We start from the raw sequence: 230,686 nt of genomic DNA on the forward strand, positions 1-230,686 counted from the left end.
CCGTCTGATCCCGTAATTCCAAAAAGCTTTGGTTTCATAATCATTGCCAGGTTGATGATCAATAAAATAACACTTCCAATATATCCTAACGAATATCCTTTAGCGCTAATACTATCTTGTTGCTCTTCAAAAGCGATGTCCGGTAAGTAAGAATTGTAAAAAACCAAACTTCCCCAAAAACCAATTAATCCTAAAAAATAAAAAGCCAATCCGATATAAATATTATCAAGGTCAAACCAATATAATCCGATACAAGATGTAGCTCCCAGATAGCAGAAAAACTTCATGAAAGATTTTTTATTTCCTACATAATCAGCAACTCCTGATAATAATGGGGACATAAAAGAAACAAACAAAAATGCCATCGCTGTAATAAAACTGATCAAAGCCGAGTTTTTCAAATGCATGCCAAAAACATCAATATAATGATCGCGCTTCGCAAATAAGGCTTCGTAAAAAATAGGAAATACTGCAGATGCAATTGTAAGGGTATAAACTGAATTTGCCCAATCATAAAAGGCCCAGGCGTTTAGCAGTTTTTTATCTCCTTTTTGTAAGTTTTTCATAGACATGGTTTTGTTAACAGGCTACGAATTTATCCAATTTTTATTATAATCAGGTAGAATTTTGATAAATCGTACATTAATAAATTATAAACAATTTTTACAAAAAAAAAGCTACTCTTAAAAGAATAGCTTTAATAACTTGTATTGAATAATGTAATATTTTTTATTTTATAACTCCTACTTTTAGTGCTGTTGCTTTTGCTTCCGGAATTAGCGATCTTATATTTGCAATTCTTGTTGCGTCAGAGGGGTGTGTACTCATGAATTCAGGTGTACCTCCAGCCCCAGATTTAGCAGACATTCTAGTCCAGAATACAATTGCATCATCCGGATTATATCCTGCAATTGCCATTAAGGTTAATCCTATTTTATCAGCTTCAGTTTCATTACTTCTGCTAAACGGAAGCATCACTCCTACTTCAGAACCAACACCGTAAGCTTGAGCAAATATTTGTCTGGTTACCTCAGATTTTGTGCTTGTTGCAGCATCTAATGCGGCGCTGCCAATTTGTTGCAATTGTGCGGCACTCATTCTTTGTGCTCCGTGGTTGGCTAATGCGTGCGAAACTTCGTGACCCATAACTGTGGCTAAACCTGCATCATTTTGAGTAATAGGTAAAATTCCTGAATACACAACAATTTTTCCACCAGGCATACACCAGGCATTCACTTCTTTACTGTCAACTAATTTATACTCCCATCGATAATCTTTTAAGTATTGCGACTGTCCTAAAAATGTCAGGTATTTTTCTGCAGCAGCTTTAATTCTCATTCCAACTGCTTCTACTCTTTTTGCATCTGCAGTACCTGTTATAACTTTATTTTCTGTTATAAAAGTATTATACTGTTGAAAAGAGGACGGAAACAATTCACTGTTTGAAACGAAATTTAGGTTTTTCTTTCCTGTAACAGGATTTGTAGCGCAACCAACTATCAAAACAGCTGTAAAAATTCCCAATATTAATTGTTTTTTCATGATCGATATATTTTTAAAACACACAAAAATACAATTATTATTACTTTATGATTTACATAATTAATCAGGAAAATACCAAAATTTACTTACTCTCCAATAATATGAAGTTCATTGAACTCTTTATCAACCAGTAAGAAATGATTCTCTTCAAAAGCGATGGCGTCAAATGCAACCTTTTCATTGTCGATTTCAATTTCTGTTACTTTAAATGGCAATCCAATTAAATTGATTTTATATTTTGAGTAAGGTGTATCGTATTTTCCTTCTTTATGAAGTTGAATTATAAGTTCTTTTTCTTTACCAATAGTTCGAAAAGACAAGAAGCTGTATCTACCTTTTTTATAGTCGTAACCATCTTGGGCATCTTCATAAACTACTGATTTTTCTTTACCGTTTTTAAAGTATAAATCAAGTGTTAATTCATCAAATTCAAATTCGCCAACATATTGCTGAACAGGATATTTTGGTATTATTGCACCTGCTTTTACAAATAGTGGAATTTCGTCAAATTTTGTATCTACCCATACTTCTCTTCCTCCTGTAGAAAACTCATTTGTCCAATAGTTATACCATTCACCTCTTGGGATATACATACGTCTACCTACAGCATTAGGTTCAAGAATTGGGCATACTAATATTTGATTTCCAAAAATGAATTCATCGTTACGATAATGCGTTTGCGTATCGTCCTGATCATAATATACCAATGGTTTCAACATTGGAATTCCTTCTTCAATATATTGCCAGAACATGGTATACAAATAAGGCAATAATTGATAGCGAAGACTAACGAACTTTCTGGTAATATTAATCACTTCTTCATCAAAAGCCCAAGGTTCCTGATTGCCATGGTCCCCGGATGAATGTGTTCTGCAAAAAGGATGAAATACTCCTAACTGAATCCATCGTGCGTATAATTCTCCGGTTGGCTGCTCAGCAAAACCTCCAATATCTGAACCTGTAAATCCCATTCCGGAAATACACATTCTTTGTACCTGAATATTAGCAAGCCACAAATGTTCCCAGGTTGCGACATTATCTCCTGTCCACGACGAAGTATAACGTTGTGCTCCTGAATATGCAGATCTCGTTATTACAAAAGGACGTTTAGGATATGCAAAGCGCTTCACGCCATGATAGGTCGCTCTTGCCATTTGTGTACCATAAATATTATGTGCTTTTCTATGGCTACAAGGATTTCCGTCGTAATCGTGGCGAACATCCATTGGAAATGTTTTATTTGGCACCTCCATAACTGCAGGCTCATTCATATCGTTCCAAACTCCTTTTACACCAATATCTGAAATTAATTCTTTAAATAATCCCGCCCACCATTCTCTAACTACGGGATTTGTATAATCTGGAAAATTACATTCTCCCGGCCATACTTTTCCTTTCATATAAGGTCCATCGGCTCTTTTACAGAAATAATCTTTTTCTAAAGCTTCCTGATAAACCCAGTAATCCTTATCTATTTTGATTCCCGGATCGATAATTACGACAGTTTTAAAACCATCTTCCGCTAATTCAGCCACCATTCGTTTTGGATCAGGAAAATAATCTTTATTCCATGTAAAACATCGAAACCCTTCCATATAATCAATATCCAGATAAATGGCATCGCAAGGAATTTTTAATTCTCTAAATTTTGACGTAATTTCTTTTACTTTACTTTCAGGATAATAACTCCATTTGCATTGATGATATCCCAAAACCCAAAGTGGCGGTAATTCAGGCTTACCCGTTAAGTCTGTGTATGTCGTAACAACATCTTGCATTTGAGGACCGTAAACAAAATAATAATTCATTTCGCCACCTTCTGCCCAAAAGCTGGTAACATTTCTTCTTTCCTGACAAAAATCAAAAAAAGTTCTAAAGGTATTGTCGAAGAAAATACCGTAAGATTGTTTGTTTTGCAGTCCTATATAAAAAGGAACTACTTTATATAAAGGATCTTGTTCTTTTTGATAAGCATATTGATCTGTGGCAAAATTTTCAAGTCTTTTGCCTTTTAAATTCATTTGCGTGGCTTTATCTCCTAATCCGTAAAAACATTCTCCGTCTTTAGAAGATTTACTCATTTTTACGATATTTCCACCGTATTCATAACTCTCTTCCCAATGAAAGCCAAGTTCGTCCTCCAGGATTAAAAGATCATTTAAATCATAAATAGACAAACGAAGATCGATTTTCTGAATTTTACATTTTACTTTACTTGTTCTGATCTGGAAATAAGTTTCTTCTTCTGTAAGTTCTAAAAAATTATAACCATGTAACTGCGATTTATCAATTGCATATGAAAAATCGTTACTGAAATAGCCTTTTGTAGTAAAACGAAAACGGATCAAACTGTCCCTTAGAATTGTAACTTTTAATATTACTTTATTGTGTGTATTAAAAAATATAGAATCTCCTTCATGTTCAAACGAAACAATTTTTGAGGGATATAAATCGCCTTTATATTCTAATGATGTATTTGTAATCATATCGCTAAATGAATTAATTATTCTGACTCTGTCTCTCTTTCAAACATACAAAAAAACCTCTTAAACGGCTATCAATAAAAGGTTTATTCACGAAAACGTTTTTTCTGAATGAGTCTCTAATTATTACTTAAAAAATAAACAATTCGATAATTTTAAATCGTAAAACTAACAAATTGGTACTTTAAAAAAACTCCTTATCTTTTTACGAATAAGAATAAACGGTAACACTTAATGGAGGTAAAATTAATTCGACAGAATAATCCCTGCCATCATAAGCTATAGCTTCAGTTTTTAAGGTTTTGGCATTTCCAACACCGCTGCCGCCGTAAATGACAGCATCACTGTTAAAAATCTCTTTTAACTTGCCTTTTTTAGGTATTCCTATTCTGTAATTTTCCCTAATTACCTGGGTAAAATTGCAAACCACAATTATGTTTTCTTCCGGATTATTTCCTTTTCGGATATAAGACAAAACAGCATTTTGATGATCCGAATAATTAATCCATTCAAAACCTTCTCCCGAAAATTGTTTTTCATACAGCGCAGGACGAGATTTATACAATTGATTGAGATCTGTAATCAGCTTTTTTATTCCGGAATGGTAATCGTATTGCAGTAAATGCCAGTCTAAACTTTTTTCAAAGTTCCATTCATCGCTTTGCCCAAATTCAGAACCCATAAATAATAATTTAGTTCCTGGATGAGTAAACATATAACCGTATAATAATCTCAAATTAGCAAATTTTTGCCATTCGTCGCCGGGCATTTTATTCGCTATTGATTTTTTTCCATAAACAACTTCGTCATGAGAAAACGGAAGCATAAAATTTTCAGTAAAGGCGTACGTCATCGAAAATGTCAAATCATTCTGATGGTATTTTCTATAAACAGTTTCTTTCTGAAAATACTTTAATGTATCGTGCATCCATCCCATCATCCATTTCATTCCAAAGCCCAAACCACCTGTAAAAGTTGGTCTTGAAACCATAGGAAACGAAGTGCTTTCTTCAGCAATAGTTTGAACTCCATCGAAGTTAGCGTAGATAACTTCATTAAATTCTTTAAGAAAACTAATGGTATCCAGATTTTCTCTACCACCGTAAATATTGGGTTCCCATTCTCCTTCATTTCTTGAATAATCAAGATATAACATCGAAGCTACGGCATCGACGCGTAAACCATCAACATGATAATGTTGGAGCCAGAAAACAGCATTACTTATTAAAAATGCGCGAACTTCATTACGTCCATAATTAAAAACCAAACTTTTCCAATCAGGATGATATCCTTTTTTGCGATCAGGATGTTCGTATAGATGCGATCCGTCAAAGAACCCTAAGCCGTGTGCGTCATCTGGAAAATGTGACGGAACCCAGTCTAAAATCACTCCAATTCCTGCCTGATGCAGTTTATCAACCAGAACCATAAAATCCTGTGGCTTCCCAAAACGAGACGTGGGGGCAAAATATCCAGTCAATTGATATCCCCACGACGGATCATAAGGATACTCCATTATTGGCATAAATTCGACGTGTGTAAAACCTGTTTCTTTTACGTAGTTTACCAAATCATCAGCAAGTTCAAGATAAGTCAAAAAACGGTTATTGTCACCACGTTTCCACGATCCCAAATGTACTTCATAAACAGAATAAGGTTTATCTAAACCATTTATTTCCGGACGCGATTGCATCCATTTTTCATCTTTCCATTTATAATCCAGATCCCATACAACAGAAGCCGTATGAGGTGGTTTTTCACAATACAAAGAAAAAGGATCAGCTTTCTCAGTGACAATTCCATTAATGCTAGATTCAATTTTATACTTATACACCGCACCTTTTACAACATCAGGAATAAAACCTTCCCAAATTCCGGAAGAATCCCAACGTACCTGCAGCAAATGCTCGCCTTGGGTCCAATAATTAAAATCCCCCACAACAGAAACAGATTGAGCTGTTGGAGCCCAAACCGCAAAATAAACGCCTTTTATTCCGTTAACTTCAACTAAATGCGCTCCTAATTTTTCGTATAATTTGAAGTGTTTTCCCGCTTTGAATAAATCAATATCAAAATCAGTAAACAAAGAATGCGTGACAACTTTACTCATATTTGGTTTTTATGGCAATAATTAATTTTAATAGTTTTATTCGATTCTAAAATTATCCGAGAGTACAACCCCTTTTTTAATTACTACGATACCATCTTTTATACTGTACAATTCATTAGTAAAATTGTCTAAATGTTTTCCGCCGTTAATATGAACATTGTTTCCTATTCGCACATTTTTGTCGATCAGGGCGTTCTTTATAAAACAATTTTCACCTATACCTACATGAATCTTATTAATAGTACTTTCATTATTCATCTCATCTAGGTCCTGATAAAAATCGTTCCCCATTACGTAACAATTTTCCAATACAGTACCTACCCCAATTCTGGATCGAATACCAATCACAGAACTTTTTATCTCCTTAGCGTTAATTATACAGCCTTCAGAGATTAATGACTGATTTATGATAGAATTTCTAAATTTAGATGGAGGTAATAATCTTGGTCTGGTAAAAATCTTATTCTCGTTGTCAAACAAATTAAATTCAGGAATATCCGCAGTTAAACCAATATTAGCCTCAAAAAATGATTCAATATTCCCAATATCTGTCCAATATCCTTCATATTGATAGCTCAAAATTTTATGTTTACCTACAGCTTGCGGAATGATTTCCTTACCAAAATCTTTTGTATCCGGATTCGCCATTAATTCTTCAAGCAATGGCTTGTTAAAAATATAGATTCCCATCGAAGCCAGGTATTTTTTGCCTTTTTCTTCCATATGCTCGCTTACCTCAGATTCCCATTGCGGTAATAATGACGCATCTGGTTTTTCGATAAAAGCTTCGACACAATTCTCATGATTTGTTTTTAGAATTCCAAACTCCGGAGCGTCTTTAGCATTTACCGGTAAAGTTGCAATAGAAATTTCTGCATTTGCCGCAATATGCGCTTCCAGCATTTCGTTAAAATCCATTTGATATAATTGGTCACCTGAAAGAATCAAAGCGTGATCGAAATCGTGTTTTAAAAAATGTGACATACATTGTCGAACAGCATCTGCAGTTCCTTGAAACCACGTTGGATTATCCGGGGTTTGTTCTGCTGCTAAAATGTCAACAAATGACTGACTGAAAATACTAAAATTGAATGTGTTTTTAATATGTGCATTTAAAGATGCCGAGTTAAATTGTGTCAAAACAAATATTTTGAAAATATCAGAATTGATACAATTTGAAATAGGAATATCGACCAATCGGTATTTCCCTCCAATTGGAACTGCCGGTTTTGATCTGGTTTCTGTTAATGGATACAAACGTGATCCTTGTCCTCCTCCTAAAATAATGGCAACTACATTTTTCTTTTTAAACTTCATTTTTCTCAATTATTAAGGTGTATATCTCGATATATTCTTGGCAAACTCGCTCCCAGGAATGGTCAATTTCCATTCCCATTTTTCTTATTTTATAAAAACTTATTTTATCATTGTATAATTTCACAGCACGATTGACCGAATAACAAATATCTCCAACCGAAGCCTGATCATGACATATTCCGTTTCCGTTATCGCCAAAATCAATTACTGTATCTCGCAAACCTCCTGTTCTTCTCACAATTGGAATCGTTCCATAACGCAAAGCATACATTTGGTTTAAACCACAAGGTTCTACTCTTGAAGGCATTAAAATATAATCTGAACCTGCATAAATCAAATGCGCTAATTCTTCATTATAACCTATAAAAACATTATAATTGCCATTATAATCATTTCGCAACTGCAGTAATTGTTCTTCTATTGCTGAATTTCCCGATCCTAAAATCAGAATATTAATATTTTCGAAATTTTCAGATAAGGCCAATGCTGATGCCTGAGGCAATAAATCGCCTCCCTTTTCTTCAAATAAACGGCCAATAAAACTAAACAGTGGTTTTGTAGCATCTAATTCAAATTGCTCGCATAGTTTTTCCTTGTTTTTTTGTTTTCCTGTTTCAGAAGTTTCAATCGCATAGTTTTCAGCAATCATTTGATCTTTAGACGGATTCCATACTTCAAAATCGATTCCGTTTAAAATTCCTTTTGATTTTTCCCTAACCGACCTAAACAATGTTTCTAATCCATTTGCAGAAATATTTATTTCATTCAGATAGCTGGGAGAAACAGTGGTAACAGCATGTGCGCATTTAATTCCGACTGCCAATGAGTTAATGGAATTGTTCCACTCTAAGAATCCAACATGAGTTAAATCAAATTCTGGTAAATAACGTAATTTATCAAAACCGAACCAACCTTGGTATAAAGCATTATGAATCGTAATAACTGTTCTCACAGTCCTTAAACTTTCATATTTATAACCATATTTAACCAGGAATGGAATTAATCCTGTATGATGGTCATGACAATTAATAATATTAGGTACCGTATTTCTCGTCAAAATCCAATCTAAAGCAGCTATTTGAAATGATAAAAATCGTTCTATATCGTCGTCATAGCCGTAAATATTATCACGATTAAACAATTCACTAATTTCTATCAGATACAATTCATAACCTAACTTATCCGTTGTCTCCTTTAATACTCTAAACGGAAAATCAAAATCTCCCAGAGATATGCTTCCCTGATGAACACAATCAAAATCATTTTCATTTTTGAACTTTGTGTTATAACACGGAACAACAACCCGAACCTGATGACCTGCATTCTTTTGATATTTTGGTAATGCCCCAACAACATCCGCCAAACCACCTACTTTTGCCATAGGATAGCACTCGGCGCTAATATGAAATATTTCCATGTAGAATTTATAATCGTATTAATAAAACTAATTTCTAAATTATTTTTTTTAGTAAGCATTCATTTATATCTTACTTTTATGTTTCCTAAATTTAGGAAAAAATAAGCATAATTAAGGCTTCAGACAAAAATTATTAATATGGCAAAAAAGGTTACTAATCCTACTCAATCCTTAAAAATTCCACAGGTTATTATACTTTCCGGTAAATTACTCGCTTTTATCTCACCAAAGCTGGCTACAAAATTTGCGGCAAAGCTTTTTACAACTCCCATAAAACATAAAACTCCCAAACGAGAGTTTGAGATGGATGACAAAAGTATCAAGAATAGAATTTTCGTTCCGGCAATTAACAAAAGTATCGTTACATATAAGTATGGAAAAAGTGACCAGAAAATTTTGTTAGTTCACGGTTGGTCCGGTCGCGGTACACAGTTATTCAAAATAGCCGATGAACTTGTTCAAAAAGGTTACTCCACTATAAGTTTTGATGCGCCCGCTCATGGAAAATCTGAGGGAACAACAACAATAATGTCTGAATTTATTGATTCTATTCTGGAAATAGAAAAGCAATATGGTCCCTTTGAAATTGCAATTGGGCATTCACTTGGCGGAATGTCTGTTCTAAACGCAATTAAAGATGGTTTAAAAGTAAAAAAAGCTATCGTTATTGGAAGCGGAGATATTGTGCAGGATATTTTAGATGAATTTATTTTGAAGCTTGGATTAAAACAAAAATTTAGCGAGCGTCTTCGTTTTCTCTTTGAAGATAAATACCAAGTAAAAATGGATGATTTTTCAGCTTATCGGGCGGGACAAAAAATTCAGATTCCTGTTCTGGTAATTCACGATAAAGATGATCCGGAAGTTCCTGTAGAAGCAGGAATTCACATTCACAAACATCTGAAAAATGGAAGTTTATTCTTAACTGAAGGCTTAGGACACAGAAAAATCCTTGGCAATCAAAATGTTATAAAAAAAATTCTTGATTTCATCAAAAGTACCTAATTTTGTGATAGTTATACTTTTATTGTTTAATCTAAAAACTGCATTACGATGAATTTATTTGGAGAAACATCAGATTGGGAAACTAAGTTAAAACCTATTTTAAAAAAATATAAAGGAAAAAAACATCCCTTAGAATATAAAAATACTTACCAGCTATTAGTTATGGTAGTTTTATCTGCTCAGGATTCTGACGCAAATATTAATACTATTGCGCCTGATTTATTTGCTAAATTTCCAACACTAAAAAGTTTATCTGAAGCTGATTCAGAAACTTTTATTCCATATATAAGCAAGATTCGAAATTATCCGACAAAAGCACAATGGCTTCTCGAAATTGCCAAAACTATAAAAAATGATCAGGATATTCCCTTGACAATGCAAGGATTGACTGCGTTAAAGGGTATTGGTCGAAAATCTGCAAATGTTATCTTAAGAGAAACTCACAAACCTGCCGAAGGTATTATAGCAGATTTGCACGTAATTCGCGTAGCTCCCCGAATTGGAATAATAAAAGAAAGCAAAGACGGAAATAAGGTCGAAAAAGATCTAATGCAGGTATTGCCAAAATCAATTTGGTCAGAGATTGGAATGGCAATTTCATTCTTAGGAAGAGAGACTTGCCGACCAAAACCAAAATGCGAAGAATGTTTGCTTACAGATGTATGTCATTACTATTTGACAGAAGTAATTTAAACCTAGTTTTTTAGTCTGTTGGATAATATTTAATGATATAAATTATTGAAGTAATAATTATCTTTATGGCGTTTCCCTCCGGGTCGGGCTGTTCGCTAAATCTTTTGCCTAAGATATTTTGTTTTTTTAGAAGTATGGTTTTTCGCAAAAGGATACCGCTGCCATCCCTAACGCGATCTATGGTTAACTACAAAATTTATTTTTAAAAGAAATTCCAAATTTTAAAAATCCAAATTTCAAAGTTTTTTTACGTTTAGCCTTTGCGAGCTTTGCATTCACAAAGAATTTAAACTACTTTGCGTCCTTTGCGGTTAAACCATACCTGATTTTCAGAAAAAATCCAAAACATTACCCATGCATCTTTGCGAACTTTGTATTTACAAAGAATTTAAAACTACTTTGCGCGCTTTGCGGTTAAACCAAACTTGATTTTCAGAAAAATCCAAAACATTACCCATCCAGCTTCGCGAACTTTGTATTTACAAAGAATTTAAAACTACTTTGCGCACTTTGCGGTTAAACCACACTTGATTTCCAGAAAAAATCTAAAACAAAACAACTTTCCACAATTGCATTTGGTCACAAAATATCATCGGATCCAGCTTTGCGAACTTAACAATTACAAACTTTCCTTGCGCACTTTGCGGTTAAACTACAAAGCATTATAAAACATTACCCCAGTATTTTGTAAAACAAAAAACCCTGTTTCGCTAGAAACAGGGTTTTCAAAAGAAAGGCGACGACATACTCTCCCACATAACTGCAGTACCATCTGCGCAGGCGGGCTTAACTACTCTGTTCGGGATGGGAAGAGGTGAGCCCCGCCGCAATAACCACCTTAAGAAGTTATAATTGCTTTGGGCAATTTGTTCTTCAATTTTTAATTTTTAATTCAAAATCTATAATTGAAGTAATATCTTAACATACTGAGATAAAGAAAAAAGTATTGATTTAGAAAGTTTCTTCTCCCACCTTACGGTGGGAGAAAAGGGTGTACATAAGCTTACGGATTATTAGTACTACTCGACTATGACATTACTGCCTTTACATCTATAGCCTATCAACGTGGTCATCTCCCACGATCCTTAAAAGAAATCTCATCTTGTGGTGGGTTTCGCGCTTATATGCTTTCAGCGCTTATCCCTTCCAAACGTAGCTACTCTGCGATGCTCCTGGCGGAACAACAGATACACTAGAGGTTTGTCCAATTCGGTCCTCTCGTACTAGAATCAGATCCACTCAAATTTCTAACGCCCACAGTAGATAGAGACCGAACTGTCTCACGACGTTCTGAACCCAGCTCGCGTGCCACTTTAATGGGCGAACAGCCCAACCCTTGGGACCTTCTCCAGCCCCAGGATGTGACGAGCCGACATCGAGGTGCCAAACCCCCCCGTCGATATGAGCTCTTGGGGGAGATCAGCCTGTTATCCCCGGCGTACCTTTTATCCTTTGAGCGATGGCCCTTCCATGCGGAACCACCGGATCACTATGCTCTACTTTCGTACCTGATCGACCTGTATGTCTCTCAGTCAAGCTCCCTTATGCCATTGCACTCTACGCACGGTTACCAAGCGTACTGAGGGAACCTTTAGAAGCCTCCGTTACTCTTTTGGAGGCGACCACCCCAGTCAAACTACCCACCAAGCAATGTCCCCCGCAAAACGGGGTTAGGCCTCAGATAAACAAAGGGTTGTATTTCAACAATGACTCCACAACGCCTGGCGACGCCACTTCACAGTCTCCAACCTATCCTACACATCATTTATCCAAGGTCAATACTAAGCTATAGTAAAGGTGCACAGGGTCTTTTCGTCCCACTGCGGGTAAACGGCATCTTCACCGTTACTACAATTTCACCGAGCTCATGGCTGAGACAGTGTCCAGATCGTTACACCATTCGTGCAGGTCGGAACTTACCCGACAAGGAATTTCGCTACCTTAGGACCGTTATAGTTACGGCCGCCGTTTACTGGGGCTTCAATTCAATGCTTCTCCGAAGATAACATCTCCTCTTAACCTTCCAGCACCGGGCAGGTGTCAGGCCCTATACTTCATCTTACGATTTTGCAGAGCCCTGTGTTTTTGATAAACAGTCGCCTGGACCTCTTCACTGCGGCCCTGATTACTCAGGGCGACCCTTCTCCCGAAGTTACGGGTCTATTTTGCCTAATTCCTTAGCCATGAATCTCTCGAGCACCTTAGGATTCTCTCCTCAACTACCTGTGTCGGTTTACGGTACTGGTACTAATTACCTGAAGTTTAGAGGTTTTTCTTGGAAGCCCTTAGGCGCACTATCTCTTTGTCCGAAGACTCCGAGTACTATCGTATTTCCCCAAAACCCGTGGATTTGCCTGCGGGTCTTATAGGTAGGTACTTCAACGAACTATTCCGTCAGTTCGCGGCGCTTTCATCACTCCGTCACCCCATCACAGTAATTAGTAGTACGGGAATATTAACCCGTTAGCCATCGACTGTCCCTTTCGGGTTCGCCTTAGGACCAGACTAACCCACAGCTGATTAGCATAGCTGTGGAAACCTTAGTTTTTCGGTGTGCGGGTTTCTCGCCCGCATTATCGTTACTTATGCCTACATTTTCTTTTCTAACCAGTCCAGCATACCTTACGATACACCTTCAACCCTGTTAGAATGCTCCCCTACCACTTACAATTGCTTGTAAATCCATAGCTTCGGTAATATACTTATGCCCGATTATTATCCATGCTCGTCCGCTCGACTAGTGAGCTGTTACGCACTCTTTAAATGAATGGCTGCTTCCAAGCCAACATCCTAGCTGTCTGGGCAGACAAACCTCGTTCTTTCAACTTAGTATATATTTGGGGACCTTAGCTGATGGTCTGGGTTCTTTCCCTCTCGGACTTGGACCTTAGCACCCAAGCCCTCACTGTTAGTGAACATTATATAGCATTCGGAGTTTGTCAGGAATTGGTAGGCGGTGAAGCCCCCGCATCCAATCAGTAGCTCTACCTCTATATAACTTTATAACTAACGCTGCACCTAAATGCATTTCGGGGAGTACGAGCTATTTCCGAGTTTGATTGGCCTTTCACCCCTACCCACAGGTCATCCGAAGACTTTTCAACGTCAACCGGTTCGGTCCTCCACTGTGTGTTACCACAGCTTCAACCTGCCCATGGGTAGATCACACGGTTTCGCGTCTAACACTACTGACTAAAGCGCCCTATTCAGACTCGCTTTCGCTACGGATCCGTGGCTTAACCACTTAACCTTGCCAGCAACGTTAACTCGTAGGCTCATTATGCAAAAGGCACGCCGTCACCCCACGAAAGGGCTCCGACCGCTTGTAAGCGTATGGTTTCAGGATCTATTTCACTCCGTTATTCACGGTTCTTTTCACCTTTCCCTCACGGTACTGGTTCACTATCGGTCTCTCAGGAGTATTTAGCCTTAGCGGATGGTCCCGCCAAATTCAGACAGGGTTTCACGTGCCCCGCCCTACTCAGGATACCACTATCTATTATACTCGTTACCCATACGGGACTATCACCCTCTATGGTGTCACTTTCCAGTAACTTCCGGTTCCTTGTACATAAAATATCGTGGTCCTACAACCCCAATCTTGCCGTAACAACATTGGTTTGGGCTAATCCGCGTTCGCTCGCCACTACTTACGGAATCACTTTTGTTTTCTTCTCCTCCGCCTACTTAGATGTTTCAGTTCAGCGGGTTTGCCCACCTATCGGTGTACTATGTCTTCAACATAGTGGGTTGCCCCATTCAGGTATCTACGGATCAATCGGTGTGTGCCCGTCCCCGTAGCTTTTCGCAGCTTATCACGCCTTTCATCGCCTCTGAGAGCCAAGGCATCCCCCATACGCCCTTATTTTGCTTATTGTACCAATCATAAATTAATATGACCGTTTTTTTTTGTCTTTTACAATAAAATTGTAAAAAACGCTTTCTACTTTTTATTATTTTCTTATCTCAATATGTCAATGAACTTTTTCTTTTTCAGAATAAAGAACATAGAGAATAGATAATAGACCAAGTCTATATTCTTTTTTCTATATTCTATCTTCTTAAAGATAGTGGAGAATAACGGAGTCGAACCGTTGACCTCCTGCGTGCAAGGCAGGCGCTCTAGCCAGCTGAGCTAATCCCCCTTTTTAATTAAAAATTAAAAATCGTGAATTAAAAATTATGAACTATGTGATCCTTAATCTTTCAACTTCTAAAATTTCCTTCTTTTTAAGAGTAAAATAGTTGTCTCGGACAGACTCGAACTGTCGACCCCTACATTATCAGTGTAGTACTCTAACCAGCTGAGCTACGAGACACTCTTATTCTTAAAATTTATTATTTGAACTAACAGCAAGAGTAAAATAGTCTTAAAATCAAAACCTATAAAGCTTCTTCTTTTTTCCTCAGCGTGTTGATAAATCAACTAACACTTGAGGCTCTAGAAAGGAGGTGTTCCAGCCGCACCTTCCGGTACGGCTACCTTGTTACGACTTAGCCCTAGTTACCAGTTTTACCCTAGGCAGCTCCTTGCGGTCACCGACTTCAGGCACCCCCAGCTTCCATGGCTTGACGGGCGGTGTGTACAAGGCCCGGGAACGTATTCACCGGATCATGGCTGATATCCGATTACTAGCGATTCCAGCTTCACGGAGTCGAGTTGCAGACTCCGATCCGAACTGTGACCGGTTTTATAGATTCGCTCCTGGTCGCCCAGTGGCTGCTCTCTGTACCGGCCATTGTAGCACGTGTGTAGCCCAAGGCGTAAGGGCCGTGATGATTTGACGTCATCCCCACCTTCCTCACAGTTTGCACTGGCAGTCTTGTTAGAGTTCCCGACATGACTCGCTGGCAACTAACAACAGGGGTTGCGCTCGTTATAGGACTTAACCTGACACCTCACGGCACGAGCTGACGACAACCATGCAGCACCTTGTAAATTGTCTTGCGAAAGATCTGTTTCCAAACCGGTCAATCTACATTTAAGCCTTGGTAAGGTTCCTCGCGTATCATCGAATTAAACCACATGCTCCACCGCTTGTGCGGGCCCCCGTCAATTCCTTTGAGTTTCATTCTTGCGAACGTACTCCCCAGGTGGGATACTTATCACTTTCGCTTAGCCACTGAGATTGCTCCCAACAGCTAGTATCCATCGTTTACGGCGTGGACTACCAGGGTATCTAATCCTGTTCGCTACCCACGCTTTCGTCCATCAGCGTCAATCCATTAGTAGTAACCTGCCTTCGCAATTGGTATTCCATGTAATCTCTAAGCATTTCACCGCTACACTACATATTCTAGTTACTTCCTAATAATTCAAGTCTAACAGTATCAATGGCCGTTCCACCGTTGAGCGATGGGCTTTCACCACTGACTTATTAAACCGCCTACGGACCCTTTAAACCCAATGATTCCGGATAACGCTTGGATCCTCCGTATTACCGCGGCTGCTGGCACGGAGTTAGCCGATCCTTATTCTTACGATACCGTCAAGCTACTTCACGAAGTAGTGTTTCTTCTCGTATAAAAGCAGTTTACAATCCATAGGACCGTCATCCTGCACGCGGCATGGCTGGATCAGGCTTGCGCCCATTGTCCAATATTCCTCACTGCTGCCTCCCGTAGGAGTCTGGTCCGTGTCTCAGTACCAGTGTGGGGGATCTCCCTCTCAGGACCCCTACCCATCGTAGCCTTGGTAAGCCGTTACCTTACCAACTAGCTAATGGGACGCATGCTCATCTTTTACCGTTGTGACTTTAATTATAAAATGATGCCATTTCATAATACTATGAGGTATTAATCCAAATTTCTCTGGGCTATCCCTCTGTAAAAGGTAGATTGCATACGCGTTACGCACCCGTGCGCCGGTCTCTAGTTCCGAAGAACTATACCCCTCGACTTGCATGTGTTAAGCCTGCCGCTAGCGTTCATCCTGAGCCAGGATCAAACTCTTCATCGTATATTGTTGATCTAATCACTTAGATCGTATTGTTATTCGAATCAGTCTCTATCGGTTCTTTTTCAATCTCTCGATTATCTTACTCTTTATTCTTTTGTTTTAACATCTCTGTTAAAACGGCTGTCAATTCAATATGTCTACGAACGTGTCTTCTTAATTTTGTGTTTCGCTTGTTTCTCAAAGCGGGTGCAAAAGTAGAAAATTTATTTTCAACTGGCAAGTAAATTTTGAAGTTTTTTTTTGGAAATTTTCATTTCCTTTTCTTCTCATTTCCTAACCAATCTATCAATGAACTTCCGTTGTTTTGCGGGGTGCAAAAGTACATAATATTTCTGCATAAACAATACTTTTGAGCTTACTTTTTTTGAATATTTTTCCCTAAATAAACCTAACAAACTGACAATGTAAAAACTAAGCTTTAGCCTTTTTTTCTTTTTGAATGAATTTTCCTTGCATCAAAGCTTTTTACATTATTCTTATTCTAAGAATTGTGTTTTCAGCAACTTTACATGACTATTTAAACTCAAACATCACCTATATATAATAGGTGTCAAATAATCTCTACCTAATATGATATGCTATAAATCTTATACATCGTCTATTAAATAACTTTTACTAATTAGACATTCACGTTCATAAAAAGCTGTTAACTGATTTATTCACGTAAGATCAGAAACATATCCACTTACCTGGTTCTCATTTTAACTTCAAATGAATTGATCAAAATAGTACGTATAAGAATAACTATAGTAAAAAGATTGAAAATGATAACTTCTAAATATATTGTTATGAATAAATACTAAGCAATACGATTCTGGAAAATATTCAATTTTACTAATTATCAAAAAAAAACACAAATCGGATAGGAGCCTAGGGATTAATTCCCTAGGCGACCTTCCACACCACCCGGCATACGGATCCGTACCAAGGCGGTTCTTAATTTACGATACATTTTAAGATAGATACCTAACCTAAAGTACTTCCGTGAGGTTGTTTTCAGTTATCCCAATAAAGGTCTGCACTCCCTGGTAGCTGTCGGATTCCGTCCTATCCTTTCCAAGGTAGTTATCAAATTACTTGATATTTTCTGCATTCGTGCCTTCATAGGTAACATTCATTTACTACTCACTTAATTAAGTTCAGTCCTTCGGTACTCATTTACAGTACCTACTATGACCTCTGCTGACTTCTTATAGCAATTGTTATCCATAAGTGCTTTTCTTAAAAAAAAAAACTCCCCCTATGTCTATAAGACCTCCCCAGGTAAGAACGACAACTTTCCTCTCATATACCTGCTATATTTACCATGATGTTTCCGTACAGTTTTGGACTTCAGTTTGTGTTGCAACCTTATCCAACATCTTTGGCCTTTTATATAGTTTCTGTTCGTCAGGTCAAGAGTTTGCCTACTGCTTCCTTCAGATTCCACCTCGCGATGGACACCCTTGCATTCAGCTAACACTTCCCACTGTAAAGGCGTGTTCGGGACTTACACCCTAGAGTTATCGCCCATGCTGGGCACACAACAAATAAGACCGCTAAAAAGCGGTCTTAACTATAAAGAAATTAGAAAAAATATTGAACTAATTATTGAAATGCTTTTTTAATATTTATAACGCCATAATTATAAATTGGCTTCGTCTATTCATTTGATGCTGCTCTTCACTACAATCTACTCCATCTGAACATCCGTTGATAAGCTCAGTTTCTCCATAGCCTTTTCCTGTTAGTCTGTTTGGTGCAATACCATTTTTAACCAGCCATTGTATTGTAGATTGAGCTCTTCTTTCTGATAACTGCTCATTATATGCATGTGTTTGACGACTGTCTGTATGCGAACGAATGTCCAATTTCATTGTGGGATATTGTTTTAATACGTCAAGTATTTTTTCTAAATCTAAAGCTGCTTCAGCGCGAATGTTAGATTTGTCCAGATCAAAATAAATCATACTAATACCAAAACACTTCCCTAAATCATCCCCTATTGTAACCTGACAACCAGATTTATCTAAAGCAATCGGCAAATAAGTTTTACCATTTTCAGATGCAATAGTAATACTAGTTTCTCTTGTGGTATAATCACTTTTTTCTGCTCTTACATTATAAAACTTCCCACATTCAACAGGAAAAATATAGAATCCTTTCTGGTCTGTAATAGTAGAACCTTTTAATATCATTTGATCGTCATAAAGAGAAACCTTCGCTCCTGGTAAAATAGCTCCTGTTACTGCATCTGTAATAACTCCGCTTAATTCCTGAATGCATTTTAGTTTTCTTTTTTCTAAAAATTTATAAATATCATCTGAACCCTGGCCTCCTTTTTTATTTGAGGAAAAAAAACCTCTTCTTGATTTAGTATCTATTATATAAGCAAAATCATCGTTTGGCGAATTAATATCAGCTCCTACATTTTGAATGTTACTTACTCCATTCTTAGTTATTTCGCCAACAAATACATCTAACCCGCCAAGTCCGGGATGTCCGTCTGAGGCAAAATAAATTTCGTTTTCATCTGTTATAAACGGAAATGTTTCTTTTCCTTCGGTATTAATTGTTGATCCTAAATTTTCTGGAGATCCATATCCTCCATTGCCGTTGATTGATACTTTATAAATATCCGATTGGCCAATTGTCCCTGGCATATCTGATGCAAAATACAATGTTTTCTCATCAGGACTAAGGGCAGGATGTGCCGTGCTATAACTGTCACTATCAAAAGGGAGTTCTGTTATATTACTCCATTGGTTATTTTCAAGAGTGGCTTTGTATATTTTTATTAATGTAGTTTTATTTTCATCTTTTCCTTTTTTACCTTCAATATAATTATTTCGTGTAAAATAAACTGTCTTTCCGTCTTTTGTGAATACAGGAGTCGATTCGTGAAATTTAGAATTGATTTTTGATTCGAATTTTTTAACGGTACCGGGATTCAAATTTTCATCCATATCTGCCTGATACAAATTAGTAAAATGCTCTCCGGTCCATTTGTGTTTTCTCTGATTAAAATTTCCTGTATCTCTGGCCGAAGCAAAGACTATTTTGTTTAAATAAAAAGCAGGTCCGTAATCAGAATATTTGCTGTTTATACCCGCATTTTCAATATTGTAACGTCCCGAATTGGCTTTAATTAAATCCAGATAATTTTTATTACTTTCATATAGTTTTCCCCTAGTATCTATTTTTACTTTTTGATTGAATAAATCAAGCATCTGATTCGCTTTGGCTGTCTCCCCGGTTGATTTTAATGATTGTGCGTATCGATAATAATACTCTGGTTCAACTTCGGTATTCATCGCAAATAATTCGCCGTACCATTTAGCCGCTTTGTCAAATTCAGAATTGAAATAAAACGAATTGGCCAATTTTTTAAACATATCTGCAGATTTGTATCCTTTTTCGGCTACACGCTCATAGGTTTTAATCGCATCGATATAGGCGTAATCATCGTATTTTTTATCACCTGAAGCAATCTTTTTTTGTTGTGAATAACTGTTAATTGAAAAAGCACTTATTATTGTTATGTAGAGGAGTATAATTTTTTTCATAATAAATATTTTAGAAGAAACGAGGAGTTGTTATTTTTCCGTTATTTTTAAAGAATTCATATCGGAGAAATATCTCATGTGATCCTGAATTGTAATTATTTAAATGTGTTGTTTCACGATCATACGCATATCCCAGATATAGTCCGTCACTTATTTGAAATCCAACCAAGGCGCTCAATGAAGCACTCCATCTGTAAGCAGCACCAATTACGAATTTATCGTTGAACATAAAATTTGCCGAAACATCTACTTGTAATGGAGCTCCTTCTACCATTTTTGCCAGTAGGGCCGGTTTGAATTTTACATACTGATATTTATCTAAGTCGAATACATAACCTGCTATTAAATAGTAATTGATTTTATCTTTATAAATGGCTACATCATTATCATTATAACGATTTGTTTCAATGAAGTTTGGTACTGATAAACCTAGATAAGCTTTGTTAGAATGCCAATAAACCCCTGCTCCTACATTTGGAGAAAACTTACTATTTAAGTCCTGAAATTGTGGATCACCCTGATCGGCCGGATTTAACTTACTGATATCTAAATTGAATAAATTGGCTGTACCTTTTATACCAAACGAAAGTTTAAAATCTGCTGATGTCTGTATGGTATAAGAAAGATCTGCTGATAAAGTATTTTCATTCGTGGGCCCAATTTTATCATTGATTAACGAAACACCTACTCCAAGATTACTATTATTGATTGGCGAGTTGACTGAAAAACTACTTGTTTCCGGAGCGCCATCGAGCCCAACCCATTGTGTACGATATAAACCAAAAACACTTAACGCACCGCGAGATCCCGCATAAGCCGGATTAATATTTATTGTATTGTACATGTATTGCGAAAACTGAGCGTCTTGTTGTGCGGTACATAGAAACCCTGTTAACATAATAATTATTGTCAAAAAATTTATTCTCATGTTTTTATTTTTAATAATTTACCATTATCCAGTAGTAACATTATTAGGAATGCTTTTGTGAAATTTTGGTTTTTTATAATTATTTATTGAAATTTCCAGTCTTTCAAAACAAATTAATCTCTGCTTAAATACAGATATCCTGCTTTTTTTATCGTTTGTGATTTAGTGCCTGAATATTTGATGTTTAAAATATAGAAATATGTTCCTGTTGGTAAAAGCCGATCTCCTGATATGGTTACTCTGCCTTCAGAAAAACCTTTGAAAACATTTCCGTTAGAGTCATAATTATTGGTTTCAAAAACTTTTACTCCCCAACGATTATAAATTTCTACTGTATTATCTGTAGAACATTCTGATAAGCCATCAATTTTGAAATAGTCATTTTTGTTGTCTCCATTTGGTGATACTGCATTATGAACTATCAAAGTACTGCATGCCAAAATGATACCTCCATCAACTCTGGCAGTTGTAAACACATTATAACCTGAAACATTGATAGGCGTAGTAACTGTTTTTTTATCACTATCTACAATTCCGCCCTCATCGATCCACAGTTTTTTTGATGCATCCCAGCGAACAATGTGTATTTCGCTTTGCGGAGAAACTAAAATATCTGCTGGTGTAGTTGATGTTTCATCCCAACTCAAAGTCAGCATAACATCAGAATTTCCTGCTGTTTTATCTAAAGTCCAATATTCCTGATTGTTTATAATCTGTATTCCCTCTGCCTTATCATTGTGTGGATAAAGCACATTTGAGTTTTCATAAAAATATTTAGCGGTAAAACTGCTTAAGATTTCCTGCGGTGCCGAAATACCTGCAAATCGATATTTATTCTTATCTCCTATTGGATAAATAAATGCATCCTTTCCGTTTTTTTGTACTTTACCGTCTACAAAACTGTTATCACTGACATTTGTAGCTTCGGCTCCTTTTTCAAAAACTAATAATCCTCCATAATTGTCATCATCGACTATTCCTTTTTGAAAATCTGCTTTTCCGAAAATATTAACTTCATTGGATAAATAAAATGCTGGCTGTACATTACTATTTTTAAACTCGGCATTATACCATTCAATAGGAGCGCTACCTGAAATTTCCTGAGATCCTGACAGGCCTCTCATTCTGGTAATCCCTTTGGTTGAACCTGTAGAAAAAGTAACAAGACCATCATTATTATAATGACTGTAAACAAAAAAATCTCCGTCATTAAATAAATTACCACTGCTCTTATTATCGACGGCTCCAACGGAAGACATAATTGTACCTTCCGTTATATATAAATCGCCGGTATTGATCGTCTGCGCTGTTAACCCTAGGCTAAGCAACGATAAAAGAGTTAAAAAAATATTTTGTTTTTTTGATTTCATAGTCTACTATTATTAGGTAAAACTTATAAATTACATTGAGCTCAAATGGCCAGTAATTAATATAACTATTCAAACATCTTATAAAAATTAACAACTAAACCGGACTGATTTGTTCTTGTTGCAGCATTTGTTGTTGCTCCGGCACCATGTCTCAATAATACTTTTACTGTTTGTTGACTAGCTAATTGAAACACAAAAGAATATCGGTATCCTTGTACACTATTTGCACCATAAGTAGAAACACTTGATACTGTTTTTAAATCCGTTAACATTGTTAAACTCGATACAGTAGAACTTCCGGTAACAATAGCCGCCTCTAATACAAACAAATGCGATTGATTAACTAAAAAGTCACTATTTGGAGCATCAGGAGCTAAACAATCAAAAGACAGATCTACTTTATAAGTTCCAGCCGGTAATGTAATATCAGTACCTGTTGGGTTTGCGCTTCCAAGAGTATTGATATACTGTGTTTCATTGGCAGTACTAAAACTGACGAAGTTATTCGTTGTTCCTGCCGGTATCAATTCTTTAGACAAATCTCCTGAACCGCTCGTGTAGGTCCCTGAAATTTTTAAATTTAAAATTTGATCCATCTCGCTATTTACAATCATCCTGTTCCATTTTTCTCCATCCCAATAATAATATCCCCGGGCAAAAGTTCCTCCCAGATTAAAAATTAAGGAACCTTTCTGTGGAGCAGCAACTGCAATAGCATTATCTGTTAAACTCGTTAATGTATATTGTGGAGTCACTATACCTCGATCTGTGGCCGTAACATCCAAAGCCGCTGACGCATCTGGCGTTCTTGTATTAATTCCTGTTTGAGCAAATGCACCAAAACTAAATAAGCCAAATACTAAAATTATAACTGTTCTGATCATGGTAATGATTTTTCGATATTTATAAATGCATTATCTATACTTATAGTTCCTGTATATGTTCCGCCATTTCTTCTTGCCAATTGAAATTGAAAAGAGTCCGATGTGGTCAATTCAAAAGAAAAAACAAATGTTACTGCATGCTTTTTAGTTCCTGATGTATTTGAAATTTCATTTAATTGAATTTCCGGACCAAGCATTTTACTTCCGTTCCATAATCTGCCTGAATAAAAGTGAGCTTGTGTTTTAATAGTGGTACCAATACCGTTTGTTGTGGTTTCGTTTGTAGAGATATTAAAACTAACATTTGCTACATATTTACCTGGTTGTAATGTTATTGTACTGTTTTCATCATCTGAAATACCAATTCCTGAATTATTAAAAAATTTTGTAAATCCAGTAACATTAGAATAGGCTGTAGATATTGTTTTTACTTCTGAAGGTGTTTTAGTAAAAATAGCATTTACTACAGAATTTTCTCTGGTTGCCATCAGGTTCCAAACACCATTATCGAATATATAATAACCCGGTAATTGTGTTGTTCCAATATTATATACAATTAACCCGGCAGCAGGAGATGTTATTGGATTGACTTTATCAGTCAAAGTACTTAAAACAACTCTTGGTGGTAAAAATGCTCTCTTAGCTGTATTGTTTGATAGGTCTAAAACCGCTGAAGCATGACCTGTCTGGGCATTAACAACTGCTGCTCCTTGTGCAAAATTCAGCTCAGGAATTGCAAATATGATCAATACTATTAATATTTTTATAGTTGCTTTCATTATTTCAGTTTTGTTAATTTATAATAAGAACCACTAGGAATAATGTAAACCAAATCATTGTGTGATGATCCCGACCTTCTGCCCAGTGCTACTGTTAGACTAGAAACTGGATTAGTCACATTATCTGGTAGTGTGAAAGTAGTATTGAAGGTTACTCTATGATTTTGATTGGCCTGAGACAATACTGCTCTTTCTACTCTTGCACTATTTGTTACAGTACCAGTAGCGTCTATACTAGTCTTAATATCTGTATAATAACCCATATTATAATAGTTCGACCCGGTTAAAACTGATCCTCTTCCTGAATCTGGCACAGGTGCTGTAATTAAAAAAGAAATTTCAATCATATAAACACCAGATCCTAAATTGACTGTAAGCCCGTTTGTTGAGTTGTTTACAACATCAAGATTGGGCATATAACCTGAGCTTTGAATAACTAAAGTGTTACCATTACTATTGTTAATTAATGTGCTCGCTCCTGGATTCAAATTATCTAATGCTGCAAAATTTGAACCTGCCATACCAATCACTGCTGTTTTTGGTGTTTCCTTAAAAAACAAATGAGAGTTCCAGTTTCCTGCACCTGAGTTAGCTAAAGCATCCCAATGAAATAATGTTTTTTTTGTTACTGTATTTGTATTATAAATTAATAAACCATCTTTTGGAGCAACTGCTACCGGAGTTTTTACTGTTATATCAGCTATACTTAAACGAGGGATTAACAAACCTTTATTACTGGAAGATATTTCCATGTTTGCAGAAGCATCCGGATTTCTTGTATTTACTCCAGTTTGAGCATTTGATTTAAATGCAGCAATAAGAAATACTAAAGAAATGGTAATTATTTTTTTCATGATAATCATTTTGTAAATGAGAATTATAGGAGGAATACCTCCCATAATTCATTTTTATTTATTTCTCAAGCAACAACTTTTCTAACATTTCTAAACGATCAGTGATCAGTTTTGAAGCTTTTTTAAGATCTTCTATTTCTGCTTGCTGTTGATCTATCTTGTCTTTTTGCTCAATAGTATGCAAGTATAATTCTTCTATTTTCTCTAAACTTTGTATGGATAGTTTTGTCATATCAAACGTATAACCGTTCTCTGCTTTCCTTAATTCGTCTATTGAAGCAACCCCTGGTAAATGGTGGTTTACTTTAATGAATTCTTTTACATAACTTAATGATCTGAATTCATATTCAGGATTGATTACTGACTGGCCTATAAAGTACTTTTCGAAAACATAATCGGCATAAACACTATTAGCTGTCCAGATCTTGCCTGTCGTAGAAATATCGCCTGCTACATGGAATTTAGGAGTAATAGTTGCTGTTCCTACTGTAAAAGAAGGAATTACGCTTACACCAATGGCTACTGATCCTGTTTGATAAATATTTTGAGCATTAGTTGACGCTTTTATTACGCCTCCTTGTACTTGCCAAGGTTCTAAAGTTGTAATATCTAAACCTGCTGTTGATTCTACACCATTAACTGTTGAAAAAAGATTATTACCACTTAGACGTAAAGTATTACTATTAATAATATTAGCTGTTGGGCTTAAACTATTAACGGTACTGGTAAGTATGTTACCGACTGAACTTAATGAATGTACAATGGTTTGAGGTGTAGAGGCTCCCGTATCGCCTTTTGGACCTTGTAATCCTACGGCACCAGTATCACCTTTTGCTCCTTGCGAACCTGTAGTTCCTGTTAATCCAATTGGTCCCTGAACTCCGTCTTTTCCAATTGGCCCTTGTGGACCTACCGATCCGGTATCTCCTTTTGCTCCTTGCGAACCTGTATTTCCTGTTAAACCAATTGGTCCCTGAACTCCGTCTTTTCCAATTGGACCTTGTGGACCTACCGATCCGGTATCTCCTTTTGCTCCCTGCGCACCTGTATTTCCTGTTAATCCCTGAAGTCCATCTTTTCCAATTGGCCCTTGTGGACCTGCAGCACCAGTATCACCTTTTGCTCCTTGCGAACCTGTATTTCCTGTTAAACCAATTGGTCCCTGAACTCCGTCCTTTCCAATTGGCCCTTGTGGACCTACCGATCCAGTATCTCCTTTTGCTCCTTGCGAACCTGTATTTCCTGTTAAACCAATTGGTCCCTGAACTCCATCTTTTCCAATTAGACCTTGTGGACCTGCAGCACCGGTATCACCTTTTGCTCCTTGCGAACCTGTATTTCCTGTTAAACCAATTGGTCCCTGAACTCCGTCCTTTCCAATTGTCCCTTGTGGACCTACCGATCCAGTATCTCCTTTTGCTCCTTGCGAACCTGTATTTCCTGTTAAACCAATTGGTCCCTGAACTCCATCTTTTCCATCATCTCCTTTTGGTCCTTTAATATTTCCTGTTGTTACCCAAGTATCACCTTGTTTTACATAAACATCTCCTGTACTATTATCTACATAAGTGTCTCCGTCTTTTCCTGGGGTTGTAGTGCCGGGTGCGCCGATACCTCCGGTAATTGATTTTCCATCAGCACCATCTTTTCCATCATCTCCTTTTGGTCCTTTGATATTTCCTGTTGTTACCCAGGTATCTCCTTGTTTTACATAAACATATCCTGTACTATTATCTACATAAGTGTCTCCGTCTTTTCCTGGGGTTGTTGCGCCGGGTGCTCCTGTACCTCCGGTAATTGATTTTCCATCTTTTCCATCATCTCCTTTTGGTCCTTTAATATTTCCTGTAGTAACCCAAGTATCACCTTGTTTCACATAAACATCTCCTGTACTATTATCTACATAAGTATCTCCATCTTTTCCTGGGGTTGTTGCTCCGGGTGCGCCGGTACCGCCGGTAATTGATTTTCCATCTTTTCCATCATCTCCTTTTGGTCCTTTGATATTTCCTGTAGTTACCCAGGTATCTCCCTGTTTCACATAAACATCTCCTGTACTATTATCTACATAAGTATCTCCATCTTTTCCTGGGGTTGTTGCTCCGGGTGCGCCGGTACCTCCGGTAATTGATTTTCCATCAGCACCATTTTTTCCATCATCTCCTTTTGGTCCTTTTATATTTCCTGTAGTTACCCAGGTATCACCTTGTTTTACATAAACATCTCCTGTACTATTATCTACATAAGTATCTCCATCTTTTCCTGGGGTTGTTGCGCCTGGTGCTCCAGTACCGCCGGTAATTGATTTTCCATCAGCACCATCTTTTCCATCATCTCCTTTTGGTCCTTTAATATTTCCTGTAGTTACCCAGGTATCTCCCTGTTTCACATAAACATCTCCTGTACTATTGTCTACATAAGTATCTCCATCTTTTCCTGGAGTTGTTGCGCCGGGTGCTCCGGTACCGCCGGTAATTGATTTTCCATCAATTCCATCATCTCCTTTTGGTCCTTTGATATTTCCTGTAGTTACCCAGGTATCTCCCTGTTTCACATAAACATCTCCTGTACTATTATCTACATAAGTATCTCCATCTTTTCCTGGGGTTGTTGCTCCGGGTGCGCCGGTACCGCCGGTAATTGATTTTCCATCAGCACCATCTTTTCCATCATCTCCTTTTGCTCCTTTGATATTTCCTGTAGTTACCCAGGTATCACCTTGTTTTACATAAACATCTCCTGTACTATTATCTACATAAGTATCTCCATCTTTTCCTGGGGTTGTTGCGCCTGGTGCTCCGGTACCGCCGGTAATTGATTTTCCATCAGCACCATCTTTTCCATCATCTCCTTTTGGTCCTTTGATATTTCCTGTAGTTACCCAGGTATCTCCCTGTTTCACATAAACATCTCCTGTACTATTATCTACATAAGTATCTCCATCTTTTCCTGGGGTTGTTGCGCCTGGTGCTCCGGTACCGCCGGTAATTGATTTTCCATCAGCACCATCTTTTCCATCATCTCCTTTTGGTCCTTTGATATTTCCTGTAGTTACCCAGGTATCACCTTGTTTTACATAAACATCTCCTGTACTATTGTCTACATAAGTATCTCCATCTTTTCCTGGAGTTGTTGCGCCGGGTGCTCCGGTACCTCCGGTAATTGATTTTCCATCAGCACCATCTTTTCCATCATCTCCTTTTGCTCCTTTGATATTTCCTGTAGTTACCCAGGTATCTCCCTGTTTCACATAAACATCTCCTGTACTATTATCTACATAAGTGTCTCCGTCTTTTCCTGGGGTAGTTCCGCCGGGTGCTCCGGCACCTCCGGTAATTGATTTTCCATCAACTCCATCTTTTCCATCATCTCCTTTTGCTCCTTTGATATTTCCTGTTGTTACCCAGGTATCGCCTTGTTTTACATAAACATCTCCTGTACTATTATCTACATAAGTGTCTCCGTCTTTTCCTGGGGTAGTTGCGCCGGGTGCTCCGGTACCTCCGGTAATTGATTTTCCGTCAATTCCCGGAATGCCTTGAAGTCCTCGCAAACCTGCAGCCAGATTAATTATTACTGATGTGCCACTCTCATTTGTATAAGTAACAGTTCCATTATTATTATCTACTAACGTTGTTATAGTTTCCGTTCCAGCAGTCCCTATACGGTACCACTTATCGACATACCAGTAATAATATCCTGGTGTAATATCTTTAATTGTTTGTGTATTAAAAACTAGAAGACTATTTACATTTCCCTCAACAATAGTTACTTTATCTATTGTACTTGTTAATGCAACTCTTGGTATAAGTATACCTTTATTCGAAGCCACAACATCAAGCTGGCTTGATGCATTAGGCAATTGAGTTCCAATACCTACCTGTGCATGACCCAAAAAACCAAATCCCGTTAAAAGGAATAATAAGTAATAATTTTTCATAAAAAAAGTTTTAAAAAAATAATAATTTTAATAAGAATTAAATCCAATGGAAAAACTTAGAAAAAGATCAATCCTCATTTTTTCAGAACACGGTTAGTTAAGTTTTTTTAGATTTGGGATCTGTAAAAAAAATATTTTTGCTGCTACAATTAATCAGTCAGCAAATCTAACATCCTTAAAATCATAAATATGTAGAATAAAAAACCATGTTATGTAGAACTTTTTCTACAAAACAAGTCAGCTGAAAAACATTTGTTTTAATAGTTGAAAAAAGTGCGATAATGAAAATAGCTTCAAAAAAAAGAAATGGTATTGTGCTTTACAATCTTTTAATTTTTAGAAATAAGATTGTAAAAGCATAACATTATTAAGTAAGTCTTTAGAAAATTTAAGGAAATCAATTTGAGCAAAAACAAATAGAAGTGTATAATCAAGAATTTAAAACGTCTTGTACCTATCCATTTTTTCAAATTATTACATTTAATAAATAAAACAAATAAATTTTTGCCTCGTGTTTTGCTCCATATTCCATTGAAGTTTTAGAAGATTTGTTGTTTTGTAAAAAATGAAGATTAAAATACCTGCAATAACAGTCACGATGTGTAAACGATCAATAATAAAAGCTTTTAATTATCAGAAGCAAATGGTATTTGAACATCGAGTATTCTTTCATTAAAATAAAAACCCAGTTGGTTCAATATTTCTGATCTGATTTTTGAAGTATCCAATAAAAATAAATTTTCTAAATCCATCAAAAAATCTAATACTCTTTTATTGAAAGAACAGACTACCAGAGGAATTTCACTTCTGTATATCTTAAAAAAATCAAATAAATCTTCTTCTGCATAGATTACTAACACTATCACTGAATAAGTATCTAATTCTTCTTTAAGATCTCTAAAATTTTTACATACATCAAAAACCAATACATCCTGAAATTTAGATTTTAAGTATTTCGAAAAGCATTTTTGATTTCCATATATAAGTACTTTCTTTTTCATCATCTCTGTAGTATAATTTACAATGAACTTCATTTTTAAAATTTAATCAGGTTAAAAAAAAGGATTAAGCACACCTTTATACTTAGAAAACAAAATCTTTGGATGTATTAAAAAAGGGAAAACTTTATAGCACTTATTACTTTAACTAAATTCAACTTAATGATAATCCCAATACTAATCATTTCACTTTCTATTGTATTATTCTGCCAAGACTTTTAAATTCTTAAACAATATTTTATTGGTCAGGCGGCTTAATTTAACTGTTTTGTGTAAAGTTTAAAATCACAAACAAAAGCCGCCTGCAACAACAAAAGAAAATTCTAAAAATTAGAAATTCAGAAATAATAATAACATGTAGAGTACAAAAATTATTCGCTATTTGTAAAACATAAAGCTCTTTCTGATTCTGAAAACAAAAGTACTGCCATTAAAATCAAAGCTTTATAGAATAATGCTCAGCCTCATGTAGAATTTTTTCTACAATGAGCATTTTATCTCTTTCTAACTGTGTTCTAAAAAAAAAAGAAATTCCCTAAATGATGGAAACAATCTAAAAAATGAATCAGAAAAATCCGGAAATAAAATTAGTTGGACATTACATAACCAATATTTATCTCATCAAAACTTTTTCGTTTTTACACGACCAATTATTAGTTATACAAGTGATAGATTTTTTTTAATTCTTTCAAGAAAATTAGTTTGTTTACAGTGGTATCAATTACCCATAAATACAAAAAACTTTCTTTTTATAATAGAAATTTAATTTATTGCAAAAAGCAATGGTTTTAAGAACAAACAAACAACTAATTAAAAATCAACTACATAAATTAAAAATCACATAAAAAATCTCTTTTATTAGCCTCTTAAAAGACAACTTTAAAACAATAATTACAGCGTAAATTGCCCTAATTTTTTACTGCTCATTTTTTTTATCAAAAATTGCCTTCTAGTTTTGCGCAAAAATTTAAACAATAATAAAAATGAAAAATTTAATACTTACTTTCGCTTTTGCCAGTGCAATAACAACGTTAAGTGCTCAAAACAAAACTGAAAAAAGTTCAAAAACTGATTTTAACAAATTTTCTATTGAATTTGCGGGAGGAGTTAACAAACCACAAAGACCAATGTCTTCCGGTTATTTTACATCAACACCAAGTCCTTATGTTCTTGATTTGGGAGTTAGGTACATGTTTAACAATAAGTTTGGTTTAAAAGCTGACTTTGGTTACAATAGCTTTACCGGAAAAAATAATTCTATAGATTTTGATACTAAATATTACAGAGCAGACATTCAGGCTGTGGCTAACTTAGCAAGGATTATGAATTTTGAAACCTGGACCAATACTATCGGTTTATTAGGTCATGCCGGTTTTGGTTTAGCGCAACTGGAAGATCAAAATTCGTCAATAAAAGACAGAATGGGTAATTTTATGGCTGGTGTAACGGGACAAATTAAATTATCTAACAGTATCGTTTTGACGGGAGATTTCACAACTATTCTGAATACTAATCAAAATCAGGCTTTCGATGCTGCCAGCGCAGCTAATACAAGAGGTTTCTCAGGAATTCTTTTTAATGGAACGGTAGGTTTAACTGTTTACTTAGGTAAGAACGAAAAACATGCTGACTGGGTTATTGATAACGGAGGAGAAATCGATGACTTGAAAAAAAGAATTACTGATATTGAAACTTCAATGTTAGATACTGATAAAGATGGTGTTCCTGATTATTTAGATGAAGAACCAAATACTATTTCGGGTGTTATGGTGAACACAAAAGGAAAATCAATTGACTTAAATAACAATAACGTTCCTGATGAATTAGAAAATTATTTATTAAAAACTTACGGAAGTACTACTGATAAATCACCTGTTTTAAGTAACAATGAATTGATTAAAAACCTAATTAATGGTGGTTACGTGTGTACTTATTTTGATTTTAGTAAATCTACTCCAACAAATGTTTCGACAGAAGGGATCGACTTTATCTTAAATTATCTAAGAAACAATCCTTCGGCGTCAGTTGATATTATTGGTCACGCTGATGAAATAGGTAAATCTGCATACAACGATAAATTATCAACTGCAAGAGCGAATAGTGTGAAAAATGTGTTGGTAAAAGCAAACATTAATCCTTCAAGGTTAAATGTTATTGCAGCTGGCGAAGACACTTCTGTAGACAAAGACTCAGACGCTGCTAGAAAACTAGTTAGAAAAGTAAGTTTTAGAGTTAAATAATACATACTCTTATAATTCAACGAGTGTATTAAAGCATGAATTAGTTTTTAGTTAGAATACAAATTAAGCCCTGTGAACCTTTTGGTTTTACAGGGTTTTGTCATTATAAGATCAGGACATGACAGTCAAGTAATTAACTTCTTTAACTTTAAGAACGTGGTTTGGGTAAGTTTCTGTCGTACATAATAATACTTCCTGCCACTGCAACGTTTAAGCTTTTCTCTGATTTGAATTTTATTAAATTATGGCATTTATCCATTACTTTTCTGGACAAACCATGGTCTTCTGCTCCTAATAAATAGACACAACGTCGCGGATGTTCAAAGGTTTCTAAATCTGAAGCTTGCTCATCTAATTCAACACCAACTAATCGCGCTCCTTTTGGTAAGTTATCAAAAAAAGCTTCGAAAGTATCATAATGAAAATATGGTATTGCTTTTACTGCATCATGAGTGTCGCAGGCTTGTTTGGCATATCGATTGCCAATAGTAAATATAAAAGTAGCTCCTAAATTCTGAGCTGTTCGCCACAAAACTCCTAAATTTTCAGGCGTCTTACCATTTTGGATTCCTATGCCGAAATATTCATTTATAAAATTATCATTCATAAAGGCAAAAGTACAAACTGTAAGTACATAAGTCAATTTTTTATTGGGATGAAGACTTATTATTGGTGTGTTTTTTTTAGGCATCACGGTACTGATTCCATGTTATTTCCACAGTTTGTTGCAGAATATCTAATGTGCGGATATAAATTAAAGCTCATTAATAATGAAAAATAAAAAATATCTGTTTAGTGAAATGAAATTTTTGTTGAAGAAATCTATTTTATCGTATTTTAGCCTGACCTCGATATCGTTTTTATACATCACAAATTAAAAAACAATTAAAAACGTGAGAGTTAAGTTTATAAAAAATAACAAAGAGCATTACAGTAATTAAATATACAACGAATTATGGAAGCCTATTTCTGGAATATCTTTATGATTTTAATGGGAACGATAGCGATTATCTTTTCTTTTTTGACACATAGAATTCAGTCAAGACTTAAAAGAAACGGACTGCTTGAAGAAGCTAAAATGATTTACTTTTCTACTGAAAAGTCGACTGGTGATTCACCTTCTTTGACAATTCCCGTTTTTACTTTTTCTCATAAAGATCAAAATGGCATTAAAACTTATACTGTAAAAGGTAAAAGCAATTCTTTATGCAAAATTGGAGAAGTGACACCAATATATTACAATCCTGAAAATCCTGAAAAAGAATATTTTTTACCCAAAAAAGACTTTCTGGTAAAGTATCTCATGTTTTTTATAGGAATGTTCTTTGTGTGCTTAGGGGTTCTGTATTTGATGAAAAATTTAAATTATCCTACTGAAAACTATTTTCTTTACCTTATTATTGGTTTATTTTCAGGAACCTTCTTATTATTTAGTATCGGAAAAATAGCTGATGCAATAAATCGAAAGTAAAATTTACTTTCCGTGATCAATAATTCCCTCTATTTTATTAAATTAAAGATTTACTTCACACACTTCTGCCCTATTAAAATATTATATAAAGACTAACAAATGACAATACAAGATCTAACTGGAAGTTATTCTATCACCGGAAGTAATCAGGATGAGAATCCGGAAACAACTTACAAAGGTATTTTGAATTTATCTCTGGATGAAAACAATCGAATTATTGCGCAATGGATTATTAATAATACTCAGCAACAAAAGGGACACGGTTTTTTTAAAGACAATATTTTGGTAATCAATTTTAGCTATAAGGGAGATGATACTAAAACTTATAAAGGAGTTGCCGTTTACCGCTGTATTACTAAAGATGTCCTGGAAGGTTTTTGGTCTGAGAAACATGGAGATCCGCTCTATCTTGGAGCTGAGCATTGTTTAAGAATAACAAGCACTGAAAGACTTAACTAGCTTATATTGTAAAACCGTACAAAAAGGCCAACCAATAATTAAGTAATTTTTTGGCACAAAAAAACACCTGCCATTGGCAGGTGTTCTTTTGTGCTTTTTCTTAGTAGATTAAGCTACTACAACGTTTACTGCATTTGGTCCTTTTTTACCTTCTGCGATGTCATAACGTACTTCGTCATTCTCACGAATATTTTCTGATAAACCTGAAACATGAACGAAAATTTCACTTCCACCATTCTTTGGTGTTATAAATCCAAAACCTTTTTCTTCATTGAAGAATTTTACTGTACCTTCTTGCATCTTAATAATTATTTATTGGTGGTAAATATAGTAAAATTAACAGTACAACTCTGAAAAATAAGTACTTATATCGAAAATTTATATAAGAACTTCTAAATCAGACAACTTTCCCTGTTTCTAATTTGTATTTGACCTTATAGATATCCGTAATTTTAACCTGCTCATATTATGCTTCATATTCTTTAGTTGTATTGAATATCAATATATTTCGTGTCAATAAAATCTCCGATAATAAAAAACACTGCAATATTACCCTTGTTATTTTTATTACATTTAATATATTTGTATTTATCTTAATTAAGTCTAAATAAGCGATGTTAAAATTTTCTATCCTACTATTGGTGTTCTTCTCAATAAGTTCACTTTCTGCACAACAAATTACCAAAACAAATACGAATAAAGAAAAAAACAAAAACACTAAAATTCAGGACAGTATCTTGCCTGATAAATCATCAGCAGATAATGAATTGCAGGAAATTGTGGTCTCTGCATCAAGGCAGGCAGAAAGCTTAAATGAAGTTCCTTCTTCTGTCACTATAGTATCAAAAAAACAACTACAGCAACAATTAAGTATTAGCTCTAACCTTAGTGATATCTTAGGTGCATCAGTTCCTGGTTTGGGTTTTAGCACGAACAGAACTCAAAATTTGGGTCAGACTTTACGCGGTCGCCGTGTATTAGTTATGATTGATGGTATCCCGCAATCTACGCCTTTGAGAGATGGGGCTAAAGACATGCGCTCTCTTGATCCTACTGTCTTAGATCGTGTAGAGGTTATCAAGGGTGCAACTGCTATTTACGGAAATGGTGCCGATGGTGGTCTTATCAATTACATCACTAAACGAGCAAATCAGGACAAGGCAATTAGCGGATCAACAGAAGCCGGGACAGCATTTTCTCTCATTAAACCTAAAGGAACGGCTGGTTTTTTTGTATCTCAATTATTGAGCGGTAAAATAAACAAGATCGATTATGTTGTGAGTGGACGTTATGAAGAGACGGGACTTTATCGTGATGCAAAAGGCCGTGTACTTTCTCCGGAATACGGAATGAATGATCTTCGAAACTGGAATGCTTTTGCTAAAATTGGCTATGACATAAATCAAAATAATCGGTTAGAATTAATGTATAATTATTTCGAAAGCACGCAACATACGGATTACATTGCTAAGGCTGGAGTTTATGGCAATTTTGATTCGCCAACTATCGGTATAAGAGGACAGCGCCCAGGAGAGCCGGAAGGAACTCCTTATAATCATAACGCAAGTTTAAGTTATATAGGAAAGAATTTCATTGGAAATACGGATGTGAATGCTACGCTGTATTTTCAAGATTATCTTACTTTAATTAATTATAGTGACTTTTTTGAAAATAATGGGCAGCCTGCTACACAAAGCAAAAAGCTGGGTTTTCGTTTGAATTTTAGTACTCCTTACGAATTCAGTCCTTTGTTATCCGGCGATCTGATTTACGGATTGGATATTCTTTCTGATATAACAGATACGCATCTTACTGATGGAAGATCAGTAATTCCTGAAATGAAAATGAACAATTTGGCACCGTATTTTCAGCTTAAAAATATGTTTGGTCCAAATTTAGTTTTAAAAACGGGTTTAAGGCTTGAAAATGTCAACATCGATGTGCCTGATTATACCACTATTGGTATTCGCAATTATGTAAACGGAACTTATGTGGGTGGCGGAATTGCTGTTAATGGCGGAGCATTAGATTTTAATGCACTAATGTTTAATGCCGGATTACGTTATACAAAATGGAATTTATTTAAACCTTTTGTCAGTTTTTCACAGAGTTTCAGTGTTGCTGATTTAGGTTTGGTTCTGCGTGCTGCAAAAGAAAACACAGTAAGTAATACTTCGATAAAAGCGGTTACGGCAAATAATTATGAATTTGGTTTTTCAGGATCTTTCGATAAACTTTCTTATGAAGGTGCCGTTTATTACAGCACTTCAAAATTAGGCGCTTCTTATGTATATGTTGATGGTAATCCACAAATTTCAAGATCTCCCGAAAAAATTTATGGCTTTGAAGTGTCGGCAAAATATCGTCTTCATCCAAAAATTGATATTGGAGCTAATTATTCTTTTACAGAAGGAAAACGTGAAGTTGCTGATAAAAAAGTATACTTAGGAGGTGATCGTATCAATCCGCCTAAAATAGTAGCTTATACCGTTTTTAGACCTCTTGAGGCTTGGTCAATATTTTTGCAAATGATCAATACTTCTGGTAGAGATCGATTTGAATCTATCAATGGTGCTTATACTTATGGTACAGGACCTATCAAATCTTTCACGGCTTTCAACCTTTCTTCCAGCTATACATTTAGAGAAAAAAGTACTGTTCGTTTTGGTATAGAGAATTTATTTAACAAGGATTATTATAGCGTTATTTCTCAATGGCAATCTAATAATATGAATTATGTAAAAGAAAATGGGACCCGTTTAACAATCAGCTTTGTGCAGGCATTTTAGCCTTTTCGAATTAAGTTAAGCTTTTTTTAAGGACAATTATAGCTAAAAGATTTCGCGCGAAGTCGTAGAGTCGCAAAGAAAATGAATGTAAACGTGGCGGCTTTGCACCTTTTTCCAGATCATTCGGCAAAGTCCCGAAGCTTCGGGATAGAAAGCGTACTAGAGGCTCGGCAAAGATTGGTTATTTTCTATGTGCAATAGCTAGCGCGATTTCTCCCCTTCTGAAAATGAAAAACTTATATGTTTTTTTGAGCCATTCCTGGAGATTTATTCGTCATAGCATTCGTTTTTATACACTTCATAACATTCTCCGAGGAACCACATATGATTAACCCGGCAGCTTGAATTGATCAAAACAAACCTACACTTATAGAAATAAAAAAAGCTAAATCTTTCGATTTAGCTTTTTTGTTTTATAAAGATAAGTATCCTTTTAGGAGTCTGATTTATTTTACATCAAACCATAGTTTTGTCGTAAGCAAGTCTTTTCCTTGTTCAGATACTGCGGCACGGTAACTAGTTCCGTTCAACGATTGTTCTGTACCCGGGTAAAAGAAACGAGAAGGAATCTGTCCATTCAAGACAGTAGACGGACCGGCAGTCAATACAGGATAATCAAGTCTTCTCCACTCTACAAAAGCATCCAGACCTTGTCCAAAAAATGCGATCCATTTTTGTGTACCTATAGATTTGGCATAATTGGTTGCATCATACTTCACAGATGTCTGATTAAGATATTTCGTAATAGCTGTCGCATCTGTAATCCCAAATTGATTGAATGATGCCGTAATTGCACTTTTGTAAAGCTGCTCAGCATCTCCGGCAATAAAACCACGAGCTACTGCTTCAGAAAGATTGAATAACGTTTCTGAATAAGAAACAATTACAGCTGGAGATGTGGAAGTCAAAAAGTATGTTCCCGGTTTTGATGTTTTAGCAAAACCCTGACTGTTGGCATCACTGTTTGATAATCCATTAGCACCACCTAAATATTTACCTACCGTTGCATCCGTTGGTAATTGAGCATAAACTGGCAAACGCGGATCAGCTAACTCGTTTAGCTTATCAACCAAAGTTTTTGAAATACGGAAATCATCACGAGTTTCAAACCAGGCCGAAGCTGGATTTTGCTGAGGCGAACTGATGTAAGTAAACTTAAAGGTATCGCTGTTGCTGCTCAATACTCCTGCAGCATCAGTTGTTGCATCAATTGCAGCTTGTTTTGCTAAAGCAGGTTCTTTATCAGAAATTCTCAAAGCAATACGCAAACGAAGCGAGTTTACAAGTTTTTTCCATTTTGAGATGTCGCCTTTATAAGCTAAATCACCTGTAACGGTACCATTTGTTGCACTCAACAAAGACTGAGCTTGTTTTAAATCTTCCAATAATCCGATATATACTTCTTTTTGAGTATTATATGCCGGCGTTACTTTTAGACCTGCTTCTTTATAAGGAATGCTTCCGTAAGCATCTGTTAATAATAAGAAAGTCCATGAACGAAGAGTTAATGCAATCCCTTTATAATTTGAATTTGCCTGCTGATCTGAAAATTTCAAAATCGTGTTCAAATCCGTGATTAAAGTTGCATATCCTGTATTCCATAAAGTAGTGAATGAAGTATTAGATACATCATATCTGTCCGGTTCAGTATATTGAATTTTAGCCCAGTGCTGAACAAATAACAAAGATGAATTAAAGTTATTATCTGATCCCCAATAGATATCAGCTCCTTGTTTTAATGATCCTGTTAACAAATAAGGTGCTAAAGGCGTTTCGGTAGCATTTGGATTTTTATTAATTTCATCCAGACTGTCGCTGCAAGAGACCAGTGATACTGCAAACAGCGTTATATAAGCTAGTTTTTTTAGCATGATTTCGTGTTTTTAAAATTTAAGATTAACATTAAGGCTAAAACTTCTGGTACTTGGCAATGCCAAACTTTCCAATCCTTGCCCGTTTCCTGTATTAAAAGCTGATTCAGGATCTATATTTGGTACGTCTTTGTAGATAAAAAACAAGTTACGACCTACAGCAGTGATACTAGCTGCCTGAAAACCTAGTCTCTTAGCAAATGTTTTATTGAAATTATACGCTAGTTTTACTTCTCTTAGTTTTACAAAAGTTGAACTGTAGATATAAGCTTCACTAATATTGTATGACGCTTTGTAATATTCCTGTGCGCTAATTACCTGATTGTTTGGCGTTCCGTCAGCGTGTACACCATTAAAGATCATACCATCATCATATACTACAGCTCCGTTTGGAGCAGTACCACCATTCAATAAAGTTTTCGTAGTACCTGTTATATAATAATTTAATCCTCCATTTGCAGCATCACGACCTGGCATCGTTTGATCTAATACACCAGTATAAGTACCTGTTCTGTTCGTTCCTGAAAAAAGTTCTCCACCTACACGGGCATCCACAAGAAATGAAAGTTCAAGATTCTTGTATGTCAATGTATTTGTAATACCACCTAAAAAGTCCGGAGTATAATGTCCTAATACTTTCTTTGTTGGATCAGCTTGCGGTAAACCGTTTGCCCCTACTACTATATTTCCATTTGTGTCGCGCAAATAAGCTGTACCATAAAGTGCACCGTAAGCTTGTCCTACAGATGCCAATACATCAACACCACCTGAGGAAGCAATTGTGTAATTTTGAATCTGTTTTTCATAGTCAAGAACATCTACTTTACTAATATTTCTTGAATAATTTACACCCACATTCCATTTAAAATCACGCGTTTGAATAGGGCTTCCGTCCAATTGAATTTCTATACCATGGTTGTTTATTTTACCGGCATTGATTAATTGTGAATTATAACCACTCGCATTAGTTGTTTTTATCTCCAGAATCTGGTCGAAACTATTTGTGTTATAATAAGCAACATCAAGATGCAATCTGTTTTTCCAGAAAGAAGATTCAAGACCTACCTCAGTAGAACGTGTTGTCTCTGGTTTCAGGTTCTCATTAAGTTTCTTTTTAGAAGAAGTTTGAATTGGATTTCCGTCAAATGCAGTTTGAAAATCGTAAACTGTAGCCAATTGATACGGATCTGCATCGTTACCTACTTCAGACCAGCCACCACGCAGTTTTAAGAAGTCAAGTGTATTGCTTTTTAAATTCAATGCATCAGACAATACTAAACTACCACTAACAGAAGGATAAAAATAAGAACGGTTGTTACTTGGCAATGTCGATGACCAGTCATTACGTCCGGTTACATTCAAAAACGCATAGTTTTTATAACCTACCTGGGCAGAAGCATATACACTATATACTTTTAATTCTGAGAAATAATTTGATGAAGTCAACGGATCACGTGAATTGGTTAATGTGTACAAATCAGGTACAGCAAGACGTGGCGCCTTTTGATAATTGTTGGCATCACTGTGGTTACGTTCGTTGAATCCGGCAAGGGCATCTATAGTAAAATCGTCATTTACTTTTTTCGTATACGTAAAAATACCCTCTGTATTTCTTTCGTCTACTGTGTAAGCATCTTCAGCATAAGATCCAAAAGGAGTTCCGTTTGTACCATATTTAATCTCGTATTTTCTACGATCGTTATAATAGTCAACTCCGGTACGGAATTTAAAAAGAAGTCCGTCTGCAAGTTTTGCTTCTAAATGGATATCTCCTATAAAACGATTACGTTGTTGGCTTGTAGTATTGTAATAAGCATTCCAATACGGATTGCTATAATAGCTATTGTTCCAGTTAACATCTCTATTGTCTCTAAGTGCATCTGTATCTACCTGACGTCCGAACCAAAGAAACTGTAACATTACACCTGCAGCACGGTTACCTGTTGGTCCACCCGGTAAAGTTGGAGCAGTTGTAACAATATAGTTCGCTGTTACCCCTACCTTTATACTTTTGGATATTTGGTAATTCGTGTTAACCGTAAAGTTTGTTTTGTTTATTTCACTATTAGGTACTGTTCCTAATTGTTTTTGATTGTTTACTCCTAAACGGAAATCTGATTTTTCATCTGATTTTGCTATCGAAATACTGTTGTCATAAGTAAGACCAGTATTAAAAAAGTTTTTCACATTATCAGGATGCGCCACAAAAGGAACTGCTACCCCGTTAGAATTGAACTGAGGAATAAGGCGTCCGTCCATTTTAGGTCCCCAGCTTTCATCAACACCATCATTAATTCCTCCACCTTTACCATCTACGTAACTAAACTTTCCGTTTGATCCCTGTCCAAAAGAATTTTGAAATCTTGGTAAAGTAGCAACTTGAGAAACGGTAATACCTGAACTAAAGCTTATGCCTAATCCTTGTTGACCTCTTCCTGATTTTGTAGTAATAAGAACAACACCATGCGCTGCACGCGAACCGTAAAGAGCAGCCGCATTAGGTCCTTTTAATACTGTTAATGTTTCGATATCCTGAGGATTCAAATCGGCAATTGCATTTCTAAAATCACGAGAAGCAGCAGCTCCACCAACAGAGCTCAATTGTGAGTTGTCTACCGGAACTCCATCTACCACAAATAACGGCTGGTTGTTTCCGGATATAGAAGTTTCTCCACGAATAATGATACGTGAAGATCCCATATCTCCTTGCGAATTAGTAATACGTACTCCGGCTAATTTACCGCTAAGACCATTTAAAAAATTCGTTTCTTTTGTTTCTGACAACTCTTTTCCTTTAAGCGCCTGAGTAGTATATCCTAAAGATTTCTTTTCTTTTGTAATACCAAGTGCAGTAACTACAACTTCAGACAAAGCATTTTGTTCCTCAGTAAGAGAAACGGTAACGGGATTTGAATTGGCTACAATTTCAGCTTTTTTATATCCCAGGTAACTTACTATTAATGTATAAGGAAGTTTTTGCCCGGTTTGAAAGTAAAACTTCCCGTCAAAATCTGTTACAGCCCCGTGTGTAGTCCCTTTAATGTTTATCGAAGCACCAATAATTGGTTCTTTTGTAACAGCGTCGATTACTGTTCCTTCAAGTCTGGACTGAATTAATGGCTTGGTCTCCTGAGCTTTAACTCCTATGGAAATCAATAAAATACATAACCATATATGTCTGTTTAATTTTCTTTTCATTACTTTCGTTTTGGTTTAATAAATAAGGCGACCCGAAAAAAGATTTACTCCACTTTCGTTTTCCTTATAGAGATGAACAATTTCTTTAAGCTTCACCATTTCTGCTGCAACAGAAATGGTATTTTTTTTATCAGCTATGCATTCGTTTTTTCATTTTTAATTTATTTTAGATTACTATTCGTTACATTGACCAATAGAAAATTTAACCCTAAAAACCAGAGTTCCTTTTTATTAAAAATTTGTATAAATTAGGGATTTAAGAATTTTGACTGTAGGCAACCTATCGCGAATGACTAAATGGTTCCTTGCTCAAAAACAACATTTTTTATTTGATAATCTTTAATCTTTGGTATTTAACTTATTTTTAAATTCTACTAATTTGGTAGAACAAAGGTAAATTAAAAATCTTAGTGCCAAAATTTTAATTGTTTTTTTTATAAAAAAAATGTTAACGAAATCGATTCATTAATTTTAATTAATTAATAATAAGAAAGTTAACTTTTTGTCTTTTTTGATTTGTTGTGTAAGAATTTTTCTAAAACCATATTAATTACTTCACAAAATCTCTTATAATACTGTAACAGACATCAAATATATTTAAAGATCTATTTTCTAAAATATTGTTAAAATCAGGAAAATTTGTGGGCGTTTTATAGAAATTATTCGAGTTTAAAAGTCTAAAAAATTACCTTAAAAGATATATAATCAATATTTTATATCGATTATCTGTTTATACATTTGTTTGGGTTAAATGGTTTTAAGATTCCCATTTAAAAAGATATTCTTCAATTTAAATAGTGAAATATTATGTTTGGTTTTACTTTTCCTTTTATAACTTCGTATCGCACAAAATTTTCTAAGCATCAAGCTTTAAAAAGGAAAGTTTTAATAAAAATGACACACTAATAATACAATATTATGGGAATTATTCACTTGGAAACATTTATACTGGCCGTTATCATATTTGCACTTACACCGGGAGTAGACACAATCTATATTCTGAACAGAACTATATCTCAGGGATGGAAAGCTGGCATTTATTCTTCTTTAGGAATATTGTCTGGTGTATTATTTCATATTACGCTCGCTGTTTTAGGACTGTCTATCATTTTGGCAGAATCAGCACTTGCATTCTCTATTGTAAAATATTTGGGTGCAGCCTATTTAATTTATCTTGGAATCATGAGTTTATTATCTAAAAAAGGAGGCGTTACAAAACTAGAAGCAGATAAAAAGGACTCGATGCTCAAAATTTATGTTTCTGGCGTCGTTACCAATGTTTTTAATCCTAAAGTTGCCTTATTCTTCTTAGCTTTTTTTCCACAATTCATAGATCCAAATTATAAGGGGATTATTAACCCTTTTCTTTCATTGGGCATTATTTACATACTTATTGATCTTGTGTGGTGTGTTCTTATTACATTTAGCGCCTCTTTCTTTACAAAAAAGGTGTTACAAAATCCAAAAATAAGTCTTTGGATGAGTCGCGTTTCCGGATTGGTATATATCGCACTTGGAATTAAAATAGCCCTTAGCAAACGTATTGTGCAATAGTTTCAGCAGGTATATTCAAAGATTATTTCGCGTTATCTTTACTTTAAAATAAGAATTGAATATAATAAAGCTGTATAATTGCAGTTTATAGCATGGATAAAAAGCGATAATGATTCCTATTTTCTAAAATGAAAAAATTTCAAATTAAAAAAACGCTACGCGACAGCTGGATTGTTTCGCATAATGAATTTCCCAAATTTACCTGCGTTTTCGAAGACAAAAAATTTAATATCAGCAGGACAATAAATGGGCTGGAAGATCCTATGGGTAAACCAAAAGAAGTTCAGCTGCTTCAAAAAATGGAAAAATGGCTTCTCCAATACCATAAAGACAAAATGAATGATTGGGGTTTCTATAAATGACTTGCTGCAGAGGGATTTATAGGGATTAACGCTAAATAAAAATAGCCTAATTATTTTTTACCGCAAAGCTCCCAAAGATTTTTGTCTAAGAAGGGTTATAAAAGTATAAAAAAGTTCGCAATCCCGAAGCTTCAGCTAATATCATTAAGTTAAAGAAAAATATATAATTCTTTTGCCGAATGGATTTCGCGCAAAGCCGCCAAGTTTACATCCATTTTCTTTGCGACTTTGCCGAATTTTTTCAACCATAATTGTTTTAAAAAAGCTCAAACTAAAAAAAGACTTTACGTTCTCTGCGGTAATTTTTTTACTCTCCACAGATTTTTTTACAGTAACTTTCTTCTGATCTTGCTTAAAAATTCATGCGAAATACCCAGATAAGCTGCAATTTGATGCTGAGGAATTCTTTGTTCAAGTGTTGGATATTTATTTTTAAATTCTACATAACGTTTATCGGCAGTTTTATTGAGCATACTAATCATACGCAATTGAATTGACTCGAGGGCTTTTTGATTCATGAGTCGAAAAAGTCTTTCGGTTTTTGGTATTTCCTGATATAATCTTTCTTTTTGCTCTTTACTAATCATGATAACCTTTGAATCTTCTAAAGCCTGAATATTTAGTTTTGAAGGTGTTCCTGACACAAAACTGCCAATATCCAAAACCCACCAATCTTCGACCGCAAAATATAAGATATGCTCTTTTATATTGTCTTCCTGATAAAAAATCTTAAAACAACCCTCTAATATATATCCTTCAAAATTACAAATTTCTCCTTCAGAAAGTATCATTTGGTTCTTTTGTATTTCTTCAATATGATAAAACGAGCTAAGTTTTGCAAACTCACTTTCAGAAAAAGCTACATGCTTCTTTATATTTTCGTAAAATAGATTATGCTCTGTCATTTGATAACTGAACTAAATTTACTTCTATAGTTTCTCATTTTATATATCGTATAATATAGTAAACAATCGTTTTCTTCTCAGTAATCTAATTTAGAAAAAAATACGGGTTATTACGCCGGACTCTATTATAAAAAATGATACTTTTTAATAAATTATTCTAAAATCTCCTCTTCAAAGCATTTGGTGAACTAGTTCAACGTCGATATTTTTTGCTTCACAATACCTTTGAAAAAAAAATGAGAGATGACAAATAATAAAAAATGATAAAAATTACAACCACGTTTTGATGCCAATATAATAACTCAATTTCGAACACGAATTACACCAATTTGCACCAATTTCAATGTGTCTATTTAGTTTGCGAAATTAATTACACTAACAAATTAATACAATTAATAACCTAATAATGAAAGACGAAGCAAATTCATACTTGTCTTATACTTGTTCACAAGTCGGAAGAATTTAATCTTATAAATACCATAGATACGCACCCTTAATCAAATTTTAAAACTTAAAAACAAATAACAAAATGAAATAACAGCTGCAATACTATTGCTAATCGCTACTACAATAGCCTGCAATAAAAAAAACGATTTACCTCAACAAAATAATACGCAAAACACAAAAGAAATGGAAAACACAAAAACAGAAAAAACGGCATTAATTATCATTGATATCCAAAATGATTATTTCCCTGGTGGAACTATGGAACTTGTAGATGCTGAAAAAGCGGCACTTAAAGCAAAAGAGTTATTATCATATTTCAGAGCAAACAAAATGCCTGTAATACACATACAGCACATCGCGCTACAAGAAGGCGCTACCTTTTTTCTACCGGACACAAAGGGTGCCGAAATTAATAAAATAGTTTCCCCGCTTGCCGATGAAAAGGTAATTACAAAAAACTATCCTAATAGTTTTAGAGATACTAAATTATTAGAGTATCTGCAGGAAAATAAAATTACCAATTTAGTTTTTGCAGGTATGATGACAGATGTTTGTATCGATGCTACAGTGAGAGCCTCTATGGATAATGGTTTTAAGAACATCTTAATTAGTGATGCCGTTGCTACGAGAGATCGTGAATTAAATGGCGAAACAGTTTCTGCAAAACAAATAAACACTGCTTACTTAGCCGGATTAAATGCTCTTGACGGCTTATATGCTAAAGTTGAATCAAGTAATGAGTTTCTTTTGGCAAAAAAATAAAAAGAGAATCTCTAAAACAAAACCTCTAAAATCAAATGACTTTAGAGGTTTTGCTGTTTTGTTTAAACTGAAACCAAACATATCCCAGGGCTAAGAAAACCATTGCTGCACTGCCATACATCAGCATTGGAATTTTTGCAATCACATCCTGATACACCCATCCGGCAAAAAGTGCCCCAAGGCCTATCCCTGCTTCCAGGGCAATATACATTGTGGCCATGGCTTTGCCACGGTGTTCAGCAAAACTCATATCGACAGTCCAGGCATTTAAAGCCGGAGAGACAATTCCGGTAGAAACGCCATAGAGTGCGGCTCCTGCCAAAAATCCGGTAATTGATGTCGAAAATCCAACAATTACCAGTGATATAATCAATAAGAAAAGTCCAATACCTATCAAATTAAGACGACCGTACTTATCAGAAGCTTTTCCGGCGCCAAAACGAATCATAACTGAAGTGATCGTGAAGACCATAAAAAATAAGCCTTTGTTGGCAATCCCTAAATGCTGGCTCCAGTCAGGAATTAACGTTAGGATCACACCATAAGCCATATAAGAAAGAAAAGTCACGATAGCTGCCGGAAGTACTTCGAGGGCAATAATATCTTTTCTTGAAATTTTTAAAATACGAAGGCTAAAACGCTGCTTGTGTTTCAGGGTTTCTTTCATGTTCATTAAAATAACAATAGAAAGAAGTGCAAAAACAGAAGAGGCATAAAAAAGCATGTTCATAGAAGAATACAATTTAATCGAACTCCCAATAGCGGGTCCAAGAGCCATACCTATCGAAAAACACAATCCGTGTAAACCTAAAGCTTCGCCCCAGCGCTCTCTTGGAACAATATCTGCAACATAAGCTGCAGTTGCCGTAGGTTTGAATCCGGTAGAAAATCCGTGAATTAACCTTAGAAATAAAAACCCGGAAACTGTTCCTAAAACGGGATATAAAATACCGCAGACAAAACAAACAATAGAACCAACTGCCATAACAGGTACTCTACCCAATGTATCAGTCAGCCTGCCGCTAAAAGGTCTTGAGATTCCTGCTGTTAATGTAAAAAGTGCAATGATTAATCCTTTGTATTCTGCTCCGCCCATATTGCTCAGGTATTCCGGAAGTTCAGGAATCAGCATATTAAAACTGGCAGAAAAAAGTAAGGAACTTAAACAGACTAATCCAAATTGCAGATTATAAATAGGATTGATGGCTTTTACAGGGGAATTCATGAGGATTTTTTAGAAGTGCAAAAATACTGAAAACTCCAGTTTAAAACTAATAACCTGCCTAAATTAGCCAGTCGTTTTTTTGCCAAAATAATTGTGTTGGCTAAATGCAGTAAAAGCAGCCAATTAATACATCAGCTGCCTTTACTTTATCTCAATAATTTAATGATTTACAATAGCGTCATTAAGTTCCTCTTCTCGTGAATGACTATTTTGTGTCTTTGTGAAAAGTTTAAAATCTGATATTTCATATTCAGGACATGCTCCTTCTTTTGATGTTATATAGGCGCCTAAGCTTACTGCCTGTTTCATTATATCGTCTATTGAGGCTGCTTTTTCAAGTCTTTTAGATAAGAAACCTGCTAAAAAGGCATCTCCGCTTCCTACGGTATCGGCCACTACGATATCTACAGCCGGATACAGGTAAAAATTACCATCGCTGGCATAAAGTGCGCCTTTACTTCCTTTTGATACTATAACTTCGGGCAATTTGAAAGTATCTTGCAAATAGCTGACAATATCTTCTTCTGAATCGTATTTCTTTCCTAAAAATTCTCTTAGCAGCAATAATTCCGCTTTATTGAATTTGGCAAGGTGAGATTTATGCAAAAGGTCTTTAATGACACTTAAATCATAATGTGGCTTCCTTAGGTTTATGTCAAAAACATTAAACGTACTGTTTTCAAGCAAGGTAAAAAGTGTGTTTTTAGATTGCGGACTTCTTGTTGCAAGTGAGCCAAAAACAAGAGCATCTTCATTTCTAATCAGCTCTATATCCTGAGGTGTTGCTTCAATAAAATCCCAGGCTACATTGGTCACAATATCATAATGTGCTTCCTTGTGCTCATCAAATGTGGCAACGACAGTACTGGTTGAATAATTCTTGTTCAGTTGTATGCTCTTAACCGGCATGTTCCAACTGTCTATTTTTTTTATAATTTCCCTCCCCGGATCATCATCTCCTACACTACTGATCATTCGGGAATCAATCCCCATTTTAAAAAGATTGTAAGCAACGTTAAAAGGTGCTCCTCCGGCACTTTTCTCTTTCCCCGGAAAAAGGTCCCATAACACTTCGCCAAAACAGGCTACTTTGATTTTATTTGAATTTGTCATTTTTGTATTCTTTATACTTTAGAATAACACATTGCAATGCATTATTATATCGCGTCCCGCCGGAACTTAAAATTAAGTACATGCGACGGTTTTAATTGTTTATATAATATCTTTTTCTCTGGGCTGTGATCCAACTAAAGCGTATAACAATATCAGTAATTCGCACACCAGGGTAAGACACCATGTCCAGCGCCATGAACCAAAAAGGTCTGCCATTGCACCTTGAAGCAGGGTAAAAACTGCCCCACCAAATACTGCTGAGATAAAAACTCCCGAAGCCTTCGAGGTATATTGTTTTAAACCTTTTATAGAAAGCGAATAAATACAGCTCCACATAGATGAATGCAGTAAACCTATCGCAACCAAAAACCAGATATTTTGAAAAACCATGGCAATTACAGCAAAAATCGCCGCTATAATGGTGGTAGTAATTAATTGCTGACGTGCTGAAACCTTGCTAAGAAAACTGGATATCACGCGCCCAACCAGAAAACCACCCCAATAAAGCGTAGAAAGCAAAGCGTGTATTCCAAGATCCATCCCGCCAATAATAATGTCTGTCTTTCCGAAAAAAGAAACGGGATTTCCGAGTTCTTCCAATTCGAATGCATACAAATTAATATTGGCACCAATAGCTACTTCTGTACCTACATAAAAGAAAATGGCCAATACTCCCAATGCAAAATGCCTAAAAGACCAAATACTCTTTTCGAGTTTTTCTCCTACTTTGGCACGGGTATGTGCGATATCAGGAATATCAAGTTTTCGTACCAAAAGTGCGACTGCAGCAATACAGAGTATCAGCAGTAAAAGCGGTGTGATTAGCTGTTTGATTTCGATATTATCAATAGAAATTCCCCTGAACATTACCAGCGTCACAAAAAAGGGCGCTGAAGTAGTTCCTATAGAATTAATACCTGTTGTAATACTCAAACGCTGAACGGGCTGTGTACCGGGTAAATCATAAGAAGCCACATACGGATTTACTACAACTTGTATTATCGCAGCAGAGGTTCCCATTAGGTAAGAACCCAATAAGAAAATAATATATCCGTACGGAATAATTGCTCCGCCTGCCGCAAAATGAAAATCAGGGAACTTATACCCTATCTCTACGGCAAACAAATACATTACCAATCCGGATATGATAAAGAAAATACCGCGAATTATGGTTTTCTTGTATCCAAACCTGTTGACCCACTTACTTCCTAATGTACCATTTATAAGATATCCCAGAAAAAAGAAAAAAGAAATCAAGGTGGTCAGCGTATTTTTATAAGCTCCAGCCTCAGATAAAAATGTAAATTTAAGAGGTGCCTGAAGCTGCTCGTTTACAGTGGTAAGAAATCCCACAATAAAGTAAATAAAAGTAACTACCACATACGGCAATATTCGATTTTGAGATTTTAGTTTCATATTTGTTGTATTAACAGAATGACCGTTACGCTACTATTGTTGTTAACACGGCCACTATTCCGTCTTGTTTTATAGCGGTAACAAAATGAATATAAGCTGTTGTGAATTGCTCTGAACTGCTAAGATCACAACTTTTAAAAGGGGCTAACTTTAGAAAACCCAGAGGATCATTGCTTTCTATAAGTTCACTGTCGACTGTATCCAGCCAAGGTTCCGCTATATCATATTGTAATCCGTTACTATCTGTTTTGTATTTTAAATAATGCCTGTAAGAAGCGATAAGAAAAGCCATTCTTGAGAGATCCTTATCGTCTTTTATCATCTTGCCAAGATTAGGCATAATGTAAACGGGAAATTTCGAAATACCATCATAACACAATCTGCTCAGCTGATCGCTTACTGCATGATTGGCAAAACGCTCCAGAAGTGTCTTTTTATATCGTTCGAGATCTATCCCTTTTGGTGCAGGAACATAAGGTGTAATATCGATATTCATAAAATCTTTTAGCAGATTAACAAAAAGCGGATCGTGCATCGCAACATCAACTTTACGGTAACCGGCTAAAAATGCAGGATAAGACAAAAGTGTGTGGGATGCATTTAAAAGACTTAGCTTCATGTTTTCGAAAACAGCAACATCTTTTACAAACTCAACTCCTACTCTTTCCCATGCTGGTCTTCCTGCAATAAAATTATCCTCAATAACCCACTGAATAAAGTCTTCGCAATACACAGGGGCTTTATCATCGATCCCGCTATTCTTGTTCAGGCGTATTATATCGTCCGGTGTTGTAGCGGGCGTAATTCGATCTACCATACTATTAGGAAACGTAACATGTTCTGCTACCCAAATAGCCAGTTCGGCATCTTGTGCTTCTATAAATGCTGTAAATGCTTTTCTTGCCGTATCTCCGTTATGTTGCAGGTTGTCGCACGAAAGAATAGTGATACCGCCATTTCCCATTTGCTTGCGGGCACGTAAACCTTCGGCTATAAACCCGAAAACTGTAGCAGGTGATTTTGGATTCTGAATATCATGTTTGATTTTTTCATCCTCAAGCCTGAAATTCCCTGTTTCCTTATCCAAATTATATCCGCCTTCAGTAATTGTCAGTGAGATAATCTTTATGTTACTTTCGGCAATCTTATCAATTACAGCTTTTGGATTTTCATAACCTGCAATAATTTCCTGAATTGCACCAATTTTATAAACTTCGTCTTGCCCATTTCGGCCACATACAGTTACAGTATAGTCAAAATCCTGTGACTTTAAGTTTTCTACATTTTTCTTATCAGCAATCAATAAGCTCACACCGCATATTCCCCATTCGCTTTGGTCCTTATGGGCCAATAATTCATTTGTATAAAATGCCTCATGTGCTCTGTGAAAGTTGCCAACCCCAATATGTACTATACCCTGACTAATATCTTTGGCATTATATTGATACTCTATAGTTTTCATTTTTTAAATTTATTTGGTAATAATTTGTCGATATTTTTATCAAACTTATAACATTCACTTACTATTTACATCGTTTTCGTAAAAAAACCATTATGGGAACGTTCCCAATATCTTGGGAACGTTCCCAGAGTATCAAATTGTATTCTTTGACCTCTCCTGTTATTAAAATTAACCCATAGACATGCAGGCTTTTCACCTAATAATAAAGCGTTTAACTTCTTAAAATTACAAAAAAATATTGCTGCAAAATAAATAGGTTTCTTTCTCAATGTATAATCTATGTTTTTATGTGTTAGATTATTATTATTTTTGAATAAATTAAGCATGATGAAACGAACTACCATAAAAGATCTTGCACAGTATCTGTCCTTATCCACTTCTACCATTTCGAGAGCGTTGCTTAATGATAAAAACATACATGCCGATACAAAAAACAGGGTAATAGAAGCTGCACAAAAATTGGGTTATAAACCCAATGTAACGGCTTTGAACTTAAAATACGGTAAAACAAAAAGTATAGGATTTGTTGTTCCGGAAATGACAACACCTTTTTCATCAAAAGTGCTGCAAGGTGTTCACAATATTCTTTATCCTTTGGGATATAAAGTTATAATTCTACAATCAGATGAAGATCCTTTGCGCGAAAGGGAGAATCTGCTTTTGCTCGAAAGTTTCAATGTTGACGGAATTATAATCAATCTCTGCCATGAAACACACAATCAGGAAATCTATCAGGAAATAATACAAAGAGGAACTCCGCTTGTATTCTTCGACAGGATACCTCAAAATACACTCGATGTCTCAAAAGTTCTGGTCGATGATCACATTAAAGCTTCTTTGATGATCGAACATCTAATCAGTTGTGGCCGAACCAAAATAGTGCATCTAATGGGACCTTCGACTGTTCGTAATTCTGTAGAACGCGCCGGAGGTTACCAGCGTATTTTAACCAAACACAATCTTTATGATGCTCAATTGATGGTCAAAACAAATGGAGTGGGATTTGACGATGGAAGAATTGCTGCTAAAAAATTACTGGACAACAAAGTACAATTTGACAGTATCTTTGCTTTTACTGATACACTGGCTATTGGTGCGATGAACTATTTACAGGAACAAGGTATAAAGGTTCCCGAAGAAATTGCCATTGCAAGTTTTTCAGGAACAGAATTCTCTGTCAATGTGTTCCCGCAATTAACGAGTGTAGAACAGCCTTTGACAAAAATGGGAGAAAGTGCAGCGACACTTTTAATCGAAAAGATAAAAGATGATTCATCACCAAGCCGAACGATAATTCTGGATGCTAAACTGGTATACCGAGCCTCTACATTAGGGAAAGCTTTATAAAAAAAATTAGCACGGCATTATCAGGAAATTACATAAAGACAATTGGGTTCAGCCTGATTAAAGTAAAAAAAAATAAAGGAGTGGGAAAAATGGAAAATGAAAAGACAAACTGGATTATTTGTCCGGAGTGTCAGGGACAAGGCAAAAAAAGTCAGCGGCTCAGTAAGAAAGTGAGACTCCAATACCAGACTGCGTTAGATCAATTCGAAAAAGCAAATAATGAAGGAATAACACCGGTACGTCCTAAAGCCCACCTCAACTCCTGCCTGAACTGTTCCGGATCCGGATTGATTACTTCCATAAACCCTGTTTTGCCAGATAAAGAAAATTATCCGCATGTCGCTATTATTGGTGCGGGCATAGGCGGAGTCGCTCTGGCGGTTGCTTGTTTGCACCGCAGGATTCCTTTTACTCTTTATGAACGCGACAACAATTTCGATTCGCGTTCTCAGGGCTACGGGCTGACTTTGCAACAAGCCAGTAAAGCAATCGAGGGATTGGGTATTTTCTCCTTAGACGATGGCGTTGTTTCAACACGGCATTTGGTTCACACTACAGAAGGAAAAGTAATTGGGGAATGGGGCGTGAGAAAATGGGTGTCATCTGATGCAAAAACATTTCAAAAACGCTCCAATATACATATTGCACGACAATCTTTGCGACTGGAGCTGCTGGAGCAGCTTGGCGGACAGGAAAAAGTAAATTGGGATCACCAATTAATGGATTTTAAAAAATGCGAAGATGAAAGTTTTACGCTGAGCTTTCAGGTAAACGGAGCAATAAAAAATTGCAAGGCAGACCTTGTGGTTGGTGCTGATGGTATTCGCAGTTCAGTTCGGAAAATGCTGATTGGCGAAGATATTACACCTTTACGTTATCTGGGTTGTATTGTGATATTGGGGATTTGCCCTCTAAAATCTCTTGAAGGTCTTAATAGTTCCTTATTAGACTCGGCTACTGTTTTTCAAACTGCCAATGGCAATGAACGAATTTACATCATGCCTTATAAATCAGATTCGGTTATGTGGCAGCTTAGTTTCCCAATGCCGGAAGAAGAGGCAAAAGCATTAAGTGCTCAGGGACTTAAAGCTCTTAAAGAAGAAGCGTGTCGCAGAACGCAGTGGCACAGTCCTGTTCCTGAAATTTTAGAAGCAACACCAGAAGCGCAGATTTCCGGTTATCCGGTCTATGATCGGGAATTACTCGAATCTGAATTGTTGAATAAAGGCGGACAAATAACGCTGATCGGAGATGCAGCTCACCCAATGAGCCCGTTTAAGGGACAAGGTGCGAACCAGGCGCTGTTAGATGCGCTCACGCTCGCCCGAATGATATTTAAAGGATGTAAATCTTTATCTCACTGGAAAAAAGTGGGTCTAAGAGAAAGTGTCCTGAATGAGTTTGAAAAAGAAATGCTGGAACGCAGTGCTGTCAAGGTAAAAGATTCTGCAGACGCCGCGGAGTTCCTGCATTCTGAAATTGTACTTCATGAAGGAGACGAACCAAGAGGACGCCGTTTAAAGAAAAAAGACAGATAACAAACATGTTTAAATAAATAAGAGCCATTCTTTCGATGGCTCTTATTGTATCTGATATTTTCAAATAATTTTATTCTATTCTTCTTACTGATAATTTATCCAAACAGAAATAAGCTGCGGTATTTATTCCGTACACTAAATCGAAGTCTGTTGAAGACATTTGAAAAACAAGGTATTTTACTTCTCCTAAACTCTGAAGACCACTTGTGCTTACATTCGCCCAGCCTGTAGGCATAACTAACGAAGATCCTGTATGATTTGCTAATGTATGACTAATAGGGTTCGTAATAGTTCCGTCTTCGGTTACTCCGTAAATCAACAATTTGAAAGAATCACCCGAGGTAAACGCTCTTGCGAATCCATCTCCGTACAAACAACCGTAATAAGGCCATGGATGCATGTTGATTTTTAATCCTTCGACTTTGTATAATCCAGAGTTTCCTATTTTAATCCAGTTAGAAAAACCGCTTTCGCTAAAAGTAGTTCCTTGTGGATTTTTAGGATCTAAATAACTTGACCAATACGCAACAATATAAGGATCTCCAGGTGTCCCGGGTGTTCCCGGAGCTACTGAAGAAGAAGTTCCAAAACCACTTCCCGCCATAGTTCCCCATTGATGAGCCACCCAGCCATCAGATCCGCCAGGTGCAGCACCAGAACCGTAATCTTTAACATCATTTACATTTGATACCGTAAAACCATCCCAGTAATTATAACCGGCAGAAGTTGCTGTATGCGAAAATGTAAAAATGTCAACATTAAGATTGGTACCTGAAACATAGGTGTTTTCCCAGTATTTACCTCCTGCTGTAGTCGTTCCGCTTGCTAATAATGCACTCGTTAGATTAAGCGTTGACAGGGTTCCAATTGCAGGATCTGTTACCGTTTTTTTTGTTTTGCTACTTGTGCTTTTTGCTGTTGCACTGGCGCTTTCGTTACTTAAAGGAGCGTCGTCATTATTACAGGATGAAAGACCTAAGAAAAGACCGACTGTCAAAAAATAAAGTACTTTTTTCATAATTTATAAAATTTAGGGTTATTATTCGTCTTTAATTACTTTAGAAAAAGTATTCCTGCTTACTTGCTTTTAGAAAAATTCAAATCTTCGGCTTGTACAAAGTGGCTGGTTACCAAATCTGTACCACCTGCCTCTGCAAATGTTGACACGAATACTTTGACAAAATCAATTCCCGGCAAATGAACTTTCTTTCCGTTATTGTCTACAGCCCAACTAATATCTATTGACGGATCTTTGATACCTCCGTAACCCCACTCAAAAGTTCCTACATTATAGACTGTTCCCTCTCCATCACTTACATCTTTTATGGGCAGATATATTTTTGTTCCTTTTACTGTATAAGATTCTCCCATCCATTGTGGATAATAATTATATCGTCTCCATTTTTTTGTTTTTGTAATAAAACCGGAAGCATTTTTATTATCTGTCCATTTAAGATATTCTTTATCAAATTGCCAGTCTTTTGTGCCTGTTACAGCTGCTTTAGCCGGATTAGGTTTGTTGTATGTAATTTCATAATTTTTAACAGTCGTCGATTTATTATGTTCGCTGCCCGCAATTTCATACCATTCGTTTTCGTCTGCAATACCATTTTTATTTGCATCGTAGGCAACATATATACTTACAGGCGAAAATTTTAAACTACCGCTGTTCTGGGTCATTAAAACCGTAAAGTCGCGTTTGCCATACGTATTTATTACAGTATGATCAAATTTTGTAACGATCGATCCTCCAAAAGTTCCTAATGCAATATCATTTCCTTCTATAAGATCTGACTGAATTTGTTCCATAACATCAGCTTTGGCAGTAAATGGAGTATTATCACTATTATAGCTGGGTGCAAGTAAATAATCGATAAGCAATAATGCTTTTGAAGTATAGGTTTTACCTGTTTCTGAAACAGCAACTTTTGTAGACGCTTGTTTTGTCATTTTGCCTAACGTTACGGTTAAATCTACTGCATAACTGGCAGCTTTGGGCGCTATGAACTGTAATGTCTTTGTGTCTGCAATAACAGAATCTTTTACAGCTCCATTGGTACCGGTTACTTTTACTGTCCATTTGTATTTTGCAAGAGCGGGATCGCCATTTTCAATAAGCACTTCCGGATCAACGCTAACTGTATTGTACCTGCTTACTGTAAATTCTGAAACTAATTTTAATGAAATTGAAGCTTCTTTTACAGGTTGTATTTGAGGATCTTGTTCTTTTGAATCGTCATTGCTACAGCAATAAAAAGTGCCAATAGCGACAAGAAACAAACTATGTTTTAAATACTTTTTCATATTCTGATTATTTTACTTTTTTTAAATTGTATTTTTTTAATAGTTGAAGATCGGCTGCACCTGCAAATCGGGTAGCCATTGAAGACTGTTGATGGCAAAGTCCCATTGGTTCGCTCACACAGTTCACTACTTTTATAAAATTGATTCCCGGTAGATTGGCTTTATTTCCGTTTTTATCTACTGCCCAGTCGATATCAATATCAGGGTTTACAGCATTTGCATATCCCCATTGCGGAGGAGTAAAATTCCATAAGGTAGTTTGTCCGGGACGTGCCGTAATAAAATCTACATTCAGTCTTGTACCTTGATAAGTAACTGCAGTCTGAGAAGACCACAAAGGATAATATTCTTTTTTAGTCTTAGATCTTGGCATATAATAAGACTCTGCCGAGTTGTTTTCGCAAAAGATGTGCTCACGATCTGTAAACATATCATTAGGTCCTCCTACAACTACAGGCGCTCCTGCTGCTTTTTTATGATAAGTAATTTTAAAATTCTTTATAGTATTTGCTTTCGCATGCTGACTTCCTATGATTTCATACCATTCGTCTTCGTCCGGTTTTCCGTTTCCGTTTTTATCATAAGCAACATAGATCAATCCCGGTGCCGGCGGATTAGCCTTATCGCTCAAATCTCCTCCATATATTTTAAAATCACTTTGTCCCGGAACATTCACAACAGTATGATCAAAACCCACAATAATAGAACCTCCAAAACCTCCTAAGTCAAGTTCATATCCTACACTGGTTTCATTGATTCTGCCCAATGCAGTTCGTGCCATGTCTTCTTTTTTAAATCCGTCTTTATATAAATCGTTGGCAAACATTCCCGGTGCCGGATCAAAATCAAAGATACTTGTGATGTACGGACTGAAATTTTTGGCTTCATTCGTTACATTCACTATTGTTTTTTTACTTCCCTTTTTGTCTCCTGAAGTAACATTTAAAGTAAGTTCGTAACTACCTGCGTAAATGGCTGCAAAACGTAGGTCTTTTGTATTTCCTACGATAGAATCAGTCGTTTGGTTCACAGGATTTTTTGTCAAAATCCATTCATAAACAGGACTGGTTATTTCGGCAGAAGACGTTATGTTTAAAATGCTAAATGTTGGAGCTTCATATTTTTCCTGAAGTGTAATTGCGATCAATTTTTGTTCAGGGTTATCATCATTACTGCTGCATCCTGTAAAGACGGCTGCAAAGGCAATTAATAATAAATGGGTAAAGTTTTTTTTCATAGTTTTTGATATAATAATTTTAATTTAATACGTTATTCAATTGATTATCGGGTTGGGATATTTTCTCCTAAAAGATGCAAATCTGTTGCTCCCATAACCTCCGTCGAAGTTTCACCCAGCCATCCTGCCTGCTGATTAAGACCATTGTAGACTTTGACAAAATCGATTCCGGGAAGCTTAATTTTATTTCCGCTTTTGTCAATTGCCCAATCAATATCAATCGCAGAATCATCGTCATTATTAGGTGCATTATCTGCGTATCCGTATAAAAAGGCATACTGTACAAAATAACTTCCCGTTCCGCTTTCATCGACTGCATTATCCGGTAATCTTGTTCCTTTAAAAGTGATACTTGGCTGGTCTTTTAGCCATTTTGGCCAGTATTCAAGAGAATGATTATAGGCATTGTTTTGTACCAGATAACCGTCTTTGCCCTGATTGTCTTTCCAATAGATATATTCCGTATCTGTAAAATTTACTGTTCCTGTGCCGCCACCGGGAACGGGTTTTTTATTAGGATCAGGTCTGTAATACGTTATCTCATAATTATGAATCGTTTTTTCCATTTTATGTCCGGCACCTTCAATTTCATACCATTCATCATCCGGAAGTCCGTTTTTATTTTTATCATAAGACACCATTATTACTCCTGCTTCACTGCTACCGCCACGCATAGTGCTGTTAGGGTTAGGATTGGCTTCTGCCCAAAATGCATTACCCAATACCCTGAAATCACGTTTGCCTTTGATATTTACAATAGTGTGGTCAAAACCAAAAACAACATAACCTCCAAAAGCGCCAAGAGAAATCAAGTCCCCGTTTTTCTTGGCGAGGTAAGTATTGGTTCTCGTCAAAATTCTTTCTGTTGTATCGCCATCATTGGCTGCCGGCAAATCGTTTATGAATTGTCCCGGGGCAGGTTTGAATTCAAAAACTTTAGCTATAAAAGTTTTAAACTCTTTTGTTTCTTTACTAACCGTTATCACAATTTTCTGGTTCTGAATGGCGCCCTTATCGTTTATAGTCACTGTCAGGTTATAAGTGCCAACTTCTGTTGCTGCAAACAGGGCTTCTTTTGTCGTTGTATTGACCAACGAATAATTCTGTGTTGGAGCATTCGTGACCGTCCAGCTGTAGGTTGCATCTGCGCTCACAACAATATTGGGACTTATGGCAAGTATGGTAAATCTTGGTACATTATAAGGGATATCCTGACCGGCTATGGGAGGAATATTTTCATCGTTCGTTCCGCCATTATCTGAACAATTGGTCAGCAAAAGTGCTGCAGCCAAAAGAAGTACTGATCTGAAATAGGACAAGGATTTTTTATACATATCTATTATTTTTTGATTCTGATTAAAAGTGATATTTATTAAAGTTTTTATTTAATTAACTATACTTATTGATTTGTTTATATATAAAATACAAGAGCTAAAATGACTAATGAAAATTTGGTGTGAGGTCATGCAGAATCCTTTGATTTTGAAATTTAACAAAAGAGGTAAATAAGAATTTTTCTAAATTTGGGTTTGAAACATAATAGGTATTATGCTTCTTGAGAATTTGTAATATTTTTTTGGAAAGGTTTTTTTTGGGAACTAAATACAGATGAAGTTTAGACTTTAATATCTCGGGATTTAAAAAACAAAAACGAGTTTCAGGCTCCTTGAAATAAACCAGGGAAGCAGAAATTATAAAATGAAATAAAAGTTTTTTTCCGGTATTGTACATCACTCATTTAATTAAATAAACTCCGGAATGTATGAATGAAAAGCAATAAGAGAGAATCCCGTTATACAATAACAGGTCAATTCTTGTTGTTCAACTTTATTCCACGAAAGTTTTACACTATGTGATTGTGGCAGGTCTCCTGACTTGTTCCATCTTTAAACAGCCTTCTCATCCGCAAAGCGGGACAATGGCATTAGTAACGTTTAAAGACTTATATAGAACTTACAGTAGCGGGTCTGTTCAGGATTTGCACCTGATTCCCTTTTAACTGTTTTTTCTTAAGAAAAAACAGACCAAAATCTGAGGGTAAATATATAATTATCTTTATAAAAATCCACTACTTTTTATCATTAAATTAAATTTATCACAATTTATATAAAAAATGTAATGGTTAAACTTCTAAATATTTGAATAAAATATCATTTCCTTAAGAAAAAGCTTTTTTGATTTTTTAATGAATGCTTTTAAAGATTTTAATATAAACCAATGTGGTCTGTATCAATAAATCAGCAACTTTATTTTAATGAAGAATGTGTATCTTTACTATAAAAAAGCTTACAATACTTTTTTTAGCATACTGGGCGATGTAGTAATACAGGCAGTAAAAATTACAAATTTTGTTCTTAATCACATTCTTGGCAACTGTAAAATATTACTTTAATAAAACTGGTTGAGCTATTGGGCTTTTATGCAACTAGCAAATGTGCACTGAATTTATATAACTTAAAAAAACTATTACATATGTCATTTGATTATATACCGATAGAAAGGGTTGAAAAGCTTACAAAAAAAGAGTTTATAGAAAATTATTACAAACCTCAGAAACCTGTTGTAATTACCAATCAAATAGAAGACTGGCCTGCGTTTAGCAAATGGCATTTTAATTTTATAAGGGAAGTTGCCGGTGAGAAAATGGTTCCTTTATATGACAGCCGTAAAACCGATTATACCAAAAAAGTGAATGAGCCGGATTTTACAATGACTATGTCTGAGTATATCGATATTCTTGAAAAGGGTCCAACAGATCTTCGGATATTCTTGTACAATCTTATGAAAGAGGTTCCTGTAATGAAGGCTGATATGCATTGGCCGCGTCTGGGAATCCGCCTGCTTAAAAACCTGCCTCTTGTTTTCTTTGGCGGTCAGGATGCGAAGGTTTTCATGCATTATGATATTGATTTTCCCAATATTTTTCATGTTCATTTTGAAGGTAAAAAACAATGTGTCCTGGTTGATCCCAAAGAAACAAAATATATGTACCGCCTACCCTATTCGTGGTTGTGTAATGAGGATATTGATTTTGATAATCCTGATTATGAACGATTTCCGGCACTTAGAAAAGTAAGGCCTTATATTACGGAGCTGAACCACGGAGAAATGCTTTATATGCCGGAAGGCTGGTGGCATTATATGAAATACCTTTCACCGGGATTCTCGCTTAGCCTGCGTTCTCTTGCCGGACGCCCATCTAACTTATGGAAGGGTTTTGCTAACGTTGCAATCATTCGTTATTATGATAACTGGATGCGCAAAAGAAAGGGTCAGGAATGGCTGGATTATAAGGATGCAGAATCTATACGCAGGACTAATGCTACTTTAGAAGCTGCCAAATAATACAATAAATGAGTTAAAACATAAAAAAAGCTCCAAAATCAATTGACTTTGGGGCTTTTTTAATTCTATGAGACTTAAAATCAATTGGCTAAAAAATCACGTCAAATCAATTTAATTCCTAAACTTCTGTAAGCATCAAGTTTACTGTCATCGCTTGATAAATCTGTAATAAGTGCGTTTATATCTTTAAGATCACAAACCTTAAAGGATTCTGTATTATTTATTTTTTCGATATTTCCTAAAACAATTATTTGTTTAGCATTGGCTAGCATAATGCGTTTTATTTCTGCTTCATCATTAAAAGTTGACGTTATCCCAAATTTACTCTGTATGGCACATGCACCCATAAAATAAACATCAGCGATATAATTTCTGATCTCCTCACGGCTTTTTGCTCCTAAATTCGTTTCTGTATGTCTGTTGTAAACACCTCCTAAAACAATAATTTCAATGTTTTTAAATTTTGAAAGAATTGGTACTAAGGCCACATTATTAGTTACAATCCTTAAACTTGAATTAAGCGGAAGATGAGCTGCAATTGCGCATACAGTCGTACCGCCATCCATAAAAACTGTTTGTCCGTTTTTAATAAATTGCCGGGCTTTTAACGCAATTGTCTTTTTACCATCTGAAAGATAAGACGCGCGATCCTGAAAATTCAAAGGATTCTTTGATATCGGGATTGCGCCTCCCCTGACTTTAGATAATAATCCGTTATTGTGAAGAAGTTCGATATCCCGTCTAATTGTATCTTCAGAAACTTCAAGATCAACTGCCAGCATATCATAGGTTACTTTGTCTTTTTGTTTTAATAATCTAAGTATATGGTCAAAACGTTCTTCTTTTATCATCAAATTTTATTATTAATCCTTTGGGTATAATTAGTTATAAAACATACTGTTTCCCTTTCGAAAAGTCATTTCATTTAATAAATAATGCAGAAATCAATCCTGCAGAAAACTGTATTTTATGCATTACCCAATACAAAATATTAAATATTATAGCTTAAAGAATTTTTAAAAAGTTTGATAATTCTTTAATTTCTTCGAAAACAATTGCGCCTGTCTCTCTCATTTCGTTTTCATTGAATCCATTAGAAAGTCCATACACATTAAAACCTTCCTCTACCGCATTTTTCAGTCCAACAATGCTGTCGGCAATCACAAAGCATTCCTCTGGTTGATATCCTATAGTTGTTGCAACATTCGAATATAACGCAGTGTCTGGATTTTGCTTCTCTATTTCAGAAGTGGTCAATATTTTCTCTGGCGTAAAAAGATTAAGTAGATTAGTCAACTTTAGATTGAATTCAATTTCTTCCTGGGGAACATTGGACAATACGAAAAATGGCATTTCAGGTATTTCCAGTATTCTTCTTACTCCTTCTTTAACATCAAGTCCACTCCTTAATTCTTCATAGATTTTTTTTCTTACTTCTTCTTCAAAATCATTTGCAACATTGATCACTATAAGATCTTTAAGTTGTTTTATATTCTCTTCGATTCCTTTTTCGCTAAAAAGACTCAAGGCATCATCAAGCTCTATGTTTAATCCGTACTCCTCGGCTTTATCTAACAGGATCGAAATTATTATTGTTTCTGCATTGAGTAAAATTGTATCACTATTAAATATAATACATGCAATTACGGGAGCGGCCTTTTCTTGTTTCATTCCTTTTGTTAATCTGTAAAATATTTTATTCCTGTTTTCTTACCTTATAAACTGTTGCTACTACTACCAACAAAATCCCACAGCTGCCTAAGGCTATTGGCAAAGAGAATGCTTGTGCAAGCAATCCAAGTAAAGCAGGTCCTGCCAATTGTCCCGCATATCCCATTGTGGTAACTGCCGGAATAGCAATTGATGCTGATATGTTCTTTAGTCGTCCGGCTTCGCTTAAAAAAACAGGAACAATATTAGCAGCGCCTAATCCTAAAAGAATAAACCCAATCAATGCTGTTATGGTCCACGGAGTCAATACTGCCAGAAACAATCCTGAAGCAGCGATAAGACTTCCTGCTACAACAACTTTTTTACTATTAAAACGTGACACTATTTTATCGCCAACAAGTCGCATTGTAGCCATAGCAATTGAAAACATGGCATATCCTATTCCGGTAAACGCTTCATTGACACCTCGGTTTTCGTGCAGGAATAATGCGCTCCAATCTAACATTGCTCCTTCAGAAAGAAATACTATAAAACACATAATTCCGAGGAAAATCACGCTTCTCTTAAGCCAGGAGAAAGATTTTTGTCCAACTTCCTTATCTGGAGAAAAACTCTCTAGTGCAGCTTTTTCTGTGCCTGCATCAAATAGAAAACGGTATTGGGAGGTTACAATTAAAATAAGCAATATTGCTATACTTACTGCTGCTGTTATAGGTTCTAAGCCAAATTTCATTAAAAAGCCCAAGCCCAGAGAACCAAAAAGTCCGCCTACGCTAAAAAGACCGTGAAGGGATGACATTATAGGTTTACCAAATAAATTCTGAACCTGAACACCGTGAGAATTCATGGCGACATCTACCGTTCCTACTGCTGCGCCAAAGACAAATAATGCAATACCCATTGCTACTGCAGTGTTCAAAATTAAAAGCAACGGCAACGTGAACGCCATCAATAATGTAGCGCAAAGAATAACAATCCTGTTACCATATTTATGTCCCAGATAACCGCTAACAGGCATCATGGTGATTGCGCCACAACCCAACATTAATAGTAACAAACCCAAATTGGCGTCATCAAGGTTCAATCGTTGTTTTGCATAAGGAACCATTGGCGCCCAACTTGCTATTCCTAATCCGCATATTAAAAACATTGTTTTTGTTGCAGTTTTAGCCTTAACCACTTTATTAATCATATTTCATCATTTAAATATTATTTGCAAATTAATGCAAATTTGCATTAATTTGCAAATAATATTATAGAATTAAAATTTAGAAGTCAAAATAATGAGATCTTCTTATCGAAAATTCTCTCAAAAAATGAACTATTAAAAATAATTAAAATGAAAAAAAGACTAATTGTAGATATCGATGGTGTCATTGCTGACATTTACGGACAGTTTAGAAAATTTGAATTGGAGGATTTTGGTACTAATCAGGATTACTCTGAAATTACCGGAAAACTGGAAGAAGAGGCTTTTGTGAATGGGGAAATCTATATGGCGACCAAGGGATTTTTTAGAAATGCTTCTGTTATTCCAGGCAGCGTCGAGGCATTAAAAAAATTAAATAAGACTCATGATTTGTATATTGTTTCTGCTGCTACAAAATTCCCTAATAGTATGGCAGAAAAACAGGAATGGCTTCTGGAAAACTTTCCGTTTATAACATGGCAGCAGATTGTATTTTGCGGAACAAAAGAGATTGTGAAAGGTGATATAATGATTGATGATCATTTTAAAAATCTGGATAAATTCTATGGTCAGACAATATTGTTTAGCCAGCCTCACAATCTTAACCGTGTCGAAAATGGTCATAACAGGGTTGCAAACTGGGACGAAATTAGCCAATTGCTTTTATAGATTTTGGAATTCAGCCCGATCTAAAAAAATTGCAAATCAGGCTGAAATAGAAAACTCCTCAATAATTAAAATGAGGAGTTTTTTATATCTAATAAAGTATTGAAATTTATCTATTACGATTCACTTACTAAAAGCTATACTTTAAACAATATTAATTTGATCAGCATATCAATTATTGCTGTTGCGTATACTTAGATTATTCTAAAATAGCTTTTGGCTCTAAGTATTCTTCTAAACCAAAAATGCCGTATTCCCTGCCAATTCCTGATTGTTTAAATCCGCCAAAAGGAGCTTTTGAATCGTGCGAAATACCATTGATACAAATTCTGCCTGCATCAATTTGAGAAGCTACGTGATAAGCTCTCTCTTTACTGGCAGAACTTACATAAGCAGCTAATCCGTAACTGGTGTCATTTGCTATTGCAATAGCATCTTCTTCGTCTTTGTACGGGATAATTGATAATACCGGACCAAAAATTTCTTCCTGAGCAATACGCATATCATTTTTTACATTAGTAAAAATGGTTGCTTTTACATAGTTTCCGTCTTCTAATCCTTCTGGTTTTCCTTCGCCGCCAACTAATAATGTTGCTCCTTCCTGCTGACCAATCCTGATATAGTCCTGCACACGTTCGTATTGTTTTTTATTTACCATTGGTCCCACAACAGTATCGACATCTTTAGGATTACCCACTTTTATATTTTGAATCACAGCTTTTGCTATTGCATTTACTTCTTCTAGTTTGCTTTCAGGAACGAGTAAACGGGTCGCCGCTGCACAAGCCTGACCGCTATTTAAGTATGCCGCAAAAATTGCAGTTGGAATCTCTTCCTGTAAATTAGCATCGTCTAAGATAACATTAGGAGATTTTCCTCCCAGTTCGAGGGTAACTCTTTTCATTGAATCAACGGCGCCTTTTGCAATTATTTTCCCTACTGCTGTTGAACCTGTAAAAGCAATTTTCGAAACATTTATATTACCGGTAAGTTCTGCACCAACTACATCACCCAGACCATTTACAAAATTTATAACGCCTTTTGGTAAACCAGCCTCATGAAAACATTCAGCAATAATTTGTGTTTGCTGTGTACTCATTTCACTTGGTTTTACAACAACTGTACAACCTGCGGCAATAGCAGTAGAAAGTTTGGTAACAATGAATCCGTTACTCATATTCCAGGGGATAATAATCCCTACAACTCCTACCGGCTGTAAATAAACTTTTGAATTCCCTACAGTTTGTTCGAAATCGAAATTCTTCAATACATCAATCATCGCGCTAAAATCACTTACCATATTTTGCGAAACCATCGAGCAAAACTGAAATGTTCCACCATATTCTTCTACCATTACATTCGTCAGGTCTTTTTCACGTCTGCTTACGATAGCACGCAACTTTTCAAGATAGCTAATACGCTCTTCTTTGGTGGTTTTCGAGAATGTTTTATAAGCATCTTTTGCTGCAGCAATAGCATTTTGGGTATCGACCTCATCTCCTAAAACTGCCTCACCTGTTTTTTGATTTGTAACAGGGCTAATAAGGTCAAATCTTTGTGTACCATGTGGTGTTACAAATTCTCCGTTGATATAAACTTTATCAATTGTCGTCATAATAAGTCTTTTTTTGTTACTGTAAAGGTCAGTAATCATACTGCGAAAAGACTTTCTCTAAAGCTCAAAGATAATTTGCTATAGGGCTCATTTGTACTGATTTTGTATAAAAAAACCACCTGAAAGCTCAGGTGGTTACTTTTTATGATAATTCAATTTCTTATCTGTTTTCGATCCAGTCTACCATCAATTTACGTTCAGCAAAAAACCATTGATTATTTTGTTTCACAAATTTGTCATGGTATTTAATATAAGCGATCATTAATTTCTGAACTCCATCTTTGATCGTCTGATGATGCGCGATGCAATACGCAAGGCCAGTTGCGGAATCTCCATCTAATTGTATACTTTTTTGCCCGTTAAAGTGCATTGTGGCATTATAAGAATTTAGATTATCAAACACAGGAAAAAGGTCATTTCGCTTGCTGATAACCATTGTTGGTTCAGGAGCCTTTGCATCCATAAATACCACAAAATTAGTATCTTCTGTAAATAACGCCATTTGCCCTTTTGCATCACGGGTATCAGCGCAAAATGCATATTTGTCTATTAATTCGCTAATGGCCAATCGATCTGCAGTTTGCTGTAATTGTTCTTCGGTATTCATTGTTTTTTAATTTTATGTTATTAAATACTGGCAGGTGTCACGCCAAACTTCTGCTTGAAAGCGGTGTAAAAATGAGAGAGGTTTTCGAAACCTAATTCTAAATAAATCTCAATAGGCTTTTGCTTTTTTTCCTGAATAAGCTGATAGGCTACTGTCAATCGTTTTTCCTGTAACCATTTGCGTGGCGAGGTTTTGAAAATTTGACTAAAATCTCTTTTAAAAGAGGCCAGACTTCTTCCTGTAAGTTTAGCAAATTGCTCAACTGATACATTATAATGATAGTTTTGAAGCATAAATTTTTCGAGATCAATTTTATAAGGTTCTGAAAAATCAAATAAAAAGGACTTCAAAGAGGGATTTAGATGTAACAATAATGCCAGGGCTTCATTTGTTTTGATCATGGCTAATTTTTTGCTTACATCTTCTGACTGTTCTATATAAGCCAATAAGGATTGAAAATAGCCTTTCATCAACGCATCCGGTTTCAGTAACATCACTTTGTCTCCCCTATATGGTTTACTTTCATAAATGCCATTGTTTATTGCGTATTCACGCAGGACATCATCTGTAATAATTATAGAAATGCTTTTATAAACCTCATCTCCAACAGGAAACTTCATCGATTTTGCCAATTGATTTTTCTGCACCAACAGCATTTGGTTCTTTTTTAGAACCAATTTTTCACTTTGATACTGAACACGTGTTTCTCCGGAAAACTGAAATGCCAATACATGATGCGGTACAAATTGATCATAACCACGTTCGTCCTTAAACAAACACGAATACACAAAGCTGTCTTCTAAAACTTTGGTTTTGGGTTGTACTTCTTCGTTCATTGTTGCTGAGATAAGAGGTATTGATTATATACTGTATTTCTTGCATCAGTATTGCTGTCGATAAACATCAGCAAGGTCATCAATGCTATAGTGGTAATACCAATGGCCCGCCATAAAGGCGTATTGAGAAACACAATCAACAATGCTGCTGCAATAATAATCAGCGGAAGTACCTTGAAAACCATTGCAAGTTCACTTTGCGATTTTGCAGTACGTGCTGTTTCTGTAGTAATAAAGGCTTTTGCATCTGTTCTATAAGCAGTTTCGAATTGTGCAATTCTGGGTTTATTGGTAAAATACAAACCTGCCGAAATTACGAGGATCAAAACGCCTGATACTAATATAGGCCACACAAATGCTTTTGCCATAGGCGTTTTACCAAGCTGCCAAAATCCAAAGGCTATTATAAAAAACAATAAACCAAATAGCAAAGTTATTTTAGAAGAAAAAACCTCCGCTTTAGCCCAATCTGTACTTACTTTTAAAATATCCATCTTGTTATAATTTTATATTACAAATTTACAGCGTTTTATTGAATGAAGTATTTTCTATATGGTTCAATTATTATTTGGTATATGGCTCATTTTTATTTTATTATGGCAGAGATGTTTTTCATCTTATGGAAGATTATACACTCCTGAACATGATTATAAATAATATTTATAACTGCAAAAAATTATTAATTTGATTAATAACAAGACCTGTCCTAAATTTGTCCTGTCAAATCAGAACAAATGATTTGTAGTAACAAAAAATAACTATTAAAATTTAAGATCATGAAATTTACAAGAAGAGCAAACGCAAACTGGAAAGGTACAGGAATGGAAGGAAAAGGAACTATTACTACACAAAGTACAACCTTGAATGAGGCACAATTATCTTTTAAAACCCGTTTTGAAGAAGGTGTAGGTACTAATCCTGAAGAATTAATTGCAGCAGCCCATTCCGGTTGTTTTACCATGCAATTAAGCTTTTTACTTACTGAAGCCGGTTTTACTCCGGAAGATTTGAATACTGAAGCCAAAGTTACTTTTGAAGATGGCACCATTACATTGATTCAATTAATCCTGAATGGGAAAGTTCCCGGAATTTCTGAAGATGATTTCCAGAAGGCAGCGCAAAAAGCAAAAGAGATTTGCCCTATTTCAAAATTATTGAATACTGAAATTACTTTGTCAGCGACACTAATTGCATAATGCAAAACAGCTTTTTATAATTGATATATCACAAAGCCTGACGTCTCTTCGTCAGGCTTTCTTATTATTACATGAATTTACTTACTGATTTTACAAAATAAGGAGAATCGTTCCATCGTATTTTGCGATAAACAAAGTCTTTTTGAAGTGATTCCGGAAGACAATTCCAGATCGCTTCATTCATTTTTTCAAGCAGTAGTTTTTTCGAAAAAGAATCAGAAACTACTAAGCTGATTTCTCGTACCGGCTTAGGTTCTTTAAAGGGTTTAAAAAGTTTCATATCCTTTTCGTTAAGAACAGAAAGTTCCGGTATAATTGCGAATCCTAATTGCGCACGAACTAAATTCTTTAAAGTTTCGATAGAACTGATATCATAAGTAAACTGCTCTTTTATTTTTGCGGGTGTTTTGATACCGCAGATATCAAGCAATTGTGCATTGTAACAAAACTCACTATGAAGCAGTAATAATTCTGTTTTATCTCCCGGCTGAATCTCATAAAATTCGTCATTTGCCATTGGGTGAAGCTCATTTAAATAGGCTACAAAAGGTTCTTTGAAGATTGGATGTTCTATTAAATTTGAATTTCCTGTTGGTGTAGCCATAATTACCACATCCAGCGCGCCTGATTCAAGATCCTTCATTAACTGTCCTGTATTGGCTTCTTTTATAATAAAATGTACTTTGGGAGTAGCTTCTTTCATTGCCTTAATAAACAATGGAATGAGATATGGAGACAAGGTTGAAATTATTCCTAATCGGATTTCGCCTTCTAACACGTTTTTTTCGTTTACTACAAAATCGCGAATCTCATCTGCTTCTTTCAGGATCTTTCTTGCCCTGTTTATAATTTCCTTTCCCAGTGTTGTAGGTGTCAGTGGAACTTTATTGTGATCAAAGATTTTAATGCCTATTTCTTCCTCAAGATTTTTTAACTGAATTGTAAGTCCGGGTTGTGAAACCATACACGCCTCTGCTGCTCTTGCAAAATGACGTTCATCATCTAATGCTACAATATACTTTAATTGCTGTATGGTCATGATTATAAATTTATTTTATAAAGATAAAAAATAATACAATTTTTGATATAACAAAATCAGAATAAAAATTACTACTGTTTTATATTGTCTCATCATAAAAAAACTCCAAAATCATAAAATTTTGGAGTTTTAAAATTAAAGAAGTGTTTCTGATATTAAATAGTTAAAGGCTCAGCCTTAAAACCTTTGCTTTTGATGATGGCAATTATTTCGTCCTCTGTAGCTCCTTCTGATGCAACGGTAAGGATTTTATCATTATTGTTGGTGTCTACACTCCAATCGCCGATACCTTCGGCACTATCTAAATCAGATTTTACTTTGGCTACACATCCACCGCAATTAAGGGTTGTTTTGAATTGAAGATCTTTCTTTTCCATATTATTTAATGCTTATTATTGTTATTTTTATAAAGCAAATTTCCGCCATTTATGCTTCAATTTCTTTGCACTATTCCTTATTTGATTTGTGACATTTACTGATTTATATTTTATCTGATTGTTCCTCAATAATAGCCAACTTATCGCGTCTTATTTGTTTATAGTAGGAAGAAGTAAATCCGGTATATTTCTTTAATTGATTCGATAAATGTGCGGGACTGCTATAGCCTAAAGTATGTGTGATTTGAGACATTGACTGATTAGTATAAACCAGAAGTTCTTTTATTTTTTCAATTTTTCTTAAAATGATATATTTTTCAAGTGTTTCTCCTTCTATAGAAGAAAACAAAGCACTGAGCGCATCGTAACTCTTATTCAGTTTATTGCTTATTAATAAAGAGAACCTAACTGGTATTCCGGAATCTAATTGCATCGTAATCCCGGTTTCTACGAGCTCTTTGATCTTTTCTACAGTTTCCTGGGTTTTACTAAAAAGCAATTCAAATCCATACTTTTCCAACATGGATTTAATTGTGCTCAAATGCATGGTAAGATCTTCTGTATCTTTTAGTACGATGCGCCCTAATTCAATATCAATGATTTCGAACCTTAATTTTAAAAATTCCTGTTCAAGTACATAAATGCATCTGTTACACACCATCCCTTTAATTAATAATATCATAAAATTGCTTTTGAAATCTTAGCTGTAAGACTCTTTGAAAATGAAAGAAAATAAAAAACGGCGGCCAAAAAATATGAAACCGCCGTTTGGCAAACGCATCAAGGAGTTTTCTACAACTAAAATTATTTCTTTAATCTATTGGGTTTAACATATAAAACTTCTGTTAGACCCAATAGATTGCTTTATTTGATGACAGGAGGATTATAGTCTGATAAACTTGTTACTCTTACGGTGTCTATTCCTTGTAAAGACCAGGTTATAGGCATCATTGTCATGTAATTGCACTTAGGGCATTTGTCTCCTTTTGAGCCTATCATTTCTTTGTGTGACGGGCAACCTGTTATAAATTTTCCGTTTTTATCAAGTGCCTGACCCAATTCATTTTCGTACTTGTTTGTTTTTTCTACCGTGTCTTTTTTTTCTGCATCTTCAGCATTATTGTGGAGATTATCGGTATTATCAGTATCGTTTATTTTCTTAGTATCACTTCCGCACGACGAAGCAAATACTGTTATTGAAGCCAATATTATTATCACAAATTTATTTAGTTTCATCTTGATCACTATTTATTGTTCTTTGAGAATCTGAGTTTATTTTTTCCATTTCAAACGCAGGCTGTTGCTTACCACACTAACACTGCTCAAAGCCATTGCGGCTCCAGCTATCATTGGGTTGAGCAAGAATCCGTTTATTGGATATAATATACCCGCCGCAAGCGGAATACCGATAAGATTGTATATAAATGCCCAGAATAAGTTTTGTTTGATAGTGGCGACGGTTTGCTTCGACAAGCGGATGGCCTGAGGAATCTTGGTAAGATCTGATGAAATAATAGTCATCTTCGCTACATCCATTGCAATGTCGCTTCCTTTACCCATGGCGATACTTACATCAGCGGTTGCCAAAGCAGTACTGTCATTAATACCATCGCCTACCATGGCAACAACTTTGCCTTGTTTTTGTAATTCTTTTACAAAATCTGCTTTGTGCTGTGGCATTACTTCTGCTTTGTAATGTTTGATTCCTGTTTGTCCGGCAATGGCTTTTGCAGTAGCTTCATTATCTCCGGTAAGCATATACAATTCAATGCCCATTTCCTGCATTTGTCTAATGGCTTCTACAGATGTTTCTTTTATCTTATCAGAAATAGCAATAACAGAAAGTGCCTGCTTACTATTGGCAAACCAAATTACGGTTTTTGATTCTCTGCCCCATTCTTCTGCTTGTTTCAATAATGAATCGGCAATAACAATGTTATTCTCTGTCAATAATTTCCTGTTCCCTACAAAATAAGTTTCAGCCTGATAATCTGCTTTTGCGCCTTTACCTGTAATACTATCAAAATTGGATAAAACCACACTTTGTGCGCTTTTCAAATTTTTTACTACGGCTTCCGCCAAAGGATGTTCTGATTGCTTTTCGATGCTGATTAAGATGTCTTTTGTCGCGTCTTGATTATCTAACCATTTTATACCGGTAACTTCTGGTCTTCCTTCTGTAATCGTTCCGGTTTTATCCAGGACGATAGCAGTAACTTTTCTTGCCAGTTCCAGGCTTTCGGCATCTTTGATTAAGATTCCATTTTCAGCACCTTTACCCACTCCTACCATAATTGCTGTAGGCGTAGCAAGTCCTAAAGCACACGGACAAGCAATAACCAATACGGTAACCGCTGCCAGCAATGCTTGTGCAACTGCATTTTCTCCTCCCAGAAAGAACCAAAGAAGGAATGTAATAATAGTAATACCAATAACAATTGGTACAAAAATACCCGCAATTTTATCTACCAATTTTTGCACGGGGGCTTTGCTTCCCTGAGCATCCTGCACCATTTTTATAATTTGGGCAAGCATGGTTTCCTTTCCTATCCTGACAGCTTTGAACCTGAAACTTCCTTTTTGATTTATAGTTCCGGCATAGACCTTTTCCTTTTCTGTTTTTAGTACAGGCACAGGTTCACCGCTCAGCATGCTTTCATCTACATAGGAATGACCGGAAGTAACCATGCCGTCAACTGCAATTTTCTCACCGGGTTTTACAAGAATAATCGCATCAACACTTACGTCTTCAATAGCTACTTGTTTTTCTGTTCCGTCAGGTTGAATGACTATTACGGTTTTTGGCTGTAATCCCATTAACTTTTTAATAGCTGATGAGGTATTGCCTTTTGCTTTTTCTTCTAATAATTTACCAAGAAGTATAAATGCGATAACTACAGCTGCTGCTTCAAAATAAACATGGGCGTGTAATCCGCGTTGGTGCCAGAAATCCATGAAAAGCATATTGAAAACACTGAACAAATAAGCAATTCCCGTACTTAAAGCTACCAGAGTATCCATATTGGCAGAACGGTGTTTCGTCTGTTTCCATGCATTGATAAAGAAATCTTTACCGAGCCAAAGCACTACCGGTGTCGAAAAGAACCACATGATTTCGTTACCATAAGGCATATCCATAAAGAACATACCAATAGTTACTACCGGCAACGACAAAATAACGGCCCAAATGGTTTTGGCTTTTAATTTTTTAAATTTTTCTTCATGAATCGCTTCAAGAGATTCCTGCTGTTTTGTTTCGTCAACAATAAGCAAGTCGTAACCAACAGCCTGAACTGCTTTTTGTAGTTTAACAGCATCTGTTAGATTAGGAAGATATTCTACCGTTAGATTTCCGGTTGCAAAGTTTACCGAAGCTCCCACTACTCCTAACTCATACGTTACGATGCTTTCTGCACTTCCCGCACATGAAGCACAAGTCATGCCCAGAACCGGAAAGGTATTTCTGACTGTTGGCACACCATAACCCAGATCCTTAATTGCCTTTACGGCATTAGCAACGGTCTCATTTCCTTTGACAGTAATGGCCGCTCTGCGGTTGTTTATTTCTACTTTGTGGGTTTCAACACCTGCAACCTGTGCTAATCCTTTTTCTACGATTAATGCACAGTGCTCGCTCTCTACGTCTTCAAGAGGGATATAAATTGTTTCCTTTATTGTATTTGTCGCCATAATTCGCTTGTTGTATTTTACATGCAAAGTTGGCAACTATACACATGAATTCTATTGCGCAATTATGGATTTGATTTGTAACATTTACTTAAACCTTATCCAGTGGTTTTCTTTTTTCTTCTCGAATTTGTTTGAAATGACTTGGCGTTAATCCCGTTACTTTTTTGAACTGATTGCTGAGGTAAGCAACACTTGAATAATTAAGGCGCAGCGCAATCTCGCTTAACGATAACTCATCATAAACCAAAAGTTCTTTTACTTTTTCGACCTTTTGGGCGATAAAATATTTTTCTATCGTGGTGCCTTCCACATCAGAAAAAAGATTAGAAAGATAATTGTAATCGTGGTTGAGTTTTTCACTCAGCAGGTCAGATAAATTGCTTTTTGTATCATTATCCTGATGGTGTACAAGATCGATGATGCTATTTTTTATTTTCTCGATGATTCTGCTTTTTTTATCATCTATCACTTCAAAACCTAAGGGAATCAATGCTGCTTCGAGTGCATTACGCTTATCAGGATTGAGCTCTTTTGCCAGGGTGACTTCGCCTAACGTGATATTTGTAAAGTCTAAATCAAGTTTTTCAAGCTCATTCTCAACTACCATTATACAACGGTTGCAGACCATATTTTTAATAAATAGTATGCTCATATCTTTATTCAATCCCATTTTTATATTTTATATAATAGGCAAACTTACTATTAAAATTCTATTAACGATTATTTTTTAAAATGACTCTCTTTGATCTGTATTCTTAAACGCATTATAAACAATCGTTGTTTTTATTGGCGTTTTAAAACAAGATTTAATTGTTATGATCTTTAAATAAGACACTTATTAAATTTAAATTACTCCTGAATATTTCCCTACATTTGTTAGAATACAGCTGTCTTTTAATCTTATATATTAATAAATAAAAAGTAATAATGATTATTGAATATTTAGATAAACATAACCATATTATCACGATAAAAAGCATTGGTGAAATGCCGAAAGACTTGAGTTCTATATCCAGTTTACAGCTTATTGATTATTCGAAAGATGATGTTATAGAAATTGAAAAGCTTTTTGATATCGATACTTCGATATTGAGCAACAGTGACGATATTGAAATAAGTTCTCACTATGCGGAAAATGAAAACCAGCTGGCTTTTAATTTTTCATTTCCTTACTATTCTGATCAGAATAAGATCGAAGAGATGATTGTGTCTTTTATATTAAAAGAAAATATAATGTTTTCGTTTATGGCAGTAAATTTTGAGCAATTTATCTCCGAAACTAAAAAACATGAATATTTTGAAAACATGAAAAATTTCCCGCTCACTTTAGATTCATTTCTTCGAATGCTGATTGGGATCGTTCCGGATTATTTTGCAGATTTAACTGAAGTAATTTCAAAAAACATTAAAAACACGTATTACAATTCCCAGAAGCGAAAAGCTTTTTCAGAAAAAGAACTGGATGAATTAACGGCCCTGAAATTCGATAATTATCTTATTAGGGAATCGCTGAATGAATTTAGAAGAATTTTACTGCTATTGAAAAAGAGCAACAAATTAAGTCCCGAAATAAAGGAAGCAATTATTTTTGAACTTGAGGATCTAACAGTAATCAACGAATATGTAGTGAACAATTTTGAACGACTCGAAGATCTTAAAGATTATGTAAGCAATAAAATAGACCTGGAACAAAACCGAATCTTCAAAACATTAACGATTATCACCACTTGTATTTCCTTGCCTATGCTTATTGCCGGAATTTATGGTATGAATTTTAAATACATGCCTGAACTCGAATGGAAATACGGCTATGTGTATGCTGCAATACTATTACTGCTTTGTTTTGTTGTCCCGTTATTGTGGTTCAAACGAAAAAAATGGCTGTAATTGATTTGCTTTTTTTTTAATTTAATCCCAATCACCCCGGCTACTTAAAGTCAATTTTGTTGATTAATTCATCGTTTTTAAAATAATAGGCTTCATAAGATTTTGAACGGATTCCGTAAACAGCTTCAATGATTATTTCGTCAGCGTTTTCTTTTTTATCCATTACTAACTTTTGCTGCTCTGTTGTTAGATCTGTAATTGGGATCATTTGTTCAAATTCAAATCCTTCATCATAACTAAATTCAAGGGCGTATCTGGCGTTTTCCCATCTCATTTTAGTCTCTAATCCTTTGGTTTTTTCATTAATGGTAAAACCAATATTTTGAGTTGTCAGCAACTCTGAACCTGATTGTGTCAACATCATAAGACCTGAAATAACCATAGCAAAGTAACCTATTTTCTTAAACACAAGTTCGCTGATCCTTGGCAATAAAAACTTCATAGACCAGGTCGACAATACGGCGGCAACAGCGACTACAATACCAACATAAATAACCTTTAGGGAAATTAGCCCAAAAAGCGTGTAGAGAACAATTTTTACTAAATGCAGGATTATTTCATTGGCAGCTCGTGTGGCTATAATGCCTTCTTTTGTTAACCAGTAACGCAAATAAAACTTATTAAAAAGTAATCCCACGGCGCCTGTAAGTCCGGATAAAAAACCTGCCGTAAAACCAATTGCTCCCAATGCCAGATTACTTGGTTTATCTACTGTATTGATCTGTTTTGATTTTTTGAACAAAAACGGAATGTTTCCTACTAAGAATAATCCCATTGCGATTTCTAAGTAAACGGGATTTACAAATTTCAGTAACCATGCTCCTAACCAAACTGCGGGTAATGCTGCCGGCACAAAATATTTTACGATATGCCAGCAAATATGTTTCCTGAAAACGATTAACCGTGAGGCAGAACTCGTAAAAGTTCCTATAGATAATGCTGCGGGAACCTGGCTTATTGGCAAAAGCCTGCCTAAAACCGGAATTAATAATAATCCTGCTCCGCCACCACAAATAGCACTTATTGAAAAGGCAAGAAAACTGCAAATAAAAATTATTAAAAGTGTTGTAATCATTGCCGTTTTCTAATTATTGTTATAGTTGATGGTGCTTATTATGAACCAATTGAAAGTAAGTGCAAAAATAATTCTATTTAATTTTTTGAGCGTAACCAATTAAATTAAGATATCCTTAAAATACGCTCTGATCGCTTGAAAAATAGAACTCCTAAAATCTTATTTTTTAGTAAACTATTATAAAAAAGACACAAAAAAACCTATTCCGTTATGAAATAGGTCTGCATTTTTGATTGAAACTAAGCGATGATTAAAACCCAACAAGGTAATAAGGTTATACATCTGACACTTGTTGTTTTAATGCCAGATGTATTTACAAATCAACCTCCAATTAAATTCTTATTTTACTGTATAAATAATATGGTTTGCTTCACAAAGTCTGAAATAGCCTAGTGCAAAATTATTAGTATCAGTTGTATTGATTATATTTCCTCTGATATTAGCCGGTACCGAACCAAAAGGATTCGAACTTGAAGCCTGTAAAATTAAATTCATGTAATTAAAAAAGTTTTTAGAAATACCACGATGTGTGATATCAAGAACTTTTCCCGGTTTTAGATCCGTATCTGCATATTTTTCAACTATTTCATTCCCATTAACAAATTCATCACTTGATGGTGAATAATCCGGATAAGCAAGAAAATCAGTTTTATAATCCGTTAGATAATAATTGATCTGATCAGCCGGGTCTTTATAATAAAATGATACTACAATAAGATCAGGACCAGTTATATCTGCCATAAACTCCTGATCTACTCTTTCTATTGGCGGCACAGCAACTAATTTTTCTGTAGCCGTTAAAGTCTGTCCGTCTACTTGTACAAATAATTTATATTCCATATCAATTGCAGGCACAAAATTAGTACACTTATATAAGCCAGGTTCAGATTCATTAAACGTAAAAATAACTCCATCACTATTTTCAACTCTTACCTGTGCTCCTGAAACTTTTGGTGTCGTTGGACTGTAATAAGGTGCCATTCTGCTTATTTTTATGGTCTGTTCACTTCCGCTGGTTCCTTTCTCCCAAATTATTTCGGCGTCGATCACTATTTTGGGATCTCCTGTTTCCAGATCAAGTTCAACCACTTTGTCACAGGACAAAAAAAGTAAAACAAAAAGAAGGCTAAATAAAGTAAATGCTTTACTTTTTAAATTGTATTTTTTTAATCTTAGCATGCTATTAAAATTTAAAATTATATGTAACACCAGGTATTAATCCGTAAATAGATAACTGTCTGGACTCATTCGTTCCTGTATTATCATTTTGTGAAAAAGTCATCGATGCAGCATTTTGCCTGTTGTAAAGATTGTAGATACTAAATACCCAATAGCTTTGCCATCCTTTCTTTTTATCCGGTTTAGGAGTGTAGGTCGCACCAATATCCAAGTGATGATAGGCAGGAAGTCTGTTGGCATTTCTCAATGTATAGTTGGCTACATTTATACCGCCAAATTCATAATAACCGTTTGGATATGTTACCGGCTGACCTGATTGTAAACTAAAATTAGCATTAAACGACCATTTACGATTGAATTCGTAATTTGCAGTAACATTCAAATTATGCAGTTTATCGTATCCGGACAAATACCAATCTCCGTTGGCGATACCCGGTTCGCTTGGTGTTCTTCCGGGTGTTCTTTGTTCTGCCCTGGACAAAGTATAAGCAACCCATCCTGTAAAACGCCCTGTGTTTTTTCTGAACAATAACTCCATACCATATGATCTTGCTTCCCCGTTCAGGATATCTTGTTCGATATTATTGTTCCCTAATAGATTTGCACCATCGATGTAATCGATACGGTTTTTAATTTTTTTATAAAACAATTCTCCTTCAAATGAATATTCACGTTCTTTCAAATTTTTAAAATATCCTACTGCATATTGGTCCAGCATTTGCGGTTTTGTAAAAGGTCCGCTTGGTGTCCAGATCGTCATAGGCAACGGTGCACGGGTATTCGACAACATATGAATGTATTGCGCCATTCTGTTATAACTCGCCTTTACCGAAGTTTCATCATTAAAAGCATATGATAATGCCAATCGCGGTTCAAGATTATCAAACTTGCTGATGGTTTTTCCTTTTCCGTAATAAGTACTTCCAGTTGGCGTTCCTTCTTCATAAATATGATATAACGGATTGTAAACTACTGCTTGTCCATTTTCATAGGTACTTATATTTTCATCACCTAAACGTAAAAATGTACTATAACGAAGACCATAACGAAGGTTCAGTTTTTCTGTCACCTGATTTTCAACATCAAGATAAGCAGACGTTTCTAAAGCATATTTTTTATCTAACTGATTGTAATTAAACTGTGAACCAATACCTTGAGGCTGTATAGTTCCAGGATTAAAATCATAATACAAACCATCAATACCATAGTTCAGTTTAAAATTGTCTGATATGGTGTGATTCCAATTGTATTTAAGCCCGTAGTTGGTAATTTTACTATCCCATTCAAATTTTTGAAATGGTATTTCCAGATTAAACTTATAATCACTGTAAAAAACAGAAAGATTCGTATTTAAATTGTCTGAAAATTTATGTTTCCAGCTAAACGTTCCCATAGTATTACCATAAGTAGTGTTGAAAAAATTGTTGATATTAAATAAATCATTTCCCGTATAACCGGAAAAAGCTATTGTATTATTGGCTCCCAAACGATAATTAAACTTAGCATTAATATCATAAAACATGAGCGAACTCTTGATATCAGTAAGTTTTAAAAATAAATGCGCGTAAGAAGCACGTCCTGCAATAATAAATGACCCAACATCTTTCTTTATAGGACCCTGTACCAAAAGTCGGCTTGATATAAGACCGATACCTCCGTTTACTTTATATTCATTAAGATCTCCAGTTTGCTGACTTACGTCAAGAACTGAAGAAACGCGTCCTCCAAATTTAGACGGAATCCCTCCTTTGTATAAATCTAATCCGCTAACAATATCTGCATTAAAAATAGAAAATAAACCAAACATATGAGAATCCCCGTATACCGGAGCACCATCTAAAAGAATCAAATTCTGGTCAGCAGCACCCCCACGTACATTAAAACCTGACGAAGCTTCTCCGGCACTTGTAACCCCAGGCAAAGTTAGTAATGATTTTAAGGGATCCGGTTCCCCCATAGCAGTCGGCAGTCTTTTAATCTCAGCCATCGAAAGCTTGTTTACACTCATTTGAGTATTCTTTACGTCAACGGCCTTGCTTGTCGTGATAATCACCTGCTCTAATTGCTGACTGTCAGAATCCATTATAAATTTCATTCTTGCATCATCAGTTATTTCAACCTTTCTTTCCTTATTGGTTAGCCCTATATAACTAACCGCAACAGTATAAGTTCCGTTATCAAGCTCTATAGAAAACATTCCGTTTTTGTCCGTTATCACACCGGTTTCTACTTCTTTGACATAGACATTTGCTCCAATAATAGGTTCATTACCATCATCAAGAACCTGTCCTGTCAGCTTGTTTTTTTTTTTAGCTGTAGTTGATTTAGACGTTTTTTTCTTCACAAAAATATTATTCCCTACTATCGAAAATTGAATAGATGCACTTGTATTCAAGTCGTTTACAAGATCTTCTATTTTGATATTTTTATAGCTGTGCTTTTTTGTAAAGTATTTTTGTTCTGTATTAATCTGATCTGTAAAAGCAAATTTAAAGTCGGTTTGATTCTCAATTTCCTTAAAAAATTCTTTTAATGTAACCGTTTGATCTACCGTAACGGTAATGTTCTGGGAGAACACAGACAAACTGAATAAAAAAAAGCATGCTGAAATTATATGCTTCATGAAATTTTGTATTTTTGAATATTATTAAATGGGATAGTTTTATACTACCCTGACTATAAGGAAGGATGTTTAGTTTCGCGGCTAGTGCATCCTTTTCTTTTCTATTGAAAAGTAATCTGTTTTAAATCTTCATTTATTTCAAAGTTTAGGTTATACATTTCTGATATTAATTCGACAATTGTTTTTAAATCTTCTTTTTTATTTATTCTTACTGTAATTCGCTGGTTGTAATATTCTTGTGGTATAATTACTTTATAACCGTAATGCGCCTCAATATAAGCACTCACAACCATCAGTTTTTCATTCTCAAAATCCGTAAACCTGTTAAATTCTACGACCGATACAATTGAGTTTGCATAAGTAAACTTATCACCCGGTTTCAGTATCCATTTTTTATCCTGATCTTTTACACTCATCTGCACACTTCCTTCAAAAAGTTGCACTACTACACCTTTTCCATCTTGCCCTAATACAGTAAAAGAAGTTCCTAAAACCGTAGTTGTAGTTTCATTGCAAAAAACCTGAAAAGGATGCTTTTTATCTTTTTTTACTTTAAAATAAGCCTCACCCTCCATGTCAATTTTTCTATTGATCTCAAAATTATTGGCATAAGCAATTTTAGAATTTGGGCTTAATTCTACTTTCGAACTATCCGGCAAGAAAATAGTTTTTACTTTTGAAGTCCGGTTTTCAATTACATTCGAAGCAAATTGAATTGCCTTTTCTGCAGGATTACTATTAAAGTAAATTCTGGTACCAACAAAAATTAAAACTGCTGCTGCCGCTGCATAATAAAACCAAGCCTTAGATTTCTTCTTTTCTGAAGCAAATGCCTTTGCCTGAAACTGTTCCCAGGAAATCTCTTTTTCATTATCAGAATGTGAAACAGGAGTTTCGTCCCACACTTTTTTCAATTCTTCTTCTATTTTTTTTTCATCCATGTCTTTGAAGCTTTATATTTTTTGACAGTAAAATCCCTGTTTATTAAAAACACCATAAACCATTTCTTTTATATCCCTGTTGGTTTCGATTCTTAGAATAAGATCGTGATTCTCTTTGTCAAAATTCATTATGCAATCAGAAATAATAAACTGCAGAAGCACGACAATAAATTTTGCGTCTTCCTTTGTTTTTACATCCGTTTTATAAGATTCAATATACATTTTATGTTTCCGTTTATAGATATAACAAACGAGAACACAAAAGTTCCTAATGCTCTTCGATTTTTTTTCGAATAAATTTACTGGCAAGATAAATATGATTGGCAATTGTCTTTTCAGAAAGATCTGTCATTGCTGCAATCTCCTTATAGCTAAGGTTTTCCAGTTTGTGTAAAGTAAATATTTTTTGTTGCTGCTCCGGAAGAAGATTAATAAAATTATACAGTTTTTCTCTTCTTTCTTCAAAAATTATTGTTTCTGTATCTTCGGGTTCCATTTTTTCGAACTCCGGATCAAGCTGAATTATCTTATTTTCTCTATTAACGTGATTGAGAATGATATTCTTGCAGATCGTAAACAATTGTTTGTCGAATAAAACCTCTTCATTAAGCAATTCTCTTTTATTGTATAATCGTAAGAAAGTTTCCTGAACAAAATCCTGTGGGGTCAGAACGGTAAAATCAAAACGTCTGGCAATACTTATCAGTTTATCATAGTAATTAAGGTAAGCTTCTTTGAAGGAAGCCTCATTACCTTTTTTTAAACTTAATATAAACTTCTTGTTGTCCATAAACGCAAATACGATGATTAGTCTTAACTTAAATTACCTAATAATATTGTACTTTAAATTGGTCGCTAAGACTTATACTTTGTTACTTTTTTAGTAAAATTTAATCTACAAAGAACAGAAAATTTATTCTAAAATTTTCTGACAAAAAAAATATAGTATCAAAAAACGTAAACTTAACTTTTCATTAAGAAAACCTGGTCGTTTTTGATTGTTCAAAATATATCAGATTATAAACCTCAAATAAAAAACAAAAGCCGGAAGAATAAACTCCCGGCTTTTTACAAAAACTAACGATAACCACTTATATGAAATGCCGTAATAATGCTTTATTTAAAATTTCCTTCTCGATAAATCATCGCAATCTTGTCATTTCGAAGAATGAGAAATCGCAATCGTAACTTCATTCCTAAAAACACCAATCTTTGCTGAATTTTCAGTACGATTTCTCTCCCTAAGTTTCGGAATCGAAATAACAATCTTTATTCATAACCCGGATTCTGATACGCTGCTTTCTCTGAAGGCGTCATGACCATTCCGTCGAGTTGAGCCTGCGGAATAGGGCGCAAATAATGATGTTTGTCTATTGTTCTCGTTACAGTTACAGGAGTGTGATCGCCGTAATTACTTCCGCAAATTTGATAAGAGCCTGCTAATTCTTCCCATTTTTGGGTACGCACTAAATCAAACCAACGGTATCCTTCAGCATAATATTCTCGTGAACGCTCTGCCAAAATATAATTAAGATCAATAATTGCTGGAGTAGCCGCTGTTAGAGCAGTACTGTTGTCTGCTACTTTTGCAGTATTTCCGTTATTATCCCATCTCCATTTTCCGGCACGTGCACGAATCACATTAATCAATTCTCTGGCGCTTTTTCCTCCTTTTGGTGATGCTCCTTTTACAGCTGCTTCAGCTGCAATAAAATACAACTCAGAGAACTTGGCGATATTAAAAGGGCGTGTACTTGCTGCATTAGGCTGTCCTAATCCCGTTCCGTTATCCGTGCGATAAACGCCTAATTTCCATAGACCCGGATACACAATTCTGCTAATTCCACTTGGGTTAATAACAAAATCTGATCTTCCTGCCAACAATCCTGCGCCAATGTTTCCTGTAGCCGTCGCATATACAACACCCGGATTATCCGTGTTCAGGAAAGTTAGAATTGCACCACCCGGACTAACCGGTAAACCATTTGCATTGATAAGTGTTGCAGCAGTATTTCCTGCTTTATTCCAGTTACCACGATATACCGTCGTAAAAGTACCATCGTAGCGTGAGTCATTTGTTTTGTCAGCAAAAGTGTTTGTTATTACACCAATTGTTGGACACATACGTACCCAGGGACGCCCTAATGGTTGTGAGGCTTCACGCTGAATAGAACTGACACCTGCACTTCTGATATTCGTGTAATTCCAGGTCATCATCCATCCTGAAAAATTCTCGGGTGCGGCACCATTAGAATACGTAAGACTGCTCGCGTTATAAAATTCACTTGTTTCTGTATGATCTGCATATAACAGTATTTCGCTATTACGATCATTTACGCCTACATTAACATCATAATATGTATTTTGTAAATTAAAAGGTCCGGGATTGTCAATACCTTCTGTTGCTATATCATATGCTTTTTGAAAATACCACTGCGCATCATGTCCATCAGGATCTGTTCTGTCAGCAGCAGGATAAGTTGGGATATTATTAGGATTTTGAAGCCACCATGCATAAGTTAAATATGCTTTAGACAAATACAATCTTGCAACTGTTTTAGTCACTCCCCCCTTTACTCTACCCAGTGCTGGCAAATCATTTATTGCCGTTAATAAATCAGGAAATATCCCTTTGGTATATACCTCAGGAACCGTATTACGAGTTGAAGTCCTCACAGGGTTTGTATTGAATTTTAACTCTCCTGCACCCAAATCTAAAGGCACACCGCCAAAAGTCTGCACTAAAAGAAAATAATCAAAAGCGCGAAAAAACCTTGCTTCCGCAATCAGACCCTCAGAGATCGTTCCTACTGCCGCCGCATTTTCTATAATACCACTTGCCGTATTAATATTAGGAAATGTAGAAGTCCATAATCCATCTGTACGACTGCTTGTTGACGTGACAGAACCTACTCCGGACAAATCCATATCCTTAAAGTTATTGTCAGCACTTTGTCCGTAGGTAGCTTCGTCTGTACCTGTTACCAATGTATTGTAATAATAAGCAGGTCCGTAAATATAACGCAAGTGAGCATACATGGAAGTTAATCCTCCGTAAACCCCTTTTTCTGTCTTAAAAAATCCGGGCTCGTAAATGCTTCTTGGCTGTTCATCTAAAATTTCGTTGCACGACCCTAAAAACAACATCATAATCGTTGTTGCTATAAAAGTTCTTATTTGTATACGTTTCATTTTTTTCTTTTTTAAAATGTTAAATTAAAACCAATCAAGAAGTTACGTGTTGCCGGAGTATTCGTTCCTAAAGTCAGTAAACGTTTTTTATACTCAGTGGTTACCGCAGCGTTCTCATCACCGTATGAGTTTGTTTCAGGATCCATTCCTGACTCTTTGTGGTAAGGCGAAAACATAACAAATGGATTTTGTATGGTACAGTAAATACGGAATTTTTGCAATCCTGCATCTTCAATAAATTTCTGTTTGAAATTATAACCCAACGAAATGGTACGAATTTTTAAATACGACGCATCAAAATATCCTAAAGTAGAACCGTATTTCGGATTATCACCGCTTGCAATACCACCCGGTTTTGGATATTTGGCATCTGTATTTTCCGGTGTCCAGTAATCTACATCAACATTTCCTCTGCGCCCACTCAACATATTAAGATAACCAGACGAAGAATAAAGTGTACTGATTAAAATACCTCCGCTCTGGAAAGCTCCAACTGCTGTTAAATCGAATCCTTTGTACGCTACACGAGTATTAAAACCGCCCTGAAAATCAGGATCAACTTTCATTACCTGTCTGTCCTCTGGTCCTATTTGTCTTGTTGGACTTCCATCTGCATTAAAATCTCCCGTATATTTTACTTTAATCATTCCCGCATTTCCTCCCGGTTCGTATTTTGTTAAGTTAGCATCTCCTTGCTGCCAAAGTCCAATTTTTTCATAATCATAAATTACATTGATTGGCTTGCCCACAAACCACCAGTTGCTTTCGTCCCTGTCTTGTCCTGAAGCCAATGCTACTAATTTGTTTTTATTAGAATAGAAATTAACTCCCGCTTCCCAAGTCCAGCCACCGGCATTGTCTAATATGACACCGTTTAATGAAAATTCGATACCTTTATTCTGAGACTGTCCTATATTTCCTGTATAACTTGTTACCCCGGATGTACTTGGAAGATTAACAGCCAGCAAAATATCTTTTGTATCTGTTACATAATACTCTACAGTCGCTGACAAACGATTTTTTAAGATAGAAAAATCCAGTCCGTAGTTCCATGTCGAAGAATATTCCCAACCTAAATTCGGGTTAGGCAATTCAGACACATAATATCCAACAGCGTAATCAGTACCAAAATTGTATGGTCTAGTGCTCAAACGTCCAAGTGTTGCATAAGGATTAATCGATTGGTTTGACGTTTCTCCATAACCCACACGAAGTTTTAAGGCGTCCAGAAATCCAACATCCTTTAAGAACGATTCGTTTTTAACATTCCATCCCACCGATACTGCCGGATAAGTATTCCATTTATGCCCGTCTGCCAACCTCGAAGAAGCATCAGAACGTACCGTAGCCGTTATCATATAGCGGTTGTCATACGAATACATCGCGCGCGCCATCCAGGACATCAAGCCACTTTTGTAATAATTTTGATCGTTGGGGTTAATTGTGATTTCACCTGCTGCATGTCCTAAGTTATAAAATTGAAAAGCATCTGAAGGAATATCTCTTGCCGATACAGACGAACTGTTGAAAGAAGTTTGTTCTGCAGAATACAATCCAACCACATTTATTTTGTGTTTTTCTGAGAAAGTACGATCATATGTCAATAGATTTTCAAGCACCCAGTTAGTAGTTAGTGAATGTCCTATATTAGCAGTTGAAGGCGTAGTTGGCGTTGCACTAAAAACACCTTCGCCCGTGTAACTTCCCGAATCCGTCATGCGGAAATTAAGACCTACATTGGCACGGTATTTTAAACCTTCTACTCCGGGAATCTTCACCTCGCCATAGATATTATTATAAGAACCGAACGCTCTGGTCTGGTTGATCCATTTATCTCCCAGATTCTCTACACTTTCTCTGGTATAAACCCATTGCTGGTCCAACGGCATCTCAATTACTCTTTTTAAAGAGCCATCCGGATTGTAAGGATTCGCTATTGGCGAACTGTTCAGTACACCATACATTGACAAATTACTTCCGTTGGTAATCGAATAATTATTATTTGTAGTAATACCAAAGCGAAAAGACCTGCCTATTTCCTGATCTACAGAAGCACGCAGCGAAATACGCTCGTAATCCTGACCCGGAATAACTGCTTCGTCTTTATAATGTCCGATACCAAAATTATAAGAACCGTTTTCTGTTCCGCCGGACACTCCAAAATCATTACTTGTAACCATACCCGTTCCGTAAAATAAATCCTGCCAGTCTGTATTTGTAGTATTAGATTCGTCTAAACCATTGGTATAAATTCCTGCGGCTGTACGAAGCTTTACAAATTTCTCGCCGTCCATCATTGGGTAGCGGGCAAATACACTTTTCAAACCGTAATAATTATCAAAAGTAAATCTTGCCTTTTGTCCTTTTTTACCTTTATTGGTGGTTACTAATATAACCCCATTTGCCCCACGAGATCCGTAAATAGCTGTTGCCGAAGCATCCTTAAGGATGTCAACGCTTTTAATATCCGTTGGATTAATATCACCAATTGATCCCGCAAAAGGAATACCGTCAAGAACTACCAGCGGATCATTGCTCGCATTAAGTGAGCGCGTACCACGAATTCTGATTTGCATTGAAGCACCCGGTTTTGATGAGGTTTGTGTCATTTCGACCCCCGCAATTCTCCCTTGCAAAGCCTGCGTAATATTGGCTCCCGGAACTTCCCTCAAATCATCTCCGGTTATAGAAGCAACAGAACCCGTTACAGCTTCTTTGCGCTGTGCACCGTACCCTATCACAACCACTTCCTGAAGATTGCTTAAGTTTTCTTCGAGCACCACATTGATATTATTTTTGCCCTGAACAGCAATTTCTTTATTCGTTAAACCTAAAAAACTAAAAATTAAAACAGCATTATTAGGCACATTTGCAATAGAATAATTCCCGTCAAAACCTGTAATGACACCCGTTTTAGTGCCTTTAATACTCACATTAGCTCCCGGTATAGGACCGTTGCTGTCAGAAACGATTCCAGTTACTGTGGTTTGTGCCGAGGTGTTTTGCGAAAACAAAAACATCAGGCATAAAAACCCAAAACAATTTAAGAGTTTTGTTTTTTTAATAATAAAAAAGTTAATCATAGAAATTAATTTAGTTGGTTAATACTTTGGTTAGTAAGTTTCATTAAACAATAAGAACATCTTTTTTCGATAGTCAGTTCCTACTAAAATTCTAACGAACGAAACAAAAGTAAATAAATTTAAATAATACGCAATCGGTTGTGTTGTTTATTTTTACATATTACAAAAAAATCGACCCATAATAATACACTATACTTATTTTTAAAGTTAAAAAAATAAGTATTATTCTAAAAATTAAACAAATAAGATAATTATTTTTTTGATTTAACAGGCAATTTAGAAAAACAGTAAAAAAAACATAAAAGAAAGCATTTCATAATTATTTTAAATTTACAGCTCTTAAAAAATTAAAAATGAGAAGAAAAACGTGCTAAAAATACAATACGAGTTTGAAAAACATTATATATAACAAATTTATTCCCCATTTATAAAGAATAAAACAATAGTCAGGAGAACGCTTAAAAAAAACAATCGGTTGTCCAAAACAAGACGTTTTACAGGGCTTATTCGCTTTTTAGCTTTGTATCTTAATGTAGTTAAAACACAATTCTAACTTTGGAAATAGTTATTGCAAACAGGCTTGTTGTACGGGATTTAAGGACCTGTTAGTATTGAAGTTATTACTATAGGATTTAATCTGTTCTGATAAATTGAAAAGAATTAGGCATTGCACATTTCTGAAACAATAAGGCACAAAAAAAACAGAACAATTATACTTAACCGTTCTGTTTTCTAATTTTGCAATGCTTAATATCGCTATTTAAGTTGGTCTAAAAGATACAAGTATGGAGGAAAAGAATGATGTATCATTAAATCTTTACTGTCATTAGGGAATTTTTTATAATAATTCTCGTCATTGTCATTTGGATAAAGTACAATAGTAGTACCTGTTCGAACATAATTATTGCTATTATAAAATTTAGGAGGAACAAATTCCGGTAGAATTTTTTGTACTCTTTTTGCCATTTCCTGCCCTAATAATTTTTGATATGTCTTAACCGTTTTAAGTGATGGATTAGTGAGTTTGCCGTATACCATATTTAAGAACATTCTTTTAAAAAAAGATTGTTTTTTTATTGTTTCTTCCAGCATTGCCACTGGACTTACAACGGGTAAATCGTCCGGCATTTCGACTGAAAAAGGAGTTTGAGGAACCCAATCTACAGCACTCACAACATTGTATGCCCAGCCATTTTGGGTCTTGTTTTCGTAATCATAGGCAAAATATAAATTTCCGGGTTTAGGAGCTGCACTACAATAGGTTTTAAAACGAATATCAGCCGGTAAAACTCCTTTGCTTTGCAAATTATAAAAATGAGCCGTCAGCAAATAACTTATGCCTCCACCCTGACTATGTCCCATAATTATGAAATTCTTAATTCCTGCTTTGTAACAGGAATCAATTTTTGGAACCATTTCTTTAGAAATAAAAGCGGTACTTAAAAGATATCCAGTATGAACGGCCGCATTTTTATTGTCTGACAATTCATATTTAAAAGTATCGGTATTAGATATTTTCAATTCTCCTTTTGCCGGAGTCATTGCCGCATAAAGATTCGCAAGCCAGCTTTCGCTTTTTTCAGTAGTTCCTCTGGTGCATAACACAGCTGTATTACCATCTTTGAGCCATAATTCCCATAGATTGTCTAAGCCAATTGGTTTGCTTCTGTATATTAGTTTTGAGTGTTCAGGTTGAGGGATTGTCTTAGCTTTTTCCGGAGATTCCGTCGATTGAGCAGCGATATAAATCAACTCCCTATATTCTTCTTTATCAAACCCGGGTTTTAAATCCTGCGCATTACTATAGGCCATAGAAAATAAAAAACATACGATTACTAATAATAATTTAAAAAATTTCATAACTACTAAGTTGTTAATTGATTATTACTGGCTACTTAAAATATAACTTTAAACGATATTTATACTAGATATCCCCTGGATTAGTACTGGTTATAGGTAAATTAATCCTACAATAAATATAATCATTATTATAGTACAACCGCGTAATTTCTGAAATGGTACATTTTCCTAATGGCATAATCGCTATAATTCGACAAAAAATATATTGAATCAAAATAAAGGATAACTGACTTTATTCTACTAAAAAAACAGTTTTCTATATTCCTTCGTAAATCCGCAGATTCCGTTTCTCTCTTTCTAATTCGGAAGCATAACCGGAACTTTGATGGTGTTAACATTATAAAAAAAGTGGCGTAAGTGTTTTTTAAATACTATTTTTATAAAATGAAATTAAAAACCCCAACTCTTTTCCTTGGTTATTTCAAGCAGCTTTTGCTGGTTGTGGGTTTGATCTACGCTTTTTCTCATTGCCATGTCAAAAAATCTGTCCTGCATCTTGCGGGAATCGAATCTGTAGAAATTTCTCAAAAAAGTCTTACCTCCTTGCCTGTTCAGGGATCTTGTAGCGTTCATATAATTCAGAAAAGCACTGTTTACAAAAAATCCTTTTCGATACCTCAGTCACCAGTAATTCCGGGATTGCAAGTATTTCGTTTTCAAATACAGGAAAACTTACTTTCCTATTCATTACAAATTCATCCTGGATTCGAATTCGAAAAGAGTTCTATTCATTATCCTGCTCTTTTTATAGTCTTTAAAAATCTAAAAATTGCCCCGCCGGTTGCTTCATGCCTTGCTTAAAACAATTATTATTTTTTAAAATTTTATAAAATGCAACATCAAAAAACTTTTAATGCCGCTTCTATAGCTGCTTTAGCCTTGCGTCTGGTTGTGGGCTGGACTTATTTTTCTGCCTTTTGGAGGCGACTTGTTCTCGAAAATAAATTAATTCAGGACGAAGCTGGTTATATTGGAGAAAAATTCAATCATTTTTTACCTAATGCTCTTGGAATAAAACCAGTCATAGAATATTTAGTCACACATCCTGATGCTTTATGGATCAATATGGTAGCTTTTACTATTATTGAAGGGATTGTTGGTCTGGCAATGATTCTGGGGCTTTTTACCCGACTTATGAGTATTGGAATTTTCTTATTGGCATTTGGTATTTTACTGGCTTCGGGCTGGATCGGAACTACCTGTCTGGACGAATGGCAAATTGGGATTTTAGGACTGGCTTCAGGATTTACTTTGTTCTTAACGGGCAGCAGTTACCTTTCTCTGGATGCTTATTTTATGCAAAAGAATCTTCGTTTTACACAAACAAAATGGTTTAAAATATTGGGTTCGGGAGAATTGAATTTATTGCCTTATAAACGAATTCTTCTGGCGGTAGTTGTTTTTATTATAGGGCTTACTTTATTTACCAACCAATATTTTCATGGTGGTGTTTTTGGCACTCTTCATAATAAATCAGTAAAACCTAAACTTGAAATCAGCAACTTAAAAATAGATAGAAATGAAATAAGCTTTGAGGTTTTTCGTGTAGAAGGCGTTGATGTGTATGGCTCGTTCCTGATTGGAATTTCTCTACAGGATGCTGCCGATAACTATCTTTTGCAATTGAACGGAAGTGATTTAGCCAAACTATCTCCTAAAACGATAAACAATCACTATGTAGCAAAAATAAAACCTGGAGCACATAGTTTAATTATTCCGCTTGGAGCAAAAGCAACAATTCGGATTCCGATATTTGGTCAGCCCAACCTTCAAAACGGGCATTATACACTAACACTAACAGATATAAGTGGTCTTGTCTGGACCGCGCATTTATAATTAAACAAAAAACGGGAACGCTTCTGCTTCCCGTTTTTTTATTTTAAGACAGTAATTCTATAAGCATCAAAGAAAATTATGTAATTCAGGAAACTGCTCAGTTTATGATCTTTGTAGTAAATAATTATTCACAAACATATTTTTTTACTAAGAAATCAAGGTAATTTTAACAATATGTATATACTATTTGAGATATAATAGCTAAATTGCTTAGTATGAGAACAAATTCAGATGTAGTAATTATAGGCGGTGGTCTTGCCGGTTTAGCAAGTGCTCTACATCTATCTCAGAAAGGATTGTCAGTGACATTAATAGAAAAATCATCTTATCCTCGCCATAAAGTATGTGGTGAATATGTCTCTAACGAAATTCTGCCTTATCTTAAATGGCTTGATATCGAGATCTCTAAATTACACCCTGCAAACATCAGCAAATTTGAGTTTAGTACCTCAAAGGGAAAAGTCGCCTCGGCAAATCTTCCGTTAGGCGGTTTTGGCATTAGCAGATATCAACTGGATAATTTTTTATATCAAAAAGCAATCTCAAACGGCTGTGTCATTATTAAAGAAATGGTAAATGACGTTTCTTTCGATAATGATTTGTTTACCATTACAACTCCTGACCAAGTTTTATCATCAAAAATAGTATTAGGTGCTTTTGGGAAACGCTCTAATATAGATCAGGTATTATCCCGTGATTTTTTTATAAAAAAATCGCCGTGGTTAGCCGTTAAAGCACATTACTACAGCGAATTCCCTAATGATGTGGTGGCGCTGCATAATTTTAAAGGTGGTTATTGCGGTGTTTCTAAGGTAGAAAATAACATTATAAACATTTGTTATCTCGCCGATTATGCCACTTTTAAACAATACAAAAATATTGAAGAATATCAGCTTAATGTACTTTATAAAAACAAACATCTTAAGGCTATTTTAGAAAACAGTACGCTTCTTTTTGATAAACCATTAACGATAAGTCAAATTTCTTTTGATAAAAAACAAGCTGTAGAAAACCACATATTGATGATTGGCGATACCGCTGGACTTATTCACCCTTTATGTGGTAACGGAATGGCAATGGCGATTCATAGTGCAAAAATAGCTTCAGAACAGGTGCTTGATTATTACTCCGGTAAGATACAATCGAGAGAAGCATTAGAAAATGGTTATAGAGAACAATGGAAAAAACATTTTGGCAAACGTTTATTTATGGGGAGAATCCTGGCAAAAGTATTAAGAAACAAAACGATCACAAATGCCCTGGTTGCCATTACGGTAGCTTTGCCTGCACTATTACCCACGATCATTAAACAAACACACGGCAAATCAATAGTAATCAATTAAATGGCTGTAGATACAAAATATAGAACACAGGAAACGGAGATCATGGATGATTTTTTTCTTCAGGGAAAAGAATTACGTGATGCATTGGATAAAATCGCCAGCATTAATCGATTATTAGGCGGTAATAAACTTACGCTTCACGGAATAAAACGATTACTAAAAATTGCCAATACAAGACAGCCAATAGTAATTGCTGACATTGGTTGCGGCAATGGCGATATGTTGCGCATGCTGGCGAAATACGGACAGAAAAATAATCTAAATTTTAAGCTTATTGGTATAGATGCAAATGCTTATACGGTGAATTATGCTAAAACATTGTCGACTGAATTTCCTAATATCGAATATCAATGTTTCGATATTTTTAATGATGATTTTCGTACTCTGAAATATGATATTGTTTTATGTACTCTAACCCTGCACCATTTTACTAATGAGCAAATAATAGATATAATTACTACCTTTAATAGCAATGCTCAAGTTGGCGTAATCATTAATGACCTGCATCGCAGTAAATTAGCATACCGCCTTTTTGAAAAAGTATGTGCTGTTTTTAATTTAAACAGGATGTCTCGTGAAGATGGACTTGTGTCTATTTTGAGAGGATTCAAGAAAAAAGAACTGGAAGACTTCTCTAAAAAACTGAATTTAAAAAACTATACCATAAACTGGAAATGGGCTTTTCGTTACCAATGGATAATTGCTAAAAAATGAGTGTAAAAATTATTACTGTTGCAAAGCAACTACCCAAATATTCGCGTACCACGGCAGATATACTTCCGTTACTGGATGGATGGCTGCACGGTCAGGACGAACGTTTTATAAAAAAAGTGAAGAAAATTTTTGAAGGTGCTGCCGTAGAAAAACGCTACTCTATCATGGATCCGGCGGAAGTTTTTACAGCAACATCCTTTGAAGACAAAAACGATATTTACAGCCGGGAAGTTATTATTCTGGGCGAGCAGGTATTGGAAAAAGCACTTGCTAAGGCAAACTGGGATCCGCAGACAATCGACTATATTATTACGGTAAGCTGTACCGGAATTATGATTCCGTCTTTAGATGCTTATTTAATCAACAAAATGAAATTAAGACAGGATATTGTCCGGCTTCCTGTAACCGAAATGGGTTGTGCGGCGGGAATATCAGGAATTATATATGCTAAAAATTTCCTTAAGGCAAATCCGGGTAAACGTGCTGCAGTTATCGCGGTCGAATCGCCAACGGCAACTTTTCAGCTCAATGATTTTTCGATGCCTAATATTGTAAGTGCCGCCATTTTTGGTGACGGAGCTGCCTGCTGTCTTTTGTCATCTCATGAAGAAGATAACGGTCCTGAAATAATAGCCGAGGAAATGTATCATTTTTATGATGCAGAACATATGATGGGATTTAAACTTACCAACACAGGTTTACAAATGGTATTAGACATTGAAGTTCCGGATACTATTGCATCACATTTTGAAGATATTATTCATCCTTTCCTGCAAAAAAACAATTTAGGGATTAGCGATATTGACCATATGATTTTTCATCCCGGCGGAAAAAAAATAGTTACAACTGTTGAGTCACTTTTCTCAGGATTAGGTAAAAACATAGAAGCAACTAAAGAAGTACTTAAACAGTATGGCAATATGTCTAGTGCAACGGTGTTGTATGTTTTGGAACGTATTATGAATGAAAAACCAAAGTCGGGAGAAAGAGGATTGATGCTTAGTTTTGGACCTGGATTTTCGGCACAACGCGTTTTATTACAATGGTAATATTAACTAATTGATTTTGGAATTTGATTATTGTTATATAAAATTAGACGTGAATTTTTCTGATTCGCCAGACGAAGATGCACATCAAAACGGATTTAAAAAAAAATTGAAATTTCGTTTGCTTCAAATTAGGAAAAGAAATCTGTTTTTATCCGCGTCTTTACGAAGTAAATCCGTTTTATTTGCGTTCAATTAAACATCAACTTATTAAACGAAACAAACTATGACTTTAAAAAATATTTTAGCAAAGCTGCCTTACAGTAAACCTTTTCTTTTTGTAGATGAGCTATTGCAAGTCGATGAAAACGGAATAACCGGAACGTATACTTTTAATGAAGATCTTGATTTTTATAAAGGTCATTTTAAAGATAATCCTGTAACTCCGGGCGTAATTTTAACTGAGACTATGGCTCAGATTGGTATGGTTTGCCTGGGAATCTATTTACTGGGAGAAAAATTTAGTAAGGATACAGTAATTGCTTTTACATCTGCAGATATGCAATTTTTAAAACCGGTTTATCCTAACGAAAAAGTAACGGTTACGTCTCAAAAATCTTTTTTTAGATTTGGTAAATTAAAGTGTGATGTAATTATGACAAACGAAGCCGGACAAGAAGTCTGCAAAGGCATTTTGGCGGGTATGATTACCACAAAACTATGAACAAAAGAGTTGTAATAACAGGTCTGGGTGTAGCAGCTCCAAACGGGGTTGGAATTCCTGCGTTTACACATTCCTTAAAAAATGGTATTTCGGGAATTCGGCACGATGCACAATTGCAGGAATTGCAATTCTCTTGTCAGATCGCAGGTCAGCCACAAATTTCAGAGGAATTAAAATCAGCGTATTTTACAGAACTTGAATTGCGGGGGTTTAACAGTACGGGTATTTTATACGGCGTAATTGCCGGAATAGAAGCTTGGAAAAATGCCGGATTATCAACTGAAGTTAATGAAGATCCTGATTGGGACAGCGGAACAATTTTTGGATCCGGAACATCAGGAATTGATAAGTTTCGCGAAAGTATTTATAAAATAGACGAATTACAAGTTCGAAGACTTGGCAGTACCGTAGTGGCACAAACGATGAACAGTGGCATTAGCGCTTATCTTGGCGGTAAATTAGGACTTGGCAATCAGGTCACAACCAATTCCTCTGCTTGTGCAACAGGAACAGAAGCTATTATGATGGCCTATGACCGCATACAATCCGGACAGGCAAAACGAATACTGGCAGGAAGTACTGGCGATAGCGGTCCGTATATTTGGGCTGGATTTGATGCTTTGCGTGTGTGCAGTTCTAAATATAATGAAGATCCGGAAAGCGGTTCCCGTCCCATGAGTGCTTCGGCAGCAGGATTTGTACCCGGTAGTGGCGCAGGAGCATTAGTAATAGAAGATTTAGATACTGCCATAGAAAGAGGCGCAACCATTTATGCCGAAATACTGGGAGGTAATGTAAACTCCGGAGGACAGCGCGGCACCGGAAGCATGACTGCTCCTAACAGCAAAGCTGTACAAGAATGCATTATGAGCGCATTGAGAAATGCAGGTATTGCAGCAAATGATATTGATGCCATAAACGGTCATCTTACAGCAACGACAAAAGACAGTCTGGAAATAGAAAACTGGACGAAAGCATTAAATCGAAAAGGGGATAATTTTCCGTACATTAATTCCTTAAAAAGTATGACCGGGCATTGTCTTAGTGCCGCCGGAAGCATAGAAAGCGTAGCTACCGTTTTGCAGCTTCATGAAGGTTTTTTATTTGGTAACCTGAATTGCGAAGATCTGAATCCGGAAATTACAACACTAATTGATTCTTCGAAAGTTCCGTTAAAAACAATAAACACGAATCTAAATATAATTGCTAAAGCCAGCTTTGGTTTTGGTGATGTAAATGCCTGTATTATCTTTAAAAAATTTAAAAACTAATTATGAATAAAGACGAACTTATTGCGAAACTAAAAGTTATTATCAAGCCCTATACTACCAATACAGAGGCTTTTGATAATCTAACAGAAAATACTGATTTCATAAACGATCTTAGTATAAATTCAGCCAATCTGGTTGATATTGTACTGGATATCGAAGAAGCATTTGATATTGTTATTGATAATACTGATATGGAACGAATGCTGGATGTAAAAACTGCAGTAGAAATTATCGAAACAAAGCTTGCCGAAAAATGATAGGCAATGATGTTATAGATATCGTGCAATCCCGCAAGGAAAGCAATTGGCAACGCAAAGGTCTTGCGCAAAAACTCTTTACCATTGACGAACAGTTGCTTATAACACATGATCCGGAACCGGAGATGATGTTATGGATACTTTGGAGCATGAAAGAAGCTGCCTATAAAATCTATAACAGACAAACAAAAATTAGGGAATATATCCCTAAAAAATTAGCCTGTACAATTGGCTCAAAAGAGCCTAATTATTGTACAGGAAAAGTTATTTGTGAGCAAAATATCTATTACACAAAAACTATTATTACTCCCGATGTTTTGCATACTATTGCGGTTACTTGTCCGGACAATTTGAACAATGTAATTGAGATCGTGAGAAAAGATATTGTAAAAGACAGTAACGGAATACCTTATCTGTCCCATTCTACATCGAATATACTTCAGGATGTTTCTATCAGTCATCACGGGCGTTATGAAAAAGTGGTTACGCTTAGTTATAAATAATAAGCAGGAAAGAGCCTTTCAATAAAGTAATTTTGAGCTTCTCACGAAAACAGTATAGGCAAATTTTACTGATCTTTGTACTGTAAACAAGTAGTGATGAAAGAAACATTTTTACATACCGACCAACTTCCCGGAATCGTCTATTCTTATTATGAAACACAAAAGGTTATTGGCGAACAGTTTATTATCGAACATGGATTATCGTATATTATTTCCGGAAATCTAAAAGTTACAGACGCGGGACAAACAAGATTTTTTGGTGCAGGTGATTTACTTTTTTACAGAAAAAATTTTCTTTCAAAGTTCACCAAGATTCCCAACGAAAAAGAACCGTTCAAATCAATTGCAATTATTTTTGACAGGGATACTTTGCAGAAATTCAGTCAGCAATATCATGTTGTCTATGATAAACCTTATCTCTTAAAAGAGGCAGTTTTGCAACTGAAAGAGAATGCTTTACTTAAAAATTTCTACGATACGCTACTTACCTATTTCGATTCGAAAATTCCGGAGCACTTAATTGCATTAAAAAAACAAGAAGCTTTACTCCTGTTGCTCGAAATAAATCCTGATTTAAAAAATATCCTTTTCGATTTTAATCAGCCCGGAAAAATAGATCTGGAAGCTTTTATGCAACAAAACTTTAAGTTTAATATTGACTTAAAAAAACTGGCTTTTTTAACCGGTAGAAGTCTGGCTACTTTTAAGAGAGATTTTGAAAAAATCTTTCAGATGTCACCCAATCGCTGGTTACAGAAAAGACGCCTCGAAGAAGCTCATTATCTTATCAAAGAAAAAAAGAAACGCCCTTCTGACGTGTATCACGAGGTGGGATTTGAAAGTATTTCTCATTTTTCTTATTCCTTTAAAAAACTATTTGGCGTTAATCCATCTGCAATTTGACGCTGTTTACTTTGAAATAATCTAATAAACATAAATACTCTTACTATGAAAAAAGTAATCTTTGTTACCGGAGCTTCCTCCGGTCTGGGAAAAGCTACGTCTTTATTTTTTGCTCAACAAGGCTGGAATGTTATTGCTACTATGCGAAATCCTGAAAAAGAAACCGAACTAAAAAACCTTTCAAATGTTTTTGTAACACGACTTGACGTGTCTGATTTGCCATCTATTACAACAGCAATTAGTGAGGGAATAGAGAAATTTGGACATATTGACGCGTTGATTAATAATGCCGGTTATGGACAGCAAGGCTTGTTTGAAGCTATTTCGGCAGAGAAAATCCGTGAACAGTTTGAGGTAAATGTATTTGGCTTAATGGATGTTACGCGTGCTATTTTACCTCATTTCAGAAACCGAAAACAAGGTACGATTGTAAATGTTACTTCTGGTGTAGGACGCATAACGGTTCCTTTGGTTTCTGTATATGCTGCTTCAAAATTTGCTATAGAAGGTTTCTCTGAATCACTTTCTTATGAACTGGAATCCCAAAACATCAAAGTCAAAATTATAGAGCCTGGATATGTGCCAACCTCTTTCCACGAAAGGGCTGCTACTGATTTTGCTTTCGATCCGGCTTTAGAAGATTACAAACCTTTTCAGGATGAAATGAATTCATTATTCTCCTCTTTTGAAAACGAAAATATTGCCACGCCTTCTGATGTTGCTAAAATTATTTATGGCGCCGTAACGGATCAAAGTCATACTTTGCGCTACATTGCAGGACCGGATTTAGAACCTATGATTGCTTTAAGAAACAGCAAATCAGATCAGGAATATATGAAAATTTTCAGAAATCAATTTATGCCTGAATATTTTAAATAAAAATGCAAATGGTTCTAAAAATAACATCACATATCTTGTCAAATTCAATTTCTAATAATTCAGGACCTTTCCAGTATATGTAACAGAAATTTGAAGAGCAGTAAATATAATGAAAGAATAAAAATATAAAAGCAGCAAAGCTAAAACCCTTACGTCTTAATAATCAAACGTTTTACTGGTTTTGCTTTAAATTTTAGATTTTTTTTGAAAAAAAACTTGACTTTACACCCAACCTTTTCCAATAATTGCTCTCTTAGAGATAAAGGAGAAGTTACAAACGGGACATTTCATTGCCCTTTTATTTCTATTGCGAAATAGAAACATAAAATTAGAATGGCTGTATTGGTTTTGTACTTTTTTTAAAAAATTAACTTCCAATGAATAAATTACAATAAAAAATCAAAAGAAGTTAGTAAATATAATCGCTCATTTTTGATGCGAATTCGATTAATAATCTTTAAATTTATGTTTTAAAATCTTATTTTATGAAAAATTACGTACTACTATTCGTTTCTGTTTTAGCATTATCTTTTAATTCCTGTACAACGATGAAAGACAAAACAAGCTCTGCTGATCTTTATAATACAATTTGGGAACTGGAATATATTACCGGACCACGTATTGCTTTTGAAGGTTTATTTCCTGATAAAAAACCGTTTATTAAGTTTGATGAAGCGACTAAACAAGTCTCTGGAAATGCTGGTTGCAATGGTTATAGTGCTCCATTTACAGTAAAAGGAAAATCCCTTACTTTTGGAGAACAAGGTCCTGCAACTTTAATGTATTGCGAAGGTGGCGGAGAACAGGTTTTTACAAAAACTATTAAAGATATTGATAGTTACTCTATTGATAAAGACGGAAAATTGAATTTGATCATGAAGGACATCCCAATGATGAGATTCAAAAAAGTAATTAAATAATTATGATTGCTTTACATCAAGACAATTAAAAAAACAGAATCCCTCAATTTCAAATGTTGAGGGATTTTTTTTTGGATTGTTGTTTCTTAAAAACATAAAAAAGGTTCCTGACAAAAAAGATCGCCAGAAACCTCCAATAAAAAAACAAAAAATATTTTTTTAAATTCTACTTTTTAGAAACTATAACCAAGTGCTAAATTGAACCTTGAACCGTTTCCTCTGGTATAATTAGCATTAGTGCCATAAAACTGAGATGTTGTGGTATAATAATCTGTATTAAAAAGATTTTCGATTCCTAGTTTTACCCTGATCTGTTCTGTAACTCTGTAAGCCGTAGCTACATTCCATAAATTAAATGATTTTATTGGTCCTTCACCAATTGCATAAGCTCCTTTGGCATTAGGTTGAAAAACGTCACGATCACCAACCATCATCCAGTACAATTCTACATTTAATCTCTTATCGCCATATTTTGCATAACCTGTTACTTTAGACGGCGGGATTCTGTTTGATTTTAGATAAATATCTGTTGGTCCGTAAAAATGTCCGTCAGAATCTTTGTCACCCCTACCCTGTACATAAGCATAATTTCCTCCCACTGTCAATTGTTTTATAATCTGATAATCTGCCTGAACTTCATAACCCCAAACTCTTTCCGGTAAACGTTCAGCTACTAAATAACCATCGACCTGAACCAGATTCGTTCCTAGTTTTGAAGTACTGAAATAATACGCAGCATTCAAATTGAATTTCCCTAACTGACTGCTAAAACCTCCTTCATAATTATTAACGATGATAGGCTTTGTCTGTAGTTTTGATATCGCATCTTCTTTAGCATTCGTGAGTACACGCCCCAGATCAAATACAGAAAAAGACTGAGAAAAACTCACGAAAGGATTGAAGAATTTAAATTTTGAATATCTAAGGCCCGTATTAAAAACAAAGGCATCATAAGTAAGATCTCCTCCTTTGACAGCAATACTTCCTGCTCCGTTTGCACCTGTTGCCAATGTGTTATAATCATCAATATTGATTTTAATATTTTCTGCACGTAATCCTGCTTTTACATTAAAATCACCAAAAATTTGTGTCGATATTTGTGCATAAGGCGCTAAATTGACCATATTGATATTAGGTACCCAAACACGTCCGTCAACCAGTTTTTGATTGGTTTTATCATTAAGTAAATCAAATCCATAAGTTACATCTCCTGTAAAATTGGAAGAAACTGTAAAAGGAGAATTCAAGTAAACTCTCAAACCTTTTTTAGCAGATGCCGTTTGAGATTGTCCGCTTCCGTAGAAAAAGGCAGAGTTAGAAAATATCGTCAGGAAATCCTGAAAATACAAATTAGCCGTTAATGATGTACTTCTAAAAATCTGCTTGTTTACATATTGAAGATTTGCATTGTGATTGTAACGTGTTCCTTCGTCTACTCCTGGTCTGTTCCCGAGAACACCAATTGCCGGACTTACGCCGTAAACACCATTTTTTAGGATAAAATCAGAATCCTGATTGGAACTAAAATAATTGTACATTAATTCAATTCTTTGCTTGTCAGTTAGATTATAACCTGCCTTAGTAAAAATATTATACGTTTTAGTTTCTCCCAAACCATATTCAGGAGATATAACCTGTCCTTCACCATCTCTAAATACGCCTGTCTTTTCGTAAGTTCCGGCTACCATATAATTGAATTTATTGATTTTTCCGTAAAACTGTTGGTTAAACCTGTATCCTGCCGTACTATCTCCTTTTATATTTCCTGTAGTTCCGGCTTCACTGTACCCGGCAAATCTCTTTTGAGTTTTACCCGATTTCGTAATGTAATTAATCAATCCACCATCGGCTCCATTACCATATATAGCTGTTGCTCCCTTGATAACCTCAATACGCTCAATTACAGAAGGATCAATAGAACGCATTTCTCGTCCGGCTGATTTCAATGGCGTTGACTGCGGAATTCCGTCGATTAATACAAGTGGATTTCTACCTCTTAGGGTTTGCCCGTAATTCCCTGTATTATTGGTTGCTGATCCTAAACCCGGAACCGCAAAAGCCACGATGTTTGCAATGTTTGGACTCACAATAGATAAATCTTCGATATCCTTAGCATTGATAACCGTAACAGAAGATGGTGTTTTTGATAGCGTTTCTACCTTTCTGCTGGCTGAAACAATAATTTCGTCAAGCTGAGAACCGCTTTTTTCTGAAATTTCATTGTTTTGTGCCTCATCCGTTTTCCCTGAAAACTTCAATTGAAGATTAACAATAGTCTTTTCATTATTTACAACCGTAATTTGTTGTTCGATTGTTTCATAACCTGCTAAAGAAACCTGTATCGTATAAATATTTTCTGCAACATTATTCAATCTAAAACTGCCGTCATTAGTTGCAGTTGTTTTATACTTTGAGTTTTTAAGAGTAATGATTGCTCCCGAAGCCGATTTTCCGTTGGAAGTTGTTATTTCTCCTTTTATTTTTCCGCCGGTTTGTTGTGCAAAAGATAAAAAGACTGAAAATAGAAGGCAAATAATAAGTAAAAACTTAGATGTTCTTAAATTAAGATTGTTCATTGATTTTGGTATTTGGTTAGGTTTAGTTTTTATTTAGAATAAATAAAAACAGCGCAAAAGTAAATATTAATAATCGTTTACGCAGTACTATTTCTGCTTATTCTGTTAATTTTTTATGCAACAAAAAATTAATCAATTAAAAATCAATTACTTAGAACATATACGAGTGACTCTAAATTTCGCAATACAATAGTTATTACTTATTATTACAAAAAATAATAGGTAACGTTTCATTATTATTCTCTTTTCTTCTTTCCTATCCCATCCAATAGCATCACTTTAACTGTCTTTAAATCATAATTATTTTTCTAAAGATGCTGTAGAATTAGTCTAAATAAGTATAAATTTGTCGCTGAATTTTAGAATATAGAAATAGTATGAAGAAAGGATTAAAAAAAACTGTTGGTATGATCCACTTATGGCTGGGGCTTGGTTCTGGTTTAATTGTTTTTATTGCTGCATTAACAGGAAGTCTTTTAGTTTTTGAAAAGGAAATCGACACTGCCATACATCCTGAATTTTATAATGTTACAACTATAGGTACCACAAAAAAAACCATTGATTACTGTACGGATATACTACAGAAACACTATGATATAAAGAAAATAACGCGTATTTACACTTTTAATGATCCTGCGCGTACAATGCAAATCTTAGGGAAGGATACAAAGAAAAAAGCCCAATTTTTTTCTATTGATCCCTATACTGGAAAAGTTCTGGCAACAACACCTCAGGAAAAAAGATTTTTTGTTTTTCTTCTTTCTTTGCACAGACAACTATTGATGGTCGATGTTGGAAAAATTATTATGGGAACTTCCTGCCTGATCTTTGTATTCATGCTTATCTCAGGTATTGTTTTATGGTGGCCAAAAAAGATTAAAAACATGAAACAAAGATTAACTGTAAAATGGGGCGCTTCTTTTAAAAGGGTGAATTGGGATTTTCATTCGACTTTTGGTTTCTACAGCTTTTTAATTTTATTGATTATTTCCCTAACCGGATTATCCTTTGCTTTTTCCTGGTTTCAGGACGGAGTTTATTTTCTGGCTGACGGCACAACAAAGAGACCTTCTGCGAAAGTAAAAAATCCAACAAAAATAGATCCTAAACTAAACAATACGGCCTTTTATCAAAGCATTTACAATAAAGCAGACAGTATTTTTCCGTATACCGGAAACATTCAAATCAGGATGCCTGTTGATACAATCAATAGCATTTTGGTATTGAAAGAAAATTTAGAAAAAACAATTCCCAATCAATCCAGTGCTGCTTATTTTGATAAATATACGGCTAAGGAAATTGAAGCAAGACCTTACGAATCTTTTTCAAACGGAGATAAAATAAAACGTCTGAACTACCCTATTCATACCGGAAGCATTTATGGTTTACCAACCAAAATACTTGCTTTTTTAGTTTCTCTTTTTGCTTTGACATTACCTATTACGGGTTTATTAATCTGGTTAGGAAAGAAGAAAAAAACAGCTAAATAATAATATTACAGCAAACCCGACAAGTTTTTAAAACTTGTCGGGTTTAATATGTGAGACAAAGAATCTCCACTTTTATATATTTGAATCAGACTATCCTTTCAGATCATTAAAATAAGCCGTAGTTTCTTCAATCAAAGAGTTCATTAATGCTACAGCTTTGGTATGCTTTAAAATAGGTGCAATTTGTCCACCCCAAAATAAGATCATATCCCATTTTTGCTGATCAAGAGCTGCTTTTCGCAATGGCGATATAAGCGTAGTTTGTAACGGAAAGGGAAGAATACTTTCTTCTTTACCTAAAATTTCTTCAGCTAATCTGCTCGTTAATCCTCGACCTAAACGTCCTGTGTACGCACGGGATAAAGTGGTGTATTTTGCGGCATCAGAGAATAACATTTGCCTGTGAATTGGTAAAGCATTCGATTCATCACAGGCTAAAAATGCGGTACCAATCTGGGCAGCGTCTGCTCCTAAAGCTAATGCTGCGGCAACACCTTTTCCGTTTGCAATTCCGCCTGCAGCGATAACAGGAATTTTTACTTTTTCACGAATAAGCTGTAATAATACAAAAGTTCCCGTTAAGGATGATTCGGCGGAAGCCAAAAATGAAGGCCGGTGTCCGCCAGCTTCAAAACCCGATGCAATAATCATATCTGCACCTGAATTTTCGAGAAAAATAGCCTCATCTAATGTAGTTGCTGCGCCAACGGTTATAATTCCTAACCTTTTACATTGTTCTAAAACATCTGCAGAAAGTGCCCCAAACATAAAACTGAATACTTTAGGTTTGACATCCAAAATTACTTCTAACTGATTCTCAAATCGGGATTGAAACGGAACCGGTTTTTCCGGTATCGGAATTCCAACTTCATCAAAATAAGGCTTATATAATGCTTTCGTGTTGTTGTATTGCTCGTCTGTAAGACCTGATTGTGGAATATCATGATCAGAAACCCATAGGTTGATATTATAAGGTTTATTGGTAGCAGCTTTTAATTGTTTGTCTGCATCAAAAATTTCCTGAGGAGACATTGTATAAGCTCCGTATCCGCCAAGTCCGCCTGCGTTTGATACCGCGGCAGTCAGTTCTACCGTTGATAAATTACCGCCAAATGGTCCCTGCATGATAGGATAATCAATGCCTAATAATTTTGTAGCTTTTGTATTGTACCACATTGCTATTTTATTTAAAGTTTAATTGCTTGTATCCGTCAGCATTTTATTGACGATAAGCCATTTTCCGTTAATCTTATGGAAAGATAAAAAATCCCGATAATTAAAATCGTACATTTTTACATTAATTTCGGCCATAGCAATCGAGTTCACTACAGAAATTTTCAGAATTTCCCCTTTGAAAGGTTTTCCTGAATCCCTGGGACTTTGCCTGTTCTTTACACCACTTAAATAAAGATCCACCGTTTTAAAATAAGGCTGGCCTTGTACGTCTCCAAAAAGTAAAGCGCCTTCATAAAAAATGCTCCCCAAACGTATTTCGTCTCCTTCGTAGATTCCTTTAAAATAATAATTATCTAATGCATCAGTAATAGCTGATACGTCTGCCTGATTTTCCATTTTGGTATTATTTTGAGCTTTTATGCCTTGTAAGGTACAAAGCATAAAAGCCATTAATAAAATATTTTTCAACTTAATTTAAATGATGCCCCGCTCCTTTACCGCCATCAACATTGATGATTGAACCGGTAATAAAGCTACTTTTTGCAACGGTATACACCATTTCGGCTACGTCATCGACCTCTCCTACTCTGTTTAAAAGATGTAATCCCGCACTTTGATCAGCATTAGCGCCGTGCATTGGCGTACGAATAACGCCCGGAGCAACAGTATTTACACGAATATTTTGTTTCCCGAATTCAGCTGCTAACTGAAGCGTCAAAGCATGAATTGCACCTTTACTGGCAATTGGTGCCGAAGCTGGCCAACCGCCTAATCCGTGGTTTACTATAGGTGTTCCAATATTAATTACAACTCCGTCTTGTTGCTTCAGCATTTGCGGAATCACTGATTGTGTAGTGAAATAAGTTCCTTTTAGGTTTGTTTTCAAAAATTTATCCAGATATGCTTCATCCACTTCCAGGAATGGTTTGCTTTCGAAGATACCGGCATTGTTAACCAATACATCTACAGAACCAAATTTGTCTAAAGCAATTTTTACCAATTGTTCGCCCGTTTCTTTATTGCTCACATCTCCGGCAAACATTGCCAGATTATTGCCCGCTCCCAATTCATTATAAGCACTTTCTAAAGAAGATGCTGTAAACGAGTTGATGATCACATTATCGCCTCTGTCCAGAAAATATTTCGCGATTCCTTTTCCTATCCCAGATGATGCTCCGGTAACAATTATAGTTTGTTTTTTCATGATGCTTATTTTTTATTGGCTGTAATGCCTTTTTCCCTTAATATTGATACTTGTTCTCCTGCGTAACCCCAATCGTCTAATTCTATTTCCTGAATTACAACTTGAGTTAAATGCGGATCCTTGTTCAATACATCAGTAATCAAATTGGTGATTCCGCTTATTAATTGCTGTTTTTGTTCGCGGGTTACGCCTTCACGTGTCAATTCTAGTTTTACGTATGGCATGGCTTCAGTTTTTAGATTCTGATGAAAATGAAGCTTCGGCAGTGATATTAAAATCTAAATCGAAGTCATTGTAAATCAAGGTATCTCCTAAATCAACAAAGAAGTTTCCTGAACGGAATTTGATATTGTATTTGGTACGATCAATTACCAGTTTACCATTAAGGGAAATGGTATTTCTATTATTTTCTATTATTACATTAAACCCAACCAAATGTGTGATTCCTTTTATGGTAAGATTTCCTTCAAGAAAATAGCTGTTATCTGATTGCTCCTTTGCATCTATAATATCAAAATTTGCAAAAGGAAATTTTTCTGTAGCAAAAAAATCATCCGATGCCAAATGTCCGGCAAATTGTGCGTTTGTTGCAGAATCCGTAACATCGAGTATTTGTATTGAAGCTGTATTGATTACAATATTTCCGCCTTTTATTTTGCCGTCAATCAGGATAAAATGACCTTCTTCGATACCAATTGTACCATTATGCGAACCGGTAACTTTTCGGCCAGTCCAATCGATTTTGCTATTTGAGCTTATGATTTTAAAATTTATTGTTTCCATATTTATTGTATTTAAAAGTACAATACAAAGGAACGGCGGGTATGAAAATTGGTTACGTGATGTAGATCACAATCTTTTTTTAAGGTGCAAAGTGTTTTGTTTTACGTAGATTTTCATTCTCATTTTTGTCATCTCGACGAAGGACAGATCACATATAGCTCGACAAAGATTGTCACTTTATTTGCGGAGTTTCTGGTGTGATCTCTCCTTCGTCGAGATGACAAGCAAACCGGAAAATAGAAATTAAATAAATCATCTCCTAAAATCTCCCAAAATCTGCATAAAAAAAATCACGCGTTAAGTCGGCTTAGGGTTTCTCTCGAAACGCCAAGATAAGCAGCAATTAAATGTTTAGGAACTAAGTTGTAAAGTTGGGGATATAATACCATAAGTTCTTCGTAACGAGTTTTGACATTATTATTCATAAAAGATAAAAGTCGTTTTTGAGAAGCGATATATCCTTTGTTGGTTCTCCAACGGAAAAAATGCTCGATTTGATGAAATTCATTACATAATTTCTCACGGTCGTTATTAGAAAGGCAAAGTAATTCGACATCTGAAATGCAATCTACATTTATGGTTGCGGCAGTTTGATTATATAAAGCATCATAATCTGATGTCCACCAGGTTGGCATGGCAAATTGCAGAATATACATTTTGATCTCGTCGTTGATAAAAAAAGCTTTCAAACAACCTGAAATCACAAAATACTCGCACTCTACTTTGTCGCCTTCGCTGATTATAGTTTGCCCTTTTTTGAAAGATAAAGGCTTAAAATGCGAAAAGAAATAATCAAATTGCTCCTCTGTCAATGAAGCAGTTTTGGCGATATGTTGCTGTAGTATTTCTTTGGTATTCATAAAAAAAGTAGAAAGGTTCAGAGTGGGCAAAGGTACAAAGGTTTTTTTTATAAGATGCAAAGGCTCAAATGGACAAAGCTTTTTTCTTCCTATCATAGTTAGGTATTCGTTTTCGAAAAAAAAAGTATAAATCACAAACTTCCGACAACAAAGAAGACGCACTGCTGTGCGCCTCTACAATAAAAACTTACTCTTTATTCTATACTCTCTATTCTCTATTCTCTATTCTCTTTACTCTATTCTCTTTACTCTATTCTCTTTACTCTATTCTTTACTCCAAACTCTTCAACTGTAACGCTCTTTGTAAAAAACTCTGCTGTTTTATTTTGTTTTCGGCTTCGTTAATCGCCTGAAGTAAATTGTTTTGATTGTCTGCTATTTCTTTAAGGACGTTCGACATTACATCCCAAACTGGTTTCATTTTCAGAATCAATTCCTGGCCTTTTGGCGTAAGCAAAATCAATCTTTTACGTTCGTCGACTTTGTCTTTTTTTGAACGGATTAGTTTTTGTTTTTCGAGCTCTTTTAATAAACTAATGGTCGAAGGATGAGTATAACCAATTTCGTTTGCAATTTCGACAACGCTCAAAACCTCTTTATGATGTAAAGTGTAAATGACAGGAAACCATTTGGGCTCAAAATCGATGCCGTATGATTTATAAAATAACGCACCATCTTTTCGCAATTGCTCGCTCAGACGCTGTAATCGGGTTGAAATGGCTAAAATTCCTGATTCATCAATTATATTCATCGTTACTTTTTTAGTTTTAAATGACAAAATACATTGTCGGCACTCATGACAGGAAATGTATTTGGAAGTGCTTCTTTTTCGATTCTTATAAAATGGTTTCTTTCATAAAAACGCAAAGCAGCTTCTAATACCGTTATGGTTCCCAAATATAAATCATCAATTTGATTTTCATTGCAATAATCGAGTAAAGTGTCTAATAATTTCTGGGCAATCGAAAACTCTTTTCCACGAAATTCTTTCTTAACAAACATTTTTCTAATCGCAGCTTCTTTGTCAGCAAATTTTACTAAAGCAATTGTGCCTACTAATTCATTATTTATAAAAGCACCCCAGAAATGACCTCCTCCATTATAATAGAAGTTCTTTATATTTAATAAATCCGGTTGGTCTTCGATCGTAATGGCGACATTAAATTCCTTTTGCTGTATGTTTAAAATTAACTCTACAATTTCGTTAGAGTATTTATTTTCGATAGGAATAATTTGTGATTTCATTTCTTTTACAATTTACAATGCAAAACTACGTAGTTAAATACGTAAATAAAAATATTTGATTAAAAATTGTTATTTTTTGTTTCACGCAGATTTAAAAAAGATTTAAGCAGATATTGAAGATTATTTTTTATTTCTTTATTATGTCAGCATTTAAATTAAAAAATCTGCTTAAATCTGCCTAATCTGCGTGAAATAAACTTGCGCTTTTTGTGAGATTCGCACAATTAATGCAGCTATGAAATGTGAAACTTATCACAAAAAATTAAAACAATTTGCATAAATGACCAATCGGTCATATATTTGTACCCGTAAATGAAAACTATCATGACAAAGGGAGAAGAAACCAGACAATTCATTCTAGAGAAAGCAGCCCCAATCTTTAACACAAAAGGGATTGCCGCTACTTCTATGAGTGATATTATGGAGGCTACCAAATTGTCTAAGGGAAGCATGTACGTTCATTTCGAAAATAAAGATGTCCTTGCTTGCGCCGCTGTAGATCATAATATGAAGGTATTGGGTGATAAACTTTTATCTGAAGTGAGTAAAAGTAAAACGGCCAAAGAAGAGCTTTTTGCTTATATAGATTTTTTTAGCAATGCCGTAAATCCTCCGCTTACAGGCGGTTGTCCGTTATTGAATTTCGGGACAGAGGCAGATGATACCAACCCCGTTGTTAAAGCAAAAATAAATAAAGGCTGTAACTCTAATCAACAGCTATTGGCTAATAGTGTAAATAAGGGAATTGCCAATGGAGAGTTTGAACCGGAATGGGATGCTGAGGAATTTGCAGTCGTTATGTTTGCCATGATGGAAGGTGGTCACCTTATATCAAGAGTCTCAGGCAGTAATGACAAAATGAGAATTATAACCAAAACCCTAAGAAAAATAATAGAGGAAAACACACTTTAATTTTTTTTTCTTATAAAAATGACCGAACGGTCACTAAAATAATTACAAATATCAATATCATTAATAATTCACCACTAACAATTAATAATTTAAGATCATGTCAAAAACAATTTTAATTTCAGGAGCATCAAAAGGATTTGGAAGAGCCTGGACAGAAGCACTTTTAGCAAAAGGATATAATGTAGCTGCAACAGCGCGAAATATCGATACCCTTGCCGACTTAAAAGCACAATACGGAGACGCAATTTTGCCTTTAACATTAGACGTAAATAAACGCGAAGATTCATTTGCATTAGTAGAAAAGGTAAAACAACATTTTGGTACAATTGATATCCTGATCAATAATGCAGGTTATGCACTAAACGGAGCTGTTGAAGAAGCCAGCGAAACAGAAGCAAGAGCACAATTTGAAACGAACTTCTTTGGAACTCTTTGGTTAACTCAGGCAGTTTTACCAATTATGAGAAATCAAAAAAGCGGTCATATTATACAAGTTTCTTCTATTTTAGGAATTGCCACTTTACCCAATTTAGGTCTTTATAATGCGTCTAAATTCGCCGTAGAAGGTCTTACTGAAACTCTGGCTCAGGAAGTAAAACAATTTGGTATCAATGTTACTTTGGTTGAACCAAACGGTTATTTTACTGATATCTGGGGTAACGGTTTCAATAGTAAAAGTATTGATGCTTATGACGGACTTAGAAAAGCAATAGCAGAAGGACATGATCCTGACAATTTCGGAAAAACAAGTGCTACAGTTCCTGCAATCATCAAACTGGTTGAAGCAGAAAATCCACCACTACGCCTATTCTTAGGAAGAATAGCGTTGCCATTTGCAAAACAAACTTACGAGCAAAAATTAGCAACCTGGGAAGAATGGGCTGATGTTTCTGTAGCTGCTCATGGTTGATTAAAATAATTTTCAATAAAACTAAAACCTCCAAAATCAATGACTTTGGAGGTTTTATTATTTAGAAATCACATTCGATAATCCGTTTTTCGATTAATAAAACTCTCCGTTTTTTTTGATTAAAGCATCCAATCTTCCGCATTTTTAGCAAAATCCTGCATATCATTAATCAGCTTACTGGTGTGATATCCATCAGCAACCGCATGGTTTACAAATACTGCAACCGGAATTAATATTCTGTCATCTTGCTTAAAGTATTTTCCAAAACGAATTAGCGGAAACATGAAATTAGATTCCTGATATGTATCTTGAGAAAAATTTGTAAAACTTAACCAAGGTAAAGCCGAAATAGAACAAAAATTTGCAGGACGATCTAAGCGTGCTTTTATACCTTTAACATCCTTGTATTTTTCTATATCGCCTACTATTGTTTCATAGAAAAACTTAAAATCTTCATGATATTCACTCCAAACATCTGAAAAAGTTTTATCATCTTCATGAAAAATCGTGTATGAAGGAACAACGTAATTCCAATAACCTAATTGATATTGATCATTATAACTCATCCTAAATTCTTTGTTCTGATTTACAGAACGCATAATTACGTAAAGAAATGACGGGAAAAACTTTAATTTCCTTCCTTTTGATACTTGGAGCAATTCTGTAATGTCAACATTCGCATTGATTGTGTATTTGCATTTTATAATATTATTAAAATAATCAAAATAAGGTTGTCGTTCCCAACTTTCGGGATCAACGGGTTCAAAAAAATTTTCCATAGTTTATTATTAAATCTATTCTTGTTTTAGTCTTAGGAGTTTGATTTATTACAAAAATAAAATATCAATTCTCTAATTAGCCCTAAATATCAGGTAGAAAACTTTATATCAAAAATAAATTAACAACTCTTTAATAAATAACTTCCGTATTTTTTAAGATTTATTCGTATTTTAAGTATTTTAAAATATCAGTTTTGGTTGCTATATAAGCTCTTGACAATACAATTATTAAAGTCAGAATTAATAAGACTACAAAGCCTAAAATGAAATGAATTAGCGACATTTCTATTCGATAAGCAAAGTTCTCTAGCCATTTATTCAGCAAATAATATACTGGAAAAATGGCGATTAAAAATCCTATTACGCAGTACAGGATGTATTGTTTTGATAATTCTTTTAGTAAAGTATTTGTTTCTGCTCCTAGCGTTTTTCTTATTGCAATTTCTTTCATACGCCTTTGTATGGAATAAGATGCAAGTGCAAATAATCCAAAAAGAGCAATTAAAACAACAACAATATTGAGCAGTGAAAACAAGTTTTTTTGTTTTGTGTAAGCTTCATAAGTTCTCGCATATTCTTTATCTACGAAATCATATTGAAATGGATATTCGGTATCAACTTTCGACCATAATTTTTCGATATTGGCAATCGTGTTTTCCATATCATCCCGTTTTAGTTTTGCATAAACTTTGTTGATGTTATGTGTCATACCAAACATTTTGATATTGTAAAAAGCAATTGGCGGTACTTTTGATTCAGGACTTAATAAGTTAAAATCCTGAACAATACCAATTATTTTTAATTTTTGTTCCCGAATTAAAAGTTCCTTGCCAAGAGGATCTTTAAGATTCATTAATTTTGATGCACTTTCGTTTATGATCACAGAATTTATAGTGTCTGAAGCCCGTTTTCTATCAAAATTTCTTCCCTTAATTATTTTGATGTTCAACATTTCAAACATGCCAAAATCTAAAGGAATAATGCGTTGTTTAAAAAGTTCATCATTGTATAAAACCGCATTTATAGAATTATCTGAACCATCAAACGCAATAAGGCCCGTCGAGATTTGTTCAACGCCTTTAATCTTGTTGAGCTGCTGTTTTATGATATTGTATTTGTTGTAAATATTTTGCGCTGCATTTTCTCCCTGGTAATCGACCGATGGAAAATTTAAAGAAACCGAAATTACCTTATCGCCCTTAAAACCCAAATCTTTATTCTGTAAATATTTAATTTGTTGGTATACTATATTTGAGCCAATAATAAAAAAGGCCGCAATGGCAAACTGAAAAATAAGCATTCCGTTACGCAGCCAAATACCGTTTTTGCTTCTTTCGAAATTTCCTTTCAAAACTTTAAAAGTTTCGAAATTGGATATATAAATAGCCGGAAATAATCCTGCCGTCAAAATTGTAATGATAAAAATCAATATCAATTGTATGTAAAACTGACTGGCAAGAAGTACAATGTTTTTGTTTAAAAAATTGTTGTAATACGGCAAAGTCAGCTCTACAATTACTAACGCCAGTAAAATAGAAAAACTCGTGGTTAAAACCGTTTCAAAGAGAAACTGACTAATAATATCGCCTTTTGATGCACCCGAAATTTTACGTACTCCAACTTCTTTCGCCCGCTTTACGGCATTAGCGGTTGCGAGATTGATGTAATTAACAATCGACAAAATGAGAATTAAAAGAGATAACCCCATCATGATCATTAAAAATTGATAATTCCCTCGTGTTTCAGGATAACCATCTGTTATCGAATGTAATCTGGCTTTTGATAATGGTTCAAGAATAACCGTAAAATGACCTACTTTTTTAGCCATAACTTCGGGCGTAAAACCTGCTTCTTTGGCAAGTTGCGCAATAAAATTATGGTTGTAAATTCTTTCGAGTTTCTGTCTTGTCAGATCAACTTTTGACGGATCTTTTACTTTTAATAATAACTTTAAAATAAACGGATTTGTCTTTCCTGAAGTGGTCAGTTTCTTCATTTTATTGATGATGGCATTTGGCGCAATCGAAGAATTTCCGGGAATATGATAAACAGCCCGTACAGAAAACAGCTGGTCAAAGCATTTTATTTGTTGCCCAATGGGGTTTTCATTTCCAAAAACCCTTTTAGCTGTAAGATCTGAAATAGCAATGCTGGAATCATCTTTTATAGCTGAAATTGCATCGCCCTGAATAATTTTGAAAGGAAAAAAAGAAAATAAATTTTGTTCGACATTGATAATTTTATCTACAAATTCCTTTTTTCCTTTGTAAATAATTTTATCCTTTTGATACCAGTAATCAGAATCAGCATATAATGTAGATTCGATATTTGGATCTTCGTCTAAAGCCGGTTTCAGGAATAAGGCACAATCTGACCAGGCAGGCATATCGCTTAGTTGAACCAAAACCTGGTATACTTTTTCTTTTTCAGGATTCCAGGCATTGTAATTTTGTTCGTCGTTCCAGTAAAGTAGTGCAAAAATCAGCCCGGAAATTCCTATTGACAATCCTAGAATATTCAGAAAAGAGAAAAGCTTGTTGTGCTTTAAGCGGTAAATAAATATGTTGATATAGTTTAGTATCATAGTTATAGTTAGTGGTTAAATAGAATAAAGACATTTACTCTTTTATTCGTACTTTAAATATTTCAGAACGTCAATTTTAGTGACCTGATATGCTTTTGCAAGCACAATAGTTAATGTCAAAAATATCAAAACAACAAAAGCTACAAGAAAGGGAATGATGGGAATATCAATTCTAAAGGCGAAATCCTCTAACCATTTTTGCAATAAAAGATATGCCGGAATAATTCCTATCAAAAAACCAATCGCACAAAAAATCACATATTGTTTGGATAAATCTTTAAGCAGAACATTTGTATCAGCGCCTAGTGTTTTCCTGATAGCAATCTCACGCAACCTCCTTTCCATAGAAAAAGAAGCTAAAGCGAACAATCCAAAAATGGCAATTAGAATCACAATTCCGTTTAACAGAGAAAATAATTCACTTTGACTTTCATAATTTTTATAAGTACGTGCAAAACTTCTGTCTACAAAATTGTATTCAAAAGGATATTCGGCATCTACCTTTGTTCTCCAGAATTTATCAATTGCAGCAATTGTTTCAGGCATATCTTTTGGCTGAATTTTAACCGAAATATTAGACATGTCCCTAGACATCCAGTCAAAGGCTTTGATATGCATGAAAATCATTGGCGAAATGTTATTTTCAAGTCCAAAATAATTGAAGTCTTTTACGATCCCTACTACTTTTAATTTTTTACCTTCCCAAATAACTTCTTTATTAAGAGGATCTTTTTCCTGTAATGTCTTAGCGGCAGCTTCATTAAGCAAAACGTTGTTAATAGTGTCAGAAGCAAATTTACTTGTCAGATCCCTTCCTTTAGCTATCTTAATTCCCAGAAGATCCAGCATTCCAAAATCAATTGGCATTTGCTGTGTTATGACTTCCTTATTGTCTTTATAATGCAATCCTGACCATGAATTAACATCATTTCCTATAGAAAATACTCCAGCTGAAACGGCCTGAACCCCTTTTATTTTCAAAAGTTCCTGTTGTATTATTTTGTACCGTTCAAATTGATTTTTTTCTTTTTTGGGTTTAAAAGAAATATCCATTACCTGAGCTCCTTTAAAACCTAAATCTTTATTGGCCATATAGTTGACCTGCTGATATACTATAAAAGAACCAATTATAAAAAAAGTTGCGATCGCAAATTGCAAAACCAGCATACCATTTCTAAGCCAGATTCCGTTTTTACTGCGGGAAAAATTTCCTTTTAGAACCTTTAAAGGCTCAAAATTAGAAACATAAATAGCGGGTAAAACTCCGGAAACCAAAATGACAATTACAAAAATGACTATTAACTGTAAATAAAACTGAGAACTTTCAAGGATTAAATTTGTGCCTATAAGTGAATTATAAAAAGGAAGTGAAAGTTCGACAATTACCAATGCTAACAAGAGCGAAAAAAGCGTAATTAATGTGGTTTCAAATACAAATTGAGTGATAATTTGTGACTTTGCAGCACCAACGATCTTTCTTACACCAACCTCTTTAGCACGTTTAGCCGCATTTGCAGTAGCAAGATTAATGTAATTTACAATTGATAATACTAAAATAAGAATCGATAATCCCATTAAAATTTTTAAAAACTGAAGATTTCCGGTTCCTTCCGGAAAAGGGCAGTTTCCCTGATGAAGCCTCGACTTTGAAAATGCCAGTAATTTTGGCTTTGTCAGTTCGCCATAGAGCTTTAAGTAAGCATCAAAGGTTATTCCTTCAGCTTTTGCCTGTTTTTTATAACAATTTTCAATATAAATAGTATTCAGCCTTTTAAGGACAGCAGTCGTATCGCTTTGTTTGTTTAATTTTAGAATTAATCCAAAATTTAATCCCCAGTTATCTTTCTTCTTTTCCAGATTTTCCTCTATTATACTAGTAACTGCAGCAGGCATTACCGAAGATTTTTTGGATAAGCTGTATATACCGCGAACGACATAATAATTTTCAGCATATTTAACCTGTTTTCCCATTGGGTTTTCATTCTTAAACAAACGGGCAGCTGTCTCTTCAGAAAACGCGATACTATTACGGTCATGAAGAGCGTCTTTTTTATTACCTCTAATAAATTCGAAGGGAAAAAAAGAAAAGAAATTGCCCTGAGCAGAAAAAATCTTATCGACCAATTCTATTTTCCCATTGTACTGTATGGTTTCCTTTTCGTAATTACTTGAAAAATAACAATAATCCTGTACATCTGCAGTTGATTTTAAGAGCGGTCCCGGTACAGGAGAATTGACAGCCCAAACATTACCACCGCCAATATCATTTAGAACAGCGTAAATTTTATCTTTTTCAGGATTCCACTGATCATACGAATGTTCATCATTCCAATACAAAGTGGCAAAAATTAATCCCGCAATTCCAATACTCAAACCCAAAATATTCAGAGCTGTAAAAAGCTTATTGTTTTTGATGTGATATATAAATATGTTGGTCCAGTTCTTTAGCATCTTATTCGTATTTTAAATATTTTAAAACATCAATTTTTGTTGCCTGATACGCTCTTGTAAGTACAACTAATAATGTTAATATCAATAAAGCACTGAACCCAATTATAAACGGATAAACAGAAATACTAATTCGGTAAGCAAAATTCTCTAACCACTTATCCAATAAATAATAAACCGGAAACAAAGCCATTAAAAAACCTACTATACTAAAGATGACATATTGTTTGCAAAGTTCTTTTAATAAAACATTTGTTTCTGCGCCTAGGGTTTTTCGAATCGCAATTTCTTTCATACGTCGTTCTATAGAGTACGAAGCGAGAGCAAATAACCCGAAGAGTGCAATTACAATAACAACAATATTCAATAAAGAGAAAAGATTTTTTTGCTTTACATAACTGCTATACGACTTCTTATATTCTTTATCTACGAAATCATATACAAATGGATATTCTGTATCTACCTTTTTTGTCCACAGATTTTCTATATCACCTATGGTTTGTTGCATAGTTTTAGGATCAGCGGTAATGTAAATATTGTTCAAAAGTCCTGAAAACCAAGGAACGCTTTTAAAATGGAAAAAAGACATTGGAGGTATTGCATCTCCCGGATTTCCTATATTAAAATCTTTTACAACTCCCACAATAATGGCATCTTGTCCGTTCCAACTCAGTTTTTTACCTATCGGATTTTTTTCACTTAATAGCTTTAAGGCAGTTTCATTAATTAGCATCGAAGTAACGGTATCCTGTGCAAATTTCGGACTCAAATAACGTCCTTTTACAACTTTTATTTTCATCATTTCCAGCAGTCCAAAATCTATTGGTACATTACTTCCGTCAATTTTTATATACTTGTAATGATATGTTATTACAGATTTTACACCTTTTCCAAAAACAAAACCACCTCCTGCAACTTGCTGCACTCCTTTTATGTGCTTTAATTGGTTTTGAATAATACTATATCGTTCAAAACGGTCTTTATCAGTTATTGCGTCGCCATAGATATTTCGGTATGAAACATTAAGGATTTGTTTTCCGCTAAAACCCAAATCTTTTGCATTCATAAGCTCTATTTGCTCATAAACAATATAAGATCCTACAATAAAGAAAGCAGCTACAGCAAACTGAAAAATGAGCATCCCGTTTCTAAGCCACACACCGCTTTTACTTCTTCCAAAATTTCCTTTTAATACTTTTAATGGTTCAAAATTAGCAACATACACAGCCGGAAATATTCCTGCCAATATTACAGTTATGAAAAATATAGCAACAAGCTGGATATAAAACTGTCCGCTTTGCAATACGAGTGATTTATCTAAAAAAGCATTATAATACGGTAAAGAGATCTCGACAATGACCAATGATATTAAAATTGAAAACAACGAAATGATGGCAGTTTCAAAAATAAATTGTTGAATTATAGAAAATTTAGAAGCTCCTATGATTTTGCGAACTCCCACTTCTTTCGCTCTCTTTACAGCATTTGCCGTAGCTGAGTTAACATAATTTACAATAGATAGCGTTAGGATTAAAACAGATAATCCAACCATGATAAGCAAAAATTGAAGATTGCCGTTTGCTTCTACCACACCACCGGTTTTTGTATGTAATCGAATAGATGATAATGACTCTAAACCTGGTTTTACCTCGCCATATTTCTTAATAAATTCTTCAGGTTTAATACCTTGCTCTTTTGCAAAACGAGTTGTCATGTTTGCAAAATATATTTTCTGAAGATTTTGAGTCACTTGCTTTTGGTCATTGGGATTTTTTAATTTTAATAACAGAACAAATTGAAAATTACCCCATTGCTGAATGGTTTCTTTAATTCTTGTATCTATAAAATTAACCACGCACGAAGGATTGTAAACTGATTTTTTATCGAGTTTATAAACACCTCTTACTATTAGGTTTTTACCCTGGAGTACGATTTGTTTCCCTACGGCAGGTTGGTTTCCAAAAAGCTGAATGGCCAAATCCTGTGACAAACAAATACTGTTTACATCTGGTAATGCATTTTTTGAACTTCCTTCAATAAATTGATATGGAAAATAATCAAAGAAGTTTTTTTGTGCTGCAATTATTCTGTCAGACTGCACTTTTTTATTATTAACGCGAATAATATCATTTTCATAATTGCCGTTCAAATAACAGTAAGATGCTACTTCAGGGCTTGCTTCTTTTATTGCAGATCCTATTGGTGCTGAACTTGAAGCCCAATAGGTAGTCGCATCCATTTGATTGGCGACTAAAAATACGTTATCTTTATTAGGATTCCACTGATCGTATGAATGCTCATCATTCCAATATAAAATAGCGAAAATTAATCCCGCGATTCCAATACTCAAACCCAAAACATTCAAAGCCGTAAAAAGCTTATTGTTTTTGATGTGGTAAATAAATATGTTGATCCAGTTCTTTAGCATTATCTTAGTTATTTAAGTTTGCTGCAAAAACATCGACATTTCTATTGTTCATTTTCTCAGAAAGTATTACCCCATCTTTCATCAAAATAGTTTTTTGCGAAAACGAGGCATCATAATCAGAATGTGTTACCATCAATATTGTGGCACCGCTGGCGTGAAGATCCGTTAATAACTCCATCACTTCATTACCATTTTTACTGTCAAGATTTCCCGTTGGTTCATCGGCAAGAATAATTTTCGGGTCATTGATCAAAGCCCTCGCAACGGCTACACGCTGTTGTTGTCCTCCTGAAAGTTGTTGCGGATAATGTTTTAAACGATGCGAAATACCTAATATCTTAGCGATATCCTCTACTTTTTTCTTTCTCTCTGATGACGGAACATTATTGTAAATCAGCGGCAATTCGATATTATCATAAACCGATAATTCATCTATTAAATTGAAATTCTGAAATATAAACCCAATGTTTTCTTTTCTGGCTTTCGATTTTGATTTTTCTTTTAGGCCAATCATCTCCTGTCCCAGCAATTTATAACTTCCCCCTGAAGCACTGTCCAATAATCCAATGATATTTAATAAAGTTGACTTTCCGCTTCCGGAAGGCCCCATGATCGACACAAAATCCCCCTGGTTAATCGTTAGCGAAATTTCACTTAAAGCTTTTGTTTCAACTTCTTCAGTTCTAAAAATTTTTGAAAGTTTGGTAATACTGATCATAATAATTTGTTTTTGATGTTTGATTTTCTTTTTGAGAATTTTAAGTGCTGAAGTAAAAAACAGATCCTAAATTAAGATAATAGATAACATAATCTATAAATATCTATTTTTGTTACATTTACCGGTAATAATGATTCTCATACTTGATGATTTGCTAACCTTAATGTGATTTTCATGCCAAAAATTTAAAGATTGTAACTGCCTTATTTTTAAATTCTTATTTATTTAAGAAATTCAAAAGTGTCCACTATTGGACAGCTTTCGTCCAAAACCGAACAAAAATGAAAAAGACAAATGCCTCAATTTTAATCATAGACGATCAAGAAGACATCCTTTTTGCGTCGAAAGTATTCTTGAAAAAGTATTTTGAAGACATTTATACACTTAATAATCCTAAAAATATTGTCGAATTATTGTCAAAAAAAAGCATCGATGTTGTTTTACTTGACATGAATTATCGAATTGGTTTTGAAGACGGAAAAGAAGGTTTGTATTTATTGAAAGAGATAAAGACACTTTCTCCCAAAACTGTTGTGATATTAATGACTGCTTTTGGCAAAGTTGAAACTGCTGTTGAAGGATTAAAAAATGGTGCATTTGATTATATCCTAAAACCGTGGGAAAACAAAAAATTACTCGAATCTGTAAAACAAGCCGTTGATAAAGCACGAAAAGATCAGAAAAAGGAAAAGAAGATTGAAATCGAAAACAACTTTTTTATTGGTACTTCTGAAATTATAAAAAAAGCTTATTCCTTCGCAGACAAAGTAGCTAAAACTGATGCTAATGTTTTAATTCTGGGCGAAAATGGAACTGGAAAATTTGTTCTGGCGCATCATATCTTCAGTCAGTCTGATAGAAAAAATGGCCCTTTTATGACCGTTGATTTAGGTTCTTTGAATTCGAATATTTTCGAAAGTGAATTATTCGGATATGCAAAAGGTGCTTTTACAGATGCAAAAACCGATACTCCGGGACGTTTTGAAATGGCACAAAACGGAACTATATTTTTGGATGAAATTGGGAATGTTCCACTGCATCTACAATCTAAATTATTGCAGGTTATCCAGACAAAAACCGTAACCAGATTAGGAGAAACGAAAGCAAGACCATTGAATGTACGTATTATTACGGCAACGAACTTAAACCTGAAACTGGAAGTTACCGATAAAAATTTCAGGGAAGATTTGTATTATCGCATCAATACTATGGAAATTGTATTGCCTCCTTTGCGCGAACGAAACGAAGATAAAATTCCGTTGGCCGAATATCTATTGGATAAAATGATCGAAAAATACAGCAGGGACAGGATTACTTTTGATAAAAAAGTTCTCGAACAAATCGAAAAACATGCCTGGAATGGAAACATCAGGGAAATGGAAAATAAGATAGAACGTGCCGTTATTCTTTGTGAAAACAATAAAATTACCGTTGCTGATTTAGATCTGGAAATTATCACCGCTTATGAAGAAAACGTGGATGACATTCAGCTTTCTGCTGTCGAAAAAACTGCCGTTGAAAAAGCGTTAATCAAAAACAATAATAATATCAGTAAAACTGCCGAAGAATTGGGTTTGTCACGCGGTTCATTATATAGACGTTTAGAAAAATATAATATTAACATCAAAACAGATGGTCTCTAATTTATTTTAACACATAGAAACATAGTATTACATAGTGTTGAAAGGCGTTTTACTTAAAATAAATCGCATAGCTATGAGATAAATAATGGTTTCAAAAAATTAAATTTTAATTCTCAATTTTTAATTATTAAAACATGTTTCAATCCATCAAGACATACAAACTTCTTTTTTTAAGATTAATTCTAATTGTTGCGGGAATCGAAGTTTCTATTTTTTTCTTTAAAAAAGAATTGCTTTTTACTGGAATATTTGGACTTTTTATCGTTTTTCTGCTTCTAAGGGAAATGTATTTTTATGTTCGTAATTTTGTTTTGATTTATAGCAAAACCATAGCTTCGATATTACAAAATGATTTTAGTTCCGATTTTTCGAAACATAAATTCAACAAGAATTATAATGACTTATTTCATTTATACGATATCTTAAAAAACAAACAAAAAGAACAGGTTTCACGAGACATCATATATCGTTCTATCTTGAATAATATTGAAACGGGAATTATCATTTTGCAAAAACAGGATAATGACTGGAATATTTTTTTAATGAACGATTACTTTTCGACGCACTTTAATGTTCCTAAAGTATCCAAATGGAAATACCTAAAAAACCAATTGCCTTCTTTGTGTGAAATCCTTGAAGAAGATAATTTTCAAGAGATTAAAACATCGGTAGAAATCCGGGTAAACGAACAAAACATGCAGACATTTGTTTTGCAGGCTTCCAGAACAGAAATTTTTGAACAGGATTATTTTATTGTTTTACTCGATTCAATTCAAAATGTTGTCGAGAAAAAAGAGAAAGAAGCGTGGGTAAATTTGATGAAGGTGATTTCTCATGAACTATTAAATTCTATTACGCCTATTCGTTCTATTTGCCAGAATTTACAAGATTTGGTCGAACAGGATTCAATGTCGGCAGAAGATCTTGAGGATGTCAAAAATAGTGTTGAAACCATGTTGAGACGAAGCGATCATTTACAAAAATTTGTCGAAGGCTATCGAAAACTAGCCATGTTGCCTACTCCAAAAAAAGAAAAAGTAGAACTACAATATTTAATCGATAACTGTCTTCAGATTATGAATCCGCTATTCAGGGACAATGCTGTTAAAGTAGTAAACGCAATAACACTTAAACGCTTCATTAATATTGATGCGCAACAAATAGAACAGGTTTTAATTAATCTTTTAACGAATTGCATTTATGCGTTGAAAGATACATTTGATAAGCAGATTTATATTTCGGCGGAAGCAAAAGAAAACCGAATCTTTATAAAAATTATTGACAACGGAAACGGCATTGAAAAAGAAATAGAAAATAAAATATTCCTGCCTTTTTTCACCACAAGACAAGAAGGTGCCGGAATTGGATTAACCTTATCCAAAAATATTATTGAAGCTCATGGCGGTTATATCGCACATAAAACCGAAGATCATAAAACTGTTTTTGAAATTTGTTTCATCGAAGATTAAACATCTATATTATGTAACATCCTTATAAAATTATATAACCGCAAGTTCCGGATTTTAAAATAATTTCATAAAATGAAAAATACAGTAATTTTATTAGTGGACGACGACGAAGATGATTGCGAACTTTTTATCGCAGCCATTGCTTCTTTGAACAAAAATATACTGACTACGATTTCTAATAATTCATTAGAAGCTCTAAACAATTTAAAAGTAGCAACAGTTTTACCTGACTTTATATTTTTGGATATGCAAATGCCTTACCTAAGCGGAGCAGAATTTATTCAAGAACTACGACAAATTCCTAAACTTAGTCCAATTAAGATTGTGGTTTACTCCTCGCACTCTCATGATACACTAAAAAAATTAACCAATGAATTTGATTCTGTTCAAATATTTACAAAACCTAATAATTTTCAGGAATTAGTTAGCACACTGGATGGTATCTTGTAATACTTATAATCTCATACATTATAAAATTGAAACCTTAGGCTATTACGAAAAACATCGCGAACGGTTTCAACCATTTGGATATAATATATATCGCAATAGATTTCATCTTAAATCCCACTAACATACGCTGGATGTTCCAGAGGTTGAAACCTCCAGCTATGCGGAAATATGAAGAAATTAATGATTTTAAATACTAAAAAACATCGCGAACGGTTTCAACTGTTTGGACGTGATATATATCGCAATAGATTTCAAACCTGCATTGGACTAATATTCTCCGGGTGTTCCCAAGGTCGAAACCTCGGGCTATGCGGAAATATGAAGAAATTAAATGGTTTTAGATACTAAAAAACATGGCGAACGGTTTCAACCGTTTGGAAACGTGATATCATACGCATCAAGTTTCAAAAAGAAATCATATAACATTTACGAAAAAAAGTATAAATTCTAAACTTGCCTCACGAAGTAACTTTGAGAAAGTAATTTTACCACTAATACCTTAATTGTTATGCTACTACAATTTATCTCACAACTATTCGAAAGCGACGAAACGGATCATAATGAATACGATATTGTGATTCAGATAAATGATAAGGTTTCTCCTTTAGACAAAAGAAATCTTTATCTTCTTCCTTTAAATGAATTATTATTAGAAAAAAATTATGGTGAAATTTCAGGCGGTGGAATTCTTAAAGAAGAACCGGGTGAAATTATTTTTTGCGATATCCATATCAAACTTTTTGATGAAAAAATTGCTCCAAATATTTTAAAAAATATTAAGACTTGCCTTGAAGATTGTGGTGCTCCAAAAGGATCAAAAATAATTATAGAAAATACCCATCAGGAAATTCCGTTTGGTAAAAACGAAGGAATTGCCATATATCTTGATGAAGAAAATGCTGAAGAAAAAGAAGAACAATATAATTTGGATTTTGTTCAATCTGAGATTTCAAGAAGAACCAATACCTCTCAAACTACAGAGAGATATTGGAAAGGAAATTCGACTACAGGATTATACTTTTACGGACAATCATATGAGAAAATGAAAGACGAAGTATCTCATTTCATGACGGCAAATCCGTTGTACAAAACAGCAAGAATTGCACAAATAGCTTAATTAAAATTATGAAAACCCCACTATTAGCCTTCAACGATAAAGGAATATATTGCCAGCAGGCCGATGTATATCTTGATCCATGGCGTCCGGTTACAAATGCTATTATCACACACGGACATGCAGATCATGCACGTTGGGGGCATAAAAATTACATTACACATTATGAAAATGTGCCTATTATAAAACACCGTTTGGGCGATATTAATGTTACCGGAAAAGACTGGAACGAAACTTTTACCGTAAATGGTGTACAATTTTCCCTCCACCCTGCCGGACACGTTATTGGTTCTGCTCAGATACGCGTAGAATACAAAGGCGAAGTCTGGGTTTTTACGGGAGATTATAAAACCGAAGATGACGGAGTTTCCACTCCTTATGAAGTGGTAAAATGCGATGCTTTTATCACCGAATGTACGTTTGGATTACCCGCTTTTAAATGGACACCTCAAGCCGAGGTTATGACGGATATCAACAATTGGTGGGCAGAAAATCGAGCCGAAGGCAAAACGTCAGTCCTTTTTGGATATTCGTTAGGAAAAGCACAACGTTTACTAAAATATCTGGATACTGATATTGGAAAAATATATACCCATGGAGCCATCGAAAACATGACCGAAGTATTGCGTCCGTTAGTAGATTTTCCGCCCACAACGAGAGTAACTTCTGAAACTAAAAAAGAAGATTTACTGGGAAGTATTGTCCTCGCTCCGCCAAGCGCTCACGGAAGTACATGGATCAGGAAAATGACTCCGTTTATTACAGGTTCTGCAAGTGGCTGGATGACCTTTCGAGGTGCCAGACGCAGACGCGCCGTAGACAGGGGTTTTGTTCTAAGCGATCATTGTGACTGGACAGGTTTACTGGAAAGCATTAAAGCAACAGGAGCCGAAAAGATAATTTGTACACACGGCTACTCAGATATTTTCTCAAAATATCTTCAGGAAATTGGTTATGATGCTCGAACCGCTCACACACAATACGAAGGAGAATTGGGAGAAATGGATTCAAAGAAAGATGTTGAGGAAGAAATAGAAACTGAGAAAATAGAACAAAGAGAATAGAATATAGACTATTGCTTAAATTTTTGAAACATATAGAAACATAGGATTTGTTTAATGCTTAAAAAGGATACAAAAAGAAATACATTTCTTTCACATAGCAAATACGCAAAGTACTATGTAATTTAAAATAAGTGAAATGCCTATTTTTTAAGTTAAAAAAGCTATGTCTCTATGTGTTTAAATTTAAAAATTAAGCCCCACGACACCTAATTAATAACCACAACAAAAATGAAAAACTTTGCCGAACTTATTAAAGCGCTTGACAGTTCTAATAAAACGTCGGTAAAAGTGGATGCTTTGACCAATTATTTCATCAATGCCAGTAACGAAGATAAAGTCTGGACGATTGCAATACTTTCGCATCGTCGGCCGCCAAGACCCGTTAATACTACATTATTGAGAATATGGGCGAATGAACTGGCAAATATTCCGCTTTGGTTGTTTGAGGAAAGTTATCATATTGTAGGCGATCTTGCCGAGACAATTGCATTGGTGATTCCTACTACAAAAGAACATTCGGATAAAAGTCTGACTGAATATCTTCAGGAAATTATTGCGCTGAAAAAGAAAACCGATATTGAGAAAAAAGAATATCTGCACGAAAACTGGCTGGCTTTAAATTACTACGAACGTTTTGTTTTTACCAAATTAATTACTGGAAGTTTCAGAATCGGCGTAAGCCAAAAATTGATGACGCGTGCACTTTCTAAAGCCGAAAACATTGATGAAGATGCTTTGGCACACAAATTAATGGGCGACTGGAATCCTAATACGATCACGTTTCAGGAATTAATTCTGGATGAAAAAAATAGCGATTATTTATCAAAACCATATCCGTTTTATCTCGCGTATCCTATCGAAGGCGAACCATCAAATCTTGGAAATCCCGAAGATTGGAGCGCTGAACACAAATGGGACGGAATAAGATCGCAAACCATAATACGTGATAATGAAATCTTTATATGGAGTCGTGGCGAAGAATTGGTTACGGATAAATATCCTGAATTTGCTTCGTTTATTGGAATCATCCCGGACGGAACCGTAATTGATGGTGAAATTCTGCCTTACATAAATAATGAAATTGGGACTTTTAATGATCTTCAAACCAGAATCGGGCGTAAAACAGTTTCGGCTGCAATCCTTAAAAAATCTCCTGTAATTATAAAAGCCTATGATCTTTTAGAATGGAAAGGGATTGATATTCGAAATCTTCCTTTTGAAGAAAGACGTATCTTATTAGAACAATTATATGAAGATATCAAACACCACGATATTCCGTTGCAACTTTCTGAACGGGTAAAATTTTCAACTTGGGAAGAATTGACGGAGGAAAGATTGCGCTCCCGCGAAATGAAAAGCGAAGGTTTGATGATAAAGCGAAAAGATTCTGCTTATCTTGTAGGAAGAAAAAAAGGCGATTGGTGGAAATGGAAAATTGAACCTCTTGTTATTGATGCGGTTCTTACCTACGCCATGCGCGGGCACGGAAGACGCTCGAATTTATTTACGGATTATACGTTTGCCTTATGGCAGAATAACGAAAATAACGAACGTGAACTGGTGACTTTTGCAAAAGCATATTCTGGTTTAACCGATGCTGAATTCAGAATGGTGGACGACTGGATTAAGAAAAATACACTGGAACGATTTGGTCCCGTTCGAAGCGTAACACCACAATTGGTTTTTGAAATTGGTTTTGAAGGAATTGCACTTTCGAAAAGACATAAAAGTGGCATTGCAACACGGTTTCCGAGAATTTTAAGATGGCGGCACGATAAAAAAATAGATGAAGCGAATTCTATTGATGATTTGAAAAGTATGATTATATAGCATGAGCAGAATGGCACGCGGATGACACGGATTCGCTATCGCGAAAACGCGGATTAAAAACGGATTTTTTATTTTTTATTTTTTGTTTTTAAATTTTTCTAATTTCTATTCGCTTTTTTTGTCATTACGCATTTTTTTTGTCATTTCGACCGAAGGGAGTAATCACACTAGAAACTCGTCAGAGAAGTAAAAATTTTCGAATACGAGTTTGATTTCTCCTCTATTGAAATGACAAAATTGTGGTTAATATAGTTTTTCAAAGCTCTAGCGGAGCGATATATAATTGGTTTCGAATAATATCATCATATATTATGTCACCCCTCTGGGGTTCTGTTACATAAATTTTTATCATTTGAATTTAATATTAATTAAAAAACATATTCCCTTGATTTTCTTTAATAACTCAAAACTTAATGAATCTTAATATCTTAATGGTTTAAAAAAATCTTAATGATAAAAAAACAATAACAAGAACAAATGAACAGAGAGCAACTTTTTGCGGTAGCAAATGAATGGTTTCAGCATCAGGGATGGAAACCATTTCCGTTTCAGACGCAAACCTGGACTGCTTTTTTACAGGGAAAAAATGGTTTGCTGAACGCTCCTACAGGCAGCGGAAAAACCTATGCGCTCTGGTTACCTATTGTTTTGAATTACATAAAAGACAATCCTAATTATAAAACCAAACATACTCCGGGACTTAAAGCAATTTGGATTACGCCTTTGCGCTCATTATCGGTGGAAATCAAACAAGCTGCAGAAAGAGTTGTTAATGATTTAGGAACAAAAATGACCGTCGGGATTCGTTCCGGAGATACATCGGCAAGTGAGCGAGCCAAGCAAAAAGGAAAAATGCCGGATTTATTGGTCACAACGCCGGAAAGTTTACAATTGCTCTTGGCAACAAAAGGTTATGACAAAATATTTGCCAATTGTACCGCAATTGTCATTGACGAATGGCACGAATTATTAGGTACAAAACGAGGCGTACAAACAGAACTTGGTTTGTCCCGACTAAAAGCGATTGCGCCTAAAATGCGTATTTGGGGAATTTCGGCTACAATCGGGAATCTGCAGCAAGCTCAGGAAGTTTTATTGGGAGTTGATTCAGATGCGTATCATAATTCAGTTTTGATAAAGGCTCAAATTCACAAAAAAATAAAAGTCATTTCGATTATTCCCGATAAAATGGAAACCTATCCGTGGCGCGGACATATGGGTTTGCATCTTATTGATGAAGTGGCTAAAATTGTAAAAGCCAGCAAAACGACTTTGATATTTACCAATGTACGGTCGGCTTGCGAAATTTGGTTTCAGCGATTACTCGAGAAATATCCTGAGTTTGCGGGAGAAATGGCGATGCATCACGGAAGCATTAACAGAGAAACGCGACTTTGGGTCGAACAAGCGATTAGAGACGAAGAATTAAAAGTCGTTGTTTGTACTTCAAGTCTGGATTTGGGCGTCGATTTTGCGCCTGTAGAAACCATTATTCAAGTTGGCGGACCTAAAGGTGTCGCGCGCTTTTTGCAAAGAGCGGGACGAAGCGGACATCAACCCGGGAAAGAAAGTGTGATTTATTTTCTTGCCACGCATGCGATTGAACTAATCGAAGCTTCGGCATTAAAAAAAGCAGTTGAAGAAAATGTAATCGAAGATCGCGTTCCGTATTTGAACAGTTGGGATGTTTTGGTACAATATTTAAATACTTTGGCAGTTTCGGACGGATTTCTTCCTGATGAAATTTTTAAAGAAGTCAAAGGAACGTTTTGTTATCAGGCAATGACGGAGGAAAACTGGAACTGGATTCTGAATTTTATTTCTAACGGAAGCCAAAGTTTACAGGCTTATGACGAATATAAAAAAGTAGAAATTGAGGAAGACGGACGCTTTAAAATCAATAGTAGATTAATTGCAATGCATCACCGCATGCAAATTGGTACCATTGTAGGCGATGCCGTGGTGAACGTAAAATTCATGAGCGGCGGTTATATTGGGACTATTGAGGAATGGTTTGTTTCGAAACTAAAACCGGGAGATACTTTTATCTTTGCGGGTAAACAACTCGAATTGTTCAGAATACGAAATATGCAGGTTTTAGTTCGAAAGGCAGATCCTAAAAAGAAATCAAAAGTAGTAAGCTGGATGGGTGGCCGAATGGCACTTTCGGCACAAATGAGTGAATTGCTGCGACATGAATTGTATCGTGCCAACACTGATGATTTATCGCCGGAATTAAAAGCTCTAAAACCACTATTTACAAGACAAAGAAAGGAATCTATTGTTCCCGGTGATAATCAGTTTTTGATTGAAACTTTTAAAACCAGAGAAGGTTATCATGCCATTTTTTATCCTTTTGAAGGTCGTTTTGTACATGAAGCTTTGGCTAGTTTATTGGCTTACCGAATTAGTTTATTATTGCCCATTAGTTTTTCGCTTGCGTATAATGATTACGGATTCGAATTATTATCAGATCAGGAAATTGATATGCAGAATGTTTTAGATAATAATCTATTTTCGACGGAATATGTACATCATGATTTACAAAAAAGTTTGAATGCTACCGAAATGGCAAGGCGTAAATTCAGGGATATTGCCGTAATTGCAGGTTTGGTTTTTACTGGTTTTCCTGGTAAGATGGTGAAGACAAAACATTTGCAAAGCGGTTCGCAATTGTTATTTGAGGTTTTTAGGGATTATGAACCTGATAATTTATTGTTTCAACAGGCTTATCGTGAAACCTTTGAGCATCAGCTTGAAGAAGGCCGTTTGATTATGGCTTTGGAACGAATTGAGAAACAAGAAATTGTCTGGAAACAATGTTTAAAACCTACGCCTTTTAGTTTTCCCTTAATTACAGATCGATTACGCGAAAAATTGTCGAGTGAGACTTTGGCAGAACGAATTAAAAAAATGACGGCTTCGTATATGAAGTAGCTACTTATGACAATTACTATACAAAATCAAACGTTTATTTTACATCCCAGCGGTGCTTTATTTTGGGAAACCAGAAATTTGCTTCTGATCTCTGATGTGCATTTGGGTAAAGTCTCGCATTTCAGAAAACATGGCGTCGCGATTCCGAATAATGTAGTTTCGGAAAATTTTAAACGTTTGACTGATATTGTCGAAAATTTTAAACCTGAAAAAATTATTTTCCTCGGAGATTTATTCCATAGTTCTAAAAATTCTGAATGGGATTTATTCCAGCAATGGGTAGATTGCTGTACAAACAAAATTATCCTGATTGCAGGAAATCACGATATTATTGACAAAAAGCATTACATAAAACTCGATATCGATGTTGTCGAATTTCTTGAAATCGATGATTTTTTATTGACTCATCATCCTTCCATAAAAGAAGGTTTTTTTAATTTTTCAGGGCATATTCATCCGGGAATTATTCTTCGTGGCTTTGGTGATCAATCTCTGAAATTATCTTGCTTTTTCAGAAAAGAAAACCAAATGATTCTGGCTGCTTTTGGAGAATTTACAGGAAAGCATGTTTTAAAACCGCAACAAAATGATATTGTGTATGCCATTGCAAATGATGAAGTAGTCAAAATAAAACTAAACTGATTTCTTAAAATAAAGTTGTTTTTGATTGGTATCCCGATTCACATCATTTTCATAATTAAATTCTACGTATCCCAAAGACTTCAATGTTTCTATTAAAACTGTATCTATCTCAAAGGCTTTTGCCCAAATTAAATCGTGTTTTCTTTGTAAAGCTACTTCTTGAGCACGTTTAAAAAGTATCAAAATATCTTCTTGATTAAAGTAAACAATATGATCAACACCAATCGCTTTATTAGCGCCAAGATTTTGATTTGAAAGTCGGGACGAATTCAGTTTCATAAAAGACAACGGATTTTCGCCTTCGTAAGCCATCAACATTTCAACCGAAAAGTCATTTTGTATTTTGAATAATTTCTGACTTGACAAATTTTCATTTGCATACTTCTCTCCTATTTCTTTTGAATCAACGAATAAATCTGAATAGAATTTCATTGCTTTTTCTTCCATCCAAATTACATTATCATTTATGATTACTACGAATCTTGCTATTTTAGACATGTCTTTTATTTTTAAAATTTTGAATTATCTTAAGTGCAAAGTTGAGATGATTTGATGGATGAGGAAAGAGCTAAATGTCTTTTGTTTTGTTCAAAAAGTCGGTGAATTTATTTTAAACACATAGAAAAATAGCTTAACATAATGTTTAAAAAAAGGCATTTCACTTTTAATAAAACACATAGAATAAGGCATTCCTAAAGCTTCAAATACAGACTAAAATATTTTTTTTCTTATTCTATGTCCTTTCGACGAAGGGGAAATCACAATAGAAACTCCTCACAGAATGTCCTCAATCTTTGTCGAATTACTTGTGTGATTTCTACTTCCGTCGAAATGACAAACTTGAAATAAATGACCTTATATTTCGTAATAACCTTACATTCCCCAAGGGGTGAAACCTCGGGCTATGTTTAAAATGTGATATGATTTGATATTTTGTTAGATATTTTTCTTACGATATTCTAAAGGCGAAATTCCCGTGGCATTTTTAAAGAATCTACCAAAAGTGGATTGATTCTGGAAGTTTAATGTATCACTGATTTGGTTGATTGTGATATCTTTGTTTTGAAGTAATACTTTGGCTTCGAGAATTACAATATCTTCGATCCAGTTGCTGGCTGTTTTACCGCTGTTATTTTTGATTACTTCTGATAAATATTTACGAGTTACATTTAGAGTATCGGCATAATACTGAACTGATCTTTGGCTTGAAAAATCTTTGGAAAGGATATCCTTAAATTTTTCAAACAATGGATTCTGTGAATTCTCATTAATAATTGTTTGCTTTATAAAATCAAGTTCGTAAATCAAAATATACAGATATCCTCTTAAAATAGAGGGCTGATGGTCTGAATTAGTATCAAGGGATTGTTTTAGCAATGAAAATATTTGTTCGAACTTTTCTTCGTTGTTTTTCTCTAAATTAAAAACATGCATGTCGCTATTTTCAAAAAACTCATATTGCGAAAGAAAAAAAACATTGGCCTGATTGTGAAGAAAAAATTGTGATTTGAAGAAAATAATATCAATTAGAATTTCATCGCTGTCTTTTGTAAAACTTCTAATTACTGACGGTCCTAATGTGATTATTGCCGGCGCATGAATTACGACTTTCTTCAATTTGGTTTGCATAACAATACTGCCTTTTCTTAGAAATTCTATTGCATAACTTTCTGCGCGGTAAGGTTCGCTGATATAAGGATGATCTTTGGCCTGAATATAAAAGTACTCTTTCGTATTATCAACATCGGCAAACAAACTCTTATGATGTGCGAGTGAATATGTTGTAATTTTATTCTTCAATTGTTTTTGGTTTAATGGCAATTCAAATATACTTAACCGTTTTGCGCATAACAAATAATGGCGCCAAATAGCGCCATTATTTTGTTCTTAGAAAAGAACATATGTTGAAACTTATTTTTTATCAATTTTATAAAGTCTTCCACCATCCGTAACAGCATATAATGCGCCGTCATTTCCTTGCGTGACATCTCTAAAACGTTGATTTTCGGATGCAAGAAGTCTTTCTTCACCAATTACTTTATTGTCTTTTATGGCAAGACGAATGATATGCATTCCGCTTAAAGCGCCTATGAAAAGATTATTTTGCCATTCCGGAACACGATTTCCGGTATAAAATGTCATTCCGCTTGGCGAAACTACAGGATCCCAATAATAAACGGGCTGTTCTAAACCATCTTGCTGCTGAATTCCCGCTCCTACTTTTTCTCCGCTATATTCAATTCCGTAAGTAATTGTTGGCCATCCGTAATTCGAACCTGCTTTTAGGCGATTTATTTCATCACCTCCACGTGGTCCGTGTTCTGCTAACCAAATTTCATTAGTAACAGGATTAAGCGCCAAACCTTGCGGATTTCTGTGTCCAATAGTATATAATTCCGGTAAAGCTCCCGTTCCTGTAAAAGTTGGATTTCCGGTTGCGGGTTGACCTTCTTTTGTGATTCTGACTACTTTTCCTAAACCTGAAGTCACAGATTGTGCTAATGGACGTGTTTCTAAAACAGAACGCTCTCCGGTACTTACAACTAAGAAACCAGCTTTATCAAAAAGAATTCTTCCGCCATAATGAAGCGTACTTGCGTTCGCTGGTTTTGCTCTGTAAATAACGGCTGCTCCTTCGATAGTTTTTTCGTCTGCTGAAAGTTTTCCTTTCGCTACAGCGGTATTATTTCCGCCATTTGTAGCTTCGGCAAAAACCCAGTAAATCATTCGGTTTGTCGTAAAATCAGGATCAATAGCCAAACCTAATAAACCACCTTGACTAGCAGGATTAACAGCAGGAATACCTGTAATTGGAGCACTCAAAACGCCGGCTGTTGTAGCAATACGCATGGTTCCTGTTTTTTCCGTAATCAATAATCGGCCATCAGGAAGCGTTTTTATTCCCCACGGACTTGTTAATGTTGTAGCAATAACAACTCCTTCATAGGGTGTATTGGTCTGGATACCACTGATTCTTGTTTGCCCTTCGAATGCCGGTTTATATGTTGTATTGGCAGCACCACCTTCGACAGGATTGGTAATTGTGCCGGGATCTACATTCGTTTCTTTATCATTTGAGCAGCTTAATAAGGTAATTAGCACACTAGAAACAATAGCAATCTGGTTAATATTTCTCATAGTTTTGGGATTTTAATGATTAAAAAAAGTTGTAAATGGTATTGCTTTAATTTGTAACCAAGTAAAAATCTTAAATTAAAAATAAAAACAGTTATATAATTTATAGGAAAATTTACATAATTAATTAAAAGGTTTTTTATTTTAAACGTAGAGAACACAAAGATTTTCACAGAGAAATAAAACCTTTGTCAACTCTGTCTGCTCTTTCTTTGTGTTCTCTGCGGTAAAAAGACTTTGCCATTAAAATTTTTAAGCTCTTGCCGTTATTTAAAATATTTTCATACATTTGCAATCATCAGATGATATGACAACTAAATTATGACTTTAATCAATAAAAAATCTCTCGCAGAAGAAGTTGCTTCAAAATTACAGGAGCAAATAGCTCTGGGTCACTATAAGATCAATGAGAAGCTACCAATTGAAGCGGAGTTGATGAAAAGTTTTGGTGTTGGAAGATCCTCTATAAGAGAGGCAATGAAGCTATTGGCTAATTCCGGGTTACTTCGTATTCAGCAAGGTGTTGGTACATTTGTTCAGGAAGTTACCAATACACGTGAGCCAATGGACCAACGTTTTAAACGTGCAAGTCTGGAGGATTTAGATGAAGTAAGACAATTGCTTGAATTGAAAATTGCTGAAAAAGCAGCACTTAACAGAACAGAAGATGATATAATTGCTATGAAACAACATTTGGCTGATCGTATGAAAGCGGCCAATGAAGGTTTAATAGAAGAATGTGTTGAAGCTGACATACAATTTCATATTGCTATTGCAGAAGCATCAAAAAATGAGATCCTTGCCGATTTATACAAATCCGTTTCTAAACATCTAAAAAAGGAATTTCTTACTCTTTATCCGGACACTATAGTATTTCAGGAAACATATGCTATACACGAACAGCTTCTAAAAAGCATTATTGCAAAAGATCAAAAAAAGACATGGAATATTGTCGCAAAAATCACAGGACATATTAATTACTAATTTTTTACCCAAATTCATCAGATGATCTGATTTTAAATTTATGACAACAAATACCACTTCCAATTCAAAACAGTTAGTCCAAAAGACAGTGTTTTCTATTTTATTCACCATTAGTTTTACTCATTTAATTAATGATATGCTACAGGCCGTCGTTCCTGCGGTATATCCAATTATAAAAGACAAATTTCATCTTACCTTTACTGAGATAGGATTGATTACGCTGACTTATCAACTTACAGCATCTATCCTGCAGCCTTTTGTTGGATTTTATACCGATAGAAAGCCACGTCCTTATTCTTTGGCCGTTTCAATGGTTTTTACAATGCTTGGCCTGGCCGCTGTTGCTTACGCTTCCAGTTTTGTCAATATATTACTTGCTGTTAGTTTAATAGGAATTGGATCTTCTATTTTTCATCCTGAAGCTTCGAGGGTTGCGCATATGGCATCTGGAGGAAAAAGAGGTTTAGCCCAATCGATTTTTCAATTAGGTGGAAATGCAGGAAGTGCCATAGGACCTTTGCTTGCGGCAATAATTGTGGTGCCTTACGGACAATCTAATATTATCTGGTTTTGTATTGCTGCTGTGCTGGGAATTATAATTCTTTCAGGAATCGCAAAATGGTATCAGGAACATTTAAACCTTAAAGCTTTAAACAAATCAGCTTCTGTTGAAGAGGTTCATCATTCGCTTTCTAAACAAAAAGTAATATTATCATTGGCTATTTTGATGGTGCTTATTTTTTCTAAGTATTTTTATATGGCCAGCATGACGAGTTATTATACTTTTTATCTTATCGATAAGTTTCATGTGTCTGTACAGGAATCTCAGGTTTATCTTTTTACCTTTATGGGGGCTGTAGCTGCAGGAACATTATTTGGCGGACCATTAGGAGACCGTTTTGGAAGAAAATATATCATTTGGATCTCGATACTTGGTGTTGCTCCTTTTACTCTACTATTGCCTTATGTTTCTCTTTTCTGGACCGGAATTTTATCTGTAATCATTGGTTTAATCATCTCATCGGCTTTTTCTGCAATTTTGGTTTATGCAACTGAGCTTGTTACGGGAAAAGTAGGTTTAATAGCGGGGCTTTTCTTTGGATTTGCTTTTGGTATGGGTGGATTAGGTTCTGCAATTTTAGGAAAATTAGCTGATGCTACAAGTATTGAATACGTTTTTAAAGTATGTGCTTTTCTACCATTGATTGGAGTTTTGACAACCTTTCTTCCCAATATTGAGGGAAAGAAAAAAACTCAAAAAAGTTAAGTACTCAATATTAAATTGTTTTTACTAATTCGAATTATTATAAAAAAAAGCGCTGAATGTACTGGTTCAGCGCTTTTTGCTTGTAATAAAACAAGCTCATCTATTTTTAAAATTAAGGAATTAAAACAGCGCGTCCTTTAATTTTTCCCTGACGTAATTTATCGTATACTTCAAGTGCCTGATCCAGATTGTATTTTTCAATTTCGATGTGAATTTTCTTTTGAATCGCCAGACCTATTACTTCCATTAATTCTGTTCTGGATCCCCAATACGGATTTGTCATGCTTACACCAAAAGGCAATCCATTCATATTGTATTCAAATTTTCCTCCGCCTAACCCTACAATGGTTAAGTCTCCATCTAAGCCGATAATTTTTGTTCCTAAATCTATTGTCGAAGTTGCTCCCACAAAATCAAGTACAACTTTGGCTTTTTTTATTCCGGTGATTTTTTTGATTTGTTCGGCAGCATTTTTATCCGTAGAATTTATCGCATGAGCTGCGCCAAGTGATTTGGCAAATTCAAGTCTTTCTGGTGTTATATCGCACGCAATAATGGTTGATCCGCACATTTCGGATAAAATTTGAAGTGCCACATGTCCAAGTCCACCAACTCCAATAACCACCACATATTCATCCGGCATTAATTTATGCAACGAACGTTTTATGGCGGAATAAGGTGTTAGGGCAGCATCTGTAAGTGGAGCTGCAATTACAGGATCTAAATCGTGAATAGGTACCAATAAACGAGAAGAAGGTACAAGCATATAATCAGCCATTCCGCCATTTAATCCTAATCCTCCGCCATAAGCTTGTTCAGATTGGTGATCACAATAATTTTCGTTCGAATGTTGGCAGGGTTTGCAATGTCCGCAACCCCAGGGACCGTAAACTAAAACGGCATCTCCTTTTTTAAAACCTTTTACATCCTGTCCCACTTCTTCTACCCAACCTGCATTTTCATGTCCTAAAGTAAATGTCGTTCCTACAACTGTTCCTTCATCAATAATGTGCAAATCTGAATGACATACTCCTGCTCCACCAATTTTTAATAAAACTTCATCGCCTGAAGGTTTAGGTTTTTCTAAATCATTTATAATCCTAACATCTTTGTGTCCATAATATCGTACTGCTTTCATAAGAATATATTTATAGTTTGATATTATAAATTTACTAAAACCCCGTGTAGGACAAAAGTTAATATACCCTAAATAAAGCTTATGATACGTTAAAAAAACAGGCTGAAATAGCTTTAATTTTAACGCACAGGTTAATTGCGGTTCTGTTTTTAATGCTTATGTCGAAAGTTATTTTTGATTCCCTTTTCATCTATTTCCGCATACTTTCCTTAATTCTTTCCCTATGTTGCTCGCCCCATGCGCTAAGTTCACGGATCACACTTTTTAAACTTTGACTGTAGTCCGTAGCTTGATAAATGATGCTTACCGGAGTTGTAGGATACACATTTCGTTTGATAAATTCGTTCAATTCTAAATCCTTGAGTTCGTTGGCTAAAACTTTTGGCGAAATTCCTGTGACTTCTTTCTGAATCTCATTAAAACGTTTGGGTGATTGTATAAGGCTAAGAATTAAAGCTATCTTCCATTTGCCGTTTAAAACATAGAGCGCATCGAGTATGTTCTTAAGCGATCCGGTGCATTCGTCCTTTGTAGGAAGTATTTCATCTTCAAATATTTTCATGCTGCAAAGATAGGCACTTTCCTAAAAGTAACCGCTTTCCTTTGGGTAAGTACTCACTTTTGCATAGTTGGTAATTGTAGCTTTGCTTCATACAAAAATCTAACATTAATAATTTTCGTTATGAAACACATTCTTCATTTAATTTCAAGCATACAAGGCAATGAATCCTACAGCATTAAATTGGGTAAAGCTATAATTGAAAAAATTCAGGATAAATATCCGAACAGTACGGTTGAAGAATTGAATCTGACCGATGTCAAAATTCCACATCTTGATCCTGACGTTCTTCGCACTTTTTTTATTCCGGAAGATCAGCTGACACAACAAGACAAAGAATCTATTGGTTTTTCTAATCAGGTTGTAAATCAATTATTGGCTGCAGATATTATCGTTATCGGCGCACCTCTTTATAACTTTACTATACCTTCATCATTAAAAGCCTGGATTGATCATATCACCAGAGCAGGAATAACTTTTGGGTATGGAGAAAATGGCCCAATTGGAAAAGTAACAGGCAAAAAAGTTTACGTAGCAATGAGCTCCGGTGGTATATTTTCTGAAGGTCCCGGCAAAGCCAATGACTTTGTAGTTCCTTATCTAAAAGCATTTCTGGGGTTTCTGGGCATGACAGATCTTACGGCATTTCGTGCTGAAGGGCTTAAAGTACCGGAAGTAAAAGAGAATGCAATGAAAAAAGCAATTGAAAGTATAGAGATTGACTAACCAATAGTTGGTTTAGTAAGAATTGAAAATGCATTTAGTTTTTTAATTCCTGCCTCAATCAGTCTTTTGCAAATTTAAGTCAGCACTTTATTGTATGCAGGGCAATTGCAGCACATTAGCATTTAAGGGCTGCTCAATTTTTCGTTCCAGTTTTTCTGTATTCACTGTAATGTAAACCTCCATAGAACCTGTGCCAACTTTTAAGGCAAGAATGTGTCCGCCATATGCACTAAATTTATCATCGGTTGCCACGCCATGAATGTGTAATGAAGGTTTGTCTCCATTCCAGGCGATAGAACCCGTGAGGCTTCCCATTTCGACTTTATTATAGGTTTTTGGATTAAATTTCTTGAGATTAAAATCATAAAAACCAAAAGTAACCTCTTGTGCAAAGCCAATTCCTGTAAAGTTTCCGGAAGGAATTTTTTCTTCCCGAACGAGCTTTTCAATCGATTCGATAACATTATCTGACTCCCGTAAAACCATTAAATAACCTGCAGCAGTTTTAACATAACGGCATTTTGAAGCGCCCTCTTTTTGTTGAGCCTGTGCAGCAGTAACTCCAAAACAAAGCAAGAGTGAAGCAATAATGTTTTTTGTTTGAAAATTCATTGGATTGATTTTTAGAATAAATATACCGATTGAAAAATAAATCAATTCAGCGTGTTTGTTAATGGATTCGATTTTAGGAATTGTAAATAAGCAGCATAAAGGTAACGATTTCATTTTGCTTTTTTTCTTCCATAAAATGATTCTTATGATTTATTTAATATTTTTTTTTTAAATCGGATAGGAGCCTAGGGATTAATTCCCTAGGCGACCTTCCACACCACCCGGCATACGGATCCGTACCAAGGCGGTTCTTAATTTACGATACATTTTAAGATAGATACCTAACCTAAAGTACTTCCGTGAGGTTGTTTTCAGTTATCCCAATAAAGGTCTGCACTCCCTGGTAGCTGTCGGATTCCGTCCTATCCTTCCCAAGGTAGTTATCAAATTACTTGATATTTTCTGCATTCGTGCCTTCATAGGTAACATTCATTTACTACTCACTTAATTAAGTTCAGTCCTTCGGTACTCATTTACAGTACCTACTATGACCTCTGCTGACTTCTTATAGCAATTGTTATCCATAAGTGCTTTTCTTTAAAAAAAAAAAAAAAAAAAAAAAAACTCCCCCTATGTCTATAAGACCTCCCCAGGTAAGAACGACAACTTTCCTCTCATATACCTGCTATATTTACCATGATGTTTCCGTACAGTTTTGGACTTCAGTTTGTGTTGCAACCTTATCCAACATCTTTGGCCTTTTATATAGTTTCTGTTCGTCAGGTCAAGAGTTTGCCTACTGCTTCCTTCAGATTCCACCTCGCGATGGACACCCTTGCATTCAGCTAACACTTCCCACTGTAAAGGCGTGTTCGGGACTTACACCCTAGAGTTATCGCCCATGCTGGGCACACAACCAAAGAAGCGCTAAATCTACTGATCCAGCGCTTCTTTTTTATATCAAAAAGATACTCATTTTTATTACCAGCCTTTTACAGCACCGCCTTTAAATTCTTTCAGAGCGGCCTGCTCAACTTCTGCAGATTGAAAAGCCTGTAAAAACTGTTTTACTTTTTCTTCGTTTTTATTGTCTTCACGACTTACTACCAAGTTTACATAAGGAGAGTCTTTATCCTCAACAAACAAAGCATCACGCGAAGGAATAAGTCCTGCCTGAGAAGCAAAAGTATTGTTGATAATCGCAATTGTTACGTTCTCATCATCCAGAGCTCTTGGCAATTGAGGTGCTTCCAGTTCTAATATTTTAAGTTTTTTAGGATTACTTACAATATCCGTTACTTTAGGCAATAAGCCAATTCCTGCTTTAAGCTTCAACAATCCGTTTTTCTCTAAAAGCAATAAAGAACGTCCACCGTTTGTTGGATCATTTGGAATAATAATTGTGCTTTCGTCCTTTAATTCCGAAAGGTTTTTGATTTTTTTAGAATACGCTGCAATCGGATAAATAAATGTTTTACCAATGATTGCTAATTTATAACCGCGTTGTTTCGATTGTTCATCAAGATATGGTTTGTGCTGAAAAGCATTTACATCAATATCTCCCTGACTCAAAGCTTCATTTGGAATCACATAATCATTAAAAGAAATTAACTCTACTTCTAATCCGTATTTTTCTTTTGCTACTTTTTTAGCCGCTTCTGCCACTTTATATTCCGGTCCCGTTGCAACTCCTACTTTAATATGATGTGGATCATTATTTTTACTTTTTCCGCAATTTGCTACTACAAATGCTAATGCTATAATTCCGGCTGTTTTTAAAAATTTATTTTTAGTAATCATCTCGTATTTTTTAATTTTTAATTCTTAATTTATGTGTAATATGTGTTTTTTACCGCAAAGGTTTTACCGCAGAGAACACAAAGGTTTTTCGCAAAGTTCACTAAGATTGAAGTTTGTAAACACAATTTAAGTTCACAAAAGCTTTGTAGTTAAATCTCAAAATATACACAAAGCTTTGCGAACTTTGTGTTTTTATAAAACCGCTTAATTAAAAAACTTCGCGCACTTTGCGGTAAAATGTCAAAGTATTCACAAAGCATAAAAAAAACTTCACGCTCGTTGCGGTAAAATCGCAAAGTATTATCTATGGTCAAATCGCTTTGATAAAAAGTCACCCGCAAATTGAATAATAAATACCAAAAGTACCAATAATGCCAAAACCGAATTCATCGTTACGGCATCATAACCAATATATCCGTATTGATACCCAACTTGTCCCAATCCGCCTGCACCAACTGCTCCACCCATTGCAGAATAACCTACAAGTGTGATTAACGTGATCGATGCGGCATTTATTAATGATGGCAAAGCTTCCGGAAGCAATACTTTATATACAATTTGTAATGGTGTTGCACCCAAAGCTCTTGCGGCTTCGATTAATCCTGAAGGCAAACCAAGAAGACTATTCTCAACAAGTCGTGCTATAAATGGCGCCGCGCCAATACTTAACGGAACCAAAGCGGCACTCACACCAATAGAAGTTCCTACCAAAGCACGCGTAAACGGAATCATCCAGACAATTAGTATAATGAACGGAATAGAACGAAAAATGTTTACTAAAATCGATAAAGTTCTGTTTAAAATTGGTTGCTCCAGAATTTGATTTTTTCGGGTAAGAAAAAGCAATACACCTGTTGGAAGTCCTAATACAAAACCAAAAAAGCCAGACACAAATGTCATCACGATGGTTTCCCAGGTTCCTTTTAATAATAAGTCAATAATAGAATCAGACATAACCTATAATTTCTGTTTTAATATGTTTAGAAATAAAATATTCAATTGCAGCTTCGTAATTTTCACGTTTACCTGATAATTCAATCAGCATTACGCCAAAATTTACATCTCCGGCCTGATCCATTTGTGCGCTGACAATTTTAAAGTTGGTATCAAATAATCTCGAAACTTCAGAAATAACAGGTTCATTTACTGATTTCCCAGTCATTTCTAATCTCAATAACGGACTCAAACCTTCGCCATCTACCTTTTGTAATCTTTCCTGATATACTCTCGGAATGTCAAGATGTAAGGAAGAAGCAATAAATTCCTTGGTTAATTCATGTTTAGGATCAGCAAAAATTTCGCCTACACTTCCTTGTTCTATCAGTTTTCCGTGGCTGATTACAGCAACTTCATCACAAATTGATTTAACAACTTCCATCTGATGGGTAATCAATAAAATCGTAATGTTTAAACGACGATTAATATCTTTCAATAAATTCAAAATCGATCTTGTCGTTGCCGGATCCAATGCGCTTGTCGCTTCATCGCACAAAAGTACTTTTGGATTATTTGCTAAAGTTCTCGCAATAGCAACCCTTTGTTTTTGACCTCCTGAAAGGCTTGCAGGATAATCATTGGCTTTTTCGGCTAAACCTACCAATTCCAATAATTCTAAAACACGAGTCTGGATCTCTCCTTTTGATGCACCAGCCAATTCTAATGGAAAAGCTACATTCTCGAAAACCGTTCTCGAGGAAAGTAAATTAAAATGCTGAAAAATCATTCCGATTTGTCTTCTTTCAATCGCCAGTTGTGCATTCGTTAATTGCATTAACCACTTTCCGTCTACGATAATTTCTCCAAAAGTTGGTCTTTCCAACAAATTTACACATCGAATTAAGGTACTTTTTCCAGCTCCCGAAGTTCCAATTACGCCAAAGATTTTCCCTGGAGGAACTTTAAGAGAAACATCTGATAAAGCCGAAACAATTCGGTTTTTCTGATGAAAATTCTTCGTTACATTTTTTAATTCAATCATTTTTATAATTCAAGTTAAACCTGCTAAATCCACAGACATAAATACTTAACGCTTCTGAAATTCTAAAATTAAAAATCAAAAAGCCTTTCAATTGATTATGAAAGGCTTCAGGAATAAATAATTTTACTATTATATATAAGCCAGTTCATACCATCGCATAGCATCACAACACATCGTGTTGCAGTTGTAATGAATTGTATACTGGTTATTGTTTTTCATTGCTGCGGCAAATTTAAAGAGATAATTTGAATTTTAATACAAAACCTGAAACTTTTTTTATCCTATCAATTTAATAGACTTGTTTCAGGGTTGGGTGTTTTTATGACACACGGATTTATGCGGATTTAAACAGATTTGCGCGGATTTCTTTTTTTGCTTTACAACGGATTAAAATCCGTTGTAAAGCAAAATAAATCATTCCTCCGATTTTTAAAGAACGTTCCGGAGGAACAAAAACATATTGTAGGGAAGGATTTTAATCCATCATAGGTAATCAAAACCGTCAATCAGAATCACTAATTTTTGACGAGCTTCTCGCGGAGATTTCTCTTTGCGTCGAAAAACAAAAATGAGGCTAAAACTAAGTAAAATTCATAAAAAATCCGTGCAAATCCGTGTTTTCGCGATAGCGAATCCGTGTCATCCGTGGGCCATAAATTCAACAACCTTATTTCTCTGCATCCAATAATATCGCCAATTGAATACAAGGCAAATCAGATTGATTGCTCCACGCATGATTGGTTCCTCTTTGCACGACAATATCTCCGGCTTGCAATAAAGTTTCGCCTTCATCAACAATAAGCCAGATTTCACCGGAAAGAATTACGATATAATCTAAAGTTTCAGTTTGATGCATCAACGGATGTGGCTGACCTTTGGGCGTCACAATTCCAAGATCCTTATCGGGTGGTATTTGAACATACCTGAAATAACTTCCTTTTTTGGGTGTATGTGGGAAAGCAGTATTTTCGATCACTTTTTCTTCTTCTAATTTTACAGGCATAGAATCTGTCGACCAGATATCTGATATAATTAATCCAGGAAAATGTTCTGAAACATTTGATACAATTGCATCTTTTTCAATTATTGATTTTCCGTTTTTTATTCCCGTAATGATCCTTCTCGGAATTGGTTTCATAATTGGTTTATTTGCATGATTAATTTCTTTCCGTTCGTTTTATTTTCGCGGAGTATTGTGTGTGCTTTTAATACTGTCGAAACTTCTAAATCCCCCATTATTTCTATACTTGGTGGCATAATAGATTTATTTTCGAGTAAACTTCTCAATTGGTCAAGACCTGCTTTATAATAATCGTATCGTTTCTCCAACCCATATGCATAATTGGATATGTTGAGAATCGTTGCACCTTTACTAAAAAGGGTTTCGCGTGAATCAGGGGTAGAAAAATTAGTAACATCAACATACGTTCCGTTTGTTTTTAGAAGTTTTGCAGCTGTAACTGCCATCTCATTCCCTACTAAATCAACGACAAAATCAAAGTTTTCGCCATTATTTAATGCTAAAGCCGTTTCGTAAACTTTATCCTTTTTATAATTTATAATCTGATTTTGTTTTATGCCAAGATCTAATAATGATACGATACTCTTTTCGTTTCCTGCCGTCACAATAAAATTATTATACCCGTTTGCAAGAAGCAATTTCAAGAGCATATTCCCTACTCCGCCAGCAGCTCCTGTTATAAAAATAGAATCATCTTTATTGACTTTCATTCTCTTTATAATTTGTAATGCTGTCAATCCCACAGAAGGTAATGCGGCTCCTTCTTCTAAAGAAATATTCTTGGGCAAATGCATCAGGATCGCTGCGGGAACACAAATATATTTGGCATATGTACCGTTTGATCCCATACTTCCGGACCCACAAAAAACAGCATCTCCTATTTTAAAATCAGTAATTTTTTTGCCAATCGCAGATACAATACCGGAAAATTCCCTGCCTAATATAGTTGAATGCAATAACTTGCGTTCCATCGCATTTTCGGTCATTTGGTAATCTATCGGGTTAAAACCTGCCGCCACTATTTTTACCTGAACCTGATCGTGTATTGGTTCCGGTGTATCAACTTCTTCCAGTTTAAAATCCCCATTCTGATGTAAAATGATTGCTTTCATTTTTATATTTTTTATGGTACAAAATTATCATACAAATACTTTATTTTTGCTATTGGTTAACCCGAGGTTACCAGTTACCAATGAGAAACTACTATGGCAAAAATTAATGATAACGGAATACTACGTGAAGCAAATTGTTCAGAAGAACTTATGGCAATGCGTGATAGTCTGGACATATTAGGAGGGAAATGGAAATTGATGATCCTGCGTTTTTTAACAAACCGAACACATCAGGTAATTAACTTCAAAAAAATGCAACGGGAAATCGAAGGAATTTCTGCCAAGATGCTCAGTAAAGAGCTAAAAGAGCTGGAAATTAATTTGCTTGTTTCCAGAACACAACAACAAACAAAACCTATTACGGTCGTTTATGCTATTACAGAATACGGAAAATCTGTTCTTCCGGTAACTGAAACTTTGGTAAACTGGGGATTAAGCCATCGCGAAAAGATTATTGAAACGATTAATAAATAGTAATAAATCTTCAGAAAGAATCGGTACTGGGAATTGAATTTATTCTTCAAATTATAACTTATAATAATCTACAGTACAACATTCTAATCTCCTTTTTTTTTTCAGGTATATACAAACAAAAACCAAGAATCTTGTCATTTCCCTGCCTTTTTCTTATTATTTAAAATCTTAAAAATTGATTAAAATTCGAGTTTATTCCTTAAATAAATTGATTTACTAATATTAATTTTTACATTTGTGTTATTTTTAATTATTCTAAATAGATTGAAGGTCTTATTTGAATTTTACAATACAAAGAAATATCCTTAAACCAATTTAAACAATAAATATCTCCATATGAAAAAGAATATTTTTATCTCTTTTGCATTAGCCGCTACTTTATTTGTTAGTGCCCAACAAAAAAATAGCTTATTAGAACAATCTTTTTGGAAAAATGCACCTGATACAAACACAGTTAAAGCTGAAATTGCAAAAGGAAACAATCCTGCTGAAGCAAATGCAAATGCTTTTGACCCTACAGTTCTTGCTATTAACAATGATGCACCTTTAGCGACTATTAAATTTTTATTGGACCAACCCGGAAACGAAGTAGGTAAAATGACGCATGATAATCGTATTTATTTGCATTGGGCGGCTTACAGAGGAAATACTGAACTGGTAGAATATCTGATTGCAAAAGGTTCTGATATTAATCTGGAAGACAGCCACGGCACTACTCCAATTGTATTTGCTGCATCTAACGGACAAACTAATACAGCTTTGTACGATGCTTTTTTTAAGGCAGGAATAAGCCCTAAGAAAAAATATAAAAGTGGAGAAAACTTATTGCTTTTAGCTATTGCAGCAGACAAAAACCTAACACTTACTGATTATTTTATCACTAAAGGAATGTCTTTGAAAGATGTTGATAGTGATGGAAATACTGCATTTAACTATGCTGCAAGATCCGGAAATATTCCATTTCTGAAAAAGCTTTTAGAAAAAGGAGTTAAATATACTGACAATGCACTTATTATTGCTTCTCAGGGTAGCCGCAGAGAAACGAATACACTTGAAACATATAAATATTTAGTAGAAGAAGTAAAAATCAAACCTACTGTAACTACTAAAGATGGAGAAAATGTACTTCACTTTCTAGCTGCAAAACCTAATCAAACTGAAATTATCAACTATTTTTTATCTAAAGGTGTAGATGCCAATAAAACTGATAAGGAAGGAAATACTCCCCTGATGGTAGCGGCCAGAGCAAAAGATACTGCTGTTTTGGAACTACTATTACCAAAAGTAAAAAACATCAATACACAAAACCTAAAAGGAGAATCGGCTTTGACAGTTGCGGTTAAATCAGGAACTCCTGAAGCAGTTGCAACCTTGCTAAACAAAGGTGCTGACGTAAATGTAAAAGACAAAGACGGAAACAATTTAGGCGTTTATTTGGTACAATCCTACAGACCAACGGGACGTGGTGAAGCTAACGCTGCTAAAGATCCGTTTGATGCTAAAGTAAAATTACTTCAGGACAAAGGATTAAACCTTAGTACGCCGCAAAAAGACGGAAGCACATTATACCACTTTGCTGCAGCCAAGAATGATTTGAACCTGGTAAAGAAATTATCCTCTTTAAATATTGATGTGAATGCTAAAAACAAAGATGGTATAACAGCTTTGCATAAAGCAGCAATGGTTGCCAAAGATGATACTATCATGAAATATTTAGTATCAATTGGGGCTAAAAAAGACGTTACTACTGAATTCGACGAAAGTGCTTATGCTTTGGCCAAAGAAAATGAGTCCCTAACTAAAAACAACGTATCTGTTGAGTTTTTAAAATAGAATAAAAAATTATGAATTATGGGGTTGAGTTATAAGTCAAAACGAAACTCAAACCCATAATTTATAACCAATAACTAATAACTCACAATTTACAATTCATAATTAATTAACATGAAATCAATATTTAAAATAGCGTTAACAGGCGCACTAATCTGTCTTATCTCTTTTCAGGCAAATGCACAGGCGAGCAAATACAAATGTATGCTTCAAATGGCAAATTACATGGGAGAAGGAGCTTACATCGTAGTTTCGCTTATTAACCCGACCGGTGGTTATGAGAAAACGCTTTATGTAATGGGCGACGATAAAAAATGGTACAAATCATTGAAGGAGTGGAATAAATTTCAAACTCAAAAACCTGCTGATATCAGTGCAAAAACCGGAGCATCAGTTACTGGTGGAGATCGCAGTATTACAACCATAGAAATTGAAGATTCTAAAATTAACAAAGGATATAAACTAAGATTCGAATCTGCTGTTGAAGATCAGAAATACTATGTAAGTGATCTTGAAATTCCTTTAACTACTGAAGGATTAGCTGATAAAACAGAAGGAAAAGGATATATTAGATACGTGAGATTAAACAAGATTTAATAGTTTACCGTTTCTAACAAACTTTGTCAAAGTTTTGAACTTTGACAAAGTTGACACATTAAAAAGATTAACAATTATATTTTACCATCCGGAAGAAAATCTTTTTAATCTGTGGCAAACCAATTCTCAGTTACATTTGATTACACTATAGATTACATTCAATGACTCTTTCCTTTTGGCGTTACTCACACCTGGCTCTGGCTCTTTTCTCTTCTTTGTTTTTAGTTTTGGCTTCAGCAACCGGTATTATTCTGGCAGTTGATGCGATGCAGGAAAAAACACTTCCGTATCATACAGAAAACTTTGGCAAGATCACCTTAGGCGAAACTTTGCCAATACTAAAAAAGGCCTATCCGGAAATAACAGAACTAAGCGTAGATCATAATCAATTTGTAGCTTTACAGGCAATTGATCAGGATGGTAATGATATCAATGCCTATATTGATGCCAAAACCGGAAAAGCTTTAGGAAAGCCAATCAAAAAAAGTGAATTCATACAATGGGTCACCGGTTTTCATCGTTCGTTATTTCTTCATGAAACCGGACGTTTTTTTGTGGGTGTAATCTCTTTTTTATTAGTCTTAATCGCGATCTCAGGCTTTGCTCTTGTTCTGAACAGACAAAGAGGCATTCGTAATTTCTTTTCGAAAGTAGTCAAAGAATATTTCACTCAATATTATCATGTTGTTTTAGGCAGACTGGCTTTAATTCCAATTCTGATTATTGCACTTACCGGAACGTATTTATCTTTAGAAAGGTTTAACTTTTTTATGGGTAAAGAAAAAAATCAAAAAGAAAAAATAGAGGTTGTATCAACTCCAAAAGGTAAAACTCCATCCGTCTTTACAACTACCCTTTTGGCCGATGTAAAGAAAATCGAATTTCCGTTTACAGACGATCCTGAAGAATATTATATCATTCAGTTAAACGATCGTGAAATCGAAGTCAATCAGGTTACAGGTGCTGTTGTGACTGAAAAACGTTCCCCAATGACGGTTCAGTTATCTGATTTAAGCCTTAATCTTCATACCGGAAAAACCAATGCAATCTGGGCTTTTATATTAGCCATTGCAAGTATAAATATTCTCTTTTTTATCTATTCAGGTTTTGCAATTACTTTAAAAAGAAGAGCAAGCCGTATTAAAAACAAATTCAAAGCCGGCGAAAGTAAAATCATTCTTTTAATTGGTTCAGAAAACGGAAGCTCATTGCGGTTCGCTAATGCTATTCTCAAGCAATTAATCGCTCATGGAGAAAAAGCTTTTATTACTGAATTGAATAGTTTTACTGTTTTTCCGAAGGCAGAACATATTATTATTTTTTCGTCTACTCACGGATTAGGAGATGCTCCGTCTAATGGAAATAAATTTATTTCACTTTTAAAGAAATATCCCCAACAACAAAAAATCAATTATTCTGTTGTCGGTTTTGGCTCGAAAGCGTATCCCGATTTTTGTGGATTTGCATACGAAATTGACAAACAACTGGAAAATCAGAATTGGGCAGAACGTTTTCTGGAAGTTCAAACAGTTAATGATAAATCTGCTGCAGAATTTGTAGAATGGATAAAATTATGGAGTACTAAAAACGAAATTCCATTATCAACAACACCTTCTCTATACAATCATGTTCCTCAGGGTTTACAAAAAATAATGGTATTGGATAAAACGTTAGTTTCTGAAAATGAGCCAACTTTTATCCTTACTCTAAGAGCCAATTTAAGATCAAGGTTTAATTCTGGAGATTTACTTGCTATTTATCCGGCAGACGATACGAGGGAACGCCTCTACTCTATTGGAAAACATACCGGAAATATTCAATTGGTTGTAAAACTACACCAACATGGTTTAGGTTCTGAATTCTTAAATAGTCTGGTGCCGGGAAATATTATCAAAGCAAGGATTATCAATAATAAAGCCTTTCATTTTCCTCAAAAAGTTTCTAAAATAGCATTAATTTCTAACGGAACGGGTATTGCTCCTTTCCTTGGAATGATTGAACAAAATAAAGCAAAAACAGAAACACATTTGTATGCGGGATTCAGAATGGAAACTGAAACTGTTTCAGAATATAAGAAGTTTACATCAGAAATGATCCAAAAGCAAAAACTTCAAAGTTTTCATCTGGCTTTATCACGCGAAGCAGAACATTTTTATGTAATGGACCTGATAAAACGTGATGCTGACTTCTTTATTGATCTGTTGCTGCAAGGTGGTGTAATCATGATTTGCGGTTCGCTTGCGATGCAAAAAGATGTTGAAGCCATTCTGGATAAATTGTGTCTTGCCGGAGAAATGAAGAGCATTTCATATTATAAAGATAATGGTCAGTTACTTAGTGATTGTTACTAAACACGAATTTTACTAATTTACACAAATTCTTTCGTGCAATTAATTTCATAACGAGAGTACTAAATATTGGTAGAAAATTATAAATTCAAAAAAAAAGAGCCCCGGCGGGGTGATATATATTTAAACAGTTGCTTTTAGCTTGCAGTAGACGCAATAGCAATCATTTTGTTGCATACCTATGGCACGCTAACAAATTTCGAATAAATAACTACCAATATTTTGTATCTAAAGTCACATTTGAAATCTTACTAAAAACAGTCTTTAAAAACGATTCTCATGCATAAATCAACCTTATATACCTTCCTGTTTTTTTCTGTAATCTTATGCAGCTTATCCGGCAATGCACAAATTCTAAGAAAAAGAACAACCTTGCTTATGGGCGGACGATTTGATATTACAATTGTTGCTAAAGATTCTCTTTCGGCTGAACAAAATATCGATGAAGTCATTGCGGAAATTACACGAATAGAAAATCTAATTTCCGACTGGAAACCAGATTCGCAAGTATCACAAGTCAATCAAAATGCCGGAATCAAACCTATAAAAGTAGATCGCGAAGTATTTGAATTAACACAAAGAGCCATACAGTTTTCTAAAGCTACAAATGGTGGCTTTGATGTGAGCTTTGCTGCAATGGACAGAATTTGGAAATTTGACGGATCAATGACCGGGATGCCTTCGGCAGAAGCCATAAAAAAATCGGTAGAAAAAGTAGGTTATAAAAACATCATTTTAGATTCAGTTCAATCTACTATATTCCTAAAATTAAAAGGAATGAAGATAGGTTTTGGTGCTTTAGGAGAAGGATATGCGACTGACAAATGCCGAAACATGATGCTCGCAAAAGGCATTAAAGCCGGAATCGTAAACGGATCCGGAGATATGACGGCATGGGGAAAACAACCCAATGGCAAAGACTGGAATATTGGTATGACCAATCCGTTTCATCCGGATACCTTATTTGCAGTAGTTCCATTAAATAATGGCGCCGTAACCACCTCAGGAAGCTACGAAAAGTTTGTTGTTTTTAATGGTAAACGATATTCTCATATCATAAATCCAGCAACAGGTTATCCTGCCACAGGATTGTGCAGCGTATCTGTTTTTGGTCCAAATGCCGAAACGGCTAATGGTCTTAGTACCTCACTCATGGTTTTAGGACAAAAAGAAGGTCTGCTTTTCCTTAAGAAATATCCAGAATACAGTTGCGTAATGATTACCGATAATGGAAAACTGGTAAAATCAAAAAACTTCTCTATCAAAAAATTCAGGGCAAAACTTTAATGCATTTTCATACAAGAGACTAAACTCAATTTTTTTATCACGCAAAAAAAACATTAAACCCCACGCTTTGGGCAATGTTATTAAGTTAAGGAAAATCTATAATGCTTTTACCGAATGGATCTCGCGCAAAGGCGCAAATTCGCCAAGTTTACATCCGTTTTCTTTGCGCATTTGCGCCTTTATGCAAATTTTTATAACCATAATTTTCTTTAAAAAACATTAGCTTAATGACATTATGCTTTGTGATAAAAACCTGCCGGGTTTTCTTCTAATATTAGACCTGCCGATCTCCACTTAAAAACACAAAATCTCCTTATCCCTGTTCTTAAATCATTCTTATTCAAGTTCTAAAAATATCAAAATCCCAACATTAGAATTTCTAATGTAATTCTAATGATTTTCTAATGTATTTATTTAGATTAAATATAAACAATATTATAAGTTTGCGTTTCTATTGATATGTAAACTAATTATGAGATTTATATTATTTGTTCTTTTGCTTGCCAATTTTTCTGCTTGGTCACAAAATGGAAAAATTACCGGAAAAGTAAGTTTCCCTCACCATCAGCCAACTTCAGGGGCTTCGGTACTTGTTTTAGGAACACAAAAATTTGTTATTGCTGACAATCAAGGTCAATTTGAAATAGAAGGATTGGCTTATGGAAATTATACTTTAGAAATTTCTTCGTTAGAAGCCAAAACTAAAACTGTTGACATTCATATAAATCGTCCTTCTTTTCATATTACTATTTCAATAGAAAAAAATGATCCTAAGAACCTTAAAGAAGTTGTCATTCAGAAAAAATCCATAAAAAAGGAGATTACAGAAAAAGGTTTCTCGGTAAATGTCATTGACACCAAAGATGCAGCTACCAGAAACCTTCAGACAAACGATTTACTGGATCGCTCTGCAGGAGTTCGAATCAGGCAAAATGGTGGTTTAGGATCTAGCGTTGATTATAATGTAAACGGAATGACGGGAAATTCTATACGAGTATTTATAGACGGGATTCCAATTTCTACCTATGGCTCATCATTCAATTTAAACAGTATTCCACCCGCATTAATCGAACGCATAGAAGTTTACAAAGGCGTTACCCCTGCTCATTTGGCAGATGATGCATTAGGTGGAGCCATAAATGTAGTGTTGAAAAAAGGAGCTAAAAATACCTTGAATGCTTCTGTTTCTTATGGTTCTTTTAATACAGTTCAGTCTAATTTTAATACTACATACCGCGACAAATCCGGTTTTACAGTAAAAGGATCCGGGTTCTATAATTACTCTGATAATGATTATGAGGTATGGGGGAAATTTGTTTACAATATCCTGCCAGACGGACGCTACGATTATGTTAGAGCCAAACGTTTTGAAAACAGATACCGTTCATATGGAGGAAGATTTGAGGCTGGTTTTACAGATGTTAAATGGGCAGATAACTTTTTAATAGGTGTAAATGTTTCTGAAGACCACAATCAGATTCAGCATGGTCAATATATGACAAGACCTTATAAAGGCCGTTTTACAGAAGCGGATGCGACAGCAATAAGCTTGAATTATGCTAAAAAAGATTTCCTTGCAAAAGGACTTGACTTTACCTTAAACGCAGTTTACAGCCAAAGAAACGAAACATTAAATGACACTGTAAAATGGACTTACAATTGGTTTGGCGAAAAAGCACTGGGATTATATGGTAAACCTATTTTATCTACTTACGGAGCGCAACAAGCCGGGCCAACTATTAATACTATCGCAAGTAATATCCTTACGTCACGAATGGGATTAAACTATAACATAAATGAGAAGAACAGAATTGTGTTTAGCAATATGTTTTATATGGTTGACAGAAATGACAATGACCTGATAAAACCAGAATTTCAGAACAATTTTGAGGCAACACGCGATTTACAAAAAACAGTTTCTTCATTAGCATATGAAATGGAAGCTTTTGATTCCCGTTTAAGAACCAATGTTTTTGCTAAATTCTATGAACAGAAGTTAAATGAAATAAAACCTGAACTCCTTTCTCAAAATGGTCAAAATACCGTTATTGAAAAAATAACTAAAAACACAAATTCATTTTTCGGATACGGTTTAGCCACTTCTTATTTTGTTACCCCTAAAACAATGGTTTCATTATCTGCAGAAAAAGCGATTAGACTGCCTTCTGAAGATGAAGTATTCGGGAGACCGGGAGAAAATATAATAGGAAATTCTGAACTAAAACCTGAACAAAGTAAAAATGTAAACGCAGGAATTAAATTTGGTCCTTATGATTTTAACCAACACAGAATCTCTTTTTCCGGATCCGGATTCTGGAGAAATTCTACAGACAAAATTGTACGTGCCATTAGTATCCGTTTGAATGAAGCGGTACAATCAACACCTTTTGCGAATCTTGGAAAAGCACAATCTTTGGGTTTCGAAGCCTCATTTGATTATGTATACAATAAGAGATTATTCGTATCCATGAACATGTCGAAATTTAATTCATTATATAAAAGTAAATACGACAAAAACGGAAATGTGCTCCTGTACTATAATAAACAATTACCTAATGAGCCGTACTTCACCGTAAACGGAAGTCTTCAGTATAATTTTAAAGATATTTTACAAAAGAATTCTGAACTGAACTTGTATTACAATTTTGGTTATGTGGGAGAATTTTATACGTCATGGCTTGAAATAGATAAAACAACAACTCAATTCCCCCAAGACTTAGGATTGAGTTACGCTTTTCCTAACAAAAAAATAATAGTAAGCTTTGATGCCCGAAATATTCTAAACGAACAGGTATATGACAATTTTGCTGTACAAAAACCAGGAAGGGCTTTTTATTTAAAATTAAACTACACACTCAATAAATTCTAATACTCTATATAATTAATTTTTTTAAATCCATGAATATGAAAAAAAGTACATTTAAATTACTTGCATGTGGTCTGGTTTTTACAACATTTGCCCTAACAACAAGTTGTAGCAGTAACGACAATAACGATAATACCCCACCTACATTACCTGAAACTCCGGGACGTTGGATTACTCTTGCCGGTGCATTGATGCAAACAGAACCAGGAGACGGAAACGGTGGAACAAAAGTATTTTCTGTTTCTAAGGTAGATGCAAGAAATCCTAATTTTTCTATTGATGTATACGGAAAAGGATCTCCTGTTCAGTCAAGCAGAACCGCTCGTTTACAATCATCTGTAGATGGAAGCACTCTTTTTAATATTACTTACACAGGTGCAAACGGTGGTGAATTTATGACTTATAAAGTAAACGGAGCTGCTAACTTTGCGCAGTCCGGAGCTACAGTAAATATCTCTCAATATGCCGGAACATCACCAAGATGGAACAAACTTTTTGACGGTGATAAAACAGGTGTAGCTGTAAATGTAGCGACCCCGGTAGTGGTTACTAATACTGACAAAAGTTACAAACATACCAGAGGACTTGCAACTGTTGTATCATTGAACATGCAACAAACTTTAATTTCGGCATATAAACAATACGAAATTGCATTAACTGCTCAGGAAGAAGCACAAGGACATCACCTTTTCCGTTTGGATGCTCCAACACTTAACAAAGCCGGAAATAAATTAATCATTGGTACATGGATGCGTAAAACAAATCCTGAGACCGGACAAAACGAAGCTACATTTGACCGTTTAGGTTCAAAATCTGTAATTGTTGATTACCCTTCTTTAGAGAATCCACAGGTGATTACTTCTACAGTAGCTTTTGGAGATACAAGTGGTTTCCGTAGTTTTAATAGCTTTTTAGCAACTGACGGTAATATTTACCAAGCGACTCAAAGAGACACAAAAAATGGTTCTTACATCTTAAGAATTAACCAAAGCAATCAATACGACAACTCTTATAACTTTAGCCTAGATACGGCTCTTGGAGTAAAAGGATCTTATATCGACGCATGGAGATATGCAGGAAACGGAATTGCTTATGTACTTTATACTCATGCAGATGCAGGAGAACAAGGTTTTGTTGCAAGAGTTGACCTGAATGCAAAAACAGCTAAAAAAGTAGAAGACATAGCTTATGACCCGGCTTTAGATTTTGGTCAGTACCAAGGTTTTGTAGTTGACGGAAATGATTTATACATCGCGGTTACTCCAGTTGGAAAAGACGGAAACCTTTATATTATCGACATTCCTACCGGAGCTGTAACTAAAGGGGCTAAATTGATCAACAATCCTGGAAACCATTATATTGGTGTATTCTAAAAAGATACAAACACAGCAACATAATCTGTAAAGATAATAACTTGAATTTTTTTTTTAATTAGAACATTCCGCTTCATTTTTTGGGGCGGAATGTTTGTTTTTAATAGCGTAATAAAAAATTAACCGCAAAGAACGCAAAGTTTTTTTGCCTAATATTACGTTGATAAATAAAGAGTTCGCAAAGCTGTTTCAATACCAAGCTTTGGGAACTTTAATTCTTAGAAAATCGCATTAATATAACTTTGCGCGCTTTGCGGTAAAATTCTCTGTTTCAGATCGCTATAGGGATTGCAATAAAATTAATTAGTAAATTCTAGGTATCGCAAGTAACACTATCCCAATCCTGCTCCATATAATTAACAAGCCAGTTTAAAGCATATTGTCTTTCATAAACGATCCCCGGATTAATTCCTTCTATTTCCCTGCCATTAATTCTTTCATCTACGCAAGCCCAATTAAATCTGTAATACAAATCATTGACATCCAAAATTTCACTTTTAGATCTTGTTGAAACGATTGCATCAATAAAAAAATTTGGGTCTTTATCCTGACCAACAGGATAATCATCAGGATCTAAGTTTTCTAAATCACAAAATTCATTCGGAAAATCCAGTGTTTCAACTTTGTTTAATGCCCACATCAAAACCCAGATTCCTTCGCATTTCCAGCTTTCGTTTGCTTTTTTATCGTCTGTAGGATTCGCCAGAAATTCCTTTTCATTCTCAGTTACAAAATTCCACAGCTTATAATTTTGCAAATACTCAGTGGCTTCCTCGGGAGAAATACTATTAAATGCAACCAAATTTACTACCGCCAAAACGCTAACACGTTGTGCAATTTCTTTTGGGGTTCTTAAAGTAGTTTCGCTTTCAGATTCTATACAAGGAAGATTTCTGTTGATTTTGATCGTATAATTCTCAAGAATTTTTTCGTTATTTTCTTTTCTGAGTTTCTGATCTTCTTCTAAAGCATTTTGATCTTCATCAAAATAAAGGGAATCGATTTTGACATCTAAAGTATCAATTTCACAATTTCCTTCGATATCAATAATAAGGTTCAGATTTTTGTCCAAAAAGTGCTGTCCACCAGATCTGCTGATAATACTATCTGGCTGCACAAATAAAACAGCATCAAGTTCCAGTGCTAAATTTGCTATTATCTTCTTTAAATCTTTGACTTCGCCCTCTTCCTGAATTACTGTAAACTCACAATTCAGGGTCTGGATTTTACGCAGAAACAAATCTTTGACTTTCTCGTCGACAGTTGGCAATGAATTTACGAATCCGTAAAATCCTTTTAGATTTGCTGTAAAAGTCGAATCGTTGATTTCAGGAATTTGATAATACGGCTCGAGTCTTTCACGATACAAAATTTCTATCTTTCCCCAGGAATTCAAAGGCCCTTCTTTAATTTCAATTTCGATGACATCACATTCATCTTCTTTGTTTATTGAAACTTCCCCTTTTGGGAAATTCAATAAGATTATTTCTTTAATATTTTCGAAACCAGTTTGGTGCGAGTAAATGGTACAAATCATTTCGTTATTTTCTATTTGCGATTAAATATTCAGGCTTATAAATCTGTTTGTTTACGCTAATATAGAATTATTTTACTACAAAGAACAAACATAATTAGATCAAATAATATTGAAATAACCACAAAAAAGACTGTTTCACGCAGATTTTACAGATGAGAACAAATTTAAAATTTGCTATAATTTACTTTCAAATAAATCTGCGATTATCTGCTTAAATCTTTAAAATCTGCGCGAAATAATTAAAATTATTGCACCTTAACTTCAATAGATGAAATTGGAATTTCCTTTCCCCCTGAAGCTTTCAATTGAATAGCCTCGTTCTTCCCATTCGACTGAATAATTACAATACATTTTCCATTAAACAATTTGCAGGAACTGGCTTTAAAAGAATCCAAATTGGCCTGATATCCATTATCAACGCCAACTAATTTTCCTCCACCCAAAACTTCAAAATTAATTAAATCATTAGCGTTAGGAAGTAAATTTCCATCCTTGTCTACAATAGAAACCGTTACATAAACCAAATCATAAGTATCATTTTTGATCGTCGTTTTATCAGCTTTTAAATCAATTTTAGAAGCTTCTCCGGCTGTATGAATTGCTGCCTCTAAAACTACTTTCCCATCTTTTCTAGATACTGCTTTTATCGCTCCGGGTTCAAATTTTACACGCCATGAAATATGTAAGTCATCATTCTGTTTTGATTTTTTCCCAAGTGATTTTCCGTTAAGGAATAATTCAACTTCATCAGCATTGTTGTAATACGCCCAAACATCGACTTCCTGTCCTGCTTTCCAGTTCCAGTGCGGAAAAATATATAGCACAGGTTTCGTTGTCCATTCGCTTTTATACATATAATACACATCTTTTGGAAGTCCGGCCAAATCGATGATTCCGAAATAAGAACTTCTTGCCGGATATGGATACGGATCCGGTTCGCCAATATAATCGAATCCAGTCCAGATAAAAGTTCCCGCCATGAAATCCTGTTTCTTAATAGTTTTCCAATTTTCTTCGTGCGTAGCTCCCCAATATGATTTTACCTGATCATAGGCCGAAACCGTCCAATCTGCATTTCCATCAAACGCAGCACCGTGCTTTGTTGGCCAGGCTTTAATTCCATCTGGAAAATCATAATGTCCACGCGTTTCCAACGCCGAAACACTTTCAGAAGCTAATATTTTCTGTCCCTTAAAACGTTCAGGAAAATCTTTGTAATCTTCGTGTTTGTAGTTGAAACCCAAAAGATCCAAAGCACCGGATTGATAAATAAAATTTTTCTCGATTATATTCTCTGTCAAAGCCGCAGTTACGGGACGAGTAGTATCTAACGATTTTACAATCTTGGCTAATTCTCTTGTAATGGCAATTCCGGTACTGTCGAATTGTTCCCTGATTTCGTTACCAATACTCCACATCATTACAGATGGATGATTGCGGTCTCTTTTGATAAAATCTTCCAGATCCTGTTTGTGCCATGCATCCCAGTCTTTATGGTAATCGTTGGTTACTTTTTTCTTCTTCCAAACATCAAAAGCTTCATCCTGAACAATAAATCCCATTTCATCACACAGCTGCATCATTTCCAGAGAGTGCGGATTATGCGACATTCTAATCGCATTGGTTCCCATTTCTTTCAAGATTTTAAGCTTTCTTCTCACGGCATGAATATTTTCTACAGCGCCCAATGCGCCATTATCGTGATGCAGGCAAACGCCCAATATTTTGGTTGGTTTCCCGTTTAATGAAAAACCTTTTTCAGCATCAAAATCAAAAAATCGGAAACCAAGAGGTGTTTCATAATCATCCACCAATTTAGATCCTTCATAAACTTTAGTTACCACTTTATACAAATAGGGATTCTCTGTGCTCCATAGTTTTGGCTGATTTAAAACCAAATCGTGAATCTTTTTCTCTGATGTTTTTGCTCTTATTTTTTCAGTTGAAGTAAAACTAGCCACTTCTTTATTTTCAGCATTTAAAATTGAAGTAACCAATTTAAATTCTTTTGCAATACCATTGTCATTATCAATCGTGACTTCTAAATGTATTTTTGATTTTGCCGCAGCAACTTCCGGCGTTGTTACAAAAGTTCCCCACTTCCCTACGTGCAGTTTCTCGCTCGCAACTAAACGTACATTCCTGTAAATTCCGGACCCCGTGTACCATCTTGAATTAGGTTGCGCATCGTTATCGACTTTTACAGCAATTACATTTTCCTTTTTGTCAAAATTCAAATATTTTGACAAATCGAACCCAAAGGAAATATACCCATTAGGACGAATTCCTAATGAATGTCCATTAATAAATACTTCGCTATTTTTAAAAACACCGTCAAATTCTATCGAAACCGATTTGTTTTTCCAATTTGCAGGAACAGTAAATACTTTACGATACCAACCTTTCCCGGCAGGTAAAAATCCTTGTGCCTGTTTTGTTTTACTGTCTTTGTCAAAAGCCCCTTCGATACTCCAATCGTGTGGCAATTGAAGCGTTCTCCAATCGGTAGTTTTAAAATCAGACTGAATTGCCGTTGGATAATCTCCTAGTTTGAAGTTCCAGTTTTTATTGAAGTCTTCGATGATTCTGGCTTTTTTTTCTTGTGAAAAACCAATTGTTGAGAGCAATAATAATGATATTGCAATTACTGTTTTTTGTAAATTTTTTTTATGTTTAATCATAATTATATTTTTTATTCTAATCTAAAATATACCCCCTATTTGTCAGACTGAGCGAAGTCCAACCCAATATTCCGTAATCCTTAAATGGATTTCGCGCAAAGGTGCCAAGCCGCCAAGTTTACATCCATTTTCTTTGCGACTTTGCGCGAATTTTTTTAGCCATAATTGTCTTTAAAAAAGCTTAACCTAATGACATTCAGCTTCGGCAGATAAATCACACACGTAACTCGACAAAGAATAACACTATTCTATTCGGAATTTCTAATGTGATCCCTCGTTCCTCGGGATGACAAAAATGAGGCGAAACTCTCTTTGCGTAGCTTCGACTTAGCTCAGCCTGACAATTGGAACGTAGACGCACTGCTGTGCGCCTCTACAATAAAAATCTTTATTAAACCTTCGCGCCTTTGTGTCTTCGTGGCTAATTATACACACTACTAATCTTTATTAAACCTTTGCGTCTTTGTGCCTTCGTGGCAAAACCACTATTGAAATTCAAAATTATCCAACATCAATCCTTTTAAATCCTCCGCTTCCAGCGTAATTTTATACGTACCTGCATTAATATATCCTCCAGAAGTGGTATTCAAAACCTTCCATTTTTCCGGTGAAGGAAAGAACTCTATCGTATCATTTCGCATCAAAATTCCGTAAGCGTCTTCCATTTTGAAATTTACTTTTAATGGTGTTTCGTTTCGATTCATGAATTTAAAACGCATCAAATAAATTCCGGCAACTCCTGGTTTTACTTCAAACTCAATACTATTATGTGTCTTTTTTGTAAACTCGATATAATCCGCTTTTTTGAAATTTCCTTTTACAATATCGGTTCCTGTGGTTTTTGTATTTTCTGCTTCGATAACTACTACAGGTCTTGAATCGTCCTTTTCGCCCATATCATAATTTGGAACGACAATAATAGAACTCAAAACTTCTGAATTATCAAAAGATACTTTTTCTCCTTTTTTTACCTTTTTAGAAAAAATACTAAATTCAACATTATTACTGTTTTTTGCAATTTCTTCTGATTTTTTATAATCTGATAACCACGCAAATTTTGTTTTTATTTTATTGTCAATCAAAAGATATAAATCTGAGTTTTCTTTTAATGTAAAAGAACCTTTAATCTTAGACTGAGATAAAAACTGCAAATAATCAGCTCCAAAAACTTCCGAAGGTAACTGGGTAAAAACAACATCTGAATCTGAATATTGTTTTGAATTGATATCCAGCCACGAAGCAATTTTTGATTCATTTTGGATTTGAGAACTTAGAACAACATTCTCAATATTTTTTGGCGATGCATTTGCAGGCTTAACCTTCTTGTTTTTGGTCGCAATGGCAATGGCAGAAATAATCGCTTGTCCCGCTTTTACATTTGGGAAAGAAATATTGATTTTTCCGTTTTTGCTTTTTACAGTAAATGTTTTCTTCAAGGCTTTGTCGTGTCCTGTTTCTGACCAGATATCAAAGTCTTTTAAAACTACATTGTCATTGATCGCAACATCAAATAAACGCCAGCCTTTGCAATCTAATCCTCCGCCAGTTCCGTACCAAGGTTCTGTAAAGTATAATTCGACTAAATATTCTCCGTCCGGTGCAGGAAATTCGTAATTTAATTTATCAACTCCGTATCTGAAACTTTGAAACAATACAGGGTCTTTTGTGCCCATTACAGGATCAAAAGTGCTACGCTGACTCGCATAAAAGTCCGGAAGTTTTTCGAATTTATCTGTCCATGATAATGAACCCCAGGTATTTTGAACGCTTTTGTGTGTGTCAGTTAACCAAATATTTCCGGAGCTGTCTGTCAGTTCAGAACCTCCACAATTGACTCTGTAAATATAATTGTATCCTTTTTTTGATTCTAAAATATCTGCCTTATCTGTGTATAATTCGGCTAGATTTGGCGCTTTAGGAAGTGTGTTCAAAACAATATAGTCTTTGGCTACAGCCACACCATTTACATAACCAACAGCATACAAAACATTGTACTGAATATTGACATTATTCCATTGAAAATGCTGACCTAAGCCTGGATTTTTTAATTTTCCTAATGATGTTTTATTAACTTCATTAAACAATTCGACTTCATCACAATTCGAATAAACATCGATTCCGTTTTTTATTCCCACCGAATCCCAACGGCTTGGCCAGGTGTGCGAAACGATATATACCATTGGGTTGGTTTTATTCGAAACGTAATTGGCACGGTACATATAATACGCATCCTGAGGTTCTCCCCAAATGGTAAAAAGTCCTTTATAATTAACTGGTCCAACTTTGTCAATGTCTCTAAAACCTTCTCCGTTCTGAACGCGTCCCGGATTTTCATGCGAAGCAAAAAGCCAGTTGAATTGTCCCGCAATTTTATCTTTTACCGATTCGGCTTCACGGATTTTAATCTCCATTAATTGGGAAAATCTGTTTTCACTCAAAATTCCTTTTTGATCAAACTCACCTTCAGTATGCAAATCTGCTGTACGCCATGCACCGTATTCACCGTTTAATAACTGGGTGGTCATTTCAAGATGGTATTTTAACGGATCGCCTCCATACGTTCCTGACCAGTTTTGTACAACATTCCAATCTGTTCCTTCACCTCCATTACAAGTCGTGACAATACGTTGCGAAGCTGACATCGGGTCCATTTCTCGGATTATTTTAGTACATTCTTCAGCAAATTCCATTGGGATTGTACTTTCGTTTTGTAATCCCCACATGACAACCGACGGACTGTTTCTACGTTCTTTAATCCATTCTCGCAACAGGGTTTTGAAATTCTCTTTAAACTCTGGCGTGTCGTACCAGATATGTGCCGAAAACTGACTCCAAAACAGAATTCCGTTTTCGTCCAGTTCTTTTTGGTACAATAAATTATGGGGCTGATGTGCTTCTCTAAACGCATTAAATCCAGCCGCTTTTATTTGTTCGATTCTGGAATGAATCTGTTCGTCTGAAAACGAATGGCTGTTCCCAATTAAATGTTCGTATTCGCAGGTTCCGTTGATGAATAAAGGTTGATCGTTGATAAAAAACCGATTGTCTTTTCCGTCTCTGCTAACCGGCCAACTCACCCAACGGATTCCGTAAGGCGTTTTTAGTTCGTCAATTTTTTTTCCGTTTTCATAAACAGACGTAACCAATTCGTATAGATATGAATTTGATGGCGACCACAATTTAGGCTGAAGAATCTCAGGCAGTGTTTGCGCTATTTCTTTTATTTCATTAGAATTAATGGCTACCTTACTTTTTACTGAAACTACTTTTTCTCCGTCTTTATCAAAAAGGATATTTTCTACAGTTAAATTTTGTTTTAAAACACCATAATTTTTGATTTCGGTTGTCATGTGAAGAATTGCTTTTTCTTTAGAAGTCGAAGCATCATTCCAGATATGAACGCCAAAAGGTTCAATTCTGATTTCGTTTGTAATTATTAAAGAAACTGGTCTGAAAATCCCCATAGGCTGGGATCCTTCAGAGAACCCCCATTCGCCGGAACATCCTCCGCAAACCCACGGCAAATCAGCAATAAAAGATGGATGTGCCGCTTTTACCAGAATCTTATTTTCTTTTCCTAAAACTACTAATTGGGTAATGTCGATTGTAAAAGTAGTTCTTCCGCCTTTGTGTTCTCCGGCTTTTTTACCATTTACCCAAACGGTCGCATAGGAACTTACACCTTCAAAATAAAGGAAAAGTCTTTTTCCTTTAACCAATTTATCCAGTTTTAATGATTTTTGATACCAGGCAGTTCCGTGCAAATTACCATGTTTTGTTCTTCTGAATCCGTAATACTGATCCCAATTGTGTGGTACATTTACGCGTTGCCATTGTGCATCGGTTTTGGGATCATTGACAAAAGCATCTTCTTGTTTTGGAAGCTGGTCTAAAACAATAGTAGCCCAAGCGGAGTTCAGCGAAATTTCCTGACGAAATTTTACTGAACTATTGCCCTGACTCCAAACAAGGCAACTACTTGAGCAAAAACAAAAAATAAAAAAAACTATTTTCTTCATATTTTTTTGAACCTTATATTTTTATTAAACCATATAAGCGATATAAGGTTATTTCAGTGTTTTTGTTATTTCGAAGGAGAAATGACATATACTGAATCCTCACCGTTCGTTGCTCTCTGGATGTGATCTCTCCTTCGTCGAGATGACAAGATTGTGTTTATATTCTTAATCACAGACATCGAATTTACTGAATCCTCAGAGTTCGTTGTTCTCTGGATGTGATCTCTCCTTCGTCGATATGACAAGATTGTGTTTATATTCTCAATCACAGACATCGAATTTGCTGAATCCTCACAGTTCGTTGCTTTCTGGATGTGATCTCTCCTTCGTCGAGGGTGACAAGATTGTGTTTATATCTTAAGTTAGACTTGACAGGTTTTTAAAACCTGTCAGGTCTCGATGACGTTTGGATTGCGTTAGGGATAGAAGCGATATCCTTTTTATTTTTTCTTTAAAAATAAAAAGATATCGCGGATAGTCCGTTCGCCGCGGCGAATACGCCCAAATTAGAAACTTTATTCTCAATACTATTAATAAAACAACCAGTCTATCGCGCCTTTTTCTCCTGCATCGATATAACCCACATCTCGTGGTGTTATGGTTTGATTGGCATCTATAAATCCTAAAATTAATACTCTTCCTTTGCCTAAATCGAGTTTGTTTTCGCCAGGCTGAAAAGTATAGGTATGAATATTTACACGTGGTAATTCTTTAAGATTCATGGCACTTGCTAAGATCACTTCGGCCTGACCGTGAGCATTTCCGGCTGCGTCTGTCTCTAAACTTGGCGGAAATAAAAATCTCTTCTGATCTGAATTGAAATAACCTACAACCAGTTTCACGGCTTTGGTGTTTTTGAATTTCAGCTGCGTTCCGTTCTCGTTTTGAGAAGTTTCATCGAATGTAATTCCTTTCAGGTTTTGCAATTCCGGAGCTACTTTTGTAAGCTCAGAAATTGGTGTTCCGTATACTTTTGTTCCGTTTTTTACTGCATAAGTCCCTTTGCTTTCACTTAATAAAGTGACTTCTGCAGTTTGCCATGGTTTGCCTTCTGTGGTTGCTATCTTACCATCCTTTGATGATTTTAATAGCCCTAAGTTTCTTTTAAAATTAACCAATTCACGTTCGTAATGTGGCAATAATTCCTTCCATGTTTTGTTGTTTCCGTCGTCTCCACCAATCGGAATACGGCGTTGTGCAGTTTGCATACTGTTAGCATAGTAATATGTGTCCTTTGTAAGATCAACCAATAACTCATAATATTCGATACTTTTTTCTAAATGCGGAAGCGCTTTGTCAAGATCTGAAATATCATTTGAGTAACTGTATCGCAAAACCAATAATGCTGCTTTTACTTTTTCTGAAAAGAAATCGGCGAAAGCTTTATAGGCATGCATATCGTTTTTAAGGCGTAAAAACTCTTCTTTGTCTTTTGTCACTTTTGGTTCCGCTTTGTCAATGGCTTCAACCGCTAATCTACCGTGTTCAGTGATTTCGGCAATAATTTGAGTTGGCAGTTCACCAGAATGCGGTTCTTTATTCCACTCTTTTTTAGCGTATTCTAAAAGCAATTCGCCGGCAGGTCCGCACGATTCATGAAAACCAGGATAAACACGCCATTTTGCAGGATTTACCAATTGGCTTTCGAACATTCCTAGTAATAAAGTCTGACGGTTTCCTTCGGTAATTCCAAAACGTCTTAACGTCTTTGGCGCAATTTCTCCGGTTTCTTCGTAGGCTTTTAAGATGTTATTGGCGGCTTCTGTATCTGTTCCGTATTTCGCCGCCAGATCTGTATCCCAAAATTTAACTTCCTGATTTCGATCTCTTTTACTGTCCCATGCATATCTTGCCCACGCTTTGTACCAAATCCAGTCACGATCCATTTCGAGAATTCGTTCGCCCGTTTTTGTTTTATCTGCTGAATAAGGCCAATCCCAATAAGATGCCTGAGGATACAAATGCAATGCATTGGCACCGTGAACACTGTGCATGGCTTTTACTGTTTTCTGGATAAAATCAGGTGAACCGTATCTGAAAGGTTCTAAATTGGCCAGAATATGTACGTTCTCGATATGAATCGATTTTAAAGCACTTAACTGTTTATGTGTTTCTCCCCAAGGTCCGCCTGGTGTATAAGTCGTGAGGGATTCTCCGGTATATTTACTTTCTGTGTAGAGATTTTTATATAAGGGAAGCGATTTTTCCATAACCAAAGGTCCATCGGTATCGTGCGAACGCAAAATAATTGGCGGTTCATCTGTTCTTCCCAACGCTTTTAAACCATCCTGAACTCCGGGAATAATCGTTTTGGTAAACCATTCTACGTCATCATCGATGGTGTTTATGGCTTCTCCCAAACAAACTAATAAACCAACATTTGGATATTTCTCGATAAAAGCGGCAATTGATTTTCTTGTGTAATCTGAAAGCAAAGGTGTAATTGGACGCGAACGATCCTGTGTTTTAATATTATAATGTTCTGCAAAAGGTTTGGAAACAATGATATTGTAAAACATCTGAATCACCCAAATTCCTCTTTTATTGGCTTCTTCGGTCAGGAAATTATAGATCTCTTCGTTCTTTTTGAAATCTTCCTCACTTACTTCTAAAGCAAACGGATAATCTTTAAGTTTTACCAATGAAGCAAACGGATGTCCGTTCCATAAATACAAGGAATTCATTCTGTTATCAACCAGCATATCCAGATACTTTGTCCATAATTTTTTATCGTAAAACCACGGAAAAGTTTCCGGCGTATACGGATATTCATAAACATCTCTGCCCGGCAGATAAGTTGTTTTCTGCATACCGATACAAGCTCCCCTTAAAACCATTTCAGGACTGTCTTCGATATTTATTTCTGTTGGAATCTTACCTGAAGTTTTAATACGATCCACCAATTCCATAGCGCCGTATAAAGCTCCTGATGCATCTGTTCCTTCTATATAAATGATGTTTTTTTGGCTACGAATCTGGAAGCCTTCTTTTTTGATGAGTTTACTATCATCTATTTTGGCATTCTTTGCATTCTGTTTCCAGAAATCAGTTCCCTTTTCTCCAATAACAATCAACTGGTCTTTTGAGCTTTTGATTTTATTTGCAGAGGTGATTTTGAAACCTTTAGAAGTAAGTGTTTCTGATAGTTTTCCGGCACCGAATTTAGCTCTGGGCGAATTGACATCATTAACTATGGTAATGTTTTGCGCTGTTGCAATAGTGACGTAAAAACCTAAAAAAAGTAAACTTAAATATTTCATGGTATTGGAATTTTATTCTTGAAAATTTCTGTTTAGTTTGTCATTTCGACGAAAGAGAAATCACATCCAATATTCAGCAACAGTGAGAATGAAGTTTGTGTGATCTCTTCTTCGTTGAGATGACAAAAAATGAGAATAAATCTGCTTAATCTGCAAAATCTACGTCAAAAATTAACACTCGCAGATTTTGCAGATCTGGCAGATTCCTCTTTATTTAATTCTGAAAAACACGTTTTAAGTACGCAACGTTTGCGCCATAATTCGCTTTTACATTATGAACCTGTGTAACATCTCTGGAACGTTCTACGATTAGCCAGCCACTCCATTTCATTTTGTCCAGCGCTTGTTTTATTTTTGGCATATCGATCGCGGTATCGTTTTCAAGCCAGACTTTGTCTGTATTTGAAGCATGAATTTGTGCCAGATGTTTTTTACCCAAAATATTTAATTCGGTTACAATATCTCTTCCGTTATCTACGGCGTTCGCAAAATTGAAAGAACTTTTGACATATTTAGAACCTATTTCTTCTAATAGTTTTTTTTCTTCGGTAGCGTCTAATGATGTTTCAATTGCTATAACTCCACCAATTTTGCCTACTTGTTTTCCCGCCCATTTTAATCTTTCGATAATTACAGGACGTAATTCAGGATTTTTCACCAAATCACTTTCCGTCCCTAAAGGAAGATAAGCGACTTTGACCTTCATGTCTTTCATTGCTTTTACACAATCTTCGATCATGGGCGCGATAGTTTCTCTTTTTGCAAAAGACTGCGCGTAAAATCCGGACATGGCTATCGAACTGATTCCGACATTCAATTCTTTGGATTTATCCAGAAACTTTTGTCTTTCGATTGGATCTCCTAATTTACTGTCAAAGGTTGGGCGGTTTCCTAAACCTCCCATATCCAGTTCTATTCCGTCAGCTTTTATTTCAGCTGCGAGAGCAAAAGAGCCTAATTTTTGTCTTTTTAAAATCATCCAGTCGCAAACCGCAACTTTATAGCGCTGTTTGTTATTTGATGACTGAGCCGTTGCACAACTATTGAAACTAGTGCACAAAACAGCAAAAAATAAAATAATAATATTTTTTTTTAAATAAATTGACTTCATATTTTTGTTTTTTACCATTAAGAAAGTTAAGCTTAATGAAACTTAATATCTTAATGGTTAAATTTAAATTCTTACTCTTCTTCAGCTTTTACAGCCGTTACTACTTTGTTCTCATCTCCGGGCCAGATTCCGTTTTTGATTTGAATCGTTTTTAGTTTGCTTGGATCAATTTTTACATATTTCAATTTTTCCCTTCTCCATGTGTAAACGATATGTACCATTCCGTCAGAACTCTGGATCATGGATGGATACGAATATTGACTAATTTTTGAATCTTCTAATACTAACGCTGCATCCCAGTGAATTCCGTCTTTAGAAACTGAAACATTCAATGGCGTTCTTGGACCTTTTGCTTCTGTTCCCGGAGGTAAGACATGATTGTAAACTAACAAATGTCTTCCGTCTTTAAGCGTTACCGCATCTGTTCCTGAGTTATTATTTGGCAGACCAATTAATTCTATATCAGACCATGTTTTTCCGTTGTCTTTAGAAAAAGTACTAAAAATAGCTCTGTTTCTCGTTCTTCCAATCGCCTGTATACTTCCGTCTTTATGAAAAAGAATACTTGGCTGAATTGCATTTATCTTTTGTTTTCCTCGCGATAAAGTATCGCCCATTACCCATGTTTTTCCAAAATCAGGAGTAGATTCCATGCGAAGTCTCCAGCCGTCGCCTTCGATACTTGAAGGGCACAATAAAGTTCCGTTGCTTAATAAAACCGGTTTGTTTTTGATTGGTCCTAAGAAACCTTCCGGCATTTTTTTCGCCTCAGACCAGGTTTTTCCGTTATCAGATGAAGTTCTGATTACACCCCACCATTCAGATGGTTTTGGACCAATTTTATAGAAAAGCATTAAATCGCCACCAGGAATTTGATATAAAACAGGATTCCATGTTGGTAATCTCGGGCCTTCTTTCATCGCGCCGTCAGCCACTTTAATGCCTTCGCTCCATTTATCGCTTCCTTTTGGTTTTATACTTACATAAATACAAACATCCGGATGTCTTTCGTGCGTTCCTCCAAACCAGGATGAAACTAAATCCCCATTTGAAGCTTCAACAATTGTAACAGCGTGGCAAGACGGATAAGGTGCTTTATCATATATAAATTCATCTACTAAAATTCCTTCTTTCCAGGTCTTATTTTGTAAAGTTGGTTTGCAACTTCCCAAGAGTAAAAGACCCAATAACACAAATGTTACTTTTATTATCTTCATTATTATTTTTTATTTTGAATTAAAATTTTTGCTTTTAAATGCATTCCTGATAATTTTTCGCACAAAATTATTTATTAAGTGTAAAAATGACACTAAAATTCTAAAGATCCATCCTGTACTGTCCCGAATTTTTTTTAAATGGGATACTTTTTGCGTTTTTTAACAATGGCAGACCAGACAATAGCAAAAATCTTTGTCAAAATTTTAAACTTTGACAAAGATCTGAAGCAAGATTATATGCGCTTAAGTGCTGCTATTACTATTTTACATTTAAAACATAAGAACCAGAAGGCAATATCAGAATAAGTTTATTGTTTTCTACTTTATAAGATACCGCAGTTTTATCTAACTTTTTATTGTCTAAAGTTACAGCTGAAACTTTCGTTGAAGGCAAATAAACTATTGCCGAAGTATTGGCAGGAATCGTAATATTCCATTGCAAATTATTTTTAGTTTTCTTCCAGTTACTCTTTATCGTTCCGTGAATCGATTCGTAAGAAGCATTCACAAAGGTTAATCCGGTTTCGAAATCTGGTTTCATGATGATTTGTTTGAACCCCGGAGTTTCAGGATTGCTCTTGATTCCGGCAATATTCTCGTAATACCAAATCAGTAAATCGCCTAATAACATCACATGATTTTGAGAATTCATTTTAGGATCAGCAGTATTTCCATTCCACAATTCCCAGATTGTTGTTGCACCATTCTTTGCCATATAACCCCAACTTGGGTAAGTATCATTCGAAGCCAGTTTATAGCTCAAATCTGGTCTTCCGTACTCAGATAAGGTTCGCATTAAAAACTGAGTCCCAATAACTCCGGTACTAATATGACCATTATAGGTTACTTCGACTTCATGAACAATATTTTCAAATACTTTCGACTGAAGATTTTCAGGAACCATTCCAAAAGCTAATGGAAGCAAATTTGCTGTTACCGTATTGTTGGCATAATTGTTTTTAGAAGCATTGAAAAACTTCACATTAAAAGCCGTTTTCACTCTCTCAGAAAGTGAATCATAATATTGAATATCATCTGAATTATTTCCATTTATAGTAGCAAACTTTTTCATTTTTTGCAGTAAATGATAATAAAAAGCACTGGCAATTAATTCGCCATTGGTAGTTCTTGCTGAATCCTTCGAGTGAATTAATTCTAATGATTCCGGCGGAACGCACCAATCTCCATATTTATCTTTGGTCATTAAATCCTTAACCAAATAATTCTGTTCCATATACACCACCCATTTTTTCATCGACGGATAATGTTTTTCAATTACTTTTTTATCGCCAAATTGCTGGTACAGCATTTCAGCAACCGTAATATAAGTTCCGGGCCAGGTTACATTATCGCCATAATACCGCCAGAAAGCCGGTGCAACATCCGGAATTCCGCCATCTGCCGTTTGTGCATTTTTAATATCATCCAGCCATTTTGCGTATAAAGTTTGGTTATCGAATAAAAAACTTTCGCCATAAGCTCCGGTTGTTCTGTCGCCAAGCCAGGGCTGACGCTCATTTCGCTGCGGACAATCGATTGGCATCCCTTTATAATTGCCACTTATTCCCCAATAGGCATTCTTGAAAATCTGATTCATCACAGCGTCTGAAGATTCAAAAGTTCCGGTCGTTTTAATATCGTCGTAAACTACTTTTCCAACAAAATTATCCAGCGTTGGTTTCGTCGGAAATCCTGAAACTTCGACAAATCTAAAACCGTGAAAAACAAAAGTTGGTTCCCAAATTTCTTCGCCTTCGCCTTTTAAAGTATAAACATCTGTTGTTCTGGCGTCACGTAAATTTTCGATATACAAAGAACCATCTGCTTGCAAGGATTCGGCAAATTTCAAAATCACTTTGTCGCCACTTTTACCTTTTACCTTCAATTGCAGCCAACCTACCATATTCTGTCCCATATCCAAGATATAAGTTCCTTTAGGCGTTTGTTTGATCGAAATTGGTTTTACCTCACCCATAATTTTCATATTAGGTGTCATTTGCGCCTCATAAAAACCGCCCGGTTCCTGAACATATTCTGCCTGAAACCAATTTTTATCATCAAAATTGGTGGTGTTCCAATTTTTCAATTCCTTGCGGGCATCGTATTCCTCTCCATCATATTCATTATTAGATAAAATGGGTCCATTTGTGGTTACTTTCCAGGTATCATCCGTTCTGATTACTTCTTTTGTTCCATCTGTATATTCAACATACAATTGCAAAGCCATTTTTGGATAACCAAAAGTTTTGATTTTATACGGTTTAAAATCCTGACGCATCGTAAAAAAACGTCCATTTCCTAAAATCGTTCCTAACATATTTTTACCTTCTTTAAGTTGAGAAGTCACATCAAAAACATTATATTTTACATTCTTTGTATAATCCGTAGGAACAGGCGCCAAAACCTGATCACCAATTTTATTTCCGTTAATGTACAACTCATATAATCCCATTCCCATGATGTAGACTTTGGCACTTTTAACTTGTTTTTTTAAGTTGATTTCTTTTCGAAGATATCTTGCTGATAATTTAGAATATTGAGATATACTATCTCCTGCAGAAGCTTTTTCGTACCCAATCCAGCGTGTTGATTTCCAGTCAGCATAATTCATGATACCCATACTAAAATGAGCTTTATCTACTGATTGAATTTCACCTTTATTCGTCCAGAGAATCACTTTCCAAAAAGCATTTTGACGGTTTTCCAGTCGTTTTCCGTTATAAATAATATTGACAGATGCGTTGCTTTGTACTTTTCCAGTATCCCATAAATCACCTTTATTCGCGTTCAGATTCTCTAAAGTCGAAGACACAATAATCTGATATGCGGTCTGTTTTACATCACTAACATTCGCATTTATTTGCCAGCTCAATCGTGGCTGAACGACATCAATTCCTTCCGGATTGCTGAGCATTTCGCATTGCAAATTTGTAACGCCGATTTTGTTTTGGGCTTTCGCCGAAATTGAAATCAGGGTTAAAATGATGAATGTTGTATGTAAAAAAAACCTTTTCATAAGTTGTATTTTAGTATGTAATGCGTTGATTCTTTGCCTGCAGATTTTAACCGATCAAACAGATTATTGCGAATTTTATTTTATTTTCGATTTGGTTTGTCATTTAGATGAACGAGAAATCTCTGAGAGCAATGACACAAAATGAGAATAAAACCTGTGTCAATCTGCTTAATTCATTAAACCCGTTCGCCAATATTTATTCAGAAACCAATTTCTCCAACTTCTCAGAAACCGCAATTTCCTTCCCGTTTTTAAAGATCCTGAAACCTTTTCCTTTTTTATACTTTTCTCCTGTTTTATCCCAAAGAATCGTAACAATATTGCCATGATATAAAACATTATCCAGACAAAACCAATCCCATTTGTCTTGTGGAATCAACGGATTTACTTCAATTTTTTCATCTGCTCTTGGTCGTAAACCTACCAATCCTGTAATCATCAAATCATTAAAAGTCGAATGATTGTAATAACGACTTCTTTCTTTGTCACCCATTAACCAATATCCAGTCGTTTCGTCCAGATATTCGCCCAAATAAGGTCTTCCGCGATAATATTGCGATTCTACATACAGATTCATTTGTTTGAAATAATCCGGCTTAGCAACAAAATTCTGATCGTAATTATTCAAGACATTCGCCAATGCTGTTAAAGTCTGAGAACTCGCAAAAGGCCAGATCGCACCATCCCATTCACAAGTTCCTGTTCCGTGTGATCTAAAACGCGGACTTCTTCTCTCCGCGGTTGTTAATCCAAACGGTGCCGAAAATCCTTTTTCGTCCTTAATTTGTTCCCAAGCTTTTTCAAATCCTTTGTCTTTCTGTGGCAGATTAAAATACCACGGAATAAACCCAATCGCTTCTCTAACCTGTGCCAAAGTATCTTTTTCTGTAAACGTTTCGAAGAATTCACTTTTAGCATTCCACAGTTTTGTTTCTACCAATTTTTGTAATGTATCGGCTTTTGCCTCAAAATAATTCTCTTGTTTAGTGTCTCCTTTCAGCTTGGCTATTTTAGCCAAAGCTGCAGCATTTCCAAACATATAACTGTTGATCGTTGGGCGTGCATTTCTAAATTTTCTGGCTCCGCTCAATGATTCTTCCATACCGTCCTTAACATCAAACTGCCAGAACAAACCGTCTTTACGTTTTCTATCACCTTCCCAAGCGGCATATTCGGCAACCAGATCAGGATACATATCCAATAAAAATTTATCATCTTTATTCACTAAATAGCGATTGTACAAAGCATCCGCCGTCCAACTGCTAAAAGTTCTGAGTTTTTTCATGGGTTTACCATCATTTCCCCTAAACCATAAATGTACATCCTGCTCCAAATATTCCGGATTGTGTAACCATCTGAATTCGTTAATGTGATGCCCCAAAGCACAACTAATCATATTGTATTTATCAGCATACGAACGATCTACCAAAAATTCTGTAATCGCATATCCCTGAGGTGTTTTCTTGATGTGTTTTCGTGCACTCCACCATCTAAAATAATAAATCTCCTCAAAATTTTGCTGCGGACACTCAAACAACGGGATATTTTTCTCCATCCAACCCCAGGCACTGTTATTCGGAATCGCAAATTTTAAATTCTCATCTTCCATTGTATTGAAATAATCAACGTAATGTTTGAAATTTGCGGGATTCAAAACCACCGAAGTTCCTTTTTGAGACTGATTTACGCCTGATTTACAACCTATATTTAAGGCTGAAATCAAGATTAGGAAAGCTATTATTTTGTATTTGAAATGGTGTAACATATTCTAATTATTATTTAAAAACTTATTCTTTGGGTGTGTTTCGCTGCGGCGAATCGGGCTGTTTGTTCTTCACACAACTAATGCCTATTCCCATTGTTTTGTCATTTCGACCGGAGGGAGAAATCACACTACAAACTACACTATCAATCTATACCTAACAGGTTTTAAAAACCTGTTAGGATAATTCTAATTCCCGTAAAAGGTATACGTCTGTCCTGCTTTTGTCTGAACATCATATATATTATATTTTGGTAAAACCACTTTCTTCAAATTCGCATGATCTGATATAATTGGTTTCTTTACTTCGACATCATAAAATAATTGATTAGGATTTTTTCCCTTTGCTTTTTTAATATAAATTCCTTTATCTGCTTTTAGTATATTTTCTAATTTCAATCTGCAGTTCCCTCCTAGTTTTGAGTAAATTTTTAAAGTCGAAATTTTATTGTTTTTCCAACTCATATCGATTACAAAACCGCCTCTGGTCACCAGACCTTTTATACTACCGTCTTTCCAGACACTTGGTAAAGCCGGTAATAAGAGGATCGCATCTTCCTGACTTTGCATTAGCATTTCGGCAATTCCGGCTGTGCATCCAAAATTTCCATCAATTTGAAACGGTTGGTGCGCATCTAACATATTCGGATACGTTCCGCCGCCTTTTCTTTGTTCTGCCGTAACCAGATGCAATTGATCCTGTAATAGTTTATAAGCATGATCTCCGTCTAACAATCTTGCCCATAAATTGACTTTCCATCCCATTGACCAACCTGTAGATTCGTCTCCTCTGTAATTCAGTGAATTCTTTGCAGCTTCAAACAGTTCCGGTGTTTCAATTGGCGAAATCTGATTGCTTGGAAACAAACCGTACAAATGCGAAACGTGCCTGTGTTTGTCCTCCGGATTGTCCCAATCTTCCTGCCATTCTTGTAACTGACTGTGCTTTCCTACTTTCATTGGAGGCATTTTAGCCAAAGCTTCACTTACTTTTTTGGCGTAAGCTTCATCTGGAGCAACCAATTTTGAAGCTTCGATAACGTGCGTAAACAAATCAAAAATCAACTGATTGTCCATCGTGGTTCCCGATGCAATTGTTGCTTTTCCTGTTCCGCCAGCATGCGTGTTTTCAGGAGAACTTGAAGGAACAACCACCAGATAACCTGTATTGGGATCGATAATCATGAAATCTAAAAAGAAATCTGCTGCGCCTTTTATTATCGGATAAATCTCCTTTAAATAATTTTTATCTCCTGTGTATAAATATCTTTCCCATAAATCCTGACTTACCCATGCACCACCTGTTGGCCACATTCCGGATGCAGCATAATCAACCGGAGCAGTTACACGCCAAATATCAGTATTATGATGCAAAACCCAACCCTTTGCATTGTACATTATTTTTGCTGTTTCGGCTCCTGTCACGCTTAACTCTTTTGCCATTTGAATAAACGGTTCATGCATTTCTGAAAGGTTCGTTACTTCTGCCGGCCAGTAATTCATCTCAGCATTTATGTTTGTGGTGTACTTACTGTCCCATGGAGGCGTTACCATATCGTTCCAAATCCCTTGTAAATTAGCTGGCTGACCGCCAGGTTGTGAACTCGAAATCAAAAGATAACGACCAAACTGAAAATATAAACTCGCCAATTGCGGATCAAATTGTTTTGAGAAATCCCTGATTCTTTCGTTTGTTGGTTTCTTCGCCGCTTCGTTTGTTCCTAAATCGAAAGAAACTCTATTGAAGAATTTCTGATAATAGGAAACATGATCTTTTTTAATAGTGGCAAAATCTTTTACTTCGGCTTTAGCCAAATAGTCTTTGCTTTTCGCAATTTCATCACCGCTGATATCCTGATAATTTTTAAAATTTGTTGCAATCGAAATATAAAGCGTCACTTCATCTGCTTTGTTGATACTAATGATTCCGTTGCTGGCTGAAACTTCTCCGCCTTTATTTTTGGCAATTAAACGTCCCTGAAATTTCACTTTCCCTTTTACACCTTCGAAATTGCTTCCAATTCCGGATAATAAAATTTGATCGCCTTCTGTTCCCGAAACCGTTTTATCAAGCGGACTGTTCATAAAAACATTCGCTGTAATCTGACCCGGCTGACTTGCCAAAAGTTTCACCACAATTACCTGATCAGAAAATGAGGTTAGAATTTCTCTGGTAAATTCAACGCCATTCACCGTGTATTTTACTTTTGCAGTAGCATTTGCAATATCTAAATCTCTGTAGTAATTCGAATATTTTTGATGTCCCGGAAACGAAATATAAACGCTCCCAAAAGTTTGATAAGGCATTCCGTCATTGGTTTGCGACATAATATCCTGAGTAGCTAATTCCTGCGCTTCATCAAATTTTCCGTCAAAAATTAACTGTCTTACAATTGGTAAAGCTTTTAATGATTTCGAATGGGCGTTGCTGTTTGGAGAACCCGCCCAAATCGTTTCTTCGTTCAATTGTAAACGTTCAACCGCAGGATCGCCGAAGACCATTGCCCCTAAACGACCATTACCCAAAGGCAAAGCTTCGTTCCAGATTGCAGCAGGTTTATCGTACCAAAGTTTTAGGTCGCTGTTGTTTTGCGCTGTTGCAGCAAACGAAAAAATTCCAACACAAATCGAGGTAATTTTATTTCTTAACTTCATATAAATTTTTTTTTTCGCCACGAATTACACTAATTCACACTATCATTATTAGCCACAGATTAAAAGGATTATTTGGATTTATTATTTAAAGAATCGCGTAAATCTTTTTTAATCTGTGTCAAAAATTTTAATTCGTGTTAATTCGTGAAATTCGTGGCAACTTTCTTTTATTTCTTAACCTCGTAAATTTTATTATTCTTCTCCCCAAACATCTCATACAATTTGTTGATGTCTTTTAAAGCATTGGCTGGAAATTTTTCGCCTTTATCTCCAAAAACAAACATTTTTTCTTTGGGTTCAATTACACAAGTCGATTCGTCGATTTCGCCTTTTTCATTTTTTACCTTATTCAAATCCAATCCTAAATATTTTGCCATAAACGGATACAAAGCCATACGTTTTGAAACTCCAAAATCATGTCCTTCTTTAGCAAAATGAGCATTTTCTACAAGATCTTTCTTTCCGTATAATTCGTACGTTCGCTGAATAAAAGGAAATTCAAGTTCCGGAACTGCCAATGTCCAGTCTTTTCCGTCAGAAACTATTAATTGTGGTTTTGGTGCCATCATTGCAGAGATTTCGGCATTATTGGTTCCGTTTCCACAAAGGTGAATACCACGACCACTTTCGCACGGACAACCGCCAGAAAAGTGCGAAGAAACCATCACCACCGGAGCCGAAACTGTAATTCGATCGTCTAAAGCTGCCAAAAACATGGTATGCGAACCTCCACCAGAACCTCCGGTCACGCCAACTCTTGACATATCAGCATTTTTTGTTGTTGCCAAATAATCCAATAATCTGATTCCGCTTAAAACCTGAACGGTTGAAGCGATACTATTTCTATGTGTTTCTTCGGGAAATTGAAGCAATGATTCTCCCCAGGCAAACAAATCATAACTCACTACAATGGCACCCATTTTTGCCATAATTGCACAACGATATTGTTCGTCTTTTCGATACCTTCCGTCACCAAAATGTCCGTCAGGCGTTAAGATAATCGGAGCTTTTTTATTGAAAGGATAAGGTCTGTAAATCGAGCCTGTAACGTAAACACCCGGTAGGATTTCTAAACCAATATTTTCGATACTATAATCTTTATAAATTCTTTTTGGAGTCAGAATAGGTTTTGATTTTGGCATCGGTGGTGCTTTATCCAAACCAAAAGACGTTATCATACACGCTTTTATTTCTTTTTTACGTGCTTCCCATTCAGTTACATTCGAATATAAAGTGGTTAAATAAGCCAGACGTTCTTTTCCTTTATCAACCGATACTTTGTGATTTTCATATTTTCTAATGATGTAAGTTCCATCCGGTTGTTTGAAGTACATCAATTCAAAAGGAGCCAGAATATTGGTGAGTGAAATTGCCAGATTTCCCGGTTCGATTCTCCAATCGGCATAGTCCAGTTCTTTTCCTTTTAGTAAACCTCGGTCGTCGTTTATCGTAACGTGAAAAGCTGTTTCGATTTTTTTTAATGTTTCTGAAACGGGTTTTCTAAAGTTCTCATCAGATGTTATTTGTGCATTTGAAATTGTCAATGCAAAAATTGAAACTAATATATAAATATGTTTTATTTTCATGGTTGTATTGTGTATTAACTAACATAGATTTGAACATGGATACCACGGATTTACTTCGTAAAAACGCAGATAAAAATGGATTTTTTATTCAGCTTGCCATATTTAAAAATTAAAAAATCGGTTTTTATCCGCTTCTTCGCTTTAGCGAATCCCTGTCATCCGTGTGCCATTTATATTTTGTATTCTATTGTATATTTTCCTGATCCAAAATTTAAATTCTTTGTCAATTTTCCATTTACTTTTATTTCTGAATTTTTATCAACCGGCAATTTTACTGTTGCCGAAGTATTGACAGGAATTTCAATTTTCAAAATCAACTTCCCATCTTTTTTCTCCCAGGCTGATGTAATAACTCCGTAAATAGATTGGTACGTTGCTTTTACAAAAGTCATATCGCCTACAATTTCAGGCTGAATATAGAAATGTTTGAAACCCGGTTTTTCCGGATCAGCAACAATTCCGGCTAAACTCTGATAGAACCATTCTTCAATTTGTCCCAGCATAAAATGATTCCATGAATTTCCTTTTCTTGGATCCCATTGCTCGGTTAAAGTGGTTAAACCAAATTTTATCTGAAAACCATAACCCGGCGCATCATAATGATTGTTCATTTTATACATCGTTTCGTTTTCTCCATTTTGAGCCAAAGCCTGAAATAAATAACGGTTTCCAACATCTCCTGTTGTCAATCGGTCGCCTTTTGCTTTTATATCACTTAATAAATTCTGCATTACAGCAGCTTTATATTGCGGTTCTACGATATCCATATAAACGGGAACGGCATTACTAAACTGACTATTTGTTCCGTATTGTTTGGTTTCAACATTGAAAAATTCCTTGTTGAAAGCATTTTTTATATCAGAAGTCAGTGTTTCGTATGTAGCGATATCATCTGTTTTATTTAATAATTTCGCTGCTTTTGCTACCAAATTTGCTCCATAGAAATAATGAGAAGTTGCAGAAAGGGCAATAGGACTATTTTTAGAATACCCTGCAGCATGAGTTCCGTAATCGTACCAATCGCCTAAACCGTGCGAAACAATATGATTAGTTGCTTTTGTCCCTAAATAATCGACATATTTTTTCATTACAGGATAATATTTCTCAATTAGCGAAGCATCACCGTAATATTGATAATATATCCATGGCAGAATTACTCCCGATACACCCCATTCCGGAGAATCAGTAAAATCGCCACCAAAAACAACATATTCTGGAACAATACTTGGAATTAAACCATTTTCTCTTTGCGAATCTGAGATGTTTTGCATCATTGCCGGAATATAACTTTCAAGATTATAATTGAACATTAATCCCGGTCCGTTTAAATGAATTTCTTCTAACCAACCCAATTTCTCTCGTTGCGGACAATCAGTAAAAACACTTTGAAAATTACTTTTTATGGAGTTGTTTATCAATTCATGTGTTTTATTAAAAATGGCATTCGAAGATTCAAAAGTTCCTGCTTCTCCTGCCGAATTATAAATAAATTTCGATTTTAAATCTACTAATGTCGGTAGATTTTGATCTTTGGTCTTTTTATAATTGATATTCTCAATTTGCACATATTGAAAACCGTAATAGCTAAATTTTGGCTGCCATTCTTCTATTCCTCCACCCTTTAAAGTATAGTCATAATAATAAGGTTTTCCGGATCTTCCCTGTCCTACAGTTCCATCATCATTTAAGCTTTCGCCTACCCAAACACGAACGGTTTGACCTTTCTTTCCTTTTACTTTTATAGTGGTAAATCCTGAAAGATTTTGACCCATGTTAAAAACATAAAAGTTAGGTTTCAATTCTTTTGCAGATGCAACATTATATTGTTTCTGTATCGTAATTGGCGGTGCTGTTTGTGCTCTTAAAATTCCTTTTGGTGCTTCCTGAACAACTACTTTCTTCCAACTAGAATCATTGAATCCGGTTTCGTTCCAGCCTTTTTGTTCTAAATTGGCATTATAATCTTCTCCCCCAAAAATACTATTGTACGTTATTGGGCTTTTGCTGTATTTCCAGCTTTCATCAGATTTAATAATATCTTCGGTACCGTCTTTGTAAACCACTTTCATTTTCAAAAATAAAGTTGGCGGACCAAAACTTACAAAAAACTTGGTATATCGTTCAGCAAGTGTATTGTACATTCCATTTCCCAGAAGAACACCAATTACATTTTCGCCATTTTTTAGTTCTTTCGCGTTTAACTCATACGTATTATAATTAACAGTTTTGTCGTAATCTGTCCATAAAGGAGCAAACTCACTATTGCCTATTTTCTTTCCGTTAATCGTTAATTCATAATGTCCCAGACCGGAAATATACACTACCGCTTCCTTAATTTCTTTAGCAACTGTAAATGGTTTTCGAAGCATAATACTTCTGCGCGACAAAGAATCTGAAGCATTAATTATAGCATCTTTTTTTTGTCTGTTAAACGTGGCCGTATGAAAATTTCTTCCTTCCGGTAAATGGCTGTTGGCCTTTGTAATGGCTCCAATCCAGGTTGGATTTAATGTTTCGTCTAAAGGGGCAATTCTAAAAGATGCGGTTGAACTCCATTTAGAAATTTTGCCTGCCTGATTCCATACTTTAACCTTCCAAAAATATTTGGTTTCAGCTTTTAAAAGGCTTCCACCATAAACTATCTGTAAATTTTTATTAGAATTTACTCTTCCACTATTCCAGATATCTCCTTGGTCAATTTTTAGTTTTTCTTCTGATGAAGCAACCAAAATTTGATAGCCTATTTGTGATGCATCGGATTCTTTTGAAACCAACTGCCAGCTTAATCGTTGCTGATTTTGAACCACCGCTACTGGATTCTGAGCCATTTCTGTTGTTAGATGTACTGGCAAAATTTGCCCTTTAGAAACCAGGGTTACTAAAAGACAAATTGCTACTATTATATTTTTGAAATTCTTCATTTTTTATTGTTGAGATTTTTAAACGCGGATAACACGGATTTACTTCGTAAAGACGCAGATAAAAACAGATTTTTTTATTTGCTTTATTGTCTTCTCTTTAGCAGGTCTCTTTTATCAGAATTCTTTTTTTGCCACGAATTACACCAATTTCCCGAATTTTAAAATCTGCAAAAAAAATCATTTATGCAAATTCGTGTAATTTGTGGCTATATTTTTTTTAATTTTTAATTCTCAATTTTTAATTTCTTTTTGTAATCAACGATTGGATATTAAATACCGCTTCGGGAATTAATTTTCCGGTTTGTGGCAGATCATCATAATCGTCTGTGTCCGGTGCCGTATCAGGATTTGGTGTATATCTCTGTTCACCTGTTCGAAACATAATTCGTTCAAAACCTTCTACCGGAGCGTAAAAAATTCTGGTTGATTCTTTCTCGTTATTTACTTTTATAGTGTATGAACGTGTTTTGACATTCAGCTTCAATGTTACTTTATATTCTTTTCCTGCTTCGTATTTTGCAATGGTATTCGAGCGGGCTCCGTTTTTTGTTTTTAATTGTCCATCTGAATCAAAAGTCAGTCTTACAGCCGGTAATCCTTGCTTGTTTTGAAATTCAATCTGTAATAAACCGTGATTGTTTTGTTCTGGTTTAACGATAAAAGTTACTTCCATTTTTTCAGCAAACGGAACAACGCGTTCTGCACGGGAATAATCAAAATAATCCTGATCTCTTAAAGTCAGCCATTTTTTACCGTCTGCTTTCTTCTCTATTTTGGTTGAAGCCCAGGATAAATCGTAGGTATTCCACAGTTTTAATTCTTGTCCGTCAGGAAGTTCATTAAAAATATCATTTACGTCTTCTGTAACTTTAGCAACAACCGGAACCGGAATCGAAGCTACCCAAATATCTTCTTTATTGACACTATAACTTACCCACAATTTTCCGTCAGGCGGAGTTCCGTCGCCTTCAGAAATTCCTCTTACATATTGCGGGCCGGCAGATTTGTAGTTTCCACCGTAACGCATCGGACTTATTTCGCCGTGAACCAGTAATAAATCTTTGTAATTTAATCCATCATCACTGGTTGAAATCGCTAAAGGCCAGCGATATTCTGATGGATTATAAACGGTTGCATAACGGTTATCTGATGTTTTTTGTCCCCAGATTTTCGCGTTGCTGTTCACAAAACCAGGAGCGCGAACGGGCATATATTCCCAGGATTTTCCACCATCTTTACTGATTGAAGTTAAAGCATGTTTCCATAAACCTACTACGTCTCCGTTTGGCAAATGATAAGAACTTAAAGCTTTATAAGGTTTCTTTAACGGAATTAATTCGTCATCACGATCCGCTTCTTCAACCCATTGCTGCAGTATTAAAGGATCTGAAAGAATTTCTTCGCAGGCTTTTTTAAGTCCTTTGTCTTTTGCCTGTGTGTAAAATGGAAAAGCTGATTTTGATTTATCCCATGATTTATTGTATCTGATAAAATAAATTTCACCAAAACTTCCGTCTTTTTTGATTTCACGAATGACACGTCCAATTCCTTTTCCATCATTCGGATCGTCTTTTTCATCCATTGCAATTCCGTAATAGGCAAGAGCAAAAAGTCGTTTATCTTTGGAGGTATAAAAACCCATTCTTTGATGCATAATCGCATCCAGATTTTTGGCAACACCTTCTACACCGTCTTTTTTCCATCCATCCGGAATATGATAAATAGGAAAAATAACTCTTGGCATTTTCCACGTCACACCATCTTTTGAAGTCATGATCACGGTCTGACTTGGCGGAATATGTTCTCCTGCAGGATCACTCAGATACTGAAGATAAAAGGTATTATTCCAATACGCCATTGTTGGCTGGTGATTGTAGGTCCAGCCAAAACCATCTGCTTTTTCAGGATGTTCACGGCTGGCGCGCATAATTTGCGTGGCGTGAACTCCAACAGCCGGACTTAATTGACCGTGATGATAATCGATATTTGAAAGTGTTTTACCCACATAACGCACGGTATCATTCTGGGCATTTACAGCGGCACAAATCAATAGAATTGTGGCTGTGGTTACGAGGTTGGTTTTTATATTTTGGAAAGCAATCATTGTTTATATTTTTTATTTCACGCAGATTTTACAGATTTTAGCTGATTCTTGCAGATCATTTTTTAACCTGCTTTTATTTTATTTAATCAGATTGAAAATTAAAAATGTGCCTGATCTGCCTTAATCCATTTAAATCTGCATGAAATTTATTTTCTAATTATTTCTTTTCAACTAGTCCTTTTAAAACTTCTTCAGAAATCGTGGTAATCGTTCCGTGTTTGTGCCCTTCCGGAAGACTTATTTTTGATGATACATCTTCAAAATGAACAAAATCTGAAGTACTTAATGCTTTATAATTTTTTGAGCCGTAATTATCATAATACAACAACCATTTTTCCGCCACTTTAACCACTGTCGGGCCTTCTGATAGATACTCTGTCAGGGGTTCTGATCTTTTACTGAATGGTCCTAAAGGTGATTTTCCAAATGCTACTTCAATTTTACGCATTGGTCTTGTATTATCTTTTAAAACCAAAACATAATCTTTCTTTCCTTTCTTTACAATCACACAATCTATGACGCTAAAACCCGGATCATAATATAATTTGGCTTCTGAAAAAGTCTTAAAATCTTTTGTAGTTACATAATACATTCGGTGATTATTTTTCTCTTCTTCTATTCCTTTTTCAAATCGGAACGGAATTGTAGATGCCCAAATAATGATGTATTCTTTTTTGACATCGTCATAGAAAATTTCCGGTGCCCAAACGTTTACTACTTCCGGCTCGTTTTTCATCACGGGAATATATTCCTGTTTTGACCAATGGATCAAGTCTTTAGAACTGGCATATCCAAAACCGTTTCCGCCTTTCCAGTCTGTTGTCCAAACCATGTGGTACGTATTATCTCCGCCTCTTACTATCGAAGGGTCGCGCATTATTTTGCTGGCTCCAATTTCGGGTTTCAAAAATGATCCTTCAAGACCTTTCCAGTTGTAACCGTCTTCACTATAAGCCAAATACAAACCTGCTGTTGCCGGTTCTCTAAACGATGTAAAAAGATAAATGTCTTTCTTTTTCTGTGAATAACTTATCGCAAAAACAAAAAGGGTTATGATGAAGGCTATTTTTTTCATGTTGTATCTCGTTTAAACTTTGTCAAAGTTCGAAAATTTGACAAAATTGACTCTCCAATTTTTATTCTGTAATGGCTTTTTTATCCAGATCTTTTCCTTTTTTTACAATTGTATTTACATTATTAAACACATTATTTTTCAGGAAAATATTTTTTGTTTCTTTTCCGTTTGCTTCAATGAAAACATCCGTTGCATTAAACGGAAAATTATTATTGATCATCATATTAGATACATTATCTAACTTAATTACCGGAACTCCTTTTAGTGGTGTTGATGAACCTACATTGTCTAAAATGATATTTTTGGAATCGGATATTTTAAAAGAAGAACCAATTGAAGCATTTACTTTTACATCATGAAATTCAACATCTGTTGCTGTGCTTACTGTAAAACCTTCTTTTCCGTCCATATTAATATTAGAAAAAGTGATATTTTGAATTGGCATTTCGGTAATTCCTAAAATTTGTCCGGCTTTGTTTACGTTCGAACCCGTAATATTACTCATGTGAATATTTCTGAAAATAGGGGTTTTCTCAGTTACGGGTTCTACTTTGGTATCTTTATCATAGAAAAGACTCAACACAATGGCTTCTTCTTTGATGTTTTTCATGACAATATTATCAACACGAATATCTTCTACAACACCACCACGACCACGAGCGGCTTTGATACGGATTCCTCGATCTGTTCCGTCAAAAACACAATTAGAAATCGTTACCTTTTTGATTCCACCCGACATTTCGCTTCCAATAACAACACCACCGTGACCACTTAACATCGTACAATTGGTAATCGTAACATTCTCCGTTGGTCTGTTGTATTTACGACCATCTTCGTCTCTTCCTGATTTGATCGTAATACAATCGTCCCCAACGCTGATATGACAATTCGAAATGTGAACGTTTTTACAAGAAGAAGGATTGATTCCGTCTGTATTTGGAGAATGTGGATTAAAAATTGAAATCCCTGTAACGGTTACATTATCACAAAACTCCGGGTTTATAGTCCAAAAAGGAGAATTTTGAAATGTAACGCCTTCGATTAAAATATTTTTGCAATTATAGGCCTGAAAGAAAGAAGGTCTGAAAAACTTTTTGTCGATCGTTCTTTTATAATAATCAGAATAAACAATTCCTTTGTTTTGTTCTTCCCACATTTTCTGGTATTTCGTTAACGGAATTGGTCCTTTAGCCGTTTCAATTCGGTACACCTCATTCCACCACGCTTTACCTTGTCCGTCGATTACGCCTCTTCCTTTAATAGTGATATTCTCTACATCTTTCGCATAAAATAATGGAGAAAAAGACTGCATTACAATTCCTTCGTAACGCATTTCTACATAAGGTAAAAAATCATCAAAATTGTCTGAGAATTTCAAAAGTGCTCCTGAATCTAAATGAATGGTAATATTGCTTTTTAATTTTAAAGCTCCTGTCAAATATTCTCCGGCAGGAAAAAAGATGGTTCCACCGCCATTTTTAGATGCTTTTTCGATAGCATTCTGAATGGCTTCTGTACATTTTACTCCTTTGTTATTTCCTCCTTCGTTTAGGATGTTTAACCAGCCGTCATTTGCGAAAGTGGTGTTAAGTCCGGTAATGAAGAAGAGTATTATTAGTATATTTTTCATTGTTTATGTTTTTTAGTTTCACACAGATTTTGCTGATTTTGGCAGATCTATAATTAAAAATCTTTGGGAGCTGCTTAAATCTTTTTTAAATCTGAGTGCAATATTTTTTCTCGCAGATTGAGCAGATCCCTCGTCCCTCGGGAGACAAGATCGTGGTTATTACTTAATGGTCAACCTTTGTCGAATTTCGTGTGTGATCCCTCGTTCCTCGGTATGACAAGATTGTGGTTACTTTGATCTTAAAATAAGCACCCAGTCATTACCATCTTTTTTATCTCCCAATGGCTGAAATTCCTGGATTCCTTTATTTTCTACGATTCCAATTTTTGTTTCTTTTCCATTTCTTGGATTGTACCAGCTTGCAGTTACTTTATCTCCGGTAATCTTTGCCATGTTAAGCGCAATTTTTCTACCGGTGTATGTGTAAATCAGTGCATAATTATTTGCTCTTGTTGCAATTAGATAATCATATTTTTCTCCTTGATTGGCAATTAATGATTGATCCGGAACTCTTTCTAAATACGGAAAACCTAACATTAATTTCTTAATGTATATCATTTGTTTTGCTCCGCGCGCATTAACCGCAGATGTCCATAATTCTTTATTTCCGTAAGCTGGTTTATCTCCTTTTCTGAACATTTGCATTACGGCATTGTGTCCGTAAGTATATCCTGCAGCTCCTGCAAAAACTGACCAATAACCGTAACGTCTTACATCATTATCTGTCCATTTTGGTTGTAGCGTATCGTGTAAACCATGTGGAATTCCTTCATAAGACGGTTCTCCATCAAGTGTTGGTTTTATGGGTTTTAGGGTTAAATCTCTTTGAACGAATTTATAATTGTCTTCTTTGAAACTATTTGGTAAAGTATCCTGATCGTAACGACGATGTCCTGACTGAAACATGTTGAAATCTAACCATTTTGCATTATGGTAATTTTCAGATGAATCTGTTCTTCCAAAAGGATGAAATGTTACTAACTGATCCGGATTATTGGTTTTTAAAGTACTCCCGATCGCATTCCAAATGTCCATAAATTCGTTTCCGTGCGTATCACCTCCGTTTAACCAGATAATATTGGTTCTGTTTTTATATCGATTGGCTAAAAACTTCGCATATTCTGTAGCTTGTTCTTTGCTTACTTTATTTCCTTTTGCAACGTTTGTTCCCCAAACCGGAACCATGGCAACATAAATGCCATTTTTCTGAGCTACCTCTAAAGTATAATCAACATGATCCCAATAATCATATTCCTGTGGATTTTTGAAGTTATTTCCGGCAGTAATCAAAGGCTTAGAAACGTCTTCGTTAATCAAAGCCATATCGCCGTAAACATTTGTCACATTGAGAGTATGCAAAACCATTACCTGAACTACATTAAATCCTTTCTCTTTTCTGTCTTTAAAGTACTTATCTACTCCCGCTCTGTCTAATTTTCCAAAAGTTAACCAACCTGTATCTCCTAACCAGAAAAATGGTTTTTCATCTCCGGTTACAAAATAATGTTGATTCTTAGATACTTTAAGCTGCGGCAGATTTTTAGATTGAGAATGTCCGATTTGTGCTGTCAACAAAAAGAATATACTTAGGGCGTATAAATATTTAATTTTCAGATTCATTTTGGTTTGTTTTTGAATTGTGTTGTTATTTTTTTGCCACAGATTTCACTGATTTAATGGATTTTCCAAGCTTTGTCTTTAAATTCTCTCGCAGATTTATTTTTAATTTTTAATCTTTTTAATATGCAAAATCTGTGGCTATCTCTTCTTCACTATAAGAAGTACTTTTTCTTTGATTTCGGCTTGTGGAATTGTTACTTGTTTTCCTCCGTTTATATTTGCTTTTTTAATGAAAGTTCCCTTTGTAGCATTAATTTCATATACTTCGAAAGTACCTTTGTAACCTGACAAATCAATTGAAATATCTTGTGGATTCTTCGCATAAAAAAGATAACTTTTTCCCTTATTTTCTAATGTCCATAGCTTGTCTGAAAACGTATTTCCTTCTACTAATTTCATTTCGCTTAAAGCGGAATAAAATGCAGGCAGTTCTATTTTTGGAATATTAGGTAAAGAGGCTCCTCCCATCAATGCCGGCCATCCAAATTTTGGAGATCCATCTGTTGAATACAAAATCACTTTTTCAGGATATTTTTCGCGATATTCACGAACAGCGCGATAGACCTGATCGTCTGTTTCTTTTCCGGTTTTTAATTTTCTGGCGTGTTGTCTTGGTGCTAAATTCAGACCTCCTTGCGGTGCATATGCTGTTCCGTCTTCTTTATAATACCAATAACGAATATCAATTGCATCTACTGTTTTTACTCTTTTGGCATCATTCAAAATTGCATCCTGAACATCTTTTGTAGCGCTTAAACCAATGATTGCTTTTTTACCTGTTTCGTCTTTCCATTTTTGAACTTCATCTAACCAAAATTGCATAAAATGAAGTGGTCCTGTAAATTCTGCACTTGTCAGCTGAATTACGTTGCTGTTTTCTTGAAAATTCTCCAACGATTTTCTGATGAACCCCTCGTGCAATTTTCTTCTAACAGGATTTGTAACATCATAAAACTGTTCTGCCATAAAAATACGTTTGTCTCCTGCGTAAGGCGGCGGTTCCGGAAAACCTGTATTGTTTATGTTGTTTGCTGAACGCCATGGTGAACTTGACCAATGTGCTCCGGCTTCTATAATATTATGCTGAAAATATTGTTGGTTGACTAACAATTGTCCTTTCGCCTCTGCTAAATCAGCAAAAAGTGCGAGACGATCCCAATACCAACTATTAAATTTTGTCAGATCGTATTTGCTCAATTGATCCCAGGCTAAATCTTGTCCGCTTCGTGCAAATGGCTGCTCATAAAATGGTGGCCAAACATCAGCATCAAAACGGCGAACGCGTTCGTGATCGTCCATTCTTCTTTCGTACCATAAACCATAATTATGTTCTAAGGCGACCATATTATTAGCACTTAAATAACCTACAACTTCGTTGATATTATCTGTAAATCCTGTACCAGTTCTACCGGGAACAAATCTTGTAATATCCGGTAATGACTTAGAAATATCACTATCTCTCAGGCTTCCTCGCCACCATGGCACGCTTAATCTATTTCCGGCAATTACTTTGTTGTCATAAGTAAGCCAGCCGTTTTTTGTAACTACTTTATTATCTGAAGTACTATTTTGTACCGAATTTATTTTTAAATCATTTGCATTTTTAAGTCCTGAATTGTTGATGTCAATTGGATTCGATTTTGAAACTTCTGCAATCCATTCTACTAAATTTTCTTTTGGAGCTACTGAATTTTTAGTCAATTCCTGCGCCACTTCTACTGTAGGACTTGATGAGGGTTCTGAACCTAAATCATAAATGTGAGGATTTACAGGAAGTTTTTCCAATCTGTTTTCTAATTGTGCATAGAATAAACTTCTTGGCGAAATATGATTGTTTACATCTTTCCAGTGACCGTCGCCAGCCATGATTCCGCCCCAGACTCCAAAAGCCCAGTTTTGTACTGTTGGCGGATTATAACATTCTATTTTAGATGCCGAAGTTTCCCAAATAACACTATTGGCAGCCGTCCATCCCGCTCCTCTGCCGTTTTGTTCTCTGTTGTTATAACTTAAAGCGTGACCGTCTACATAAGAAACATCAAATAATACGCCTGTCGCCCAACTACCAATTGCTCCGCTATTATTGAAGGGCATAAACGATTCACACTGAATAAACACATTTGGACCTGTTGTTCCAAATCCGCCTACTGCAAAATCGTGGTAACCATTTTCTGAGTAACAACGCTGAAACAAAGTTTGTTGGCCTTCTGTATAAAAAGTATGTCGTCTAAAACCTGCGATTTCAGAAATGGGTTCCGTTGCAATACAATCTTCAACTGTAATTTGCTGTGCCGATTTTAATAACGAAACTGCACCTCCCGCAAAATGCTTGAAATTAACTTGTCTTACCCAGGCATTTCTTGTGTTTTCGATGCTAATTCCGAACCATCTGTGTTCTTCGTCTTTTGGATTTGACTGATCATAAGTCGATTTCATCAGGATATTTTCGATTCCGATTTGTTCGATTCTTCCTGTCCAGGAATAAGACGTTGCTTTTGCTGTTCCGTAAACATCATCTAAAGTCATGGTCAACGGAGCATTTAATGTTACTACATTACCACTGATTTTGGTTACAACTCTGCTCCACGAAATATCCCAATCGTCTTTTTTCCATCCAATCCAACCTGTTTCTGCTCCAAAATCATCCATTTTTAATTCCTTAATCCAATTTGCAGTTAAGGGTTTAGTGATGATAATTTCATCTGATGTTTTTAATTTTGAGGTGTTTTTTAATTGAATTATTTTTGTCCCGAGTGGCGTATAATTTGTATTAAATTCGAAAGTTTCACCGAGCTTTTTATCATCAACTCCTAAAACCCGAATTACGGCTTCTCGTTTCAATCCGGTTCCTAAAAAAATAGTTCCGTTTTCAGTATTTCCGCTTCCTCGTAAAACAACTCCTGATTTTCTGATATATAAAGTCCCACTGATTTTAAAAGTTGCTTTGTCTAAAAGTACGGCGCCTCGAAAACCAGATTTATTTGGTTTAAGATTACTTACATAATCTATCGCTGCCTGAATTCTTTGGGTAGCATCTTCTTCTTGTTTTGGTACAAAAATTTTATTCTCAAGATTTGGGATCGCTTTTTCAGATGCCATGTATCCTGCATAAGAAAAATCAGGAATTTGGTTTCCTTTATTGTCAGTGGTAAAAGAAAGTTTTCCTTCTTTGGTTTTGATGATATCCGGGAACGAGGTTTGTGCTGTTCCTATATTTGCAATTAAAAACAAAACGAAACAGAACAAAAACAGTTTGTCCTTTTGAAGAGAATTTATTTTTTGTCGTTTGCTGAAATTCACTTTAAAATATTTTTTGTTGTAATTTATCCTAACAGGTTTCCAAAAACCTGTTGGGTATTAGTTCTCGATCTTATATTGTCGAAATTCATTCTAACCTACTTTCTTTTATTCTTTGAATACCTAACAGGTTTTGAAAAACCTGTTAGACGTTGAAATAATATTGTCAACGGAATAAATTTAAAACATTATTGTACTAATCCTTTTAGTTTAGCCAATGTATCTGTATTATTTTCAGGTTTTGTCCAGTCAGTTTTACTTTTTGGATCGATTCCGTTAAAATATTTCTCAATGTTGGTATAACCATCGCCGTTTGCATCTTTATTGGCGTCTGAAGCATCATTTGGATTTAAACCAAACTTTTTCTCCCATGCATCCGGAATCCCATCATTATCAGAATCTTTATAGGCTTTTCCTTTGTATACCGGATAACCGCCAACCTGATCCGGGTGTGTTATAATTCCTTTTTTATAAGAGTCCGCAGGTAATCTTCTTTTTATATATTCTTTGCCAATTGCATTTTCTAATCCGTCCTTAGCATCTATTTTCCCGGTACGTACTTGTTTTATGATTCTTTCGTCGACAATATCTCTTTTAGGAAAAGTTGCTCCAACATTATTCAATACAAACTCATATGCTTGTTCTGCCGTCATAATAGTAAACTTGGGCATCGAAAAGGGTTTAGTCTGTTTGATTAATTCCAGATATGATTTCTTTTGTTCATCTGGCATATCTTCTAATTGTATCCCACCATTCCAGTTGTCTGCCGTAACTTCCGGCGAACCATCGATATAGTTTCCTGCAACATACGCTCTTCCGTAAGTTTTTGGTACCATATATCCTGATTCCGGTTTTAGAATTCTATAGCGAATTGGCTGATCTGTTGGTGTTATTGGTCCCGGTTTATAATAATTATTAATGATATTAAACATCGAGCGATAATCTCCACCATCAACAGATCTGTTCCACCAATTGAAGATTACATTATTTACGAAATTAAAATCTCCGTACATTCCAACAGAAGCATTTCTTGAAATATTATCTGCCCATAAATTTCTCATAAACGTACTATTCAATCCACCAATTGTACTTCCAAAAGCATGATTATAAGTATCTAATCCTTCAGATGAAATCGTGTTTTGAATGGTAATATTACAAGCCGGCAATTTCTCTAATTTAGATTTATCATTGACTTGAAATTGGTGTCTGTACAACGAAATATTCTCGTCTAATCCCCAACTTACAGAGCAGTGATCAACGATTATATTTCCCATCGGGTTTCCTCCAAGCGCATCGTCTCTACGGGTAACATCTGTGGCGCCTCTGCGAAAACGCATGTGTCTGATGATAACGTCGTGTGTATCTATTTCTAATGTTTCGCCTGCAATGCAAATTCCGTCACCAGGAGCAGTTTGTCCCGCAATGGTTACGTAAGGTGCACGCATGCTGATTCGTTTTTTTAACTGAATAATTCCGGAAACGTTGAATACAATTGTTCTTGCCCCAACGGCTTCACAGGCTTCACGAAATGTTCCTTTTCCGCTGTCTTCTAAACTTGTGACAACAAATATTTTTCCTCTTCTTCCTCCCTGTGTAAAAGCTCCTCCTCCTTCGGCTCCCGGAAAAGCGGGAATATCTGCCAGAACAAAATCTTTAGGGTAAGAAGCCCAAGGCAAATACGGTTTTCCTTGTTTTGCTTCGGACTGAATGATATTATAATTGGAAGTCCAAATTTCGTTTAACCTTTTTTCTTCATCTGCTAAAATTGCATCGGCTTTTTCCTGAACCGGTTTCGGAATTACAGGATATTGTGCGTATGCAGATGAAACCACTGAACAAAATGAAGCGATCATCATTGTTCGTTTTAAAATACTATTTGAGGAATTATTTTGCATGAGAATTATGATCTGAAGTTTATGACTTTCGAAATAGACCTAGCAGGTTTTTAAATCTTGTGAGGTCTTAGCGGAATCTATTTATTTGCTTTATTCTTTTCTCTTTCTTCAACACGTTTATGCCAGTCGGCACTTTCTTTGTTTAAATCGTAACCTTCTTTAGATAAATAATTATTGATTCTTCCTTTGTATTTTCCAAACCAACCGTGTTTTTCTTTAGATGATCCACCATCCATGGCGTGTTCTCTTGCTTCTACTAAAGCTTTATAGATATATTCTTTTTGCGCTTCTGTCAAAGCCGGCAACATATCCTGATATCCTGCGTAGGTAATAGGCAAAACTCCGTAGGTCATTCCGTCTTTTACCTCAGTAATTTTATCTTCTGATAATTGTTTTCCTAATTTTTTAAGATAAGCTGTATGCAATTTTTCGATAGACTGATCTGCTTTTGACTTTAGTTTATCAATCTTTTCGTTTTGCTTTTCTTTTGATAAACCGGCATCTTCTTTTGCTTTTTTGATTTCAGCATCTCTTGGATCCTGAATAGCAGTTAAATCCCTGAATTGCTGTGCTACAATATCTGTAACGGCTTTTTCTTTTTCAGGATTTTTCAATCCTAATTTTTCAACAATTTTAGCCGCTCTTTCGTTGGTTACTTTGATGTATTCCGGATCTAAATGCTGTTGTGCCACACTGGTAACGAATATCAGTAACAGCATTAGAACACTTATGTTTTTTATCGATTTCATTTTAAAAAAGGTTATGAATTACAATGATTTTATAAAATCTGCCTCATCTGTGGGCTATTTTTTCTCACAGATTAGGCAGACTTTTTTACTTACTTTCTCTCTGGATTATTCTTGTATGGACTTTGTTAAGGTCTCATGATTGTTACTTAAATCTTTCCAGTCTGTTTTTTGATTTGGATCTGTTCCGTTAAGATATTCTTCGATATTAGAATATCCGTCATTATCAGTATCTAATTTAGCATCTGAAGGATCATTTGGATTTAATCCTTGTTTCTTTTCCCATTTGTCCGGCATACCGTCTTTGTCTGTGTCAACATAAGGTTTTCCTTTGTATTCTGGATATCCTCCAACTTGAGAGATATCCGTGATAATTCCTTTTTTATAAGAATCCATCGGTAAACGTCTGTGTTCGAACTGGTAGAATGTTTTTTTCTCCAATCCTTTTGCATATTCAGGAACTCCTGTTTTTACTGTTCTTACGATTCTTTCGTCTACTTTATCTCTGATTGGTAATGTTGCTCCTACGTTTTTAAGTACAAAATCATAAGACTCTTCTGCAGTCATAAATTTATTGAACCAAGGCATCGGAAATGGTCTGTCGCTTTTCATTTTAGCAAAAAAATCTTTAGCTTCGTCATACGCCATTAATTCACCTTTTTTATTTTCGATCTGAATTCCACCGTCCCAGTTGTCTTTTGTAACTTTTTCGTTGTTGTTAACGACGTTACCGTTTACATACGCTCTACCAAAAACCATATATGGCAATTTGCTTCTTCCTGATTCCGGTTTTAAAATTCTGTAGCTAATTGGCTGAGTCAAATCAGTTACAGGACCTGGCTTATAAAAGTTATTGATGATATTATAATTTGCTGTATAATCTCCTCCGTCTGTTGATCTGTTGTACCAGTTGAAAACGACGTTGTTTACAAAATTGAAAATACCATTCCATCCAATCGAAGGATTTCTACCGGCATTGTTTGCCCACATGTTTCTAACAAAAGCACAATTTTCTCCTCCTAAAGTACTTCCAAAAGCATGATTATAAGTATCTAATGCTTCTCCAAATAAACTATTTTGAATCGTAATATTTACTGTAGGTTTCTTTTCGTCCGGATAACCTGCACCAGGACTGTACATATGTCTGTAAATTGACATATTCTCGTCTAATCCCCAAGTTGCTGATACGTGATCGATCATAATGTTCCCCACCGGATTTCCTCCAATAGCATCATCACGACGGCCTACAAAAGTTTCTCCACGACGGAAACGCATATGTCTGATAATTACGTCATGCGTATCGATCCAAACAGATTCTCCTGCAATACAAATTCCATCACCCGGAGCAGTTTGTCCTGCAATTGTAATATAAGGTGCACGAATGATTAACGGGCTTTTGATTTTGATAATTCCGGCAACATTAAAAACGATGATTCTTGCTCCTCCTTTTTCACAGGCTTCACGCAAAGTTCCCGGTCCTCTGTCTTCCAGACTTGTTACTGTATAAACATTTCCACCACGACCTCCATAAGTAAACATTCCTCCACCTTCGGCTCCCGGAAATGCAGGAATCTCTGCTTGTGGTAAATCATTTGGTCTTGATGCCCACGGAATATATGGTTTTCCGTGCTTAGCTTCTTCTTCGATAATTACGAGTGCTTTTTCCCACGCTTCGTCAGAAAGTCTTGAAGCTTCGTCTTTAATTGCCTTTTCTTGTTCCTGAACTTCTTTACTTAGTTTTGGATATTGAGCGAAACACTTTGCACTTCCTAAAAAAAGCAGAGTTGCGATAAATAATACGGAATTTTTCATGTTAATTTTTACTTTTGGTAATTCTTTTTAAACAAATCACCTGTATTAAAAAGAATACAGGTGACCGTTTTTATGTGTGTTTTTATGTTTATTCTTGATAATTTAGGGTTCCACTTCCACCATTAGCATCATTCCATCCAATAGTTTGAAGCAACCATGTATTTTGTGTTAATGCCGTACTATTCAATCCGTTTATGTAATAATTTGGATTAAACTTAATTTTGACCGCAGCACCATTAAAATTATCCATAGGTGTAACTAAAGGTGTACGTGTAAAATTAGTATTATAAAAAGTTGCTAATGTTGCCAATTGAGCCTGAAAATTAGCGGCATCTGGATCTGCAACTACATTTGCACGTGCTGCTGCCAAAGGATCAGTCGATATTGATGCGGCTGTATTTTTATACTGTAAAAAGTTCCCTGTACGTTGTGTACCATTAATGGGTGCTAAACCTAACTTACTAACTGTACCACCAGTAACTCCGGGAAGCGTCTCATTATCATAAAGCATCCAACGCTGTACATCCCAAAAACGTTTTCCTTCATAAGCCAATTCGATTCTGCGTTCGTATAATACAGCTTCTATCGCACTGTATTTATCAGATAATGTTCCGATTCCGTAATTATTTGCAGAAGGTATTCCTACACGGTTTCTAATTCTTCCTAAATACGCTACAGTATTTCCTGTTTGTCCTAATGCTGCATAACATTCAGCAATGTTCAATAGTAATTCTGCATAACGATATTCAAAAATATCAGTTGGCGAATACTGGTAATTACTAGAATTAGAGGCTGTCAAATTCGTCATTTTTCTAACAAAAGCTGGGCTTGATGCTGAACTGTTTCCATCTGCGTAACCAATTTTACTTGATGCATCTAACCAACGGTATGTCCAAAGAACAGCAGTCGTATTTTCTTTGTATGCCCATCTCGCTCCGGAGAAAGCGAATGTTCTGTAAAACCTTGGATCACGATTTACGAAGAACGTAAAATCATTATATCCATTTGCAGCTGTAGGTCTTCTACCATCTCCCATTGGGAATAAATCTATCATTTCTTTAGGCGCAGGTGTACCACCTCCAACACCACCCTGACCTTGCAAACGAATTGCTCTTTCCCAAGAGTTATTCATAGTTTGAGCATTATTATCAGACTTAGTAAATTGTACTGTAATTGCTTCCGGACAAAAAGCATTATCAACAAGAAACATTTGCTCCCATTGTTTAGCACTATTTCCAACTAATCCATAACCATCTGCTGTTAATTGAGCCTCTGCTGCTAATCCTGCTTTCAAGGCGGCATCCCAGCGGTCATTAGAACCATCCCAGTTTTTATTGAATAATGGACTTGCATAGGTCAATAATACACGTGCTTTTTGAGCCATAGCTGCACCTTTTGTAACACGTCCGTAGTTTGTGGATGCCGAAGCCCAGGTTCCAGGCAGTAAACTTGCCGCCATATCAAAATCTTTCACAATCTGATCTACAACTTCAGAAACTTTTGCTCTTGGTAATTGAATTTCAGGATTATCTGCTGCTGCTGCCTGAACTGTCGTTACAAGGGGAACCCCTCCATAAGTACGCATTAAATCAAAATATTGCAAAGCACGCAAATAATACATTTGTCCTTTTGCCTGATCGCGAAATGTTTTATCAAGGGTGGCTCCTTTTACATCGATATCTTCTAATAAATTATTACACTCTCTAATTCTATTATAAGGACTATTGGTAATACCTGTTCCAATTTTAGCCCCATAATACGCACTGGCATCAGCTGCATTTATTAGGGTTTTATTTGGATTGATATAATCCTGTGTACCTCCTAATTCTTCAGTAAGTTTTGAATTTGTGTCTGTGTAAGATCCCACTACGCTTTGTATTGGTGATTTAAAAGCACTAAAAAAGTCATAATACTGATTATCGACATAAGCTTGTGTACGTTCCTGACTTTGATAAAAAGTATCATCATATGAACCGTAATTTTTCTTTTCTTTAAGAAAATCATCACTACAGGAAACACCTAAAATAAGTGTAAGTGTTACTGCAATATATATATTAAATTTTGTTTTCATAATTGTCTTCAAATTAGAATTAGAATGAGATGTTGAAATTAAGCGACCATGTTCTAAGTGTAGGATATCCTACAGAAGAGTTGTCATACATATTACGGTAACGATTTGGATAAGGATTGTATAAATCCCAAAGGTTTGTACCTGTTACACCTAATGTTATAGCTGCAATTTTAGTATCTGCAAAAACTTTTTTAGGGATATCATAACCAATACTTAAATTTCTAACGAAGCAACGGAAAGTGTTTAGTTGCCAAAAATCTGAAGGCCCTGACATATATGCCCATTGTGCCATATTAGGATATTTTCCGTTTGGATTATCATCTCCGTACATATCATTCCAGAAAGTTTCATGCGACCACATACTTGCTGCACTAGAAGTTCCTTGTTGTACTAAATCAACAAAAGTAGCACCTCCCCATGAAGTTGATATTTGAGTTCTGAAGTAAAATCCTTTTGCTTTAAAACCTAAGTTTGTAGTAAAACCCCAAGTTCTACTGCTATTAGCCAATTTTACGTAATCATTCTCTTTCATAATCTGACCGTCTGGTGCTCCTAAAGTTCCATCAGGATTAAGTTGTCCTGCAACATCCTGATACGCTAATGATCCTTTTCTGATTCCTGAAGCAGAATTGATGTCAAAATATCTTGGTACCGTACCAGCTGCAGTAGCACGCTCAGTCAAATAAGACCAATAATTAGCAATATCAGCATCTGTACGTAAAATACCATCTCCTGTAGAAGTTCCCTTCCATGTTGCAAATCCCCAAACAGGATTAAATCCTATCGATTGTCCTTCTCTAACAGCGTTATTAGATGGAGCTACAACTGCCTGAGTTGGATATTTTTTTACCTCGTTATTGGCATAACTAAAGTTTATACCTATATTATAACTAACATCACTTTTTATTTTATCACTCCAATTAAGGCTAAACTCTGATCCCCAAGCATCAACAGCTGCATAGTTTTGTTCTGCAAATGCCCCACCAATAGAAATTGGCACACCAGCAGCACTACTCATATCTGTTAACATATTTGAAGTTTTATCATAATAAAAATCAGCTGTAAAATTTAATCTGTTATTTAACACATTAAGATCAAAACCAAGATTATTTTTTATTGTAGTATCCCAGGTTGCATCTCTGTTTGGATTTACTCTAGGTGTCAAACCTGCACCATTTAATCCTCCTTTATCTCCAAATTGGAAACCTTTGTCCACAATAACATCATAAAACTGAACCCACTTCCAAGGCTGAAGATTATCTTTTCCGGTTTTACCAATAGAGTAACGAATTTTAAAGAAATCGACCCACGGTATGTTATTAGAAAACCACTCTTCTTTAGACATTACCCAACCAACCTGAAGTGATGGAAAATATCCCCAGTAGTGTTCCGGAGCAAATTTAGTCGAGGCATCACTACGGAAAAGAAATTGTGCTAAATATTTTGATTTATAACTATAGTTAATACGCCCAAAATAAGAAAGTGTTCCTCCCTCTACTTTTGTTGCAATACTATTTGAAGCATTAAGGGTTCCAGCTGTGGCATAATTTCCCAAATAATCTTTAGAGGTCTGTTCGTAAGCCAATCTGGTAGTTGTATTATAAATTTCAGAAGCTTCACCACCTACCATTGCACCAATCTGATGCTCACCAAAAGTTCTTTCATAGTTGATCATAAAATCTCCCTGAGTACTCTTACTGTTACTATTGTTATAGTATACTCTTGAGTTTCTGATATTTGTTTCTAAAAGGTAATCACCTTGAGGATTAGTAGTTTGATTATAAAAACTTGGATCAGCTGCGCTTGCAAGGTGATTATCCTGTGTTTCATAATTTCTAATTCTTACCAGGTCATACGGTAATTGAATTTGTTCTGTATAGTTAGAACTTTGTGTCCTTGAATAGGTCACTTTAGCAGAAAGTCCTTTTACAGCAGCGACTTTATAATTCAGCGAAGCATTTACGTTAGTCGAATTGTCTTCACTAATTTGATGTGAGCCATTATTTAAATTCGCAAAATAGTTCCATCCCGCAATTGTATTATTTGCATTTGCACTTCCTAAATTTTTATTTGAATTAGGAAACGGCGATACATAATACTGTTGCCCCCCAATTGTTGTCTGCCATGGTACGTGTTGTGGCATGTGTAGCAAGAACCCATAATCAGCCTGTTCTCCTCCCGTAGAAGAAGCAAAACTACCATCGCTAATATTTGCAGATGCTTTACTAAAAGTTTTATCAATAGTTCCTGTAGTCCCTGAAATAGAAGCAGATAATTCTAAATTTTTTGCAATTTTGGCATTAAGTCCTGTACGATAATTCCATTTATCATATTTTTGGTATCCTAAATTGGCATCCTGAGTAAAATATGTTGCTCCTGCAAAATAGGTAATATCTTCACCACCTCCACTCACATTGAAGGAATGTTTTTGTTGAATAGCTGGTTTCCATGCTTCTTTTAGCCAATCATAATCCAATCCTTTCATTTGTTCCAATTCAGCTGCAGAATACAATTTAATTGGATCAATAGTTGGTGTTTGATTCGTTAGAAATCTATTACTAAAAACTCCAAATTCGTAAGCATTCATCGTTTTACTATGACTCACAGCATCATTTACTGCAAACTGACTGTTATAGGAGAATTTTGCTTTACCTGCTTTACCACGTTTCGTTTTTACAACAATCGCTCCTTGTGATGCGCGAGCTCCGTAAATTGCAGCAGACGCATCTTTTAAAACCGTAATACTTTCGATCTCTGAGGCATCTAATCTATTGAATTGCTCTAATGTTGGTTTACCATTCATTGGATCTACCTGAATCATATCATCAATGATTACTAAAGGTATTGTTGAATTTCCATCTTTTGAGAAACCAAAAGATTGTCGGATTTGAATACTTGAAGCATCTCCTGGTCGCCCTGAACCTCCTGAAACAGAAAGACCCGGAACCAATCCTTTTAGAGCATCAGATAAATTAGCTACAGGCAAATCCATCAAATCATCTGCTTTTATCGTAGCGATAGCACCTGTAAGTTCTTTTTTCTTCTGGGTACCATAACCTACCACAACAATATTCTCTAATTGGTTAGAATCTTCGGTTAATTTTGCATTAAGAATATTACGTCCGTTTAATGGTAATTCTGATTTCTTCATTCCAATGAAAGAAAAAACCAGAGTCGATCCAGTCTTTACTTTTATTGTATACTGCCCGTTAAAATCTGTAGTTACTGTATTTTTTGAAGATTTTTCAGTTACGTTAACTCCGGGTAACTGGCCTCCTAAATTATCGGTAACAGTTCCTGTTACAGTTACAGTAGTGTAAGTGGTTGAGTTTTGAGCATAACTCATCACTGTCATTAATGTAAACAAAAGAAAACTACATCTTTTTATAAGTGCTTGTTTCATAAATGTTTTTTTTTGGTTAGGTTAGTAATTGTTTAAGTGTTTGCCATGTTTAATATGTTTTATTAATAAACAAAATCTAAATAAATCCTAAATCGTTTATTAAATGTCCAAAACACATTTATTAATTTTGATCCAAAAATATAACGATTGCGTATTACAACCGTCCTGTGCTATCCTGTTAAAATAGTATTATCCCAAAAAATTACACTTAAAAAAACAATATTAATAAAAAAAAGAAAAAAACAATATGTGTATCAGAAAAAATAAAGAAAATGTTTGACTATAATCCAATACAAAAACCTGTTTTATAGAAAAAGAAGAAAAAAAAGCAGTAAAAGTAATTGTAAGCTGTTTAATTCGTAAAACTCATAATTTGTATGTTGATACAGAATCAATTAAATAAGATATGTCTTTAATCTCTATTTTAGTTTTCATGTAAAAAACACACTTGTTAATTAATAAAAAACCTACAGTAGCTATTAAAAACACTAATAAAAACTTACTATAGATTTTTTTTAAAATTTTATTTTTTTAAACGTAAATTCTGACCAATTAAATTTGGCAAGATGTTTACAGTATAAAAAAACCTTTTTTGTTTAACGATATTAAGGGATTATCAAATTTTTAAAAGAAAAAAAAGTGAAGGATCCTACCGTCTGGACGCAAGTTTAAGAATAATACGAATGTCACGAATTGCCACGGGATTTGTTTGTGACACTAATTTCATATAGGTGAAGAACTATTCTTTTTTCATGGCATCAAACACTAATCTTGCGACTTCTATCCCTCCGGCAGTTTGAAAATGTGTATTATCTTTTTGTCCGTTAGGGTAAGCAGGAAATACACCACCCTCAAAATTCATGAAGTAATTTGTCGTAACAAAATCCTGTCCTTTAGAAGAAAAAAACTTCATAGACAATTCGTTTAAATCTATTAGCCTAACGTTCAATTCTTTTGCCACATCTTTTACCGCTTGCGGATATTCGCCATGAACGTTTGTTAACTTCACTTCTTTCCATGGATAGTTTCTCGCAACCGGAGTCAAAAGTATGGGTGTCGCTCCTTTTTCTCTGGTTTGATTGATGAAAAGGCGTAAAAATTCTTTATAACCTTCAATGTTTACATAACGTTCTGTTTTTTCAACCGATGCATCATTATGTCCAAACTGCATCATTACCATATCGCCCTTTTGAAGTGATTTATAAACAGCAGCCCAACGTCCTTCCTGAAAAAAGGTTCTGGTACTTCTTCCTCCTTTGGCACGATCATCGATTTTTACTTCGGTAGCATTTCCTATACTACTTTTTACAAGTTTCAAACTGTCTTTCTCGAAAAAGGGCTGAAACATTTGCCCCCAGCCTACCTGAGGAAATTTCTTGGTTTGATAGTCTTCTTCCAGCGAATAATCTGCAACTGTTGAATCTCCTATTAAATAAATTGTCATGGTTTTAGATTTAAAACTAAAAGCGCTCAATATTAAAATTGAGCTTATTGTAATGATAGCGATTTTGAAATTTTTCATGAGCGTCTATTTGTTATTTATTCGGATTCCATCCATTAAAAACTAATTCTCTTTTGTATTTATTGATATCTGCCTTTTTAAGCTGATGTGACCATGAAACTCTTTGAGCTACGTTTTTGGTACTTTGTCCTTTACTACCATATTCTGCATAATAAGCCGTTTTATCTTTATCAGGAAATCTTGTATCAATCCAGGCATTCCAGCCTTCAGGTACAATATGCGAACCTATGTCTGTATTTATAAAAACAGTTTGTGCATAAGGTCTCCATGGTCTTCCCAGATAGACTTTATCAACTGTATTGTCTTTTGCTGTAAGCCTGCAATCAGTAAAAACAAAACCATAAGGCTGATCTTTAGGAGTCGAAGCAGCTGTAATATAGGAATTACTTAAACTTTCTATAGTACATTTATAAAAATAGGCTGTCGCGGCTCCAAAAATAAAATCTGTTGTACCATTTATAAAACAGTTTTCAAAATAGCTGCGTGTATTGCCTTCGGATAAATATAGCGTATCCTGATTTCCTAAAATATTGCAGTTTTTTACTATAACCCTATCACTTTTGATATGCAGTGCCACTGCCTGCCCTACTTTTCCTGCGGTATTTTCGACCGTTAGATTTTCGAGTGTACAATCATTTCCCTGTATTAAAAACGAATAGGAAGTTGAAGTACCAAATTCTTTCTTGCCAGATGCATCTATTTCTCTAACTGGTTTTCCCGAGTAATCATCAAATGAAATAATAGTTTTATCTCTGTCAGTTCCTTTTAAAGTAATAAAATTTTTAGAGGCGGGAATAACCAATTTTTCCTTATAAACTCCGGGTTTTATTGTTATTACCACGTGTTTATCTGCATTATCTCTAACATTATTAATGGCTTCCTGAATGGTTTTAAAATCCCCGGATCCATCTTTTGCAACGGTTAGTTCTAACCGATTATCAAGGGTTTGTGCGCGTACAAAAGGGATTGCTAATAAAAATAAAGCTAGAATATATTTCATGATTTTTTAATTTAATTGATCTCAATATCTTTGTCAAAGTATAAAACTTTGACAAAGATTATATATGTTATTTTTTAGTGTGACATCCAAACGGTCATCTCCCCTTTTCCTTTATTTCCCCATGCAAAATACGGAATCAATTTTATAGTTACCGATTTTCCGTCTTTTGCCGAAATTGGCTTGTAAAGTGAATACTTCCATGAATTGTCCTGCGCTATAAAAGACGTCGCCTCAATCGTCATCAATTTTCTGTTCTTTAATTCTGTAAAGTCAATTTTGAAATCTGAATTAAGATTTAAAACGACATCATTTACACTCGAATTCACAGGAAGCTGATCTGATTCTAAGCAATATACTAAAGGTCCTCTTTTTACAGCGACCTGATTTTTAACTTCTTCTACTAAAGGATTGGCTTCCATCAACTCTACTGGCATAGGCAGATTTAATTCGATTACATCTCCTTTTTTCCATTTTTGATTTACTTTGAAATAGGTGCCTGAAATAATTTTATCCTGAATTTTAGAATTGTTTACAGCAACTTCAGCACCACTGCTCCAACCCGGAATTCTTAAAAAGAAAGTATACTTATCCTTTGGTGCTTTTACAATTTTCAATGTTATTTTTCCGTCCCATGGATAATTAGTTTGCTGTTCTATTTCTAATGATTCTCCGCTTAATGTTTTTGTATTTAAAGTATTGCTTCCGTATAAATTTACAATTAAACCTTCTTTCGAAAGATTATAAGCGTAATTTCCAACTTCAGCAATGGTTCTTGTGACATTTGGTGCGCAGCAATTGGATAATTTAATGTAGCCTTCGCGTTCATTTCCCCATCTTTGATGAAATGGTAAATCATCAGAAACATTCAACGGATTGTTGTAACAGAATTTATCTCCTTCGAGATTAACGCCTGATAAAACGCTGTTGTATAGTGCTAACTCGACAATGTCAGCATATTTTGCTTCTCCTGTAATTTGCAGCATTCTCCAATTCCAAAGGACATTTCCAATATTGGCACAAGTTTCTGTATGCGCCGTAGCATTTGGCAATTGAAATGGTCGTCCATAAGCCTGATGAATTTTTTGAACGACAGTAGGATCATAAGAAGTTCCGTCTGGCGAAACTCCATCGTATAAAGCCCCACATGCTCCGGTAATATACATTTTTCGATAGGTAACATCATCCCAAATCGATTCGAGATTGTCCAGTAATTTCTTTTCTCCGGTCTCTGCATACAAATCAGCAACGCCAGCGTAAAGATAATTGGCTCTTACAGCATGCCCCGTTGCAGTAGTTTGCTGCCTGAACGGAACTCTGTCCTGATTGTCATCAGTTCCGTCTTCTGTCGTTCCTCTAATATCTATTAAATTATTGGCAAGCTCTAAATATTTTGGATTTTTGGTGGTTCGGTACATTTCGACAATTCCCATATAATGTGATGGACAAATAGCATTTCGCGCCAATTCCGGTGATGCTTTTTTATAAAAATCATATAAATAATCAGCAACTCCTTTTGCTATATTCAGAAAATTTATTTTTCCGGTAGCACGATAATGAATACAGGCAGCCGTCATCAAATGTCCCATATTGTATTTCTCAAAACCCAATTGTTTTTTTACTTCTTCCGGACCTAAAGTTCCCCAACGTTCATCGATTAAAACCGGAGTATGAATGTAACCGTCTTTGCGCTGTACTTTTGCAAAAAGTGCAATCGCTTTATCCATCTGCTGATCCAGTTTTTTATCTTTTGTTACCGCATAAGTGGCCGCCATTCCTTCAAAAATTTTATAAAAATCTCCATCATGGAAAGAAGGTCCGCTGAATTTTCCTTTCATCAATCCTGCTGCAATTTCGAAGTTTTTATAAGCATGTGAAACCGAATCGTTATGATACAAATTCCACATATATGGCAACGTATTTTTAGTTTCTACATCAAATTGTTCTTTCCAGAAACCGTTTGTCCATTTTACATCTTGAAGACCAACACTTTGTAATTTAGAATATGGGCTTTCAGAATTGGCTACTAATCCTTTGTTCTGTGCCAAAAAGGAAGTAGAAAAAAGTATTGTCGATAATAAGATTATATGCTTTTTCATTTTGAATATGTTCTTGGTATTGTGGTTGTAACGCTGATGACACGGATTGCTAAAGCAAAACACGGATTATTACGGATTTTTTTTATCCGCTCATATAAGTAAAATCTGTGTGCTGTTTTTTCACGCAGATTTAAAAAGATTTGAGCAGATTATATTTTAATTGTATTATTAAAAAAATCTGCGTGAATCCGTTTAGATCTGCTTCATCTGTGTGCTGTTTTTTCGCCACGAATTCCACAAATTAGCACTAATTTTTTTGATAATTAATTCGTGGAAATTAGTGTAATTAGTGGCAAACTTTTTTATTTGACAAAGAAATTAATCACACGGCTCATTGAGTCTCCATCAGCATCTTTTACTGAAATGATGAAAGATGCAAAACCTTTATTGGTTGCAGTAAACTGAACTTCTTTTCCTTTTAAAGTAACTTTCCCATTTTTTACTTCAGAGAATGTATAAACCGGTTTCTTCTCATATCCTTTGAAATAATCCTGCACTGAAAAAGCCACTTTTCCTCCGGAATTAATAAAATAATGAGGCGTTGCCAGCCAATCTAAATAATTTTCTAATTGCGTAAAACCATCTTTATCTGTGTCTGAATTGGCATCCGAAAAATCTCCTGCTTTAGAATTTTCGTTTAAGCCAAATGCTTTTTCCCACCAATTTGGTAATCCGTCATGATCGGTATCAAAATCAGCTGGGCGGGTTTCTGTGGCAAAATTGGGCCATCCTCCGGCATCCGCTTCATTATCGATCATTCCGCCTAAACCACTTTTGCTGCCTTTATAAGTATAAGTTCCTTTTAAAGTTTCATCGACAATTCGGTTATCGTGTTTGTCAAAGAAAGGCTGATTCGCACCCACATCTGAAAGTACATCTTTATAAGCCGCTCTAGCCGACTGAGTAGTCACAAATGATGGAAAAAATGGCTTATCGACGAAAGTTTCATAATTGACCATCTCTCTATTTGATACGGTCATTTTTCTTCCTTTTTCCTGAGATTTCTCATCGAAATAACCCGGCATCACATTCCCATTAAAATAATAACGCTGCATTCCTTTTCCAACTCCCTCATGCTGCGCATTTAACGCTACAAAAATATTCGTTGAAGCTCCGGGCTTGTAAAAATTATTGACAAAATTAACTTCATTTGCACCGCCATCAGTTGTACGATGTCCCCAGTTGTATACTACATTATTGGTGATATCTAACCTGCCGGAATAGAAACCATCTCCGTTTAAGCCTCCGCCAATACTCCAGTTACGACCGTAATTGTGCGCCAATAAATTGTGATGAAAACTACCTATATCACCGCCAATTGTTGCTGCATAACCGTGCATTTTTCCAGCTTCGTATTTATCGTGTCCTGCCACATTTAATGCTTCAGAAATTAGTGTTCTTTGTAACGTAATGTGATGCGCACCACGAGAACTAAACGATTCGTCAATTGTCCAGCTAATCGAGCAATGATCAATAATACTATAATTTGCACCCGTTAATCCCATTCCGTCAAAAGTTGTACCTCCGCCAATTCTCACTTTCAAAAATCGAACAATACCGTCATTTCCGGTAAGCCCAATTGGAGCTCTGCTCAATGTAATTCCTTCACCAGGAGCAGTTTGTCCTGCGATTGTAATATAAGGCTGATTTACTACTAATCTTGATGCCAGTTTTATATTTCCGGATACATTAAAAACAATCGTTCTTGGACCAATTTCCTGATTTACAGCATCACGTAAACTTCCGGGACCATCGTCATTTAAATTGGTAACTTCTACCACTTTTCCACCTCTTCCTCCTACTGCATAACGTCCGTATCCTTCAGCTCCGCGGAAAGCCAATTGTGCCGGTTTAAATGACCATACATTTCCCAAAGTCACTTCTCCTTTATGATCTACTTCATCAACTCTCCAGTAATAGGTTGTACCGCTGTATAAATCAGAAACTGAAAAAGATTTATCAGTTAATTTTCCTTTAAATTCTTTTGAAGATTCTGTCGCATTGCTCACACCAGTTTCATCTTCTCCGAAATACAATTTATGGGCTGCAACGCTTTTTGGAGCATCCCATTTTAAGATCAGAGTTTTAGTTACTTCAACATGCTCGTCTCTGTTTTTAGGTTCCGGAGTACGCGCTTGATTCATTAAATTTGGTGTGTCAATCTCAAAACCATTGATCACAATTTGTTTTACCACATCAGGATTTGTGGTTGGATCTATTCCAAATCGAATGATCACATCCTTAGATTTCTCAGCATTAAAAATAAGATATACCATTGCAGCATCAATCTTAGCATTCGCTCTTTGACTTGCATTGACAGTTTCTGCTAATTTTCCGTTTACATAAATTTTGATGGGTGAAAAAGTCTTTCCTGTAATCACATCAAAAGCGTTATGAAAAGTCAGCATAGTATGTTTCCCTTCTTTTAATCCGCTTATTTTTAGTTCTAAATTTTCAGCAGTAACCAGACCGTCACTTCCTAATCTGTTATAAAAAGGCGCATTCATACCTACTTTATACCATTTTGATGTAAAGTTTCCTTTTAGTTTAAAGGTTACATTATTAAAGGATTTCTCCGCTTCTTTTGCATCGGTGATTACCCAGGAATCATAACTGGGATCGTGAACTTCTTCTAATCTTCTTTGAAAAAAATCAAAATCGACTTTAACGATTTGTTTTTCAGATTGTGCTTGTCCGTTTGCAGCAAAAAGTAATGCTAAAGCAAAGGAACTAACTAATTTTTGTATCATGTTTTTTTAATTTATTTTTATTTTTTCTTCTACCGTTTTGTCCAGCAGATTTATCACATCTTTTTTTCTTTCTTCCGGAATCACTTTTAAAACTTTTAATTCGCCATTTATAAGTTCAGCTTCAACAGTTGTATTTTGTTTTGCATGTAGTTTGAAATGAACGTTCCACTCTTTTGGCCAGGCCGGAAAAAGATAAATCTTCCCGTTGTTTTCCTGCAACAACATTTCCTGCATTCCTATCATTCCTGATCCGCCCCAATTATGATCCGGAACCCAATCGAAACCCGGACCCCAAAATGCCGGAAATCTTCGGTCTGAATTGGCCATTTTAAACACATTATATTTTGCTGCTTCATTGGTTAATCCTAATCTTGCTGCAAAAATATTATCCTGTTTCCAGCCCACATGACTTCTGAATTTTACCGCATCAGTATCATATTTCCATGTATTTAAGGCTGTTTCTAAATCCGGTTTCCCGATTCCGTAAATTCCCCACGGATAAACCGGATATAATTGTGGAACTTCAGAATTGTTAATTCGCTCCCATGTTTTTGCAGGAACTAATACTTTTTTATTGTTTATCTCTCCGAAATTCAAAGGCGGAATCCTGGTTTGAAATCCTTTCAGGTATTCTAGATCTTCTTTGGGTAATTCTTTTTGTGAAAGGTTTAAAAGCTGCTCTGTAATTACTTGCAAAGCCGAAATCGTGCTATTGGCATTATACGTCATCTTATACGTTTCTGCTGCTGAACCGGGATAAAGAACCAAATGTCCATTACCATCCAACGCTTTTCGACCTCTTTGTTTGGCTAAATATTGATAGTGTTCATCAAAAAAACGAAGACAACTAATAATAAATTGATTGTACTTCTGAATGTCTTCTCCTGCATATTCTTTTTGTTGCAACATCATTTGGCAAAACTCAAAAACCGTGTCCCATTCGTATTCTAACCACGCGTTATATTCCATTCCTGGATCGTAATCTGCGGGGCGTTTCCAATCGTATTCAGCAGGATTTGGCAAACCAAAATTTTCTAATTGCTCTGTAAAAGATGCACCGTTATGTTTCCAATAAACCTGACTTCTTAATTCGGCATTTTTTTGCAGGCTCAGGTAATAATCCAACTGCGATTTCATCATATCAAAATCACCGCTTTTTATCATCGGAAAATAAACCAATCTTTGATTCTGTGCTGTCATCGTTCCACCACCCCAATTCCTAAAATCAGGTGTAAAATTCAAATCGGGATTTGTAAAAACAGGATCAACCGTAAAAAGTCCGCCATTGAATTTCGTTGGATATTTTCCGTACGCATTGCAGCCTAACATATAGCGAAATAATTGATAGTTTTGCCCAATCTGATAGACAGAATCCTTTGCTATAGAATTGCTTTTTTGTGTATAAATAAAGCTTCTGTTCCAGAAATTATTCCACCATTTGATCGTGTTTTTTTCTGCTTGTTTTACAGTATTTTTATTTGATGAAATTTGATTTTTTAAATCCGTATTCCAAGTCTGAATATCTTTTTGGCTTGTATTTAAATAAAGTGCTAGCGAATGCTTTTTTGAAGGTTTTATACTTGAAAGACTAAATCCTTTAAAATCTGTATTTTGATACATTCCGGTATAACTTCCGTCCGGTTTTAAATTATTTCCGGTCATGAATCCGCCAAAAGTAAGATTCGCCAAAGGATTCAGCATTTGATCCTTTACGGATTCCATTTTTTGTTGTTTTACCGCAACATCAAAAATAGTTTGTTCTCGATTTCTGTGATAGAATTTTACGCCATTATTTTCAAATGAAACAGAATCTTTGTACGTGATAATATCTCCCTGAGGTGCCCATTTATAAGAATTGGCATTATTTGCTTTTCCTTTCGAATCTCTGTTTTTATAACGCCAGCTTTCATAAGAAGCGGTCATTTTGAGGGGCATTTTACTTTCTAAATCCAGATGAATTACAGGTTTAAAGACATCTACCCAAACCTTGATTTTGGTACTATTTTGAGCAATCAGAACATAACCGTCTTTCAATACCAATTCCTGATAAAAACCTTTATCATCCTTGAACGGATTTGGTGTTAAAGTCACTTTTACGCGACCTAATTTCAATAAAGTATTATGTTCATCAAAAGTTCCGCTGCGCGAAAAATAAAAATACAAATCTCCTTTTTCTACCCAAACATTCAAGCCAATATCACCACCGCCTAAGGGCATTGATTCTGACGCATTATTGCTTTGCGTATTCCAGATTTGATTGTAGTTATTGAGCGCGGGAATTTGCGCTTTACTAAAAAGCGTTATAAAGAAAAGTATAAATAGTATATTATTTCTCATCGTTTTCTTTTCTGAAAGGTTTCAAAAACCTTGTAGGTATCTAAATTTTAATTTTCTATCGCAGATTGAGCAGATTAATTCTTATATTTTTTTCATTTCTTGTCATTTCTCGCTCGAAACTTCGCGAGAGAAATAATACTAGATGCTCCATTCAGAATATTTTCAATCTTTGTCGAATTACGAGTGTGATTTACTTCGTCTGTTCGCTATGGCTCGAGTCTCCCTTCGGTCGAAATGATAAACCAGGCGTCGAACTCTTAACCTATACCTCATAACTCTTAACTCTTAACTCTTAACTAAAATCCTACCACTCATCTGTTCTGAAAGACGAAACAGGCAAACCTCCTGCACTAAACAATTCTGCTTTGGCAAAATCTTTAAACAAATATCTTACTGCAACTGGTTTCGCTACTTTATCAGAAGTCAAAACCACTGATTTTCTTCTTACTACGGTTTTTGCGGGATAAAACACTTTGTCTTCTCCTGCCAATTCAAAACCGGTAACTTCTTTATCATATGCTGTAATTCCGTTGGCGACATCATCAAAAGAAACTGTAACCGAACCGTCTTTTATTTCCATCGATTTGTATTTCGGACTTTCGAATTCGAAACCTTCAATTCCGTAAGTTCTGGCCAAAGCCTGAAAAGCCAGTCGGTTTCCGCCTTTTTCCTTGTCCATTGGGTGAATACTATTTTCTTCTCCAATATCCATTAAAACTACCATTCCTGAATTCGGGATTTCCTTTGTCGCTTTCAATTGTGCTTCTCTTAAATAAGCCGAATTGTATTTTTCCAGATAGTCTTTTGGATGAAATGTAGCATAATTAAATGGTGCGATCTGAGCGTAATAAAAAGGGAAATCGCCTTGTTTCCATAACGTTCTCCAACTGCTCACCATTTTCTTCATTAATGCTGCGTATTCATTAGCTTTTTCATAATTCGATTCGCCCTGATACCAGATACAGCCTTTGATTCCGTAGCCAATAACAGGCGAAAGCATTCCGTTAAACAAAGTTGTCGGAACACGATTTGGATCTTTCGCTAATTCTTCTTTTTTTGTTGGGATTTTAGCGCTTGCGAAATCTTTCAGCATTTCCTGATTCATCCACGCTTCCATGCTTGATCCTCCGTAAGAAACGTGAATTAAACCAACAGGAACATCTAAAACTTCTTGCAAAAGTGAACCAAAATACCAGGCTGTTGCACTAAAATTAGCTGTTGATTTTGGAGAAGCAACTTCCCATTGACCTTCAAAATTATCCAATGGTTCGAGAACTGTTGCTCTTGGAATCGTAATCAAACGAATGTTTTTCTTGGTTGATCTTACAATGATTTCATTTCCGTTTTTCACAGGTTGCCCTTGAAAACCTTTCAAAGGCATTTCCATATTCGATTGTCCTGAGCATAGCCAGACTTCACCAATCAATACGTTTTTTACGATTACTTTTTCAGTTCCTTCCGTCACTTCTATCGTAAAAGGCCCTCCCGCAATTGGGGTTTGCAAGGCCACTTTCCATTTGCCCAGATTGTCTGCTTTTGCTTTGTAAATCTTGGAATTCCAGGATGTTTTTATGGTAATGTTTCCATTCTTTTCTGCCCACCCCCACATTGGTGCATTCGACTTTTGCTGCAGCATCATATTGTCCGAAAACAATGCAGGTAATTTGATTTTTGCATGGATTTGAAAGCTTGCAAAAAGCAATAGAAGTGCAATAATTAAATTTTTAAAATGTATCATTTCTTAAGTTTTTTTTAGCCACGAATTTTATATTATAATCTTTCTACAATCATTCGTGAATTTCGAGGCTTTTTTTATTTTAAATTACAACGCATTAAAATCCGTTGTTCCAATCTGATCGTCCATCGGGTTAAAACCCGACGCTACAATATGAATCGTTCCTCCGGAACTTTTAAGTTACGCAAAAGAGCCATCGGTTCAAAACATATTATAGAGCTGGACTTTAGTCCAGTCCATAGGGTTAAAAACCCCACGCTATAATGTAAATCGTTCCTCAAAACTTTTACGTTACGCAAAAGAGCCATCGGCTCGAAACATATTATAGGGCTGGACTTTAGTCCAGTCTACAAGGCAAAAACATTTATTTTTCTTTCAAAATCACAACCGGCCCTAACAACCCTGCTTTTAATAAAGGCTCTCCCTCCAATCTAAAAGGCGCTGTTGTCCAGGTTAATCTTTCTTCTTTTGGTAATTTCTCATCACCAATTAGTCGGTTTGCCCATGTATTGGTAATTTTGATTTCGATTGTATTTTTTCCTTTTTTCAAGGCTTCAGAAATAGCAACTTTATAAGGGAAAGTCCAAATTGTCCCACACTCTTTTCCGTTAATGGTTACTTCTGCGAGATTAGCAATTGTCCCCAGATCCAACCAGATTTTATCAGTATTTTTTCCTTTCCAGTTAACCTCCTTTTTATAAATTACTGTTCCGGAATAATATTTAATCTGATCATTTTGAGATGTACTCCAGTCAAAAAGTTTGTTCGTTTTTACCACTTCTTTCGGACCTTTAAATTCAGGATCAAATTGCAATTCCCACTTTTCATCTAAAGTCTGAACCGTTTCAAATTCGGCTGCTTTATTATAATCCTTTGCAACGACTTCTTTTGTGTTTTCTTTAAAAATCACAAAACCGGACTCGTTTTTATCTAAAGTCAAAAGCACAATTGTACGTCCGTTTTCGATTTTCCAATTTACTAAAGATGAAGTTTTATCTGTTACAGGATTGTACCATTCCGGTCTTTTTCCGGCAACACGAAATGAAGCTTCAAACTCTCTTTTTTCTTCTTTCTGATTGGATATAAAGTAAATATCTTCCGTTGAAGATTTTCGATGTGTCCAGGCAATCGTTTGGGAATCATCTCTATTTAATTTTGGAAAATAAATATCCTGCTCAATTCCAATTGAAGTGAAGTCCTTTCCTTGATAAGGCAATTTAATTACTGTTCCTTTTCCTATTTTCCATGAAGAAACATTCTGTTTATTATTCCAGATTTCATCTAAAACACTCTGCCATTTTTGATGATTCTCTTTGGATTGTATTCCGGGTTGCAAATCTGGTTTTTCATGAATAAAAACGGTTGCTCCTTCTTTTATCAACTGAAGCATTTTTTCGGCTACAGCCAAAGAAATCAATTTATTTGGAGCCATTTTATGACTTCCCGGAAACAATAAAGCGCCGTACTCGATACTATTACTAAAGATTACTTTTCCGTTTTCTACTTTCGTATTATTCAATAAAACATCGGAGTTGAACGAATCATATTGATAACCATTCATGGCATTGATCCATTGCGATAAATCCGTAGAATTTTTAGTAGACGTTACTTCTTTTGGGATTTTAATACTTGGCTGACCTTCATTTTTTAATCTAATGGTTTCACTTTCAACTCTTGCTGCGCCAAAAACATTCGGAATAAAAGGTACCAATCGATCCGGAAGTACTGAACGCGATGGCAAATCTTCACCAATAAAAATGGCCAAATCAACAACAGGTTTTCCTTTTTGCAATTGAAACTGAACTCTCTGACAATAATCAAACCAGGCTTTTCCGGGTTTCCACCACGTTTGGTCTCTCTGAAAATAAGTTCCTATATCGTTTAAAGTCATTCCCGGTTTACGATCTATCCACGGATTATGAACGAAAACATGATAGAAAAGACGGTTAATTCCAAGAGCGTAATTTCGATCTGCTAAAGTTTTTAAATTTCCCGGATGTTCGTCCCAATCCATTCGTAACGCTGTAAAAGCTTCTGCCTGAATAATGTCTTTTCCGTAAATATGTCCGCCCGAAATAGCATCCAGCATATCGTTTGGTTTATCATGTGTTGGGCTTTTTAACCAAAATTCACCACTAGGATAATCGATATGTTTAAAATGTAAAAGTCCGTCGCTCATCATCGTTGGTGCCACATTCTCTGAACTGAATTTCACGTTTGCTTTTTTAGCTTCATCAGCTAATGTTGCAAAAAAGTTATCCGCAACCAATTCTGAAATCGTCTTTCTAACATCGTACAACACTTTCTCTGAAGTCTGAATATCTTTCACTGGAATTCCCGCCATAACCGGCAAATAATCTACTATATCATAACCTCTTCTCTTTTTAAACTCCTCTCTAAAAACGGGCGACCAGTTCTGGCTGCCGCATTCCCAGCTATCAATATGTAATATTTTGACCACTTTTGAAGCTAATTCAGGACCCGCAGTTCTAAGCATTTCGCCAAACCAATGATCCAATTGAAAACGAATGGCTTCAGGATTAAACTTATCTACTTCCAGACCTCTTCCTGCTCCTGCCGTCGCGTTTTCATGCCCTGTCGATGTATATCCAAAACGGATAATTCGCCAATTTTCTTTTGATGCAGCTTTCCAGTTTAGAATTCCTTTCTGATCCACAAACTTCGAGATATTAATCATTTTTGATGGATCAATACAATCAGCTCTACTGATTTCTTTGTCTGTTATTTGTGGACTCAAACGCCAAATGGCTCCCGACTTTCCCTGATAATTATCGATCAAGGGTTCATTCGACAAGAGTATTTTTGCGACTTTCAAACCCTGATTCCATTTTGCGGGATCAAGATCTTCTGCGCCTGGTTCTGTTCCTTCCGGATCATAAATGAACCTGAAATATTTGGCTTTTGTTGGTACAATACTATGGGTGTAAAAAGCATCAACATCCTGCCAGCCGTGACGCGGGGTTATCAATCGACCAAGGCTTTTAAAGTTTTTGCCATCATCACTAAATTCAATGATTAAACGATGCGCCTGATAATTATTTCCTTTGGTTTCTATCTGAATCGATTTGCATAAAAACGGCTCATTAAATTCATATTGTATCCAGCCTTTTTCCTTTAACCTAAATTGATCGTCTTTACTACTATCACTTAAAAATGATGCATCGAAATTAGGAACAGTAGATGTAATTCTTGGGCGATTTTGATTTGATGTTGTATATGCTTCTTTAACCGGAACAGCAAATGTGGCAATATCTTTATAATAGTCTTTGTAATGATTTGGCGTTGGTAATTGCAGTTTTTTGAAACTATAGCCGTTTACCGTAATATCAGCCCAAACTACTTTTTGCATCGACATTTCGGGTGTAATCCAGGGACCTCCGGCAACGGCAAAACCATCAGCGGGATGAAAAGCGATTTTTACGCCTAAACGGTCTGCTTCTGTCAAAGCCCAACGTACCAAAGTCCAGAATTCAGGACTTAGTTGTAAAACCGGCGGATTGATCAATGGCGGACTTGCCGGTCCTTTAATGGTCATTAAATAGGCACCCCCAATTCCGGCTTGTTTCATCGCTTCGAGATCAGCTGTGATCCCCTCTTTTGAGTAAGCACTTTGCATCCAATACCAATATACCCAAGGTCTTGAGGATTCGATTGTGGGCTGAAACGGATTATTTTCTTTTTTATGGATTTGCTGCGCGGAAATGAGTCCCGTGAAAAATAATACATAAAAGAAGATTGTTTTTTGGAACATTATTATTGTTTTTTTCATTCGTTTGGCAAACCCGACAGGTTTTAAAAACTTGTCGGGTTCAATACATACTATTTTATTCACATTTTTGTCATTTCGACGAAGGAGAAATCACACGCGAAATTCCGTAAAGAACTTCGATAATCTTTGTCGAGCTACTAGTGTGATTTACTTCGTCTGTTCGCTATCGGCTCGAGTATCTTTTCGATGGAAATAACAAAATATATCTTTAATCTCTAAGCTTCTAAACAGAAATACCTAACAGGTTTTAGAAACCTGTTAGGATAGATCATAACTTAATACTTAAATTTTTTCAAACTTTCATCCAGGCCATTTTTTGAACCTGAAAAAGGAACGAGATAAAAACTATATTGATAATCTCCGGACTTAATTTGATATTGTTCTAAAGGTTGGGCTACTAAAGTCCAACTGTCGTTTCCTCCCACTCCCATCTGAATCAAATCGATATTTACCGTTAAAAATCCCGGATCTTTCAGATCAAAAGTATGTTTGGCGGCGCTTAGATTTTCCTGCGTATATGGCCACGCGCTCATGCTTAAAACTTTGGAATCATCGACAACCAATAAACCTTTATTTTTTTGAGGTGTTCTAAAAGCCATCCATCTTACTTCTGTTCTGTTTGCGTTTTCCTGAGGTTTCACATAATGCTCCAGAAAATCATTAATTGGCAACGAATATTTCCCTACAAACGATCCAAAACTTCTGTCAATGTAATTCTCTAATTCTCCTTTTCCGTACCACGAAATCTGATCGAATTTTCTTTGTACTCCCATTTGCATTCCAATTTTTGGAATGTTTGGTAATTTGTTTGTTGCTTTCAAACTATAATCCACTTTTATAATTCCGTTTTTATTGATTTTATAAACAACCTGAACTTTCGCACTGTCTTTTATGACTTCATATTCACTCGTAATTGTTGTTCCGTCAATTGCAATCGCCATTTTTGTACTTACCACTTTTGGTTTTGCCTGATACCACGGTTTTAAAAGTTTGTGCGATTTCCAGCCTCTTTTGTCATTATCCGTAAGTGGTCTTACAAAATTAGGCAGCAGCGGTGCAAAAACCTGCTCTTCGCCATTGAAAACATAAGAACTCAAAGCTCCGTTTGCCTTGCTAATATTGATCTCAAATGATTTTCCTTTTATTTTAAAATCTGTTTCAGTTTCTGTTGTTTTAAACTTAGAATCTTTCTCTTTAAAATCAATTGTTACGTCTTGCTTTTTCAACAAAAACTGATCCTCTGCAACTGTATAACCTTTAGAAGCCCATAATTCCTCTTTTGAAAGCTGGAACTCGATATTCAGAAAATATTCGGCATCTTTTTTCAGTTTAGGCAGATATTGTTTTACATCTAAAATTGTAGATTGTCCTGCTTCTAAATTGAAAGGTTTTAATACCTGAGTTTTAATCACATTTCCGTTTTCTAATATTTTCAAAACCGGAATATAATCAGCTAAAGATTTTACGGCCTGACGATTTTTAATTTCTAATTGAAAATTATCTTTTAATGTACTTGTCGCCGGTTGGTAAATCCATTTGTTCTCATAAATAGAACCTTTTGGTTTTCCGTTAGAATCGACAATTCCTTTTGTATTGAAGTTTCCGTCATGGTATTTTTCGCCAAAATCTCCGCCATGAGCAAAAAATTCCTGACCCGTTGCCGGATCTTTTTTCAATAATCCCTGATCTTTAAACTCCCAGATGCAACCTCCAATAACTCTTGGAAGCGAACGGAATTCATCCCATAATTCTTTTAAATTTCCAACTGAATTTCCCATTGCATGAGAATATTCAACGAAAATAATTGGTCGTGTGTCTTTCTTCTGATCTACCAGAAACTTTGGTGTAAAAACTCCCGGATAGAATCGGCTGACCATATCAACGTACGGCTCGTCTTGCGGATTTTCGAATCTGTACGCGTGATCGATTGTTTTAGGATATCTTGGATCAAGTGGATCAATATAACCTTCTAATCTCGGGTTTCCTTGTGCGGGTTCATAATGTACAGGACGTGTAATATCAAAATCGTGAACCCAACCTGCCATTGCAGCATGATTTGGTCCTTTTCCGCCTTCATTACCTAAACTCCAAAACACAACTGACGGATGATTTTTATCTCTTTCGACCATTCTCGTCATACGTTCTAAATACGCATTTGTCCATTTTGGGTCATTGCTTAGTTTTCCGCCAATACCATGAGTTTCCTGATTGGCTTCGTCCATCACCATGATTCCGTATTGATCACATAAATCATAGAAATAAGGATCGTTAGGATAATGGCTGGTTCGGATAAAGTTGAAATTGAACTTTTTAATGGTGGTAATATCTTCCTTAATATCTTCTCTTGTAACTGCTTTTCCTCTGGTTGGATGCTGATCGTGACGGTTTACACCATAAACATAAGTCTCTTTTCCGTTGATAAGCATTTTTCCGTTTTCCTTGGAGAATTCAACTGAACGAAAACCAACTTTACAGCTTTTTGCTTCTGTAATATTTCCGTTTGCATCTTTTATCGACATTACCAAAGTGTACAAATTAGGCTCTTCTGAACTCCATTTTTTTGGATTAGTGATATTTTCCTTAAACATTCCAAAACGTACATTATCCAGACGAGGATAACTTTCGTTGATCATATCGATCACCGGTTTTTTAAGTGGTTCTTTGAATAAAGCTACATTATTGGCATCGTATAATTGTGCCTGAAAAGTATAATCCTTGATTTTTTCGCCTGTCAGGTTTTCAACTTTTGGTCGCAGTTGAAAAGAAGCGTCTTTGTATTCTTTGTCTAATTTGGTTTGATAAAAGAAATCCTGAATGCGTAATTTTGGCTCTGCCATAATAAAAACTTCACGCTGGATTCCGCTTACGCGCCAATGATCCTGATCTTCAAGATATGAACCGTCTGTCCAACGAATTACCTGAACCGAAACTACATTTTCGCCTTCTTTTAAATACGGCGTAATATCAAATTCCGAAGGCAAAAAACTATCTTCTCCATATCCTAAAAATTCTCCGTTCAGCCAAACCTGAAATCCGGAACTTACAGCTCCAAAATGCAAAGTTACTGTCATATCTTTCCAATTTTCAGGAACGGTAAAACTGCGTTGATAGGACCCAACTCCGTTATAATCTTTAGGAATAAAAGGTGGATTTATAGGTCGAAACGGATAAACGGCACTTTTGTAAATTGGAATATCATAACCTTTTAATTCCCAATTTGACGGGACTTCTATTTTTTTCCAGCCATTGACTTTTCCTTTATAAAAATCTCTAGAAGCTTCTTTAAGATTAGATGCATATTTAAAATCCCAATCTCCAGTAAGCATTTTAAGTCGGCTTTTTGTTCTGTCTCCTTTTAAGGCATCTTCGATATTTGTGTATGAATATGCCGTTGCTCTTGATGGTTGTCTGTTGATACTCGTAACCGTTGGATCTTCCCAAGGAGCAAATTCGTACTTTTTAGGTATTTCGGGAATTCCCGCAGGTTCTCCTGTTACGGATTGGGCATTTCCCATAACCGTAAAAAGTAAGATGCAAAATGTGAAATATAATTTATTAATCGAAAATTCAAAATTGAAAAATTGACGAATATAAATTGACATTGATTTTAATTCATTCATTATTAACTTATTATATTATGTAGTCCCTACGGGACAAAACTTATTTGCAAATGTTTTTTTTTGCTTCCAACATTTAATTCCTAACGTAATATTTCGCAGATATTAAATATTGATTTCTACCTTCTTAATACTACCAATATTAAATTCCTAACGGAATATCTAGTAGTGATTAAATATTGATAGCAACATCGGCAGCTAATGTAAAAATGTCGCGTAGGGACTATACCTATTGGCAATTCAAACTGAGACTGAAAACTATTTCTTCTTCTCTGGCGGCGCCACAAAATTCGTTTCGCTTTTGCCTAAATCTTTAGAAGTTGCTACTGCAATTCCTCTTTGTTCTGCTTTATTTACGGCGCAATAAAAATGATATACTATTCCGTTGTGTTTTACTACAAATGATTTGTGTGCAAACAAATCGTCATAAGGTTCAGATGATTTGATTAAATCTTCGCCTTTCCAATCGTTCCAGTGAATCAAATCATTCGAAACCGCAAAACGGTTAAAAGCTCCGGGTTTCCAGAAAGCACCAAAATAAAACATCACCCAGGTATCGTTAATTCTCTGAATGTATGGATCGCCTGTAATTCCTTTATGATTGTTCAATATTGGATCTTTACCAAAACGTTTCCAGCTTTTCATATCGTTAGAGACTGCCATTCCAATTCTTTCTGCTCCTTTTGCTGGTTTCAAACTATCGCCACGGGCATTGTAATACATGATGAAATTATGTCCGGTTTGTTTTTCTGTATCTCTGATTACGGTATTTTTATACATCGTGCTGTTATCCCACCAGCTTACGTCCTTATCTTTTGGAGTCAGAACAGGTTTGTCCAGACGATCAAATTCATGCGCTTTTGTTGGTGATTCTTTGGTATAAGCCATTCCAATAGACAATACTCCGGCTTCGTAACCTTTGCTGTCTCCGCCAAAATAACTCATCCAGTATTTGTCATCGTATTTTTCCCATTCGTAACTTCCTCCCCATGTTGGATCCTGCAACGAAATATATCCTGCTTTTTGGTTGACATCCCAATGTTGTTCATTTTCAGAAAAAGACATTACTTTTCCTAAATGTTTCCAATGCAATAAATCATCACTTTCTGCCAGCCAGGTTTCGTAACCTCTTCCGCCATAGATTAAATACGTCATGAACCATTTTCCGTCTTTTCTAAACACACTCGGACAATCCATTTTATAGGAGTTGTCTGTGGGAACCATGACCAAACCATATTTGTAAGGCGTTTTGATCTCGTTGTAAATCTCCTGCATTACGGTTTCGTTGATTTCTCTTTTCTTGTATTTTGTTGCACAACTTGTTATGGCAAGTACTGTTAAGGCGATTAATAAATATTTAATTTTCATTTTATGTTATTTTTGCCACGAAGGCGCTAAGTCGCTAAGTTTTTTATTTGTTTGCGAACAATTTAATCTCGCAAAGACGCAGAGTCGCAAAGTTTCTATATTCTTTACTCTATACTCTATATTCTATTCTTTAAAATCTTGTTTCTTATATCTTTTTTCTATTTCTTCAATTCTTCTAAACGGGATTCCATTACGTCTTTGTTTAATTTTACTTTAACCATTCCCATTGGGTGAAATCTTCTTTTTAGGTCGATTGCGGCGTAAACAATGGTGTAAACGTCATTTCCTTCTGGAATTAGACATAATGGCGTTCTCATAATATCCCACCATTTATCGACTTTTGTTTCTATGGGAAGATATCTTGCTTCTCCCCAATTTTTACCATCTTTTGATACTGAATAGGCGATCATATTAGGCAAATGATGTCCCCAACCGTCCGGTCCTCCATCAAAAATGGCAATATATAAACCGTTTGGTAGCTGACTCACAATTGGATTTTCTACAAAAAACGGATGCATTGTCTTTATCGGATTATTGCCCTCTTTTATTCTTGACCATGGACCTTCTAAACTTTTTGATTCGGCTAAAGCCACAAACCAGCCTTTTCCTGATTTCTTTGGATAATCTGCCCAGGAATTAAAAGGATATGCTCCGCTGTAAAAACCAAAATACTTATCGCCTACTTTATAAGGAAAAAATGAAGCCACGCCCTGACGCCCCTCCCAAGGTTCTGAGTCTAATCCCGGTTCCATAATGATTCCCATATCCTTGTACGGACCACCAATTCCGTTGATACCGTCTACTGTCGATTCACATCTCCAAATTCTTCCAAATGAATGATTTGGTTCTATTTCTTTACTCACTGTATAGGCTAAATAATAGCCGTACCATTTGTTTGCCTTTTCGTTAAAAACCGGCATATACGACCAAATTGCGGCACGGCGATCATTCATTGGGTTATCGTCTTCGGTTACGGCGTATGTACCGCTTGCCTGATATATAGTAGATTCTCTTTTCCAGTGAATAGCATCTTTACTGCTCCAGTGTCCGATTCTTGTTTTTACGCGATCATAATAATAATCTACTCCTTTTTCTCCGGCTCTTTCGGTTGGAAACATATGATACGTATCGCCTACTTTTACCACGCGTCCGCCTTCAAAACCGCCTTGAATTCCTTCGGTTCCGGGCATTCCTTCTTCTACAACAGGTTTATTTTCTCCTCCAATAATTTCGAAAAGGGGTTTCTCGTCTGAAAATCCTTCAACGATAAACGTTGGATTCCATAATTTACCGTTCGGAAGTTCTGCGTTTCTTAAGGTTAATTTTTGACTGCTTTTCACAACACCCAAAAGGGCGAACAATCCTTTTCCCGGATTTATAGTCTGGGTTCCTTTAGGATAAGAAATCGCATAAATATTTATTGGCGGTAAACCTGTAATGGTTACTGCATTTTCTAAAACTAATTTTGAATTTGCATTATTATTTAATTGAAGATATTCCTGATTATTTTCTTGAAAAACCCCAATCAAAACCTGAACCGGTTCTTTGAATTTTAATTGCAAAGGAGTGTTTGTTCCTTTTTTATATGCTTCTAAAGGAAGTTCTACACCTTGCAAACCTTTCAATTCCGGGGCTAAACGAACAATATTATGTTTGCTTCCTGAAAATACGTGTGCGTACTGTGTTGTTTTGAATGTTTTGTAGTTTGATTTTATAACTTCAAAAGAAGCGGGTTTTAATCTCTGGCTCTGTGCCAGAACTGAAAATTGAAGACAAACTGAAAACAATACCAGAAAAACTGTATTTAATTTGAAATTGTATTTTGTATTTTTTGAAAACATTGTTTTTTTATTTTTTGAGTTTTTTTGTCATTCCAATGAAGGAGCCCGAGCGATAGCGGACAGACGCAGTAAATCGCATTAGAAATTCCCTACTTATAATCGACAATCTTTGTGGTTACGCGTGTGATTTCTCCTTCGTCGAAATGACGCACTAGACGTTTACAAACTGTGGACTAAAAACTAATTGCTTTATAACTCACTTTATATTCAATATTAGGTTTTACAATCAATTGATATTTATTTTTAGCTAATGCTGTAATTATTCCTGAATTTGTTTTAGGCTTAGCTGAACTTTCAAAAATCAATTTCCCTTCGCCTTCAGCCGCTTTTACTGTGATTTCTTTGGTACTGCAATACAATTCTACTTCTCCGTTTGGCGTTGGTACTTTTCCCTGTATCCATTTTAAACCTCCTAAATTAGGTTTGATTTCGTATTCTGAATATCCTGGTAAAGTTGGTTTTACGCCCAAATAATATTTCCCTAACAAATAAATTGGGCTTGCTCCCCAAGCGTGGCAAAGGCTTTTACCGTAAGGGCGTCCGTACATGGTTAAATGTTCTGCTCCTTTTTTGTTTGGGTTATACTCTTCCCAGAAAGATGTTGCGCCCTCTTTTAGCATTCCGCCCCAATAATCTTTCATTTCTTTTAATACGTAATCCTGTTCGCCCATAGCACACAAAGCTTCTAACTCGTAAAAACGCATGTATGGCGTTGTGATTTTAAGAATATCATTATTGAGCAGTACCTTATTTTTTATACTTTGTTTTTGCTCTTCATTAAAGTAATTGAAAAAAATACCGAACATATTAGCGTATCTCGTTACAATATCTTCTACTTTGCCGTTTATACGCTGATGCTTCATAACGTTTTGTTTTTTATCCCAAAACACATCAAATAATTTTGTCTTTAAATCATCAGCTAATTTTTTATACTCTTTTTGGTCTTCCTTTTCACCTGCAATTTCAGCACTAACCGCCATCGCTTCTAAACTTCTTGCTAAAAGCATTTGCTCAAAACTAACCTCGCCTGTTTTTGGTAATCCGTCTGCCCAATCAATAAAAACCCAATCGCCTTCTAGTGGTTCCAGGAATCCGCTTGTGTTTCTTCTTTTTAAACAGAATTCCATAAGTGACTTCATTCGCGGATAAAAAGTTGTGATAAATTTTGTATCGCCTGTGTGTAAGTAATAATCGTAAACACCCACAAACCAATAGAGCGAATAATCCATTATGATATTAACGTGAGCCGTCACAGGTTCTTTTCCACGAAGCGCTAACATCGTTCGTTCTACAGAAGCCGAATCAAAGAATAAATAATAATTCATTAAATAACTTTGATATGCGTCGCCAGACCAAATCCAACGGTCGCGTTTAATTCCGTCTATAAAAAATTCGCGGGACGTTAGATGCATTGTGTAAGCGGACACATCCCAAATTTGATTCAATAATTGGTCTGAAGATCTGAATGCACCACGATAGTCTAATGGCAAATATTCATAAAGCATCGAAATAGAATCATATTTTACCGTTGCATCTGCCTGAACCTGAACGTAGCGGAACGCTTTGGATCCATTATGTGTGTATGTTGCAGGCTGATTTCCATCAAAAGATAAATGATCTAAGGTTTCGCATCTTGCAGAATCCAGCGCTTCTTCACGAGATTCACCATAATAAAGTGCTACTTTACCTTTTCCCTTTAAACCATGAATTTTAATGTAACCAAAAGTTTCTTTACCGAAATCTACTAATTGACCAGTCCCTATTTTTTCTGCTTTTTTAGCATTCATAGGCTTGGTAGTCAGTTTAAATCCTGAAGGTTTATTCTCTGGTGCATCAAAATTCCAGGAACCAACAGGCACCCATGGTGTACCGGATTGTTGTGCTTTTCCTGTTTCATCAATCCAAAGTTTATCTTCGTTGGTCACTTTCCAGGAGGCGTCAGATTTAACATATTTACCATCGATATAAATTGTCGGCAATACTTCCTGATTATAAACTTTGAAGGAAATTTTGTGTTTTCCGGCGGGAATAGTTATTGATTTTGGCTGCCCATAAACCTGAATACCATCTAAAAGTAATTGGAAAGGTCCTTCTGAATAAATTTTTACTTCGTCTGGTGTTGGAATATCTACTTCTGTTTGAAAAGTTACCAGCGCATAAGGACTATAATATTGCCAAAGCGGCGGAAATACCGCTTCGCGTTCTGTACGTTTTACCTGCATTTTATTGCTTAACCAAACTTCAAAATCTCCTGGATACCAGATCCATGTCGCTTCTTTTGATTTTTCCTGCGCAAACAGAAAAACCGAAGAACAAAAAATAAGACAAACAAGCAAAAATCTGGAAATTGAAAATTGGTTCTGCATATAACAATAATTTAAGGCTAAAGATAAACGTTATTTTTACATTTCATACCCTGCACTGTCCTGTTTACGCGGAATAATTAACCTTTTTTATACCATGACCGTAATTTTAGTCCCTTTTTTTTATTTAATTCTTTAAATTTTATTTGATTTTTTTTCAAATAGATAATGGGTTGTGAGATTTATCACTCAGGCTTCTTAAAAACTATCATAAAAAAAAATGCTTCAGGGATTCTGAAGCACTTTTTTTATTATTCTTTAAAGTTGATCTGAGTTTAATATCCATTAAAAATATAAATAATCAATACTTTGTGATCTTTTCAATCTTAGTATTTGCCATGATGATAATTATATCTTTTTCATGTCGAACTGTTACAGATCGCCCGTATTCGAAACCGATATCTTTTAATTGTCGTTTTCCTGATCGCTTTATTTAAGTTTTTACTTTCATTAAAGAAAATATAGTAAAAATTTTATTAAAAACAATAACTAAATATATTAAAATTATAATTTTACAGCACTTTTGAATAATTTTATTATACTTTTCATTATATTTAAAATACATCATATTTGCATAAAAAAGCAATAAATCAACATTATGTCGAAACTTAAGTTAAATAAAATAAAAGTTGTTTTAGTTGAAAACAATAGAAGTAATAAGGAATTAGCTAAACATTTAGGTAAAACTGTATCCACTGTTTCTCGCTGGTGTACTAATGAATATCAGCCTTCTATTGAAACACTTTATGAAATTTCTAAATTTTTGAAAGTTGATGTTCGAGAGTTGTTGGTTTCTACTCTACCAAAATAAAATATAAAAAATCTTTTTAACCAGTACAACAATCGCAATATTGTCATTTAGACAAAAGGGAGAAATCACACAAGAAACTCCGCATAGAAATTAGTCAATCTTTATCGAAAATTGAATGCGATTTACTTCGTCTGTTCGCTATCGCTCGAGTCTCCCTTTGGTCGAAATGACAAATAGTACGCAAAAAAACAAAAAAAGACTGCCTTTTTGAGACAGTCTTTCGTTTTTATTAGAAGTTTGTTTTTATATAGTTTCAATTCCCATTAAAAACAAAATACAAAGCCAAAATAGTTAATCCCAACAAACCAAACAACAGCTTAACTTTCATACTAGTTTTAGGAATATCAACTTCAACTGAAAAATTGGTTTCAGGGCTTTTATCTAATAATGAGATTATAACTGCTGCGACTAATAATACGGCAAAAATGTAAAATGAAATCAATAAAAAGTGTGGCCAAATTGCATATTTATCGGCAGGAAATATCCATAGATATAAAACTCCCACAAATAAACTAAATGCAGAACCCCAGGATAATGTAACGTTTACAGCTTTTTTTGTAGTTGGTTTCCAAAAAATACTTAACAGAAAAACGACAGATAATGAAGGTGCTAAAAAGCCCAAAACCGCTTGAAATATATTGAATAAATTTTGTCCTTTTATATTATCGATTGCAATGGCAATCAGAATTGCAAACAAACATCCGGCTGCAATGGTGATTCTTCCAATCTTAATCTGTTCTTTTATAGTAGCTGTCGGGTTGATTTTCTTGACATAAATATCATTCGTAAAAACGGTACTTAACGCATTTAGCGACGAACCAATTGTTCCTACCAAAACGGCAATCATCACACAAATAACCAAACCGTTCATTCCGCTTGGGAACAGATTTGTGACCATTGTCATATAAGCCAAATCAGAGTTTTTGCCTAATTCAGGATATAAGGCGTAACAAAGGATTCCCGGTAAAATAAACAAAGGCAACGCCATAACTTTTAGCCAGCCAATGAAATTTACTCCCAATTGTCCCTGTTCCAGATTTTTGGCTCCTAAAACACTCTGCACCATTGATTGATCTGTACAAAAGAAAGCCACAGCAGCAACAGGATATCCTAATAAAATGGCGGGCCATGGATAATGCGCATCGTTTGCCGGCTGTACTAAATTCCAGAAATTAGAAGGTGTTTTTGCAATTAAAACATCAATTCCTCCCAATTTTTGTAAACCTAAATAAGATAAGGTTAATGAAACGACAATCAATAAAATCATCTGAAAAACATTGACTTTCGCAATGGCTTTTAATCCTCCGGCAAAAGTAAAAATTCCTGAAAAAATTACTAAAACTGTCACACTTTGCCACATTGGGATTCCAAGAATCTGACGTACTAAAACACCTCCGCTGAATAATCCTAATGATAACCAACTTACCAAAATTTTGACTAAAGCATACCAAGCTAAGATATTTTGTGTGCTGTCGCCATAGCGTTTTCCCATATATTCCGGCATTGTACTTACTTTGCTCGCAATATAACGCGGTGCAAAAACCATTGCCAAAAGCAGTAAAAAAACAAAGGCGTACCACTCAAAATTTCCTGCTACAATTCCGGTTGCGTAACCAATACTCGCAAACGCCAATAACGAAGACGGACCAACATTTGTTCCCCACATATTGAACCCAATGCTGTACCAGTTTAATGAATTTCCAGCCAGAAAAAGGGTTTCGTTTTTCTTGCTTTGCTTGACGCTAACAACCCAGCCAATAATTAATAAAGCTACCAGATAAACGGCAACAATTATAAAATCGAGCGTTGTTAATTTATCGTAGATGCTGTTCATAGCCCGTATTCATTAAGAACGTCAGCTAATTTTACTGGCAATCCGGTTTGTAGTGATTTATCCATCGCTTGTAGTAAAGCTACGGTTCCTATGCCTTCTTCCATATCCGGATACGCCGTAAATTTGAGCTCGATGCTGTCTACAAAATATTCCAGATAATTTTGATATTCTCCTGCGTGATGGCTTTGCCCTTCAAAACGGAAATAATGTTTTAAGGTTGAATCTCCCCACGTAATTACTTTTTCTTCGCCGGTTTTGTCTGTAACAGCATAACGCAATTCATGGTAATCTGCCTGACTTGCGCCTTCAGTTGCTCTTAAAATCGTACTCATTCCGCTATCACGTTGCGCAGGTTGTGTTGGCGAAGTATACACACCACTTACTCTGGCAATTCTTCCGTCTGTGGCTTTAAATATAAAATGCATCGTATCTTCATTTTTCAAACCCGCAGCACTTCCGTTACTGCTGATCATTCCATAACCCATTACTTCTTCGATATTAGGTAAATACCATCTGATAAAATCTACTGGATGACTTAAACCACCGTACAGCCATCTGAAAGACTGCAACAACGACCATTCTTTCTCTAAAAACCATCTGTGATCAGCGTGATACTGCGCTTCGATAGTAATTAAATCTCCTATTAATCCTTCTTCATAATCTTTTCGCTGTCTTTTTGCAGGTTCAAAAAATCTTGAACTCTGACCTATAAAAACCTTTTTACCTGTTTTTTTACTGAGTTCTAAAAGTGCTGCAGCATCAGAAAGATCATCAATAAAAGGTTTGGTACAAACTACATGTTTCCCGTGTAATAAAGCTTGTTTTATATGTTCAGCATGCAAATGATCAGGTGTATAAATGGCGATGATATCAATGGAATCATCTTTTAGTAAATCATCATAATTGGTTGTGTAGGAATGGAAATCAAATTCCCTTGCTCTCTTTTTACACAATTCTTCGTTTCTGTCGCATACTTTTACGAGTTCTAATTTTGAACTTCCTAAAGCTGCAGACATGGTGCTTCGGCCTTCTCCGAGTCCTAAAATGGCTATTTTTAACATTGGTTTTTTGGTTTTCTATAGTTTGTAAAGTATACTGACAGGTTTTTAAAACCTGTTAGGTATCATCATTTTTTTTTCACAGATTAAAAAGATTCAAATGATTTTAATCTGTCTAATCTTTTTATCCCGATAGCTATCGGAAGTAGCTTACTTTCTTATTGGCTAAACATACCTAACAGGTTTTGGAAACCTGTTAGGATAAATAATGTGTTATTATTTCGATTCTACTTTATTTAGAAAGATCCAGGTTTCGTCTGGTTTTGCTCCTTCGATTCCGGTTTGGTATTTTTTCATTAAAGTATTCCATTCGTCAACACGCGGATTATTTTGGGTTGTTTTTGGATTCAGTTTATCCAAATTTTCTCCTTTAGGAATACTGATAATTAGCATGAGTTGTTTTTCGTTTTTGAAAACCTGCAATTGCTGGAAATCGGCATTACAGAAACCTTTTGCGATTTCAGGCCATTTTTCGAATTGCGTCGTATGATAATCAACATACTCCTTTTGCATTTTTGAATCATCGACCAAATTGGCTGTCAAAACAATATTCTCCCATTCTGATGCCGGTTTTGAATCTTTGCATCTGTCAAAATTTTGGAAATCATAAATCGGATTTTCATAGATTTTAATTTGAATAGATGGAAAAGCCAAAGCCAACTTTCGTTTGGTTCTTTCGGGCTGATTCATCTTGCCATAAATCACCAAATGATTTTTCCATTGGTACAACGATTCGCCTACAATTCGAAATCCTTTTATAGTTGATTTTATTTTTTCGATATCAAAATCAGATCCTGTTAATTCTATCGCAACTGATTTTGGCAATTCTTGTAATCCCCAGCTTTCATCAATAAAAACCTCTTTTGTTAAATCCGTATAGGGTGCTCTGATTCCGGCGGCATCTTT

158 protein-coding genes, 2 tRNA genes, 3 rRNA genes and 1 riboswitch (2 of these 164 cut by a window edge) are annotated in these 230,686 nt (G+C 35.4%); of the genes, 49 read left to right on the top strand and 114 right to left on the bottom strand.

All coding sequences use genetic code 11. From position 1 onward, the window contains the following. From QLQ94_RS17655 to QLQ94_RS17680, 6 genes are all read right to left on the bottom strand, one after another. A protein-coding gene (locus QLQ94_RS17655) for an MFS transporter (protein ID WP_271334695.1) crosses the window boundary here: on the bottom strand, positions 1–566 show its 5' end (the start). 754 nt of this gene lie to the left of the window's left edge; only the first 566 of its 1,320 coding nucleotides appear in the window; the start codon lies at positions 564–566; its stop codon lies beyond the left edge, outside the window. A gap of 163 nt (positions 567–729) precedes the next feature. Then, positions 730–1,542, bottom strand: a complete 813-nt coding sequence (locus QLQ94_RS17660; protein ID WP_482497985.1) for a M48 family metallopeptidase — start codon at positions 1,540–1,542, stop codon at positions 730–732. Between the two features lie 86 nt (positions 1,543–1,628). After that, entirely contained in the window at positions 1,629–4,028 is a 2,400-nt protein-coding gene (locus QLQ94_RS17665) for a glycoside hydrolase family 31 protein (RefSeq protein ID WP_482497986.1), read from the bottom strand. 202 nt (positions 4,029–4,230) lie between these two features. Continuing rightward, positions 4,231–6,135 carry a 1,4-alpha-glucan branching protein GlgB gene (glgB, locus tag QLQ94_RS17670; protein WP_482497987.1) on the bottom strand — a complete coding sequence of 635 codons (1,905 nt, stop codon included), beginning with the start codon at positions 6,133–6,135 and terminating at the stop codon, positions 4,231–4,233. A gap of 36 nt (positions 6,136–6,171) precedes the next feature. Beyond that, positions 6,172–7,452 (bottom strand): glucose-1-phosphate adenylyltransferase, encoded by a 1,281-nt coding sequence (locus QLQ94_RS17675; protein ID WP_271334691.1) that lies wholly within the window; start codon positions 7,450–7,452, stop codon positions 6,172–6,174. Next, positions 7,442–8,869 (bottom strand): glycogen synthase, encoded by a 1,428-nt coding sequence (locus QLQ94_RS17680; RefSeq protein WP_271334690.1) that lies wholly within the window; start codon positions 8,867–8,869, stop codon positions 7,442–7,444. Before QLQ94_RS17680 ends, QLQ94_RS17675 begins: the two co-directional genes overlap by 11 nt. A gap of 138 nt (positions 8,870–9,007) precedes the next feature. Between QLQ94_RS17680 and QLQ94_RS17685 the strand changes: the two genes are divergently transcribed. Together QLQ94_RS17685 and QLQ94_RS17690 are read left to right on the top strand one after the other, a co-directional pair. Beyond that, positions 9,008–9,874, top strand: coding sequence for an alpha/beta fold hydrolase (locus QLQ94_RS17685; protein WP_271334689.1), 867 nt, complete (start codon positions 9,008–9,010; stop codon positions 9,872–9,874). A 48-nt stretch (positions 9,875–9,922) separates the two neighbouring features. After that, on the top strand, positions 9,923–10,567 hold the full coding sequence (locus tag QLQ94_RS17690) for an endonuclease III domain-containing protein (RefSeq protein ID WP_271334688.1): 645 nt from the start codon (positions 9,923–9,925) through the stop codon (positions 10,565–10,567). A 731-nt stretch (positions 10,568–11,298) separates the two neighbouring features. Here QLQ94_RS17690 and rrf read toward each other — a convergent pair. The 13 genes from rrf to QLQ94_RS17755 all read right to left on the bottom strand — a co-directional run bounded on the left by rrf (position 11,299) and on the right by QLQ94_RS17755 (position 29,860). Further along, positions 11,299–11,408, bottom strand: a 5S ribosomal RNA gene (rrf, locus tag QLQ94_RS17695). A 152-nt stretch (positions 11,409–11,560) separates the two neighbouring features. After that, positions 11,561–14,444, bottom strand: a 23S ribosomal RNA gene (locus tag QLQ94_RS17700). Between the two features lie 194 nt (positions 14,445–14,638). Beyond that, a tRNA-Ala gene (locus QLQ94_RS17705) sits at positions 14,639–14,712 on the bottom strand. Positions 14,713–14,812: 100 nt separating this feature from the next. Further along, positions 14,813–14,886 (bottom strand) — tRNA-Ile (locus QLQ94_RS17710). 126 nt (positions 14,887–15,012) lie between these two features. Beyond that, positions 15,013–16,526, bottom strand: a 16S ribosomal RNA gene (locus QLQ94_RS17715). Together the 16S, 23S and 5S rRNA genes with 2 tRNA genes alongside form the textbook arrangement of a ribosomal RNA operon. Before the next feature lie 1,610 nt (positions 16,527–18,136). Beyond that, the gene (locus QLQ94_RS17720) at positions 18,137–20,071 is read right to left on the bottom strand and encodes an OmpA family protein (RefSeq protein WP_482497989.1); all 1,935 of its coding nucleotides are present in this window, start codon (positions 20,069–20,071) and stop codon (positions 18,137–18,139) included. A 10-nt stretch (positions 20,072–20,081) separates the two neighbouring features. Next, positions 20,082–20,999 (bottom strand): PorP/SprF family type IX secretion system membrane protein, encoded by a 918-nt coding sequence (locus tag QLQ94_RS17725; RefSeq protein WP_271338706.1) that lies wholly within the window; start codon positions 20,997–20,999, stop codon positions 20,082–20,084. A gap of 113 nt (positions 21,000–21,112) precedes the next feature. Then, positions 21,113–22,369, bottom strand: a complete 1,257-nt coding sequence (locus QLQ94_RS17730; RefSeq protein WP_271338705.1) for a T9SS type B sorting domain-containing protein — start codon at positions 22,367–22,369, stop codon at positions 21,113–21,115. A gap of 65 nt (positions 22,370–22,434) precedes the next feature. Then, positions 22,435–23,253: a hypothetical protein gene (locus tag QLQ94_RS17735; protein ID WP_482497992.1), complete on the bottom strand. Its 819-nt coding sequence runs from the start codon at positions 23,251–23,253 to the stop codon at positions 22,435–22,437. Continuing rightward, positions 23,250–24,032 (bottom strand): hypothetical protein, encoded by a 783-nt coding sequence (locus tag QLQ94_RS17740; protein WP_271338703.1) that lies wholly within the window; start codon positions 24,030–24,032, stop codon positions 23,250–23,252. Before QLQ94_RS17740 ends, QLQ94_RS17735 begins: the two co-directional genes overlap by 4 nt. Then, entirely contained in the window at positions 24,032–24,886 is an 855-nt protein-coding gene (locus QLQ94_RS17745) for a hypothetical protein (RefSeq protein WP_271338702.1), read from the bottom strand. Before QLQ94_RS17745 ends, QLQ94_RS17740 begins: the two co-directional genes overlap by 1 nt. Positions 24,887–24,944: 58 nt before the next feature. Further along, on the bottom strand, positions 24,945–28,826 hold the full coding sequence (locus QLQ94_RS17750) for a hypothetical protein (RefSeq protein ID WP_482497994.1): 3,882 nt from the start codon (positions 28,824–28,826) through the stop codon (positions 24,945–24,947). 626 nt (positions 28,827–29,452) lie between these two features. Beyond that, positions 29,453–29,860: a hypothetical protein gene (locus QLQ94_RS17755; RefSeq protein ID WP_271334287.1), complete on the bottom strand. Its 408-nt coding sequence runs from the start codon at positions 29,858–29,860 to the stop codon at positions 29,453–29,455. 947 nt (positions 29,861–30,807) lie between these two features. On the opposite strand from QLQ94_RS17755, the gene QLQ94_RS17760 reads away from it, so the two are divergent. Continuing rightward, a complete protein-coding gene (locus QLQ94_RS17760) occupies positions 30,808–32,064 on the top strand; it encodes an OmpA family protein (RefSeq protein WP_482497996.1) in 1,257 nt (418 codons plus the stop codon). A 148-nt stretch (positions 32,065–32,212) separates the two neighbouring features. On the opposite strand, the gene QLQ94_RS17765 is transcribed toward QLQ94_RS17760, so the two are convergent. Next, complete coding sequence (locus QLQ94_RS17765; RefSeq protein ID WP_271334289.1) at positions 32,213–32,671, bottom strand: RNA methyltransferase; 459 nt, start codon at positions 32,669–32,671, stop codon at positions 32,213–32,215. A 348-nt stretch (positions 32,672–33,019) separates the two neighbouring features. On the opposite strand from QLQ94_RS17765, the gene QLQ94_RS17770 reads away from it, so the two are divergent. Beyond that, on the top strand, positions 33,020–33,535 hold the full coding sequence (locus tag QLQ94_RS17770) for a DUF3592 domain-containing protein (protein ID WP_271334285.1): 516 nt from the start codon (positions 33,020–33,022) through the stop codon (positions 33,533–33,535). A 99-nt stretch (positions 33,536–33,634) separates the two neighbouring features. Then, positions 33,635–33,994 carry a hypothetical protein gene (locus QLQ94_RS17775; protein WP_271334283.1) on the top strand — a complete coding sequence of 120 codons (360 nt, stop codon included), beginning with the start codon at positions 33,635–33,637 and terminating at the stop codon, positions 33,992–33,994. A 108-nt stretch (positions 33,995–34,102) separates the two neighbouring features. Here the strand turns inward: QLQ94_RS17775 and QLQ94_RS17780 are convergent, their stop codons facing one another. Then, a complete protein-coding gene (locus QLQ94_RS17780) occupies positions 34,103–34,294 on the bottom strand; it encodes a cold-shock protein (RefSeq protein ID WP_072958530.1) in 192 nt (63 codons plus the stop codon). A gap of 314 nt (positions 34,295–34,608) precedes the next feature. Between QLQ94_RS17780 and QLQ94_RS17785 the strand changes: the two genes are divergently transcribed. Further along, positions 34,609–36,783, top strand: coding sequence for a TonB-dependent receptor (locus QLQ94_RS17785; RefSeq protein ID WP_427401558.1), 2,175 nt, complete (start codon positions 34,609–34,611; stop codon positions 36,781–36,783). Between the two features lie 446 nt (positions 36,784–37,229). Here QLQ94_RS17785 and QLQ94_RS17790 read toward each other — a convergent pair whose 3' ends face one another. Both QLQ94_RS17790 and QLQ94_RS17795 read right to left on the bottom strand, forming a co-directional pair. Beyond that, positions 37,230–38,654, bottom strand: coding sequence for a SusD/RagB family nutrient-binding outer membrane lipoprotein (locus QLQ94_RS17790; RefSeq protein WP_271334281.1), 1,425 nt, complete (start codon positions 38,652–38,654; stop codon positions 37,230–37,232). Between the two features lie 12 nt (positions 38,655–38,666). Beyond that, positions 38,667–41,852, bottom strand: a complete 3,186-nt coding sequence (locus tag QLQ94_RS17795) for a SusC/RagA family TonB-linked outer membrane protein (RefSeq protein WP_482497999.1) — start codon at positions 41,850–41,852, stop codon at positions 38,667–38,669. A 918-nt stretch (positions 41,853–42,770) separates the two neighbouring features. Here QLQ94_RS17795 and QLQ94_RS17800 point away from each other — a divergent pair. Both QLQ94_RS17800 and QLQ94_RS17805 read left to right on the top strand, forming a co-directional pair. Then, on the top strand, positions 42,771–43,406 hold the full coding sequence (locus tag QLQ94_RS17800) for a LysE family translocator (protein ID WP_271334279.1): 636 nt from the start codon (positions 42,771–42,773) through the stop codon (positions 43,404–43,406). A 128-nt stretch (positions 43,407–43,534) separates the two neighbouring features. Then, positions 43,535–43,768: a hypothetical protein gene (locus tag QLQ94_RS17805; protein ID WP_271334278.1), complete on the top strand. Its 234-nt coding sequence runs from the start codon at positions 43,535–43,537 to the stop codon at positions 43,766–43,768. A 326-nt stretch (positions 43,769–44,094) separates the two neighbouring features. Here the strand turns inward: QLQ94_RS17805 and QLQ94_RS17810 are convergent, their stop codons facing one another. Beyond that, positions 44,095–44,673 (bottom strand): Crp/Fnr family transcriptional regulator, encoded by a 579-nt coding sequence (locus tag QLQ94_RS17810; RefSeq protein WP_271334277.1) that lies wholly within the window; start codon positions 44,671–44,673, stop codon positions 44,095–44,097. Positions 44,674–45,303: 630 nt separating this feature from the next. Here QLQ94_RS17810 and QLQ94_RS17815 point away from each other — a divergent pair. After that, the gene (locus tag QLQ94_RS17815; protein WP_482498001.1) at positions 45,304–45,882 is read left to right on the top strand and encodes a cysteine hydrolase family protein; all 579 of its coding nucleotides are present in this window, start codon (positions 45,304–45,306) and stop codon (positions 45,880–45,882) included. A 31-nt stretch (positions 45,883–45,913) separates the two neighbouring features. On the opposite strand, the gene QLQ94_RS17820 is transcribed toward QLQ94_RS17815, so the two are convergent. The 4 genes from QLQ94_RS17820 to QLQ94_RS17835 all read right to left on the bottom strand — a co-directional run bounded on the left by QLQ94_RS17820 (position 45,914) and on the right by QLQ94_RS17835 (position 51,098). Then, positions 45,914–47,107 carry an MFS transporter gene (locus QLQ94_RS17820; RefSeq protein ID WP_271334275.1) on the bottom strand — a complete coding sequence of 398 codons (1,194 nt, stop codon included), beginning with the start codon at positions 47,105–47,107 and terminating at the stop codon, positions 45,914–45,916. Positions 47,108–47,266: 159 nt separating this feature from the next. Then, positions 47,267–48,220 (bottom strand): carbohydrate kinase family protein, encoded by a 954-nt coding sequence (locus QLQ94_RS17825; protein WP_271334274.1) that lies wholly within the window; start codon positions 48,218–48,220, stop codon positions 47,267–47,269. A gap of 99 nt (positions 48,221–48,319) precedes the next feature. Further along, the gene (locus QLQ94_RS17830) at positions 48,320–49,636 is read right to left on the bottom strand and encodes an MFS transporter (protein ID WP_271334273.1); all 1,317 of its coding nucleotides are present in this window, start codon (positions 49,634–49,636) and stop codon (positions 48,320–48,322) included. A gap of 25 nt (positions 49,637–49,661) precedes the next feature. Beyond that, positions 49,662–51,098, bottom strand: a complete 1,437-nt coding sequence (locus QLQ94_RS17835; protein ID WP_271334272.1) for a mannitol dehydrogenase family protein — start codon at positions 51,096–51,098, stop codon at positions 49,662–49,664. 324 nt (positions 51,099–51,422) lie between these two features. Between QLQ94_RS17835 and QLQ94_RS17840 the strand changes: the two genes are divergently transcribed. Together QLQ94_RS17840 and QLQ94_RS17845 are read left to right on the top strand one after the other, a co-directional pair. Then, entirely contained in the window at positions 51,423–52,445 is a 1,023-nt protein-coding gene (locus QLQ94_RS17840; RefSeq protein ID WP_427401562.1) for a LacI family DNA-binding transcriptional regulator, read from the top strand. An 89-nt stretch (positions 52,446–52,534) separates the two neighbouring features. Continuing rightward, positions 52,535–53,983 carry an FAD-dependent oxidoreductase gene (locus tag QLQ94_RS17845; protein ID WP_276597892.1) on the top strand — a complete coding sequence of 483 codons (1,449 nt, stop codon included), beginning with the start codon at positions 52,535–52,537 and terminating at the stop codon, positions 53,981–53,983. A 70-nt stretch (positions 53,984–54,053) separates the two neighbouring features. On the opposite strand, the gene QLQ94_RS17850 is transcribed toward QLQ94_RS17845, so the two are convergent. The 4 genes from QLQ94_RS17850 to QLQ94_RS17865 are packed head-to-tail and all read right to left on the bottom strand — an operon-like array spanning position 54,054 to position 58,858. Beyond that, positions 54,054–55,001, bottom strand: coding sequence for a DUF4465 domain-containing protein (locus QLQ94_RS17850; protein ID WP_271334269.1), 948 nt, complete (start codon positions 54,999–55,001; stop codon positions 54,054–54,056). A 59-nt stretch (positions 55,002–55,060) separates the two neighbouring features. Beyond that, complete coding sequence (locus QLQ94_RS17855) at positions 55,061–56,287, bottom strand: hypothetical protein (RefSeq protein ID WP_482498005.1); 1,227 nt, start codon at positions 56,285–56,287, stop codon at positions 55,061–55,063. 7 nt (positions 56,288–56,294) lie between these two features. Continuing rightward, positions 56,295–57,524 carry a hypothetical protein gene (locus QLQ94_RS17860; protein WP_271334267.1) on the bottom strand — a complete coding sequence of 410 codons (1,230 nt, stop codon included), beginning with the start codon at positions 57,522–57,524 and terminating at the stop codon, positions 56,295–56,297. A gap of 44 nt (positions 57,525–57,568) precedes the next feature. After that, complete coding sequence (locus QLQ94_RS17865; protein ID WP_427401564.1) at positions 57,569–58,858, bottom strand: cell surface protein; 1,290 nt, start codon at positions 58,856–58,858, stop codon at positions 57,569–57,571. Between the two features lie 509 nt (positions 58,859–59,367). After that, positions 59,368–59,568, bottom strand: a riboswitch (cobalamin riboswitch). 428 nt (positions 59,569–59,996) lie between these two features. On the opposite strand from QLQ94_RS17865, the gene QLQ94_RS17870 reads away from it, so the two are divergent. After that, entirely contained in the window at positions 59,997–60,869 is an 873-nt protein-coding gene (locus QLQ94_RS17870) for a cupin-like domain-containing protein (RefSeq protein WP_482498006.1), read from the top strand. Between the two features lie 101 nt (positions 60,870–60,970). On the opposite strand, the gene QLQ94_RS17875 is transcribed toward QLQ94_RS17870, so the two are convergent. The 3 genes from QLQ94_RS17875 to QLQ94_RS17885 form a co-directional block, all read right to left on the bottom strand. Then, the gene (locus QLQ94_RS17875) at positions 60,971–61,720 is read right to left on the bottom strand and encodes a DeoR/GlpR family DNA-binding transcription regulator (RefSeq protein ID WP_271334264.1); all 750 of its coding nucleotides are present in this window, start codon (positions 61,718–61,720) and stop codon (positions 60,971–60,973) included. Between the two features lie 154 nt (positions 61,721–61,874). Continuing rightward, a complete protein-coding gene (locus QLQ94_RS17880; RefSeq protein ID WP_271334263.1) occupies positions 61,875–62,540 on the bottom strand; it encodes an HAD hydrolase-like protein in 666 nt (221 codons plus the stop codon). Positions 62,541–62,565: 25 nt separating this feature from the next. After that, positions 62,566–63,732 carry an MFS transporter gene (locus tag QLQ94_RS17885; RefSeq protein ID WP_482498008.1) on the bottom strand — a complete coding sequence of 389 codons (1,167 nt, stop codon included), beginning with the start codon at positions 63,730–63,732 and terminating at the stop codon, positions 62,566–62,568. 147 nt (positions 63,733–63,879) lie between these two features. On the opposite strand from QLQ94_RS17885, the gene QLQ94_RS17890 reads away from it, so the two are divergent. After that, positions 63,880–64,398: a 5' nucleotidase, NT5C type gene (locus QLQ94_RS17890; RefSeq protein ID WP_482498010.1), complete on the top strand. Its 519-nt coding sequence runs from the start codon at positions 63,880–63,882 to the stop codon at positions 64,396–64,398. 196 nt (positions 64,399–64,594) lie between these two features. Here QLQ94_RS17890 and QLQ94_RS17895 read toward each other — a convergent pair whose 3' ends face one another. The 4 genes from QLQ94_RS17895 to QLQ94_RS17910 all read right to left on the bottom strand — a co-directional run bounded on the left by QLQ94_RS17895 (position 64,595) and on the right by QLQ94_RS17910 (position 67,947). Further along, the gene (locus QLQ94_RS17895; protein WP_482498012.1) at positions 64,595–66,010 is read right to left on the bottom strand and encodes an aldehyde dehydrogenase family protein; all 1,416 of its coding nucleotides are present in this window, start codon (positions 66,008–66,010) and stop codon (positions 64,595–64,597) included. A gap of 160 nt (positions 66,011–66,170) precedes the next feature. Continuing rightward, positions 66,171–66,617 carry a nuclear transport factor 2 family protein gene (locus QLQ94_RS17900; protein ID WP_271334259.1) on the bottom strand — a complete coding sequence of 149 codons (447 nt, stop codon included), beginning with the start codon at positions 66,615–66,617 and terminating at the stop codon, positions 66,171–66,173. 20 nt (positions 66,618–66,637) lie between these two features. Next, the gene (locus QLQ94_RS17905; RefSeq protein ID WP_271334258.1) at positions 66,638–67,453 is read right to left on the bottom strand and encodes a helix-turn-helix domain-containing protein; all 816 of its coding nucleotides are present in this window, start codon (positions 67,451–67,453) and stop codon (positions 66,638–66,640) included. Further along, complete coding sequence (locus QLQ94_RS17910) at positions 67,450–67,947, bottom strand: hypothetical protein (protein ID WP_271334257.1); 498 nt, start codon at positions 67,945–67,947, stop codon at positions 67,450–67,452. The genes QLQ94_RS17905 and QLQ94_RS17910 overlap by 4 nt, the downstream gene beginning before the upstream one ends. 282 nt (positions 67,948–68,229) lie before the next feature. Here QLQ94_RS17910 and QLQ94_RS17915 point away from each other — a divergent pair, with 282 nt between their 5' ends. After that, positions 68,230–68,649, top strand: a complete 420-nt coding sequence (locus QLQ94_RS17915) for an OsmC family protein (protein WP_271334256.1) — start codon at positions 68,230–68,232, stop codon at positions 68,647–68,649. A gap of 67 nt (positions 68,650–68,716) precedes the next feature. On the opposite strand, the gene QLQ94_RS17920 is transcribed toward QLQ94_RS17915, so the two are convergent. The 6 genes from QLQ94_RS17920 to QLQ94_RS17945 form a co-directional block, all read right to left on the bottom strand. Then, positions 68,717–69,688 carry a LysR substrate-binding domain-containing protein gene (locus QLQ94_RS17920; protein ID WP_482498015.1) on the bottom strand — a complete coding sequence of 324 codons (972 nt, stop codon included), beginning with the start codon at positions 69,686–69,688 and terminating at the stop codon, positions 68,717–68,719. A gap of 155 nt (positions 69,689–69,843) precedes the next feature. After that, positions 69,844–70,065 carry a heavy-metal-associated domain-containing protein gene (locus QLQ94_RS17925; RefSeq protein ID WP_482498017.1) on the bottom strand — a complete coding sequence of 74 codons (222 nt, stop codon included), beginning with the start codon at positions 70,063–70,065 and terminating at the stop codon, positions 69,844–69,846. A 103-nt stretch (positions 70,066–70,168) separates the two neighbouring features. Further along, on the bottom strand, positions 70,169–70,747 hold the full coding sequence (locus QLQ94_RS17930; protein WP_271334253.1) for a helix-turn-helix domain-containing protein: 579 nt from the start codon (positions 70,745–70,747) through the stop codon (positions 70,169–70,171). A gap of 182 nt (positions 70,748–70,929) precedes the next feature. Beyond that, positions 70,930–71,301, bottom strand: a complete 372-nt coding sequence (locus QLQ94_RS17935; RefSeq protein WP_271334252.1) for a hypothetical protein — start codon at positions 71,299–71,301, stop codon at positions 70,930–70,932. A 36-nt stretch (positions 71,302–71,337) separates the two neighbouring features. Beyond that, positions 71,338–73,755 (bottom strand): heavy metal translocating P-type ATPase, encoded by a 2,418-nt coding sequence (locus QLQ94_RS17940; protein WP_482498019.1) that lies wholly within the window; start codon positions 73,753–73,755, stop codon positions 71,338–71,340. Between the two features lie 88 nt (positions 73,756–73,843). Beyond that, positions 73,844–74,407: a helix-turn-helix domain-containing protein gene (locus QLQ94_RS17945; protein WP_271334288.1), complete on the bottom strand. Its 564-nt coding sequence runs from the start codon at positions 74,405–74,407 to the stop codon at positions 73,844–73,846. Positions 74,408–74,682: 275 nt separating this feature from the next. Between QLQ94_RS17945 and QLQ94_RS17950 the strand changes: the two genes are divergently transcribed. Next, positions 74,683–75,642: a CorA family divalent cation transporter gene (locus QLQ94_RS17950; RefSeq protein ID WP_271334250.1), complete on the top strand. Its 960-nt coding sequence runs from the start codon at positions 74,683–74,685 to the stop codon at positions 75,640–75,642. Positions 75,643–75,682: 40 nt separating this feature from the next. On the opposite strand, the gene QLQ94_RS17955 is transcribed toward QLQ94_RS17950, so the two are convergent. The 9 genes from QLQ94_RS17955 to QLQ94_RS17995 all read right to left on the bottom strand — a co-directional run bounded on the left by QLQ94_RS17955 (position 75,683) and on the right by QLQ94_RS17995 (position 89,595). Further along, positions 75,683–76,717 carry a sulfite exporter TauE/SafE family protein gene (locus QLQ94_RS17955; protein ID WP_482498021.1) on the bottom strand — a complete coding sequence of 345 codons (1,035 nt, stop codon included), beginning with the start codon at positions 76,715–76,717 and terminating at the stop codon, positions 75,683–75,685. Positions 76,718–77,056: 339 nt separating this feature from the next. Then, positions 77,057–77,896 carry a DUF4249 domain-containing protein gene (locus tag QLQ94_RS17960; RefSeq protein ID WP_482498023.1) on the bottom strand — a complete coding sequence of 280 codons (840 nt, stop codon included), beginning with the start codon at positions 77,894–77,896 and terminating at the stop codon, positions 77,057–77,059. A 4-nt stretch (positions 77,897–77,900) separates the two neighbouring features. Next, positions 77,901–80,519, bottom strand: coding sequence for a TonB-dependent receptor (locus QLQ94_RS17965; RefSeq protein ID WP_482498024.1), 2,619 nt, complete (start codon positions 80,517–80,519; stop codon positions 77,901–77,903). A 101-nt stretch (positions 80,520–80,620) separates the two neighbouring features. Then, the gene (locus QLQ94_RS17970; RefSeq protein WP_271334246.1) at positions 80,621–81,460 is read right to left on the bottom strand and encodes a FecR family protein; all 840 of its coding nucleotides are present in this window, start codon (positions 81,458–81,460) and stop codon (positions 80,621–80,623) included. Between the two features lie 12 nt (positions 81,461–81,472). Continuing rightward, positions 81,473–81,682 (bottom strand): hypothetical protein, encoded by a 210-nt coding sequence (locus QLQ94_RS17975; protein WP_271334245.1) that lies wholly within the window; start codon positions 81,680–81,682, stop codon positions 81,473–81,475. 46 nt (positions 81,683–81,728) lie between these two features. Then, positions 81,729–82,250, bottom strand: coding sequence for an RNA polymerase sigma factor (locus QLQ94_RS17980; RefSeq protein WP_427401573.1), 522 nt, complete (start codon positions 82,248–82,250; stop codon positions 81,729–81,731). A gap of 479 nt (positions 82,251–82,729) precedes the next feature. Next, entirely contained in the window at positions 82,730–84,652 is a 1,923-nt protein-coding gene (locus QLQ94_RS17985) for a RagB/SusD family nutrient uptake outer membrane protein (RefSeq protein ID WP_482498026.1), read from the bottom strand. Between the two features lie 11 nt (positions 84,653–84,663). Beyond that, on the bottom strand, positions 84,664–87,735 hold the full coding sequence (locus QLQ94_RS17990) for a SusC/RagA family TonB-linked outer membrane protein (protein ID WP_482498028.1): 3,072 nt from the start codon (positions 87,733–87,735) through the stop codon (positions 84,664–84,666). Positions 87,736–88,491: 756 nt separating this feature from the next. Beyond that, positions 88,492–89,595, bottom strand: coding sequence for a lipase family protein (locus tag QLQ94_RS17995; RefSeq protein WP_271334241.1), 1,104 nt, complete (start codon positions 89,593–89,595; stop codon positions 88,492–88,494). 384 nt (positions 89,596–89,979) lie between these two features. Between QLQ94_RS17995 and QLQ94_RS18000 the strand changes: the two genes are divergently transcribed. The 12 genes from QLQ94_RS18000 to QLQ94_RS18055 all read left to right on the top strand — a co-directional run bounded on the left by QLQ94_RS18000 (position 89,980) and on the right by QLQ94_RS18055 (position 99,931). Next, positions 89,980–90,396 (top strand): hypothetical protein, encoded by a 417-nt coding sequence (locus tag QLQ94_RS18000; RefSeq protein WP_271334240.1) that lies wholly within the window; start codon positions 89,980–89,982, stop codon positions 90,394–90,396. Between the two features lie 30 nt (positions 90,397–90,426). Further along, complete coding sequence (locus tag QLQ94_RS18005; protein ID WP_271334239.1) at positions 90,427–91,431, top strand: TQO small subunit DoxD; 1,005 nt, start codon at positions 90,427–90,429, stop codon at positions 91,429–91,431. A 215-nt stretch (positions 91,432–91,646) separates the two neighbouring features. Then, positions 91,647–92,774, top strand: coding sequence for an NAD(P)/FAD-dependent oxidoreductase (locus QLQ94_RS18010; RefSeq protein ID WP_271334238.1), 1,128 nt, complete (start codon positions 91,647–91,649; stop codon positions 92,772–92,774). Further along, positions 92,775–93,488 carry a methyltransferase domain-containing protein gene (locus tag QLQ94_RS18015; RefSeq protein WP_271334237.1) on the top strand — a complete coding sequence of 238 codons (714 nt, stop codon included), beginning with the start codon at positions 92,775–92,777 and terminating at the stop codon, positions 93,486–93,488. Next, complete coding sequence (locus QLQ94_RS18020; RefSeq protein WP_271334236.1) at positions 93,485–94,537, top strand: type III polyketide synthase; 1,053 nt, start codon at positions 93,485–93,487, stop codon at positions 94,535–94,537. Before QLQ94_RS18015 ends, QLQ94_RS18020 begins: the two co-directional genes overlap by 4 nt. A gap of 223 nt (positions 94,538–94,760) precedes the next feature. Beyond that, complete coding sequence (locus QLQ94_RS18025; protein WP_271334235.1) at positions 94,761–95,198, top strand: 3-hydroxyacyl-ACP dehydratase FabZ family protein; 438 nt, start codon at positions 94,761–94,763, stop codon at positions 95,196–95,198. Further along, a complete protein-coding gene (locus tag QLQ94_RS18030) occupies positions 95,195–96,469 on the top strand; it encodes a beta-ketoacyl-[acyl-carrier-protein] synthase family protein (protein ID WP_271334234.1) in 1,275 nt (424 codons plus the stop codon). Before QLQ94_RS18025 ends, QLQ94_RS18030 begins: the two co-directional genes overlap by 4 nt. Before the next feature lie 2 nt (positions 96,470–96,471). Further along, positions 96,472–96,726: an acyl carrier protein gene (locus tag QLQ94_RS18035; protein WP_271334233.1), complete on the top strand. Its 255-nt coding sequence runs from the start codon at positions 96,472–96,474 to the stop codon at positions 96,724–96,726. Then, the gene (locus QLQ94_RS18040) at positions 96,723–97,229 is read left to right on the top strand and encodes a 4'-phosphopantetheinyl transferase family protein (RefSeq protein ID WP_271334232.1); all 507 of its coding nucleotides are present in this window, start codon (positions 96,723–96,725) and stop codon (positions 97,227–97,229) included. Before QLQ94_RS18035 ends, QLQ94_RS18040 begins: the two co-directional genes overlap by 4 nt. Positions 97,230–97,325: 96 nt before the next feature. Continuing rightward, positions 97,326–98,132, top strand: coding sequence for an AraC family transcriptional regulator (locus QLQ94_RS18045; protein ID WP_271334231.1), 807 nt, complete (start codon positions 97,326–97,328; stop codon positions 98,130–98,132). 45 nt (positions 98,133–98,177) lie between these two features. Then, on the top strand, positions 98,178–99,011 hold the full coding sequence (locus tag QLQ94_RS18050; RefSeq protein WP_271334230.1) for an SDR family oxidoreductase: 834 nt from the start codon (positions 98,178–98,180) through the stop codon (positions 99,009–99,011). A 485-nt stretch (positions 99,012–99,496) separates the two neighbouring features. Beyond that, a complete protein-coding gene (locus QLQ94_RS18055; protein ID WP_482498033.1) occupies positions 99,497–99,931 on the top strand; it encodes an META domain-containing protein in 435 nt (144 codons plus the stop codon). 173 nt (positions 99,932–100,104) lie between these two features. Here QLQ94_RS18055 and QLQ94_RS18060 read toward each other — a convergent pair whose 3' ends face one another. Then, positions 100,105–102,507 carry a TonB-dependent receptor gene (locus QLQ94_RS18060; protein WP_271334228.1) on the bottom strand — a complete coding sequence of 801 codons (2,403 nt, stop codon included), beginning with the start codon at positions 102,505–102,507 and terminating at the stop codon, positions 100,105–100,107. A 377-nt stretch (positions 102,508–102,884) separates the two neighbouring features. On the opposite strand from QLQ94_RS18060, the gene QLQ94_RS18065 reads away from it, so the two are divergent. Beyond that, the gene (locus QLQ94_RS18065; protein WP_271334227.1) at positions 102,885–103,997 is read left to right on the top strand and encodes a PepSY-associated TM helix domain-containing protein; all 1,113 of its coding nucleotides are present in this window, start codon (positions 102,885–102,887) and stop codon (positions 103,995–103,997) included. Between the two features lie 90 nt (positions 103,998–104,087). On the opposite strand, the gene QLQ94_RS18070 is transcribed toward QLQ94_RS18065, so the two are convergent. From QLQ94_RS18070 to QLQ94_RS18105, 8 genes are all read right to left on the bottom strand, one after another. After that, on the bottom strand, positions 104,088–105,173 hold the full coding sequence (locus QLQ94_RS18070) for an NAD(P)H-dependent flavin oxidoreductase (RefSeq protein ID WP_271334226.1): 1,086 nt from the start codon (positions 105,171–105,173) through the stop codon (positions 104,088–104,090). A gap of 18 nt (positions 105,174–105,191) precedes the next feature. After that, a complete protein-coding gene (locus QLQ94_RS18075) occupies positions 105,192–105,641 on the bottom strand; it encodes a nuclear transport factor 2 family protein (protein ID WP_271334225.1) in 450 nt (149 codons plus the stop codon). A gap of 1 nt (position 105,642) precedes the next feature. Beyond that, a complete protein-coding gene (locus QLQ94_RS18080) occupies positions 105,643–106,377 on the bottom strand; it encodes an SDR family NAD(P)-dependent oxidoreductase (RefSeq protein WP_427401582.1) in 735 nt (244 codons plus the stop codon). Positions 106,378–106,382: 5 nt separating this feature from the next. After that, positions 106,383–106,601, bottom strand: a complete 219-nt coding sequence (locus tag QLQ94_RS18085) for a tautomerase family protein (protein ID WP_482498036.1) — start codon at positions 106,599–106,601, stop codon at positions 106,383–106,385. 4 nt (positions 106,602–106,605) lie between these two features. Beyond that, positions 106,606–107,160 carry a YceI family protein gene (locus tag QLQ94_RS18090; RefSeq protein ID WP_271334222.1) on the bottom strand — a complete coding sequence of 185 codons (555 nt, stop codon included), beginning with the start codon at positions 107,158–107,160 and terminating at the stop codon, positions 106,606–106,608. A 290-nt stretch (positions 107,161–107,450) separates the two neighbouring features. Further along, a complete protein-coding gene (locus tag QLQ94_RS18095; protein ID WP_271334221.1) occupies positions 107,451–108,020 on the bottom strand; it encodes a Crp/Fnr family transcriptional regulator in 570 nt (189 codons plus the stop codon). A 271-nt stretch (positions 108,021–108,291) separates the two neighbouring features. After that, positions 108,292–108,771, bottom strand: coding sequence for a MarR family winged helix-turn-helix transcriptional regulator (locus tag QLQ94_RS18100; protein WP_271334220.1), 480 nt, complete (start codon positions 108,769–108,771; stop codon positions 108,292–108,294). 2 nt (positions 108,772–108,773) lie between these two features. Then, positions 108,774–109,265, bottom strand: coding sequence for a GNAT family N-acetyltransferase (locus tag QLQ94_RS18105; RefSeq protein WP_482498038.1), 492 nt, complete (start codon positions 109,263–109,265; stop codon positions 108,774–108,776). Positions 109,266–109,589: 324 nt separating this feature from the next. Between QLQ94_RS18105 and QLQ94_RS18110 the strand changes: the two genes are divergently transcribed. Together QLQ94_RS18110 and QLQ94_RS18115 are read left to right on the top strand one after the other, a co-directional pair. Next, positions 109,590–110,177, top strand: coding sequence for a TetR/AcrR family transcriptional regulator (locus QLQ94_RS18110; protein ID WP_271334218.1), 588 nt, complete (start codon positions 109,590–109,592; stop codon positions 110,175–110,177). A 97-nt stretch (positions 110,178–110,274) separates the two neighbouring features. Continuing rightward, the gene (locus QLQ94_RS18115) at positions 110,275–111,087 is read left to right on the top strand and encodes an SDR family NAD(P)-dependent oxidoreductase (protein WP_271334217.1); all 813 of its coding nucleotides are present in this window, start codon (positions 110,275–110,277) and stop codon (positions 111,085–111,087) included. 119 nt (positions 111,088–111,206) lie between these two features. Here QLQ94_RS18115 and QLQ94_RS18120 read toward each other — a convergent pair whose 3' ends face one another. The 5 genes from QLQ94_RS18120 to QLQ94_RS18140 all read right to left on the bottom strand — a co-directional run bounded on the left by QLQ94_RS18120 (position 111,207) and on the right by QLQ94_RS18140 (position 120,044). Next, the gene (locus tag QLQ94_RS18120; protein ID WP_271334216.1) at positions 111,207–111,866 is read right to left on the bottom strand and encodes a CatA-like O-acetyltransferase; all 660 of its coding nucleotides are present in this window, start codon (positions 111,864–111,866) and stop codon (positions 111,207–111,209) included. A gap of 160 nt (positions 111,867–112,026) precedes the next feature. Beyond that, complete coding sequence (locus QLQ94_RS18125) at positions 112,027–114,450, bottom strand: ABC transporter permease (RefSeq protein ID WP_482498041.1); 2,424 nt, start codon at positions 114,448–114,450, stop codon at positions 112,027–112,029. Between the two features lie 42 nt (positions 114,451–114,492). Next, on the bottom strand, positions 114,493–116,901 hold the full coding sequence (locus QLQ94_RS18130) for an ABC transporter permease (RefSeq protein WP_271334214.1): 2,409 nt from the start codon (positions 116,899–116,901) through the stop codon (positions 114,493–114,495). Position 116,902: 1 nt separating this feature from the next. After that, the gene (locus tag QLQ94_RS18135; RefSeq protein WP_427401589.1) at positions 116,903–119,326 is read right to left on the bottom strand and encodes an ABC transporter permease; all 2,424 of its coding nucleotides are present in this window, start codon (positions 119,324–119,326) and stop codon (positions 116,903–116,905) included. 4 nt (positions 119,327–119,330) lie between these two features. Then, positions 119,331–120,044, bottom strand: a complete 714-nt coding sequence (locus tag QLQ94_RS18140; protein ID WP_271334212.1) for an ABC transporter ATP-binding protein — start codon at positions 120,042–120,044, stop codon at positions 119,331–119,333. Positions 120,045–120,325: 281 nt separating this feature from the next. On the opposite strand from QLQ94_RS18140, the gene QLQ94_RS18145 reads away from it, so the two are divergent. The 8 genes from QLQ94_RS18145 to pdeM all read left to right on the top strand — a co-directional run bounded on the left by QLQ94_RS18145 (position 120,326) and on the right by pdeM (position 131,193). Continuing rightward, a complete protein-coding gene (locus tag QLQ94_RS18145; RefSeq protein WP_482498044.1) occupies positions 120,326–121,687 on the top strand; it encodes a sigma-54-dependent transcriptional regulator in 1,362 nt (453 codons plus the stop codon). A gap of 134 nt (positions 121,688–121,821) precedes the next feature. Continuing rightward, positions 121,822–123,156, top strand: coding sequence for a sensor histidine kinase (locus QLQ94_RS18150; RefSeq protein WP_271334210.1), 1,335 nt, complete (start codon positions 121,822–121,824; stop codon positions 123,154–123,156). Positions 123,157–123,228: 72 nt separating this feature from the next. Then, positions 123,229–123,606, top strand: coding sequence for a response regulator (locus QLQ94_RS18155; RefSeq protein ID WP_271334209.1), 378 nt, complete (start codon positions 123,229–123,231; stop codon positions 123,604–123,606). Positions 123,607–124,114: 508 nt separating this feature from the next. After that, positions 124,115–124,723, top strand: a complete 609-nt coding sequence (locus QLQ94_RS18160) for a hypothetical protein (RefSeq protein ID WP_271334208.1) — start codon at positions 124,115–124,117, stop codon at positions 124,721–124,723. Positions 124,724–124,731: 8 nt separating this feature from the next. Continuing rightward, positions 124,732–125,784, top strand: a complete 1,053-nt coding sequence (locus tag QLQ94_RS18165) for a ligase-associated DNA damage response exonuclease (RefSeq protein WP_271334207.1) — start codon at positions 124,732–124,734, stop codon at positions 125,782–125,784. Between the two features lie 228 nt (positions 125,785–126,012). Continuing rightward, the gene (locus tag QLQ94_RS18170; protein ID WP_271334206.1) at positions 126,013–127,614 is read left to right on the top strand and encodes an ATP-dependent DNA ligase; all 1,602 of its coding nucleotides are present in this window, start codon (positions 126,013–126,015) and stop codon (positions 127,612–127,614) included. A gap of 477 nt (positions 127,615–128,091) precedes the next feature. Next, positions 128,092–130,551 (top strand): ligase-associated DNA damage response DEXH box helicase, encoded by a 2,460-nt coding sequence (locus QLQ94_RS18175; protein WP_482498047.1) that lies wholly within the window; start codon positions 128,092–128,094, stop codon positions 130,549–130,551. A 6-nt stretch (positions 130,552–130,557) separates the two neighbouring features. Next, on the top strand, positions 130,558–131,193 hold the full coding sequence (pdeM, locus tag QLQ94_RS18180) for a ligase-associated DNA damage response endonuclease PdeM (RefSeq protein WP_482498048.1): 636 nt from the start codon (positions 130,558–130,560) through the stop codon (positions 131,191–131,193). On the opposite strand, the gene QLQ94_RS18185 is transcribed toward pdeM, so the two are convergent. From QLQ94_RS18185 to QLQ94_RS18195, 3 genes are all read right to left on the bottom strand, one after another. Next, the gene (locus tag QLQ94_RS18185) at positions 131,185–131,691 is read right to left on the bottom strand and encodes a hypothetical protein (protein ID WP_482498050.1); all 507 of its coding nucleotides are present in this window, start codon (positions 131,689–131,691) and stop codon (positions 131,185–131,187) included. The genes pdeM and QLQ94_RS18185 overlap by 9 nt on opposite strands. A 438-nt stretch (positions 131,692–132,129) precedes the next feature. Continuing rightward, on the bottom strand, positions 132,130–132,993 hold the full coding sequence (locus QLQ94_RS18190; RefSeq protein WP_482498052.1) for a helix-turn-helix domain-containing protein: 864 nt from the start codon (positions 132,991–132,993) through the stop codon (positions 132,130–132,132). A 111-nt stretch (positions 132,994–133,104) separates the two neighbouring features. Continuing rightward, complete coding sequence (locus QLQ94_RS18195) at positions 133,105–134,331, bottom strand: PQQ-dependent sugar dehydrogenase (protein ID WP_482498054.1); 1,227 nt, start codon at positions 134,329–134,331, stop codon at positions 133,105–133,107. 318 nt (positions 134,332–134,649) lie between these two features. Here QLQ94_RS18195 and QLQ94_RS18200 point away from each other — a divergent pair, with 318 nt between their 5' ends. Both QLQ94_RS18200 and QLQ94_RS18205 read left to right on the top strand, forming a co-directional pair. Beyond that, positions 134,650–135,312, top strand: a complete 663-nt coding sequence (locus QLQ94_RS18200; protein WP_271334200.1) for a FadR/GntR family transcriptional regulator — start codon at positions 134,650–134,652, stop codon at positions 135,310–135,312. Positions 135,313–135,352: 40 nt separating this feature from the next. After that, a complete protein-coding gene (locus QLQ94_RS18205; RefSeq protein WP_482498056.1) occupies positions 135,353–136,579 on the top strand; it encodes an MFS transporter in 1,227 nt (408 codons plus the stop codon). A gap of 112 nt (positions 136,580–136,691) precedes the next feature. On the opposite strand, the gene QLQ94_RS18210 is transcribed toward QLQ94_RS18205, so the two are convergent. Then, positions 136,692–137,717: an NAD(P)-dependent alcohol dehydrogenase gene (locus QLQ94_RS18210; protein ID WP_271334198.1), complete on the bottom strand. Its 1,026-nt coding sequence runs from the start codon at positions 137,715–137,717 to the stop codon at positions 136,692–136,694. Between the two features lie 190 nt (positions 137,718–137,907). Beyond that, entirely contained in the window at positions 137,908–138,279 is a 372-nt protein-coding gene (locus QLQ94_RS18215) for a winged helix-turn-helix transcriptional regulator (protein WP_271334197.1), read from the bottom strand. Between the two features lie 120 nt (positions 138,280–138,399). Here QLQ94_RS18215 and QLQ94_RS18220 point away from each other — a divergent pair, with 120 nt between their 5' ends. After that, on the top strand, positions 138,400–139,002 hold the full coding sequence (locus QLQ94_RS18220; protein ID WP_482498058.1) for an FMN-dependent NADH-azoreductase: 603 nt from the start codon (positions 138,400–138,402) through the stop codon (positions 139,000–139,002). Positions 139,003–139,089: 87 nt separating this feature from the next. On the opposite strand, the gene QLQ94_RS18225 is transcribed toward QLQ94_RS18220, so the two are convergent. The 6 genes from QLQ94_RS18225 to QLQ94_RS18250 all read right to left on the bottom strand — a co-directional run bounded on the left by QLQ94_RS18225 (position 139,090) and on the right by QLQ94_RS18250 (position 145,465). Then, positions 139,090–139,614, bottom strand: a complete 525-nt coding sequence (locus QLQ94_RS18225) for a PPC domain-containing DNA-binding protein (protein ID WP_271334195.1) — start codon at positions 139,612–139,614, stop codon at positions 139,090–139,092. A 921-nt stretch (positions 139,615–140,535) separates the two neighbouring features. Then, a complete protein-coding gene (metQ, locus tag QLQ94_RS18230; protein ID WP_271334194.1) occupies positions 140,536–141,354 on the bottom strand; it encodes a methionine ABC transporter substrate-binding lipoprotein MetQ in 819 nt (272 codons plus the stop codon). Between the two features lie 300 nt (positions 141,355–141,654). Next, complete coding sequence (metI, locus tag QLQ94_RS18235; RefSeq protein ID WP_271334193.1) at positions 141,655–142,308, bottom strand: methionine ABC transporter permease MetI; 654 nt, start codon at positions 142,306–142,308, stop codon at positions 141,655–141,657. Next, positions 142,301–143,332, bottom strand: a complete 1,032-nt coding sequence (gene metN, locus QLQ94_RS18240; protein ID WP_271334192.1) for a methionine ABC transporter ATP-binding protein MetN — start codon at positions 143,330–143,332, stop codon at positions 142,301–142,303. The genes metI and metN overlap by 8 nt, the downstream gene beginning before the upstream one ends. Before the next feature lie 667 nt (positions 143,333–143,999). After that, positions 144,000–144,470, bottom strand: coding sequence for a cupin domain-containing protein (locus QLQ94_RS18245; RefSeq protein WP_482498060.1), 471 nt, complete (start codon positions 144,468–144,470; stop codon positions 144,000–144,002). Next, positions 144,467–145,465 (bottom strand): NADP-dependent oxidoreductase, encoded by a 999-nt coding sequence (locus QLQ94_RS18250; protein WP_271334190.1) that lies wholly within the window; start codon positions 145,463–145,465, stop codon positions 144,467–144,469. Before QLQ94_RS18250 ends, QLQ94_RS18245 begins: the two co-directional genes overlap by 4 nt. A 93-nt stretch (positions 145,466–145,558) precedes the next feature. Between QLQ94_RS18250 and QLQ94_RS18255 the strand changes: the two genes are divergently transcribed. The 7 genes from QLQ94_RS18255 to QLQ94_RS18285 all read left to right on the top strand — a co-directional run bounded on the left by QLQ94_RS18255 (position 145,559) and on the right by QLQ94_RS18285 (position 156,240). Continuing rightward, the gene (locus QLQ94_RS18255) at positions 145,559–145,939 is read left to right on the top strand and encodes a winged helix-turn-helix transcriptional regulator (RefSeq protein WP_271334189.1); all 381 of its coding nucleotides are present in this window, start codon (positions 145,559–145,561) and stop codon (positions 145,937–145,939) included. 336 nt (positions 145,940–146,275) lie between these two features. Beyond that, positions 146,276–147,772 (top strand): ankyrin repeat domain-containing protein, encoded by a 1,497-nt coding sequence (locus tag QLQ94_RS18260; protein ID WP_427401596.1) that lies wholly within the window; start codon positions 146,276–146,278, stop codon positions 147,770–147,772. A gap of 111 nt (positions 147,773–147,883) precedes the next feature. Then, entirely contained in the window at positions 147,884–148,366 is a 483-nt protein-coding gene (locus QLQ94_RS18265; protein WP_271334187.1) for a DUF2271 domain-containing protein, read from the top strand. A 161-nt stretch (positions 148,367–148,527) separates the two neighbouring features. Next, positions 148,528–150,717: a PepSY domain-containing protein gene (locus QLQ94_RS18270; RefSeq protein WP_427401597.1), complete on the top strand. Its 2,190-nt coding sequence runs from the start codon at positions 148,528–148,530 to the stop codon at positions 150,715–150,717. Between the two features lie 276 nt (positions 150,718–150,993). Then, the gene (locus QLQ94_RS18275; RefSeq protein ID WP_271334185.1) at positions 150,994–152,001 is read left to right on the top strand and encodes an FAD:protein FMN transferase; all 1,008 of its coding nucleotides are present in this window, start codon (positions 150,994–150,996) and stop codon (positions 151,999–152,001) included. A gap of 472 nt (positions 152,002–152,473) precedes the next feature. Further along, positions 152,474–154,870 carry a TonB-dependent receptor gene (locus QLQ94_RS18280; protein WP_271334184.1) on the top strand — a complete coding sequence of 799 codons (2,397 nt, stop codon included), beginning with the start codon at positions 152,474–152,476 and terminating at the stop codon, positions 154,868–154,870. A gap of 35 nt (positions 154,871–154,905) precedes the next feature. Next, positions 154,906–156,240: a hypothetical protein gene (locus QLQ94_RS18285; protein ID WP_271334183.1), complete on the top strand. Its 1,335-nt coding sequence runs from the start codon at positions 154,906–154,908 to the stop codon at positions 156,238–156,240. Between the two features lie 313 nt (positions 156,241–156,553). Here QLQ94_RS18285 and QLQ94_RS18290 read toward each other — a convergent pair whose 3' ends face one another. From QLQ94_RS18290 to QLQ94_RS18445, 32 genes are all read right to left on the bottom strand, one after another. Continuing rightward, the gene (locus QLQ94_RS18290; protein ID WP_271334182.1) at positions 156,554–157,777 is read right to left on the bottom strand and encodes a DUF4272 domain-containing protein; all 1,224 of its coding nucleotides are present in this window, start codon (positions 157,775–157,777) and stop codon (positions 156,554–156,556) included. Positions 157,778–158,022: 245 nt separating this feature from the next. Continuing rightward, on the bottom strand, positions 158,023–160,458 hold the full coding sequence (locus QLQ94_RS18295) for a glycoside hydrolase family 2 TIM barrel-domain containing protein (RefSeq protein WP_482498064.1): 2,436 nt from the start codon (positions 160,456–160,458) through the stop codon (positions 158,023–158,025). A 485-nt stretch (positions 160,459–160,943) separates the two neighbouring features. After that, positions 160,944–164,477: a malectin domain-containing carbohydrate-binding protein gene (locus QLQ94_RS18300; protein WP_482498066.1), complete on the bottom strand. Its 3,534-nt coding sequence runs from the start codon at positions 164,475–164,477 to the stop codon at positions 160,944–160,946. Between the two features lie 530 nt (positions 164,478–165,007). Then, entirely contained in the window at positions 165,008–167,737 is a 2,730-nt protein-coding gene (locus QLQ94_RS18305; RefSeq protein ID WP_482498067.1) for an alpha-d-galacturonidase, read from the bottom strand. A gap of 214 nt (positions 167,738–167,951) precedes the next feature. Beyond that, positions 167,952–168,848 carry a sugar phosphate isomerase/epimerase family protein gene (locus tag QLQ94_RS18310; RefSeq protein WP_271334178.1) on the bottom strand — a complete coding sequence of 299 codons (897 nt, stop codon included), beginning with the start codon at positions 168,846–168,848 and terminating at the stop codon, positions 167,952–167,954. A 71-nt stretch (positions 168,849–168,919) separates the two neighbouring features. Next, positions 168,920–170,065: a sialidase family protein gene (locus tag QLQ94_RS18315; protein WP_271334177.1), complete on the bottom strand. Its 1,146-nt coding sequence runs from the start codon at positions 170,063–170,065 to the stop codon at positions 168,920–168,922. 259 nt (positions 170,066–170,324) lie between these two features. Next, the gene (locus QLQ94_RS18320; RefSeq protein WP_271334176.1) at positions 170,325–173,081 is read right to left on the bottom strand and encodes a glycoside hydrolase family 78 protein; all 2,757 of its coding nucleotides are present in this window, start codon (positions 173,079–173,081) and stop codon (positions 170,325–170,327) included. Positions 173,082–173,277: 196 nt separating this feature from the next. Further along, positions 173,278–174,846, bottom strand: coding sequence for an MGH1-like glycoside hydrolase domain-containing protein (locus QLQ94_RS18325; protein WP_271334175.1), 1,569 nt, complete (start codon positions 174,844–174,846; stop codon positions 173,278–173,280). 186 nt (positions 174,847–175,032) lie between these two features. Beyond that, on the bottom strand, positions 175,033–177,498 hold the full coding sequence (locus QLQ94_RS18330; RefSeq protein WP_482498070.1) for a glycoside hydrolase family 95 protein: 2,466 nt from the start codon (positions 177,496–177,498) through the stop codon (positions 175,033–175,035). Between the two features lie 167 nt (positions 177,499–177,665). Next, complete coding sequence (locus QLQ94_RS18335; RefSeq protein ID WP_271334173.1) at positions 177,666–179,084, bottom strand: alpha/beta hydrolase family protein; 1,419 nt, start codon at positions 179,082–179,084, stop codon at positions 177,666–177,668. A 170-nt stretch (positions 179,085–179,254) separates the two neighbouring features. Then, the gene (locus QLQ94_RS18340) at positions 179,255–182,005 is read right to left on the bottom strand and encodes a glycoside hydrolase family 78 protein (RefSeq protein WP_271334172.1); all 2,751 of its coding nucleotides are present in this window, start codon (positions 182,003–182,005) and stop codon (positions 179,255–179,257) included. Between the two features lie 238 nt (positions 182,006–182,243). Next, positions 182,244–184,109, bottom strand: a complete 1,866-nt coding sequence (locus QLQ94_RS18345) for a six-hairpin glycosidase (RefSeq protein ID WP_271334171.1) — start codon at positions 184,107–184,109, stop codon at positions 182,244–182,246. Between the two features lie 157 nt (positions 184,110–184,266). After that, positions 184,267–185,184: a glycoside hydrolase family 43 protein gene (locus QLQ94_RS18350; protein ID WP_271334170.1), complete on the bottom strand. Its 918-nt coding sequence runs from the start codon at positions 185,182–185,184 to the stop codon at positions 184,267–184,269. Positions 185,185–185,245: 61 nt separating this feature from the next. Continuing rightward, entirely contained in the window at positions 185,246–186,814 is a 1,569-nt protein-coding gene (locus QLQ94_RS18355; protein ID WP_271334169.1) for a glycoside hydrolase family 28 protein, read from the bottom strand. A gap of 228 nt (positions 186,815–187,042) precedes the next feature. After that, positions 187,043–188,434: a glycoside hydrolase family 140 protein gene (locus QLQ94_RS18360; RefSeq protein WP_482498073.1), complete on the bottom strand. Its 1,392-nt coding sequence runs from the start codon at positions 188,432–188,434 to the stop codon at positions 187,043–187,045. Positions 188,435–188,572: 138 nt separating this feature from the next. Continuing rightward, positions 188,573–191,734: a DUF6298 domain-containing protein gene (locus QLQ94_RS18365; RefSeq protein WP_482498075.1), complete on the bottom strand. Its 3,162-nt coding sequence runs from the start codon at positions 191,732–191,734 to the stop codon at positions 188,573–188,575. A 185-nt stretch (positions 191,735–191,919) separates the two neighbouring features. After that, entirely contained in the window at positions 191,920–193,626 is a 1,707-nt protein-coding gene (locus QLQ94_RS18370; RefSeq protein ID WP_271334166.1) for a polysaccharide lyase, read from the bottom strand. A gap of 77 nt (positions 193,627–193,703) precedes the next feature. Beyond that, entirely contained in the window at positions 193,704–194,375 is a 672-nt protein-coding gene (locus tag QLQ94_RS18375; RefSeq protein ID WP_271334165.1) for a DUF3826 domain-containing protein, read from the bottom strand. 105 nt (positions 194,376–194,480) lie between these two features. Beyond that, the gene (locus tag QLQ94_RS18380) at positions 194,481–196,184 is read right to left on the bottom strand and encodes a polysaccharide lyase (RefSeq protein WP_482498077.1); all 1,704 of its coding nucleotides are present in this window, start codon (positions 196,182–196,184) and stop codon (positions 194,481–194,483) included. A gap of 88 nt (positions 196,185–196,272) precedes the next feature. Next, a complete protein-coding gene (locus tag QLQ94_RS18385; RefSeq protein ID WP_271334163.1) occupies positions 196,273–198,255 on the bottom strand; it encodes a RagB/SusD family nutrient uptake outer membrane protein in 1,983 nt (660 codons plus the stop codon). 19 nt (positions 198,256–198,274) lie between these two features. Next, on the bottom strand, positions 198,275–201,658 hold the full coding sequence (locus tag QLQ94_RS18390; protein WP_271334162.1) for a SusC/RagA family TonB-linked outer membrane protein: 3,384 nt from the start codon (positions 201,656–201,658) through the stop codon (positions 198,275–198,277). 739 nt (positions 201,659–202,397) lie between these two features. Further along, positions 202,398–203,180 (bottom strand): rhamnogalacturonan acetylesterase, encoded by a 783-nt coding sequence (locus tag QLQ94_RS18395; protein ID WP_271334161.1) that lies wholly within the window; start codon positions 203,178–203,180, stop codon positions 202,398–202,400. A gap of 13 nt (positions 203,181–203,193) precedes the next feature. Further along, the gene (locus tag QLQ94_RS18400) at positions 203,194–204,180 is read right to left on the bottom strand and encodes a pectinesterase family protein (protein ID WP_271334160.1); all 987 of its coding nucleotides are present in this window, start codon (positions 204,178–204,180) and stop codon (positions 203,194–203,196) included. 74 nt (positions 204,181–204,254) lie between these two features. Continuing rightward, complete coding sequence (locus tag QLQ94_RS18405) at positions 204,255–206,276, bottom strand: aceric acid hydrolase (protein WP_271334159.1); 2,022 nt, start codon at positions 206,274–206,276, stop codon at positions 204,255–204,257. Between the two features lie 302 nt (positions 206,277–206,578). Continuing rightward, a complete protein-coding gene (locus tag QLQ94_RS18410; RefSeq protein WP_271334158.1) occupies positions 206,579–209,026 on the bottom strand; it encodes a pectate lyase family protein in 2,448 nt (815 codons plus the stop codon). Positions 209,027–209,032: 6 nt separating this feature from the next. Continuing rightward, positions 209,033–211,363, bottom strand: coding sequence for a DUF5703 domain-containing protein (locus tag QLQ94_RS18415; RefSeq protein ID WP_271334157.1), 2,331 nt, complete (start codon positions 211,361–211,363; stop codon positions 209,033–209,035). A 304-nt stretch (positions 211,364–211,667) separates the two neighbouring features. Continuing rightward, the gene (locus QLQ94_RS18420; RefSeq protein WP_271334156.1) at positions 211,668–213,101 is read right to left on the bottom strand and encodes a sialate O-acetylesterase; all 1,434 of its coding nucleotides are present in this window, start codon (positions 213,099–213,101) and stop codon (positions 211,668–211,670) included. Between the two features lie 361 nt (positions 213,102–213,462). Next, positions 213,463–216,888, bottom strand: coding sequence for a glycosyl hydrolase (locus QLQ94_RS18425; protein WP_482498080.1), 3,426 nt, complete (start codon positions 216,886–216,888; stop codon positions 213,463–213,465). Between the two features lie 275 nt (positions 216,889–217,163). After that, positions 217,164–220,508: a glycoside hydrolase family 2 TIM barrel-domain containing protein gene (locus QLQ94_RS18430; RefSeq protein WP_271334154.1), complete on the bottom strand. Its 3,345-nt coding sequence runs from the start codon at positions 220,506–220,508 to the stop codon at positions 217,164–217,166. Between the two features lie 255 nt (positions 220,509–220,763). Beyond that, on the bottom strand, positions 220,764–221,873 hold the full coding sequence (locus QLQ94_RS18435) for a glycoside hydrolase family protein (RefSeq protein WP_271334153.1): 1,110 nt from the start codon (positions 221,871–221,873) through the stop codon (positions 220,764–220,766). 158 nt (positions 221,874–222,031) lie between these two features. Next, positions 222,032–223,714 (bottom strand): glycoside hydrolase family protein, encoded by a 1,683-nt coding sequence (locus tag QLQ94_RS18440; RefSeq protein WP_482498082.1) that lies wholly within the window; start codon positions 223,712–223,714, stop codon positions 222,032–222,034. Between the two features lie 173 nt (positions 223,715–223,887). After that, the gene (locus QLQ94_RS18445) at positions 223,888–226,080 is read right to left on the bottom strand and encodes an alpha-L-rhamnosidase-related protein (protein ID WP_427401623.1); all 2,193 of its coding nucleotides are present in this window, start codon (positions 226,078–226,080) and stop codon (positions 223,888–223,890) included. A gap of 595 nt (positions 226,081–226,675) precedes the next feature. Here QLQ94_RS18445 and QLQ94_RS18450 point away from each other — a divergent pair. Next, a complete protein-coding gene (locus tag QLQ94_RS18450) occupies positions 226,676–226,888 on the top strand; it encodes a helix-turn-helix transcriptional regulator (protein WP_271334150.1) in 213 nt (70 codons plus the stop codon). A gap of 253 nt (positions 226,889–227,141) precedes the next feature. Here QLQ94_RS18450 and QLQ94_RS18455 read toward each other — a convergent pair whose 3' ends face one another. The 3 genes from QLQ94_RS18455 to QLQ94_RS18465 all read right to left on the bottom strand — a co-directional run. Next, positions 227,142–228,722: a sodium:solute symporter gene (locus QLQ94_RS18455; RefSeq protein ID WP_271334149.1), complete on the bottom strand. Its 1,581-nt coding sequence runs from the start codon at positions 228,720–228,722 to the stop codon at positions 227,142–227,144. Beyond that, positions 228,719–229,783, bottom strand: a complete 1,065-nt coding sequence (locus QLQ94_RS18460) for a Gfo/Idh/MocA family protein (protein WP_271334148.1) — start codon at positions 229,781–229,783, stop codon at positions 228,719–228,721. Before QLQ94_RS18460 ends, QLQ94_RS18455 begins: the two co-directional genes overlap by 4 nt. Positions 229,784–229,996: 213 nt before the next feature. Continuing rightward, positions 229,997–230,686, bottom strand: partial view of a right-handed parallel beta-helix repeat-containing protein gene (locus QLQ94_RS18465; RefSeq protein ID WP_482498085.1) — the final stretch only. Its footprint extends 1,818 nt past the window's final position; 690 of the gene's 2,508 nt are visible here — the last part of the coding sequence; the start codon falls outside the window, past its right edge; it ends in the stop codon at positions 229,997–229,999.

This window comes from Flavobacterium sp. B114r, assembly GCF_056824125.1.

Excerpts from the sequence above, each read along its gene's own strand:
- QLQ94_RS17660 (WP_482497985.1), bottom strand. The coding sequence starts at position 1,542 with ATGAAAAAACAATTAATATTGGGAATTTTTACAGCTGTTTTGATAGTT.
- QLQ94_RS17665 (WP_482497986.1), bottom strand. The coding sequence starts at position 4,028 with ATGATTACAAATACATCATTAGAATATAAAGGCGATTTATATCCCTCA.
- glgB (WP_482497987.1), bottom strand. The coding sequence starts at position 6,135 with ATGAGTAAAGTTGTCACGCATTCTTTGTTTACTGATTTTGATATTGAT.
- QLQ94_RS17675 (WP_271334691.1), bottom strand. The coding sequence starts at position 7,452 with ATGAAGTTTAAAAAGAAAAATGTAGTTGCCATTATTTTAGGAGGAGGA.
- QLQ94_RS17680 (WP_271334690.1), bottom strand. The coding sequence starts at position 8,869 with ATGGAAATATTTCATATTAGCGCCGAGTGCTATCCTATGGCAAAAGTA.
- QLQ94_RS17685 (WP_271334689.1), top strand. The coding sequence starts at position 9,008 with ATGGCAAAAAAGGTTACTAATCCTACTCAATCCTTAAAAATTCCACAG.
- QLQ94_RS17690 (WP_271334688.1), top strand. The coding sequence starts at position 9,923 with ATGAATTTATTTGGAGAAACATCAGATTGGGAAACTAAGTTAAAACCT.
- QLQ94_RS17720 (WP_482497989.1), bottom strand. The coding sequence starts at position 20,071 with ATGAAAAAAATTATACTCCTCTACATAACAATAATAAGTGCTTTTTCA.
- QLQ94_RS17725 (WP_271338706.1), bottom strand. The coding sequence starts at position 20,999 with ATGAGAATAAATTTTTTGACAATAATTATTATGTTAACAGGGTTTCTA.
- QLQ94_RS17730 (WP_271338705.1), bottom strand. The coding sequence starts at position 22,369 with ATGAAATCAAAAAAACAAAATATTTTTTTAACTCTTTTATCGTTGCTT.
- QLQ94_RS17735 (WP_482497992.1), bottom strand. The coding sequence starts at position 23,253 with ATGATCAGAACAGTTATAATTTTAGTATTTGGCTTATTTAGTTTTGGT.
- QLQ94_RS17740 (WP_271338703.1), bottom strand. The coding sequence starts at position 24,032 with ATGAAAGCAACTATAAAAATATTAATAGTATTGATCATATTTGCAATT.
- QLQ94_RS17745 (WP_271338702.1), bottom strand. The coding sequence starts at position 24,886 with ATGAAAAAAATAATTACCATTTCTTTAGTATTTCTTATTGCTGCATTT.
- QLQ94_RS17750 (WP_482497994.1), bottom strand. The coding sequence starts at position 28,826 with ATGAAAAATTATTACTTATTATTCCTTTTAACGGGATTTGGTTTTTTG.
- QLQ94_RS17755 (WP_271334287.1), bottom strand. The coding sequence starts at position 29,860 with ATGAAGTTCATTGTAAATTATACTACAGAGATGATGAAAAAGAAAGTA.
- QLQ94_RS17760 (WP_482497996.1), top strand. The coding sequence starts at position 30,808 with ATGAAAAATTTAATACTTACTTTCGCTTTTGCCAGTGCAATAACAACG.
- QLQ94_RS17765 (WP_271334289.1), bottom strand. The coding sequence starts at position 32,671 with ATGAATGATAATTTTATAAATGAATATTTCGGCATAGGAATCCAAAAT.
- QLQ94_RS17770 (WP_271334285.1), top strand. The coding sequence starts at position 33,020 with ATGGAAGCCTATTTCTGGAATATCTTTATGATTTTAATGGGAACGATA.
- QLQ94_RS17775 (WP_271334283.1), top strand. The coding sequence starts at position 33,635 with ATGACAATACAAGATCTAACTGGAAGTTATTCTATCACCGGAAGTAAT.
- QLQ94_RS17780 (WP_072958530.1), bottom strand. The coding sequence starts at position 34,294 with ATGCAAGAAGGTACAGTAAAATTCTTCAATGAAGAAAAAGGTTTTGGA.
- QLQ94_RS17785 (WP_427401558.1), top strand. The coding sequence starts at position 34,609 with ATGTTAAAATTTTCTATCCTACTATTGGTGTTCTTCTCAATAAGTTCA.
- QLQ94_RS17790 (WP_271334281.1), bottom strand. The coding sequence starts at position 38,654 with ATGCTAAAAAAACTAGCTTATATAACGCTGTTTGCAGTATCACTGGTC.
- QLQ94_RS17795 (WP_482497999.1), bottom strand. The coding sequence starts at position 41,852 with ATGAAAAGAAAATTAAACAGACATATATGGTTATGTATTTTATTGATT.
- QLQ94_RS17800 (WP_271334279.1), top strand. The coding sequence starts at position 42,771 with ATGGGAATTATTCACTTGGAAACATTTATACTGGCCGTTATCATATTT.
- QLQ94_RS17805 (WP_271334278.1), top strand. The coding sequence starts at position 43,535 with ATGAAAAAATTTCAAATTAAAAAAACGCTACGCGACAGCTGGATTGTT.
- QLQ94_RS17810 (WP_271334277.1), bottom strand. The coding sequence starts at position 44,673 with ATGACAGAGCATAATCTATTTTACGAAAATATAAAGAAGCATGTAGCT.
- QLQ94_RS17815 (WP_482498001.1), top strand. The coding sequence starts at position 45,304 with ATGGAAAACACAAAAACAGAAAAAACGGCATTAATTATCATTGATATC.
- QLQ94_RS17820 (WP_271334275.1), bottom strand. The coding sequence starts at position 47,107 with ATGAATTCCCCTGTAAAAGCCATCAATCCTATTTATAATCTGCAATTT.
- QLQ94_RS17825 (WP_271334274.1), bottom strand. The coding sequence starts at position 48,220 with ATGACAAATTCAAATAAAATCAAAGTAGCCTGTTTTGGCGAAGTGTTA.
- QLQ94_RS17830 (WP_271334273.1), bottom strand. The coding sequence starts at position 49,636 with ATGAAACTAAAATCTCAAAATCGAATATTGCCGTATGTGGTAGTTACT.
- QLQ94_RS17835 (WP_271334272.1), bottom strand. The coding sequence starts at position 51,098 with ATGAAAACTATAGAGTATCAATATAATGCCAAAGATATTAGTCAGGGT.
- QLQ94_RS17840 (WP_427401562.1), top strand. The coding sequence starts at position 51,423 with ATGATGAAACGAACTACCATAAAAGATCTTGCACAGTATCTGTCCTTA.
- QLQ94_RS17845 (WP_276597892.1), top strand. The coding sequence starts at position 52,535 with ATGGAAAATGAAAAGACAAACTGGATTATTTGTCCGGAGTGTCAGGGA.
- QLQ94_RS17850 (WP_271334269.1), bottom strand. The coding sequence starts at position 55,001 with ATGAAAAAAGTACTTTATTTTTTGACAGTCGGTCTTTTCTTAGGTCTT.
- QLQ94_RS17855 (WP_482498005.1), bottom strand. The coding sequence starts at position 56,287 with ATGAAAAAGTATTTAAAACATAGTTTGTTTCTTGTCGCTATTGGCACT.
- QLQ94_RS17860 (WP_271334267.1), bottom strand. The coding sequence starts at position 57,524 with ATGAAAAAAAACTTTACCCATTTATTATTAATTGCCTTTGCAGCCGTC.
- QLQ94_RS17865 (WP_427401564.1), bottom strand. The coding sequence starts at position 58,858 with ATGTATAAAAAATCCTTGTCCTATTTCAGATCAGTACTTCTTTTGGCT.
- QLQ94_RS17870 (WP_482498006.1), top strand. The coding sequence starts at position 59,997 with ATGTCATTTGATTATATACCGATAGAAAGGGTTGAAAAGCTTACAAAA.
- QLQ94_RS17875 (WP_271334264.1), bottom strand. The coding sequence starts at position 61,720 with ATGATAAAAGAAGAACGTTTTGACCATATACTTAGATTATTAAAACAA.
- QLQ94_RS17880 (WP_271334263.1), bottom strand. The coding sequence starts at position 62,540 with ATGAAACAAGAAAAGGCCGCTCCCGTAATTGCATGTATTATATTTAAT.
- QLQ94_RS17885 (WP_482498008.1), bottom strand. The coding sequence starts at position 63,732 with ATGATTAATAAAGTGGTTAAGGCTAAAACTGCAACAAAAACAATGTTT.
- QLQ94_RS17890 (WP_482498010.1), top strand. The coding sequence starts at position 63,880 with ATGAAAAAAAGACTAATTGTAGATATCGATGGTGTCATTGCTGACATT.
- QLQ94_RS17895 (WP_482498012.1), bottom strand. The coding sequence starts at position 66,010 with ATGACGACAATTGATAAAGTTTATATCAACGGAGAATTTGTAACACCA.
- QLQ94_RS17900 (WP_271334259.1), bottom strand. The coding sequence starts at position 66,617 with ATGAATACCGAAGAACAATTACAGCAAACTGCAGATCGATTGGCCATT.
- QLQ94_RS17905 (WP_271334258.1), bottom strand. The coding sequence starts at position 67,453 with ATGAACGAAGAAGTACAACCCAAAACCAAAGTTTTAGAAGACAGCTTT.
- QLQ94_RS17910 (WP_271334257.1), bottom strand. The coding sequence starts at position 67,947 with ATGGATATTTTAAAAGTAAGTACAGATTGGGCTAAAGCGGAGGTTTTT.
- QLQ94_RS17915 (WP_271334256.1), top strand. The coding sequence starts at position 68,230 with ATGAAATTTACAAGAAGAGCAAACGCAAACTGGAAAGGTACAGGAATG.
- QLQ94_RS17920 (WP_482498015.1), bottom strand. The coding sequence starts at position 69,688 with ATGACCATACAGCAATTAAAGTATATTGTAGCATTAGATGATGAACGT.
- QLQ94_RS17925 (WP_482498017.1), bottom strand. The coding sequence starts at position 70,065 with ATGGAAAAGAAAGATCTTCAATTCAAAACAACCCTTAATTGCGGTGGA.
- QLQ94_RS17930 (WP_271334253.1), bottom strand. The coding sequence starts at position 70,747 with ATGATATTATTAATTAAAGGGATGGTGTGTAACAGATGCATTTATGTA.
- QLQ94_RS17935 (WP_271334252.1), bottom strand. The coding sequence starts at position 71,301 with ATGAAACTAAATAAATTTGTGATAATAATATTGGCTTCAATAACAGTA.
- QLQ94_RS17940 (WP_482498019.1), bottom strand. The coding sequence starts at position 73,755 with ATGGCGACAAATACAATAAAGGAAACAATTTATATCCCTCTTGAAGAC.
- QLQ94_RS17945 (WP_271334288.1), bottom strand. The coding sequence starts at position 74,407 with ATGAGCATACTATTTATTAAAAATATGGTCTGCAACCGTTGTATAATG.
- QLQ94_RS17950 (WP_271334250.1), top strand. The coding sequence starts at position 74,683 with ATGATTATTGAATATTTAGATAAACATAACCATATTATCACGATAAAA.
- QLQ94_RS17955 (WP_482498021.1), bottom strand. The coding sequence starts at position 76,717 with ATGATTACAACACTTTTAATAATTTTTATTTGCAGTTTTCTTGCCTTT.
- QLQ94_RS17960 (WP_482498023.1), bottom strand. The coding sequence starts at position 77,896 with ATGCTAAGATTAAAAAAATACAATTTAAAAAGTAAAGCATTTACTTTA.
- QLQ94_RS17965 (WP_482498024.1), bottom strand. The coding sequence starts at position 80,519 with ATGAAGCATATAATTTCAGCATGCTTTTTTTTATTCAGTTTGTCTGTG.
- QLQ94_RS17970 (WP_271334246.1), bottom strand. The coding sequence starts at position 81,460 with ATGGATGAAAAAAAAATAGAAGAAGAATTGAAAAAAGTGTGGGACGAA.
- QLQ94_RS17975 (WP_271334245.1), bottom strand. The coding sequence starts at position 81,682 with ATGTATATTGAATCTTATAAAACGGATGTAAAAACAAAGGAAGACGCA.
- QLQ94_RS17980 (WP_427401573.1), bottom strand. The coding sequence starts at position 82,250 with ATGGACAACAAGAAGTTTATATTAAGTTTAAAAAAAGGTAATGAGGCT.
- QLQ94_RS17985 (WP_482498026.1), bottom strand. The coding sequence starts at position 84,652 with ATGAAACGTATACAAATAAGAACTTTTATAGCAACAACGATTATGATG.
- QLQ94_RS17990 (WP_482498028.1), bottom strand. The coding sequence starts at position 87,735 with ATGATTAACTTTTTTATTATTAAAAAAACAAAACTCTTAAATTGTTTT.
- QLQ94_RS17995 (WP_271334241.1), bottom strand. The coding sequence starts at position 89,595 with ATGAAATTTTTTAAATTATTATTAGTAATCGTATGTTTTTTATTTTCT.
- QLQ94_RS18000 (WP_271334240.1), top strand. The coding sequence starts at position 89,980 with ATGAAATTAAAAACCCCAACTCTTTTCCTTGGTTATTTCAAGCAGCTT.
- QLQ94_RS18005 (WP_271334239.1), top strand. The coding sequence starts at position 90,427 with ATGCAACATCAAAAAACTTTTAATGCCGCTTCTATAGCTGCTTTAGCC.
- QLQ94_RS18010 (WP_271334238.1), top strand. The coding sequence starts at position 91,647 with ATGAGAACAAATTCAGATGTAGTAATTATAGGCGGTGGTCTTGCCGGT.
- QLQ94_RS18015 (WP_271334237.1), top strand. The coding sequence starts at position 92,775 with ATGGCTGTAGATACAAAATATAGAACACAGGAAACGGAGATCATGGAT.
- QLQ94_RS18020 (WP_271334236.1), top strand. The coding sequence starts at position 93,485 with ATGAGTGTAAAAATTATTACTGTTGCAAAGCAACTACCCAAATATTCG.
- QLQ94_RS18025 (WP_271334235.1), top strand. The coding sequence starts at position 94,761 with ATGACTTTAAAAAATATTTTAGCAAAGCTGCCTTACAGTAAACCTTTT.
- QLQ94_RS18030 (WP_271334234.1), top strand. The coding sequence starts at position 95,195 with ATGAACAAAAGAGTTGTAATAACAGGTCTGGGTGTAGCAGCTCCAAAC.
- QLQ94_RS18035 (WP_271334233.1), top strand. The coding sequence starts at position 96,472 with ATGAATAAAGACGAACTTATTGCGAAACTAAAAGTTATTATCAAGCCC.
- QLQ94_RS18040 (WP_271334232.1), top strand. The coding sequence starts at position 96,723 with ATGATAGGCAATGATGTTATAGATATCGTGCAATCCCGCAAGGAAAGC.
- QLQ94_RS18045 (WP_271334231.1), top strand. The coding sequence starts at position 97,326 with ATGAAAGAAACATTTTTACATACCGACCAACTTCCCGGAATCGTCTAT.
- QLQ94_RS18050 (WP_271334230.1), top strand. The coding sequence starts at position 98,178 with ATGAAAAAAGTAATCTTTGTTACCGGAGCTTCCTCCGGTCTGGGAAAA.
- QLQ94_RS18055 (WP_482498033.1), top strand. The coding sequence starts at position 99,497 with ATGAAAAATTACGTACTACTATTCGTTTCTGTTTTAGCATTATCTTTT.
- QLQ94_RS18060 (WP_271334228.1), bottom strand. The coding sequence starts at position 102,507 with ATGAACAATCTTAATTTAAGAACATCTAAGTTTTTACTTATTATTTGC.
- QLQ94_RS18065 (WP_271334227.1), top strand. The coding sequence starts at position 102,885 with ATGAAGAAAGGATTAAAAAAAACTGTTGGTATGATCCACTTATGGCTG.
- QLQ94_RS18070 (WP_271334226.1), bottom strand. The coding sequence starts at position 105,173 with ATGTGGTACAATACAAAAGCTACAAAATTATTAGGCATTGATTATCCT.
- QLQ94_RS18080 (WP_427401582.1), bottom strand. The coding sequence starts at position 106,377 with ATGAAAAAACAAACTATAATTGTTACCGGAGCATCATCTGGGATAGGA.
- QLQ94_RS18085 (WP_482498036.1), bottom strand. The coding sequence starts at position 106,601 with ATGCCATACGTAAAACTAGAATTGACACGTGAAGGCGTAACCCGCGAA.
- QLQ94_RS18090 (WP_271334222.1), bottom strand. The coding sequence starts at position 107,160 with ATGGAAACAATAAATTTTAAAATCATAAGCTCAAATAGCAAAATCGAT.
- QLQ94_RS18095 (WP_271334221.1), bottom strand. The coding sequence starts at position 108,020 with ATGAATACCAAAGAAATACTACAGCAACATATCGCCAAAACTGCTTCA.
- QLQ94_RS18100 (WP_271334220.1), bottom strand. The coding sequence starts at position 108,771 with ATGAATATAATTGATGAATCAGGAATTTTAGCCATTTCAACCCGATTA.
- QLQ94_RS18105 (WP_482498038.1), bottom strand. The coding sequence starts at position 109,265 with ATGAAATCACAAATTATTCCTATCGAAAATAAATACTCTAACGAAATT.
- QLQ94_RS18110 (WP_271334218.1), top strand. The coding sequence starts at position 109,590 with ATGACAAAGGGAGAAGAAACCAGACAATTCATTCTAGAGAAAGCAGCC.
- QLQ94_RS18115 (WP_271334217.1), top strand. The coding sequence starts at position 110,275 with ATGTCAAAAACAATTTTAATTTCAGGAGCATCAAAAGGATTTGGAAGA.
- QLQ94_RS18120 (WP_271334216.1), bottom strand. The coding sequence starts at position 111,866 with ATGGAAAATTTTTTTGAACCCGTTGATCCCGAAAGTTGGGAACGACAA.
- QLQ94_RS18125 (WP_482498041.1), bottom strand. The coding sequence starts at position 114,450 with ATGATACTAAACTATATCAACATATTTATTTACCGCTTAAAGCACAAC.
- QLQ94_RS18130 (WP_271334214.1), bottom strand. The coding sequence starts at position 116,901 with ATGCTAAAGAACTGGACCAACATATTTATATATCACATCAAAAACAAT.
- QLQ94_RS18135 (WP_427401589.1), bottom strand. The coding sequence starts at position 119,326 with ATGCTAAAGAACTGGATCAACATATTTATTTACCACATCAAAAACAAT.
- QLQ94_RS18140 (WP_271334212.1), bottom strand. The coding sequence starts at position 120,044 with ATGATCAGTATTACCAAACTTTCAAAAATTTTTAGAACTGAAGAAGTT.
- QLQ94_RS18145 (WP_482498044.1), top strand. The coding sequence starts at position 120,326 with ATGAAAAAGACAAATGCCTCAATTTTAATCATAGACGATCAAGAAGAC.
- QLQ94_RS18150 (WP_271334210.1), top strand. The coding sequence starts at position 121,822 with ATGTTTCAATCCATCAAGACATACAAACTTCTTTTTTTAAGATTAATT.
- QLQ94_RS18155 (WP_271334209.1), top strand. The coding sequence starts at position 123,229 with ATGAAAAATACAGTAATTTTATTAGTGGACGACGACGAAGATGATTGC.
- QLQ94_RS18160 (WP_271334208.1), top strand. The coding sequence starts at position 124,115 with ATGCTACTACAATTTATCTCACAACTATTCGAAAGCGACGAAACGGAT.
- QLQ94_RS18165 (WP_271334207.1), top strand. The coding sequence starts at position 124,732 with ATGAAAACCCCACTATTAGCCTTCAACGATAAAGGAATATATTGCCAG.
- QLQ94_RS18170 (WP_271334206.1), top strand. The coding sequence starts at position 126,013 with ATGAAAAACTTTGCCGAACTTATTAAAGCGCTTGACAGTTCTAATAAA.
- QLQ94_RS18175 (WP_482498047.1), top strand. The coding sequence starts at position 128,092 with ATGAACAGAGAGCAACTTTTTGCGGTAGCAAATGAATGGTTTCAGCAT.
- pdeM (WP_482498048.1), top strand. The coding sequence starts at position 130,558 with ATGACAATTACTATACAAAATCAAACGTTTATTTTACATCCCAGCGGT.
- QLQ94_RS18185 (WP_482498050.1), bottom strand. The coding sequence starts at position 131,691 with ATGTCTAAAATAGCAAGATTCGTAGTAATCATAAATGATAATGTAATT.
- QLQ94_RS18195 (WP_482498054.1), bottom strand. The coding sequence starts at position 134,331 with ATGAGAAATATTAACCAGATTGCTATTGTTTCTAGTGTGCTAATTACC.
- QLQ94_RS18200 (WP_271334200.1), top strand. The coding sequence starts at position 134,650 with ATGACTTTAATCAATAAAAAATCTCTCGCAGAAGAAGTTGCTTCAAAA.
- QLQ94_RS18205 (WP_482498056.1), top strand. The coding sequence starts at position 135,353 with ATGACAACAAATACCACTTCCAATTCAAAACAGTTAGTCCAAAAGACA.
- QLQ94_RS18210 (WP_271334198.1), bottom strand. The coding sequence starts at position 137,717 with ATGAAAGCAGTACGATATTATGGACACAAAGATGTTAGGATTATAAAT.
- QLQ94_RS18215 (WP_271334197.1), bottom strand. The coding sequence starts at position 138,279 with ATGAAAATATTTGAAGATGAAATACTTCCTACAAAGGACGAATGCACC.
- QLQ94_RS18220 (WP_482498058.1), top strand. The coding sequence starts at position 138,400 with ATGAAACACATTCTTCATTTAATTTCAAGCATACAAGGCAATGAATCC.
- QLQ94_RS18225 (WP_271334195.1), bottom strand. The coding sequence starts at position 139,614 with ATGAATTTTCAAACAAAAAACATTATTGCTTCACTCTTGCTTTGTTTT.
- metQ (WP_271334194.1), bottom strand. The coding sequence starts at position 141,354 with ATGATTACTAAAAATAAATTTTTAAAAACAGCCGGAATTATAGCATTA.
- metI (WP_271334193.1), bottom strand. The coding sequence starts at position 142,308 with ATGTCTGATTCTATTATTGACTTATTATTAAAAGGAACCTGGGAAACC.
- metN (WP_271334192.1), bottom strand. The coding sequence starts at position 143,332 with ATGATTGAATTAAAAAATGTAACGAAGAATTTTCATCAGAAAAACCGA.
- QLQ94_RS18245 (WP_482498060.1), bottom strand. The coding sequence starts at position 144,470 with ATGAAACCAATTCCGAGAAGGATCATTACGGGAATAAAAAACGGAAAA.
- QLQ94_RS18250 (WP_271334190.1), bottom strand. The coding sequence starts at position 145,465 with ATGAAAGCAATCATTTTACATCAGAATGGGGATTTTAAACTGGAAGAA.
- QLQ94_RS18255 (WP_271334189.1), top strand. The coding sequence starts at position 145,559 with ATGGCAAAAATTAATGATAACGGAATACTACGTGAAGCAAATTGTTCA.
- QLQ94_RS18260 (WP_427401596.1), top strand. The coding sequence starts at position 146,276 with ATGAAAAAGAATATTTTTATCTCTTTTGCATTAGCCGCTACTTTATTT.
- QLQ94_RS18265 (WP_271334187.1), top strand. The coding sequence starts at position 147,884 with ATGAAATCAATATTTAAAATAGCGTTAACAGGCGCACTAATCTGTCTT.
- QLQ94_RS18270 (WP_427401597.1), top strand. The coding sequence starts at position 148,528 with ATGACTCTTTCCTTTTGGCGTTACTCACACCTGGCTCTGGCTCTTTTC.
- QLQ94_RS18275 (WP_271334185.1), top strand. The coding sequence starts at position 150,994 with ATGCATAAATCAACCTTATATACCTTCCTGTTTTTTTCTGTAATCTTA.
- QLQ94_RS18280 (WP_271334184.1), top strand. The coding sequence starts at position 152,474 with ATGAGATTTATATTATTTGTTCTTTTGCTTGCCAATTTTTCTGCTTGG.
- QLQ94_RS18285 (WP_271334183.1), top strand. The coding sequence starts at position 154,906 with ATGAAAAAAAGTACATTTAAATTACTTGCATGTGGTCTGGTTTTTACA.
- QLQ94_RS18290 (WP_271334182.1), bottom strand. The coding sequence starts at position 157,777 with ATGATTTGTACCATTTACTCGCACCAAACTGGTTTCGAAAATATTAAA.
- QLQ94_RS18295 (WP_482498064.1), bottom strand. The coding sequence starts at position 160,458 with ATGATTAAACATAAAAAAAATTTACAAAAAACAGTAATTGCAATATCA.
- QLQ94_RS18300 (WP_482498066.1), bottom strand. The coding sequence starts at position 164,477 with ATGAAGAAAATAGTTTTTTTTATTTTTTGTTTTTGCTCAAGTAGTTGC.
- QLQ94_RS18305 (WP_482498067.1), bottom strand. The coding sequence starts at position 167,737 with ATGAAATATTTAAGTTTACTTTTTTTAGGTTTTTACGTCACTATTGCA.
- QLQ94_RS18310 (WP_271334178.1), bottom strand. The coding sequence starts at position 168,848 with ATGAAGTCAATTTATTTAAAAAAAAATATTATTATTTTATTTTTTGCT.
- QLQ94_RS18315 (WP_271334177.1), bottom strand. The coding sequence starts at position 170,065 with ATGAAGATAATAAAAGTAACATTTGTGTTATTGGGTCTTTTACTCTTG.
- QLQ94_RS18320 (WP_271334176.1), bottom strand. The coding sequence starts at position 173,081 with ATGAAAAGGTTTTTTTTACATACAACATTCATCATTTTAACCCTGATT.
- QLQ94_RS18325 (WP_271334175.1), bottom strand. The coding sequence starts at position 174,846 with ATGTTACACCATTTCAAATACAAAATAATAGCTTTCCTAATCTTGATT.
- QLQ94_RS18330 (WP_482498070.1), bottom strand. The coding sequence starts at position 177,498 with ATGAAGTTAAGAAATAAAATTACCTCGATTTGTGTTGGAATTTTTTCG.
- QLQ94_RS18335 (WP_271334173.1), bottom strand. The coding sequence starts at position 179,084 with ATGAAAATAAAACATATTTATATATTAGTTTCAATTTTTGCATTGACA.
- QLQ94_RS18340 (WP_271334172.1), bottom strand. The coding sequence starts at position 182,005 with ATGAAGAATTTCAAAAATATAATAGTAGCAATTTGTCTTTTAGTAACC.
- QLQ94_RS18345 (WP_271334171.1), bottom strand. The coding sequence starts at position 184,109 with ATGATTGCTTTCCAAAATATAAAAACCAACCTCGTAACCACAGCCACA.
- QLQ94_RS18350 (WP_271334170.1), bottom strand. The coding sequence starts at position 185,184 with ATGAAAAAAATAGCCTTCATCATAACCCTTTTTGTTTTTGCGATAAGT.
- QLQ94_RS18355 (WP_271334169.1), bottom strand. The coding sequence starts at position 186,814 with ATGAAAAATATACTAATAATACTCTTCTTCATTACCGGACTTAACACC.
- QLQ94_RS18360 (WP_482498073.1), bottom strand. The coding sequence starts at position 188,434 with ATGAATCTGAAAATTAAATATTTATACGCCCTAAGTATATTCTTTTTG.
- QLQ94_RS18370 (WP_271334166.1), bottom strand. The coding sequence starts at position 193,626 with ATGCAAAATAATTCCTCAAATAGTATTTTAAAACGAACAATGATGATC.
- QLQ94_RS18375 (WP_271334165.1), bottom strand. The coding sequence starts at position 194,375 with ATGAAATCGATAAAAAACATAAGTGTTCTAATGCTGTTACTGATATTC.
- QLQ94_RS18380 (WP_482498077.1), bottom strand. The coding sequence starts at position 196,184 with ATGAAAAATTCCGTATTATTTATCGCAACTCTGCTTTTTTTAGGAAGT.
- QLQ94_RS18385 (WP_271334163.1), bottom strand. The coding sequence starts at position 198,255 with ATGAAAACAAAATTTAATATATATATTGCAGTAACACTTACACTTATT.
- QLQ94_RS18390 (WP_271334162.1), bottom strand. The coding sequence starts at position 201,658 with ATGAAACAAGCACTTATAAAAAGATGTAGTTTTCTTTTGTTTACATTA.
- QLQ94_RS18395 (WP_271334161.1), bottom strand. The coding sequence starts at position 203,180 with ATGAAAAATTTCAAAATCGCTATCATTACAATAAGCTCAATTTTAATA.
- QLQ94_RS18400 (WP_271334160.1), bottom strand. The coding sequence starts at position 204,180 with ATGAAATATATTCTAGCTTTATTTTTATTAGCAATCCCTTTTGTACGC.
- QLQ94_RS18405 (WP_271334159.1), bottom strand. The coding sequence starts at position 206,276 with ATGAAAAAGCATATAATCTTATTATCGACAATACTTTTTTCTACTTCC.
- QLQ94_RS18410 (WP_271334158.1), bottom strand. The coding sequence starts at position 209,026 with ATGATACAAAAATTAGTTAGTTCCTTTGCTTTAGCATTACTTTTTGCT.
- QLQ94_RS18415 (WP_271334157.1), bottom strand. The coding sequence starts at position 211,363 with ATGAGAAATAATATACTATTTATACTTTTCTTTATAACGCTTTTTAGT.
- QLQ94_RS18420 (WP_271334156.1), bottom strand. The coding sequence starts at position 213,101 with ATGATACATTTTAAAAATTTAATTATTGCACTTCTATTGCTTTTTGCA.
- QLQ94_RS18425 (WP_482498080.1), bottom strand. The coding sequence starts at position 216,888 with ATGAAAAAAACAATAATAATGTTCCAAAAAACAATCTTCTTTTATGTA.
- QLQ94_RS18430 (WP_271334154.1), bottom strand. The coding sequence starts at position 220,508 with ATGAATGAATTAAAATCAATGTCAATTTATATTCGTCAATTTTTCAAT.
- QLQ94_RS18435 (WP_271334153.1), bottom strand. The coding sequence starts at position 221,873 with ATGAAAATTAAATATTTATTAATCGCCTTAACAGTACTTGCCATAACA.
- QLQ94_RS18440 (WP_482498082.1), bottom strand. The coding sequence starts at position 223,714 with ATGTTTTCAAAAAATACAAAATACAATTTCAAATTAAATACAGTTTTT.
- QLQ94_RS18445 (WP_427401623.1), bottom strand. The coding sequence starts at position 226,080 with ATGCAGAACCAATTTTCAATTTCCAGATTTTTGCTTGTTTGTCTTATT.
- QLQ94_RS18450 (WP_271334150.1), top strand. The coding sequence starts at position 226,676 with ATGTCGAAACTTAAGTTAAATAAAATAAAAGTTGTTTTAGTTGAAAAC.
- QLQ94_RS18455 (WP_271334149.1), bottom strand. The coding sequence starts at position 228,722 with ATGAACAGCATCTACGATAAATTAACAACGCTCGATTTTATAATTGTT.
- QLQ94_RS18460 (WP_271334148.1), bottom strand. The coding sequence starts at position 229,783 with ATGTTAAAAATAGCCATTTTAGGACTCGGAGAAGGCCGAAGCACCATG.